Source organism: Phycobacter azelaicus, assembly GCF_014884385.1.
GTDB classification, from domain to species: domain Bacteria; phylum Pseudomonadota; class Alphaproteobacteria; order Rhodobacterales; family Rhodobacteraceae; genus Phycobacter; species Phycobacter azelaicus.
The window spans coordinates 2,681,055-2,911,740 of the sequence record NZ_WKFH01000003.1 but is presented as its reverse complement, the minus strand read 5'-3'; the positions used below and the strand labels follow the sequence as shown (position 1 = coordinate 2,911,740).

The window sequence follows — 230,686 nt, the reverse complement described above, 5'->3', positions numbered from 1 at the left end:
GATATGGTTTGGACTACGCACCGGAGGACAGCCGCAAAGGATAGGCTCCCCTTCGTCGTCGAAATACGCCCATTGCGCCGCCAAAAGCTGGTAGCTCTTGACGCCCCAGCCGCTCTCGTCCGGCGCAAAGCGCAAACGCCAGTTGCCCCGGATATTGACCTGAAACCGCGCACGCGGGCCCCGCGCCAATCCCAACTGCTTGACACGCTCATAGAGGTCCGCAGCATCCGTCAGACGCCGACCGGGAAAAACGACTTCCACCTCCTTGTCAGGGCGTGCAATTCCTTTGATCAGAAGATCCCCGCGACTGTTGTTTCCAAAGACCGGGTTCAGATCAACCGACACATCCTGAAGCTCATGTTTGAACAGCCCGCCATCCTCGATCTGCGGAGTGACTTCCGACCTCGGCCTGCGGCGATTTGCAACTTCCTGTTCCATGGATCAAATCCGTTGGGCGCGCTCCGCCCATCCTCCCCTGTTCGATATCCGATCATTCATAGATTGCAGCCGGTTAATGACGCGTTGATACACCAAACCTGCATGGGCGTCCGGCATTTAGCTAGGATGAGACGCTTGGGGGAGGAACCCGCAGGATCAGGAATTTCCAGATGTCCTGATCATGTGCCCAAGATCAAACCCGCTGCGCACAAATGGGCAGGCTGCACGCATCAACCCCAAAAGCCAGTTGGTTCATGACTTTTGCCCAGAAGCCCGACCGCTACCAATTATACAAATATTTACCCTTAAGGTTATCTTTACAGTCTTCGTGAAACCTCAATCAGGGCTTGCAGTCGGTCAGTTCGTACAAGCCAAACAGTTCACTGTGGAACATGTGGGGTACCAGTATGGGTCATGTAAGACTCGAAGAAAGGCCGCCAAAGTGTCTCATTGTTGAGGATGACAGTTTCGACAAGAAGATGATCTATCGCATCACGCGGCTTGCGGTGAGCGGCATCACGATCAAGGTTGTCAGCACCTTGCAGGAAGCGAGGTCAGCCGTCAGGGCGGAACCAATATCCCTCATCCTGCTCGACAATGCCTTGCCGGATGGAAAGGGAGCTGATTTCGCAATGGAATTGGCTCACTCCGCGAACTGGTCAGAAATCCCTATCATCATCGTATCCGATTGGCCCTCGCCTTTCATGTGGGACAAGGCAAGCGCCGCAGGTGTGAGACGCATCGTGACGAAATCAGATTTGAAGCCGCACCTCATAACCGAAATCCTCGCACCGCAAATGGGAAAAGACCCCCATCCCCATGTTTGATCCGAGACGGCCCTGCACAACTGCTGAATGCCCTTCCGGCCAACCGCAAAGCCCCCAATCGCGCGCCTCTTTGAACGTCAGCAAGCTGCACGCGGATCCTGTCAGCCAAGGCCACAACGCGCCTCACGACAAGGACAGTCGCGCCATGTTACGTGCCGCCATGACAAGAGCCGATGAATGCACAAGCTGCGCTCAGACCCGGGCGGACATGAACCTCATAGCGCACAAAATCGGACATGATCTGCGTGCGCCGCTGCGTGCCATGAAAACACTGCCCGAGTGGATCGTCGAGGAATTCGAAGAGCAAGGCAGCACCGTCCCTTCACGGGCGATCGAATATCTGGATCTTATCACGACCAAGACGATCCTGATGGAAAGCATGTTGGCTGGTCTGCTGGAATATGCCCTCGTCGCCGACCCGGCAGCCAGTCCCTCCATCATCGATGTGCCGACAAAGATCTCCGAAATTGCCGACATGCACGTGCCTGAGGGTCGGTTCGACATCTCCATCGCCCCGCCTCTTTCGCAGATCGAAGCTGTGGCAGAGGATTTTGAGATCTGCTTCACCCATCTCATATCCAACGCCGTCAAACACAGCGACAAGGCCACGCCGAAGGTGCATATCGAAGCTCATATGCAAGATCAGACCGCGGTCTTTTTGATCGCGGACAACGGGCCAGGCATAGATCCGCAGTTCCACCAGCGCATCTTCGAACCGTTTGCCCAACTGAAATCTCGAAAAAAGGGGGATGGAAGCGGTCTTGGGTTGGCAATCGCGAGGAAAGTCGCAGAAAGCTGGGGAGGTGCCCTGAACCTTCAATCGGACATGGGGCACGGAACGTGTTTCAAGTTCAGCTTTCCGGTCGCGGTTTCGGATTGAAACCATCAACGCGCAACCGCAATCTTAGCGTCTTTTCCCAAGAACGGTTTTCGCTGCCCGGAAGAGAAGACCTCCGTTTCCAGTGAAAGTGGTGCGGGTGAAGGGACTTGAACCCCCACGCCTTGCGGCGCCAGAACCTAAATCTGGTGCGTCTACCAATTCCGCCACACCCGCACGACACATTCCCATCAGGGCCTGTGTGGGCCGCTCAATAGCAAAGCCCGCAACCGGATGCGAGAGAAAATCGCACATCTGCCGAAACTATCCATTGCGGCAAGAATGACACATCGTTTTCAGACCTTTACCACACGCATGCAAAAACCCGCAGACCTGCGCGCCCTGTTGCGCCTAATATAGCGAAAAACAAAAAGCACACCGAGGCAGAGCGAGTAACTCACATGAAAACGCAAGCGAATCCGCCTGCGCAGCAAATCCTTGCGCGCATCATGCAAAGTCGCCGTGAACGGACCAACAGCGCCGAGGCACAGACCTCGGTCGCCTTGATCAAGGGCACCCTGGTCCAGACCCGCGAGGGTGAGAAAGCCGTTGAAACCCTGAAAACGGGCGATCACGTCATCACGCGCACGCAAGGGTTTTCGCCCCTCTCAGGGGTACGCCGCTCCCGCGCCATGATGCATGCGGTGCGCTTCACCGCCGGATCGCTCGGGCATACGCGCCCCGACAGCGACCTGCTCTTGCCGCTCAGCCAGAAAGTTCTGATCCGCGATTGGCGCGCCAAGGCGATGTATGGCCAGCCGCAGGCGGCCGTCCCCGCGTTCGAGTTGATCGACGGGGAGTTCATCTGCGACATGGGTCTGCAGATGCTGGATCTCTGCACCTTAAGCTTTGATCGCCCCCATGTGATCTATGCCGATGGCATGGAAATCGCGACCTCGCAGGCCGCAGGCAAGGATCTGCGCCCGGCAGCTTAAAGGCCACGCTTGCGGAAGACGGCGGGGATCTGTTCCGGCAGGTCCTCGGCGATCAGCCCGGGGCCGAACTCCAGAGCGCATTCCACATGTAGCCAGGCGGCGCTTTCCGCCGCCTGCATCGGGGCAAAACCCCGCGCCAGCAGACCGGTGATGAAACCCGCCAGCACATCGCCCGACCCGGCGGTCGCCAGCCAGGGCGCTGCGCGATCATAATGGGCGGAATTCACCGAGCAGCGCCCATTCGGCGCTGCAATCACCGTATCGGCGCCCTTGAACAGTACCACACAGCCCGCCCGCGCGGCAGCCTCGCGCGTGGCGTCCACCTTGGAATAGGCCGGGCCTTTGGTAGCGGGGGCGTTCAGTTTTTCGGCAATATCCGGGAAGAGCCGCGCAAATTCGCCGCCATGGGGCGTCAGCACGCAGTTTTGATGCAGCATGGAAAAGAGCTCGTCCGGTGCCTCCCCAAAGGCCGAGAGCGCATCGGCATCCAGCACGGTTGCCCGCTTGGCCGCCAAGGCTGCAGGCACAAGATCCCGCGCGCGATCAAGGCCCATTCCGGGGCCAAGGCAGAGGGCATTGAGGCGGCTATCTTCCAGAACCTCTGCCAAAGCCTCAGCATCTGCCACCCGTTGCAGCATCAGCGCGGTGATCTGGCAGGCGACCTCCTGCTGGGCGCCAGGTGGCACGCCGAGCGTCACCAGCCCCGCCCCGATCCGAAGCGCGCCGCGCGCCGACAGCCGCGCCGCGCCGGTCTTGCCCGCACCACCCGAAAGGATCAGGGCGTGACCGTGGGAGAATTTGTGGCCGCAAACCTTTCTTAGATCTGGCAGGTCATCGAGAGAGTATGGCTCGAGGGTGGAAGCTAGTGGCGCTTTCAAATTTTTGTTGTTCATAGCCCTATGCTCTTTACCACTAGCTTTCCGCAGGCCTTCACACCATCCCTCATCACCTGTCCGCGTTTTGGAAGATGGAATGTAACCGTGAGATTTGCCTCGATTGGAACAAACTCCACTGCTTCCCACATCTCGTCCAACTCGCAAGGCGCGAAGTCAACAAACACACCGGTGTCAGAATGTAACCCGCTCGGCACATCAATCGCCACGCGCTTTTCTGCGCCTGATAGCAATTCGATGTCCCTGATGACCTCTCTGAGGTCTTCTTCTAACGGACGACTAACTCCAGTCCCGAACAGGGCATCAATCAACACCACGTCATCCCATTGCGCCAATGGCTTTTCGGACCAAACCCGGGTCTTTTTATTGTGTCCACCGAGCAGCTTGACCTCTCTAACGCGAAGAATGTCACCTACCGGCCCCAGTTCCAGCCACCGCTCATAATTCACCTTCGCATCGGGCGGCAGCTTGGCCGGGTCTCCGTAGAGAAACACCTCCACCTCCCAGCCGCGCGCTTTCAACAGCCGCGCCACAACGAACCCGTCGCCGCCATTGTTGCCGGGACCGCAAAGCACCACAGCGCTTTTGCCGGGGGTGTCCAGCTCAGGCCATTCCTCGAAAATCGCCTCCACGACGCCCTGCCCTGCCCGCTCCATCAGCTCAAGGCCGGTCACCTCACCTGACTCGATGGCGGCCTGTTCGATGGCGCGCATCTGGGCGGCGGTCAGCAGTTCGGTCATCTTTCAGGCTCCTGCGATTCAAAACCGCTCAGTTTTTAGGCGCGTAGATTATTTTTTAATCACATCTGCCTGTTTTGCAGGCTGATTTTCCGGCAAGTTGAGCAGTATCCATTGTCCACGGCATTTAGAAATGATCTGACCACCTTCGACAAGGTTGTGAGGAGCCCCCGAGATGAAAAAGATCGAAGCCATCATCAAACCGTTCAAACTGGACGAGGTGAAAGAGGCATTGCAGGATGTTGGCGTACAGGGCCTTTCCGTGATCGAAGTCAAGGGCTTTGGCCGCCAGAAGGGTCACACCGAACTCTATCGCGGCGCAGAATATGTGGTGGACTTCCTGCCCAAGGTGAAGATCGAAGTGGTTCTGGACGATGACCAGGTAGATGGCGCCATCGAAGCCATCGTGAACGCGGCAAAAACCGACAAGATTGGCGACGGCAAGATCTTTGTCAGCCCCGTCGAGCAGGCGATCCGCATCCGGACCGGCGAAACCGGCCCAGACGCGCTTTAACAACCAAATATCCCCGCCTGCAACAAAGACTGCCTCAGGGCCGCGACGCAGGTGCGATACAGCAACACCGATTTTCTTACGGAGAGGAAACAAAATGAGCAAGGACGCAGTTCTTCAGCTGATCAAGGAAGAAGATGCCGAATACGTCGACATCCGCTTCACCGACCCGCGCGGCAAGCTGCAGCATGTCACCATCATGGCCGACCAGGTCGATGAAGACTTCCTGGAAGAAGGCTTCATGTTCGACGGCTCGTCGATCGCAGGCTGGAAGTCGATCGAGGCTTCCGACATGAAACTGATGCCCGACACCGACAGCGCCTATGTCGATCCCTTCTATGCGGAAAAGACGATCTGCATCCACTGCTCGGTTGTTGAACCCGACACCGGCGAAGCCTACGAGCGTGACCCGCGCGGCACCGCACAAAAGGCCGAAGCTTACCTTAAATCCTCGGGCATCGGCGATGTGGCCTACATGGGCCCCGAAGCGGAATTCTTCCTCTTTGACGATGTGCGCTTTTCCAACTCGATCAACAAGGTCTCCTACGAAGTTGATGCGACTGACGCGTCCTGGAACACCGATGCCGAGTATGAAACCGGCAACATGGGTCACCGTCCCGGCGTCAAGGGCGGCTACTTCCCGGTGAACCCGGTGGACGAATCCCAAGACCTGCGTTCGGAAATGCTCTCGACCATGAAACGTCTGGGCATGAAAGTGGACAAACACCACCACGAGGTTGCCTCCTGTCAGCACGAGCTGGGCCTGATCTTTGACAGTCTGACCAAACAGGCGGACGAGCTGCAGAAGTACAAATACGTGATCCACAACGTCGCGCACGCCTACGGCAAATCGGCAACCTTCATGCCGAAACCCATCGCAGGCGACAACGGCACCGGCATGCACGTCAACATGTCGATCTGGAAGGACGGCAAGCCGCTCTTTGCAGGCGACAAATACGCGGACCTGTCGCAGGAAGCCCTGTACTTCATCGGCGGCATCCTGAAGCACGCAAAAACGCTGAACGCCTTCACCAACCCGTCCACCAACTCCTACAAGCGTCTGATCCCGGGCTTCGAAGCCCCCGTTCTGCGCGCTTACTCCGCCCGTAACCGTTCCGGCTGCGTGCGTATTCCGTGGACCGAAAGCCCGAAAGCCAAGCGCGTCGAGGCCCGCTTCCCCGATCCGGCAGCAAACCCCTACCTGGCGTTTGCGGCCCTGCTGATGGCCGGCCTTGACGGCATCAAGAACAAGATTGATCCGGGCGAAGCCATGGACAAGAACCTCTATGATCTGCCCGCCGAAGAGCTGGCTGACATCCCGACCGTCTGCGGCTCCCTGCGTGAAGCGCTGGAGTCCCTGGCGGCTGATCACGACTTCCTGTTGCAGGGTGACGTCTTCACCAAAGACCAGATCGAGGGCTACATCGCGCTCAAGATGGAAGAGGTGGAAACCTACGAGCACACCCCGCACCCGGTCGAATACGGCATGTATTACAGCTGCTAACAGCAAGCTGAGTGATTTGGAAAGAGCGCCCAACGGGCGCTCTTTTCTTGTCCACACCCGCCAGTTTCACGACCTTCCGCGCTGGAACCGCGCATGACAGAGGACACTACAGGCGCCCCTTAACGGTATCTTTACGCAATGCGACTCTGCTGCATCAAACAAAGGTCCCTTGCAAAACATGCCTGATAGCCCCTTGCAGAAATTCAATCTCAGCGAACTCGAACTTGTTGACGGACACGATCAACCAGAATTCGACAATCTCACCCAATTGGCGAGGCGCATCACTGGCGCGGCGGTTTCATTGGTCTCAACGGTTGACCGCACCAACGACCGCCAGTTTTTCACCAGTCACCTTGGGCTATCGGAACCGTGGGCCAGTCGCCGGCAGACCCCGCTGTCACATTCCTTTTGCCAACATGTTGTAACGGCCAACGCGCCATTGGTTGTCGAAGACGCGCGTACCATGCCGCTTGTCTCCAGCAACCTTGCGATTCCCGATCTTGGGGTGATCGCCTATCTCGGCGTCCCAGTTCACATGCCCGATGGGCAGCCCATCGGCGCCCTCTGCGTGATCGAGACCGAGCCTCGCGCGTGGAGCGACGAGGAGCTTGCGCTGATGCAGCAGCTCGCGTCCTGCGTTTCTGATGCAATCAAGATGAAAGCAGCCTTGCTGCAGGCGGAACAGGTCAACCGCGAGCAACGAGAGTTTACATATGCAGTCGCCCATGATCTGAAATCCCCTGCCCGCACGCTGAACCTGCTGCTGCAGGAACTTGAAGCCGACGCCAGTGGCCTGGACGACGAAGGCTTGTTTCTGCTCCGACAAAGCCAAAAGACAGCCAACCGCATGTTGGATCAGATGACGGATATTCTGGAGTACTCAAGAGTATTGGGGGCGAGGGTCGGCAAAGAGCCCATTGACCTCAACCATCTGATGACAGAGTTGCTGGACGACCTGCAGGGAGAGATCAAGCACAATGGTGCGGATGTCTCCTTCGGCCCTCTGCCACAGGTCGTCGGCAATCGCATGCAACTGCGCTGCTTGTTCCAGAACCTGATTTCGAACGGCATTAAGTTTCAACCTTCAGGCAACACGCCGAAGGTGCGCATCCATGCAAAACCCAATACCTCCGCCGGTCTGGCGCAGATCGAGGTGTCTGACAACGGTATAGGCATAGAGCTGGAAAACCAGCCTCAGATCTTTGAGCTTTTTAGCCGTCTGCACCATGCGTCAGATTACGATGGGTCCGGTATCGGTCTTACCCTTTGTCGACGCATCTGCGCGAACCACAGTGGAATGATTGAGGTTGTCTCTGAAAAAGGACACGGCGCAACGTTTCGCGTAGGCCTGCCGTCTGCGAGTTTTCACTGAGGCGCCCTAGTGCTCCGCCTTCTGCGGGGAAATCGCCACAGGCAAACCTGCGGCTGTAGACCGACTTGAAACCCGTAGCCCCGAGGTCTAAAGCGTCTCCCCTTGGACAAAGGACACGCGCCATGACGGACCACGCTCCCTCCCGCCCCGCCGCCACGCTTGGCATCGACTTTGGAACGTCGAATTCGGCCGCCGGGCTCGCCGTTGCGGGGGAGCCGTTTCTGATCGAACTCGAACCGGGCGAATCCTCGCTGCCGACCGCGGTTTTCTTTGACGCTCGGGACGGGCGCATGAGGATCGGCAACAGCGCAATTCGCGGCCTCATTGCGGGCGACGAAGGTCGTTTCATGCGAGCGCTTAAAAGCCTTCTTGGCACGCCGCTGCTTCATGAGGAGCGACACTTTGGCGGGAAACGGATGACATTCGCCGATGTGATCGCCCGCTTTCTCGCCGAGCTGAAAAGCCGGGCCGAGGCGCAAACCCGCATGGAGTTCACCAATGCGCTGTCGGGGCGCCCGGTGCGCTTTCACAGCAAGGATGAGACGCGCAACGCTCGCGCCGAAGAGGATCTGCGCGCTTGCTACCGGGCAGCAGGCTTTGAAGACGTCCGCTTCATGTTCGAACCTGAAGCCGCGCTGCGGGCCACGACGCCACAACCGGGTGTTGGTCTCATCGTGGATATCGGCGGCGGGACCTCGGATTTCACGGCGTTTCGCCAAAGTGCCGACGGGACGACAGAGATCCTTGCCTCGCACGGTATCCGTTTGGGTGGAACCGATTTCGATCAGCGGATCAGTCTTGCCAAGGCGATGCCGCTCCTCGGACGTGGCAGCCAGATCCGGGACAGTTTCGGCCCCGGCACCCTGCCCGCCCCGAACCGTATCTTCAACGATCTTTCCAGCTGGCAGATGATCCCTTTTCTTTATACGCCAGATGAGCTGCGCACGGCCCGCGACCTGAGGCGCCACGCGGTTGAACAGGAAAAACTGTCCCGTTTGGTCGCAACGCTGGAGGATCATCTAGGCCATGACATCGCCTTTGCAGTGGAGCACGCCAAGATTGCGAGCAATCAGCCGGAGGTGCCCTCGGCACAGATTTATCTGGCAGTGCTGGAACGCGGGCTCAAGGCGTCTTTGACCCGCGCTGAACTGAGCGAATTGCTGAAAGCCCAGATGGCAGAGTTGACGAAGGCAGCTAAAGAAACCCTGCAGATGGCAGGGCTGTCACCACTGGATGTCGGACGGATCGTGCTTGTGGGCGGCTCTGCCCTGCTGTCCTGCCTGCACGGACACATGCAAGAACTTTGCAGGAATGCGGTTCTGGAGAGCGGGAAATCCCTGACCGCTGTCGCAAGCGGGCTGGCTTTGGCTGCACCGACCGCCTTTGACTGAGGCCACCAAGGGGGCGAAACCCGCTGGCTTTCCCATGCACTTTTTGTCGCCTCACGCTAGGATCAGGTCATCCTACCCATTTGAAAGCCAAATCCATGCGAATTCTGCCAGTTCTCTGCCTCTCCCTTTTGCCTCTGTTGCCCGTTACTGCGGCTGCGGCGACATGCGGCAACACCTCGGCGGGGTTTGAGGCCTGGAAAGCGGAGTTCGCCCGTGAGGCGACGCGCGCAGGCGTGAGGGCGAAAGGACTGAAGGCGCTGCAGAGCGCAAGCTACGCCAGCCGCACCATATCAGCGGACCGCAACCAGAAGAGCTTTCGCTATAGTCTTGACAAATTCATGCAGTTGCGCGGCTCGGCCACAATCGTGGCGCAGGGGCGAAAGCGCAAAGCCCGCAATTCCGCCTTTTATGCGGCACTAGAGAAGAAATACGGCGTACCTGCCGGAATTCTGATTGCCATCCATGGCATGGAAACCGCCTTTGGCAACTTTATGGGAGACAGCCAGGTGGTGTCCGCCATCGTGACCCTGACCTATGATTGTCGTCGCTCGGAGTTTTTCGAACCCCACGCCATCGGCGCCCTCAAACTAGTGGACCAGGGCGCGATTACATCGCAAACGCTGGGGGCCAAACATGGCGAGGTAGGCCATACCCAGTTCCTGCCCGGAAATGCACTGCGCTATGGTGTGGATTGGACCGGAGATGGCCGCGTTGATTTTTACGACATGCAGGATGCCCTCGCCTCCACCGCCCACTTCCTGCGCAAAAAGGGCTGGAAGCGCGGCAAGGGCTATCAGCCGGGGGAACCGAACCACAGGGTCCTGAAGGAATGGAACGCAGCAACCGTCTACCAGCAAGCACTGGCCATCATGGGGCGCCAGATTGACGAGTAATGCCCGGCGAAACAATCGACGCATGAGTTTGTCACCAGTTTGTCACTGTAATTCATATGGCATCAAGATGGCTGATCCCCGCCCCCTTTCGGCCCCATTCCTTCACAAACCCTCAACAGGGCTTGGGTTAGCATATTGATATCATTTAAATAAAATCCCCACAGACTTTCAGCTCTCAATTGGAGAAGAACACGAAACAATTCTCCTTCTCTGCCTCACTTTGCGCCATTTCGGTCAGTAATCTCGACACAAGGCACCCCCAATCAAGGAGGCTCGAGAATGCAAGAGGCAGAACAGTTCAAAGGTCGGCTTGGGTTTCAATCCCGCAGCGAAACGCTGCTTAATCAGGGGTTGGTGCAGGCAGTTGACATGCTGGACGACTACGGCCACGCGCCGTCGCAGATCAATACGCGCGCAGCCAGTCGCATCGAACTGGAGAGCGATCAGTACAGGGTTGTCCTGCGACTGCGACGCCTGCCCCTGCGGATGGGCATGCAGATCCCCGCAGATGTCTCGGCGCCCGCGATCTTCCTTGATGTCTCGATTGAGCGCCTTTACCCGGGTGCCAGCGACAGTGAGATCACCGAGCTTTTGCTAGCAGTGCTGCTGCGGCGGCTGACCGAGACGCTGTCACCTGTGGTGGTGTTCTGGCAAGACGCCCCGAAGGGCATGAGCAAGGCTGACTTTCTGAACGTCTTTCAGAGCGCCGCTCCCCGATCGTTGGCGCTACAGGAAGCCAATACCGCGGCCAAACACCAGACGCAGCCCAGAGCCGCAATTCCGCGCAAGGAACCCCATGCCTCAAAAGGACCGACCGTCCCCCAACAGGCTATCAGAAAACCACGTTTTCCCTCCCCGTTCAACGCGTCAAGGCAGGCGCATACATCGGCAAAACTCTTTGCCTCCACCGCAGAGAGCCACCACAAACGCCAGGCACGTACATCAGGGCGAGGGTGTTTTGCATCCGTGGACGCCGTGGCAGACGATCTGGAGCAGAAATGCTCTTATCATGCCCCAAGGGCAGAACAGATGCCTGACCAGGTGATCGACCTCAGCGACTTGCGCCTGTCACAACAGAGCGGAGACAGGCAGCATATCATGACCTGGGCCGCCACTGGTCTGGTCGCCATGCTGTCCGCGCCGGTTGCCGTTCTGCTATTGCTCGTAGAACTGATGCGCGCTAGCCGCCTGAAACCCCGTGTTCAGCTCATGACGGCAGCCGTTTTCGTAAGCCTTCTACAAGGCGCTGGAATGGTACAGGCCGCAGCGCGCGCGTTCTTGACGCCACCAAACTGATGCATCATCCCGCAGTGTGAAGCTGGGGATCCACCCCGGCCTGCACTGCCCATTGGCGCAGAACGTCAGCGCGCCGCAGGACAAAGGTGTGAATACCAAAGATCACCGCCCGCGTGCGCGGCAAACGCAGGATCGTCTGCTTTTCACTGCGTAAGAAACCCGCTTCTCCGGATTCGGGCTTGGGGCGCGGCGCGCTTGCACTGCGCGGCTGGTGCAAGGCGGCATCATGATACCAAAGCGCATTGAAACGCCACAGAGGTCTGCCAACCTGCACCCCGTCAAAAAGGCGCTGCACCCGCGCCGCGACATTGGCATCATAACTCTCAACCGGCACGTGGATGGCCGTCAACGGTCGCATGAACTTTTCCGCCAACATCCAACTGGCCGGGAAACACAGCACCGCACCGGTTAGAATGTGCTCCTGCGCGTGTTCAGGCTTCTCAAGGATGCAGAAATCCTGCTGTGTAATGCGACCAAGGGAGCCAAGTGGATCTGCCCAATCAACGGTAACCCCCACACCGTCGGGCCGCGTCACCGTCTTGCGCGCACCGCCACAAAGATGATCAAGCACGGCTTCCAACAACTCTTCTGCCGCAGCACGGCCGCTTTCATCCAGCATCAGCACCTGGTCTCGCGCTGTCGAAAGAAGCCGCTCGCGCTCCGTCATCTGGGCCGAAAAGGCATCGTCTGGCGTCAACCAAGCGGCCGCGGGCAGCGGTGCAATTCCGGGCAGGCGTTGCGGCTCCAGCGGATTGTGCGGGATCTTATTCTGGAGAATCTCTGTCATGCGCCTGTGCTATCATAATTTTGATCATAAAATGCACGCTTTCCCGCAATGTCCGAATCCGACAGCATGGTCCGTCGCATTTGGAGGCGAAATACCCTCAGATCGACCACATTCTGGACAGAAGTGTTCAGAATGTCAGGCAAACCATGAACCAGCCTTACCGCCAACAACGCAAAATCGATCCGTCCCGTGCCTCCACTCTCGGAGACGGCAGCCCCAACGACAACAATCGGGTCGAGATCGGTCCGACACAGCTTGCTTTTTCTGAATGGGAACAAGCAGGTCTAGAGCTACCGGATCTCACCGCAATGCGCTTGTACCGTTGGCAACGCCTCACCGAGGCGCTCAATGCCCGAGACTACGGCGGGCTTTTGATGTTCGACCCTCTCAACATCCGATATGCGACAGACTCGACCAACATGCAAATCTGGAACAGTCACAATCCCTTCCACGCGCTTCTGCTCTGCGCGGACGGCTACATGGTGATCTGGGACTACAAGCAGGCGCCGTTTCTGTCGAATTTCAACCCTTTAGTGCGCGAGCAGCGATCAGGCGCGGATCTTTTCTATTTTGATCGCGGCGACAAGATCGACAGAGCCGCCGACGTCCTGTCCAATGAAATACGACTGTTGATCAAGGAACATGGCGGCGGCAACATGCGACTGGCCGTGGACAAGATAATGCTGCACGGGCTGCGCGCCCTGGAAGCACAGGGTTTCTCGGTGATGGAAGGAGAAGAAGTCACTGAAAAAGCCCGCGCCGTAAAAGGACCTCACGAGATCCGCGCCATGCGCTGCGCAAATCACGCTTGTGAAACCTCTGTACGTGCAATGGAAGATTTCGCCCGTGCCAATGTGGGGCTGGCAAGACTTGCGAAGACGATATCTGGGCAATTCTGCACGCCGAAAATATCCGTCGGGGCGGAGAATGGATCGAAACGCGGCTTCTTGCCTCCGGCCCTCGCAGCAATCCGTGGTTTCAGGAATGCGGCCCGAGGATCACTCAAAAGAACGAGATCATCTCGTTTGATACAGACCTTGTCGGAGCTTACGGTATTTGCATCGACATTTCACGCAGCTGGTGGATCGGCGAGGAAAAACCCCGTCCCGACATGATCTATGCCATGCGCCATGCCCACGAACACATCATGACAAATATGGAAATGTTGAAACCGGGCGTAACCATTCCCGAACTCACCGCCAACGCACATGTTCTGGACCAGAAGTTTCAGGCACAGAAGTACGGCTGCCTGATGCACGGTGTGGGATTGTGCGATGAATGGCCCTTGGTCGCATACCCGGACGCTGCCGTTGAAGGTGCCTTCGACTATGCGCTGGAGCCGGGCATGGTGCTATGCGTCGAGGCCTGCGTCGGAGAGGTGGGCGGCGATTTCTCGATCAAGCTGGAGGATCAGGTGCTGATCACCGAGGACGGATTTGAAAACCTAACCACCTACCCGTTTGATCCGGCGCTGATGGGCGAACAGGGACATTAAGGCAGGCTGGCCAGAAACCCGGGCAGCTTCTCCCGCAGAACCAGAACGCCGGGCGCGTCGGTTCTTTCGTGCAGGCGCTCCAGCGGCACCCATTCCAGTGCGTTGGATTCATCGCTCAGCGCGATCTGGCCAGCGACGGCGCGCAAAAGGTAGCGCACGTCATAGTGCAGATGAGCCCCTTCCTTGGCATTGGCCGGGATTTCGTGAATGTCCACGTCAAACACCCGCTCCGACATCTGTTCGATCCGCGAAAGACCACTTTCCTCATAGGCTTCTTTAAGGGCAACAAAGGGAACATCGGCAATTCCATCGCAGTGCCCGCCCAACTGCAGCCAGCGATCAAGTTTGTGATGATGGGTCAGTAGAACTGAGCCAAGATCCGGTGACAGCACAAAGGCCGAGCCCGTCACATGGCTGGTCTCGGGATTGCGGCCAAAGGCCTGCGGCTCGCTGATGCAGAACCGGGACAGCCGCGCCCACATGTCATGGTCACGTGCGTCTTGCGGTACATAAGTGCCAATGCCATCGATATGATCCACGATCCCGCCCCTTCACCTTCGCGTGTTATTCCGGGACGAAACCTTGCCGACGCCCCCGCACTGGCGCACCTTAGGTGACAGCAACCCAAAGGCCAATTTCCAATGCCCTCAGAACGTATCAGTTTCCCCGGTCACGCCGGAACCACGCTTGCGGCGCGTCTTGATCAGCCCGATGGGCCGGTGCTGGCGACCGCCCTTTTTGCCCATTGTTTCACCTGTTCCAAGGATATCCCGGCAGCACGGCGCATTGCCGGGCGTCTTGCGTCCATGGGCATTGCGGTGCTGCGGTTTGATTTCACCGGCCTTGGCCATTCGGAGGGAGAGTTTGAGAACACCAGCTTTTCCTCCAATGTCGCTGACCTGATTGCCGCCGCGCAATATCTGGCAAGCCGCGACATGGCCCCCGCCCTGCTGATCGGGCATTCATTGGGCGGCGCGGCTGTTTTGCGTGCGCGAGCCGGGATACCGTCGGCGCGCGGGGTGGTCACGCTCGGCGCGCCCTTTGACCCAAAACATGTGGCCCATAACTTTGGCGGGCAGCTCTCCCGGATCGAAGCTGAGGGCGCAGCCGAGGTGTCATTGGGCGGTCGGCCCTTCACCATCAAGCGGCAGTTCCTCGAGGACATCCGCAAAAGCGCCCTTGGCCCGTCGATCACGGACCTGCATGCCGCGCTTCTTGTGATGCATGCCCCCCGCGATGAAACCGTCGGCATCGACAATGCCGCCGAGATTTTCGCCGCTGCCAAACACCCCAAAAGCTTTGTCACGCTCGACGATGCCGACCATCTGATCACGCGCGCGCGGGATGCCGAATACGCGGCCGAGGTGATCGCTGCCTGGGCCCGCCGCTACATAGAAATGACGCCACCAGCTCCGCCACCGGGCGCCCCTGAAGGCGTGGTGCGGGTCGCAGAGGCGGACCCCAACGGTTTCTTGCAGGACATCCAATCCGGGCCCCATCACCATGCCCTTGCCGATGAGCCGCTCGCCTATGGTGGCACCAATCGCGGTATGTCCCCTTATGGGTTCGTGGCGGCAGGACTGGGGGCCTGCACCTCGATGACGATGCGCATGTATGCCCGGCGCAAGGGCTGGCCGCTGGAGTCAGTGGCTGTGGATGTCTGCCATGACAAGGTCCATGCGCAGGATGCAACGCCATCGGGGCCCGCCAAGATCGACCAGTTCACCCGCAAGATCTGCCTCAGCGGACCGCTCAGCCCCGAGCAGAGGACGCGGCTACTGGAGATTGCCGACAAATGTCCGGTGCACCGAACCCTGGAAAGCGGCGCGCGGGTGATCACCATCGACAAGTCCCCGCTTTGACACGCAGCCGTCGCAAATCCGGCCCCGATTGATCGATATCAAGGCCGGGACCGGCGCCTTCGTCATGATCGGCTGCAATGCAATCGCACCCGAACAGGCACGATAGGAGACGCACGATGGGACTGGTGAAGAATCTGGAGCAAAGCACGGATCTGGTGAACGGCATGGCCGATCGCTTGGGCATCGACATGGGCGAAATCATCGCCCGCGATCCCGAGCACCAAGGCCCAAAACTGATGCGCGCCATCATGCGATGCAGCCATTGCGAAGATCAGGGCGGCTGCACCCGTCTTCAGGCTGAGCATGACCATCTGGATGCGGCTCCGGCCTATTGCCAGAACAAGGACGTCTTTGATCGCATCCGCAAGGGCTGAGGCCGGCCAGCTCAGGGGACGCCGACAGCGAACAAGGTGCGGACAATAGGTCTCGCCCCCGCTGTGGTCCCTTGTTCCTTTGGGCATAGGGGGCTATGACCCGGCGCAAGTGTTCCCGCAATTGCGAAAGGTCCTTCTGCCGATGATCCCCCGCTACGCCCGCCCCGACATGGTCGCCATCTGGTCGCCCGAGACCAAGTTCCGCATCTGGTACGAGATCGAGGCGCATGCCTGCGATGCCATGGCTGACTTGGGCGTGATCCCGCGCGAAAACGCCGAGGCCGTCTGGAAGGCCAAGGACGTGGAATTCGACGTCGCCCGCATCGACGAGATCGAAGCTGTCACCAAGCACGACGTCATCGCCTTCCTGACCCACCTGGCCGAACATGTGGGCAGCGAAGAAGCCCGTTTCGTGCACCAGGGCATGACCTCCTCGGACGTGCTGGACACCTGCCTTAACGTGCAACTGGTACGCGCGGCAGACATTCTGCTGGCCGACATGGACGCGCTGCTGGCCGCCCTGAAAAAGCGCGCCATGGAACATAAGAACACCGTACGCGTGGGCCGCAGCCACGGCATTCACGCCGAACCCACCACCATGGGCCTGACCTTTGCGCGCTTTTACGCGGAAATGGACCGTAACAAGAAACGCCTGGAGGCCGCCCGCGAAGAGATCGCAACTGGCGCCATTTCCGGCGCGGTGGGCACCTTCGCCAATATCGACCCGCGTGTCGAGGAACACGTCTGCGCACAGCTGGGCCTCTCCCCCGAGCCGATTTCGACCCAGGTGATCCCGCGCGATCGCCACGCGATGTTCTTTGCCGTGCTCGGTGTCATCGCCTCCTCCATCGAAAACGTCGCCATCGAGATCCGCCACATGCAGCGGACCGAGGTTCTGGAAGGCGCAGAATTCTTCTCGATGGGCCAAAAGGGATCGTCCGCGATGCCGCACAAGAAGAACCCGGTGCTGACCGAGAACCTCACCGGTCTTGCGCGCCTCGTGCGCATGACCGTGATCCCGGCGATGGAGAATGTGGCCCTGTGGCACGAGCGCGATATTTCGCACTCCTCGGTTGAGCGCGGCATCGGCCCCGACGCCACTGTAACGCTTGACTTTGCCCTGAACCGCCTGACCGGCGTCATCGACAAGATGCTGATCTTCCCCGAGAACATGTTGGAAAATATGAACAAGTTCCCCGGTCTCGTGATGTCTCAGCGGGTTCTGCTGGCACTGACTCAAGCCGGTGTGTCGCGTGAGGACGCTTATTCCATGGTGCAGCGCAACGCCCTGAAAGTGTGGGAAGAGCGCCTTGACTTCCAGGAACTGCTCCTCGCCGATGCGGAAGTCGTTGCAGCCCTTGGCGAAGATGGCATCAAGGAAAAATTCGACATGGGCTATCACACCAAACACGTCGATACGATCTTCAAGCGGGTCTTTGGCGAATAAGAACGCTCGAGTTTTCCCGGCAGAACGCCCCGCCAATTCGGCGGGGCGTTCCTTTTCAAGCGTCTGCGGCCTGATCCGGCGTCGGCGAAGGGACGCCTGTTCAAAAAAACGTGTCCCACGACCATCGAAATTGTGGGTAGGCTGACCGCAGTCTGTGTCTTTCCGAGGATCCCTTTATGCGCACAACGCTCTTTGCCGCCTTGCTCACGCTCCCTGTCGCATCCTTTGCAGCAGGCGGAGATGACTGGTCAGCCCCCAAACCCACGCAAACCACCAAGGAGTGTAAAGGCACCAAGGTCTGGGACCAGAAATCCGGCAAATGCGTGGACCCCAAAAGATCCTCGCTTGATGCCGATACTCTTTATGGGGCAGTGCGCGAACTGGCCTACGCAGGGCGCCTGCGCGAGGCCCAAGAGGTGCTGGCCGCCATGCCCGATCAGACAGCACCGCGCGTTCTGACCTATTGGGGCTTCACCCATCGCAAGCTGGGGCAGCTGGACCTTGCAAACCAGTATTATCAGCGTGCAATTGCCAAGGATCCCGACAATCATTTAGCCCGTTCCTACATGGGGCAAGGCTTTGTCGAGGAAGGGAAACTCGGCCTCGCCCTGGCGGAATGGAAGGAAATCCGCAAACGCGGCGGGACCGGGACATGGCCCGAAGAGGCCTTGCGCCAGGCGCTGCTGACCGGCCAGACATCAAGCTACTGAGCTTCAGCCTTTCTTTACCGCTGCCGATCTAGAGTGAAGCCCACAGAAAGAGAATCTTTTTGGCAAGGGTCCTATAGATGCAAGACGACCAGATGTTGGCGCTCCCCATGGCGACAGGTGGGGATGGCTTGGGCGATTTCTCCGCACCTGCTCCAATGGGCGGCATGGGAATGGACAGCCCAATGGGCGGCTCCATGGGCGGTGCTCCGGTCAAGCTCAGCGGCAAGGCAAAGGCCGCGATCGTAGTGCGACTGCTCCTCAATGAGGGGGCGGACATCCCGATCGAGGAACTTCCTGACGATTTGCAGATGGAACTGACCCAGCAGATGGGCAAGATGCGGATCGTCGACCGCGAAACCCTTTACGCGGTGGCCAGCGAATTTGCCGAAATGCTTGACAATGTGGGCCTGACCTTCCCCAACGGATTGGCTGGTGCTCTGACGGCTATGGACGGCAAGATCAGCCGCCTCACGGCCAGCCGCCTGCGCAAAGAGGCCGGCGTGCGCCAGTTCGGAAACCCCTGGGATCGGCTCAAACAGCTGCCGCCCGAAGATCTCGCCTCGCTGGCCGAAGCCGAAAGCACCGAGGTCGCCGCGGTACTATTGTCGAAACTGGATACAGCCAAAGCCGCACAGATGCTGGCTGCCCTGCCCGGCCCGGTGGCCCGGCGCATTGCATATGCCGTCAGTCAGACCGGCAATGTCACACCGGAAACTGTGGATCGCATTGGTCTTTCCTTGGCTGCTCAGGTCGAGGCACGCCCGGATCTGGCGTTCGATGTGTCACCCGGCAAGCGCGTTGGCGCGATTTTGACAGAAGCCGCTGCCGCGAAGCGCGACGAGGTCCTGAATGCCCTCGAAGAAGAAGACCAGGAGTTCGCAACCGATGTGCGCAAGGCCATCTACACCTACGGTCTGATTGCGCAGCGCATGCAGCCACTGGATGTACCAAAACTGATGCGGGTCTTGGCCCAGCCAGACCTTGTGACCGCCATTGCTTTTGCCACCGACGAAGAAGACGTGGCGACCAGCGAATTCCTGCTGGAGAACATGTCAAACCGCATGGCCAACAACATCCGCGAAGAAGTGGCCGAGCGTGGCAAGGTCAAACGCTCCGATGGAGAGGCGGCCTTTGGCCTGATCGTCAGCGCCATGCGTGATCTGGTGGATAACGGCGAGATCGAGCTGACGTCCGACGACGAAGAGGAGTCCTGAGGATCAAGGATCTTCTTTCCCTTGAACTGTCGACCTTTCAAACCGGTCACAATCGCAGCGGACAAGGGTAGCAAATCAGCTTGCTTGCACCTCTGGAAAAGCGTGATTATGTTGCGGTGCCCGACATTGATCACGACGCCACTCATCGCGTATTTCCAAGCCAAGCAGGCCGGTTCCACTCATGCCTATCGCAGCCTCAGAGCTCTCGCTCCCGGCGAAAGCAAAGTATTTTGCCAGCAATATCTTCCTGCGCGCTCTGATTGGCGCCATGCAGGCTCTGCCGTACCACTGGCGCGTCAGCGGTATGGGGCGGCTGGTGCGGTTGCTTTCGCCTGTTGTTGGTTTCGAACGCCGCATTCGCGACAACCTGGCCCTGACCTGCCCGGATCTGACAGAGGGAGCGGTCGATCAGATTTGCGGCGAGGTCGCTGACAATGCCGGTCGCACCCTGGCGGAGCTTTATTCCGGCACACCGTTCCTGCGCCGCGCAACTGCCGCTCCGATCGGAGGACCGGGTCTGGCCGCCCTGGAGCAAGCCCAGGCCGAAGGGCGTCCTGTCGTCCTCGTAACCGGCCATTTTGGCAACTACGATGCCGCGCGCGCCGGGTTGATCGCCAAGGGGTTTGCGATGGGCGCCCTGTACCGGCGCATGGCGAACCCCTACTTCAACACGCACTATGTCCGCGCCATCGAGGGCAACGGCAAGCCCATGTTCGAGCAGGGCAAACGCGGTATGGTCGAAATGGTCAGGCACCTCAAGAAAGGCGGCAACATCGCGATTGTGGCCGATCTTCATGCCCATGGCGGAAAAGAGATTGATTTTTTTGGCAAGCCTGCGGTCACATCAACGGTGCCGGCGGAACTGGCCTTGAAATATGGCGCTGCCCTCATCCCGGTTTATGGCATACGCAAGGAAAATGGGCTTGATTTCGAGATTCTGCTCAACCCAGAGATCCCCGCTTCGGACCCGATCACCATGACCCGCGCGATATGTGATGATCTCGAAAGCGTCATTCGCCAGCATATGGGACAATGGTTCTGGATCCACCGGCGCTGGAAACCCTATGTTACGTAATGACAGAAGGCTTCGGCGTGTGGCGTTTTCCGCGCACCGAAGGCCGTCTGCACTAGTCTAAGGATGCCGCAGTCAGGATTGGGCCGTTCCCGGTTTCCTGAACAAGAACCGCCAGCGACTGCTCTCCCGGCAAGGGCACTGAGAAGGAAACGGGTTCCGTGCCGTCCCATTCTGCCAGACGCACCCAGTCCTCAACGATATTGGCGTAATCCAGGGTTCGACCCGCAAGCTCTCCACGGCTGATCGCGACGCGCCTGAGCGGCGTAAAGCGAATGACGTCGATGACAGCCGCCGGGGACACGCGCCCGTCAACCGGATGGACGGAGATAGATACCGCCGTTGCGCTGACCTGCAGGGAAAGTGAAACTGGGCTTGCGACCGATCGGTGCCGCGCAATGGCATCCGCCAGCTTCAGCGGATCGGCGCCCTCAATATCCTCCTGCCCCATCACGATCATCTGAGGGGTATGCACCATCCTGCGGCCCATCGCACGAGCATAGGCTTTTTGACGTGCTGTGTAGGCGGGGTCTGCAAAACTGTCTTTCCAACCAATATAGTCCCAGTAATCAACATGGAACGCCAGGGCCAGAACATCGTCGCGCTCAGAGAGCTTATGCATAAGGGCATCCGCCGGTGGACAGGACGCACAGCCTTGCGAGGTGAAGAGCTCGACTACTACTGGAGCAGGCTCTGGATCGGCAACGGAAACCGCTGGAAAGGCAAGGCAAAGGAGGCTGGCCAGCGCCGCAATCGTCTTCATGGTTCGCATTGTCCCTTATGGGTCCTCGTCTCGGCAGGACAGGATCTGCCTTTATTCGCCCAGCATGTATCTCAGTCCTGTGACTAAGGCCAATCAATCATTCTTGAGAGCTGTTTCAAACCCGTTTCCCGTCCCCCAAGTAAGTTTTGTGTACTATTGCATACAAAAATTGCACCGTGCGGCGTTTCCCCTATTGAAACAACGGCCAACCTGTTGCAGATAGCCTGCAGCGAATTCCCCATTTTCACATCCAGAGGGAGGCCAACATGCCTATCACCGTCGGACAGGACAATGCCAAGACGCGCCGCACGCTCAGCGCCGGTGGCAAGTCGATTTCCTACTACTCGATCCCCGCAGCCACCGAAGCGGGTCTCGGCGATTTCTCGAAACTGCCGGCGGCTCTGAAGGTCGTGCTGGAAAACATGCTGCGGTTCGAGGACGGCGGCTTTTCTGTCTCTCTGGAAGACATCAAAGCCTTTGCCGAATGGGGCGCAAACGGTGGCAAGAACCCGCGCGAGATCGCCTATCGCCCGGCCCGCGTTCTGATGCAGGATTTCACCGGCGTTCCCGCCGTTGTGGACCTCGCTGCAATGCGCGACGGTATCAAGGCGCTTGGCGGTGATGCTCAGAAGATCAACCCGCTGAACCCGGTGGATCTGGTCATCGACCACTCGGTGATGATCGACGAATTCGGCAACCCGCGCGCCTTCCAGATGAACGTGGACCGCGAATATGAGCGCAACATGGAGCGCTACCAGTTCCTGAAATGGGGTCAGGGCGCCTTCAATAACTTCCGCGTTGTCCCCCCCGGAACCGGCATCTGCCACCAGGTGAACCTGGAATACCTGGCCCAGACCATCTGGACCGACACCGATCAGGACGGCAATGAAGTCGCCTACCCCGACACGCTGGTGGGCACCGACAGCCACACCACCATGGTCAACGGCGCTGCCGTTCTGGGCTGGGGTGTTGGCGGCATCGAAGCCGAGGCCGCGATGCTGGGTCAGCCGATCTCCATGCTGATCCCCGAAGTCATCGGTTTCGAGCTGACCGGCGATATGGTCGAAGGCACCACCGGCACAGACCTGGTCCTGAAGGTCGTTGAAATGCTGCGTCAGAAAGGCGTAGTGGGCAAATTCGTCGAATTCTACGGCGAAGGGTTGGACCGTCTGCCGCTCGCGGACCGCGCGACCATCGCCAACATGGCACCGGAATATGGCGCAACCTGCGGCTTCTTCCCGATCGATGCGGAAACCATCCGCTACCTGCGCAACACCGGCCGCGACGAAGACCGTATCGCGCTGGTCGAAGCCTATGCCAAGGAAAACGGCTTCTGGCGCGATGCGGACTACGCTCCGGTCTATACCGACACCCTGTCCCTCGACATGAGCAGCATCGTTCCGGCGATTTCGGGTCCCAAGCGCCCGCAGGACTATGTGCCGCTGACCAACGCGCAGGCCGCTTTCCGTCAGGAGATGGAAAATACCTTCAAGCGCCCCATGGGTAAAGAAGTCGCCGTCAAGGGCGAAGACTACACCATGGAATCCGGCAAGGTCGTGATCGCCTCGATCACGTCGTGCACCAACACCTCCAACCCCTACGTGATGATCGGCGCGGGTCTGGTTGCGAAGAAGGCGCACGAACTGGGCCTGAACCGCAAACCTTGGGTGAAAACCTCGCTGGCACCCGGCTCGCAGGTGGTGTCCGAATATCTTGAGGCCGCAGGCCTGCAGGAGCACCTGGATGCCGTCGGCTTCAACCTAGTCGGCTATGGCTGCACCACCTGTATCGGCAACTCCGGCCCGATCCAGCCCGAGCTGTCCGAAGCCATTGCCGAAGGCGACCTGGTGGCGACCTCGGTCCTTTCGGGCAACCGCAACTTCGAAGGCCGCATCAGCCCCGATGTGCGTGCCAACTACCTGGCCTCGCCGCCGCTGGTTGTCGCCTATGCGCTGGCAGGCACCATGGACATCGATCTGGCAAACGATCCGATCGCTCAGACCCCCGACGGCAAGGATGTCTACCTGAAGGACATCTGGCCCTCGACCCAGGAAGTTGCGGACCTCGTGCAGGAAACCGTGACCCGCGAGGCCTTCCTGTCGAAATACGCCGATGTCTTCAAAGGCGATGAAAAGTGGCAGGCGGTGGAAACCACCGATGCGGAAACCTACGACTGGCCCGCGACCTCGACCTACATCCAGAACCCGCCCTACTTCCAGGGCATGGGCACCGAGCCGGGCACCATCTCCAACATCGAGGGTGCAAAGCCGCTCTTGATCCTCGGCGACATGGTCACCACCGACCACATCTCCCCCGCGGGTTCCTTCGCGACCACCACCCCGGCCGGTCAGTACCTGATCGACCGTCAGGTGGCCCCGCGTGAATTCAACTCCTACGGCTCGCGCCGCGGCAACCACGAAATCATGATGCGCGGCACCTTTGCCAACATCCGCATCAAGAACGAGATGCTGGATGGCGTTGAAGGTGGCTACACCAAAGGCCCCAACGGCGAGCAGACCTCGGTCTACGAGGCCTCGATGGCCTACCAGGAAGCCGGCGTTCCGCTGGTGGTCTTTGGTGGTGAACAGTACGGCGCAGGCTCCTCGCGCGACTGGGCGGCCAAAGGCACTGCGCTTCTGGGCGTCAAGGCCGTGATCGCCGAAAGCTTCGAGCGAATCCACCGTTCGAACCTCGTTGGCATGGGGGTCATTCCGTTCGAGTTCACCGCTAGCGATACCCGTAAGTCGCTGAAACTGACCGGCGATGAGACCGTCTCGATCCGCGGCCTCGACACCATCGAGCCGCAGCAGGAGGTGCCTTGCGACATCACCTACGCGGATGGCACCACCAAGACCATCACGCTCAAGTGTCGCATCGATACAGCACCCGAGATCGAATACATCGAACACGGCGGCGTGCTGCACTACGTTCTGCGCAACCTGGCCAAGTCGTAAGGCTCTCGACACAGGTACATGCAAAAGGCGGCCCCAAAGGGTCGCCTTTTCTTTTGGGTATCAGAGGGATCAGTGAAGGAGGAAAACGGCATGAGTGATTTGCAAGCCCCTGAGTTCAAGGATGCAAACAGCATCACCGGCTATCACGCCCATGTCTATTTCAACGCGGACACGGTGGAGCAGGCCTTGGTCCTGTGCCAGCGCGCGGCAGAGGTGTTTGGCGTCAAAATGGGCCGCGTTCATGACAAGCTTGTGGGCCCGCACCCGATGTGGTCCTGCCAGCTGACCGCCAGCCCCGAACAGTTTGCCCAGCTCCTGCCCTGGCTGGCGCTGAGCCGGGACGGGCTGATCGTCTTTGCCCACCCCGAAACAGGCAACGAGCTGGCCGATCACCGCGACCATGGGATCTGGCTGGGCACCGGGCTAAAGCTGGATCTATCGCTTTTTGAGTGAGGTCGCAATTCACGCCCCCTCTGGGCCTTCTGCCGTGGGCTTTGACTTGGCATACTGCGGATAGGCCCTGCACAAATCGTAGACAAAGTTCTTCTCGATGTCCGCAATCAGTACAGCAAATTTCCTGCGTAGGTCTCGCCGCTCGTCGGCGTCTTTCACGCTGTCAATCGCCAGGATCAAGTCCGACGACGCGCGATACCCCCCCTCTACGCCTTTAAAAATACCGCGCACCTCGTTTTCGTCCATGCTGGCCCCTTGCTCACCGGTTTTCTCATTTCCACTGGCGACCGGAGCACTAGAGGCTGCAAAAGGCAAACGGAAAACACTCGAAAAGAGCGGGCGCTTTCAGGAAAATCATTGAAACGCGTCAGTTCCCAGCCGCTTTTTCCATTGCCGGGCGCAGGGTCTTTTCAACCACCGAACTTGTAATCGGCCCAGCAAAGCGCAGCACGATCTTGCCCTGACCGTCGATCACGTAGGTTTCCGGCACGCCGTATAGGCCCCAATCCAGTGCCATGCGGCCCTTCTCGTCCCGGCCGATGGCGGTGTAAGGATCGCCCAACTCATCAAGGAAAGCAGCCGCATTATCCTGCTGGTCCTTATAGTTAACGCCATAGATCGGCACGCCCTCGGCGGCGAGGCTCTCCAGCGTCGGATGCTCGGCTCGGCAAGGCGCGCACCAGCTGGCCCAGTAATTGACTAGTTTCACAGTGCCATCGCGCAGTGTGGCGTCGTCAAAGCTGTCTTTACCCGGAAAATCCTGCAGCACCACGGGCGGCGCGGGCTGGCCTTCGCGCGCGGAGGGTAGGCTTTCGGGATCCTCGCGGAACATACCCACCAGCGCGAGGCCAACAAAGCCCGCAAACACCACGACAGGCACCGCCATCAGGGGAGAGATCTTAGCCATTGCGCTTCATCCGCTCCTGTTCCAGCCGCTCCATTTCGGCGCGCACCCGGCGGCCGCGCCAGAGCGTCACCACCACCAGGAGCACAAGCAACAGTATCGAGGCGGCATAGGACGACAGCACCGCCTCTGCATATTTTCCAAGATCGGGCATCATGCCTCCATCCTTTCACGGGCCATCAGCGCCTTGATGCGGCGCGCGCGAATTTCGGTTCCGGTGCGATAGAACACCAAGGCGATGAAAAAGAGGCCAAAGCCCACCATGCAGACATAAAGCGGGTTGGAGAATACATCGGCGACATTCTCTTCCTTGTCGAGGCTGAGCGACGCCCCCTGGTGCAGCCCCTGATTCCAGAAGTTCACGGCATAGCGGCTAAGCACCGCAAAGACCGAGCCGACAAGACACAGGATCGAGGTGAGATCGGCAGCAGTGTCAGGGTCCTCGATCGCCTCCCAAAGGGCGATGTAGCCGAGATAGAAGAGGAACAGCACCAGGAAGGAGGTCAGGCGCGGATCCCAGGCCCACCAGGTGCCCCACATCGGCTGCCCCCAAAGCGCGCCCGTCACCAGCGCAATGAGCGTCATCACAACGCCCACCGGTGCTGCCGCCCGGGCCGCAAGTGCGCTGACGTGGTGACGCCGCACCAGCCAGATCAACGAAGCGACCAGCATCATGAACCAGGCGTTGATCGCCATCAGCGCCGAGGGCACATGCAGGAAGATGATCTTGACTGTCGACCCCTGCCTGAAATCATCAGGCGTAAAAAAGAAGCCCCAGATAAGCCCCACAACCATCAACAGGCCTGAGACGCCCCATAGGACGGGCATCACCCGTTCCGTGGTGGTGAGGAATTTTTTCGGATTTGCATATTGCCAGATGGACATGGTGGCTATCTTGTTCCCCGCTCCCGTGTTTTCAAGTCTCTCTTGCCCTGCTCTTTCGTCGCAGCCTGCCTAGCGCAGATTGATACGCAAGACCGCCGCGCTGGCAAAGGGCAATAGCGCGATCACCGCTGCCGAAATACCCGCCAGCATGAGCAGTGGCGTCTCGACCGCCATGCCCTCGGCGCCGCGCCGGGCCACCTCGGCGCCGAAGATCAGTGTCGGCACATACAGCGGCATCACCAGGAGCGACATCAAAAGCCCGCCCCGCTTCAGCCCCACAGTCAGTGCCGCCCCAAAGGTGCCGATCACCGACAGAGCGGGTGTGCCCAGGAACAGCGAGACGACAAGCCAAAGAAACCCCTGTTCCGGCAGGTTCAGCAGAACGCCCAGAACCGGCGCGGCAAGCACCAGCGGCAGGCCGGTGGTGATCCAGTGCGCGAGCGCCTTTACGCTCACCACCGCCTCCAGAGGCAAGGGAGCGGTCGCCAGAAGATCCAACGAGCCGTCCTCCCAATCGAGCGCAAGCAGGCGATCCAGCGACAACAGGCAGGACAGCAGCGCACCCAGCCACAAAACGCCGGGTGCGATGCGAGTCAACAGCTCTGAATTCGGCCCCACGGAAAAGGGTACCATGACCGTCACGATAAGGAAAAAGGCAAGCCCAAGCCCAAATCCCCCGCCTGCACGTACCGCAAGGCGCAGATCTCGGGTCAGCAGAGCGATCATAAGAAGCCCTCGTCGAAATCATCCAGCGCAGGCAGCGCAGCCTTGTAGGCACCTGCATCCAGCACCTGCGCCTCATCAAGACCAAGGTCGATATGCGTGGCAATCAGGGCCGATCCGCCCTGCCCGAGATGCGCACGCACCGCATCTGCGAACATCGCGACAGCTCGGGTATCAAGGCTCACCGTAGGCTCATCCATTACCCAGATAGGGCGTTCCGTCACAAGCATCCGGGAAAGGCCAAGGCGGCGTTTCTGCCCAGCCGAAAGCGCCCCCGCCGGTCGATCCTTGAGCCCCATCAGATCAAATGCCTTGAGCGCAGGCACTATCGAAGCGGTGCCAAACACCTTGGCCCAGAAGGTCAGGTTCTCGGTCACGCTCAGCGCCTGTTTCAGCCCATCAGAATGCGCTGCATAGGCAACCCTGTCCTCGGCGCCTTCGATGTGACCCGACAAAGGTGGCTGAAGCCCGGCAATGGTGCGCAGGAGCGTGGTTTTCCCGATCCCGTTGGGGCCACGCAGGATCAAGGCGCGGCCCGGCTCGAGCTGAAAACTCAGCCCCTCCAGCACCGGCAGACCGCCGCGCGCGATCGCAAGATCGGTTACATTCAATGTCATGAATGACTGACTATCCCATTGCCGCCCGGCGCAAAAGACGAATTCGCCAGCGCGGCAAGATGCATCATACGGGCAGAGCGGCCAATGCAATCCGCCGCCCCTCGGACAGGAGCACATTATAGGTGCGGCAGGCTGCGGGGGAGTTCATCGTTTCCACCCCAATGCCTGCTCCTTCAAGGCTGCGGCGCAGATCGGCCGGGATATGGGCCACCTCGGCCCCGGTCCCAATGAACAGCACGTCTACGTCTTCGGCCAAAGACAGAAGCGCCTCTGCGTCGCCGTATCCTCCCCAGGCCGAGGTGCCCTTGGCACAGGTCAGCACGGCGCCCTGGTGGACCTCGCCGCCGATGCGAAAAAAACCCTCCCCGTAGCCATCAACCGGCACGGCATCCGAATAGGTCACTTCATTGAGGCGCATGAGGCTTCTCCCGTCGAACTGATTTGCCTGTATCTACTGTGCCTGTGTCTACCACGCCGCAAGATGGGGCAAAAGCAAAAGGCCGCAAGTGAAACCTGCGGCCTTTCGTGTCTGTCCATGTCAATCGCGCTTAGGCGTCGATATTGGCAAATTGGTTGCCGGTGGGCGTCGTCGGCTTGGACCAGTCACGCTTCACTCCCAGCCACAACAGGATCGTTGAGGCCACGAAGACCGAGGAATAAGTCCCGACGATAACGCCCCAGATCATCGCAAAGACAAAACCGCGGATCACGTCCCCCCCCAGCACATAAAGCGAGATCAGCGCGATCAGCGTTGTGATCGAGGTCATCACGGTCCGGCTCAGAGTTTCGTTGATCGAAAGGTTCAACACCTCTGCAAGGGATTTTTTCTTATAGCGGCGCAGATTTTCGCGGACGCGGTCAAAGACAACCACGGTATCGTTCAGGGAATAGCCGACGATTGTCAGCAATGCCGCGATGATCGCCAGATCGAACTTGATCTGAAGCTCGGAGAAAATGCCAATCGTCAACACCACGTCATGCACCAAGGCGGCAACCGCGCCGAGCGCGAACTGCCACTCGAACCGCAGCCAGATGTAGACCAGCACCGCCCCAATCGCGAGAATCACGGCAATGATGGCCGTCTGTACCAGCTCGCCAGATACCTTGGGGCCGACAGATTCGACCGAAACGAACTTGATATCAGGTGCGACAGTGCGCAGCGCAGAGTTCAGTTCTTCGATCACCTCGCCGGAGATTGCCTCGCCGTCTTCCTGCGCCTGGATGCGGATCATCGCAACGTGCTGATCCTCCTCGAAGGTGGGATCAAACACCTCGGTGATGGAGATGTCGCCAAGGCCAAGCGGGCTCATCGCATCACGATAGGCACCGACATCGATTTCCTGGGTGCTTTCGGTCCGGATCGTGGTGCCGCCCCGGAAATCGATGCCGAAGTTCAACCCCTGGAACAGGAAGGAGGCAAATCCGACCACCATCATGAAAGCCGACAGGCCCAGCCAGCGTTTCCAGTGCTTGAAGAAGTCGAAAGAGGTACTTTCGGGAACAAGTCTGAGCCGCATTTTACACCTCAATCTTTTTCGGACGGCGCCGTTCGAACCACATGATGATCATCAAGCGCGTCACGAAGATCGCCGTGAAGACCGATGTCATGATGCCAAGTCCAAGGGTGATCGCAAAGCCACGCACCGGCCCAGACCCCATGGCAAACAGGATGACGGCAGTAATGAAGGTTGTGACGTTGGCATCCAGAATGGCGCTCAGCGCCTTGGAGTAGCCTTCGTCAATAGCGCGGGCGGGGCCGCGGCCATTCTTGAGTTCTTCGCGGATCCTCTCAAACACCAGCACATTGGCGTCGACCGCCATACCAACCGTAAGAACGATCCCGGCGATACCCGGCAAGGTCAAGGTGCCACCTATAAGACTGAGCGCGCCGAAGATCAGCGCCACGTTCAGCATCAGCGCAATATTGGCAAAGATGCCAAAGAGGCCATAGGACAGGGTCATGAAGACCAACACCGCCACAAAGGCGACGATGGTCGCGATCTTGCCCGCATCAATGCTGTCCTGCCCCAGCTCGGGGCCGATGGTACGCTCTTCGAGAAACTCCAGTCCCGCAGGCAAGGCACCTGCCCTAAGCAGCACGGCCAGATTGGTGCTTTCTTCAATGGTGAAATTGCCAGTGATAATACCGGAGCCACCAGAAATATGCGCCTGGATCACCGGCGCCGAGACCACCTCGTCATCGAGGACAATGGCAAAAGGAGAGCCGATGTTTTCGGCTGTATAGTCGCCAAAGCGCCGCGCACCGGAGGTGTTGAAACGGAAGGTCACGGCGGGGCGGCCGTTTTGGTCGTACGAGGGCTGCGCATCCACCAGATCTTCGCCCGTCACCACAGGAGCGGCTTCGACGGTGTAGTAGGTGCCCTCCTCGTCCAAGGACGGGAGCACCTTGTTGCCAACCCCGGCGCGAGCGTCAGGGTCGCTGCCCCGGCCCACAACAGGGTTGAAGGTCAGCTGCGCGGTGGTGCCGATGATCTCTTTCAGCTCAGAGGCCGAACCGATGCCGGGCACCTGAATGAGGATACGGTCGGCGCCCTGTCGCTGGATGGTCGGCTCACGCGTGCCGACTTCGTCGATCCGGCGGCGCACGATCTCAAGCGACTGGCGCACGGTACGGTCATCCGAGGCAAGCCGCTCGGCTTCAGTCAGCTGGACAATGAGGATGTCCCCTTCGGCAGAGACCTCGATATCCGTCGCGCCCGCGCCGGTCAGTGTGGTCACCGGATTGGCAAGGCCACGCACCACGTCCAGTGCCCGAGGCATCCCCTCTGGTTTCGAAATCTTGACGCGAATCTGGTCTGCCGGGCCTGGCTGCAGGCGGAAGCTGCCGACCGTGTCCCGCTCGGGACGCAGCGCGTTGCGAACCTCTGGCCAGAAGCCTTCCATACGTGCGGCATAGACATCCTCGACCTGGACCTCGGCCAAAAGATGGGCGCCACCACGCAGATCGAGGCCCAGATTGACCAGCCCGGAGGGCATCCATTCCGGCCACTGCGCCGCAGTCTCAAGGCGCTCAGGGGTCTCCCCCTTCATCTCGATGGCGACGACAGCATCATTGGCCTGCTCGACGCGGGTGTAGAACGCATTTGGCAGGGCCAGCAAAAGACCGGCCACACAGACCAGCCAGATCAGCACCCTCTTCCAGAGATCGATTTGCAGCATTGCCCTGCCTTTTCAGATATTTATGGTCGGGCGCCTTAGGCTGCCGGCTCGGTCTTGGACAGGACCTGTGCGATGGTGGAGCGCACAACACGCACCTTCACGCCTTCAGCCAGTTCCACCTCAAGCTCGTTGTCATCCTTCACCTTGGCGACCTTGCCGATCAGCCCACCCTGAGTCACAACCTGATCGCCACGGCGCAGGTCAGAGACCATTTTCTGGTGTTCTTTCATCTTCTTCTGCTGCGGGCGGATCAGCAGGAAGTACATGATCGCAAAGATCAGAATAAGCGGGAGAAACTGGCCAATCGCATTTGCGTCCAAGGGGATATTCCTTCTGTCTGGGAGGGCCCACAGCGGGCGCCCTGATTTTGCAGGCGAACCTATGCGCTGGCATGGGCAGTTGCAAGGCATAGGCGGTGCCTTGAGGCGGAGATTCCACCTTGCAACACTTGTGCAGGAACCCCGCTCTGCCCTCTTCCTCTTTGGGTGCGGGTCGGGCATAGGTTTGGCACTGATTCAAAATCGCCTCTCAGACAGGAGCCCCCCTCATGCATGACATCCGCGCGATCCGCGAAAATCCTGCCGCTTTTGACGCCGCTCTGGCGCGGCGTGGGGATGCGGCTGTGTCCTCTGAGGTGCTGGCCCTCGATGAAGCGCGCCGGGCCAAGATCCAGGCCGCCGAAGAGGCGCAGGCCGCCCAGAACAAGGCCGCCAAGGCCATTGGCGCGGCCAAGGCCAAGGGTGACAATGACGAATTCGAACGCCTGCGCAGTGAAGTGGCTGGCAAGAAGGCCGAAGTTGCCGCCCTTCAGGCCGAGGCCAAGGAGCTGGACGCGAAGCTCACAGACATGCTGGCCCGCCTGCCCAACAGCCCCGCCGAGGATGTGCCGGATGGCGCAGACGAGAATGACAATGTAGAAGTGAACCGCTGGGGCACGCCTGCAGAGTTTGATTTCACCGCCAAGGAGCATTTCGAGATCACCGGCGTCGCTGCCGCCATGGATTTTGAAACCGCCGCCAAGGTTTCCGGCTCGCGCTTTGTGTTTTTGAAAGGTGCCGTTGCCCGCATTCACCGGGCGCTGGCGCAGTTCATGATCGACACCCATGTGGATGAAAACGGCCTGACCGAAGTGAACTCTCCCGTTCTGGTACGGGACGAGGCCATGTACGGCACCGACAAGCTGCCCAAATTTGGTGAGGACAGCTATCAGACCACCAATGGCTGGTGGCTGGTCCCGACTTCCGAGGTGCCGCTGACCTATTCCGTCGCCGACGAGATCCTGGACGCCAGCGCCCTGCCCATTCGCATGACCTCGCACACCCTGTGTTTCCGCTCCGAGGCGGGCTCGGCGGGCCGCGATACATCCGGCATGCTGCGTCAGCACCAGTTCGAAAAGGTCGAGATGGTGTCGATCACCCACCCGGACGAATCGGACGCAGAGCAGAAACGCATGCTGGCTTGCGCGGAAGGCATCCTGGAAAAGCTGGATGTGCCCTACCGCACCGTGGTCCTGTGCACCGGAGACATGGGGTTCGGCGCGCGGCGCACCTATGATATCGAAGCCTGGCTGCCGGGGCAAAACGCCTACCGCGAGATTTCCTCGGTCTCGACCACGGGCGATTTTCAGGCCCGCCGCATGAACGCCCGTTTCCGCCCCGAGGGCGGCGGCAAGCCCGAGTTCGTACATACCCTGAACGGATCCGGCCTTGCCGTGGGTCGCTGCCTGATCGCGGTACTGGAAAACGGTCAGCAGGCGGACGGCTCCGTCAAACTGCCCGAAGCTTTGGCCCCTTATCTGGGAGGCAAGACGACTCTGACAACAGAGGGCGCACTCGTCTGATCCACTCCCTCGGACAAAAATGAAACACCGGCCCCACATGCGGGCCGGTGTTTTGGCTTGAGCCGCCATACAAGGATGAAAGCACCACTTCGGGCAGATCAGGGATCCGTCTCACGCTTTCTTGGCCTTTTTCTTGGAGGACTTGGATTTGGCTGATTTGCCCTTGCCCGATTTGGACTTGGCAGGTTTTTCGGCCGCCTCGCCGTGCTTCTCAGCCAGAATTGCGGCTGCCTTCGCCTTTTCCCGCTCAATCGCCTTTCGAGCCTTGGCCTTGACGCGCTTTGCCTTTTCCTTGGCCTTGATCCGCGCCTCTGCCATCTCCAGCGTCAGAGCCTCGGCCTTCTTTGCCGCCTTGCGGGCCTTGATCTTTGCCTTTGCTGCTTTTTCCTCAGCAGCGAGCCTTGCAGCCTCGGCGACCGCAAGCGCGGCATTCAGTTGGTCTTCACTCTCCCTGGAAGAAGGCTCCGCAGCCTCAGTTTTCGCCGCCTCAGGTTTCGCAGGGGCCTTTGCACGGGCCTTTGATTTTGGCGCGGGTTTCCGCTTTGGCACAGGAGCGGGGCCCAACAGGTCTTTGGCAGCTTGATGAAGCCGCGCAGCGCGTGCGTGGCCTATTCCCGAAACCCCGGCGAGATTCTCGACGCTTGTCGCCTCGACGTCCTCGACCGACATTACGCCTTGCGCTTTGAGCGACTTTTCCAAAACGGGGCCTACCCCGGGAAGCTCACGAATAGCCGTCATAACTGCCTTTCACTGTTCTATAGCACTGGCTGCCACGTCGTCGCGCAGCAGTTTCATGGTCTGTAAGGATGTCACAGCATACCTAGGCCGGGAAGGGTACAAGCCGTTTTTCGTCTTCGTCCCAGAGTTTCAAGGACAGCGCCCGCAGCGCCTCTCCAAACGAAATGCGGCGCGGCGCCACCTCGGGCGGCAGGTTGTAGTGGCACTGGCGCAACCGGTAGCTCGGAATGCGCGCATTGAAATGGTGGATGTCATGCAGCGTGATATTGGCCACGGCGAAATCGAAGAACCATCCGAAATCAAGGCAGGAGGAGCCCTGCAGCGCCGCCACCTGCGGGTTCAGATCCGGGCGGCGATCCCAGTAGGTATCCTCGAAGTTATGCTGCAGATACACCAGAAAGACACCGATCATGCCCCCGAGAAAGGAAAAGACAAACCACACCAGCACACCAGTAGCCCCGGCCAGGTAATAAAGCAGGGAGATCAATGCGATGATCACAACATTATGCAGCAGAACGCCGACAACCCCGAACCGGGTGGTATTCTTGGGCCAGCGATAGCGAATGAAATAGGTGAAGGCTGACCCGATGGGGACCAGAACCAGCGGATTACGATAGAGCCGATATGTAAGCCGCTCCCAAAACCCGGCCTCCTGCCATTCGCGCAGAGTCATAGTGTGAATCTCGCCCGTCTCGCGATGCTCAAGGTTGCCGATGTTGGCATGATGCAGATTGTGGTTCTGCTTCATCACCTCGAATGGCGCAAAGGTGAAAGGCGAGAGTACATGACCTGCGATTTCATTCTGTCGGCGGGTTTCGAAAAGGGAGTGATGCCCTGTGTCGTGTTGCAGGACGTAAAGCCGCACAGCAGCAAAAGCAAAGACGACGCCCGCAGGTAGCAGGACATACCAGTGATGGGCGTATGCAATCGCGAGATACAGCGACAGGAAATACACCGCGAAGGTGCCGAAATAGCTCAAGGACGCCAGTCTGTTGTCCTTTTTCGTATAATCACGCGTGTAAGCTCTCAGGTCCATGAGACCTCCCTTAATGACGCTATATGACGCCCCTGTGAAATCGGCGGGGCACGTGTTTTCAATAGATCCTGCACAGGCAAGCAGCGCCCCCAAAACGACGCTGAGCGAATCCGACTTTAACGGCTTGGTAACGAATTTCAATGGATCGCAACACGCGATACGTGCACTCTGCCGCAGGTCGCCCCTAAACCGGGAAACCTGCCAGCAACTTGACCACAGAACTGACGCGCCGGCTCAGTCCCGGCGTCCCTGAAGGTGCTTACGCAGCTTGGACGGCGCTGCCTTTTTCTTGCCCTTGTAAGGGTTCTGATCGCCCTGCCCCCGCATCGTAAGACGGATCGGCGTTCCCGGCATATCAAAGTCTTGCCTCAGACCGTTGACCAGATACCGGGTATAGCTGGCCGGGATCTTGTCCGGATGCGAGCACATGACGACAAATCCCGGCGGGCGTGTCTTTGCCTGTGTCATGTAACGCAGCTTGATCCGCTTGCCTTGCGGCGCAGGCGGCGGGTGCTGCTCAAGCATGCCCGTGAGCCAGCGATTGAGCGCCGCTGTGGGCACCCGGCGGTTCCAGATCTCATAGGCACGCAGGATGGCGTCATGCAGCCGGTCAAGCCCCTTGCCGGTCTTGGCCGAAACCGTCACCAGCGGAGCACCGCGCAGCTGCGGCAGCAGGCGGGCAAAGGCCTCTTTCAGGTTCTTCAGCTTTTCCTGCTTGTTGTCTTCGACGTCCCATTTGTTGACGGCGACGACCACAGCACGCCCTTCGCGCTCAGCCAGGTCCGCGATACGCAAATCCTGCTGCTCGAATGGAATCTCCGCGTCCAGCAGCACCACGACCACCTCGGCGAATTTCACCGCGCGCAGGCCATCCGAGACGGATAGCTTTTCCAGCTTTTCCTGTACCTTGGCCTTTTTGCGCATACCCGCTGTGTCAAAGACACGCATCGGGGTGCCAGCCCAATCGATCTGCAGGGAAATCGCATCGCGGGTGATCCCGGCCTCGGGGCCGGTCAGCAGGCGGTCCTCGCCAAGGATCTTGTTGATCAGTGTTGACTTGCCCGCATTCGGGCGTCCCACCACCGCCACCTGCAAGGGCTTGTCCACGGTCGGAACCGGTGCGGCCTGTTCGGCCTCTTCGTCGCTCAGATCCGCGTCTACGCTCACATCGATGCTCGGCGCATGATCCTCGGCGGTTTGCTCGAACTTCTCGGAGATGGGCAAAAGCTCAGAATAAAGCTCGTTCATGCCCTCACCATGCTCGCCCGACAGGCGGATCGGCTCACCAAGGCCCAGACCATAGGCTTCCAGCACGCCCGCATCGGCAGCCGCGCCCTCGGATTTGTTTGCAGCCAGAATGACATGTGCGGATTTCTTGCGCAGAATCTCGGCAAACATCTCGTCCACCGGGGTCACGCCGGTGCGCGCATCGATCATAAAGAGGCAAATATCGGCCATGTCCACTGCGCGTTCGGTCAGGCGGCGCATGCGCCCTTCAAGCGAATTGTCAGTAGCATCTTCCAGACCTGCGGTGTCGATCACCGTGAACCGCAGGTCCCCAAGGCGCGCCTCACCCTCGCGCAGGTCGCGCGTCACCCCCGGCTGGTCATCGACCAGAGCCAGTTTCTTGCCAACAAGGCGGTTGAAAAGGGTGGACTTGCCCACATTGGGGCGGCCCACGATAGCGAGGGTAAAGGACATCGGACCAACTTTTTGCGGTTCAGACGCGCCCCATAGCGCATCTGTTGCTATTGGGAAAGACCTGATTGCCTTTATCGGAAGGCAAGCAGATCCCCTTTGGAGGACACTACATAGAGTGTATTGCCCGCAACGACCGGGTCGGTTGTTGCCCCTCCCGGCACTTCGACCGTGCGCGCAAGGCTACCATCGCGCGGGTCGAACAGACGCATCTGACCATCATTGGAGACCACAACGACCTGCCCTCCGGCAACGATCGGGCCGTAATGTGCAACCACCTCGCCCCGTTTGCCGGGCTTGTCCTTGAGATAGCCGGGCAGATCCACAGCCCAGATCACCGCGCCGCTGGCCGCATCAAGGCGCAACAGTTGATTGCGGTCACTGATCTGGAAAAGACTCCCGCCTACGGGCCAGACGGGACCGATGGCCCCCTCGTTTGCCGTCCAGATCCGGTCGCCGTTATCCGTATCGATCGCCACCGTGCGTCCCGAGTGATTTCCCACAAACGCACGTTTGCCCACCACCACTGGTGCTCCGGTCACATCGCTGATCCGCGCAAGTGTCGTGCCAACCCGCTGCCCCGCAACCGACGCATTCCAGCGCCGTACGCCGCCCCGTTTGAAGCTGGCAACCAGATCACCCGAACCAAAGGCAAAGATCACGTAATCTCCTGCGATCACGGGTGCCGGAGCCCCCAGCACGTTCGACGGGCTTGGCGCACCTTCAACCTGCCAGGCAATCCGACCGTCCGACGTATGCACGGCCCAGCCGGTATCATCACCGGCCACCAGGTACACCAGACCATCGCGCACGATCGGATCCCCGGATCCGGTCGCCTCCAGCTCCTGACGCCAGATCTGCTTGCCGCTGGTCGCATCCAGGGCCGTCAGAACGCCATAGCCGGAAGAGATGTAGAGGACCCCCTTGTCAAAGGCCATACCACCGCCGGTTGCCTGGCCTGCGCCCTCACGCGAGGGGATCAGGTCAGACTGCCACAGAACCTGGCCCGATGGCGACACCGCAGAAACCTGCGCGGCGCTGTCGAGTGTAAAGATCTTGCCATCCGCAACGACGGGACGTGCGGTGATCCGCTGGCGGCGGGCGTCTCCTTCGCCGATCGACGTGACCCAGGCCAACTGAGGCGCCGCACTCAGCGCCGGATGCGTCGTGCGCTGCGCCTGCAGACCGTGGGTCTGCGCCCAGGTCGCGTTCACGGTCTGCCGCGGTAGTGAAATCGGCTTTGACTGGTTTGCGACTTCGGAATTAGCGTCGGTGCGGATGTCCTCACGCTGGCCCTGCAGAATTATCTCGGGCTCCGCGCATGCCGACAACAGCGCCCCCAGGGCCGCTGAGCAGACCAGCGCCCGCCAGCGCACCCCGCCACCATTGATACCACCAGCTGACGTCATAGTCCTGCCCCGCAAGTCCCTGTTGCAGCCCCGCAGCCTGTGCGCGGGCTCTTGTTTGTCTTTTCGCTCACCCCTCGGGTGTTGCGGTCCCATCCGGATTTCCGCCCAAAGCGACAATCACTTGAGTTGCCCGGTCTTTCAAGTCCCGGCTGACCGTGGCATCGGCAACAATCGACTGTAGGCGCGAAATCGCAGCCTCCGTTTTGCCCTCTTCGATCTCAAGCAAGGCAAGCTGCTCCGACGCAAGCAGTGCAAGTGGCGCACCTGGCTGGGCAAGAGCCTCGTACTGGATTCTGCGATCCGCAGCGGAAAGGCTACCCGCCTGCAGGGAAAGAGCCTTGAAGCTGGCGATATGACGATACACCAGCTCAAGCTCACCATCGGCGGCAATCTCGGACAGCAAGGCAGCCGCACGCTCAACATCGCCTGCTTCGGCAAATGCGCCAGCCTGCAGCATCTTGGCAATAGCTGCGCCGGTCGCCGTGCCCGCAGGAACTGCCGCCAACGCCTCTGCGCGCGCTGCCGGGTCATCCGCGGCCAGCGCTGCCGTCATCGCATCTCCAAGCTCCTGCGCCGCCGCCTGATCCTTGGCCTTGCCGTACTCACGCCAAGCTGCCCCACCGACGATCATCACAACCGCCAGCCCCCCAATCCAGCCGTACCGTTTGAGCATGAGGAACAGACGATCGCGACGAACCTCTTCTGTCACCTCGTCGATAAAGCTGTCGGTATCGCTCATAAAAATGTCCCTGGTCCGCCCGGCTTGAACCGGATTGTTGTGCTTTGGTCCTTCTCATATCGTGCCTTTAAAGCCAAGCCAAGAGCCGCAATCGTGCTCAAGCGCGCCTGAACAAGGCTCTGGAGCGAAAAATGTGAACTGAACCGCTCTGTTTAGTATGGACAATACTCACATGATACTTATGTCTTTCCTCGGGTGTCTGGCGGAACCCTCTTGAAAAGCCCGATTCATTTGTCGGAATGCGCTCATTTCCTTGAGAAAGGCCCGAAATGCGTTTGATACCCCTTTTGACCGCGATTGCGGTGGCTGCCGGATTATATTTCCTCGTGTTCGAACGGGATGACTTGCTTGCATTCGCAAGAGGTGAGACCGCTGAAGACACCGCAGCCGCAACCGCGTCAGATGCGCCCACAAACCCGGAATCCACGGCTCAGCTTGCATCGCAAAACCGCATCGGTGTGGTTGCCCTGCGCAGCGAGGCGCGCCCGCTGGACAGTGCAGTTATTCTGCGCGGGCAAACCCAGGCTGCACGCCAGGTAGAAGTACTCGCCGAAACCACCTCAACCGTGATTTCAGAGCCGCTGCGCAAAGGTGCTCAGGTCAAGGCCGGAGATCTTCTATGTGAGCTGGACCCCGGAACCCGCCAAGCGACCTATCATGAGGCAAAGGCACGCCTGATCGAAGCCCGCTCACGCGTCCCTGAGGCAGAGGCCCGCCTGGTAGAGGCGCAAGCGCGCCTGCGTGAGAGCCAGATAAACCTGGTTGCCGCTCAGAAACTCTCCGAAGGGGGCTACGCTTCGGAAACACGGCTGGCCGCAGCCGAAGCAACGGAACGCTCTGCCGTTGCCGGAGTTGAAACCGCCAAGGGAGGACTTGAAGCAGCCCGTGCGGGTATTGAGGCCGCGCAAGCTGCAGTAGCTGCCGCAGAGACTGAAATTGCGCGCCTGACAATCACAGCGCCTTTTGATGGGCTTCTGGAGAGCGACACCGCAGAGGTCGGCAGCCTGTTGCTGCCTGGCAGCCTCTGCGCGACGGTGATCCAGCTCGATACGATCAAGCTGGTTGGATATGTCCCGGAAACCGAAGTGAACCGTATTGACGTCGGCGCACGCGCCGGTGCGGAATTGGCCAACGGCTTGCGCGTTCAGGGCGAAGTCAGCTTTGTGAGCCGCTCGGCGGACCCCACAACGCGCACCTTCGAAGTGGAGATCCTTGTTGGAAACGCCGACCTCCGGATTCGGGACGGTCAGACGGCGGATATTGCAATCTCTGCCGAGGGGACCAAGGCTCACAAGCTGCCGCAATCGGCGCTCACACTCAACAATGATGGCCGCCTGGGCGTGCGCATCGTACGCGAAGACAAGACCGCCGGTTTTGAGCTGATTGACCTGTTGCGTGATACCGCAGACGGGGTCTGGGTGGCCGGTCTGCCGGATACCGCCGACGTCATCGTCGTCGGGCAGGACTTCGTCACCGAGGGTGTGGCGGTCGAACCGACCTATCGGGAGGCGGGTCAATGATCGGCATCGTCTCATGGGCCGCTGACCGGGCCCGCATGGTTCTGGCCTTTATCCTGATCTCGCTCCTTGTGGGCGGGTTTGCCTATATGAGCCTTCCCAAGGAGGGCGAGCCTGACATCGACATCCCGATGCTGCACGTCTCGGTGCAATTTCCCGGCATTTCTGCCGAAGACAGCGAAAGCCTGCTGATCAAGCCGATGGAATCCGAGCTGGTCGATCTGGACGGGCTCAAAGAGATGACCTCGACAGCGGCAGAGAACTATGCAGGGGTTCTGCTGGAGTTCGACTTTGGCTGGGACAAGAGCGCCACCATCGCGGATGTGCGTGACGCCATGAACTCAGCCCAGGCGGAATTCCCAAGCGGGGCCGAACAATATGTAATCACCGAGATCAATTTCTCAGAGTTTCCGATTGTGATCGTAAACCTGTCGGGAGACGTGCCCGAGCGTACCATGGCGCGCGTCGCGAAACAGCTGCAGGACGATATCGAAGCGCTGGATGCCGTGCTGGAGGCGCCGATTGCAGGCAACCGCGACGAAATGGTCGAGGTTGTGATCGATCCGCTACGGCTTGAATCCTATAACGTCACCGCGCTAGAGCTGATCAATGTGGTGCAGAACAACAATCAGCTGATTGCAGCCGGTGAAGTTGAAACGGCCCAGGGCACGTTTTCGATCAAAATCCCCTCGTCTTTCAACGATGTGCGCGACATCTACGCCCTGCCAATCAAGACCAATGGCGACCGCGTCGTGAAGCTGGGTGAGCTGGCGCAGATCAACTATACTTTCGAGGACCGCGAAGGCACCGCCCGTTTCGATGGCGAGGACACGGTCGCGTTGCAGGTGGTGAAACGCAAGGGCTACAACCTGATCGACACGGTGGATCTGGTAAAAGAGACCCTCGCCAAGGCGCAGGAGAAATGGCCACCAGAACTGCGCGCCGCGATTGCGGTTGGCACCTCCAACGATCAGAGCCGCGTTGTAGGGTCAATGGTCAGCCAGCTCGAAGGCTCCGTGCTGACAGCGATTGCGCTGGTGATGATCGTGGTGCTGTCCTCGCTCGGCAGCCGCGCCGCATTGCTGGTCGGCTTTGCCATCCCGACCTCCTTCCTTTTGTGCTTTGCCCTTCTGGCCTTGATGGGGATTTCCGTCTCCAACATCGTGATGTTCGGTCTCATCCTTGCCGTCGGGATGCTGGTGGATGGCGCCATCGTGGTGGTGGAATACGCCGACAAGCGCATCAAGGAGGGCACCGGCCCGATGCACGCCTATGTGGAGGCAGCGCAGCGGATGTTCTGGCCGGTGGTCTCTTCCACGGCGACGACGCTCTGTGCCTTTTTGCCCATGCTGTTCTGGCCCGGCGTTCCGGGTGAGTTCATGGGCATGCTGCCGGTGACGCTGATCTTCGTCTTGTCTGCCTCGCTGGTGGTTGCACTGGTCTACCTGCCGGTCATGGGCGGGGTTTCAGGCCGCATCAGCCGCGTCTTTGAGGGCACATCAAACGGCCTGCGCGCGGTGCTCCCGTGGCCCGTCCGCGCCCTTTTGGTGCCACCCGCCATATGGGGTATGTTTGCCGGTCTGATGCAGATTCTGAACCCGGCCTATCTGCTGCCTGAAGCGGCGGTGGCCTCCATGCCCGCCGCCGTACCCGCAATCCTCGGCGCGCTGGTCTTTGTCCTATCCGCCTTTGCGGCCTCGATCACACTGGGCGCAACACGGATCGAGCGTAAACCCAAATCCGTTTCCGCAGGCTATCGACACACCTCCTTTGGCTATTTCATCAAGTTCATCGCGGGAAATCCCATCGTGCCGCTGGTAACGGTGGCTGTGGTGGCCTTCAGCATCGCAACAGTCTTCAAGACTTTCGGCGAGAACAACTACGGCGTCGAATTCTTCGTGGACTCCGAACCGGAACAGGCCACCGCCTATGTGCGGGCGCGAGGCAATATATCGCTTGCGGAAAAAGACGAGATGGTCCGCCAGGCCGAAGAGGTCATCAAGGCGCACCCCGCTGTCATCAACGTCTTCTCCTTCGCAGGCGAAGGCGGGCTGGACACCGGCGGCCCCGGCGGCGGGCAAAAGCCGCAGGACACCGTCGGGCAAGTCCAGTTCGAGATCATTCCCTGGGAGGACCGTCCCAAAGAGACCGAAACCTGGTTCTTCGGCCTCTTGACCCGGGAAGTTACGGCAACAGCCTTTGACGGCAATACGGTACTAGAGGAACTCAACGCCGAACTGGTCAAGCTGCCGGGTTTCATAACCGAGCTGAAGGCGCTGGAACAGGGGCCGGGATCCGGCAAGCCGATCCACCTGCGCATCAAGGGCGACGGCTGGGAAGATCTGACAGCCGCCACCGAAACCGCGCGGGCGCATTTTGATGCCATGCCGGGCCTCACGCTGGTGGAAGACACCCTGCCCCTGCCCGGCATCGACTGGCAGATCGACGTGGATGTGGAAAAGGCCGGTCGCTATGGCGCCGATGTGGCCACCGTGGGCGCCATGGTGCAGCTGGTGACACGCGGCATTCTTCTGGACACCATGCGGGTCGATAGTTCCGACGAGGAGATCGAGATCCGCGTGCGCCTGCCCGACGAAGATCGGGTTCTCTCGACGCTGGACAACCTCAAGGTCCGCACCGCCGACGGCCTGGTGCCGCTCAGCAACTTCATCACCCGCAAGCCGGTGCCCAAGCTGGCCCAGATCACCCGCGTGCAGCAGCAGCGCTATTACGATGTGAAAGCGGATGTAGAGCCCGGCCTGAGCAAGGTCGTCGCAACAGATCTCGATAGCGGAGAAGAGCGGATCTTTGCGCTGGTCAAACCCGCGCCGGATGGAACACAGGGTGAATACACGGGTCCGAATGGTCAGCAGTTCATCCTGGTCGCTCTCGATCAGGCTGCAACGTCGAGCGCCCTGGAAGCCGCCCTGGAAGATGGCGCGCGGATTGCTCCGGTAAACGCCAACGAACGAATTGCCGAGATCACCAAGTGGCTGAACGAACGCGATCCCTTCCCCAGTTCCATCACCTGGGAATGGACAGGCGATCAGGAGGAACAGGAGGAAAGCGGCGCCTTCCTGTCCAAGGCCTTTGCCGGGGCGCTGGGACTGATGTTCGTGATTCTCTTGGCGCAGTTCAACTCTTTCTACAACTCGGCGCTGGTGCTGCTGGCTGTGGTTCTCTCCACCACGGGGGTGCTGATCGGGATGCTGGTGATGCAGCAGCCGTTCTCGATCATCATGACCGGCACTGGTATCGTCGCGCTGGCGGGGATCGTGGTGAACAACAACATTGTTCTGATCGATACCTATCAGGAATACAGCCAGCACATGCCCCGCATCGAGGCGATCATCCGCACCGCCGAGGCGCGCATTCGCCCGGTGCTGCTGACCACGGTGACCACAATGGCGGGCCTTGCCCCAATGATGTTCGGCATCAGCCTCGATTTCATCAACGGTGGCTATTCCATCGACAGCCCCACCGCGCTCTGGTGGAAACAGCTGGCAACCGCCGTGGTCTTTGGCCTTGGCATTGCAACCGTGCTGACGCTGGTGGTCACGCCGTCGCTATTGTCGATCCGGGTGTGGCTGTCGACCTACCTCTCCTGGATGGGCCGCCTGATGGCGCGCTTGACCGGCGGGCGTTCCAGCCGGATTGCACAGGACATGCGCCTTGCGAAGAAAGCCCGGAAGCTTCCCACGACCGAGCTTTTGTGGGATGACGTCCTTCCGGCGGCTCCAGAGAGCAAGGCCGAGTGGGATGACAAACCAGATGGAACCGCATCGCTGCGCGCGGCAGAATAGCCGTTTCTGTCTGAGACGTAAAAAGGCCCCGTCGCAGCGGGGCCTTTTCTGTTCAGCGGTTCAAGGCAAAGCGGTCTGATCCGCGTCCACTTGCGCGATCTTCTCCTCTGCGCGCTCCACGTCCCGCGGGCTGGCTTCAGGTTCTGGATGCAGGTTGCGGGCGCGCGGGGTGTGCTGCAGAATGGCCTCAATGGGGAAATGATCCGAGCCGATATGCCCCAGCCGCTGGATACTCACCAAGGTGAAATCTCCCGAGCAAAAGACATGGTCCAGCGGCCAGCGCAGCAGCCAGTAGCCCGCGTGAAAAGTGCTGAACAGTCCACGCCCAATGCGCGGATCCAGAAGACCGCTGATCTTTTGGAACAAACGGGTTGAGGCAGACCAGGCCACATCGTTCAGATCCCCCATGACCACCACCGGCCCGGCCTTTGCATCAAGCTCCCGGGCGACAAGGAGCAGCTCTCCATCGCGCTCGGCAGAGGTCGGGTTTTCCGTTGGGCTTGGCGGCGCCGGATGAAGGCAATGCAACCGCACCCGGGTGCCCGAGCGCAAGATCACATCGGCATGTATCGACGGAACCCCTTCCTCAACCAGATAAGCTATATGCACGTTTTCCAAGTCTAGCCGTGAATAGAGGTGCATACCATAAAGGTTGTCTAGCGGCTTTTTGACTGAGAAAGGATACTCCTGTTCGATCGCTGTAAGTTGCTCCTGCCACCAGGCATCGGATTCAAGCGTCAGCAAAAGGTCCGGCGCACGCCCTTGCACAAGGTCAATCAGTGCGCCCGCATTGCGGTTGGTCATCAACACATTGGCGACGAGAACTTTCAACTGGTCCTGGGGCCGCAGCTGCCTGGCCGTCTGAATCTGGTTTGGAAAGAGCACCGTGTACGGCAGAATTCGAGCCAGCTGCAGACCTGTACATCCAAGAAGGACAGCCGGGAGCCAAAGCCCCCAGCCCCAGGACCACTCAAAAGCCCAAAGTGCAAGGGCCAAGGCCACAGCCGTCAACACAGCGACCTGAACCGCGGGAAACTCGAAGGCGCGTATCCACCAGCCCTCGCGCTGCCAGAGTGGCAGCAGCGTCAGGAGCGGCACTGCGCAAAGGCCGAGGTAAAGGGCCCAGCTCAGATCCATGTGTTAGCTCTCTGTCTTGCGTAGGTTCAGCTCTGTGCACAGCGACGCGGACGAATGACCCCACCGGTCGCAGCGTCAGCATTTATGCGCACAGAAGCCAACGCGCTGCAACGCTTCAACAGGATTCGCTGCGCGCGTTGCCTGCGTTTGCCTCCGGAGGGGGCTAACGCAAACAGGCTGAACTGGGGTATATTGTCAGCTACCGTGGCCGCCAACGTGGCGAGCGCCCAGACCAGGCTTGGTACCCGAAGGCTGCCCCTGCAGGGCGCTTGTCCAGTCTCCCCCGTTTAGGGACGCCGACCAAGAACATGCCTGAGCCTGACTATGCGACGTCTTGGTCCGACTGCTGGCGATGCCACAGGTGTGCATAGCGTCCCTGCCGCTGGAGCAGCTCTTCGTGGGTGCCTGCCTCGGCGATCTCACCCTGTTCCAGCACAACGATCTGGTCGGCCTCGGCCACGGTTGAAAGGCGGTGCGCGATGGTGATCACCGTGCGCCCCTGCCCGGCACGCGCCAGGGCCTCCTTGATGTCGCGTTCCGTGTCGGTATCCAGCGCTGAGGTGGCCTCGTCCAGCAACAGGATCGGGGGATCTTTCAGAAGGGTGCGAGCAATACCAACTCGCTGTTTTTCACCGCCCGATAGCTTCAGCCCGCGCTCTCCCACCTGGGTGTCATAACCTTGGGGCAGGCTTTCGATGAAATCGTGGATTTGCGCAGCGCGTGCTGCCTCTTCGATTTCGGCTTCAGTAGCGCCATCGCGCCCGTAGGCGATGTTGTAGCGGATGGTGTCGTTGAACAGCACGGTATCCTGCGGCACCACCCCGATGGCCGCATGAAGGCTCTCCTGCGTCACCTCGCGCACGTCCTGACCATCGATGGTCAGCGCGCCCCCGGTGACGTCATAGAACCGGAACAACAGCCGCCCGATGGTGGATTTGCCAGATCCGGTGGAGCCGACGATGGCCACGGTCTGTCCCGGCCGGGCCTCCATGGTGATCCCTTTCAGGATCTCACGCTCGACCTCATAGCCAAACCGCAGCTCCGTCAGCCGGATATGTCCGGCGGTCACCTTCAGCTCCTTGGCGCCGGGACGGTCAGTCACATCGGGTGGCTGCTCCAACAGATCGAACATCTCTCCCATGTCCACTAGGCTTTGACGGATCTCGCGGTAGACAGACCCGAGAAAGTTCAACGGCACGGTGATCTGCACCATGTAGGCGTTGACCATGACGAAATCGCCGACAGTCAGGCTGCCTTGCTGCACGCCAATCGCCGCCATCACCATGACTGCGATCAATCCACCAGTGATGATCAGGCTTTGGCCAAAGTTTAGGAATGCCAGCGAATAGGCCGTTTTGAGCGCCGCATTCGCATAGGCGCGCATCGCACCATCATAGCGTGCCGCCTCACGTTCTTCCGCGCCGAAGTATTTCACCGTTTCAAAGTTCAGAAGGCTGTCGATCGCCTTTTGGTTGGCATCGGTGTCCTGGGTGTTCATTTCGCGCCGCAGTCTCACGCGCCATTCTGTCACAGCCAGCGTGAACCAGACATAAAGCGCAATGGTTACCCCCACCGCCAACAGGTATCGCGCATCGAACAAGACCGTCAGGACGATGGCGACCAGCGCCAACTCCAGCACCAATGGCCCGATGGAAAACAACAGGAAGCGCAAGAGGAACTCGACCCCCTTGACCCCACGCTCAATGATCCGCGACAGGCCGCCCGTCTTGCGGGTGATGTGATAGCGCATCGACAGACGATGGATATGGCGGAAGGTTTCAAGCGCCAGACGCCGCAGGGCCCGCTGCGTCACCGGCGCAAATACAGCATCGCGCAGCTGCTGGAACCCGTTGGTCAGAACCCGCGCCACACCATAGGCGACCGTCAGACCAACCGCGCCGAGCGCCAGAGGCGGCACTCCTTCGCCCGCCAGCGCATCGACCGCACCCTTGTAAAGGACGGGGGTATAGACCGCGATCACCTTGGCCAAAATCAGAACCGCCATGGCCATCACCACGCGGACCTTTACCGAGGTTTGCCCGTTTGGCCAGAGATACGGAAGCACCTTGCGCAACGTGCGCAGGCTTGAGCGGCGTTCCTCGGCTGAGATACTGCCGATGGTGGTTGGGTTTCGTCGCATGAGACTCCTGACCGAAATCCGTAAATGGCCTTGGAGGCCACAAATACCGCCGCAATCCCGCAAAGGCGAGGCGTGAAACGAAAAAACCGCGCCCCGGCAGCAGGGACGCGGCGCTTTCGCGGTGCAGAGGCGGTTACTCTGGCAGGTTGAACACCTGCCCTGGATAGATCAGGTCCGGATCGCGGATCGCGTCCTGGTTGGCCTCGAACACCCGTACATATAGGAACCCGCTGCCATAGCGCTGCTGGGAAATCGCCCAAAGCGTATCCCCCTTTTGCACGGTCACGGCTCGCACCAGCGGAACGGGCTGGCTGGGAGCAGCACCAGGCTCCTGAGCAGGAATCTGTAGCACTTCGGGCGCTTCCCGTTTGAAGGGAGTTTCCAGTCGGCTAAGGACCGCGCCATCCGCCGTATCCACCTCATCAAGGCGAAGCGTGTAGATACCGGGTTCCACTTCCCCAAGCGCCCCGCTCCAGCGGCCGTCTTCTGCGACCGGCAGCTCGGCCTTGAGGCGGTTGTTCACATAGGCACGCACAAGCCCATCCGGGCGCGCCCGCCCGGCAAGCTGCACCGCACCGTTGTCGGAGTAGCTGATCGTATCGAGCGCAACTTTGCCAGCAAGGATGGGTGCTGCAGGCTGAACCACCTCTATTCCATCGGCGCCTGCCCGCAAGACAGCAACGGCTGTTGCTTCAGGGACGGGGGCCGGAGCGGTTTCGGCACTGGCAGGTGCTTCCTGCGACGTGGCTGCGCTTTGCGACACTGAGGTATCCGCCGGGCCAATATCTGACGTATCCGCAGCAGCAGTCTGCACCGAAACCTCAGACCTTGCGATCTCATCCGGTTGATCCGGCGCTGCAGACTGAGCCGCCACGGGCGGCGCAGGTATCTGTGCTTCGGTGGTGTCCGCATCGGCTTCCGGTACATCGGCCGACGGCAGTGGCGGCTCGCTGGCGCTTTGCGCAACATCCGCCCGCGTCACATTTGTCTGCTCCACGTCCGGCTGAACATCTGGAGCATCCGTCGGCGCAGCGGGCTGCGTGACGCCAGCCTCTGCGACCTGCGGCGCTGGTACCGGGGCGGCCGGTGCTATGATGAACTGATCGAGCGAGGCCACCGCCTGATCGCCCGCACGGGCCACAAGCGATATCACGCGCGGGCGGTCGCTGGGCGTAATGCTGGAAAAGACCGCAAACTCACCTTCCCCCTGCACATCGGCTTCTTCCAGAATGACGCCGTCGACAAGCACCTGCACCTGCGATCCGGCCGGTGCGCGACCTGCGATGACCAAAGCGCCCTCGGGATCGACCCGCACCAGATCAAGTTGCGGCGCGGCCAGCACAGCATCTTCTTGTGCCGGAGGCGGGTTCTGCGTCGCAGCATCTGTAGCATTCGCCGAGTCTTCAGAACCGGTCGCGGCAGAGGCAACATCGGTTTCCAAAGGTGCGTCCGAAGGCTCCGGCGCCGCTCCAGTCTCGGGAACGGCGCTGTCCTCGCCGACCTCCGGCAGGCGATCGGCCTGTGCCTGTTCCGTGGGCTGCGCAAGCGTCGCAGACCCTTCGGACTGCCCTGCTTCGGCCTCGGCACCGACCTCGGCCAGATCCTCTGTGGATTGTTCTTCGACGCCCTCCGTGTCAGCTTGCTGAACCTGAGCGTCTTGCGCCGAAGCCTCGGCCGCCGGATCGGAGGGGTCGGCCTGCGACACTTCTGGGTCTGCTTGGGGCTGGCCAACGGCTGTAGTTGCGGCGACATCTTCGCCCACGTCCTCGCCGGAAGGTGCTGCTGCTCCCGCATCGCCAACCTGGGTGCCAGGCACAGCCTGTGTTCCACTCGACGGCGAGACAATCGCATCATTGCTGGTATCATCCCGCAAGGAACGATCCGCCGGTTGACCGTCCTGGTCGAACACCCCCAATTGCACCAGAACAACACCTCCGACGATCACAACCACAGCGGCAATGCTCCCCAACGCAAGAGAACCGATACCCCCACTTCCAGATGTCTGCGCCATTTGGTTCCTTCCCTAGTGCGAGATGCTTTTTCTCTCGCTTGGTTGAGCCAGCCTAGCGATCGGGGTATCTGGGGTCAAAAAGCGTTCCCCCACCGCATGAACCCCAGTCAAAAGGCCGTCCCATGAGTGTAAAATCCGTCTGTGTGTATTGCGGATCCCGTTTTGGAGCAATGCCCAGCTATGCCGCAGCCGCTGAGTCCTTGGGAAAGGGGCTGGCAGAACACAGTTTACGCCTCGTTTATGGCGCTGGGGATGTTGGTTTGATGGGAACGGTCGCACGCGCCGCGCAGGCGGCGGGCGGCGAAACATTCGGCGTTATCCCGGTTCACCTGGAACGGCGTGAGGTCGGGAAATCGGATCTGACCACCTATGTGGTGACCGAGACGATGCACGAGCGCAAGAAGGTCATGCTGTACAACGCCGACGCCGTCGTCGTGCTACCGGGCGGGCCCGGCTCACTAGACGAACTCTTCGAAGTGCTCACCTGGCGTCAGCTTGGCCTACATGGCAAGCCAATCATCATCGTCAATATCGACGGCTATTGGGACAAGCTGCGTGACCTCCTTGATCACGTGACTGATCAAGCGTTCGCAGATCCCGAAATACAGAGCTATCTGACCTGGGTCACCAGCAGCGAGGAAGCCCTAAGACACCTCACCGCCGACTGATACATGGGCGCCACCGCGGCGCCCAATCCCTTGAAAGCTGACTGGCTGTCAGGCACTTTCTAGAGCGGACTGCACGGCATCTGCAATCTGGGCAACCGTGTGGTTGGTCAGGTCCTTTGGTAGCTCCGCCATCACCAGCTTTGCTGCGGCGGGGCTCAGCTCTGAGCGCAGCGTGCCAAGGCTGCGAGGCGGCGCGATCAGAACAAGCGCAGGGCAGGCCCCGGCCTGAACCCACTTGTTGACAAGCGAAGCAACGCCCCCCGCAAATGTGTCTTCGTTCAACTGGTGCCAGTCTGCAGGCTCTACAGCCCCACGTGCCGCGCCAGAGGCACCGCTGAAGCGTCCCGGCGCACTGGTCCCCTGCTCACGGTTCGCAGGGTTCACCATCTGGTCGGCGCGGATCACGTTCAGCGCGGCATCCACCGTATCGCTCACGTTTTCCAGAAACAGCGCTTTGCGCCCATCGGCGACAATGATCCATAGTCCTTTTGGCAATCTGAGCATTGGCTCTCCTTTCCCTATCCCTCTTCATCAGAAAGAGGACCCGGCAACCATGCTTTGATGCGTGTCAAATCGAGACAAAAAAGACCCGCGCCGGGTGTGGCGCGGGTTCGAAATGTTTCATCCCTTCAGGAATGACAGGGCTTACATGCGCGAAGCGACGTTTTCCCAGTTGACCAGGTTGTCGAGGAAGTTGGTCAGGTAGGCCGGGCGCTTGTTGCGGAAGTCGATGTAGTAGGAGTGTTCCCACACATCGCAGCCCAGAAGCGCGGTCTGGCCAAAGCACAGCGGGTTCACGCCGTTTTCAGTCTTGGTGACCTTGAGGCCGCCATCGGTGTCTTTCACCAGCCAGGCCCAGCCGGAGCCGAACTGACCTGCACCCGCAGCCGAGAACTCTTCCTTGAACTTGTCGACCGAGCCAAAGCTTTCGACCAGTGCCTTTTCCAGCTCACCCGGCATTGCGCTGTCGCCCGGACCCATCATCTCCCAGAACTGGTTGTGGTTCCACAGCTGCGAGATGTTGTTGAAGATGCCGTTCTGGGCGACGGCGGATTTGTCATAGGTGCCGACGATGATCTCTTCGAGGGTCTTGCCCTCCCACTCAGTGCCCGCGATCAGCTTGTTGCCGTTGTCGACATAGGCTTTGTGGTGCAGGTCGTGGTGGTATTCCAGGGTTTCCGCGGACATGCCCTTGGAAGCCAGCGCGTCATGTGCATAAGGAAGATCGGGAAGTTCAAAAGCCATATCGGACCCCTGTCATTTTTTGTTGCGTTCCTGTGCAGATACATGCGGCGCAGCCCCCGGCAGGTCAAGGGCCAAGACAAGAAATCCGCGCCAAATGCCTGCAAGGTCTATGTGCGCAAATGGGAGAGACCGCGATGATCGCAGAGGCTTGGATACGTGCACGGAAAGCCTTTTACCGCATGCGCGGCCATTACGCGGGCGAATTGAACGGCGTACCCTTCCGCCTGGATCCCTATCACTCCAAGTTCTGGCGCAGGGCCTCCGAAGGTTGCTGGGAGCCGGAGACATTTGCGGTGCTCGACGCGCATCTGGACAAGGAGCACGACTACCTGGACATCGGCGCCTGGATCGGCCCCACGGTTCTATATGGGGCCCACAAGGCGCGGCGGGTGATGTGTTTCGAACCCGATCCGGTTGCCTTTCGCCATCTGGCCTGGAATCTTGAGCTGAACCGCATCGACAATGTCTCGGCCTTTTCGGTGGCGATCAGCGATGGCTTCGGCCTTGCCCGCATGGCCTCTTTCGGTGGAGAGGCCGGGGACAGCATGTCGAGCCTCCTCAATGACGGAGAGCATGGCTCGGACGTGATGACGATCGGCTGGCAGGATTTTGCAGCCCAGGCCGATCTGTCGCGCGTGTCGCTGGTCAAGCTGGATATCGAAGGCGCCGAATTCGACGTGCTGCCCCAGATGATCCCCTGGCTGAAACAGCAGCGCCCCGCGCTGTACCTCTCCACCCACGCGCCGTTTCTGCCCGAAGAGACCCGCAAGGCCAGAATGGCAGAGTTGGCGGAGCTGTTGTCCTTTTATGGCGAATGCCACCCAGACAATGGCGCTGCGCGGGGCTTTGAGGCCCTCACCAGCCCCCGCGCCCTGACCCAGTTCCCGACGTTTCTATTTACCGTTTGATTTGGCCTAGAAGTGACACGCGTGACCACCCGTTTACGCGGGGAAACTGCCTCACCTTGAAACATGTTGAAACGGCGAGGAGCACGCAGCATGATGCTTCCTCAGAAGCGTTTGTTGGGGTGGTCTTGGGTAAAGGGTGAAGATGCAGAAACTGGCCTTTATGAGAGAGCTTTTTGACGAAGTCTGGGAGAATGGCAACTTTGCTTTCGCTGAAAAACGCATCAACGAAGAATTCAAAATGGAGGCTATGGGAGAAGATGTTGTCTTTCCCAGAAAGGACTTCCGTGACCTCGTGGCCGCTTTCCGCAGCCTAACCGGTCCACCGCGCATCGGTTTCCTGCATCACATGGAGAGCGGCGATTGGATCACGCTCCGTTTCCGATTGACCTCTGGTGGACCAGACGGCGCCACGCCCATAAACGTTTTAGGCATGATGATGACCCGCATTGCGGGAAACCGCATTACGGAGAATTACACTCAGTTCGAGTATGTTCAGCTCTTTGAACAATTGGGACTTTTGCCGCGTGATGCTCTAGCAGCGCTAATGTCCAGGACTCGGCTGGTTTGGGAAGCCGATTAAACTTCCCCTCTTTAAATGGCCCTGCCCCCCGAAAGGCCACTAGGTAGAGGTGCAGAGGAGGATTGCTCTGCGCATTCGCCCGCGCAATGCAGCAGCCTCCGGGGATCATTTGCAGATCAGCGTCCCCGGTCCGTCACGGTTCCCGCCAGAGGGAACCGCGGCCCGAAAGACGCCGGTTTTCTCGTCAACGTCGAATGTGACAGAATATCCCACGTAGAGGAAATCCCAGTTCGAGGTACGCAATTTCACCCGCCATTTGAAGCGCAGCATACCATCCTTCTTGCGCTTCATCTTGACGTGAAACGGTCCGTCGCCTTGATGGTAAGAATAAGGATCACTCACAACGGCTGTCATGTCGCTCTCGTTCAACGAAAAGCGAACCTCTCTGGGCGTCCAGTTGCCAGTCCGACGCGCCTTGATCTCGCAGGTGTAGGCGTAGGTGATCTTCTCCTCCGCCTTCGCGGCGAAGGGCATCGAAGCGAGCGATGTTGCCAGAATAGCGGCCGACAGGCCGACAGAGGACAAGCACCGTTTTGTGAACGGCAAGACTGTAGTGATATGCATGGTATTTCTCTTGGTATTGAACTGTGCAGGAGACGGTTTTTGATCGCGTCGTTTATGCCTCTGTGTCGCGCCTCAGCGGGATCTCCCGGATGCGCTATCCCTTTATCGGCTTGCAAGTCCCTTTACCGCGACGGTCACCATCATCTCCAAGGAGCCAGGACTGCATGTTCAGCGTGCCTTTGGCCACATCAATCCGTGTGCTGAAGGAGAACACCGCGGTCCCGTTGTTCCTTAAAGGAACGCCTTCCACGGTCCATTTCAGAAGGTATTTATCAGCGCGCAACTCTTTGAACTCGACGGCAACTGGAACCTTGGATCTCGTGTATATGAAGGGATCAAACGCCATGGCAGTCTTTGCCTCGGCATCGATGACGAAATAGGCCTTGTCCGGAATACCCCCATATCGCGGCGAATAGCTCTCAATGTCGCATTCATAGCTGATGGGCGTACTTGAAGCGGCAAGTGGCAACACGCTGAGAAACAGAATTGCCGCAGTAATTCTTTTAACCATAAGTGGTCCTTATTCCAAAAGACGCCCCCACAAGACAACTGACCAATCAACTGATGTTGAAATGTAAAACGTGCCCCGGAGGTCCGAGGCACGTTATTGCACGACTATCACAAACACAACCCACAGGAGTATGAATCAGTACACACCAACCCTTGATTGCGGATGCGCCGAGGTCTTCAACAGGTTGAAAACATAGTCTGCGACCGAGCGGAAACAGACGATGTGGAAAGTCTCCGCCTCGTCCAGCCAGAAGGCCGCAGCGACCTGGGCCATGCGGGTGCGGCGGAAATCTCCAGCCTTGAAAGCCGAGGCGTCGAAATCCACCGGGCAGACCTTGCCCAGAACCTCACGCGCGCCTGCACCGGACAGGGTGAAAATCGCACGCGCATCAGAGACGTTCACCGCCAGCGCATGTTCGCCCGACAGGGCCTCGGCCATCGCGGCGGTTTTTTCCTCCACCTCATCATAAGGCACCAGCAACAGCAGCTCATCCGGCGACATCCAGGCCACAGCGCCGGAATCCGAGGTGCTGATCCGACGGGTCTGTGGCACCTCGGCGCCGGTCGCGGCCTTCACGGCCTTCTGCAGGGTCTTGGAGGACAGATCGCCGCGCAGGGTGATCATGCCCTGAAGCCCGGCCTCTTCTATGGTGGCAAGCCCCGCATAGCGGGCGCCTGCGAGGGCACTGACCAGATCAGACATTCTGCTTCTCCCCTTCCTTGTCGTAGAAGACCGGATCGACGATCTTGGCCTTGTAAATGGTGCCATCGGTGCCGGGGAATTCGATCACCTCTCCCATGCGTTTGGGGCCATGTTTCACGAGGCCCATTGCAATGCCTTTTCCAAGGGTCGGCGAATGATAGGTCGAGGTCACGCGGCCAATTGTGTTCTTTTGCCCGTTGGCATTGACGCCGCTGCCAACCGCATAGGCGCCATCGGGCAGGACCGAGCCATCGACCGTTTCCAGGCCCACCAGCTGCCAGCGATCAGGGTCGACCATATGGCTGCGCTCTTGCGCGCGTTTGCCGATGAAATCTTCCTTCTTCTTGGAGATGGCCCAATTGAGCCCAAGATCCTGCGGGATCACGGTACCATCGGTTTCGTCCCCGATCATGATGAAGCCCTTCTCGGCGCGCATCACGTGCAGGCATTCGGTACCGTAGGGCATCACGCCGAACTCTTCACCCGCCGCCATCAGCGCATCCCAGAAAGCCTGACCCTGCGACGCGGCCACAGCGATCTCGTAAGACAGCTCACCTGAGAAGGAGATCCGGTAGGCACGGCATTTGAAGCCGCCGATTTCGCCATCCTTCCATTCCATGAAGGGCAGCGCCTCCTTGGAGACATCCATACCGCCGCCCGCCTCAGCGTTCAGCTTTTCCAGCAGCATGCGGGCCTTGGGGCCGACCACGGCGATCTGCGCCAGTTGCTCGGTCACATTGGCGACATAGACCTTCCAGTCCCACCACTCGGTCTGCAGCCACTCCTCCATATGGGCGTGGATACGATCCGCGCCGCCGGTGGTGGTATGACACAGCCAGGTGTCCTCATCGATGCGCGCAACCACGCCGTCGTCGGACAAAAAGCCGTTCTCTGAACACATCAGACCGTAGCGGCATTTGCCCACTTTCAGGGTCGACATCATGTTGGTGTACATCATGTCGAGGAAGCGCCCGGCATCCGGCCCTTTGACGATTAGCTTGCCCAGAGTGGAGGCATCCAAGAGCCCCACATTCTGGCGGGTGTTCAGGATCTCGCGGTTCACCGCCTCTTTCACGCTTTCTCCGCTGCGGACAAAGGCATAGGGGCGACGCCAATGGCCCACCGGCTCCCAGTCGGCGCCGTTGGCATCATGCCAGTCGTGCATCGGGGTCTTGCGCAGCGGCTGGAAGATCTCGCCCCGCGCCTCACCGCCGATCGCACCCATGGAGATGGGGTGGTACGGCGGGCGGAAGGTAGTCGTGCCAACCTGGGGGATCTCAGAGCCAAGGCTGTCGGCCAGAATGGCGAGGCCATTGATATTGCTGAGCTTCCCCTGATCCGTTGCCATGCCCAGCGTGGTGTAGCGCTTGGTGTGCTCAACGCTTTCAAAGCCCTCGCGCGCGGCCAGCTGAACGTCAGAGACCTTCACGTCGTTCTGGAAATCCAGCCAAGCCTTCATGCGCAGGTCGATCTCGGCGCGTGCGGGCATCAGCCAGACCGGCTGCATGGGTGCCTCGTCCTGCGCCACGCCGGTCGCGGGCTTGGCCTCGGCCTTGAACCCTGCAGCGGCGGCGGCCTTGGCGCCTGCCTCGGCGGCGTCTGTTAGAACTGCGCCCAGATCAAGCGGACCATTGGCCGAGCCGGCTGCCACGACAAATCCTTCCCCATCTGCGCCCAGCGGAGGACGCGCGGGATCTGGCCGGAAATGAGCCTGGGCCTCATCCCAGATCAGCTTGCCGCCGCAATGGGACCACAGGTGCACCACCGGCGACCAGCCGCCGGACATGGCGACCGCATCGGCCTCCACCTCTTCCTGAGCACCGCCCTGACCGTTCTGGGCGCAGATCGCAACCTTGGTGACACATTTGCCATCCTTGACCTTGGCGATGCCGCGTCCGCATTCAACGCGGATACCCAGCGCGCGCACCTCTTCCATCAGGGCGCCGCCGCCAGTGTCGCGCGTGTCGAGCACCCGCACCACCTCAAGCCCGGCAGCATGCAGCACCAGCGCGGTGCGGTAAGCATCATCGTTGTTGGTGGCAACAACCACGCGTTTGCCCGGTGTGGCACCCCAGTTTACCACATAGTCACGCATGGCCGAGGCCAGCATGACGCCCGGCACATCGTTGCCCGCAAAGGACAGGGGCCGTTCGATCGCACCTGTGGCGGTGACGATCTGTTTCGCGCGGATCCGCCACAACCGGTGGCGTGGGCCACCCTGCCCCGGTGCATGATCCGTCAGCCGCTCATATCCCAGCGCATAGCCGTGATCGTAGACGCCAGCGCCCATGCAGCGATTGCGCAGGGTCACGTTCTCCATCGCCGCGAGTTCCGCCAAAGTCTGATCAACCCAGGCCTCCGGATCGTCACCATCAATGGTGCCACCATCGACCGGTGCGCGCCCGCCCCAATGGGCGTTCTGCTCCAGCACCAGAACCTTGGCACCCGATTTCGCCGCCACCAGCGCCGCCTGAAGGCCCGCAACGCCGCCGCCAATCACCAGCACATCGCAGAAGAAATAGAAATGCTCGTAGGTGTCAGCGTCCTTCAACTCGCGGTCCGGCGCCTGACCCAGACCGGCCGATTTGCGGATGATCGGCTCGTAGATGTGTTTCCAGAAGGGACGCGGATGGATGAACATCTTGTAGTAGAACCCGGCGGGCAAAAACCGCGCAAGTTTGTTGTTCACCACGCCCACGTCGAACTCAAGGCTTGGCCAGTGGTTCTGTGACTGGGCACTGAGGCCAGAGAACAGCTCGGTCGTGGTGGCGCGCTGGTTGGGTTCAAACCGGTCGCCGGTGCCAAGACCGACCAGGGCGTTCGGCTCTTCTGCGCCCGAGGCAACCAGCCCGCGCGGGCGGTGATACTTGAACGAGCGCCCCACCAAAAGCTGATCATTGGCCAAAAGGGCCGAAGCCAGCGTATCCCCGGCATAGCCCGTCATGCGCGTGCCGTTGAAGGTGAACTCGATGGGTTTGGAGCGGTCGATCAGGCGCCCCTGATTGGCAAGACGGGTGCTCATGCTGCGGACCTTTTGCAAAAGACTGCGACAGATGGGGTTGGGCGGATCATTCGAACTCTCTCCAGCTCCAGCCGGGGCGTTTGGCGGTGATCGCCTCAAAGATCTCCTGCGGCGGAGCAGAGGTCTGCGCGGTGTAGGTGCCAAAGACCTCAAGCGTGGTGGTGCAGCGGGCCGCGTGGAACCACTTGCCGCAGCCGTTCACGTGCCGCCAGCGTTCGAAATGCACCCCCTTGGGGTTTTCCCGCATGAAAAGGTAGTCGTGGAACTCATCATCCGATGAGCCGGGACCAAAGCGTTTCAGATGCGCCTCGCCACCGGCGTGGAGTTCAGTTTCCTCGGCGTTCACACCGCAATAGGGGCATTTAAGGATCAGCATGGGCAGAGCCTCCAGCTTGTACAATCAACGCGGGCACCCACATTAAATCCATGTTTCTCTGGATTATTCTGGCCATTGCCGCAGTATTTTTGTTCTTTGCCTTTCAGCATTGGCGCCGCGATGAGCGGGACAATCCCCGGCGCCGGTTCAAGGGCCCCGCCTTGGTCAGATACGCAAAGCATGTCGCCCATCTTGTGGCGGACGCGGTTCTGGGCGGACCTTAACGCCTCAGTGGACGTGCCGAGCCTCGCGAGCGTTGCCAACTCCATCAGTGCGCCACCCCTGCTGCAACGCTTTCGTCGATGAACTTGCCTTCCTTGAAGCGCATCATGGAGAACTCTTCGGCCAACGGCGAATGGCCGGTCGCCATCAGTTCAGCCATGGCCCAGCCGGATCCGGGAATGGCCTTGAAACCGCCGGTGCCCCAGCCTGCGTTGACGAAACAGTTCTGCACCGGCGTTTTCGAGATGATGGGAGAACGGTCGCCGGTCACATCGACGATCCCGCCCCACTGGCGCAGCATCTTGAGGCGTGACACCATCGGGAAGGTCTCGATCAGGGCGCGCACGGTTTCCTCGATATGGTGGAAGGATCCGCGCTGCGTGTAGTTGTTATAGCCATCGGTGCCGCCGCCGATCACCATCTCACCCTTGTCGGACTGGCTCATGTAGCCGTGCACCGTGTTGGCCATGACGACCACATCCATGCAGGGTTTGATCGGCTCGCTCACCAGCGCCTGTAGCGCGACGCTTTCGACCGGCAGGCGGAAGCCCGCCATTTGGGACAGGTGCGAACAGTTGCCCGCAACGACCATGCCCAGCTTATCGCAGTCAATCGCGCCCTTGGTGGTGTCGACGCCAATGACGCGGCCGCCTTCGGTGCGCACGCCGGTGACCTCGCATTGCTGGATGATATCCATCCCCATGGCCGAACAGGCCCGCGCATAGCCCCAGGCCACCGCATCGTGACGGGCGGTGCCGCCGCGCTCCTGCCAGAGACCGCCCAGGACGGGATAGCGCGGACCGGCCAGATTTATGATCGGCACCAGCTCCTTGACGCGGGCAGGTTCGATCCATTCGGTTGAGACCCCTTGCAGGGCATTGGCATGGGCGGTGCGCTTATAGCCGCGCACCTCGTGTTCGGTCTGGGCCAGCATGATGACCCCGCGCGGAGAGAACATCACGTTGTAGTTCAGATCCTGGCTCATATCCTCATAGAGGGAGCGTGCCTTTTCATAGATCGCCGCCGAGGGATCCTGCAGGTAGTTCGACCGGATGATGGTGGTGTTGCGCCCGGTGTTGCCGCCACCCAGCCAGCCCTTTTCCAGCACCGCCACATTGGTGATCCCGAAATTCTTGCCAAGGTAATAAGCCGTCGCAAGGCCGTGTCCGCCGGCACCGACGATGATCACGTCATACTGGCGTTTTGGCGCCGGGTTGCGCCAGGCGCGTTCCCATCCGGTGTGATAGCGCAGGGCCTCCCGCGCGACAGCAAAGGCTGAATAGCGTTTCATGAGCGAATCCACTGGTTCGTGTCTAATCTCGGGTATGCCCGAGAGGCGCCGCCAACCCGTGCCGTTTATCGTCGCATTTGTGTATAGATGCGACATCGTCGGATTTGGGCAATCCCCCGCTTTGTCGCAGAGAACATCCACCCCTAGACAGGGTGACGCAGCAGATAGGTCTTTTTTCCAAGCCTGCGGAGATATAGATGGAGATCAAACATCGGAGTGAGCATGATTTTCTGGATCCTGACCGCCTTTATGGCCCTGGCCGTTGCCGGATTGATGGCATTGGTGCTGCTGCGCAGCCGCGACATGGGGGAGCCTCCGGCCGCCTATGACTTGCGTGTCTATCGCCAACAATTGCGCGACGTGGACAAGGATCTGGCGCGCGGCGTGATCAACGAAGCGGACGCAGGGCGTATTCGCACAGAAGTCTCGCGCCGCATTCTGGCCGCCGATACCCAATTGCAAAAGGATGGCAGCGGCGCAAGCCAGCCGAGCGGTTTGTCCAAGGGCGCGGCAATGGCGCTTGTCCTTGCGGTCGTCGGCGGCACCCTTGGTCTCTACTCCACATTGGGGGCTCCCGGCTATGGCGATCTGGCGCTCAAGACACGGATCGCAATCGCCGAAGAGCGGGCAGAAAGCCGCCCCACTCAGGCAGAAGCAGAAACGCAGATGCCAGCCTTCCCCGCCCCTGACGCAGAGGATAGCTATCGCCAGCTGGTCGAGCAACTGCGCCAGACCGCAGCCCAACGTCCAGATGATGCACAAGGTCAGGCCCTGCTGGCACAGCACGAGGCGAACCTCGGCAACTTCACCGCCGCCTATCAGGCAAAGCAGCGCTATATCGACATCATGTCGGGCGACCTCGAGGCCAGTGACTATGGGGAGCTGGCGGAATTGATGATCATGGCCACCGGTGGCTACGTCTCTCCCGAGGCAGAGGCGGCTTTGGTCCAGACTCTGAAGCTTGATCCGCAGAACGGAGCCGCGCGTTACTATTACGGCTTGATGCTTGGCCAAGTCGGGCGTCCGGACCTGTCCTATCAGATCTGGGCAGAAACCCTGCGCAACAGCGCACCAAGCGATCCCTGGGTTGACGGGATCCAGCGCCAAATCGAGGATATGGCGTTTCGCGCCGGCGTCGAATACCAGCCAATTACACCGCGTGGCGCACCTCCCTTTGCGGGCGCCCTGCCGGGGCCTGATGCTGCGGACGTGGAAAACGCCGCCGAGCTGAGCCAGGAAGAGCGTGCTGAAATGATACGCGGCATGGTTGCGCGCCTTTCTGACCGGCTCGCCACGGAAGGCGGCACGGTGCAGGAATGGGCACGTCTGATTGGAGCCCTTGGCGTTCTGGGAGACAAGGATCAGGCCCAAGCGATCTACAGCGAAGCCCTGCAGACCTTTGCCGGGGATGAGGCCGCGCTCGCACAAATCACCGCGGCTGCCACCCAGGCAGGAGTTGCGGAATGATTTGCGAAACCTTGGAAGACTTCGCCGCCGCCCTGCCCGGCTACACGGCTTTGATCGGGCTGGATCTTGGGGACAAGACCATCGGCGTTGCAGTCTCGGACCGGATCGGCGCAGTAGCCACGCCGCTTGAGACCGTGCGGCGCAAGAAATTCACCCTCGACAGCGCGCGGCTACTGGAGATCATGAGGGAGCGCGACGTGGGCGGCATCCTTCTGGGCCTGCCCCGCAACATGGACGGCACCGAAGGTCCGCGCTGTCAATCCACCCGCGCCTTCGCCCGCAACCTCGCGCGGCTCACAGATTTGCCAATCGGGTTCTGGGATGAACGACTCAGCACCGTTGCCGCTGAAAAAGCACTCCTCGAGGCGGATACGTCTCGCAAACGCCGCTCGGAGGTTATCGATCACGTTGCGGCGTCCTATATTCTCCAGGGTGCACTGGACCGCATGAGGCATCTGCAAAATGGCTGAGCAATCAAGCGACAAAATCTGGAAACGGGACGAAATCCAATCCCCGTGCATCAAGATCTGCGTAGTCCACCCAGAGGCGCGGATCTGCACTGGTTGTTATCGGTCCATCGATGAGATCACTCGCTGGTCAAAGATGTCCAATGAGGAGCGTGCCAGCGTCATGGAAGAGCTGGCGGGCCGCGAAGCCTCTCTAAAGAAGCGCCGTGGCGGGCGCGCGGCGCGACTGCAGCAGCGCAGCTAACGGGCCCCTTCGGTTCACAGTGGAATGTCTCAGGCCGCAGAGCTCCCAGCAACCGGCTCCAATGCTTGAAGCAGCAAATCGGTGCTCGCGCCAGTGCGGTTTGCACCTTCGGACAGGATCCGCCGCCAGGCCCGTGCGCCAGGACGCCCGGCAAACAGACCCAGCATATGGCGGGTGATCTGATGCAGGCGAGCACCACCTGAGAGTTGACGCTCGATGTAGGGCAGCATCTCATGCACGATCGTCACCGGATCCCGGGGCTCTCCAGAGCCAAAGATCACCGGATCGGCAGCCGAAAGGATATCCGCAGGCTGATGATAGGCCGCGCGCCCAATCATCACGCCATCAAGGCCGCCCTCCAGATGCTCCTTTGCGGCTTCAAGCGAGGCAATGCCTCCATTGATCGAGATATGAAGATCTGGAAACTCCGCCTTCATCCGGTGCACAAGGTCATAGTCCAGCGGTGGAATATCGCGGTTCTCCTTGGGCGACAGCCCCTGGAGCCAGGCCTTTCGGGCATGGATCGTCACCCTCTGGCAACCCGCCGCGCGGATCTTTTCCAAAAACACCGGCAGCACCTCTTGGGGCTCCTGATCGTCAACACCGATCCGGCATTTGACCGTGACTTCGACCTCCACGGCCTCCCGCATGGCGTTCACGCAATCGGCGACTAGATCCGGCGTTTTCATCAACACCGCTCCAAAGGCCCCCGATTGCACCCGATCACTGGGACAACCGCAGTTGAGGTTGATCTCATCATAGCCGACCTCCGCCCCGAGCCGGGCCGCCTCTGCCAGCTCGCCCGGCTCAGATCCCCCAAGCTGCAAGACCACAGGATGTTCCTCGGGGCTGTAGTCCAGCAAATGCAACGCCCCCCCGCGCACCAAGGCAGGTGCGGTCACCATTTCCGTGAAAAGAAGCGTCTCCTTGCTCAGCAGACGGTGAAAGTAACGACAATGGCGATCGGTCCAGTCCATCATGGGGGCAACGGAAAGGCGCGATGATCTCCAAAGATCTGATTTTTCAAAAGACTTACCCAAGACAGCCCCTGCTTCAGCTTTCCAATTTCCGTCAGTTACCCACTGCTCGGACATGACCCAGCTACTAGAACGCATACGTAAAGACAGCTCTGATCCCTATGTTGCACAGTTCTACAACAGGCGAAACGGTCAATGGGCACATCCTCCCGCAACTGGTCAGCACTCAAACCCCAACACGCAATGGACGAAGACGAGGACAAAGAAGGCGATAGCGGGAGATTTTCTACCTCGTCTTCACTACGCTCTCTGCCGCCCAGCCTCAAGTCCGCAGGGGTCGCTGACCGGTTTGCTTTTAGTGATTTTGTGTCCAACGGGCGGCAGGCACCCCCGGTCTGCGCAAGCCATTGCAAATGGTGGCGGCAACCCGACGGTTCTACAGCACCTGCCATTGACACGCCTTGGGCACAGAACACCTTACGGTGATGAAACAGAACGATACAGATTTCGGCCCTGCAACGCGTGCCGCAGGTTTGCTTCGCTTGCAGGCGTTTCAGCCGCGCATGGGCACCGACTACAGCGCAGGGCGCAACCATGATCGCGGGCCGGGGCGGCACAATGCCGTTTCCCGTCTGTCGCCCTATCTACGTCGCCGCCTCTTGACCGAGCGCGAGGTGATCTCGGCGGCGCTGGCCGCCCATGGGCCCGAGGCTGGTGACAAATTCATCCAAGAGGTCCTTTGGCGCGGGTACTTCAAGGGATGGCTGGAGCGGCGCCCGCAGACCTGGACCGCCTACAGCACAGGGCTGAACGCCGATCTTGCGAGCCTGCAGCAGGATCCCGCCCTGAACTCGCGCGTGATGGCCGCCGAGACCGGTAAAACCGGTATTGCCTGTTTCGACGCTTGGGTGCATGAGCTTACGCAGACGGGATACCTGCACAATCACGCGCGGATGTGGTTTGCTTCAATCTGGGTTTTCACCCTCAAACTACCGTGGCGGCTGGGCGCGGATTTCTTCTTTAGGCATCTTCTGGACGGCGATCCTGCGTCCAATACCTGTTCATGGCGCTGGGTTGCCGGGCTGCACACGCGTGGCAAACCCTACCAGGCGCGAGCCTCGAACATCGCCCAGTTCAGTGGCGGGCGGTTTGCACCGCGTGCGGACGAATTGGCGGACGACGTGGTCGGGTTGATGGAGGAGGAGCCGGACGGGTTGCCCGAGGTTCAGCCGCTGCGCTCTGTCGTCACCCCGCAGGAGGGCGTGCCGACCGCGCTGCTACTGACCGAGGAGGACTGCTCCATTGGTCCGGAGGATATTGCACCGCTCGATATCCGGGTGGCGGCACGGTGTCCGGCAAGCGGTTTACGGTCACAGCGCCCCGTGTCTGCCCGGATCTCGGCCTTCGAGGAAAAGGCGCTGGCGGATACCGCCGCAAGGGCCGGAGTTGCCGCTGAGGTGCTCCAGTTTCAAGAGCCAGAAAAACTCGCGGATTGGGCGCAATCGTCCGGCGTGCATCAGATCGTCATGCCCTATGTGCCAGTCGGACCGTTGGGTGACTGGATGGAGCGCGCCCGGCCTATCTTGCAGGCACGGGGTATTGCGGTTGCAGAAATCCTGCGCGAGTGGGATGCGCTTGTCTGGCCGCATGCAACGGCAGGTTTCTTCAAGGTCAAAAAGCGCCTGCCCGAGATCCTGCATGAAGCGGGTCTTGCATGAGCGACAGAACAGGCCCGGATGGACTTCCTATCAAGCGAGCTTCGATGACGAAGGACGATTTAACAATTTCACAGCCGATTGAGGTACCCGCCGGACGGGTCAACCGCCTTGCGCGCCTCGGCAGTATGACGGCCGGGATTGTTGGAGGTGCAGCCCTTCAGGCCATCGGCGGCATGGCGCGCGGCAGTCGGCCTGATATGCGCAGCCTGCTGATCACACCAGGCAACGTTCGGCGCGTGGCTGACGAGCTGGCCCGGATGCGTGGCGCGGCGATGAAAATCGGTCAGCTATTGTCCATGGATGCCGGAGAATTCCTTCCCCCCGAGCTGGCACAGATCCTCGCCCGATTGCGGGATCAGGCCAACATCATGCCACCCTCGCAGCTCGGCCAAGTGCTGGAACAAGGCTGGGGGCCCGGCTGGCGGCGGAACTTCAAGCGGTTCGACGTGCGCCCCATCGCGGCCGCGAGCATCGGCCAAGTGCATCGGGCCTGGACCAAGGATGGCCGGGATCTGGCGATCAAGGTGCAATATCCCGGTGTCGCCAAGAGTATCGACAGCGACGTGACAAATGTCGGCGCCTTGCTGCGCCTTTCTGGCCTGCTGCCAAAGGGGTTCGACATTGCACCTTACCTCACTGAGGCCCGCCGCCAGTTGCACGAGGAAACGGATTACGGCCGAGAGGGCGCGCAACTGCAACGCTTCTCTCAGTGGTTGGAAGGGGCGCACAGCTTTATTATTCCGCGCTTCCATTCGGATCTCAGCACGCCACAGATTCTGGCCATGTCCTTTGTCGATGGGAAACCCATCGAAACCCTGGCTGAGGCCGACGCCGCCATCCGCAATCGTGTCATGACGGACCTGATCGATCTGACACTGCGCGAGGTCTTTTCCTTTGGCGCGATGCAGAGCGACCCCAACTTTGCCAACTACCTTTACGATGCGGAAACACAGCGGATCGTTCTGCTCGACTTTGGTGCCGCGCGTGATCTTGATCCAGGGGTGACGCAGGCTTACGGCGGCCTTTTGCGAGCAGGGTTCTCTGGAGATGCGGGCGGGCTTCTGGATGCTTCCGTGGCCCTGGGCATAGTCCACCCGAGGGGTGAGGAGCGCGGGGGCGATACCCGTTTGCTTGCGCTGATGCAGAGCATTTTCGACGCTCTCAGAGCCGATCACTTTGACTTCACCGACCAGACCCTGCTCAGGACCCTGAACTCCGAAGGCTTGGCCTTGGCCCAAGGCGGGTATCACCCGCCATCCGTGCCGATGGATGCCCTCTATCTTCAACGCAAATTCGGCGGCCTCTTCCTCCTCGGCAACCGGCTGGGTGCAAATCTTCCCCTGCGCCAGATCGTGACCTCCCATCTATGAGGATGCCAAACCGGTCAAGGCTGGTGAATGGCCCAACAGGCGCGGCTGTTCCCAATCAATTTCCCTGATCATCGGCCGCAGACAGCGATACATGAGCAACGCATAGAATCGGCGGCCACAGAGGGGTAGAAGCCCCCTCTCAGGACAGCGCTATTCCAGGGTTCGTCGTGCCGTAAGCGAGACCTTCTTAGAGAAGCTCAAAGGCTGGAGACACATCGCGACACAGGACGACGACTGGCCTAAGGTGTTCGTTTCTCCAACTGGCCTTTCGGCTGTGGCCATCTGCTGGATGGGCGTCTCAACGCGCCCAAAGCCAAGCCTTTATCCAGAGTATTTGCCGGTCGGTCACAAATCTGAGACAGGGTTGAGCAACCTTGTAAACGGTGTCTCAGACAGCACCTGCCAAGACCAAAAATCATTTGATTTTTTTGCCATATAGGCTCTTGCAATTTGCCCTGCAATCCGTCACATATCCGCCCCACGGAGAGGTGGCCGAGTGGTCGAAGGCGCACGCCTGGAAAGTGTGTAGGCGGGAAACCGTCTCCAGGGTTCGAATCCCTGTCTCTCCGCCATCACCCCCATCCAAGCACATGTATTTATGCGAAAACCTTTGAGCGAGGGTTTCACGTTCCCCCTATTGTTCTCCCGCAGGAAAATCCGGTGGAGCATGGTTGCCAAGGCCGTCGGCGATCTTTGACCGACCCTCAAAGACAAAACCGACAATACTGACAAACCCAGAGCACGCGCCAGGCAATGCCAGTTTTTTTCGGTTCTGTCGCAGCGGGGTGCGAGACCGTGCAGGCTAGGCGCTTTATGAGCACAGCTGGGTTCAACTGTTCGAGGTCGAATGGCTTTCAAAACCCCATGTGCAGACCGTTCCACCTTCGTTGCGGGTGCATCCGTATATACACAGCGCGCCTTCGAAGGCGCATGGGCTGCCATCATGTGCGCCGCGCGGTCAAATTCCTGACGGGATGTATCCGATGGCTCCCAGCCATTTTCCGCAGCCCCATCCAGGTGGCTTGAAACCAGAGAGAGGCGTACGGCCACCTAGGACAGTTTCCCACTAAGGATGTCGGCTACCCCTCCGCCCCAGCTCTTGTTGGGTGCGGGAGGCGTCAAGCGCCGAACTGGCACCACCGCAGAACGCAACCAACCAAGGGCGCGGCGGCTTGCCCTCTTCCTAAAGCATCTTCAACTGATGCACTTTCCCGAAGGCACGTATTTGCTGCATGAACAGGAGTTTGTGCAGCAAAGACGGTGAGACTGCGGGTCACACGCGACAGTCCCTATCACGCCGAGTTCGCACTCTGCAGACGATTGACAAGATTTCCCGACCACAGCCAAGCCTCGTGCGGGGTCTTGACCCGGTTGCGGAGCCGGTTGTTCACTTAGACACCCGCCTAGATGCAACAGAATGCCGCGTTTTCAACGTCTAGCATAAAGCAACGTTCCGGCGCAGCCACCAGCCTGTCAACATCGCCAGAACACATCATAGACGATTGTCAAATCCCATTGTCATCAGAAGCCGACAGCGTCTTTCACCGGCTGAACAGAGGATCCTTGCGAATTCTCCAACTTTGGCAAGCGCTGGACGTTACCCGCACCAGCGGTCTTGAAGGTTCCCACCAGCTCCGAGAGCACTTGCGTATCTGTCTGCAACGACATGATTGCAGCAGCTGTCTCTTCAACCATGGCAGCGTTTTGCTGTGTCACCTGATCCAGCTGTGAAACGCCAGTGGCTATTTCCGACAGGCCGGTCGACTGCTCGCGCGCGGAGTTGACGATGTCGGCGGTCAGAGTCGAAACTTTCTCGATGTCCTTAACGATATCGGTCAGCGCAGTGCCTGCTTGATCGACCATCTCAACACCATTGTCCACATGTTGAGTGCTGGTTGACACCAGTGCCTTGATCTCCTTGGCCGAGTCTGCTGCGCGCTGCGCGAGGCCCCGCACTTCGGAGGCCACAACCGCAAAGCCGCGCCCTGCCTCGCCCGCACGGGCTGCTTCAACGCCTGCATTCAGGGCCAGGAGGTTTGTCTGGAAGGCAATATCATCGATCACACCAATGATCTGGGAAATCTGGGCCGAAGATTCAGAAATCTCACGCATCTTTGTCACTGCCTGCTCCGCGACATCATTGCCTCTGGCGGCGTTTTGACGGGTCTGCAGGACCACTTTCTCGGTTGATGACGTCGACTCGGTCGAAGACTGCACACTGTGGTTGATCTCTTCCACGGCCGCTGCAGTCTGTTCGAGGGTAGCAGCCTGCGTTTCCGTGCGACGAGACAGATCCTCGGCCGATTGGTTTACCTCGCTTGCGATCCGGTTGAGATTACCAGTCGCATCCTGAATGGTCATGATGACCTCCCCCATGGAGGACATTAGGCCGTTGAAGGATTGGCGCACCTCATCGTAGCGGGCCGGAAAGTCGCTTGCTTCTGGTCCGGGAATGGGACTGGACAGATCCCGCGCGGACATTCGGCTAATGCCGTCAGACAAATACCTGAAAGCTGTGTCCTGCTCGGCTTTCTGAGCCGCAAAATAAGCGGCGATGACCTGGTATGTATCAAAAGCAAAAGCTCGGGTCAGCACACCGAGGATCTCGCCCTGTCTGCGCTTGGCATATTTTCCAACAAGCGGGCCCGCGCGCTCCAACAGCCTTTGTTGGATGTAGGCGCTGGCGCGTGAATACCCCGACAGATACATGGCAAAGGGCAGCTGGATTTTGAAGTGCACGCTCCCGACCCGTTCAGCAGATGCCAGATAGTCATCATCGAAACTGCCCGACAACAGGCGCTGCCAGTGTTTCTTCTGCGCGCCGCGGGCATGCTCCATCACACCCTCGTCGGGGAAGAACTGTGCAATTTCCGGATCGGTCACCGCAAAGGAATAAAAATGCGCGAGGGCATCATCCAGAATTGGCATCACAAGCTCGGCGGCTCGTTTCAGCTTCTTCAAGTCATCTCCGGTCAAAGCAAACTTTGAAAGAGTCTCCTGTGTGTCACGCGCCATCGATTGTCCTCATCATGTCGAAAAACCCAAAACATCTCATCGTGATACTTTTTTACGATGAATTTGCGGTATTAGCCTCAAGATTCATTAACAATTAGACAATTGCGTTTCTCCGACCTTCATCTCAGAAGAAGGCCGTAACATTCAAACGCTCCAAGGCTTCGTTGAAACGGAATGGAATTGGCAAGTTTACTTACTTTTCCTTCGGTTGCGCCACGAAGGACTGGACCTTACTGTCCAGTACACACACATGCGAAATTTTTCATATGTCAATATTCTGAAATCAGAATGCGTGTACCAAGTGGCGAATCACGTTGCCATTTGGATGCCAAACCGTGCAGCCTATCCGGCTCCGCACAAAAAAGAGCCGCCCCACCTTTCCGGAGGGACGGCCCATTTGTCAGTCTGGTCTGCGCGCTACCCGGCAAGGGACGGCAGGAACAGCACAATCCCCGGGAACGCGACGAGCAGTGCAATCGTCACGGCATCCGCGATAAAGAAAGGCGTTACGCCTTTGAACACGTCTTGCACGGTCAGATCCTCCCGCACACCGGCCACGACAAAACAGTTGAGCCCGATCGGGGGGGTAATCAGACAGAACTCTGCCATCTTCACCACCAGGATCCCGAACCAGATCGCGCACATGGTGCCATTCATCCCAAAAGCACTGTCTGCGGCCGAAACTGTCTCTCCACCATTGAGCGCCATCACCGCAGGGTAAACCACCGGCAGCGTCAAGAGCAGCATCCCGATTGCATCCATGAACATGCCCAGCACTGCATAGGCCAGAAGGATGCAGATCAGGATCACCATCGGCGACATTTCAAGCGAGGTGATCCAGTCGGAGAAGGCGCCCGGCAGATCCGCAAAACCAAGGAAGCGCACGTAGATCAGCACGCCCCAGATGATCGAGAAAATCATCACCGACAGTTTGGCCGTCTCCAGCAGCGCCGATTTCAGCTCAGTCCATTTCATCCCCCCCTTGAGGGCGTAAAGGAAGACGATGAACGCACCGATTGCGCCGCCTTCGGTCGGGGTGCCCCAGGCTTGTTCACCAAAGGGGTTGTAGACAAAGCAGATAATGATCAGCACCACCAGAATGATCGGCAGCGCACCGGGCAGCGAGGCAAAGCGCTGCCCCCAGGTGAACCCCTTGACCGGGGGCCCTACCGTTTTGAAGACAACGGCGATCCCCACGATTAATCCACCATAGATCAGCGCAGAAAAAGCACCGGGGATAAAGCCGGCCAACAGCAGCTTACCCACGTCCTGTTCCACGATGATTGCATAGATCACCAGGATGGCCGAAGGCGGGATGAGCGAGGCCAGCGTGCCACCCGCGGCAACGACGCCCGCCGCGAATTGCTTGTTATAGCCGATGGACAGCATCTCGGGGATGGCGATGCGCGCAAAGACGGCCGAAGTTGCCACGGACGCTCCGGACACGGCCGCAAAGCCTGCGGTGGCAAAGACGGTCGAGACCGCAAGGCCGCCGGGAAGCCAGGCGATCCAGCGTTTGGCTGCCTCGAACAGCGCCTTGGTCAACCCAGCATAATAGGCAAGATAGCCGATCAGGATGAAAGTCGGAATCAACGACAGCGCCTGACTCGACACCTTGGAATGAGGTACCTGCCCTGCCGTTTTCACCGCGATAGTCAGCGCCTTGGTAAAACGGGCTGGATCATAGCCGAATTTGGCCCAGAAGATCCACACGAGCCCCACCAGCCCTGCCAGCGCCGCCGCAAATGCAACCCGCATGCCGGTGACCACAAGAACAAGAAGAAAGCCCGTAACCCACAGGCCGATTTCAATCGGTTCCATTGTTTTGCGTCCTATTCTTGTGCGTTGCGCCCCGAGGCGCCGCTGGCAGTGTCATCATCATGGCCGCTCAGAACTTCCGCCTCATGGGCGGCCTGGGCCGCGGCATCCTGGATCAGCGGTACGGCGGCCGGGTTTTCGAGGCCAAGCACAAAGGCCCGACCATAGGCCCAAACCTGTAGCACAAGGCGCAGACACAAGACGGAAAAGGCGATTGGCGCCAGCAATTTGGCCGGCCAAAGCGGGATGCCGATGTCGATTGAGCTATCCCGGCTCCACAGCGGGGCTGCGAAATCGAAAGACCGCGAGAAATGCGACCAGCTGCCCCAAACCAGAAGCAGCATCAGAGCGAGGATCAGCACAACGGAGAAAAGCTCGAACAGCCAGAGCGCCCTCCCCCGCAACGAGCCGATCAGGATATCCATGCGGATATGCCCGCCATCGCGCTGCACATAGGCAATGCCCATGAAGGCAATCAGCGGCATAGCCTGTTCGATCCAGTCCACGTAGCCCGGCAGAGGCGCATTGAAGGCAGAGCGCCCCCCAACAGACACCACCGCCATCACCATCAGGGAAAAAACTGCAAGGCCGCTGACCAGAGCCAGGACCTGTTCCAAACGCAACAGCTTCTGGTCAAGACGACTGACCAGGCTGTCATCTACGATTACCGCGGCGCTTCCCGCCATGGCCCCACCTTTCTGTTGATACTAAAGATGCAAAAACAGGCCGGGAGAGCGATCCCGGCCTGCTGATGCGGACGCGCGCTTAGTTGCCCGCGCGGGTGTTTTCCAGAGTGGTCATCACCAGGTCATAGAGTTCCTGACCGGGAATGCCCTGAGCTTCCATATCCTTGATCCACTGCTCACGGATCGGATCGGCAGCTTTCGCGCGGAATGCGGCCAGTTCTTCTTCCGAGATCATCACCTTTTCAACGCCTTTTTCGGCCAGAACGCTGTCCCATTTGGTCAGCAGCTTGCCATAGTTTTCCAGGTAATGCGCGATGGCCTCATCGACTGAGCTGTCAAGCGCTTCACGCTCAGAGTCGCTCAGCGCCTCATAGGCGTCGGTGTTGACCACGACCGGGCAGTTCACGGTGCCGGGGTTAAGGTTCGCGGTCCACCAGTCAGCCTTGTTGATGGTGCCAAAGCTGAGATGTGCGTGCTGAGCAAAGGCCACGGTGTCAACAACGCCGGACTCCATCGCGTTGTAGGCTTCGGTTGCGGGCACCGAGGTCGGCACCCCACCGACAGCCTCAAAGGCCTTGCCCAGACCGCCGGTTGCGCGAACGCGCATGCCGTCGAACTCTGCCAACTGATCACGCGGATCGCCGGTGCCGACCAGGTTATACTGCGGCATGGGCGAGGTCATCAGCAGCTTGGCGTTCCAGCGCGCCAGGTCCTTGGCCGCGGAAGGGTGCGCATAGACAGCATGGCTGACAGCGACTTCCTCTTCCAGATTCTGAACGCCAAGGAACGGCAGCTCCAGAACAGTGATGGAGGGGTTCTTGTCGCGGTGGTAGCCCGCGCAGAACTGCGCCATCTCAAATGCGCCGATGGAGATACCATCCAGGTTCTCGCGCGGCTTGGACAGCCCACCGTAGCTGACGTTCATGGTGAAGGCGCCACCGGTCTTTTCGCTGACCAGCTCGGCCAGCTTTTCAACATGCTCGGTAAAGGCGCGACGTTTGCCCCAGACCGACACGTTCCATTCGGTGGCTGCAGCCTCTCCGACGATTGCAAATCCAGCGGCAGCCGCCACAGCGGCAGTCAGAAGTTTGTTCATGATGTATCTCTCCCATTCTGCGCCCATTGATAACCTTCGAGCCTCAGCCCGAGGGGCGCTTGGCAGCCAAGCTAACCTCAAGGCGGCGCACTGCCAAGCCCTGCCCCGCTCAAATTACAGCCAGCACCTGCCGAGTCTGATTTGCATCACCTTCATATGGACATCCTGGCCTCTTGTGCACATTTTGCCGCAGGCACGCGCACCCGTTGAGGCGGAGGTACCACAGAAATCGCCGAAGATAGCCCTTGGGTTGAACGGCAGCACGACGCCTGACATTGACTCGCAAACCATTAACTCAAAATGGTTTTTCTAGATTGGCCCTGGCCATATTGACAAACCAGTCGAGCGCAGGAAATTCATTTACAAACAAATCGTTGTTTTTCTGACGCTTATTCACTTCTTTTCAACATTCCCTATTATGGCCGGTGAGGAAGGAAACGGTTTGACACCTGCGCCCTGGGGATGTCCGGTGACAAACTGAAGAATAGTCAGGGAGGACACCAGATGACCACACAGCCTGAAGGAAAAGTGTATCCGCCGTCTGAGGACGTCATAGCTCGCGCCCATGTGGACGCGACTAAGTACGAAGAGATGTACGCGGCATCAATTGCCGATCCCGAAGCCTTCTGGGGAGAACAGGGCAAGCGGATCGACTGGATCAAACCCTTCACGACGGTGAAGGACGTAAATTACAACTTTGGCGAGGTTTCGATCAACTGGTATGCGGACGGCACACTGAACGTCTCGGCCAATTGCATCGACCGTCATCTTGAGACGCGCGGCGATCAGACCGCAATCATCTGGGAACCAGATGATCCGAACGAAGCCGCCCAGCACATCACCTATAAGGATCTGCACCGCAACACCTGCCGGATGGCCAACATCCTGGAATCACTGGGTGTGCGCAAGGGCGACCGGGTTGTCATCTACCTGCCGATGATCCCAGAGGCCGCCTATGCCATGCTGGCCTGCGCCCGCATCGGCGCCATCCACTCCATCGTGTTTGCCGGCTTCAGCCCCGATGCTCTTGCGGCACGGATCAACGGCTGCGACGCAAAAGTCATCATCACAGCGGATGAAGCCCCCCGCGGCGGTCGCAAGACGCCGTTGAAATCGAATGCGGATGCAGCCCTGCTGCACTGCAAGGACACCGTGAAGTGCCTCGTCGTTAAACGCACCGGCGGTCAGACCACATGGGTCGACGGGCGCGATTACGACTATAATGAGATGGCGCTTGAGGCGGATGACTACTCCAAACCCGCCGAGATGAACGCCGAGGACCCGCTGTTCATCCTCTATACCTCCGGTTCCACCGGTCAGCCCAAGGGGGTTGTACACACCACCGGTGGCTACCTCACCTATGCGGCGATGACCCATGAGATCACCTTTGACTACCACGATGGTGATATCTACTGGTGCACCGCCGACGTGGGCTGGGTCACCGGCCACAGCTATATCGTCTACGGCCCGCTCGCCAATGGCGCCACCACGCTGATGTTCGAAGGCGTGCCCACCTACCCGGATGCCTCGCGGTTCTGGCAGGTCTGCGAAAAGCATAAAGTAAACCAGTTCTATACCGCCCCCACCGCCCTGCGCGCACTGATGGGTCAGGGTAATGAGTGGGTCGAGAAATGCGATCTGTCGAGCTTGCGCCTTCTGGGTACCGTGGGTGAGCCGATCAACCCCGAGGCCTGGAACTGGTACAACGATGTTGTCGGCAAGGGCAAATGCCCCATCGTCGACACCTGGTGGCAGACCGAAACCGGCGGCCACCTCATGACCCCCCTGCCCGGCGCTCATGCGCTAAAACCGGGCGCTGCGATGAAGCCCTTCTTTGGTGTGCAGCCCGTCGTTCTCGATCCGCAGTCCGGTGAAGAGATCGAAGGCAACGGTGTCGAGGGCGTTCTTTGCATCAAGGACAGCTGGCCCGGCCAGATGCGCACCGTCTGGGGCGATCACGAGCGGTTCGAGAAGACCTATTTCTCGGACTACAAAGGCTACTACTTCACCGGCGACGGCTGCCGCCGCGATGCAGACGGCGACTACTGGATCACCGGCCGCGTCGATGATGTGATCAACGTCTCCGGTCACCGCATGGGTACCGCCGAGGTGGAAAGCGCGCTGGTCGCCCATGCCGCCGTTGCCGAGGCCGCCGTGGTGGGCTACCCGCACGAGATCAAGGGCCAGGGCATCTACTGCTATGTCACCCTGATGAATGATCGCGAACCGTCGGACGAGCTGCTGAAGGAGCTGCGCACCTGGGTACGGACCGAAATCGGCCCGATCGCCAGCCCGGATGTGATCCAATGGGCCCCCGGCCTGCCCAAGACCCGTTCGGGCAAGATCATGCGCCGCATCCTGCGCAAGATCGCCGAGAACGACTTTGGCGCGCTTGGCGACACTTCCACCCTAGCTGATCCTTCGGTGGTGGATGATCTGATCGCAAACCGCGCGAACAAGGGGTGAGGCCATGACCACGGATGTGATGACCCGCCCCGCCGTTCTGATCCTTCTCGGCCCTCCGGGCGCCGGGAAGGGCACCCAGGCCCGCATGCTGGAAAACAGCTTTGGCCTTGTGCAGCTTTCGACCGGCGACCTTCTGCGCGCCGCCGTGGCTGCAGGGACCGAGGCTGGCAAGGCCGCAAAATCGGTGATGGAATCCGGCGGCCTCGTGTCGGACGAGATCGTGATTGCCATCCTGCGCGACCGCTTGGCTGAACCCGACTGCGCCAAGGGCGTGATCCTTGACGGCTTCCCCCGTACCGCGGTTCAGGCCGAGGCGCTGGATGCGCTGCTGTCCGAAACCGGCCAGAAGATCAACGCCGCCATCAGCCTTGAAGTGGACGACGACGCCATGGTGACGCGCGTGGCCGGGCGTTTCACCTGCGCGGGCTGCGGCGAGGGCTATCACGACAGTTTCAAGCAACCGCAAAAGGCCGGTGTCTGCGACAAATGCGGCGGCACCGAGATGAAGCGCCGCGCCGATGACACTGCCGAAACCGTGGCCAGCCGTCTGGCCGCCTACCACGAACAGACCGCGCCTCTGATTGCCTACTACGGCGACAAGGGGGTGCTGCAAAAGATAGATGCCATGGGCCAGATCGATGAGGTCGCCAAAAGCCTGGCAGAAATAGTGAAAACCGCCGCGGCCTAGTCCCGGCAAAGATCCGGACGCCCGGCATATGCTGCCGCCGGGCGTCCACCCCACAACCCGAAATACCCGTTTGGAACGTCAAAGCCTGCTTTGGCGACCAAAGGAGTAGTGCCTGATGTCTGCCCGCTTCAAAGAGGGCAGCGCGGGCAAACAGAGAAGGCTTGCCCAGCGCCCGAGCGAAGCAGGCCCAACCCGTAGCAAGGAGGAGCCGCCATGGCGGACCAAACAACAAATGCCGCAAAGGCTGCCGAGTCCGACAAGGGCTATTGGCAGGCCAATGTGCGCATCATTCTCATCAGCCTGGTGATCTGGGCTGTCGTTTCATTCGGATTTGGCATTCTGTTGCGCCCGATGCTCTCTGGCATCTCGGTGGGCGGCAGTGATCTGGGCTTTTGGTTTGCCCAGCAGGGATCGATCCTCGTCTTCCTGGGCCTGATCTTTTTCTACGCCTGGCGGATGAACCGCCTCGACCGTGAATTCGGCGTCGAGGAGGAATAGGCCATGGATCAGTTTACCATAAACCTTCTCTTCGTGGGCGCCTCCTTTGCGCTCTATATCGGCATCGCCATCTGGGCGCGCGCCGGCTCCACTTCGGAATTCTACGCCGCGGGCCGGGGTGTTCACCCCGTCACCAACGGCATGGCAACGGCGGCGGACTGGATGTCTGCAGCCTCCTTCATCTCGATGGCGGGTCTCATCGCCTTTACCGGCTATGACAACTCGTCCTTCCTGATGGGCTGGACCGGCGGCTACGTGCTGCTGGCGCTGCTGCTGGCGCCCTACCTGCGCAAGTTCGGCAAGTTCACCGTATCGGAATTCATCGGTGATCGCTTCTATAGCCCCACTGCGCGTATCGTTGCGGTGATCTGCCTGATCGTGGCCTCCACCACTTACGTGATCGGCCAGATGACCGGTGTGGGCGTGGCCTTTGGCCGTTTCCTTGAGGTCTCCAACACCGCAGGCCTCTTGATCGGTGCCTGTGTGGTCTTTGCCTACGCCGTGTTCGGCGGCATGAAGGGCGTGACCTATACTCAGGTTGCGCAATACGTCGTGCTGATCATGGCCTATACCATTCCGGCCATCTTCATCTCGCTGCAGCTGACCGGAAACCCGATCCCGGCATTGGGTCTGTTTGGCGATCACGTTGCCTCGGGTGAGCCGCTCTTGGCAAAGCTTGACGCCATCGTGGCTGAACTCGGCTTCAACGAGTATACCACCCATCACGCCGACACGCTGAACATGGTTCTGTTCACCCTGTCGCTGATGATCGGTACCGCTGGCCTGCCCCATGTGATCATGCGTTTCTTCACCGTTCCCAAGGTGTCGGACGCACGCTGGTCCGCTGGCTGGGCGCTGGTCTTCATCGCGCTGCTGTACCTGACTGCCCCGGCAGTTGGCGCCATGGCCCGCCTCAACATCACCGACATGATGTGGCCCAATGGGACCAATGGCGAAGCGGTCTCGGTCGAGCAGATCGAAAACGACGCCCGCTATGACTGGATGGCCACCTGGCAGAAAACCGGTCTGCTGGCTTGGGAAGACAAGAACGGCGACGGCAAGATCCAGTACTACAACGACAAGAACGCGGAGATGCAGGCCAAGGCAGCTGAAAACGGCTGGCAGGGTAACGAGCTGACCAAGTTCAACCGCGACATTCTGGTTCTGGCCAACCCCGAAATCGCCAACCTGCCCGGCTGGGTGATCGGTCTGGTGGCTGCGGGCGGTCTGGCGGCGGCGCTGTCCACTGCGGCGGGTCTGTTGCTGGCGATCTCCTCGGCGGTGTCGCACGACCTGATCAAAGGCTCCATCAATCCGAAGATCTCGGAAAAAGGAGAGCTGCTGTCGGCCCGTGTTGCCATGGCGGTTGCCATCGCGGTTGCCACCTACCTGGGTCTCAATCCTCCGGGCTTTGCGGCGCAGACAGTGGCACTGGCCTTTGGCCTGGCGGCGGCCTCGATCTTCCCGGCGCTGATGATGGGCATCTTCACCAAGGTGAACAACAAGGGCGCGGTTGCAGGCATGATCGCAGGTCTGGTGGTGACGCTGATCTACATCTTCCTGCACAAGGGCTGGTTCTTCATCCCCGGTACCAACAGCTTCACGGATGCGGATCCGCTGCTGGGCACCATCAAGTCCACCTCCTTTGGTGCGATCGGCGCGATGGTGAACTTCGCGGTGGCCTATGTGGTCTCCAAATCCAGCGAGCCGATCCCGACTGAGATCGAAGAGCTGGTGGAAAGCGTCCGCATCCCGCGCGGTGCAGGGGCTGCACAGGATCACTGATCTCCCCCCGGGGCGGGCCGCCTCCCTCGATTTCCTGGCCCGCCCTCTTTTCCTCACCATCCTGTCCGGGCACACTCGGGCAGGATGACTTTTATCCCGGCGTTGCAGACAGGCTTTTGACATGCCCCTTTCCCCCGATGGTCTGATCCAGTTCCTGAAGACGGTGCACCCCTATGATAGCCTAAATGCGGCGCGCCTGACTGCGCTGGCGCCGAAGTTTGAGGTCATCCACGCCGCCGCTGGAGACAAGATCTACGCCTTGGGCGCCCAGATGGAGGGGCTTTACCTTGTGCATCACGGCGAGGTCGAAGTCTTTGACGAGAACGGAATGGCCGTTTCCATTCTGGGACCACGCAATTCCTTTGGCGAACGAGGTCTCACCCGTGATGGCATAGCTGTCACCACGGCGCGAGCCAGTGCAAAGAGCGCGCTTCTGCTGCTGCCGCGCGCCGATTTCGATGCCCTGATGCAAGCCGAACCCAAGGTGGCGCGCTTCTTTGACCGCCGCCGCTCGGACGGACCTGCGCAGAACAGCCTCGCCACCCGCCGCGTTGCGGATTTCATGGCTTCGCCCCCGGTCACCTGCTCCAGTGGCCTGACCTGCCAGGGCGCCGCGCAATTGATGCGAGATCATCACATTTCCTCGGTCTGCATCACCTCTGGCGATGCCCTCGAAGGCATCCTCACCAACCGCGATCTGACGGAGAAGGTGCTGGCCAAGGGGCTGCCGATTTCCACCCCCGTTTCGCAGATCATGACCCGCGATCCATTGACACTGCCCTCCTCCGCCATCGCATCGGATGTGCTCCATGCGATGATGGAGCACCGCATCGGCCATGTGCCGGTGGTGGATGCCGGACGTCTGGCGGGGATCGTGACCCAAACCGACCTCACGCGCCTTCAGGCCATGAGCTCGGCCGAGATGATCGCCGAAATCGCCCGCGCTCCCGATGCCAGTGCCATGGCCCGCGTCACCGCGCGCATTCCGGCCCTCCTGTTGCAGCTGGTGGCCGCTGGCAACCGGCATGAAGTAGTTACCCGCCTGATTACCGACATCGCCGATGCCGCCACCCGGCGTCTGCTGGCGCTGGCCGAGGAGCGACTTGGCCCGCCGCCCGTGCCTTATTTGTGGTTGGCCTGCGGATCACAGGGGCGGCAGGAACAGACAGGTGTGTCCGATCAGGACAACTGCCTGATGATCGCCGACGAGATGCAGGAGCGTGACGCCGCCTATTTCGAAGCCCTCTCCCGATTTGTTTGCGATGGGCTCAACACCTGCGGCTATGTCTATTGCCCCGGTGACATGATGGCGAGCAATCCGCGCTGGCGTCAGCCCGTGGGCATCTGGCGGCAGTATTTCGAGGGCTGGATCAAGACCCCCGATCCCATGGCGCAGATGCTGGCCTCGGTGATGTTCGATCTGCGCCCCATTGGCGGCACCGCGTCCCTGTTCACTGGCCTGCAGGACGAGGTGCTCAAGGCGGCAAGCGCCAATTCCATCTTTGTCGCGCATATGATTTCGAATTCGCTGAAACACACGCCACCGCTGGGGCTCTTGCGCGGGATCGCTACCATCCGTTCGGGGGAACATCGCAACACGCTGGATCTGAAACACAACGGCGTGGTGCCGGTGGTGGATCTGGGGCGGATCTATGCCCTGCAAGCGCAGCTTACTCCGGTCAACACGCGCGCGCGACTGGAGGCGGCGGCCGAGACATCCGCCCTCAGCCCCTCGGGTGCGCGGGATCTCATGGATGCCTATGACCTGATTGCCGAAACCCGGCTCAAGCATCAGGCTGGCCAGATCCGCAAGGGCGAGGCGCCCGACAACTTTCTGGCCCCATCGGATCTGTCGGACTTTGAGCGAAGTCATCTGCGCGACGCGTTTGTCGTGGTAAAGACAATGCAATCGGCGCTTGGCCATGGCAAAGGGATGATGGGCTGACCCTGGCAGCACAAGAGGACCTCAAGATGTTTCTGGAACTGATCGCAACAATATTTGCAGGCTTTGCCGTGGCAGGCGTCGTGATGCTGATCGGACGGGCCAGCGGCGGGCGGCTGCCGAAATGGCTGGCCCCTGTGGCCGCGGGCCTTGCAATGATCGCGGTCACAATCTCTTCGGAGTACGGCTGGTATGAGCGCACCCGCGCCGCGCTGCCCGAGGGCGTTCTCGTGGCCGAAACCGGCCAGAACAGAAGCCTCTACCGGCCTTGGACCTATGCTGTGCCGTTTGTCGAACGCTTTGCAGCCATTGATACAGCAACCGCAAAGAGCCACCCTGACCTGCCCGGCCACTTCATCACAGAGGTCTATTTCTTTGGCCGCTGGGCACCGGTAAGCGGCATTACTGTGCGGCTCGACTGCACAGGCTGGCGGCGCGCCGTTGTCGCAACCGACGCAGACATTGGAACTGGTGATGACATCGCGCTTGATTGGGTCGCAGCCCCGGAAGATGACGGCCTGCTTGGCACCTTCTGCGGAGCTGTCTGATGTTGTCGCGGCTGAGCCTTCGCATCCGGATTTTCCTGTTCTTCTGCCTGATCGCAGCCGCCTGCATCGGCGGCGTCTGGGCAGCGCTGTGGATCGGCTACGGACGTGCGGGCAATCCTGCGCTGCTTGATGCCTTCGTCTTTGTCGGCGCGCTCAGCCTCTTCGCCATCCTCGGCGTTTGCGCCGGGATTTGGCTGTTGTTCGATGAGAACGTCGCCAAGCCGATCGAAAGGCTGGCTGCGGGTCTGCGCGCCCGTGCCCATGGCGGTGTGACATCCGACCTTGACCAGCAGGCCGCGCGCTATCTTGGCGATCTGGCTCCCGCCGCGTCGAGCCTTGTGGGCAAACTCGGGCAGGCAAATCTGAACTCCGCCGAGGCCATCGCCCGCGAAACGGCCCGGCTGGAGGCCGAGAAGGCGCGCCTGACGACCCTTTTGTCAGAGGTGCCCGTGGCCACGGTCATGGTCGGCCACGATCACCGGATTGTCCTTTACGACGCCCAGGCCGCAGCAGTCCTGTCGCAAATCGCGCCCGCGCGCCTTGGCGCCGTTCTTGGCGACTATCTCGAGGCCGGCGCGCTGGAGGCGGCCCATAAGAAAATGATCCGCACGGGCAAGGAAGTCAGCGCCCGCATCACCGGCAACGACGGGCGGCAAACATACGGGCTGCGGCTCAAACCGCTGGGCGATGCGCCCGGCTACGTGGTGATCTTTGACAGCGCCGAGGCAGACATCCCGCCCGAGGCGGCCCGCCCTTTGGTCTATGACTTTGGCCTGCTCAATCCCGTCTCCCAACGGATCGAGAACCGGCCCCTTTCCGATCTGACCTTTTCCGTCTTTGACACCGAAACCACCGGGCTTTTGCCGCACAAGGATCACGTGGTGCAACTGGGCGCACTGCGCGTTCTGCGCGGCCGGATCGTCGATGGAGAAGCCCTTGATCTTCTGGTCGACCCGGGCGCACCGATCCCGGCCGCCTCGACCAGGGTGCATGGGATCACCGACGCAATGGTCAAGGGCGCGCCAGACATTGCAGAGGTTTCCCGCACCTTCCACCACTTTTGCAGCGATGCCGTTATCGTCGCACATAACGCACCTTTCGACATGGCCTTCCTGCGCCGGGAGGCAAAGCGGCTGAATCTTGCCTGGGATCATCCGGTACTCGACACGGTCCTCTTGAGCGCGGTTCTGTTCGGCGCCTCGGTGCCGCACACGCTGGACGCGCTCTGTGATCGGCTCGACATCACCATCCCCACCGCCCTGCGCCACACCGCTCTTGGCGATGCCCGCGCCACGGCGGAGGTTTTGTGCCGGATGCTGCCCATGCTGGAGGCTCGCGGCTTTTCCACGCTGGGCGAAGTCATCGCGCAGACCCGCGCCCACGGTCGTCTTCTGGAAGATCTGAACCCAGTGGACAAATAAACTGGCCCGTGGCAGGTCGGGGCCTAGATCTGACGAACCATTCAGATGAAGGGCGCGCACCATGCCAGACACCACCTTGACTCCGGGCTCTGATACACAACGGGCCTATCGCGACGCATTGGGCTGTTTTGCGACCGGAGTCACCGTGATCACCACTTTGACAGACAAAGGGCCGCTGGCCTTTACCGCCAACAGCTTTTCGTCGGTCTCGATGGAGCCGCCCCTGTTGATGTGGTGCCCTGCCCGCGCCTCCCTTCGCCATGACGCCTTTGCTTTCGCACAACAGTACGCAATCCATGTTCTGGCCGAAGATCAACTGGATCTTGCCATTCATTTTGCCCGCAGCGGTGATGATTTCAGCGCGGCCCCTTGGACGGCCGACTCCCATGGCACGCCGCTCCTCGACGGGGTTCTGGCCCGCTTCGACTGCAAGGCCCACGCAACCCACCCGGCCGGAGATCATACTATCATCCTGGGCGAAGTGCAGCGTTTTGCCACCCGCCCCGGCAAAGGTCTTATCTTCAAACAGGGGCTTTACGGCGGGTTCCTGGAACAAAGCTGATGCTGCCGCTGTACAGACATGAAAAAGCCCGCCCCTGAAACATCAGGGACGGGCCGGAAATCTGATAAGCGATCCGCTTACTTCAGCGCCGCATCCGTGATGGCATGGGTCCAGGCGCCTTCCGGAGCCTTGGTGATCACCGGCGAGGACCCGCCCGCCAGCAGGGTCGCAACCGTGCGCTCATAGTCAGCAACATCCAATGCGCCATTGCTGCCTGCGGTCAGCTTGGCGATCTCGCTCATCATGCGCTTCTGGTGCTCTTCTGTCTGGGCGCCCGAAGCGTCATTGTCCAGAACGATCTCGGCGGCTTCATCCGGGTTGGCTTCGGCATATTTCCAGCCCTTCATCGAGGCGCGCACGAAACGCTCCATCTTGTCGGCAAAGGCCGGATCGCTCAGCTTGTCTTCCAGCACGTAAAGACCATCTTCCAACGTCGCAACGCCCTGGTCTTCGTACTTGAAGGTCACCAGTTCATCCGCCGACACGCCGGCGTCCAGAACCTGCCAGTATTCGTTGTAGGTCATGGTGGAAATGCAGTCCGCCTGACGCTGCAGCAGCGGGTCCACGTTGAAGCCCTGCTTCAGAACCTCAACGCCCATCTCACCCTTGCCTTCGGTGGAGATGCCCAGCTTGCTCATCCAGCTCATGAAGGGGAATTCATTGCCGAAGAACCACACCCCAAGGGTGCGGTCGGCCAGATCCTTGGGCTCGGAGATGCCGGTGTCTTTCCAGCAGGTCAGCATCATGCCCGAGGATTTGAAAGGCTGAGCGATATTGACCAGCGGCAAGCCCTTTTCGCGGGCCGCCAGGGCAGCGGGCATCCATTCGACGGTCACATCGGCGCCGCCCCCTGCAATCACCTGGGTCGGGGCAATATCGGGGCCACCGGGCAGGATGGTGACGTTCAGATCTTCTTCTTCGTAAAAGCCCTTGTCGAGCGCCACGTAATAGCCAGCGAACTGTGCCTGTGTCACCCATTTGAGCTGCAGCTTGACGTCGTCTGCTGCCTGAGCGGCTCCGGCGGCACCTAGGGCCAGCGCGGCGGCTGTCAGAATGTGTTTCATTGGTAGGTTCTCCCTGTTGGTTATGGTTGCAGCTTGCGCGAATTTGACCATTTGTTCAAAGATTTTTATTGCGCCATTGCCTGGCTTTTTGTCGGTCTGCGCAAGCTTTGGGCGCTGGTCCGGCGCTCCCTCTATCGCCATTGGGGCCGTGGGATTACCGGGCCGATGCCCTTTGGTCTCATCGCCCCGAGGGCTGCGTCCGGGGCGATGAAATTTCAGTTTCACCCCCGCTGCGAGGGGTGCCAGAAGGTCAGCGATTTCTCGATCAGGGCAATCACGCCGTAGAAGGCCGAACCGGCAAGCGCCGCGACCAGAATCTCGGCCCAGACCATGTCCAGTGCCAGCTGGCCGACACTGGTCGAGATCCGAAAGCCCATGCCCACGGTGGGCGAGCCAAAGAATTCCGCCACGATTGCGCCAACCAGCGCAAGGGTGGTCGAGATCTTCAAACCGTTGAAGATAAACGGCAAGGCGGCGGGCAGACGCAACTTGAAAAAGCTCTGCCAATAGCTGGCCGCATAGGTGCGCATCAGGTCGCGCTGCATGGCCGAGGTCTCGCTGAGGCCTGCAACCGTGTTCACAAGCATCGGGAAGAACACCATGACCACGACAACGGCCGCCTTGGACTGCCAGTCAAACCCGAACCACATCACAAGAATGGGCGCGGTGCCGACAATGGGAAGGGCTGCCACGAAATTGCCCACCGGAAAAAGGCCCCGACGCAGAAAGTCGCTGCGGTCCACGGCCACGGCCACAGCCAGAGCGGCGACACATCCCATGATATAGCCCGACAGCGCCCCCTTGATGAAAGTCTGCGCAAAGTCCTGCCACAGGATCGGCAGCGAGGTGGCGAAACGTTCGGCAATCATCGAGGGCGCCGGCAGGATCACCATGGAGACCTCAAGCCCGCGCACCAGCAGTTCCCAGACAATCAGGATGGTCACGCCAAAAATCAGCGGAACCAGCAGTTTCACGGCCCGGGTCTTGGCAGCAGGACTGTTGGCCAGGCGGCTGTTGATCCACCAGCCGCCAATCCAGACCAGAGCGGCAATAGCAACTTCAATCATGCGCTCATCCCCATGCGTTTGAGAACCAGACGTTCAATCAGCCCCAGAAGCGCCACCAAAAGCGCCGCCAGAATGGCCGCTGCGAACAGCGCCGACCAGATCTGCACAGTCTGCCCGTAGTAGCTGCCTGCCAGAAGTCGCGCACCAAGGCCCGCAACCGCGCCGGTCGGCAGCTCCCCCACGATGGCGCCGACGAGCGAGGCCGCGATACCGATCTTGAGCGAGGCAAATAGATAGGGCAGCGAGGACGGCAGCCGTAGTTTCCAGAACCCCTGCGAAGTGGAGGCGTTATAGGTCTTCAAGAGATCTAGTTGCATGTGGTCCGGGCTGCGCAGCCCTTTCACCATGCCCACAACAACCGGGAAAAAGCTGAGATAGGCCGAGATGATCGCCTTGGGAATGATCCCCTGCACCCCGATGGAATAGAGCACCACGATGATCATCGGCGCCAGCGCGATGATCGGGATGGTCTGGCTGACGATGGCCCAGGGCATCACCGACATATCCATCACCTTGGAATGTACGATCCCAACGGCCAGCAGGATACCGAGGCCGGTACCGATGGCAAAACCAAGAAGCGTAGCGGAAAGCGTCACCTGCCCGTGATAGATCAGGCTGCGTTTGGAGGTGATCTTTTTCTCCACCGTGGTTTCCCACAGCTCGATTGCAACCTGATGCGGCGCGGGCAGACGTGGGCGATCCTGCCCCCAGGTATCCGCAATGGCAAAGGAGTTCGTTGCCACAAGCCCAAAGGTGCCCATATCGCGGCGTTCCTTGGCGGTGGCGGGGGTGACGGCTGTCCCTGCCCGCTCGGCCTGATCCAGAACGCCCTTGATGTTCATCGGAACGCAAGCGGCATACCAGAAGGCGATGATGGCGGCGACAACGGTGAGAACGGCGAGGATATTCTTCATTGCAACACCTCCCCGGTCTGGCAGCGTGGCGGTGTACGGGGGGTGCACAGAGGGTGCACGGATGTCACCCCCTGCCTGTGAGTGGTTTTGCGGGACGGATCAGTCATCGCTATGCCCCGCGCGCAGACCCTCGCGCACCCGGTGCGCGATGTCGATGAACTCCTGACTGTCGCGGATATCCAGCGGGCGTTCCTTTGGCAGGGTGCTTTCGATCACGTCCGTAATCCGGCCCGGGCGCGGCGACATCACTACGATCTTGGTCGACAGATACACCGCCTCGGGGATCGAGTGGGTGACGAAACCGATGGTCTTATCCGTACGCGCCCAGAGTTTGAGCAGCTGCTCATTGAGGTGATCGCGCACGATCTCGTCCAAGGCCCCAAAGGGTTCGTCCATCAACAGAATATCGGCATCAAAGGCCAGCGCTCGGGCGATGCTGGCCCGCTGCTGCATGCCGCCCGACAGCTGCCAGGGGTATTTGCCGCCAAAGCCCGAAAGCTCCACCAGATCAAGCACTTCTGCGACGCGCTTGTCCTGCTCTTCCTTGGAGTAGCCCATGATCTCAAGCGGCAGCTTGATGTTCTTGGCAATGGTACGCCATGGGTACAGCCCAGCAGCCTGAAACACATAGCCATAGGCCCGCTTCTGACGCGCCTCATCCGGCGTCATGCCGTTCACGGTGATCGAGCCGCTGGTCGGGTGCTCCAGCGCCGCCATCACCCGCAGAAAGGTCGTCTTGCCACAGCCCGAGGGGCCGATGAAGCTGACGAAATCGCCCTTGTTGATGGTGAGGTTCACATCCTTCAGCGCCTGCACCGGACCATCGTTGGTCTCGAACACCAGGTTCAGATCGCGCGCTTCTACGACGGCCTGAGGGGAACTGGCCTGGGAAGTCGTTTCATTAGTCATGTCATTGCCTTAGTCGGACGAAGGACGGCCCACCGCGCCGGGCGGCCCGCCTTCGGATGATCGCCAGATTACACGCCGGTTGCCGGAATGCCGGTCCGCTCCACCGGGCGGGGGGCGGTCAGTTCCTTCCAGGTCGAAAGCGCCTTGTTCACGGTGGTATTTGCCTCACGTTCGACAAATTTACCATGGCCTTCCTGGGTGCGGATTTCACCGTCATGCACCGCCACATGGCCTCGGGTCAGTGTGAAGCGCGGCAGGCCTTTGACATCATGCCCTTCAAAAACGTTGTAATCGATCGAGGACTGCTGCGAGGAAGCCGAAATGGTCTTGCTCTTCTCCGGATCCCAGACCACGAGATCAGCATCGGCGCCCACCAGGACTGCACCTTTTTTCGGATAGCAATTCAAGATCTTGGCAATGTTTGTTGAAGTGACTGCAACGAACTCGTTTGGTGTCAGTCGGCCGGTGTTCACACCATGCGTCCAGAGCATCGGCATGCGGTCCTCAAGGCCACCTGTCCCGTTGGGGATCTTGGTGAAGTCGCCCACGCCATAGCGTTTCTGATCGGTGGTAAAGGCGCAGTGATCCGTCGCCACAACCGACAGGGAGCCAGACTGAAGGCCATTCCACAGACTGTTCTGGTGCTGCTTGTTCCGGAAGGGAGGCGACATCACGCGGCGCGCGGCATGGTCCCAATCCTGGTTGAAGTATTCGCTTTCATCCAGGGTCAGGTGCTGGATCAGCGGTTCGCCCCAGACACGCTTGCCCTGCATGCGGGCCCGGCGGATCGCCTCGTGGCTTTCCTCGCAGGAGGTATGCACCACGTAAAGCGGCACGCCCGCCATATCGGCAATCATGATGGCGCGGTTGGTGGCCTCGCCTTCCACCTGCGGCGGGCGGGAATAGGCATGCGCCTCGGGGCCATTGTTGCCCTCGGCCAGGAGTTTGGCGCTGAGTTCCGCGACCACATCACCGTTTTCTGCGTGCACCATGGCAATACCGCCAAGTTCCGACAGGCGCTGGAAGCTGGCGTAGAGCTCATCGTCATTGACCATAAGCGCGCCTTTATACGCCATGAAGTGCTTGAACGTGTTGATACCGCGGGTTTCGATCACGGTCTTCATGTCGTCAAAGACCTGCTCCCCCCACCAGGTTACGGCCATGTGGAAGGAGTAGTCGCAGTTGGCGCGGGTGGATTTGTTGTCCCAACGTTTTAGCGCATCCAGCAGGCTTTCGCCCGGATTGGGCAGGGCAAAGTCGACGACCATGGTGGTGCCGCCCGCAAGGCCCGCGCGGGTGCCGCTTTCGAAATCATCCGAGGAATAGGTGCCCATGAAGGGCATCTCGAGGTGGGTATGCGGGTCGATCCCACCCGGCATCACATAGCAGCCGGTGGCATCAAGTTCCTCATCCCCTTTGAGGTTTGCACCGATCTCTGTGATAACGCCGCCTTCGATCAGAACATCCGCTTTGTAGGTGAGATCAGCCGTGACGATCGTGCCGTTCTTGATGACTTTACTCATATCTATTAACTCCCTGTTTTTTCTTTATTTCAGCTTGGATCAGACGGAGCTGAAACAGCCGATTGCATGTCCATGTACGCCGATATCCAACGGCCCGAAAACGGATTCGACGCAAAGAGAGAAGTACCCTGCCAGAGGCAAATATATGACCCTGTAGTCGCCATTGGCCCGCGTGACGGCCCAGCACTCTTGTGTCAGCCCGCCCGAGAAATTCACGGTGACTTCCTCGGGTTCACAAAGGGCTGCGCGAAAGGCCTGAAGGATCGCAAGCGAAACCTCGCTGGTTACGTTGAATTCTGCCATCTCCGTCTCAATCAGATGTGTGATCCGATCGGGGATGGAGAGGCCGGATCCAATCACCGGATCACTAGCTCCTGAAGGGCAGAGACTTCCATCGGCTTATTCAACGATTTCAGCTGTTTCGACGACGGCATGGAACAGGACATTTGCCCCGGATTCGGCCCATTCCTTGCTAATCTCTTCGGCTTCATTGTGGCTTAGCCCGTCGACACAGGGGCACATAACCATGGCGGTCGGTGCCACTCGGTTGATCCAGCACGCATCATGGCCGGCACCGGAAATGATGTCGAGATGCGAATAACCCAGCCGCTCGGCCGCGCTGCGCACCGCTGTAACGCAAGCATCATCGAATTTCACCGGGTCAAAGCCACCGACCTTTTCGAATTCAATCTCCATGCCCATGGCATCGGCGATCTCCTGCCCCTTTTCACGCAGGCGGTTCTCCATGTCCTCGATCACGTCGAGCTCGGGGCTGCGGAAATCGACGGTGAAGACCACCTTACCGGGGATCACGTTGCGCGAATTTGGATAGACATCGATATGTCCCGCCGCCCCGACCGCATGCGGCGCATGGGACCAGGCGATTTCATCCACAGCATCCAGAATGCGCGCCATTGCGAGCCCCGCATTGCGGCGCATCGGCATCGGGGTCGATCCAGTATGGGCATCCTTGCCGGTGATGGTAACTTGCGTCCAGCTGAGGCCCTGACCGTGCGTGACAACCCCGATATCCTTGCCCTCGGCCTCAAGGATCGGACCCTGCTCAATGTGAAGCTCAAAGAAGGCATGCATCTTGCGGGCCCCGACCTCCTCGTCACCGCGCCAGCCGATCCGCTTCAGCTCATCGCCGAATTTCTTGCCTTCGGCGTCCACCCGATCGTAAGCCCACTCTTGCGTGTGTATGCCTGCAAACACCCCCGATGACAGCATGGCGGGCGCATAGCGCGTGCCTTCCTCATTGGTGAAGTTGGTCACAACGATGGGGTGTTTTGTCTTGATATTCATGTCGTTGAGCGAGCGAATTAACTCCAGACCGCCCAGTACCCCGAGGACCCCGTCGTATTTGCCCCCGGTGGGCTGTGTATCAAGGTGCGAGCCCACGTAGACTGGCAAAGCATCGGGGTCGGTGCCTTCGCGACGGGCAAACATATTGCCCATCTGATCCAGGCCCATGGTGCAGCCTGCATCCTCGCACCATTTCTGGAACAGGGCGCGCCCCTCAGCATCCTCATCCGTCAGCGTCTGGCGATTGTTCCCGCCCGCAACGCCCGGGCCGATCTTGGCCATGTCCATGAGACTGTCCCACAGCCGATCGCCGTTGATCTTTAAATTCTGTCCAAGCGACGTCATCGCAGCTTCCTTCCTGTTCATCCCGCACATGTTGCAGGTTATTTTTTGGGCTTTGCGCCCTATTGGTGGCTTTGAAGCGTTGACCCAAACCCGTACCTCCGTCCACGCTTTTCGATGCAGGACCGGATTTGACCAACTGGTCAAAGTCAAGCTACCATGCGAGTACAGTCAGTCAAGAAATTGCGACATGTAGGCAGCGAAAACGCTTGGTTTACAGGTGAAATGTGTGAAATACAGGCGTTCTGCAAACGCCGCGACAGTCAAGGACATAAAACGACCTCATGCCCAAGGACAGATCCCCGACTCGCATTCAAAAAAAGAATCGCGCCGCCATTCTGGAGGCTGCTCTGGAAGTGTTTTCCGCGCACGGGTTTCGCGGGGCAACGGTCGATCAAATCGCCAGTGAAGCGGGGCTCTCAAAGCCAAATCTGCTCTATTACTTTCCCTCGAAAGAAGCCATTTTCACAGCGCTATTGTCAGAACTCCTGGATACCTGGCTAGATCCCCTGCGCGCGCTCGACCCTGAGGGAGAGCCTCTCGAGGAAATGCTCGCCTACGTGCAGCGCAAACTTCAGATGAGCCAAGATTTCCCCCGCGAAAGTCGCCTGTTTGCCAATGAAATCGTGCAAGGCGCGCCCCGGATGCTGGAGGCGCTTTCGACAGATCTGAAAGACCTCGTCGGCGAAAAAGCCGCTGTGATTGAGGGCTGGATGAACGCGGGAAAACTCAAGCCAAGTCACCCCAAACACCTGATTTTCTCAATCTGGTCTCTGACCCAGCACTATGCGGATTTTGATGTGCAGGTGCGCACGCTGATGGGGGACGAAGACCCTTTCGACGCAGCGCCTGAGTTTCTTGAAACCTTCTATCGACGGATGCTGACCCCCACCTGAGTTTCATTCCATCTACACAGAAAAGGCACCCCAATCCGGAGCGCCTTTTTTTACCTTTTATTAATACCTTGCGCTGCGAAGCTTACTCAGCTGCCGTCGCAGATGGATTGTTCGGATGGGTGGTCCAGTTGGCATATTCGCCGGAAACCACCTTGCCGGTACGCAGATCCACTTGGCCTGCGGGTACCTCTTCCATGGTGATGCAGCCTTCGACCGGACAGACGTTGACGCACAGGTTGCAGGCCACGCATTCTTCGTCTTTCACCGTAAAGGTGCGATCCTCGCTCATGGCGATGGCCTGATGAGAGGTGTCTTCGCAGGCGGCATAGCAACGACCACACTTGATGCAGTCATCCTGGTTGATCTTTGCCTTGGCGACATAATTTAGATCCAGATACTGCCAGTCGGTGACATTCGGAACCGCCATGCCGATGAAGTCCTGGGTCGATGTGTAGCCTTTTTCGTCCATCCAGTTGGACAGGCCCGAGATCATCTCTTTCACGACATTGAAACCATAGGTCATCGCCGCGGTGCAGACCTGCACATTGCCCGCGCCAAGCGCCATGAATTCCGCCGCATCCTTCCAAGTGGTCACGCCGCCGATCGCAGAGATCGGCAGGCCATGGGTCTGCGGGTCGCGGGCAATTTCGGCCACCATGTTCATGGCAATCGGCTTCACCGCCGGGCCGCAATAGCCACCGTGGGTGCCCTTGCCACCGATGGTCGGCTCGGGTGCCATGTTGTCGAGATCGACCGATACGATGGAGTTGATGGTGTTGATCAGGCTGACCGCATCGCCGCCGCCCGCCTTGGCCGCACGGGCCGGGAAGCGCACATCGGTGATGTTCGGGGTCAGCTTCACGATCACGGGCTTGGAATAGTATTTCTTGCACCATTCCGTGACCATCTGGATGTACTCTGGCACCTGCCCTACGGCAGAGCCCATGCCACGCTCCGCCATGCCGTGCGGGCAGCCAAAGTTCAGCTCGATCCCGTCGGCGCCGGTGGCCTCCACCTTGGGCAGGATCGCCTTCCAGGCCTCTTCTTCGCAAGGCACCATGATCGAGACGATCACCGCGCGATCCGGGTAGTCCTTCTTGACGCGGGTGATTTCCTCAAGATTGGTCTCGAGGCTGCGGTCGGTGATCAGCTCGATGTTGTTGAGGCCCAACAGGCGACGGTCCGCGCCCCAGATCGCGCCGTAACGCGGCCCGTTGACGTTGACCACGGGCGGGCCTTCCGAGCCGAGCGTCTTCCAGACGACACCGCCCCATCCGGCCTCGAAGGCGCGGCGCACGTTGTATTCCTTGTCCGTGGGCGGGGCCGAGGCCAGCCAGAACGGGTTCGGAGATTTGATCCCCAGAAATTCAGTTGTCAGATCAGCCATTTATCTGTTCCTTTTCATGCTCGCCTGACCTCCCTTGGGCGGGAGGCCGGGCTGGCTTAGCCCATCAGGCTGGAATGAATGTCCATTGCGGCATCGCGGCCCTCGGCCACGGCGGTCACGGTCAGGTCCTCGCCGCCCGAGGCACAGTCGCCCCCGGCCCAGACCCCGGCGACCGAGGTGCGCCCGGTTTCTGAGACCTTGATCTTGCCGCCCTCGATCTCAAGCCCCCCGGGCTGGCCTTCGAGGGTCTGACCGATGGCCTTGAAGACCTGATCCGCCACAAGGCGAACCGTCTCACCGGTGCCACTGACACGACCATCCTTGACCTCGGTGTACTCCAGCTCAATTTCGGCTGCTGCGCCATTGCCGTGGATGGCCTTGGGCATGACGTTGAACATCAGCTTGACGCCTTTGGAGGCCGCCAGATCCTGCTCGAACCGGCTGGCGCCCATGGCCTCGCGGCCACGGCGATAGGCGATGGTCACATTCTCGGCGCCCAGAAGCTTGGACTGTACAGCCGCATCCACAGCGGTCATGCCGCCACCGATCACGACGACGTTGCGCCCGACAGGCAGCTTTGTCAGATCCTCGGCCTGGCGCAGGTCAGCGATGAAATCAACCGCATCGCGCACGCCATCCTTGTCTTCACCTTCGCAACGCAGCGCGTTGACTCCGCCAAGACCAATCGACAGGAAGACGGCGTCAAAGTCCCCCTTCAGCGCATCAAGCGAAAGCTCAGCCCCGAGCTTCTTGCCGTACTCCATTGAAATGCCCCCGATTTGCAGCAGCCACTCTACTTCTCGCGCGGCAAAATCATTGGTGGACTTGTAAGCGGCAATACCAAACTCGTTGAGACCGCCAGCCTTGTCCTTGCTATCGTAGACGGTGACATCATGGCCCAGCATCGCCAAGCGGTGCGCCGCCGCCAGACCCGCAGGCCCTGCGCCAACAACCGCCACGCGCTTGCCCGTCGCTTCGGCGCGGGTAAAGGGATGCACTCCTCGGGCCATCAGCGTGTCGGTGGCATAGCGCTGCAGGCGGCCAATCTCGACCGGCTTGCCCTCTGCGGTCTCCCGCACGCAGACCTCTTCGCACAGGGTCTCAGTCGGGCAGACACGGGCGCACATACCACCCAGGATGTTCTGATCGAGGATCGTTTTGGCTGCCGAAATCGGATGCCCGGCCTGAATCTCGCGGATGAATTGCGGGATGTCGATCGACGTGGGACAGGCCGTCATGCACGGCGCATCATAGCAGAAATAGCAACGATCTGCGGCCACGGCGGCCTCGTGCTGATCGTAAGGGGCATGCAGATCCCCGAAATTCTCGGCGATCTCGGGGGCGGACAAACGTCCCGCCTGGATGCCGGATGCCTGATGGCTACTCGCCATTGGGTGTCTCCCTGACTGTTCTTTTTTCTGCGAGTCAGACTGCCACAGATTGTTTTTTTATCAACTGGTAAAATTTTTGATGCGCCAAAAAAAATCAGTCGCCCCGCAAGAGCGACCGACAAATCACTGATTTTAAACATAAAAAATGGCTGCCTAGAAATTCAGCATTTGCGCGAGGTGTCCGGTCTTCATCCAAACACGCGCGCCATCCGGGCCTGCTTTTGCCTCAAAATGCGCCCCCGGCGGCAGACGCAACCAATCCCAGCGAGAAAAAACCTCACCATTTTCCGTGTAGCTGCCTTCAAGTACGAACACCTCAGCGCCACCTTGCGCCACGAATGAAACCGCCTCATCCGGACGCCAAGTCGCCAGCTGCACATCCTCGTGCTGGTCCCGGAACAAAGGCAGCCCGTCATGCCCGTTCGTGTCGATCTGTACGGTCTTGCGATCGTCCGGGTCGAACTGGTGCAGTTTGACCAGGATCGTCGCGCCATTCAGCGCGGCCGGGGTATGGCGCGAAGTCGGCGGGTTGCGCACATAGGAACCGACCGGAAAATCGCCTTCCTCGTCCTGGAACACACCATCAAGGACGATGTATTCCTCTCCGCCATCATGGGTATGGGCCTTGAAAGCAGAGCCGGGTGCAAAACGAACGATTGAGGTTGCACGGGCAACCTCCTCCCCGATCCGATCCAGCATCTTGCGCTCCACCCCAGCGGCGGGGCTGGGCACCCAAGGGGTGTCCTCATAGTGCACGGCGACACGTTTCGTGAAATCTGCATTGATCCGCATTGAGAGCCCTCCATCTGATAGGTTCAGACATGGGGCGCCCAGCTTGGATGTCCAATCGCTTTCACCGGGCCCTCTACCGCGGACAGCTATCGCATGGGATTATGTCGGAAGGACCGCTGTCGCTTCGATCTCGACCTTGGCCTCATCCTCGACCAGAGCGGAAACCACCACCATCGTCATGGCCGGGAAATGGTATCCCATGACATCACGGTAGGCTTTGCCCACCTCCCCCTGATGCGCCAGATACTCTGCCTTGTCGGTCACATACCAGGTGAGACGCGTGATGTCGCTCGCCTGCCCGCCTGCCGTTGTCACGACATCCAGAATGTTTCGCAGGGCCTGGCTCATCTGGCCGATGAAGTCATGAGCTTCGAAGACCTGATCCGCTGTCCAGCCGATCTGCCCCCCGACAAAGAGAATCTTGCCCTCGGCGACCATGCCATTGGCATAGCCCTTGGCCGGCTTCCAGCCTTCGGGATGCACGTTGATTGCGGGCATGATCTGCCTCCTTGGACGGTTGTATTGCGCTACTGACGTCAATATCGGACAGAACGCCAATTACTTCAAGCTTAAAATTTCATACCTAAAGAGATGAGTCTCTGGCGCATTTGCTCCGACAACTGGCGCGTAACGTAAAAAGGCCGCGCCCCCCAAATCGGAAGACGCGGCGCAAGAAGTCAAAAGCAGGCTGCCAGCAGCGGCTTACATGCCAAGCGCCTCTTTATACATGTCCAGGACCGCCTCTTCCTCGGCGATGTCGTCCTTGTCGCGCTTGCGCAGGGCAATCACTTTGCGCATGACCTTGGTGTCATAGCCGCGCGCCTTGGCTTCGGCCATTACCTCTTTCTGCTGGTCGGCAATATCTTTCTTTTCGGCGTCCAGACGCTCGAAACGCTCGATAAACTGGCGCAGCTCTCCGGCGGTCACACGGTAGTTTTCGCTTTTTTCGTCTTCGGTCAGATCCATTTCCGGCTCCGTCAGCAAGGCATATCAAAACAGTCGATAAAAGGGATTAGCTGCCCCGCCAGATCACTGCAAGCGGGGAAAGGCTGCAACGCCCCAAAAGGCTGCGATTTACGCACAGCTGATCTGAGCCAGCCCTCTTGCATACCCAGGACCGATCCTTTACCCGCAGCTTCAGTCAACAGCGGGAGACAGGCATGTTCGAAATCCTCGTCTGGGTCGGTGCGACCCTTTCCGTTGCCGGTCTCTTCGGACTGGTCTGGTGTATCCTGCGCGTCGCCAAGGCGCGACGTCAGAAACTGGATGACGACGCCTTGCGGGCCGTGGTGCAGTCGGTCCTGCCATACAACCTGGGCGCTTTGTTTCTTTCAGTGATTGGACTGATGCTGGTAATGGTCGGGATCTTCCTGTCCTGAATCCATACTGAACACAGGCTCAGTTGACGTGGCGTGGCCACGCATCATGGCCACGCGCTCAAGTGCCTTTGCTTAAACCGGCATATTATCGAAGCGATCCTCGGTCGCTTCTTCGGCCATAGCGTATTCCACTCTACGGAGCTTTGCAGAGATCTCCTCGCCGCTGCGGCGCAGGCGCGACATCACCGAGAGGAATTCGTCGATGCGTTTCGCGCGCGCTGATCCAGAAGCGTCGCGAATTTCCTTTTCAAGCCGCAACGCCGTCTCCGTTAGGTTGGTTCTCGTCATTCTCACTCCTCCCTTGAGTGCCCCCAGTCTGCCAAGGAAATGAAACAGAAATAAAGCTTCAGACGCTGCCAAGCCGCCGGATGCGCGTGTGGAAGACGTTTTTTCCGAAGTTTTTGCTCACCAAGCAGGCACAAGCCTTTGCATTTGCGCAGATTCCGGCAGAACATCTGCCTCTTGGCCTGCTACACTGGGTCAACCATTCCACCAGCGCCACATGGAAATTTTCAGGAATGTCTCGAGAAGGGTTGAAACACATTCCGATTTCTATATATGTATGCTGAAACGCAAGGGAGTGTCCCAATATGAATCCAATCGTCAAAGCCTTCTTCGACGAAGCCACAAACACCGTTTCCTACGTTGTCCGCGATCTCAATGGCAGTGCCTGCGCCATTATCGATTCGGTTCTGGATTTTGATCATGCCTCAGGCCGGACTGACACCAGCTCTGCCGATGAAATCATAGCCTGGGTTGAAGCTGAAGAACTCAAGACCGAGTGGATCCTGGAAAGCCACGTCCATGCGGACCACCTGTCAGCAGCCCCCTACCTCCAAGAGCGTCTGGGCGGCAAGATTGGTATCGGAGAGAATATCACCATCGTCCAGGACACCTTTGGCAAGGTCTTCAACGAAGGCACCGAGTTCCAGCGTGACGGCAGCCAGTTCGACCAGCTGTTCAAGGAAGGTGATACCTTCATGATCGGACAGCTGCGCGGAGAGGTGCTGCATACCCCTGGCCACACGCCTGCCTGCCTGACCTATGTCATCGGCGACGCGGCCTTCGTGGGCGATACGCTGTTTATGCCCGATTTCGGCACCGCACGCTGCGATTTCCCGGGGGGCTCTTCCGAAACGCTGTTCCAGTCGATCCAAAAGATTCTCGCTCTGCCAGAAGAAACGCGGATCTTTGTCGGTCACGACTACAAGGCACCCGGTCGTGACGAGTATGCCTGGGAAACCACGGTCGGAGAGCAGAAAGCGCTCAACATCCACATCGGCCAAGGCAAAAGCATCGAAGACTTCGTCTCCATGCGCGATGCCCGCGATGCAACGCTCGGCATGCCGCGCCTGATCCTGCCATCGCTGCAGGTCAACATGCGTGCCGGCCAGATGCCGGAACCGGACGAGCAAGGGGATGTCTTCCTCAAGCTTCCCGTGAACAAGATCTAACTCCCAAAGCAGGGCGCCCATTGGGGTGGGTGCCCTGCCTTGGACACTGACCGGGTGCTGCAAGCACGTTGAAGACGCAGCGCCCCTCATCAAGGAAACGCGAAACATGGAAACAGACTGGATCTGGGGCCTCGTTGGGGGCGCAACAATCGGCCTTGGCGGTGCCGTCTATCTTTTGGGAAATGGCCGCGTCATGGGCGCGAGCGGCATTTTCGGAGGCCTGATCGATGGCAGCGGCTGGAACAGCCTTTGGGAACGGGTTGCCTTTCTGGTTGGCGTCATCGTAACGCCACTGATCCTCTGGCCGATTTATAATGTCGAGATCGACACCCACATGACCTCTAACATCTGGGTGATCATTGCTGCAGGCCTGCTGGTCGGCGTTGGCACCCGCATCGCCAATGGCTGCACCTCAGGCCACGGCGTTTGCGGCATCTCCCGCTTTTCGCTGCGCGGCATCGTTGCGACCGTCTTTTACATCCTGGCGGGTGGCCTGACACTTGCCATCTTCCGTCATGTACTGGGGCTGATCTGATGCGTCTTTTCCTTTCTCTTGTCGCGGGCAGCCTCTTTGGCGGCGGATTGTTCATCTCGGGCATGACTGACACCACCAAGGTGCAGGGCTGGCTTGATGTCTTTGGCGACTGGGATCCCACGCTGGCCTTCGTGATGGGCGGTGCGGTCATCCCGATGTTCTTTGCTTGGCGTTTGACCCATGGTCGCAAACCGCTGGTCGGCGGCGATTTCCCTACAGCGCGTCCGGAACTGGACCACCGGCTTGTCACCGGCTCCGTGCTGTTCGGTATGGGCTGGGGCCTAGCTGGATTGTGTCCTGGACCGGCTCTCGCATCTCTGACCTATAACGGCTGGGAAGGCGTTCTGTTCCTGGCGGCCATGTCCGCAGGCATGCTGATTTCCGCTCCGGTCGGCACACAACTGGACCGCCTCGCAGCAAAGGCGTAAAGGACTGCCATGCAAGCTCGTGACATCACCCCCCGCTACGCCGTCTCGCCGCAGATTTCGGTCGAAGACATTCCCGCAATCGCAGAAGCCGGTTTCAAGCTGGTGATCTGCAACCGCCCCGACGAAGAAGTACCACCAAGCCACCAGGCCGAAACGATCCGGGCTGCCGCCGAAGCCGCAGGACTGCAATTTGAGCAGCTGCCGCTGACGCATCAGACCATGACGCCTGAAAACGTTGCACGCCAACGCGCGCTTTACGAGGGAGCAGATGGTCAGGTTCTGGCCTACTGCGCCTCTGGCACCCGTTCTTCCGTCGTCTGGGCCCTGGGCCAAGCCAAGGACCTCGGCGCTGACGAAGTGCTGGCCAAGACCGCTGCAGCCGGTTACGCGCTCGACGGATTGCGCCCGGCTCTTGAAGCGGCCTCTGGCTGACACCAACTATCGTTCAGACCTAATTTAGAACACCCACCACCACTCACAAAGACAAAGACCCCGGCACATTTTGGCCGGGGTCTTATCTTTTTGTATTCTTTGAGACATCTTAATCGCCCGGGCTGCGCCGCAGTCGGCCAAGACATCCAAGAAGGCATTCTTAGCGACCTAGCCTGAACCAAGACCCGCAAGCTTGGATATTTCAGCCGCGGCATCGTCAGGATCAAACCCGTCGAGATTGGCTTCGGGAAGCGCCGGCAAGTCGCCCAAGCCTTCTGACAGGTCACCGCCAAGATCGCCTCCAAGATCACCACCCAGACCGGCACCAAGGTCACCGCCCAGATCGCCACCAAGGTCACCGCCAAGATCACCACCAAGGCCACCGCCCATTTCGCCCAGACCGCCCGTGTCAAAATCGCCGTCCAGTCCGCCGCCAAAACTATTGTCCAGCGGATCCTGCAGATCCTCGGCTGCAATGCCAAGGTCGATGGTCGGCATGTCATCAGGGGTCGGCAATGCATCTGCACCCACACCATCAGAGAAGGCCATGTCGCCCGCGTCCATGTCTCCGACCAATTTGGTGCGCGGCTGATTGAGGCGCACAGCGCGCGATCCATTCAACTGTCCCAGCCGACCCTGAGCGATGGATTGTCCACCGACGGCCAAAAGATCCGTCTCATACAAAAACGCCTGATCCAGAGGCAGAACATCGCCCACCTTGAGACCCGTGAATTCGTTCGCGGGCACACGCATCTTGCACAAAACCGCAGAAAGTTCAGCGCGCATCGCGCCCATGTTGCGCCCAAGCGACGGCCCTGATGCACCGCCATGGCCCAGCTCTTCGGGCGTTGGCTCAGGCAGGATCAGGTTCAGCTCCCCCTGCATCGCACCGATGGCCAGGTCAACCGTCATAGACAGCACGCGGTAGTCTTCGGCTTCAAGACCCAGAGCAAGGCTGCGCACGTCTTCGACCTGGGCACCGAAGCGATAACCGGAGAAAATCGCTTGATCGGACTGCCCTTCGAGCATCGCCACGACCTTTTTTAGGGCAGTTTCCAGGAATTCCGCAGTCATCGCAGCGTCAGTTGGCGTATAGTGCCGTTCGGACGGCGCCTTACCCATGACCTGCCCGATGGTCTGTTTTTGGATCAGCGCGGTGACCAGCGCAGCATCCAGCGTTGCCGCCCCAATCCGGCCGTTGGGCCCATCAAGAACCACCAGCAAATGCGTGTCAGAAAGGTGCTCGGGTAGCTCCTCAGGAGTGCGGTTGGCCTGACGCGCAGCCAATACAGCCAAGGGAAGGTCACACAGGTCAGCCGCCGAACGTGCCAAAGATCTGCGCAGCGCCTTGAGTGTCAAAGAACTCTTCAGAGTTCCTGACCCTTCCTTGGTCGCCGCCAGCTTGCGCGCAAGAACCCCCGCCTTGCTGCCTGCCGAATCCTGAGTTGTCGTATCGGACATACGTACTGAACCTGAAACCTTGCCGCCTCTTGTCTCTGTTTTAGACCGCATAGGGTTACCAATACCTTTATTTCGAAGCGGGTTATCAGCCTAAAGCGGCATTTTCGCTCACCAAAGGCAGCGTCACGCGGAAGGCACCGCCAAGACGCCCAGACAGATAGGAAATATCCCCGTCCAGTCGCTGAATAATCTCGCGGCAAATCGCCAGCCCAAGCCCCGCTCCTCCTGCACGCTCTGGGCTAACCCTCGAGAATTTCTCGAAAATCATCTGCTGGAACTCAGGCGAGATGCCACTGCCGTTGTCGACGAAATCGATGATCAGCACTTCATCCTGACGAGAGACACTGATCGATAGCTCCGGGTTTTCCGCATCGCAGTATTTCTGTGCATTCGCGATCAAGTTGATAAAGACCTGCGCCAATCGGTCCAGATCCGAACGGATCTCAACGGCCTCATCCGCAGTATCGCGAAAGACCCGGATTGGCCTGTCAAATCCAGCAACGGCCGTGGACACCGCATGATCCAGCACTTCCTGCAAAGTGCCCTCGGTCATGTTGAGGCTCACCTGACCGCTTTCCAAAACACTCAGATCGAGAAGATCGTTGAGTAGACGTGTCAGGCGCAAAGCCTCGTCGTGGATAATACTTGCGTAGCGCGACTTGCCCTCCTGATCGAGGGTATCATCGTCCCTGAGAATTTCGGAAAACGCTCGGATCGAGGTCATCGGCGTGCGCAATTCATGGCTGACCTGGCTTAGAAAAGCGTCTTTCTGCTCGGAGATCTGCGTGAGCTTTTCGTTTGTTTCCTGCAACTTGCGGGCAGTACGCGAAAGTTCGGCCGATTGCATCTCAAGACGGCTGGAATACTCCAGCATCTGCGCGGTCTCATCGGCAACAGCCAGGAGATCTTCAACAGAAACAGAGGATCCCCCAACGATCTGCCCGATCATCGCATGGGCCGCAGCCGCCCCGATCGAAGCGCTGAGCTCTCGCTCGAGCCGCTCGAGAAACTCCGGAGTGGGCTCTGGCAGGCTGCCGCGCCCACCTTGCCTAGCCAGTTCGCGCTGGAAAAATGCCTGCGCCTCGGTCGCGCCCAGGATCCTCTGGGACATGACCATAAGATCCTCGCTTTGCGCAAAGGAGCCTGTCCAGCCACGCGGACCGGACGAATGATCGAATACATTGACAAACTGAGCCCCCTGCAAGCGCTCTATCGGGCTGGGAAAGCTGGCAAGAGACACTGCGCAGAAGACAACGGCATTCAGGCTCATGGACCAGATGACCGCATGCACAGTGGGATCCAGCGCCTCAATCCCAAAAAGCGCATGCGGGCGGAGCCATGAAAGGCCGAACAGACCATTGGCCAAGACACTATCAGGAAGAACCCCTCCGCCCAAAGTGGGCAGCAACATCGTATAAAGCCAGATGGCAAAGCCCGTGCTGATTCCCGCAAGAGCGCCGATCCGGGTTGCGCCGCGCCAGAACAGGCCCCCAACCAGGGCTGGCAAAATCTGCGCCACCCCGGCGAATGAAATCAGACCGATGGCTGCAAGCGCAGCGCCCCCGCCCGACAGCTTGTAGTAGAAATAGCCAAGGAGCATGATGACCGCGATCGTGATCCGCCGCGTGAACAGCACAACGTTGCGCACATCTCCCGACACCGAGGCGCCCGGCCCTTGCGTGCGCAGCCAGATCGGCGTCACGATATGGTTCGACACCATGGTCGACAGCGCCATGGCCGCGACGATCGCCATTGAGGTCGCCGAAGAAAACCCACCCAGGAACGACAGCATCGCCAACCCCTGCTGGCCTTGCGCCAGCGGCAAGGTCAGGACGAAGAGATCCGGGTTAGACCCCTCCGGCAGCAGCTCAAGGCCGATGGCCGCAATCGGCACCACAAATAGCGACATCAGCATAAGATACAGCGGAAAGGCCCAGGCCGCGACGCGCAGGTGACGCTCGTCCTCGTTCTCCACCACCATCACTTGAAACATCCGTGGAAGACAGACAAAGGCCGCCGCCGACAGGAAAGTGATCGTTGCCCAGCGACCTCCGTCGACCTGCCACTGACCGATGCGCGACGCATCGATACGCGCAAAGGTCTCAGACACTCCGCCAGCAATACCCCAGACCACGAAGATCCCGACTGCCAAAAGAGCAACCAGTTTCACTACCGCCTCAAGCGCGATGGCCGTCACCACTCCGTGATGGCGCTCGTTTGCATTTAGATTTCGGGTCCCGAAGAGGATCGCAAAGACCGCAAGGCCAACCGCGACCCAAAGAACCGTTGTCGTCTCGTTGAGGCTGCGCAGGGGATCTGCTTCGGCAAAGATCGAAAATGAAAGGGTAATCGACTGCAACTGCAAGGAAATATAAGGCGTGACCCCGATCACTGCGAGCACGGTAACGCCGATCGCCAGTGTATTGGACTTTCCGTATCGGGCTGACAAAAGGTCGGCGATGGAGGTCACCCGCTGGCTGCGCCCCACCCTGACCAGCTTGCGCAAGCCCCACCACCAGCCCACCATGACCAACGTTGGCCCCAGATAGATGGTGACGAACTCAAGCCCCGACCTCGCCGCATAGCCGACTGCGCCGTAGAACGTCCATGCCGTGCAGTAGATCGACAGTGACAGCGTATAGGTCAGTGGCGATCGCATCCAGGCGGCGCTCACGCCGCGGCTGGCCATCCTGTCGGCCAGGAATGCGATAAAAAACAGGAACGCAACGTAGCCCAGGCAGACCAGTGCAAGTACGTTGAGCGAGGCCATCAGTCGTCCTTTGCATCCACCAAAGGACGACCGGGGTCTTGCTCGCCAGCCAGCGCGCGCTCCCGCTCAAGGTCCGCTTCGGAGTGGCCGCCAGCCGTCCAATGCGCCGCCCAATGCCGCACCGCTTCACCAAATCCAAGGCTGATAGCAATCAACCCGGCCCAGACCAGAAAGACGTATGTGATGGCCGAGGACATGCGCATGCCACCGTGACTGCCGGGCGCAGGATAGGGATCAGGGTCAGGCCACATCAACGGGATGGCAAAGAGCACCGCACCGAGAATTGGCAACAGGCGGGCGATATCCATGAGACGACGACGGCGATATGTGCGTCGTTCCACAAAGGGCGCGGTTATTTCGTCCTGCCGCCCGGCCCCGTCCCCGCGGATCATGGCCATATCCGTGCTCGCTCATGCCGATAGACGTGACGAACTGCTTTGAAACGGCTGAAGCTCATTGGCGGCTGGCTTGGGCATGTAGATCGCGCACGGCGGTCAGCACCTCCGCATTGGAAAAGGGCTTGGTCATGAAACGGGTCACCCCTGCCCGCTCGGCCATTTCACGATCCTTCATCTGCCCCCGCGCGGTCAGCATCAGCACTGGCAGCGCCTTCAGACTTTCGACTTCGCGCAGCTCGCGGATGATTTCAAGACCGCTCTTGCCCGGCAGCATCAGGTCCAGGATCACGAGATCCGGCTGTGCGGCCTCGATCACCTCGACCGCGTCCGAACCGTCGGCATGGGCATCTACGCTCCAGCCGTCGCGGGTGAGAAGGAACCGGATCGCCTCGGTTATATTCGGTTCATCCTCGATTAGAATCACATGTCTGCTCATTGGCAGATTTTCCTCCCAGCGCCGCTCCCTGGACCTGTTTGGCCCCAGCGCATTTTTTGATGTCGCGCCAGACTAGCCCCCGAGGCTGGCGGCTGTCAAAACTCTTCCTTAAGAATAGATGGCTCGCGTCGAGCGGGGCAGCCACGGCGCGGACAGATCCGGCAGCTTGCCCCCACCGGCTGTGCCCTTTCCGGCACGTCGCTTTGCGGGAGGATCAGCATCACCGCATGGTAAAGGGGATCACTGTCGAAATCCGGTGTGATCCGCTCCCAGGCGACGGCCAGACACTCAAAGGCCAGCGCCGAACGCCCCTGCTGAACCACATTGCGGCGCACCGGAACATGCGGACGTGACAGCGCCGTGTAGATGGGCCAAAGAGGGCAGGAAGCGCCAAACCTCGGCAAAGCAAAACCCGTAACAGGCTTACGGACCAGGATCGAACCTGACGCATCACAGATGACCAAGCCGGCCTCTTGCCCGAGGATCTCGAACGGCAAAAGGCCAAGACGCCGAAGAACCGTCGGCAGATCGCACCCGAACCGACGTGCCAAGACTGCAGGATCTATTCCCTCTTCTCCTATGGCAACCTTCAAAGGCTCAAGCGGCAAGGAGCGAGCATCACGCTGGTACTGCTCCAAAGCCCCCCGCGCAATCAGACGAGCGGAGTCGCTAACCAGATCCGCCGCATCCGCGATCAGTTCCTCCGGTGTGGCCGTACCTTCCTCGAGAGCCGGGAAGTGATACCCCTGCGCCAGGAAATAGGCTTCGGCCTCTTCATGCGGCACGCCCCGCCGGTCCGCACCCGCATTGCTTTCATCGAGAAAGCTGACCAGGGCGCGGCTGCTTTCTGCCAGGCGGCGCGAATCCTCATTCAGATTCTTATGGAACCGGTCACGCCATTCGGCCTCAAGTTCACCGGTTTCCGCAAGGATCGACGCGGTCGAACGGATCGCCGCTGCCGTGGACAGAACCTCGTGCAGCGAGGCAGCCAGATGCGGATCATGCGTGAGCCGGTCGGACAGAGTCTGAACGGTCCGCTCAAGCGTGGCAATGCGGCGGTGACTGCTAGCCAGAACTTCGGACCACCCAGGAAAACGACCGGCGAATTCATCGGCCCGGTCGAGCTCCACCACGGGCACGCCACTGTCCACAGCCGCTTCGCGCAAGTTTGCAATCAGGGCGGCTTCTGCCCCCTCGCTCAACATCGAAGGCTCAACTCCAAGCACCTGCGCGATGTCCACCAGGAGTTTACCGCCGATTCTGCGGCGGTTATGCTCGATCAAATTGAGATAGGAAGCGGAAATGCCCGCCGCCCGCGCCAGTTCCGCCTGACGCATCCCGAGGATGAGGCGGCGCTCACGAATTCTGCTGCCGGTGAGGGTATCACGTGTCATTGCAGGCCTCTGCCCCAAAAGGGCGCTATTTCAACCACTTTCCGCAGTGCGGCATAAAAAAATTTACAGAACACCACGGAATACTGTTCATTTATTTACACAATAAGCCTGAATTACAAAGGATTTATTGCGCGTTTTTACAAGCAGCCCTCATACTGATTTTGCACGAGAACCGTGCCAACGCCGAGCGGAAGTGAGGAGCTGCCTGGCGTTAAAATCTTAAGGGAGGATTACATGTCCAAATCTGATGTCTCGCGTCGCGGGGTACTGAAATCTGGTGCGCTGATGGGTGCCGGCGTGGCATTGCCCACGATCTTCACCGCGCAGAGCGCACATGCATATACAAACGAGCCGACCGGCAGCACCGTGACCCTCGGCTTCAACGTACCGCAGACCGGCCCCTATGCCGACGAAGGTGCCGACGAGCTGCGCGCCTATCAGCTGGCAGTTGAGCACCTCAACGGCGGCGGCGACGGCGGCATGATGAACACCTTCAGCTCCAAGGCGCTGAAAGGCAACGGCATCCTGGGCAAGGAAGTCAAATACGTCACCGGCGACACGCAGACCAAATCTGACGCCGCCCGCGCATCGGCCAAGTCGATGATCGAAAAAGATGGCGCCATCATGATCACCGGCGGTTCATCCTCCGGCGTGGCCGTGGCAGTGCAGGCGCTCTGCCAAGAAGCAGGCGTGATCTTCATGGCGGGTCTGACCCACTCCAACGACACCACCGGCAAGGACAAGCGCGCCAACGGGTTCCGTCATTTCTTCAACTCCTACATGTCCGGCGCTGCGCTGGCACCGGTGCTGAAAAATGCCTATGGCGCAGACCGCAAGGCCTATCACCTGACTGCGGACTACAACTGGGGTTACACCACCGAGGAAGCGGTGAAATCCTCGACCGAAGCCATGGGCTGGGAGACCGTCGCAGCAGTGAAAACCCCGCTGACGCAGACCGATTTCTCGTCCTATATCGCTCCGGTGCTGCAGTCCGGCGCCGACACGCTGGTTCTGAACCACTACGGCGGCAACATGGTGAACTCGCTGACCAACGCGGTTCAGTTCGGCCTGCGCGACAAGCAGGTCAACGGCAAGGACTTCCAGATCATCGTTCCGCTCTATTCCCGCCTGATGGCAAAGGGTGCGGGCGCCAACGTGAAGGGCATCTTCGGCTCCACCAACTGGCACTGGTCGCTGCAGGATGAAGGCTCCAAGGCCTTCGTGCGTTCCTTTGGCACCAAATACGGCTTCCCGCCGAGCCAGGCCGCGCACACCTGCTATGTGCAGACCATGCTCTATGCGGACGCCGTCGAGCGTGCCGGCTCCTTCGCGCCCTGCGCGGTTGCCGAAGCGCTGGAAGACTTCGAGTTCGACGGTCTGGGCAACGGCAAGACGCTCTATCGTGGCGCCGACCACCAGTGCTTCAAGGACGTGCTTGTTGTGAAGGGTAAGGAAAACCCAACCTCCGAATTCGACCTTCTGGAGATCGTGGAAGTCACCCCGGCGGCCCAGGTCACCTATGATCCGAACCACCCGCAGTTCCAGGGCGGTGCGCTCGGCACCTGCAACAACGGCGCCTAAGATCCGCGCCTTGATCTGAACGTGAACAAACGGGCGGCGGGCTCTCATTTATGACGGCCCCCGCCCTCTTTGACCACTTCCCCCAAAGACGCCCTTTTCACGGGCTTTTCGCTTTATGCACTCACACTTTCCAAGGGTGGGACAATGGACGCCATAATCCTTCAAATCCTGAACGGGCTCGACAAGGGCTCGGCCTATGCGCTGATTGCGCTGGGGCTTACACTTATCTTCGGCACATTGGGCGTTGTGAACTTCGCCCATGGCGCCCTGTTCATGATCGGTGCCTTCTGTGCAGTGACGCTGAGCCGTATCCTGACACTGAGCCACACGATCATCGACGAAACCCAGAAAGACTTTCTCGGCAACCCGCTGAAGGTAGAGGTGCCTTATGTGCACGACATCTTCGGAGTGTCTGCGGGCGATGCCATCATGGACTGGGCCGTGCCGCTGTCGGTGCTGTTTGCGATCCCGATCATGATCCTGGTCGGGGTCATCATGGAACGCGGGCTGATCAAGCACTTCTACAAGCGCCCGCATGCGGACCAGATCCTGGTGACCTTTGGCCTCGCGATCGTCCTGCAGGAAGTGATCAAATACTTCTACGGTGCAAACCCGATCCCGACCCCGGCACCCGAGGCCTTTAAGGGCTCGCTCGATTTCGGTGCGATGATCGGCTTTGATCCCAATGTCATCATCTACCCCTACTGGCGGATCATCTACTTCGCCTTTGCAGCCGTGATCATCGGTGGCGTCTTTGCCTTCCTGCAGTTCACCACCTTCGGGATGGTTGTGCGGGCCGGTATGGCAGACCGCGAGACCGTGGGCCTTCTGGGCATCAACATCGACCGCCGTTTCACCATCATGTTCGGCATCGCCGCCGCCGTGGCGGGTCTTGCGGGCGTCATGTACACGCCGATCAACTCTCCCAACTACCATATGGGCATGGACTTCCTCGTGCTGTCCTTCGTCGTCGTGGTTGTCGGCGGCATGGGCTCTTTGCCCGGAGCGGTCCTCGCCGGTTTCCTGCTGGGCGTATTGGAAAGCTTTGCCTCCATGCGGGAAGTCATCGACATCATCCCCGGCATCAACCAGGTCATCATCTATCTGGTCGCCATCATCATTCTGCTGACCCGTCCGCGTGGCCTGATGGGCCGTAAAGGCGTGATGGAGGACTAAGACCATGCGTAAACTGGAAAAATCCGACCTTACCCTGCTGATCACGGTGGCGGTGCTGACCCTGTTCGCACCCTTCATCCTGAACCCGTTCCCGGCCGATAGCGCCATGGCACAGTTCAACGCGGGCTACCCCGACCTGATGCAGCGCTTCGTGATCTTCGGAATCTTCGCCATCGGCTTCAACATTCTCTTCGGCCTCACCGGCTACCTGTCCTTCGGCCATGCGGCCTTTCTGGGGGTCGGCTCCTATGCAGCGGTCTGGATGTTCAAACTACTGAGCATGAACGTCATCCCCGCCATCATCCTGTCGGTGATCGTGGCTGGCCTGTTCTCGCTGCTGATCGGTTTCATCAGCCTGCGTCGCTCGGGCATCTACTTCTCGATCCTGACGCTGGCCTTTGCGCAGATGATGTTCGCCCTAGCCTATTCGGTTCTGACGCCCATCACCGGCGGGGAAACCGGCCTGCAACTGGCGCTGGACGATCCGCGGATCCTTGGTCAAAGCCAGACGCCGGAAGGCAACATCCCGGTGCCAGGCCTCTTTGGCCTTGAGATGCGCGACAGCTTTGACATGGCCATCGGCAGCTGGACCTTTACTTTCAACGTCGGCTACTACTTCAGTGCGCTGGTCCTGATCGCCTCTTTCTACCTGGCCATCCGCATTTTCCGCTCGCCCTTTGGCATGATGCTGCGGGCTGTGAAGTCGAACCAGCAGCGGATGAACTACACCGGTTTGAACACCCGCCCCTATACACTTGCGGCTTTTGTGATCTCGGGCATGTATGCCGGCCTCGCCGGTGGACTGATGGCCTCGATGGACCCGCTGGCAGGCGCCGAGCGTATGCAGTGGACCGCATCCGGTGAAGTCGTCCTGATGACCATCCTCGGCGGTGCCGGCACCCTGATCGGACCCGTCTTGGGCGCAGGCTTCATCAAGTATTTCGAGAACATCTTCTCGAAGATCAATGCCACCATTCTGCACGAATGGTTCGCCTTCCTGCCCGACGGGCTTGAGGACTTCATCGTGGCGATCCTTTACCCGTTCATCGGCAAAGGCTGGCATCTGACGCTTGGCATTCTGTTCATGATGGTTGTGATCTTCCTGCCCGGTGGCCTGGTCGAAGGTGGTCAACGCATCGCGGCCTGGATCAAGGGTCGCAAGTCCGGCAAGACCTCTGCCGACGGCAAAACCGAACCTGCGGAATAAGGAGACTGACCAATGGGTATCCTCGAAGTCAAAAACGTAGGTAAGCGGTTCGGCGGCCTTCAGGCCCTGTCGGAAGTGAACCTCAGCGTCAAGGAAAACTCCGTTCACGCCATTATCGGGCCGAACGGGGCGGGCAAATCCACCCTCTTGAACTGCCTCGTCGGCAAGCTGATCCCGGACACCGGGTCAGTGATGTTCGACGGTCAGTCCGTGCTGGGGCGTGCGCCTTATGAAATCAACCAGATGGGCATCTCCCGCGTGTTCCAAACACCAGAGATCTTTGGCGATCTGACGGTGATGGAAAACATGCTGATCCCCTGCTTTGCGAAACGGGACGGCGCGTTTGAGCTGAACGCCATTCGCTCAATCTCGGAGCAGAAGGATGTGCTGGAAAAGGCCGAACAGATGCTGGTTGAGATGAACATGGCGGACAAGCGGCACATGCATGCCGCCGCCATGTCGCGCGGTGACAAGCGGCGCCTTGAGATCGGCATGTGCCTGTCCCAGGAGCCGCGCCTGTTGCTGTTGGACGAACCCACCGCCGGCATGGCGCGGGCCGATACCAACAATACCATCGATCTGCTGAAACAGATCTCGGACGAGCGCGATATCACCATCGCCATCATCGAACACGACATGCACGTGGTGTTCAGCCTTGCCAACCGGATCACCGTTCTGGCCCAGGGTACCCCTCTGGTCGAGGACGATCCGGAAAACATCCGCGGCAATCCCAAGGTGCGCGAAGCGTATCTGGGCGAAAGCGCATAAGGAGAGAGACAGATGAACGTCAAACCGGATTTCTCCAAGAACGCCAACCAGGCTACCACGGCTCCGGCCTTCCTGTCGGTCTGGGACATGCATGCCTACTATGGCGAGAGTTACATCGTGCAGGGCATCAACTTCAACGTCCACGAAGGCGAGATCCTCGCCCTGCTGGGCCGCAATGGTGCGGGCAAAACCTCGACCCTGCGCTCGATCGCGCGTATCGGGGATCCGCAGGTCACCCAGGGCGAGATCTGGCTCGATCACCAGCCCCTGCACCTGATGTCCAGCCACGAAGCTGCAACCGCCGGTCTGGGCTTGGTTCCAGAGGATCGCCGCATCATACCCGGCCTCACGGTTGAGGAGAACCTGCAGCTGGCCCAGATCGCCCCGCCCATCGGCTGGTCGATCGAGCGCCTGTATGACCTATTCCCCCGCCTTGGCGAACGGCGCAAGCAAGAGGGCGTAACCCTTTCGGGCGGTGAGCAGCAAATGCTTGCCATTGCCCGCGCGCTGGCCCGTGACATCAAGGTGCTTTTGCTGGACGAACCCTACGAAGGTCTAGCACCGGTGATCGTGGATGAGATTGAAAAGACCCTCATCCACATCAAGGAACAGGGTATGACCACGATCCTGGTGGAACAGAATGCCGTGCGCGCGCTGGAACTCGCCGATCGGGCGGTGATCCTGGATACCGGCGGAATCGTATTTGATGGCACCGCATCGGAGGTTCTGGAAAACGCCGATCTTCGCGCCGAATACCTGGCTATCTGACACCTTTATATCCCCGTCGCCCTGGCCTTCTGGCTGGTGCGGACCCCTCGAGGGCCGTCTTTGAATGAGGCGGCCCTTTTTTTCATGCGCGTTAAAGCCCGGCCACCCATAAACCGGAGTTATAAACGGCTTGCAGCCGAGTGCCGTCCACCTTCGCGCCTATTCGCACCCGCTGCTTTCTCTCCGATGTTGACGACACGGGATCCGCCTCCTTCGCGGTCCCCCTTCCCTAAAGGAGACCGCATATGTTCGCACGTACCGCTAAAGCCCTCGTCCTGGCCCTCATGATTCCCACCGTCGCCTTTGCCTCCGACGGCAAGCCCAGCGCCGAGGTCAAAGCCGAGATCCGCTCCACCCTCACCGAACAGGGCTACGAGGTGCGCAAGATCGAGAAGGAAGACGGCCTTTACGAGGCCTACGCCATCAAGGACGGCAAGAAACTGGAAATCTACATGAACGACAAAATGGAGATCATCCGCATCAAGGAAGACTGATCCCATCGACGCGCGATCAGGCAGGCGCAGCACGGGCCGCCCTGCCCCATTTTCTCAACTGGAGGAGCCTGCCATGCAACAATACTATGTCTGGGATCCGCTAGTGCGGCTGTTTCATTGGTCGCTTGTCATCCTCTTCTTCCTCAACGCGCTAGTCATCGATCCCGATGCGTCACTCCACGAGACCTTGGGTTATGTGGCTCTGGGACTTGTCGTCCTCCGGCTGGTCTGGGGGTTGCTCGGCACCCGATATGCGCGGTTTGCCAGCTTTCCTCCAAGCCCATCGGGCGCGGTAGAGCAGCTGACCGAAATCGCCACCGGACGGACCAATGCCCAGAAGGGCCATTCCCCCCTCGGGGCGCTAATGATTTACAACCTGCTGCTTAGCCTCATCGGCATCGGATTGAGCGGCTATCTGATGACCACCGACATGTTCTGGAGTACCGAATGGCCGGAAGAGCTGCACGAGGCACTGGTCATCTGGGCCGAAATCTCTGTGGTGCTGCACGTGGGCGCGGTCATTTTCGAAAGCCGCCGTACGCGGATCAATCTGGCCCGTGCGATGATCACGGGATACAAGGAGATGCCGACACCCGATACGGAGCCCCGGTCTTGAGCAGTACCCGAACCGATCCGGCCAAACCCACTGTGCTGATCGCACTGATCGTCGTGCAGTCCATCTGTGCGGCGATCTTCCTAGGCGATATCGTGGCGGACATTCTGATGCCCGACGCCATGGAAACCGAGGGCCGCCACGCCTTTCTCGAAGCCATCGCCACCTTCGGCCTGATCGCCGCCATCGTTGTTGAGGGACGCATCCTGATGTGGCTGTTGCGGCGCAAGGCCCACCTGGAACACAGCCTGCGCAGCGCCCAGGGCGCTATCCAGGAGGTGATCGATGCAGAATTCACCGCATGGAACCTGACACCCGCCGAACGTGATGTGGCGACTTTCCTCATCAAGGGGCTTACCACGGGAGAGATCGCCCAGATGCGCGGCAGTGCCGAGGGCACGGTGAAGGCGCAGCTCAATGCGATCTACCGCAAATCGGGCAGCGCCAACCGGGCCGAATTGATGAGTCTGTTGATCGACACCATGATGGGGCAACGCCCGCAGGAACCCGGACAGGGTTAAACCACTTACTGCGCGGTCCAGCCTCCATCCACGGGAATTGCGGTTCCGGTGACGTTATGGGCCACCGGCGCGCATAGCCACAGCGCCAATGCGCCAATTTCCGAAGGATCCGACAGACGCTGGCTGGGCTGTTTCTCGCTGAGCAGATCAGCAATACCCGCCGCCCGGTCCCCGCCCATCTGCGCCGCCCGCGCCGCCACCTGCGGTTCGATGATTGCGGTTTCGGTCCAACCCGGGCAGATGCAGTTCACGGTAATGCCGCCCGTGCTGCGGTCCCCCTGACTGGCATATTCCAGCGCCGCAACACGGCTGAGCCCAACAAGGCCGAATTTCGCCGCCACATAGGGTGCCTTGTCCTTGCTTGCCACCAGCCCGTGGACCGAGGCGATATTGATCACCCGGCCATAGCCGCGTGATGCCATCCCCGGCAGGGCCGCCTGCATGATGTGAAAGGCTGCTGAGAGGTTCACCGCCAAGATCGCATCCCAGGTCTCCCCCGGCATCTCCGCCAAAGGCGCGGTCTTCTGAATGCCTGCATTATTCACTACGATATCGGCCTCGCCCCAGGCGCCCACGGCCTCCATCAGCCCGTCGATCTCTGCCGGGTTGCTCAGATCTCCGGCAAAGAACCGCGCCTCGGGCGAACCAGCCTGCTGCAATGTCCGAACTGCCGCCTCTGCCGTTTCAGCATCCGCGATGCCATGCACGGCGATACGCGCACCTGCCGCAGCCAGTTCCCTTGCGATGGCAAGGCCAATGCCCTGCACCGATCCTGTCACCAGCGCCGTCTTTCCATTCAGATCCGTCATCGTTTTTCCTCCAGCCTCTTGCGCAGCTCGGTCTTCAGGACCTTGCCGTAGTTGTTCTTGGGCAGATCGGGCACTGAGATATAGGCCTTCGGCCGTTTGAACCGCGCGATCTGATCGTTGCAGAGCGTGTCCAGCTCGGCGCTTGATGCATCTCCGACAATGAAGGCCACCACCTCTTCGCCCCAGTCGGCATGCTTGCGCCCCACGACGGAAACCTCCTGCACACCCGGATGCATCAAAAGCACCTCCTCCACCTCGCGGGGGTAGACGTTGGAGCCGCCGGTGATGATCATATCCTTGGAGCGATCCTGAAGCGTCAGATAGCCCGCTGCGTCCATCACCCCCATGTCGCCGGTCATCAGCCAGCCGTCCTTCAGCGTCTCGGCGCTGGCCTTGGGGTTGTTCCAATAGCCCGGCATCACCGCATCGCCGCGCACCATGATCTCTCCGATGCTGCCCGGCGGCAGGAACTCGCCCTCCGGCGTGCCGATCTGCACCTCCACCGGGCTTTGGGCGCGGCCCACGCCGGCAAGGCGCGCCCGCCAGTCAGGATGCGTGCGGTCGATCACATCGTGACGCGGCAGGGCGGTGATCCCCATCGGGCATTCCCCCTGCCCGTAGATCTGCACGAAGATGGGGCCGAAGTGATCCACCGCGTCGATGATGTCCGCCAGATACATCGGCCCACCGGCATAGACCACGGTGCGCAGGCCCCGGCCCGTGCGCCCGGTCTGTTTCGCAACGGAGGTCATCCGCGTCACCATGGTGGGAGCGGCAAACATCTGCACTCGGCCAAAATGCTCCGCCAGATCGAAAATCTCTGCCTCGTCAAAGCCGCCAGAGGCAGGGCAGACATGCGCCGCCCCCACCAACACATGCAGCATGTTGTAAAGGCCCGCGCCATGGCTCATCGGCGCGGCATAGAGGATCTGGTCTTCACCGGTGGCCTGGTCCACATCCGTGAAATAGGCAAGCGACACCGCAACCAGCATCCGGTGTGTGATCATCACGCCCTTGGGCCTGCCGGTGGTGCCAGAGGTGTAGAACAGCCAGGCCAGATCCTCTGGCGCTCGGCGCAGCGGCTCGGTGATCGGAGCCGTTGCCATAGCCGCCGCATAGGTATCGCTTGAGAGATCGACACCCTCAACCGCCACCTCTGCCTCGGCCAAGGCCGCATCCAGCCCCGGTGATGTAAAGACCAGCCGCGCTCCGGAATCGGTCAGGATATAGGCCGCCTCGCGCCCATGGAGCTTGGCATTGATCGGCACCGCGGCGGCTCCGGCATACCAGATGCCATAAAGCGTGATCAGGTAATCCGGGCAATTCTTCATGAAGATCGCAACCCGGTCTCCCGGCTGGATGCCCTTGTCAATCAGCCAGCTTGCCACTCGCGCGGCGCGCTCGTGAAAATCCTGGTAATTCGCCACCAGATCCTGCCCCAGAAACAGCGCGGGGCGCGCGCCGTCCGCTGCCGCCCGGCGGGCCAGCCAAAGACCGATATTCATTGTCATCCTCCCATGTCGCGCGTCTGTCTGGCGACAAATTTACCCTCTCATGCCCCCCTCGGCCCTTCAATTCCGCAAAAATACCCGGTTAATAGGGGCCATGACAGACATCGCCTTTGACCATGCCCCTGTTGGACTTGCCGTTCTGGAAAGCCGCGTCATCAAACGCTGTAACCTGCAGTTCGCTGCCACCTTTGGCGGACAGCCGCAGGACTATGAAAACCTGTTGATTGCCGACCTCTACCCGACACAGGAAGAGTTTCATCGCATTGGCGCCCTACTTCAGGAAGAAGAGCATCGCACTGGCAGTTATAGCGACGAGCGCATCATGCGCCGCCGTTCCGGCGAATTGTTCTGGTGCCGGGTGCGTGGTCGCTCTGTGAGCCCGGAGGCCCCTTTCCAAACCGGGGTCTGGTCCTTTGCGGATATCTCGGAAGATCGTCCGGTCGTCAGTCTCACCCCGCGTGAAAGGGAAGTGGCAATCCTCACGTGCAAGGGCCTGTCGGCAAAGGAGATCGGCGCTAAGCTGGATCTGTCTTATCGCACGATCGAAACCCATCGCGCGCATCTGCTGGAGAAATTCGGCGCCCGCAAGCTGCCCGAACTGGTCGCCAAACTGACCGGCATGCCGCTTTGAGCGGTTCCCCGATTGCGAATCCCTGCCGCCGCCCCCATGTTGTGCGCAGTACAACACCGCATGAACGGTGGCGCTTTCCTTGTGGTAAAGCTTGGCCTATAAGCGCATCTGATTTGCCGCCTGCGACATGATGGCAGGCTTGGCGGAACCGGCTGAGGACAAAATGACAGAAAAAACGCACGAAGCTGACGTGGCATTCATCAAGGCGCTGGCCGAGCTGCTGCGCGACAACGACCTGACTGAACTGCAGGTCAAAAGGGATTACGGCGAAGACGACAGCCTGAACGTGCGTGTCTCGCGCCAGAGCGTTGTTGCAGCCGCCCCGGCTGCGGTTCAGGCCGCACCTGCCCCTGCCGCCGCACCTGTTGCAGCTCCGGCCGCACCGGCAGCTGCCGCCGAGGCTCCGGAAGATCCCGCCAGCCACCCCGGCGCGGTAACCTCGCCGATGGTCGGCACAGTTTATCTCCAGCCCGAACCGGGCGCGCCCTCCTTCATAAAAGTGGGCGACAGCGTCAGCGAAGGCGATACACTTTTGATCGTCGAAGCCATGAAGACCATGAACCACATTCCTGCGCCGAAATCCGGCACTGTGAAGCGCATTCTGGTCGAAGACGGCGCCGCCGTGGAGTTCGGATCCCCCCTGGTCATCGTCGAGTAAGGATCCCCCATGTTTGACAAGATCCTGATTGCCAATCGCGGTGAGATCGCCCTGCGCGTGATCCGTGCCTGCCGCGAGATGGGCATCCAGTCGGTCGCCGTGCATTCAACCGCCGATGCGGATGCGATGCACGTGCGCATGGCCGACGAATCGGTCTGTATTGGCCCGCCCTCTGGGGCACAAAGCTACCTTTCCATCCCAGCGATCATCTCGGCCTGCGAGATCACCGGCGCCCAGGCGATCCATCCCGGTTATGGCTTCCTGTCAGAAAACGCCAATTTCGTGCAGATCGTCGAGGATCACGGCCTGACCTTCATCGGCCCCTCGGCTGCTCATATCCGCATCATGGGTGACAAGATCACCGCCAAGGAGACCGCCAAAGAGCTTGGCATTCCAGTGGTTCCGGGCTCGGACGGCGGGGTCGCGGATCTGGCCACGGCCAAGGCTGCTGCCGCCGACATGGGTTACCCCGTAATCATCAAGGCCACCGCCGGCGGCGGCGGGCGCGGCATGAAAGTCGCCCGCGACGAAGCCGAACTGGAACAGGCGTTCTCCACTGCTCGTTCTGAGGCCAAAGCCGCCTTTGGCAATGACGAAGTCTACATGGAGAAGTATCTCCAGAAGCCGCGTCACATCGAGGTACAGGTCTTTGGCGATGGCAAGGAAACCGGCCTGCATCTGGCCGAGCGGGACTGCTCGCTGCAGCGCCGCCACCAGAAGGTCTTTGAAGAGGCACCAGGACCTTCGATCAGTGCCGAAGAACGTGCTCGGATCGGTAAGATCTGCGCAGATGCCATCGGCAAAATGGGCTACTCCGGCGCGGGCACCGTCGAGTTTCTCTATGAGGATGGTGAGTTCTATTTCATCGAGATGAACACGCGCCTTCAGGTGGAGCATCCGGTAACCGAAGGTATCTTTGGCGTCGATCTGGTCCGCGAACAGATCCGCGTGGCTGCCGGCCTGCCGCTATCGTTCACCCAGGAAGATCTGGTGATCAATGGCCATGCCATCGAGGTGCGCATCAACGCGGAAAAGCTACCGAACTTTTCCCCCTGCCCCGGCAAGATCACGGCGTTTCATGCACCAGGTGGTCTCGGCGTTCGGATGGATTCGGCACTTTATGACGGCTATTCCATCCCACCCTACTACGATAGTCTGATCGGCAAGCTGATCGTCCATGGACGTGACCGCCCCGAAGCGCTGGCCCGACTGAGCCGCGCCCTCGGAGAGCTGATCGTTGATGGCGTGGATACCACTGTGCCGCTGTTCCATGCGTTGCTGCAGGAACGCGACGTGCTGACCGGTGACTATGACATCCACTGGCTGGAACGCTGGCTGGAACAGAACATGGCCGCATAAGGCCGAAAACAACGGCGGGGCGTGCATTCGTACGCCCCGCAACTACTTTGTCTACCTGTTCTCCCTCGAAAAGAGCGCTCCGACCCAAACGATAACGAGGCGGCGCCATACCTTCAGGCAATCGGGGCCGACCATATCATGCTGACCCCTCAACTCTTGCTGCAGGCCTATTCCGTGGGAATCTTTCCCATGTCAGAGCACCGCGATGATCCCGAGATCTTCTGGGTCGACCCCAAGCGGCGCGGCATCCTGCCTCTTGATGGGTTTCGCATCTCCCGCTCACTGGCAAAACGGATCCGCAATGGTGGGTTCACGATAACGGTGAACCGGGACTTCAGCCGTGTCGTGGAAGGCTGCGCTGACCGCCCTGACACCTGGATCAATTCCGAGATCTTTGCACGCTATCTGGACCTACACCACATGGGCCACGCACACTCCCTTGAGGTCTGGCACCAAGGACAGCTTGCAGGTGGCGTCTACGGGGTTTCGCTTGGCGGAGCCTTTTTCGGGGAAAGCATGTTCTCGCGCCAGCGGGATGCTTCAAAGGTCGCGCTAGCCTATCTGATAGACCGGCTGCGTCAGGCTGGTTTTGTTCTGTGCGACACCCAGTTCATCACAGATCACCTTGCTTCACTTGGGGCGATTGAAATCAGCCGCAGCGCCTACCAGCGCCGTCTGCAGCAAGCCAAAGAACTCAAAGCAGACTTCACCGTGCCTGAAATCCCGCAGCCTCACTTGCTTTTGCAGCGAATGACCCAGACATCGTAGCGGTTGTGATCAAGCGCATTGAGCGCAGGGCTCGAGGCGATCATCCATCCCTCAAAGAAGATCTGTCCATCCCTGGGGCTGCGCACGGCAAGATAGGCATAGGCATCGCCAGTGGGATTCTCGGCCGGATAACGGCAGTCTGCAACCGTCACCAGAAGACCCAGTACCTCTGCAGTGCCGCCAATTGGCACCTCCACATCAATGGTGCGGCCGTTGACCTTGTCGAGCCCGCGCAACAATGCAGCCAAACCTGACACCGCTCCCTGAGGCTCCTGCGCATGTGCGGGTGCCGATGTGAAGGCAAAAAGACCCGCAGCGAAAACTTGAATGATCCGGCGCCGGATCACTTCGCGTCCTCGCCGTCATCTCCTCCAGCTACGAACTTGACCAAAAGGGAAATCAGGCTGACGGCACCTTGGGTGTCGAGAATCTCTTCACCAGGCTCCAGGTTGAGGGGAGATCCCCCTGGCATGATCTCAACGAAGTTGCCGCCGAGCAAACCCTCAGAGGAAATTACGACCGAGCTGTCATCGGGGATGACGATACCATCACGCACGGTAAAGCGCGTATCGGCGCGGAACGTTTCAGGGTTCAGTTCAACCCCGGTCACGGTGCCGATCTTGACACCTGCGAGGCGAACATCAGTGCCGACCGTAACCCCCTCCAAAGAGCGGAAGGAGGCCGTCAGAGGATAGCCCGCGCCACCGCTCGAAAGGCCAGCTGCCTGACCGGCATAGATCGCAAACGCCAGCGCTGCCGCGACAACTACGCCGCCCGCAAGGACCTCTGTGGTGTTATGGGACATATCGTCTGCCTGTCTCGATCAGTTTTTTGGACACTGTGCAGCGCCTGTGCCAGCTGGGCTTATTCCGGCACCCATGCCTCGTAGTCGCTACGTTCCTGAGGCTCACCGCCGCGACGGATCGAGCCCGTCGGCGCATAGGCCATGGCCGTGCCGGTCAGATTCTCTTGATGTGGCTTTTCCCACGATTTGTGCGCCAGCGGCTTATCGCTTGGCACCTCATCAAAGGTGCGGTGCAACCAGCCGTGCCAATCGGGGCTCACGCGCGAGGCTTCGGCTTCACCGTTAAAAATGACCCAGCGACGGCTGTCATCGGCATTGCGATAAAACACATTGCCCTGATCATCTTCGCCGACCTTGGTGCCCTTGCGGCGAGTGTAGATGGCGGTGTTTAGCGTGGAGCCGTTCCACCAGGTCACAGCGCGCAAAAGAGTATTCAGGATTCCCATGGGTGCCTCCGAAAGTGTTGACACCGATATGGCGCAATTTGGCAGCAAGGTCCAGTGTCAACGCGGCCGTTGGTTGACCATCGGTGTCTGCCCGCCAACAATGTACGCGATGTCAGTCCTCACCGCGTTTCACACAAACTGCTGGATGCAGTACAAAGGGCTAGTGAGGTTTTCAACAAGGACCCCAAGGTGGCGAATTCTGGCTATCCGGCTGCAGGATCCAGGGCCGTGACTTCGATTTCAATGCGGTACTTGGGATCAATCAGCCCACATTCGATCATGGTGGCGGCGGGAGGGTTGTCGCCAAAGGTTTCGGCCAACATGGGCCAGCAGGGCTCAAACTCGGCAGCATCCGGCAAATAGTAGTTCACTCGCACGACATCGGCAAAAGAAGCCCCAGCCTCGGACAACGCCTTTTCGATGATCTCCAACGCCGCCCGGCATTGAGACACAACATCATCCCCCTGTCCCACGGTCCCGGCCACGTGAACAAACCCGCCCGCGACGACAGCCCGGCAATAGCCGACCGTTTTTTCGAATTCTCCACCCGACGAAATGCGTCTGATCATAACTTTCTCCCTAATCCGGAAATGTCATGCCTCATGATCACATCCAGGGCATTTTGCCAAGTCCGTCCAAAAATCACACAAACAGCATTCACATTTGGGCATATGAGCAACAATGCGTTTCAATCTGCGACTTCATCAGCAAAACCTGTTGCGAGTGATCCGCTGCAGATTGATTTTGTGTCGCAACAGGGCAAACACGGACCACAGGAATCATGGCACAAAAATCCCTCTTTCTGGCCGCAGTAACCAGCGTTTCAATGTCGGTCACAGCAGCATCTGCAGATACACCGTCACTGTTCTTTGGCGCTTCACCCTACATCAAGGGCGAACTCGGATGGATGATGCCGGATGGGGACGGCGGGTTCTGGACCGGGGCAGACGCGACCGCCCAACCGTGTCCTTCAATGTCGATGGCTCCGACGAGGCTTTTGGTTCGCTCTCTTTCGGACTTGACTGGGGTAATGGCCTTCGCGGCGAGTTGGGCCTCTTTTCCACCGGCACATCCAACGTGACCGGCGCGTGCTCCGGCGCCTCGGATGGATCGGCCTGTAGCACCCATGCCAATATCACCCAAGCATCGGTCTCGACCCGTGGTGCCATGGCCTCTCTCTATTACTCACCGCTAGAAGCCCAGGGCAACTCGGGCGCCTTTCAGCCGTTCATTGTGGTTGGCCTTGGCGCCGCAGAAAACGACATGGGCAGCTGGACCCGCGTGAACCCGGCTGCCACGCGCCCGACGCGGACCTTCAGCGGCGACAAGAACGTGGATTTCGCCTGGTCCATCGGGGCGGGTTTCTCCTACGAGGTCAACAATCCGGGCCAGTTCCCAATCATACTCGAAACCTCCTTGCGGTATTTCGACTATGGTCAGGCAGAGGGCGGCTCGACTGTGCTTTCCGACAATGGGAACGGCCCACGCACACCATTTACGTTCGACAACAAGGCGACCGTCCTGAGTTTCGGTCTGCGGATCCCGCTGCGCCGGAACTGATCCCCCCCCCTGCAAAAAGAAAACAGCCCGCAGCGCCCCGTCAGGCCTGCGGGTTTTCATTACGGGACGTGCCAATCGTCACTCCTGATCAATCCCCAAACCGGATGAGCGCGGCAAGCCGTTTCTCATTGCTATAGAGGTACAGGTTACTGAATACTGTCCGTGCACGAACCAGGCGCCAGGACTGTAAAGAGTGTCCTTCAATTCAGTGGACAGCTCAATTGGCCAATACTCGGCGCAAGCGTCGATATGGTCAGAGTGATTTACAGGTAGCTCCGCCCTTGGGCTTTCGACCCACTCCCCGTCGAACCGGAATTTCCAACCCATCTCACGGTCCTGCCATGTAGGAGGCTGTACTGGTGCATCAGGGCCCAATCGCACGATGGCATATGTACAGTCCCAGGTCTCGGCATCTTTTGCGTGAAACCGGCGTGTTGCCAGAGCCTCTGCCACCGGAAGGCGCGCGGCGAGAATATCGCGGGCATAGATCGGATCAAAGGTCTGGCGGTCATTTTCGGGCATCCAGGTGAACAGATACCACCATACCCCATAGAAAAAGGCGAACGTCAAACAGACGTTCGCCACTCCGCGCAACAGCGCAAATAAGACCCACATAGGCTATCAACCAGCCGAAGCGGATTCCTTTTCGTCGGCGTAGATCATCAGGGGCTGTGCATCAGCGCCGACGGCCTCTTCGTTGACGACCACCTTGGTGACATTGCCCATGCCCGGCAGTTCGAACATGGTGTCGAGCAGGATGTCCTCAAGGATCGAGCGCAGACCACGGGCACCGGTCTTGCGTTCGATTGCTTTCTTGGCAATCGCCAAGAGCGCCTCCTCGGTGAAGTCCAGCTCAGTGTCTTCCAGTTCGAACAGGCGCTGGTACTGTTTGATCAGCGCGTTCTTGGGCTTGGTCAGGATAGTAACAAGCGCGTCCTCAGCCAGGTCTTCAAGCGTTGCAAGAACCGGCAGACGCCCTACAAATTCCGGGATCAGACCGAACTTCAGCAGATCCTCAGGCTCAAGGTCCTGGAAGATCTCGCCCACACCGCGATCATCGTTGTCACGCACATCGGCGCCAAAGCCCATGGCAGATCCCTTGCCGCGCTGTGCGATGATGCGATCCAGACCTGCAAAGGCGCCGCCGCATATGAACAGGATGTTGGTCGTGTCGACCTGCAGAAACTCCTGCTGCGGATGCTTGCGCCCGCCCTGCGGCGGAACAGAGGCGACCGTGCCTTCCATCAGTTTCAGAAGCGCCTGCTGCACCCCCTCGCCGGACACATCGCGCGTGATCGAAGGGTTTTCCGACTTGCGGGTGATCTTGTCCACCTCGTCGATATAGACGATGCCGCGCTGCGCGCGCTCAACGTTGTATTCCGACGCCTGCAGCAGTTTGAGAATGATGTTCTCAACGTCTTCACCCACGTAACCGGCTTCGGTCAGCGTGGTGGCGTCCGCCATTGTAAAGGGGACATCCAGAATGCGCGCCAATGTCTGCGCCAAAAGCGTCTTGCCGCAGCCGGTGGGGCCAATCAGAAGGATGTTGGACTTCGCCAATTCGATGTCGCTGGCCGATTTCTGAGCGTGATTGAGACGCTTGTAGTGGTTGTGCACAGCAACCGACAGAACACGTTTCGCCGTGGCCTGCCCGATCACATAATCGTCCAATACCTCGCAAATATCCTTGGGCGTGGGCACACCGTCGGTGGCCTTGAGGCCCGAGGCTTTGGTCTCTTCGCGGATGATATCCATGCACAGCTCGACGCATTCGTCGCAGATGAACACGGTCGGTCCTGCAATCAGCTTGCGCACCTCATGCTGGCTCTTGCCGCAGAAGCTGCAGTAAAGCGTGTTCTTGCTGTCGCCGCTTGAGTTCGTTGCCATGTTCTACCTTTCAGTCCGCTTCGGCGGAAACGAGACAGTCCGCTCCGCGCCTTTTTGACAGCTTAAGACACCACTCAGGCCGTCACAATGTCAAAGTGTGCCCCAAAGGGATAGGGCACACGCGCCCGATCATTTACCGGGCTTAGCTGATATCCTCATCACCCTTGGCGCGATTTTCAACGATTTCGTCGATCAGACCAAAGGCTTTTGCCTCTTCCGGCGACATGAAGTTGTCACGCTCAAGCGCGTTTTCGATCTTCTCGTATTCCTGGCCGGTGTGCTTCACGTAGATTTCATTGAGGCGGCGCTTCAGCTTCAGCGTTTCCTCGGCGTGAATCATGATGTCGGTCGCCTGCCCCTGATAGCCACCAGAGGGCTGGTGCACCATCACACGGCTGTTGGGCAGCGAGAAGCGCATGCCCGGCTCACCGGCCGTCAGCAGCAGCGAGCCCATGGAGGCCGCCTGACCGATCACCAGGGTCGAAACCTTCGGCTTGATGTACTGCATGGTGTCATAGATCGACAGACCGGATGTCACCACGCCGCCGGGCGAGTTGATGTACATCGAGATTTCCTTGGACGGGTTTTCCGCTTCAAGGTGCAAAAGCTGCGCGACGATCAGCGAGCTCATCCCGTCATGAACCGGGCCATTGAGAAAGATGATACGCTCTTTCAGCAGGCGCGAGAAAATATCGTAAGCGCGCTCTCCCCGGCTGGTCTGTTCGACCACCATGGGCACCAGAGTGTTCATGTATGTTTCTGTGGGATCAATCATTAGAACCTGCCTGCGTTGGTTTATGTCCGGCATCATACCCGACGATGTATTACCTGAGTCTTAGTGCCGGCCCCAAAGAGCTGCAAGGGGCGCACATAGAATTTACGGTTGCGGCCGCGCAGATGCGGCGCCCGGAACACGTCGTAAATCACGGCTGGCCTGTCGTAATTTCCGGGCCTGCCAGCCGCGCTCTGGACTACCAAAGACATGATCGCTCGCGCCCGGATCCGTGCCATGACAGATGACAACTTCGTTCAGAAAGGCGCAGCCGCCAAATTGGACCTGCCCTTTGATGGAGCGCCACAGGATTTCTATTTCCTGCTCTTGAACAAGGCCACCATGCTGCCGGTTGCCGCTGCCATCGAGCCGCTTCGCATTGCCAATCAGGTGACCAACAGACGGCTCTATCGCTGGTTCGTGATGACCGAGGATGGTGCTCCGATCCGGTGCTCGAACGGGATGACCATCACCCCGGACATGCCGCTTCGCCCGCTGCCTGCAGACAGTCTTGGTTTTGTCTGTGCGGGCGTTGAGCCACAAAGCAGCGCGGGCGAGGTCACGCTCAACTGGCTGCGCCGGGAAAGCCGGTTCGGTCGGGCTATCGGTGGGATCTGCACGGGAGCCTTCGCCCTTGCCCAGGCAGGGTTGCTCAAGGATCAGGCCTTTACCCTGCACTGGGAGAACCAACCGGGGTTCGTAGAGCGCTTCCCCCGCCTGATCCCCACGGGCAATACATTCGAAATCTCCGGCTCCTTGATGACCTGCGGCGGCGGCAATGCGGCAACCGATCTAATGCTGAACCTGATTGAGGCCCGTCATGGCAAACAGCTTGCCATCATTGTCGCTGACATGTGCCTTCACGTCCGTTCGGGCGGGCAAGCGGCGCCGCAGAAATCGAACTTTGCGGTCGCTATCGGCAGCCGTAATCAACGTCTTTTGAATGCCTTGCAACTGATGCAGGAAGCCATCGAGGAACCGCTTCAGATCAGTGATCTTTGTACGCGACTCGACATATCCCGCCGCCAGTTGGAGCGGCTGTTTTCTCGCTATCTCAACCAAAGCCCGATGCAGGTCTATTGCGACATGCGCCTGAGCCATGCCTTTGCGCTGATGAATGAAACATCAATGTCAGTGACCGAGATCGCACTCGCATCAGGATTTAACAGCACTACTCACTTCTCGCGCCAGTTCAAACGCAAATTCGGCGCCAGCCCGCATTTTTTTCGCAAGGGCTGGTCCTGAGCCTCATTTCCGGTCCCAGAATGCAAAACGCCCCGGCCTGAAGACCGGGGCGTTCGCGCGTTTCATGAAATGGTTCACTTCAGATCGAAGCGATCCGCGTTCATCACCTTCGTCCAGGCGGCGACAAAGTCGTTCACGAACTTGTCGCCATTGTCGGACTGTGCATAGACCTCAGCCAGGGCCCGCAGCTGCGAGTTGGAGCCAAATACGAGATCACAGCGCGTTGCGGTCCATTTGACCTCACCGCTTTCGCGATCACGGCCTTCGAACTCCTGCGCGTCCTCCGAAGTGGGCTTCCATTCGGTCGCCATGTCCAGAACGTTGACGAAGAAGTCGTTGGTCAGAGTTTCGGGCTTGTCGGTGAACACACCATGGGCCGTTTGACCCACATTGGTGTTCAGAACCCGCAGGCCACCGACCAGAGCGGTCATTTCCGGTGCCGTCAGCGTCAGAAGCTGAGCCTTGTCGAGCATCATCTCTTCGGGCGCCACGGTAAAGCGAGCCTTCTGGTAGTTGCGGAAGCCATCGGACACCGGCTCCAGCACGTCGAAAGCCTCCGCATCGGTCTGCTCTGCGCTTGCGTCCATGCGACCCGGCGTAAAGGGCACTTCGATGTCCTGACCGGCCGCCTTGGCTGCCTGTTCGATCCCGACAGAGCCGCCAAGAACGATCAGATCCGCCAGCGACACTTTCTTACCATCAGTGCGTTCGGCGTTGAAGTAACCCTGGATGCCTTCCAGAACACCCAGCACGCGGGCCAGTTGCTCGGGCTGGTTGGCTTCCCAGTCCTTCTGCGGTGCAAGACGAATGCGTGCGCCATTGGCACCACCACGCATGTCAGACCCACGGAAAGTGGAGGCAGAGGCCCAAGCGGTCGATACAAGCTCAGGAATAGTCAGATCGGTTTCTGCAATCTTCGCTTTCAGCTCAGCGATATCTGCTGCATCGATCAGATCGTGATCGACGGCCGGAATTGGATCCTGCCAGATCAGGTCTTCGGCCGGAACCTCGTCGCCGAGGTATCGCGATTTCGGCCCCATGTCGCGGTGGGTCAGCTTGAACCAGGCGCGGGCAAAGGCATCTGCGAACTCATCCGGGTTCTCATGGAAGCGGCGCGAAATCTTCTCGTAGGCCGGATCCATGCGCATTGCCATATCGGCAGTGGACATGAAGATCGGGACCTTCTTCGAAGGATCTTCCGGATCGGGCGCCATGTCCTCTTCCTGAATATCCTTCGGCGTCCAGACCCATGCACCTGCAGGGCTTTTGACCTTTTCCCACTCGTACTTGAAGAGCACGTCGAAATACCCATTGTCCCACTGGATCGGGTTGGGCGTCCAGGCCCCTTCCAAACCAGAGGTGATGGTGTCGCGGCCCTTGCCGGACTTGTAGCTGCTCATCCAGCCAAAGCCCATGGCCTCCATCGGGGCGCCTTCCGGCTCGGGGCCGACGTGGGCAGCATCGCCTGCACCGTGCATCTTGCCGAAGGTGTGACCGCCTGCGGTCAGGGCGACGGTTTCCTCGTCGTTCATCGCCATCCGGGCGAAGGTCTCACGGATATCACGCGCCGAAAGCAGCGGGTCAGGATTGCCATCCGGGCCTTCGGGATTCACGTAGATCAGACCCATTTGTACAGCCGCCAGCGGGTTTTCCAGGTCGCGATCGCCCGAGTACCGGCTGTTTTCTTTATCGGAGGTGGCGAGCCACTCCTCCTCGGCGCCCCAGTAGATGTCTTCCTCGGGCTCCCAGACGTCTGCGCGGCCGCCAGCGAAACCAAAGGTCTTGAACCCCATGGATTCCAGCGCGCAGTTACCCGCCAGGATCATCAGGTCCGCCCAGGAGATCTTGTTGCCGTACTTCTGTTTGATCGGCCACAGAAGACGACGCGCCTTGTCCAGGTTTCCGTTGTCGGGCCAGCTGTTCAGCGGTGCAAACCGCTGCTGACCGGTGCCGCCGCCACCGCGACCATCGCCAGTCCGGTAGGTGCCTGCGCTGTGCCAGGTCATCCGAATGAAAAGACCGCCATAGTGACCATAGTCAGCCGGCCACCAGTCCTGGCTGTCGGTCATAAGAGCATAGAGATCTTCTTTCAGCGCCTTGAGGTCGAGCTTTTTGAATTCTTCCGCGTAGTCAAATGCCTGCCCCATCGGGTCGGACTTGGCCGAGTTCTGATGCAGGATCCGCAGGTTCAGCTGGTTCGGCCACCAGTCGCTGTTGACGCGCGCGCCAAAAGTGGTGGTCCCGCCATGCATCACCGGGCATTTGCCGCCGCTGGGGATATCGTTTCCGTCCATTTCTCTCTCCGATCAAAGCTACGTTTCGTATCTGTCGTGGCGTGAAGACTATGCTGGACGACGCCCAGCATAGGCCTCCCCTCAGGAAAGAGTGCTATATCGGCGATAATTACGCTGCATCCTGCTGGGACGCGTCCCACGCAAGATACAGCGCTGATCGCAATCGGCCTGTCTGCTGAGCGGCATAGAGTATCGCGGATCATGCCAACACAGAAAGAATCGAGCCGAAAAACACTCCCTCCCTTAACCTAGAAACATTCTAACCAAGCCGTATAATAAAAATAAGTTATTTTTACTGATGGCAATCATAGCCAAACTCTATCAATTTACGATCTCCCCCTCTGGCGGATGCACAACGAACCGGGGCGCCCGATTGGACGCCCCTGAAACATGCCATCCGCAATGAAAAGTCGGCTTAGCCAAACATGTCCTTTGTGATACCGGCATACCAGCCGATGCTCTCCTCATAAGTCGCCTGGCGCAACTCTGCGTTCTCACCTGTCTGCGAAATAAAGCCGTCTACCTTGGCAATCTTTTCCTCAGTGGCCTCATACGTTGCACCGACCTTGACCCCGTCATTGGTGTCGATCAGCGACCAGCAGGTGTTGGAGAACTTGGCCGGGAACATCTTGGATCCGGTCAGCGCCGCGCGCACAGCCATTGCTGCCACCTTGGCCTGGCTATTGGCGGAAAAGCCTGATTTCGGCATGTCCCCTTGCGCGCAGGCATCGCCCAGAACGTGGATGTTTTCGTCAACACGGCTTTGCATGGTGCGGCCATCTACCGGCGCCCAGTTGCCTTCGGTGATGCCAGCCATGTCGCAGATGCGGCCCGCCTTCATTGCGGGGATGACGTTGCACGCGTCCGCCTTGACCTCTTCGCCGTCGATGCTGACAGTCATTGCCTCCGGGTTGACCGATACATTGCCACCGCCGAACTCCGCTCCGATCCAGTCAATCATGCCGTCATAATGATTGGCCCAGCCTTCCTGAAAGAGAGCCATCTTCGAAAACTTTGGCTTTGGATCGGCGACGATGATCTTGGCCGTTGGGTTCTTTGCCTTCAGGACATGCGCCACCATGGATACGCGCTCATAAGGTCCAGGCGGGCAGCGATAGGGGTTCGGCGGCGCCACCATTACAAAGGTGCCGCCTTCGGGCATCGACTCGATCTGTGCTTTCAGGAGCTCCGACTGAGACCCCGCCTTATAGGCATGGGGCATCTTGTTCTGAGCGCTCAAATCCCAGCCTTCTACAGCGCCTTCTACAAAATCAATGCCCGGTGACAGGATCAACCGGTCATAGGGCAGCGAGGCCCCTCCAGCGAGGCTCACGGTCCGCGCATCACGGTCGATGCCCGTGGCCCAATCATGCACCACGTTGATGCCGTAATCGCTGGCAAGGGTTCCATAACTATGCGCGATGCTGGACAGCTCGCGAAATCCCCCGATGTAAAGGTTCGAGAAGAAACAGGTGTAGTAGCTGCGGCTTGGCTCAACCAAGGTGACGTCGATCGCCCCTTTCGCACCCTTGGCAATATATCGGGCCGCAGTCGCGCCGCCTGCGCCGCCGCCGATCACCACCACGCGCGGGCGCGCTTGCCCCAAGACTGCGGGCGCCTGCAAGGCCGCCGCAGCAGCAACACTGGCGCCCATAAAACTGCGTCTGTCAATTGTCATTTGTTCTTCTCCTCCCTTTGAAAAACAAACCGCTGGAGCATCACTCCAGCGCGCTAAAATAGGCGGCCAATGCGGCAATTTCTTCATCCGCAAGCCGTCCGGCCATCATCTGCATCACCGGATGCGGCCTTATCTTTTCCTTATAGGCATGCATGGCCGTCACGAAGTCCTCCTCCGGCCAGCCAGTGATCACCGGAATACCGTCATAATCGCCGCCAATCTGATGACAGGTCGTGCATTCGGTCGAAAGGTACTCACCGTACTCCGGATCCCCCTCGATCGCCAGAATGGCCGCATCCAGCTCGATCTCGCGCTTCAAAGCCGTAGGTGCCGCTTCGGGTATGTCCTGCGGGCTGGCCGAGAACTGGCGCAGGTAAGCCAGCACATCGTGGCGGTCCTGTGCGTCCTTTATGCCGCGAAAGTTCATCCGTGTGCCGCTGACCAGCGCCTTTGGGTTCTCGATATAGGCATCTAGCCGCGCCAGATCCCAGACAAGGCCATCGCGCCGCGCGCGGATGATACCCTTGGAATACTTGAAGTCCTCAAACCCCGCTGCGGGGCGATCAAATATGCCGTTCAGATGCGGCCCAACGCGGTGCTTCGCTCCCTGCCCGACATCATGACAAATAGAACAGGCGCGGAATATATCCGCGCCTCTCTCTGCATCACCAATCTGAACAGCCGTCTCATCAGCCACCGCCGCGCTTGAGAGCGCGGCAATGACCGCCAAGGTTTTTATCCAGATCCTCATATAATCATCCGTCGAAGGATTTGAGATAGGCAATGACCGCTTCGATGTCTGCGTCTTTTTTCAAGCCCGCGAAAGACATCTTTGTCTTCTTCATATACTTTTTGGGCTTCTCAAGGAAGGCCGCAAGTTCTGCTTCGGTCCAGACGAGGCCATCTTCGCCCGCGCCCTTCATCGCCTTGGAGTAGCGGAAACCTTCAACCGCACCTGCGGTCGCCCCAACGATGCCATTCAGGATGGGACCGGTCTTGTTCTTGGCCTTGTCGCCCACCTGGTGGCAGGATTTGCACTTCTTGAAGACCTTTTCGCCAGCGGCGACCAGTTCGGGATCCAGGGCGGCAACCTCTTCCACCGGCTCGGCGGCAGGAGCGGCTTCGGCGGCGGCTTCTTCAACCACGGCATCCTCGGTTTCCGCGCGAGGAACCAGACCGGTTTCATCCGGGGTCACGTCAAGAACCGCAGCCCGCATGGTGATCTCGACCGTGTCCTTGCAGTTTTCCATGCACGGCGTGTCGGTCCAGAAATGCGCTTCGCTAGTCAGGCGATCATCGATGATGAAGCCCTCGGCGTTGGGCAGCTCAACTTCCAGGAAGTTTTCGTTCGACAAAACGAACTCATCATCCACAAGGTCATTGGAATAAAGGATATAGGCTACGATGCCATAGACCTCATCCGGCGTCAGTGTCTGCGCAGCGCCAAAGGGCATTGAGCGATTCACATAGTCCCATGCAGTCGACAGATGCGGCCAATAGGAGCCAACAGTCTTCAGAGGGTCCTCATGGTCCAGAGTATCCGCTCCACCGGCCAGTTTCGGCCAATTGTCGACGCCTTCGGCAAAATCACCGTGGCAGGCTGCGCACTTGTCGGCGAAGACCTCTTCGCCAGTGAACACGTCGCCCGACCCTTCGGGCAGACCGGTGCCATCGGGGCTGACATCCAGATCCCAGGCGGCGATTTCTTCGGGAAGCGCCGGGCGGCCCAACCCATATTTTTCAGCATAGGCAGGTGCCGCCAACGCGGCCGCCATTGCAGTTGCTGCGATCAGATTAGGAAACTTCGACATTTTCCGCCTCTCCGTTTGCCTTCACCCACCAGGTTTGGATGGCATTGTTGTGATAGATCGAGTTCAGGCCGCGCACCTCGCGCAGCTGCGCCTTGGTCGGCTGCACGTAACCCGAACTGTCGCGGGCGCGGCTTTGCAGGAACATCTCCTGACCGTCCCAGTTGATATCGAGGTAGAAACGCGTCAGCGCCTTGTCGGTACCGGGTGCCGCCAGGCGTGCCTCACTCCAGGTCTTGCCGCCGTCAATGGAGACATCGACACCGGTGATGGTCCCGCGACCGGACCAAGCCAGGCCTGTTATGACCAACGGGCCCTTGCCATGGGTGATCGGCGACTGCGGGCTGGGGCTGGTGACAACGGATTTGGCATCCATTTCCCAGGTCCACTTGCGGCTGGTGCCGTCTTCCAGCGTGTCGGTGTATTTCGAGGTCTCCTCGCGGGATTCGACCGGGCCGTCCATCACTTCGATGCGGCGCAGCCATTTCACCCACATGTTGCCTTCCCAGCCGGGAACGACCAGACGGACCGGATAGCCGTGCTCTTTGCGCAGGGCTTCGCCGTTGGCCTTGAAGGCGACCAGAACGTCATCCAGCGCCTTGTCCATCGGGATCGAGCGGCCGTTCGACGACGCATCGGCGCCTTCCACATAGACCCATTTGTCCTTGAGATCGCCCGCGGCGCCCAGACCGGCCTCTTCCAGCAGGGTACGCAGGGAAACGCCCGAGTATTCCATGTTGTGGATCATGCCGTGGGTGAACTGCGCACCGTTCAGCTGGGCCCCCGCCCATTCCATCCCTGAGTTCGCCGCGCATTCGCAGAAGTAGACACGGTTCTCACGCGGGAAACGCTCCAGATCGGCGTAGGTAAAGACCAGCGGCGTGTCGACCAGACCGTTGATCATCAGGCGGTAGTCTTCCTTCTTCAGATCAATCGCGCCCGAGTGGTGACGCTCAAAGGCGCAGCCCTGCGGCGTGATGGTCCCGTCCAGCGCGTGGATCGGGGTGAAGTTGATCGAAGAAATCGTATCTGCGGTCAGCCATTCCACGTTGCGGCGGATCACATCCGATTCATAGCTGATCGGCAAACCGTAAGGGGTTGCATCGACGCCGTCCCCCAGTCCGCTGGCCCATTCCTGGACCTCGGTGATCAGCGGGTCGGGACCCGCTGCCTGGGCCGCGCCCGCTACCGCGCTGCCGGCCCCGGCCGCTGCCGCACCTGCCAGAAACTGACGGCGCGAAGGGGTAAAGCCCTTTGCATTATCGCTCATCTTGTTCATGCCTCCGTATAGTGACGAGGTCCATCCAAGGACCGCGTCGGCGCAAAATTCGCTCGGGACGTGGTGGGGCTTACGCGCCCACCACCTTGACCGAGTTGTTCGGGGACACCGTGACGGTGCCCATTTTCTTGATGTGGTTTTCGACGACATCCCAGATCTGCGGACCTTCGGTGCCTTCGTTGACGCTGGCCCAGCCGGCAACCATGTAGGTTTTGCTGGGATCAATCGCTTCGCCGGTTTTCAGCAGCGTCATTTCGCTGATGCGCTCGCCCTGCGGCTTGGTGATGTCGATGCGGTAGCCCATGCCGCCGATCCGCACCATGTCTCCGCCCTGCTGGTAATAGGGGTCGGGATTGAAGATGTTGTCCGCCACATCTTCAAGGATCACTTTGATGAATTCTCCGGTCATCTCGGTCCGGTAGGCCGCGCCGTAGCTCATAGAGGTGACGTTCCAGATATCCTCGCGGGTGATGTCATCACCCGGGATCAGCGACGGTCCCCAACGCACACCGGGCGACATGGCGATATCCGCTTCACGCTCACTCAAGAGCGCATCGCAGATCAGATCGTCCCAAGTGCCGTTGAAGTTGCCGCGCCGATAGAGAAGCGAGTCGGTCTGGCCGATCACCTCTTCCAGTTCTGCTTTGTAAGGCGCGCGCTGTTCGTCGATCAGCTTGGAAACCACCGGATCGGGCGCGATCACATCCGAGAAGACCGGGATCAGTTTGTGCTTGAGGCCCATCATCTGGCCGTCCCGCACATCAAGATCCACGCGGGAAACGAACTTGCCGTTGGAACCGGAGGCGATGATGTGGGTCTTACCCACCAGAACCGGCTCAGGCAGCGCATCGTGGGTATGCCCAGACAGGATCACGTCGATCCCGGAGACAACGCTGGCCATCTTCTTGTCCACGTCAAAACCGTTGTGCGACAGGACGACGACTACGTCGGCGCCCTCTGCCCGGACTTCGTCCACCATGGCCTGCATGTTTTCGTCCCGAATCCCGAAGGAGTACTCCGGGAACATCCAGCCGGGGTTCGCGATCGGCATGTAGGGGAAGGCCTGCCCGATCACCGCAACCTTTGCGCCACCACGTTCGAAGAACTTGTAGGGCTTGAAGAGTTCCGCAGGCTCGTCCCACTCGGCATCAAAGATGTTCTGACCAAGGGCGGCAAAGGGCAGCCCTTCGACGATTTCCTGAACACGTTCGGACCCCAGGGTGAATTCCCAATGGAAGGTCATCGCGTCGGGTTTCAGAGCGTTCATGACATTGACCATGTCCTGACCTTCGGTCTTGTAGCAGGTCATGGAGCCGTGCCAGGTGTCGCCACCGTCCAGCAGCAATGCATCGGGCCGATCCGCGCGGATGGAGTTGATCACTGTCGACATGCGGTCCAGACCGCCAACACGCCCGTACCCTTTGGCGAGGGAGGAAAAATCGTCATAGGTGAGCGCGTAAGCGGATGGGCTGCCATCGGCAATGCCATAGGCCTTTCGGAAGTCGGCACCGGTTATATGCGGAACCTGACCCTTGTTCGCGCCAACCCCGAGGTTGATCGAGGGCTCGCGGAAATAGATCGGTTTCAGCTGCGCATGGATGTCAGTGACATGGATGATGCTGATGTTACCGAAGGTATCGAACTCCAACAGCTGGTCCTGTGTCAGGCTCTGCTGCGCCGCAAGACGCCCCCAGTTGCCAAAGCCAGAAGCCCCGACCAGGGCAGAAGCAGCCATCGAAACCTGCAGAAAATCACGGCGCGAGATCATGTTACTCTGATATCCTGTTTAAACATGCAACATATTCGCATGTATGAATGTTAATGGAGCGAAACACCCCGTGCCATCACATGACACGGGGCATTCCTCGGGTTTAGTTACGAACCGACGGTCCTTCGACCGACAGACCGTTGCCGCGCGAGGCGACATAGAGTTCCAGCGCAATGAAATCGTCCGAGCCGGGCTTGTAGGTCTCGGCGCGGGTATCCCGGACGCAGCCCTTGAAACGCGCGTGAACCGTGTTCAGCTTGGCGTTCTTCAGACGGTAAGTCGGAAACCCGTTGATCTGACCCTGGCTCAGATGATCGGCGCGGATCATCATGCCATAGCTGTCTTCGTGGCAGTTGGCACAGGACAGTTCCAGCTGGCCGGTGCGGGTGTAGTACATTTCCTTACCTTTTTCCCACATCGCCTGAACCGGTCCGTCAATGGCCACGTTCACCGGCATGCCGCGCGACTGAACAGAGATCAGAGCCTCCATCGACGCCATGTCACCGCCAGTGTATTTCCACTTTTTGGCTCCCATCTGGTTCTCGCGGCAGTCGTTGATCTGCATTGCCAGAGTACGCACTTCCCCGGCGTCTTCATTCCACTTGGGATAGACCGCGCGCACGCCCTTCATGCTGGTTTCGACATCCTCGTGGCAAGACGCACAGGACTTGCCCTCGGAACCATCAGCAGTGTCCCAGGCTTCCATCGCCTGATCCACAAAAACCATCGCCGGGTTCTCGAAGTCGTCCATCTGCAGCGCCTGGGTTTCGTCCGAGCGGAAGTGCCAGCCCGACATCACCTCATCCATCACATCCGACACATGCGCCGGAGCAGCGGTCTTGGTGACCATCTGGATCTCGTCGTTGACCACCAGCGTGTCATCGTCCGGCTCCGCAAAGGCGGCCATCGGCAGGGTCAGCGCAGCGGCGATGGCAGTCAATGCCTTATAGTTCATTCCATATCCTCCCTTGGGTATCCACCTCGCCCACCGGAGTGGCGGACGAGGCGCTTGCCTTTGAGATCCGGACGGGATCAGGCCATCTTGATCGATTTGGACGTGTCGTAGACCGAACCGTCATCATCGTACCAGGTGAACTTGAAGTCACCGGCTTCGGGGACGGTTGCCTCGAACTCCATGTAAGGGTTGGTGGAAATCGCCGGTTCCATTGTCACGTCGATCACCATGGTCCCGTTGAACTCGCAGGTGAAACGGTTGATGATCGAACGCGGAATGACGTTGCCTTCCTTGTCCTTACGCTGACCGCTTTCCATCTTGTGGCTGATCAGTGTCTTGATGGTGACCGCTTCGCCAGCGGCGGCTTTTTTCGGGACCTTGACGCGGGGTTTTACACCGGATGCCATGTCTTATCTCCTTGATTTCGGAAGGTGTCGCGGGGGCCGATCAGCCGCCGCAGCCCCCGATGGTCACTTTCACGGCGGCGCTTGCCTTGGCAAAGCTGCCATCTGCCATTTTTGCAACGGCCACAACATCCTGCGTACCGGCCAGACGGATCCGGGTGGACGCAGACTGGCTCGCGGCGCCGGGGCCGAAGTTGAATGTTGCAACGCCCGGGGTCGGGTTGCCGGTTGCCAGAACCATGATCGCGGTTGCACCGGGGGCGCTGACCGAAATTGGCACCGTGTTGCCGTTTTCCGCAATTTCAGGTGCGGTCAGTTCGACACCGCTGTCAGCCAGATCAGCACCGCCGGTAAACTCGGCGATCATATCGTCTGCCGCCGCATTGACGCGGAATGGCAGGGCCGTCAGCACGGCGGCGCCCAGGCCCATGGCCAGGGTCTCGCGACGTGAGAACTCCATCATTTGTCTCCTTTGACTTCGCTCGGACAGGCAGCTTTAGGCCGCTGTCTCACTCTTCTTTCAGCGTCGCGAGGAATGCGACGACATCTTCAATCTCCTGGGCCGTCAGGATCGGCGGCAGCGGCTCCGCGCCTGCCTTGCCGGTGTAGGCATCGCCGGGACGGATGAACCCATCAACCTTGTAGAACGCAGGCATCATGGTGCCTTCGAAGGTCATTTTTGCGTTTGCAACCAGGCCACGCAGCTCGGCTTCGCTCCAGCGATCCCCAGCGCCATCCAGCATCGGGCCGATCTCACCGTGGAACGGAACATCCGAAAGCGCGGTTACCGCGTGACACGCAACGCAGTTACCCTTTTTCTTGCTGCCGACGATAAGAGCGCCGTTGGCCGCATCTCCGGCAACCCCGGTCAACGATTCGGCAATTCCGCCGTATTCGTCATACTGCACGTCCTTAGGCGCGACCTCGCCCGCCTGTGACATGGTCCCGGCCAGACACATGGCCAGTGTCAGAGATAGTCTCTTCATGGTTCCTCCCGTTGGCTGCCACACCGAAGTGGCCTGCTTAGCTATTGCATACCGTAGGCCACCGAAGCCCCCGGACGCAACAACAAATTCATTAATGTGAATTTTTCTCTTGTTGCGCATTTTATCAGTCTGTCGATCCATTATTGCGCTCCTGGATGCGGCGCGCATGGTATCTTTGAAAATCTTCCCCATTATCAAGCTCGTACCGCTTTTCGTTGACCCAGGTAAACATGTCCAGAGTGGTTCCGGCCCCAAAGGCGCCCGGCATGACCGAAACAGCAGCCTGCACGGCCGTCTGATCCTCATTCACCGTCTCGGGGAGGAACAGAATCGTGGGGGTAAACAGGATCCCCCACTTTCTAGCCATGTCCCGTTCGGGCAGGGTTTCGCCATCAAAATCGGTTACCTCGGTCGAGCCATGCAGGTTCAGTTGCACGACAAAATAACTCTCTTCGATATAGTTGCTGATTTCGGGCCGCGGAAAGATCTCCTCATGCATCTTGGTGCAATAGATGCAGCCACGCTGCTCAAAGAAGAGCACAAGCCGCTTGCCTTCAGCGTTCGCTTCCTCAAGATCCTCTTGTAGGTCCTTGAAGGTATCACGCATCCAAGACGTCTTGTGCAGTCCGTCATCTCCCACTTCGACGGCCCCTGCTGGCATGGCCAGCACAAGGGCGAAGGCGCAGGCCGCCAAAGGCGCCGCGACCAGATCCAACAGTCGTTTCATTGCAATCTCTCCCTAGTATTGTTCAGCGTGCCAGCCCCCAAGTGCGGGACAATCCGGCATTGATCGACCGGTCATCGTCAGCCAATGGTGGTCAGGCTCGGCATCCATCGGATCATCAGATCGGCGATGTAGGTTACGCCGCCAGTCACAATCAGCACGGCGAACAGGATCAGCATAGCACCCATAGCCTTTTCCACCCAAGCAAAAGCAGCCCGGTGTCGCGCAACCCAGGCCAGGAATGGCTTGGCAAAGAAGGCCGCCACGATGAAAGGCGCTGTCATACCGATTCCATAGACCAGCAAGAGCGCCCCTCCCCGCCAGACCTCTCCCATGCCCGAGGCGATCATCAGGATCGACGCCAGGGCCGGCCCCACGCAAGGCGTCCAGCCAAAGCCGAAGGCAAGGCCCATGAGATAGGCGCCGATGACGGTCGAGGGTTCGGCAGTGCTCTCGAGGCGCGCCTCGCGATAGAGCAGCGGAATGCGCAGGACGCCAAGGAAATGCAGACCAAATAAAACCAGCAAGGCGGCCGCGCCATAGGCCAGAATATCCATATACTGGCCGAAAAGCTGCCCAAGCGCCGTCGCTCCCATGCCCATCAGCATAAACACCGTCGTCACCCCGGCTGCGAAACAAAAGGCCGAAAGGATCAGGCGACGCTGCGCTCCCGGCGCAATCGCCCCGTCATTGCGCAGCTCCGCCATGGATAAACCACCCATGTACGATAGGTAAAACGGCACCATTGGCAGGATGCAGGGCGTAAAAAAGCTCAAAAGCCCGGCAAACAGAGCACCAAAGTAGGATATTTCAAGCATTTTCGCCTCATTATTGGTCAATTCGGCGCCTGAAAAGCAGCGCCGCGCCTTGTCTCATTCACATATTCAAATTATGTTGTGCTTCACAAACAATCAGTTTGCTCTTATCTCGTCAACGGACTCAGACGGCTCTGACATGACGCGCACAGTATTTTTCAACAGGGCTTTCCGGCGCCCATTCGTTTTACGCCTTTGGGCGGTAATTTGCCTTGCCGTTGTCCTACTCGCACCGCCCGCGCGGGCTGTTGAGTTGGTGATGGTAGAACAACACGGCTGCGAATGGTGCGCGCGTTGGAATGAAGAGATCGGCCCGATCTATCCCAAGACGGCAGAGGGAGCTTTCGCGCCGCTGCGCCGGGTGGACCTGCGTAACATGCCAAAGGGTTTGGAGACCACACGTCGCGTCAATTTTACTCCCACATTCTTGATCGTGAAAGAAGGTCGTGAGATTGCTCGCCTCGAAGGATATCCGGGTGAAGATTTTTTCTGGCCTCTGCTTGAGTCGATGTTGCGCGACCATGCCGGGTTTGCGCCGGACACAGGAGACAGCTGAGCCCGTCATGGGACCGCAGCCACACTGGGCTAAGTGAACTGGACACGCAGCGCCACAGAGGCTGCGCCAAAGGAGAACGAACATGGGATTGCCGAAATTTTCGGTCGATATGGCGGAAGACGAACTGGAGAAAATGGTGGACAGCGCCACCACAGCCTCCAACTTCCTCAAGGCAATCAGCCACGAAGGACGGCTGATGATCCTGTGTCATCTGGTCACCGGAGAAAAATCCGTGACCGAACTGGAAGAACTCCTGTCCGCACGTCAGGCCGCAGTGTCGCAGCAGCTGTCGCGGCTGCGCCTTGAGGGACTGGTCGTCCCCCGGCGGGAGGGCAAGACGATCTACTATCGGCTCGCGGACGAACGCCCTCGCCGGATACTGGAAGTCGTTTATGACCTCTTCTGCAACTCGGCAGATGCCTGACAACTGAACGTTTTCATCTCAGTTTCATTCGGATGAGAGAGCAACAGGTTGTGCACGCACCGGCACAACCAACGGATGCTGCGTCACGCGATGAATGCGCCCTACTGGTCGCATGTCCGTGCGGTAGGCCCTTTTCTGGCGTCCTGCGGCCCTTGCATCAAAAGAGGGCTTTCTGCATGACTGGTGTATCCAACGCAGACGGAGGGAGGGCCGGATGTTCGACTTTCTGACAGAGCACCATCTTGCGGCCATCGCAGGTCTTGGTGGCGGCGTCCTACTCGGGCTTGCAGCGCGGCTTGGTCGGTTCTGCACCCTTGGGGCTATCGAAGACATCCTTTATGGCGGCTCCACACTGCGTATGCGCATGTGGATCTTCGCTATCGGAGTGGCCGTACTAGGAAGTTTTTCCCTTGTTGGGCTGGGACTTCTGGACGCGAGCGAAAGCTACTACCTTAGCATCAGATGGATGCCCGTTGCTTCGATCCTGGGTGGGTTGATGTTCGGCTATGGCATGGCTCTGAGCGGCAACTGTGGATATGGCGCCATCGCGCGGCTCGGCGGCGGAGACCTGCGCAGCTTCGTGATCGTGCTCGTTATGGGCGTTTCGACCTATGTGGTCCTAAGCGGCCCGCTCGCCCCTGTGCGCAATTACTTCTTTGAACAACAGCTAATCACCACCGACGTCCCACCCGGTCTCGCTCATCACGGTGCTGCGCTGACCGGTCTGCCTGTTCATAGCATTGGCATGGCAGTCGGCCTCGTCATAATGGTTGGAGCCCTCGCCGGACGCGAACTGCGGGATGACAAGAAAGCGATCTTCTGGTCCCTCGTGGTCGGATTGGCTATCATATCGGGGTGGGGTTTCACGACACAGGTCAACACCGTGGGCTTTGAGGCGCTTCCAGTTGTTTCGCACTCCTTCTCCGCCCCCCTCGGCGAAACAATCCTATGGACCATGACTGGCAGTCTGCGCCCGCTCTCCTTTGCCGTCGGCTCCATTGCCGGTGTCTGGACAGGCGCCTTCATCGGTTCACTGATCAAGGGGCATTTCCGCTGGGAGGCCTGCGAGGATCCGCGCGAGTTGCGCCGACAGATCCTTGGCGCTGGCATAATGGGTGCTGGCGCGGTCATTGCCCTTGGTTGCACGGTTGGTCAGGGCCTCAGCGCCTTTTCGCTGCTTGCCGTTTCGGCGCCTGTCACCTTTCTCTCCATATTTGCCGGTGCGGCTTTTGGTCTGCGACAGTTGATCGAAGGCTTTCGTCCGGCTGAATAGCGGGTGATTTAACACCGCTGAAAATCAGCGCAGCGCGGAAAGCCTCCGCAACCAAAAGTTGATACGAATGACATTTCGGTTAAACTTCGAGGCCCGTCACGCGGCTGTTACAGACTCGCGCGAAAGAGCGACGGGCCGACATTGCGTCGGCGCTCGGACACTCAGGAGCAAGCCATGGATCGCAAGCAAATCATCAATGACCCCGAAATCGGCAACAAGGCGGAAGCCTATGAAGCCTTTGACGACATTCCAACCAATCCACGGCTGGAGCGGACCATCGGTGACGTGATCAACGCCCGCTATGGCCGCCGTGATCTGCTGAAGGGCATGCTGGGTGTGTCGGCCACCTCCGCACTTTTCGGAACCTCCGCCCTGATCGCTCCGAATGAAGCGGCAGCAGGCAGCAACAGCAAGGACCGCTACAACTTTGAAGAGCTGACCTGGGGCAACGACGAAACCCACCACATCGCCGAAGGGTATGACGCGGACATACTGCTGCGCTGGGGGGATCCGATCACCGCTGACGCGCCCGAGTTCGACGTGATGAACCAGAGTGCCGAAGCCCAGCTCAAGCAATTCGGTTACAACAACGACTACGTCGGCTTCACCCCGCTCAACGCCGAAGGTACCCGTGGCCTGTTGTGCGTCAACCACGAATACACCAACGAAGAAGTCATGTTCCCCGGCCTTGGCCGCCAGGACAAGGCCGGCTTTGAAGGCATGACCAAAGAGTTGGTCGATATCGAGATGGCGGCCCATGGTGGCACCGTGGTGGAAATCGCCAAGGGCGCTGACGGCAAATGGGCCGTGGTGCGCGACGGCAAAATGAACCGCCGTATCACGCCTCTCAACACCGAGATGACCATCGACGGCCCCGCCGCCGGTCACGACCGCATGAAGACCAACGCCGACCCCTCCGGCCTGTCGGTCATCGGTACGCTCAACAACTGCGCCGGCGGCATGACCCCCTGGGGCACCTACCTGATGGCCGAAGAAAACTTCCACGGCTATTTCTGGACCGATGTTGTGAACGGCGAAGGCAAGCCCGACATATCGGCGCAGCCCGAAGCCAAGACCATGAAGCGCTACGGCGTGCCCGGCCGCTGGTATGCCTGGGGCAAGTTCTACGACCGGTTCAACATCGACAAGGAACCCAATGAGTCGAACCGCTTTGGCTGGGTAGTCGAAGTCGATCCGCGCAACCCCGATGCCAAGCCCGTGAAACATACCGCTCTGGGTCGCTTCCGCCACGAAGGAGCCGAGACCACGGTTTCGTCCTCTGGCAAGCTGGTCGTCTACATGGGCGACGACAACCGGTTCGATTATCAGTACAAATACGTGTCGAGCGGCGTGGTTTCCGACGATGCCGCAGCGAACAGCACGCTGCTGAGCGACGGCACTCTCTATGTGGCCCGCTTTGACGAAGACGGTAGCATTGAATGGATGCCGCTGGTCCACGGCACCGGCCCGCTCACGGCTGAAAACGGCTTTGCCAGCCAGGCAGACGTTCTGATCGACACACGTCTGGCTGCCGACGCCCTTGGCGCCACTCCTATGGACCGCCCCGAAGACGCGCAGCCACGCGGCGACGGCACCGCCTACATCATGCTGACCAACAACTCCAAGCGCACCGAGGAACAGGTCAACGCGGCCAACCCCCGTGCCAAGTCCAACTTCGGCCACATCATCGAGATCAAGGAGGAAGGCGGCGATCACGCGGCTACGCGCGGCACCTGGTCTATCCTTGTACAATGCGGCGACCCGAAACTGGCCGAGGTTGGTGCCCAATGGAACCCCGAGACCAGCGAAAACGGCTGGTTCAGTTCCCCTGATAACTGCGCCTTTGACACTGACGGACGGCTGTGGATTTCCACCGATCAGGGTTCTGGTTGGGGGCGCACCGGCAAGTCCGATGGTCTTTATGCGCTAGAGACCGAAGGCGATCTGCGCGGCACCTCGAAGCTCTTCTTCCGCTGCCCCGTCGGCGGTGAGCTATGCGGGCCCTACTTTACCAATGACAACGAAACACTGTTCCTCGCAGTTCAGCATCCCGGCACCGATGGCACCAAGGCTCTGAAAGGCTTCGAGCGCGCCTCGACCTTTGAAGATCCAGCCACCCGCTGGCCTGATTTCGACCCCAAGATGCCCCCGCGCCCTTCGGTCGTGGTGGTCACCAAGAAGGGCGGCGGCAAGATCGCCGTCTGACCCCGTCCTTTTGACGTAATCCAAAGGTGCGCGCCCCATTCGGGGCGCGCTCTGGTTTCAGCCCCTCACGGGGCAATTGGCGCAGGACGGCACAGCCTTCTCCTGTTAAGGCTATGCCGCGCTCGCACGAGAGCAGGTTTCATTCCGCATCACACATTCGCTTCACCAGACCATCACACCCGCGTGAAAGCGGTTGCGCTGCGCTGACATCCGCGCATTCTGTGCGGCACAACTCTCTTTCTGATGGATAGGCCCCATGACAAAAGACCTGCGCGCCGCCGACATCCTTGCCCGGCGGCTTTATGAGGCGGGCTGCCGTCACGCCTTTGGCATGCCCGGCGGCGAGGTGCTGACGCTGGTGGACGCGCTTGAGACTGCGGGGATCGCCTTTCACCTCGCGAAACACGAAAACGCCGCCGGGTTTATGGGTGAAGGCGTGCATCACGCAGATGGCGCGCCGGTGATCCTGGTGGCAACCCTCGGACCGGGCGCGCTCAATGGCGTCAACGTCGTTGCCAATGCACATCAGGACCGGGTTCCGATGCTGGTACTCACAGGCTGCGTCGATGCGGCCGAAGAACACACCTACACGCATCAGGTTCTGGACCACCGTGCGGTCTTCGCCCCCATCACCAAAGCCACCTTTCGCCTCAACGCCGAGGCCGCAGAGGTCATCGCGGACAAGGCCCTATCCATCGCAACCGAGCCGCGCAATGGCCCGGTGCATATCGACGTGCCGATCTCGGTTGCGGATAGCCCCGCCAGAGAGCGCAACATCCGCCGTGCGCCTGCTGCGGCCACTTTGCCAGACAAAGAGACACGGGCGCAGGCGCAAGACTGGCTGAGCCAGGCGAAACGTCCCATCGCGATCATTGGCCTTGATGCCGTTGCAGAAGGCGCCGGTCCTGCCCTCAGCGCCTTTCTTGAAGCGCATCAGATCCCCTTCGTCACCACCTACAAGGCCAAGGGCATCCTGCCCGAGGATCATCCCCGGTGCCTTGGCGGTGCAGGGCTGTCTCCCCTTGCGGACAAGCATCTCCTGCCCTTGCTCAAGGAAGCCGACCTGATCCTGTCCCTCGGCTACGATCCGATAGAGATGCGCCCCGGATGGCGCGACGCCTGGGAGGTCAGGACCCAGCGCGTGATCGAGATCGCCCCGGAACCCAATACGCATTACATGCATCAATCTGGCCTCAACATCGTGGCGTCGCTGCCCCTTACTCTCAAGGCCCTCACTCCCGAGACTGCGCGCGCCTCTCAGACCTGGCCACTCGGTGAGGTCGGCAGAACGCGCGCGGCTCTGGCAGCGGCCTTCCCCATGGAGGACACCTGGGGGCCTGCGGGCATCATCGCAGAATGTCGCGCCAGCCTGCCGCCTGAAACGCTGGCCACCGCCGACAGTGGCGCACATCGGATTCTCTTCAGCCAGATGTGGACCTGCCACGAGCCGCGCGGCCTGATCCAGTCTTCGGGACTGTGCACAATGGGCTGCGCGTTGCCGATGGCGATCGGGCGCAAACTGGCGCAGCCGGACAGGCCCGTCGTCAGCTTTTCTGGAGACGCAGGCTTTCTGATGGTGGCAGGCGATCTGGCCACTGCAGCCGAATTGAACGTCGCTCCTATCTTTGTGGTCTTTGCCGATGCCAGCCTGGCCCTGATCGAACTCAAGCAGCGCCAGCGCCAGATGACCAACCGCGGCGTCGACTTTGCGCGGCACGATTTCGCCGCCATGGGCCGCGCCTTTGGCGGCAATGGCGTGACGGTTCGTGACCGAACGGAACTGCGCGCAGCCCTTCGCCAAGCCTTGGCATCGGATCGCTTCACTGTCATCTCTGCGGAAATCGAACCGGGAGGATATGATGGACGCATCTAGCATGTTGCCGCACGGCGCCCTCAAAGGGATCAAGGTCCTGGACCTGTCGCGCATTCTGGCAGGCCCAACCTGCACGCAGCTATTGGGTGATCTGGGCGCAACCGTGATCAAGGTGGAAAACCCAAAGTCGGGCGGCGATGATACCCGCCAGTGGGGGCCGCCCTATGCCATGGACAAAGACGGCAATCCGACGGATCTGTCGGCTTATTACATAGCTGCCAACCGCAACAAGCTTTCGGTCGCCATCGATATCGCCACCCCCGAAGGCCAGGCTGAAATCCGCAGACTGGCGGCGGAGGCCGATATTCTGATCGAGAACTTCAAGCCCGGCGGACTCGCAAAATACGGGCTGGATTATGCCAGCCTCAAGGACGATCTGCCGCGGCTGATCTATTGTTCGATCTCGGGCTACGGGCAGACCGGCCCCAACAGCCACCGCCCCGGATACGACCTGGTGGCGCAAGGTTTTGGAGGGATCATGTCGCTGACCGGTGACCCCGGCGGCCAGCCCGTCAAGGTCGGCACCGGTATCGCGGATGTGATGTGCGGTATGTACGCCTGCATTGGAATTCTGGCCGCCCTGCACCACCAAGAGAAAACCGGCGAGGGTCAGCAAATCGACCTCGCTCTGGTGGACAGCACGATTGCCTGGCTCATCAACGAGGGCGTCGCCTATCTCAACACCGGCACCCTGCCCACGCGTCGCGGCAATGAGCACCCCTCGATCATGCCCTATGGCGTTTACGAGACCTCAGACTCCCATGTGATCCTTGCGATTGGCAATGACGCTCAGTTCCGCCGGGTCATGGAGTTTCTTGGCCTCGAAGGTCTGGCCGAGGATCCCCGTTTTGCAACCAACCCCTCCCGGCTCAAGCATCGCGATGCGCTGAACGATATCATGATCCCCGCACTCAAACGCTTCACAATGGATGAAGTGATCGCGGCAATGGAGGCACGCAAGGTCACGGCAGGTCCCGTGCAGACGCTGGACCGTGTCTTTGCCTCGGATCAGGTGGCCGCGCGCGGCATGGCGATCGAGATGGAAGCGCATGGTCTCCCAGTCAAACTGCTCGGGAACCCGTTAAATTTCTCTCGCACACCGGTGACCTATCGTCGTCCTCCGCCCTCATGCGGGGCGGACAGCGCCGAGATTCTGGGAGCCAAAGCACCATTTGAGACCGACTAAGCGGCCTATCGCCCAGCGGGATCCTTCCTAATGTTACAAAAACCGGCAAAGCCCCGCCATTCAGGCGGGCTTTTTCGTTTGGTTTGGGCACGAACGCGAGAATTTGCCAGTGTTTCCTGCCCCTTTCAGCGGTTTCGTCCCCACGCCGAACACGCGCCTTCACCAACGCGCGAGCGCCCGTCGCGCGAGAATTCTGCCTCCTTTACGCTGATGACAACAGCAAGCAACAAGCACACCAGCGGCGAGGAATACTCAAATGGCAGACGATATCTTTGGACAGGAAACGAGCCTGAAGGCCCAATCATCCGCCGATCTCTGGAACAAGGTTCAACTGGGAGTCCTGTCGCACAGCGCGCAAGCACCGGTCCATCTTGGGACACTGCTTGAGGCCGAACCGCACTTCGCTCTCGGTCAGGCTGCGAAAGGTTTGTTTCTGATGTTGCTTGGGCGCCGCGAAATGCAAGCCCCCGCACGCGATGCACTGGCAACGGCACAGACCGCATATGACACCGCCCTCCCCCGTGAGCGGCTCTATGTCGATGCATTGCGGCTTTGGCTGGAAGGACGCCCAAGCCGCGCCGTACAGAAATTGGAAGCTGTCTTGCGCGATGACCCCGCCGACAGTCTAGCCATGAAGATGAGCCAGGCGATCCGGTTTGTGCTGGGTGACAGCGCGGGCATGCGCCGTTCGATTGAGCGGGTGATGCCCGCATATGAGCCGAACCATGCCGGGCGGGGCTACCTGCTCGGATGTCATGCCTTTGCGCTGGAAGAAACCGGCGATTTTGCCAAGGCGGAAACCACGGGTCGGCAAGCGCTGTGGATGGCGCCGGATGATGCCTGGGGGCTACACGCCGTGGCCCATGTGCACGACATGACCGGTAATGCAAAGGCGGGTCTTGAGTGGCTCGAAGGCCGAGAAGAAGCCTGGAGTCATTGCAACAACTTTCGCTATCACGTCTGGTGGCACAAGGCCCTGATGCATCTGGATCTTGGGCAGAGCGACGAGGTGCTGGATCTCTACGACCATGAAATCCGCAAGGACAAGACCGACGATTACAGGGACATCAGTAACGCGACCTCGCTTTTGATGCGCCTGGAGCTGGAGGGCGTTCCGGTGGGCCATCGCTGGGAAGAGCTGTCAGATCTTTGCGCAAACCGCACCGAAGATGGCAGCCTCATATTTGCCGATCTGCATTACCTCCTCGCCTTGGCGGGACGCGGTCGCAAAGACGAGACCCTGCACATGGTCCGTCGTATCCATGATGACTCAAGCCGCGCAGGTCAGAACGAGGCACGCCAGCGTATGGCCGATCCGGGGCGGGCTGCAGCAAGCGGGCTTGAGGCCTTTGGCGAGAGAGACTACGCGCGCGCCTTTGATCACCTGTCGCAGGCCCGGGCCTCGATGCAACGGGCTGGAGGCAGCCATGCCCAGCGCGATGTCTTTGAACGCATGACCATCGATGCGGGCCTGAGGGCCGGACGCCTGTGCGACGTCACCGCCATTCTGGACGCACGCCGCGCCCAGCGAGGCGGCGCCGAGGACAATTACGCTCTCGCCCGCCGCGCCATGATCCACGCCGCGCAGACGCTCTCTGCCTCGCAGTCTCTTCCGGCCGAATAGCCGGAAGCCCGACCTTTCTACACTCTGACAAGAACAAGTGATTTCTAGATGGCAAACATCTCCAATTTCCCTGCCCCCCATGCGCGGGACGCTGCGCCGCCTGGTGGGGCGGCCGCCAACACCCGCAGACCGCCCAGCGTTTCGCCATCGCCAACCAGCGGGGCACGACGCCAGCGGGATCCACGGCTCGATTTCTACCGCGGTATTGCGATGTTCATCATCCTGGTGGCCCATATTCCCGGCAATCGCTGGACCGGCTGGATCCCGGCGCGCTTTGGCTTTTCGGACGCAACCGAAATCTTTGTTTTCTGCTCGGGCATGGCCTCGGCCATCGCCTTTGGAGGCTCTTTTGCGCGGGGCGGCTGGCTCTTGGGCACGGCCCGCGTCCTGTTCCGCTGCTGGCAGGTTTTCTGGGCCCATATCGGATTGTTTGTCTTTGTGGCCATGTCCATGGCGGCCCTGGACCTGACCGGCGCCTTTGACAAAAGCTATGTCGCCTCGCTGAACCTTTCGCCCTTTTTCAACGCACCCATGGAGCAGTTGGTGGGCCTGTTCACGCTGACCTATGTCCCGAACTACTTTGACATCCTGCCCATGTATCTGGTGGTGCTGGCGCTGATGCCCCTGATGATGGGGCTTGAGCGGATTGGCCTATGGGCCGTTGCGGCGGCCTGCGGATTTATCTGGCTCGCCGCCAACCCCTATTTGATCGGCCTCGGCCCAGACGGCCTCTCGCTACCGGCAGAGCCATGGTCGGAGCGGGAATGGTTCTTCAACCCCTTTGGCTGGCAGCTTCTGTTCTTTACCGGCTTTGCCTTCATGAAAGGCTGGATCCCCGCGCCACCTATCTCGGGTGTCCTCGCGACTGTCTGCGCTGGTTTTCTGATCCTGTCGGCTCCATTCGGATCATGGAAGGTCTTCTTGTGGATTGAAGCCTGGAACAGCGATCTTGCCGAAGTCATTCGCCCGGCATGGCGCCTCACTGGGGAGTGGCGGGAAAAGACCGATTTCGGCCTGTTGCGCTATGCCCATTTCCTGGCGCTGGCCTATCTTGCCTGGGTTCTTGCAGGTGCGGGTGGCACAGGCCTCATCGCCTCGGGGCAGTCCTTTGCCGCGCGGGTTTGGTCCCACCTGCTGGGCATCATCACCAAGGTTGGCCAGCAGTCGCTTGCGGTCTTTGTCTTCTCGATGGCGCTGGCGCGGCTGATCGGTTTTGCGCTGGACCAGACCGACCGGGGAATCCTGATCACCGCAACCGCAAATCTTGCAGGTTTTGCCCTGATCATCGCCTGCGCCTATGGCGCGGCCTGGTTCAAATCCCAACCCTGGAGGGGCAAGCGATGACCTCAAGACGAAGCTTTCTTGGCGGTGTCTCCTCGCTGGCGCTGGTCAGCCTTGCCTGCCCGCTGCGTGCCACAGACAGATCGCATTCGTTCAACCCGCAGGACGTGATCGCAACGGCGCGCAGGCTGTCTGAGGCGCCGTTTGAACCCCGCGCAAAGGTGCCGAAAGACTGGTTGAGCCTCACCTATGAGGAGTATCAGACCCGCTGGTTTCGCAGCCGTGATGCGCTCTGGAGCAAGACGAACCGCAGCTACAACGTAGATTTCTTCCTGCCCGGACTCTACTTCCCGCGCGCGGTGCAGATACATCAGGTCGCAGATGGTAAAGCCCATCCGATCCCCTTTGATTTGTCGCTCTTTGACAAGACAGACAAGGCGCCGGATCTCGGCACGGATGGCGCGCTGGGATATTCGGGGTTTCGCCTGCGCACCGAGCTTAGCGAACCCGGAAAAAGAACCGAATTCTGCGTCTTTCAGGGCGCGAGTTACTTCCGCGCCATTGGCATGGGGCAGACATATGGGCTGTCGGCCCGTGGCCTGGCCCTAAAAACCGCAGATGCGGATGGTGAAGAGTTTCCCGAGTTTACAGAATTCTGGCTTGAGGCCCCGGCACCGGATCAGCGCGAGATGGTGGTGCACGCACTGATGGACTCGCCTTCCGTCACCGGCGCCTACCGGTTCACAATCAGGCCCGGCCGAGCATGTGTCATGGATGTGGAGGCAACGCTGTTCCCGCGCGTGGATCTGCCGCATGCCGGGCTTGCCCCGCTCACCTCGATGTTCCTGTTTGATCGCACCAACCGCAACCGGTTCGACGATTTCCGTCCCTCCGTGCACGACAGCGACGGGCTGCTGATTGCCAACGGCAACGGCGAAACCCTGTGGCGCCCGCTTGCCAACCCAACCCGACTGCAGGTGTCGTCCTTTGTAGATGAAAACCCGCGCGGCTTTGGCCTGATGCAACGCAGTCGCAGCCTGTCCGACTTTGCCGATCTTGAAGCCCGCTATGAAAACCGCCCCAGCCTTTGGATTGAGCCTAAGGGCGATTGGGGCCCAGGGGCGGTAACTCTGGTTGAAATCCCCGCCGACAAGGAGATCTACGACAATATCGTGGCCTATTGGCGCCCGAGGGTGCCTTTCGCTGCCGGATCAGAGGTGCGGCTTGAATATCGAATGAACTGGGGCGACGGCCCGAACCTTCCTCTGGCGCAGGTGATCGACACAGCGGCGGGCGCGCGTGTCTTTGGACCACCGGGCCGGATCATGGTCGTGGATTTTGCGTCTCACCCGCTGTTGGAGGGAGAACCAGAGGATCTCGATGTCGTTCTGGCCTCACCGCATGTGATGCTGAGCCAGGGGGTGCTGCAGCGCAATCCCGCAACGGGCGGCCTACGCCTCGCCTTCAGCTTTGATCCTGGCACCCGCGATCACGTGGAACTGCGGGCCGAGCTGCGACGCGGCGGCCAGGCCGTCTCTGAAGTCTGGCTCTACAGGTGGACCGCATGAACGATGGGAGCGAATTGCCGAGCCCTGACCTTGGCTCGACCAGTCCAAGCCCTGTTGGGTATGGACACGGCCTGATGCCTGCAGAATGCCCCCTCGACATGCCTATCCAGTGCTTCGGGCGCGACTTCAACGACCATCGCGCCCCTGGCCCCACCCAGGAGGACAAAGTTTCACTTTGGCGGCTTGCGGCATTTTCGCCCGCCTGTGGCGCAACATCTGCGCTTGCTTATGTGATGACAGAATGGTTCGCGCAGGATGGCTTCATGGGACTTGAAATCCTACTGCTGGTTCTCATTGCGTTCAATTTCTTCTGGATCACCTTTTCCGTCTCCACTGTACTGTTGGGCCTATGGTGTTTGTGGCGCCGCCAGCGAAACAGCACCGTAGCCTCGCAACCAACCGCTCCTCCCCTGACAGTGGCACTTCTGGTTCCGGTCCATAATGAGGATCCCGCAGCCGTCTGCGCCAATGCGCGCACGATGCTGGAGGAACTCTACGCGCGGGGCGGTCAGCACGCCTATGCCATGTTCATCCTTTCCGACACCGCCGATGATAAGATTGCCCGGCATGAACGCATGTGCGTTGAGGCTCTGCGCAGCTCTTTCCCCCCGGATATTGCATTGCACTACAGGTGCCGCCTCAAGAACACAGGTCGCAAGGCTGGCAATGTGGCCGAATGGGTGCGTCGCTGGGGCGACGGCTATGAGGCGATGCTGGTTCTGGACGCGGACAGCCTGATGACCGGGCAGGCCATCGCCGAAATGGCGGATGCGCTTGCAAAAGATCCCGGTGCCGGGCTGATCCAGAGCTTCCCGAAACTGATCGGGGCAGGATCAGTCTTTGGTCGCATGCAGCAGTTTGCCAACGGCGTCTATGGCCTTGCGATGGCAGAGGGGCTGGCGGCCTGGGTCGGCACCGAGGGAAATTACTGGGGCCATAACGCGATCATTCGCACGCAGGCCTTCGCCGCAAGCGCGGGCCTTCCGCCCCTTCGGAGTCGGTTTGGTTCAGAGACGCTGATCATGAGTCACGATTTCGTCGAAGCTGGTTTGCTGCGCCGCGCCGGGTGGGGGGTGCGCTTTCTGCCCCGGATCGAAGGCTCCTATGAAGAAACCCCGCCGACGCTGATCGATCATATCCTGAGGGACAGACGCTGGTGCCAGGGGAACCTGCAGCATTTGAGGCTGCTTGGCGCACGCGGCTTCTCTCATCTTTCACGTTTTCACCTTTTGCATGGTGCCGTCGGGTATCTGATGGCCCCGATCTGGTTTGCGCTGCTGGTGATCTGGGCATTGATTGGAAAAGGAAACGAAACCTCAGCCCTTGCCTACTTCAATCCGACCAATCCGCTCTACCCGTCCTGGCCCGATATGACCGAGCCAAGTCACGTTGCCGTCATTGTCGTCATCTACGGGATGCTGTTGGCGCCGAAACTGCTTGCGCTTTTAGCCTTGCCACTCAGCAGCAGACGACTTGCCGAATATGGAGGTCCAGTACAGTTTTTCCTGTCCCTGCTGTCGGAAATTCTCCTCGCCATACTCTATGCGCCGATCTTGATGGTTCAGCAGGTCATAGCGGTCTTGCGCTGCCTCATCGGCCTGCAAAAGGGCTGGGCACCGCAGGTGCGCAGCGCAGGACGCTACCGGTTCCGTCAGATTGCGCGATGCCATGCCCTGGAGAGTGTTTGTGGTCTGATGCTAGGCGCTGGAATGCTTGCAGGTATCGTCTCGCTCTGGCTCCTACCGATCGCGCTATCACTGTGCCTTGCCATTCCTCTGTCAGCACTGTCGGGAATGCCTCTGCCTGGCTTGATCCGCGATTGGATGGGCTCGAAAGAGACTTTCGCCCAGCCGCGTGTCTTGCTAGCTGCGCTCTCTTATCGACAGGATCTGGTCAAGATTTGGTCCGGACATGGCGCGGATCGCTCTGCCGCCGAGTGACTGGTGGTCCGCGTCGCATTCCTGACAGCGGGGCACAGAATGGTGCCTCGCCACGCCCGAGGCGCAGCGAAGTCGACTACCCCTGCCACCGGGCAACCGGCAGATTGCCTGCGATCCAACCCGGCCCTGCACGCGAACCCATCATGCCCTCTGGCACATCCGAAACACCCGAAAAACCGGCCTCGGAGAGCGCCCGCACCATGCGCGCCGACCGCACGCCACGCGCACAGATAAGGGCCACAGGAGCCGAGCGATCTCCGTTGAGTGCCTCGGCAAGCGCGTCACCAAAATCTTCGCGGCGCATGTCAATCTGTACGCTTCCAACCGGCACCCCCGTACTGCGCCACTCTCGAGGGGTGCGAATATCAACGAGGGTTATCTCCCCCGCAGCAGCCCTTGAGAACGCTTCAAATGCGGTCAGGCGCGGTTGATCATGGTCCGTTGCAGGTCGCAGCAACCAGGCGGTCGCTCCAATGGCGACACCAGCGCCTCCTATAGCTGCAAACAGTAGAAGCCTGCGGCGCAACGGCTGATCAGCCTCCTGCCGGGAAGTTTGCGCCTTTGGGTCTTGCTCTCCCTGCATTTCTTTTTCCGCCCTCTGTTTTGGCCTTTTTAGCATACGGCAGCGCTGCTCCCGCCTTGGCTATAGCGCGCCCCGTACCAGCGAGTGCGTGACAGTTCTGCACAGGACAAAAATTTTGACCATTCAAAATCTTGTCAACGCCGCACCGCAGCCCCACTTAGAGCCGCGATATCCAAAAATTCCAGTTTCAATGGCCCAAACACCTCCAGAATGGGCCTGCGGGGCTGGCACAGAAGCGAAAAATTGCTTAGGCAACATCAAAATTCGCCTAGCCCAACCCGGGAGAACGACACGTGTCCCTGTTTTTGATTGCGGCCCTTCCCTTCCTCGGCGCCGTTTTTCCAGCTCTATTGATCCGCGCCGGGCGCAATGCCTCGGCATCGGCCGCAGGGCTTACCACCTTTCTTGCGTTCGTTGGCCTGCTGCTGCACGCACCAGCTGTCTTTTCCGGAGAGGTCATCACGGCGCGCTTCGACTGGCTGCCGGGACTGGGGCTCAATGCCAACTTCTTCCTTGACGGTCTGGGTTTTCTTTTTGGGACACTGATCCTGGGCATTGGTCTGTTGATCATTCTTTATGCCCGGTTCTACCTCTCGCGCGAGGATCCGATGGGGCAGTTCTACACCTATTTGCTGCTCTTTCAGGGCGCGATGGTGGGTATCGTTCTTTCGGACAACATTCTACTGCTGCTGATTTTCTGGGAGTTGACCTCCCTTTCGTCCTTCCTGCTCATCGGCTATTGGAAGCATCTGCCCGAAGGACGTCAGGGCGCGCGCATGGCACTGACCGTCACCGGATCGGGCGGGCTTGCGATGATCGGGGGCATGCTGATCCTCGGCAACATCGCCGGGTCCTACGATCTGAGCGTGATCTTGCAGAACAAGGAGTTGATCCAGGCCTCGCCGCTTTACCTGCCCGCACTGATCCTGATCCTTCTGGGCTGTTTCACCAAATCGGCGCAGTTCCCCTTCCACTTCTGGCTGCCCCATGCCATGGCTGCGCCGACGCCCGTGTCGGCCTATCTGCACTCGGCCACGATGGTAAAGGCGGGCCTGTTCCTGATGGCGCGCATGTGGCCGGTTCTGGCAGGCACGCCCGAGTGGTTCTATATCGTTGCCACCACCGGTCTTGTGACAATGGTCATCGGCGCGGTGATTGCCCTGTTCAAGGACGATCTAAAGGGGCTGCTGGCGTTTTCCACCGTCAGCCACCTGGGCCTGATCACCATGCTTTTGGGCTTTGGCACCAAGCTCGCGGCGGTGATCGCAGTCTTCCACATTATCAATCATGCGACGTTCAAAGCCGCGCTGTTCATGTCGGCCGGTATCGTCGATCACGAAGCGCACACGCGCGACATCAAGCGCCTGGGCGGGCTGCGCCACCTGATGCCTGTGACCTTTACCATCGCACTGGTTGCGGCCCTGTCGATGGCCGGCATTCCGCCCTTCAACGGCTTCCTATCCAAAGAAATGATGCTAGACGCAACAGCGGTAACGGTTTGGGCTGGCTCGCCCTACCTTGTCCCCGGTCTGGCTCTGGTCGCAGCGCTGTTTTCTGCCGCCTATTCCTTCCGCTTCATCGTCCATGTCTTCTTTGGCCCCAAGCGCGATGACTATCCCTCCCAACCACATGATCCGGGTGCGGGCATGTGGTTGGCGCCTGCGTTCCTGATCACACTGGTGATCCTGATCGGCCTGTTCTCGGCCAAGATGGTGGGACCGCTGGTTGCCGTGGCGGCGAGTGCAGTGATCGGCGGCGGCGAGCTTCCGTACTATTCCCTGAAACTCTGGCATGGCTTTACCCCTGCGCTCTACATGTCGATCGCAGCGGTTGTCGGCGGCGCGCTTTTGCTGGCCGCCCATGGCCCGGTGATGCGTGCCTGGAATGCCGCGCCACGCCCCGAGGCCAAGGAGATCTTCGATGCCCTGATGGAGGCCCTGGCGCGTCTTGCCAAGGGGATCACCGACGGGCTGCACAATGGTGCCATCACCCGTTATGGCGCAATCATGGTCGCCTTCACCGTGGCTCTGGGATGGTATGCTTACAGCAGCGGCGACATCGGCCCGGCAACCCGGTCCGTGCAAGCCATCCAACCCATCCCGGCCCTTGGCTGGCTGAGCCTGGTGCTGGCAACCGTGCTGATCGTGCTGCGCCATCACAATCGCCTTTTGTCATTGATCCTGATCGGTGTTGTGGGTCTCGTGGTGTCCATGTCGTTCAACTATCTTTCGGCGCCGGACCTTGCCCTGACGCAGTTGTCGGTTGAGGTTGTCACCATCATCCTGATGCTGCTGGCGCTTAACTTCATGCCCAAGGAGACTCCGGTCGAGACCCCGGCCCTGACCCGCCTGCGCGATGGCGCGATTGCGGTGGTTGCGGGGCTCGGCTCCGGTGGACTTATCTATGCGCTGATGACCCGCGATTTCGCAGCCCCAACGATTTCCGAGTTCCACCTCGCCAACTCCTACAAGGGCGGGGGCGGCACCAATGTGGTGAACGTTATCCTTGTGGATTTCCGCGGCTTTGACACCTTTGCCGAGATCATCGTACTGGGGATTGCTGCCTTGGTCATCTACGCGCTGACCGAAGCCGTCCTGGGAACGCGCGTGCGCGCCTACTTGCTGAACCGAAAGCCGGATCTGCCGCAGGCCGGCGACTCACACCCGATGATGATGGTGGTCGCCACCCGCGTGATGATGCCGCTGGCGCTGATGGTGGCTGCCTATATCTTCTTCCGCGGTCACAACCTGCCAGGCGGCGGTTTCATCGCCGGCCTCGTGGCGGCAATTGCGGTGATTATGCAGTACATGGCGTCGGGCTTTTCCTGGACGTCCGAGCGGCAGCGCTTCTACTACCATGGCATCATTGGCTCTGGCGTATTGATCGCCGCAGCCACCGGGATCGGCGCCTGGTTCAATGACATGCCGTTCCTGACCTCCGCCTTTGGCTACATCCACTGGCCTCCGTTGAACGAGTTCGAATGGGCCACCGCAGCGCTCTTCGATCTGGGCGTCTTCCTCGCCGTGGTCGGCGCGGTGCTGCTGGCACTGGAAAGCCTGTCGCGCTTTGCCTGGCAGCCCGGGATTTCTTCGGAATACGCCATGGACATCAACCCGGCCCGTGATGACGAGCCCAAAAAAGAGAACGAGGTCTGAGCATGGAAATTCTGGTTGCTTCGGCTGTTGGCCTGATGACGGCTGCCGGGGTCTATCTGATCCTGCGCAAGCGCACCTTCCCGGTGATCCTGGGCCTGTCGCTGGTCACTTACGCGGTGAACGTCTTTCTGTTCGCAAGCGGCCGTTTGATGGTCAACGCGCCGCCCATCCTCAACAAATACGAGGAGATCGCTTACACGGACCCGCTGCCCCAGGCGCTGGTTCTGACTGCGATCGTGATTTCTTTCGGCATGACGGCCGTGGTTGTGATGATCGCCCTAGGCGCATTTCTGTCGGCACGAGATGACCGCATCGACATGCTGGAAGACGGCAATGCCGCCAAAACCGGAGAAGACGCATGAACCACCTTCTGATTGCGCCGATCCTGCTGCCGGCGCTCGTTGCCCCCTTCATCATCATGGTGGTGCGCTATCATCTGGACCTGCAGCGCATCTTTTCCATCGCAAGCACGGTGGCCATTGCCGTGATCACGCTGGTCCTGGCGTCGCAGGCCGCTGACGGCACGGTTCAGGTCTACGAGCTGGGCGACTGGCCCGCGCCCTTTGGTATTGTTCTGGTCCTGGACCGTCTGTCAGCAATGATGATCGTGCTGACGGCGGCATTGGCTCTTGCCGTGCTGCTCTATGCCATCGGCACCGGCTGGGATGCGCGCGGCGCGAACTTCCATGCGCTGTTCCAGTTCCAGTTGATGGGCATTATCGGCGCCTTCATGACCGGAGATGCCTTCAACCTCTTCGTCTTCTTCGAAGTACTGCTGATCGCCTCTTACGGGTTGATGATCCACGCAGGCGGCGCAACCCGGTTCCGGGCGGGCGTGCAATATGTGGTCTATAACCTCTTGGGCTCGACCCTGTTCCTGTTTGCACTGGGTACGCTTTATGCAGTGACCGGTACGCTCAACATGGCCGATCTTGCCGTGCGCGTCGCCGAGCTTCCAGCCGAAGAGACGGCCCTGATCCGCGTTGGCGCTGTTCTGCTGCTGTTGGTCTTTGCGATCAAGGCCGCTGTGCTGCCGCTGCATTTCTGGCTTCCGGCCTCTTATGCCAATGCGCCGCTGCCGGTCGCCGCCCTCTTCGCCATCATGACCAAAGTGGGGGCCTACGCGATCCTGCGCATGTACACTCTGGTCTTTGGCCCTGATGTCGAGATCACCGCAGGCCTAGCCGGAGAGTGGCTCTTGCCCGCAGCCTTGATCACACTCGCCGTGGGGGCCATCGGGGTCTTGGGCGCGCGTGAGATCGGTCGACTGATCGCATTCGGTGCAATCACCTCCATGGGCACACTCCTGACCGCCGTCGCACTCTTCACACCCGAGGCCGTTGCAACAGCGCTTTACTACACCGTGCACTCCACGCTGGCCGCTGCATTGCTGTTCCTGATCGCCGATATGGTGATGGAGCGCCAGGGAGGCGACATTACCCCCAAACCCGTCATGGCGCAAAGCGGGCTGATTGCTGCACTGTTCTTTGCAGGCGCCATCGCCCTTGCCGGGATGCCTCCGCTGTCTGGGTTCCTGGGCAAGCTGTTGGTCATGGATGCGGCGCGCGGTCATGAGCTTGTATGGTGGATCTGGGGCGTTATTCTGGTTTCCTCGCTGATCACGATCATCGGTCTTGCGCGGGCCGGCAGCCTGATCTTCTGGAAGAGCCATGGGCTGGAAACAGCCACCGAGACCGAAGAGTCTGGAACCGACGTCTCTCCTGAGCATGACCAAGCAGGCAGAAGCTCTGCACTCCCCTTTGTAGCCTGTTTCGGTCTTCTCGGCGGGCTGGTCGTTATGACCGTCTTTGCCGGGCCAATGATGGGCTACGCCGAAGCCACGGCCGCGCAACTCTTTGCGCCACAGGATTATATCGAAACCGTGTTGGAAAGGGCGGATAAATGAAACTGATGCGCCGACTTCTTCCTCATCCCGTTCTGACCCTTTTGCTGACGCTTACCTGGGTTCTGACCGTCAACAGCTTCACGCTGAACTCGCTGGTCTTTGGTTTCCTGTTGGGCCTGCTGATCCCCTTCGTCACACAGCCCTTCTGGCCGCAGCAACTGCGCATGAAGCACCCAGTCAAGATCGTTGCCTACATTCTGCTGGTTATCTGGGACATCGTCGTGGCAAACATTACGGTTGCGCGTATCGTTCTTTTCAAACCGAACGCCAAACGCCAGCCCGCCTGGGTGACAATCCCGCTCGATCTGCGCACACCCGAGGCCATCACCGTGCTGGCAGGAACAATCACCATGACCCCAGGCACAGTTTCGGCTGACCTGTCGGCTGAGGGGCACGCTTTGTTGGTGCATTGCCTCGACTGTGAGGACACTGATGCGGTGCGTGACGAGATCAAACAGCGCTACGAGCGCCGCCTGATGGAGATTTTCGAATGATTGAGACTGCGGCTCTTTTTGCCTTCGTCTGCTTTGGTCTGGCGCTCTTGATGAACCTCTGGAAGGTGATGTTCGGTACCACCATGGCTGACCGTATCCTGGCGCTTGATACCATGTTCATCAACGCGATCGCCCTGATGGTGCTTTATGGTATGGCGCTCGGGACCGAGATTTTCTTTGAGGCAGCCATGCTGATTGCAATGCTCGGGTTCATTTCCACTGTGGCCTATGCGCGCTTCATCCTGCGCGGCAACATCATCGAGTGAGGAACCCATGGAACTTTTTATCGACCTCCTGATAACAGTCTTTCTGGTAATGGCCGGCATCTTTGGCATTGTCGGATCCTTCGGCCTGTTGAAGCTGAACGACCCCATGTCGCGTCTTCATGCTCCGACCAAGGCGACAACCCTTGGTGTTGGCGGGGTACTCCTGGCGTCGATGGCGCATGCCATCGCGGTTGAGGGGCACCTGTCCCTTCATGAGCTGATGATTACGCTGTTCCTGTTCCTTACCGCTCCGGTGACAGCCCACTTCATCGCCAAGGTCCACATTCACCGTCGCGAGGAAACAGGTACGTTGCCAGAAGCCGGAAAGGATGGGATCTGGGCAACGCACAACACCCCTGCAAGCGACGAACAGGCCTAGACGCCGAACTGAAAATCATTATTCGCGCCGACTGCCTAACATAGAAAGAGCAAACCCATGGACACGCCCCGCCTGCCTCAGACCAAGGATGTGGTTCTGATCGGGGGCGGACACGCCCATGCATTGGTGCTCCTAAAATGGGCGATGCGCCCCCTATCCGGCGCGCGCCTGACCCTCATAAACCCGGGCCCTACCGCTCCCTATTCCGGGATGCTGCCCGGGTTTGTCGCAGGCCACTACAGCCGCCAAGACCTTGATATTGATCTGGTGCGGCTCGCGCGGCACGCAGGGGCGCGGCTGATCCTGGGTGCCGCTGAGGGGCTGGATCCCGATGCGCGAACGGTTCAGGTGGCGGGGCGGCCGGATGTGGCATTTGATGTGGCCTCTGTAGATGTGGGCATCACCTCCGACATGCCAGATCTGTCCGGCTTCTCAGAACACGGCGTACCTGCCAAACCGCTTGGGACCTTCGCGCAGAAATGGGATGCCTTCCGCGAAGGCGACGGCCCGGCGCGTATCTCGGTGATCGGCGGCGGTGTTGCGGGTGCCGAGTTGGTCTTGGCCATGGCTCACGCCTTGCGCACGCGGGGGCGTCTGCAACAGGCAACCCTGATCGACAGCGGCTCGGTGCTTGGAACGGCCAGCGCCGGTGTGAGAGACCGCATGCGACGTGCCTTTGCCGAGCATGGCGTCACGCTGATCGAAAATGCATCGGTTGACAGCCTTCACGCGGATCACGTGAAACTGAAAAATGGGCGCGAGGTACTCTCAGATTTCACCACCGGAGCTGCGGGCGCGCGTCCGCATGACTGGCTGGCATGCAGCGGTCTGGACCTGCACGAGGGGTTTCTGACCGTCTCCGATACGCTGCAAACCTCGGATCCCGCAGTCTTTGCAACAGGAGACTGTGCGCACCTCGGCTATGAGCCGCGCCCCAAGGCCGGTGTCTACGCGGTCCGTCAGGCGCCGATCCTGCTGCACAACCTGCGCGCGGCCATAACTGGCGATCCCATGCGTCGCTACAAGCCGCAGAAAGACTACCTGAAACTCATCTCAATGGGCGACAAAGAAGCGCTTGGCGAACGGTTCGGAATGCTCTTTACCGGGAAAATGGTCTGGCGCTGGAAGGACCGGATTGACCAGAGTTTCATGGAGCAGTTTCGGGCCCTGCCCGAGATGGACGCCCCAGACCTGCCTGCAGAACATACCAAGGATCTGCCCGAGATCCTCGGTGACAAACCCATGTGTGGCGGTTGCGGTGCCAAGGCCGGACGCAGCGCGCTGCGTGCCGCTTTGGGGCATGCCGCCGCCAGCACACGGGATGATGTCACTCCACTGCCAGGCGATGATGCGGCGCTGTTGACCATGGGATCAACGCGGCAGGTGATCACTACAGATCACCTGCGTGCCTTTACGCTCGATCCATATGTGATGGCACGTATTGCCGCGGTCCATGCACTGGGAGATGTCTGGGCCATGGGCGCCGCCCCGCAGGCCGCCACTGCGAACCTGATCCTGCCGCGCCTGGCGCCTGCCCTGCAACAGCGCACTCTGGTAGAAATCATGAGCGCCGCGCGCAGCATAATGTCGGAGGCTGGCGCCGATATCGTCGGCGGGCATACCTCGCTTGGGGATGAATTGACCATAGGCTTTACTGTTACGGGCCTCTGCGCACGCGATCCGATCACACTGGCGGGAGCGCGTCCAGGCGATGCGCTGGTGCTGACAAAACCCATTGGATCTGGCGTGATCATGGCCGCCGAGATGGCCGCAAAGGCCGAGGGCACCTGGGTCGCTGCCGCCCTGGAGCAGATGCAGCGCTCTCAGGCGCTTCCATCAGAAGTGCTGGCTCCCGATGCGCATGCGATGACCGATGTCACGGGCTTTGGTCTGGCCGGACACCTGTTGGGCATCTGCGAGGCCTCACGTGTCAGTGCCGAGCTGGATTTCGCAGCCGTTCCCCTCATGGAGGGCGCGGCAGTACTGGCCGAAAGCGGCGTGCGCTCGTCGCTATTCCCGGAAAACGCGGCTCTCTTGCCCGAGTGGAGAACGGCGGGCGCGCAGGATCTTCTATTTGATCCGCAAACCGCTGGCGGCCTGCTGGCCGCCCTGCCCTGCACGAAGGCGGACACGGCAGTAAGAACCCTGCAGGACGCAGGCCATAGGGCTGCAGTGATCGGTCAAATCACCCACGGCGCAGGACAGATCGTGCTACGTTAACGGGTGGCCCCACCTTGAGCGATCTGTTCAAGCCGATCGCATATCTGGGATGCGGCTGCCCGCAACGCATGAGGCTCCAGCCGATCGAGCGTGAAGGACGCCATCACCTGAGCCCCAATGTGGCGCCGGGAAGTTTGATAAGCTGGATCATAGTGTTCAACCATGAGAGCCTCGGCCAACCCCGCCATGTCGCCCGCCTTGATCATTCCGAGCCAACCATCCACCACAGCGTTCGAGCGGTGGACACGCAGGCGGTCCAAGGTCTCGGCCAGGGCATCGGGCGGTGGCAGGTTGTCTCCATAGCTGTCGAGCAGATAGGTGCAGCGGGCATTGAGCGGGGCGCTGACCTCAATCCGCTGCGCCTCTTTCATCAGGCTCCACAGGCTGGGTGGGATGATACGCGCGCCGATCTTGCTCGATTCTGCCTCGACCAGAACCGGGCGCGACGGGTCCAATCGCACCAAGGCACCAGCCAAGGCCGATTCAAACCCCTTCTGACTGGGCTGATCCCCGGGCAAATCCCCCAACAGAGATCCGCGATGGTTGGCTAGTCCTTCAAGATCAAGCACTTGACCACCCGCATCTTCTACATACTGCAACAAATCGGTCTTTGCCGTGCCAGTGTAGCCATCCAGAAGGACCAACCGATAAGGCAGCTCGGTCTCATACAGCATCGCATGCACAAGACGACGGTAGGACTGATAGCCGCCCTTTATGACTTCGGCCCGCCAGCCAATTTGCTGCAGCAGGTAGGTAAAACTGCCGGATCTCTGTCCCCCCCGCCAGCAATAGACCAAAGGACGCCAGCCTCCCTCATACTGTCTGAGAGAATTCTCGATATGTTCAGCGGCATTTCGAAAAACCATGGAAGCGCCAATCTTGCGCGCCAGAAACGGGCTTTGCTGCACATAGATGGTGCCCACCCTGGCGCGCTCTTCGTTGCTGAGAACCGGCAGGTTGATGGCACCGGGCACGTGATCTTCGGCAAATTCGGCAGGGCTGCGCACATCGATCACCGTATCGTGACCATGATCGTACATGTCCTGAAGGGAGGAGAACGTAAGTGACATGGTATTGATCTAGCTTGGGACCGAAGACAGGAAAAGCCGGAAATGCGCGGATCTCTGCACGAACTCACACCAGGGCGATATGGTCATTTGCCCAGTATTCTGATTAAGATGAGCCCAAGATCAAACAAGATACCTCGATCCTGGACACAACAAAATGACAGCCCGGAACGCCGATAGTTACGATCTGGATCTCCACAGGTTTCCTGGTCATCTGATCCGGCGCCTGCACCAGATCTCTGTGGCACAATTTGCCGAAATGCTTTCATCCCATGATATCGACCTGACGCCGGTTCAATATGCTGCGCTCAAGGCGATCAAGGCCAATCCGGGTGTCGATCAGGCCTCCGTGGCGGGGCTGATTGCCTATGACAAGGCGACACTTGGCAAGGTCATCGACCGGCTCGAGGCAAAAGCGCTGATCGACCGCAGCGTCAGCCCAAAAGACCGCCGCGCGAAGCAACTAGACCTCACTGCGGCCGGTCAGCAGATCCTCGACAGGGTCCAACCGTTGGTGGATGCGGTCCAAGGCGAGATTCTCACAGGTCTCACAAAGGAAGAGCAGCACCAGTTCCTGGTGCTGCTACAAAAGGCTACCTCGGCCGGAAATGAGCGCAGCCGCGCGCCGATGCGCCGCCCGTCCCGCAAAAGCTGAACGCGCAGCGCCCGGTTAGAAACTGACCGCTCACGCAGCCATGCGGGTCTCGGCCTCTGAACTGCAGAAGAACTCTTCGTGCAACAAGGCAATCGCCTTGTCCTTGTCCTCGCGCTGCAGGATGAACTGAGTGTCAACGTTGCGCGGACCCTGCGTTGCACCGCGTGGCAGGATATCGTCCTTGGCAAAAGCATTCATACCTCGAGCCAGGACGTGCAGGCCACTAAGGTCACGCCCCACGACCGATATGAGCGACAGTTTCTCGCTGTTGATTTCTGCCTGCGGGTAGCGCTTGGACAGATCCGCCTCGACCCGGCGCATCGATTTGAGCGAGGCGTCCAGATAGTGCGTCACCGTATTGGCGTTGGTCACTTTCGAGACAATCCGCACATCGTGACGGGTCAGGATTTCCAAAACCGCAGCATCATAGCCTTTGACGCCGACCATGTCCTGCTCGAACAGCTCCAGCGCTATGATATCGAGGCCGGTGACGATCTCTGCCGCCGGTTTCGGTGCGGGCTGGTCGTCGATTATGGTGCCAGGATCCTCGGGCTCAAAGCAATTGGTAACGCGCAGAGGTACACCCGACTGGCGCAGTGTCTTTGCCGCCGAGGGGTGGATCGCCTCCATGCCGAGGTTGGCCATCTGGTCTGCAACGTCATAGTTGGTGTGACCCAGTTTGCGGGCATTGCCTTCGCCCACAAGTTTGGGATCGGCGGAAGACAGGTGGAATTCCTTGTGAATGATCGCCTCCCGCGCGCCGGTCTGGGCCGCCAGTTGCGAAAAGGTCACCTCCGAATAGCCACGGTCGAATTCGCGCATCAACCCTTCGGCGCATTGCGCATAACCGGTAACGATCGGCATTTCAGTGGCGGGATCAATACCGTCCATCCCGGAAGAAATCCGTGCCTCAAGCGACAAGTCCGCGTCACCGCGCCAGCCGGAAAGGTCCACCAGCCGCGCGTTCACGCCTGCACGCTGAAGCATCAGCACCGCAACCAGTGCCGAGTGCGCCTCGCCGAGGCCCGACAGCAACTCGCGGATCTGCAAGAGATGCGTGTTGAGCCGGAAATGTCCGTAAGAGCATAGGCGCTGCAGGTCGATGAGACAGTTGCGAGCGCCCTCGATGCGTTCCTGCACGAATGCAGTGGCCTGATCTATGTCACCCTGGTGCTCCAACACGACCTCATGGGCCGCTATCATCGCCGAAGAAACCTCGTTGAGCGCATCGAGCCAGCCATGGTCATCCTCGGCATTGGCAAAGCGAGCATAAACACCCGGCGTGCCGGTTTTCTTATGCTCCAAGAGCAGGTTGGTGATCCCCCCAAAGGCAGAGACGACAAAAATCCGGCCATATTCGGCCTTCCCGTTTTGGATGAACAGCGTATCGCGCAATTCATTCAGGCGGGACATTGACGTCCCGCCGATCTTTTCCACTGTATGTGCCATGGCTTATGCCTCGACAGTCTCAGGCGCCGCATAAGAGCCATCTTCACGGTGCACCTCGGTGCCGGTCACCGGCGGATTAAAGCAACAGGCCATGACCAGTTCTTCCTCGGCGCGCAGGACGTGACGGTCGTGCTTGTCCAGCGCGTACATCACACCCGGGCGGATCAGGTGCGTCTCACCCGTGGCCAGATCGGTGATCGAGCCGGTGCCTTGCATGCAGTAGACGCTTTCGAAATGGTTCTTGTACTCGAAAGTGTGCTCCGAGCCCGCTTCCAGGAAGGTAATGTGGAAGGAGAAGCCCATCTTGTCGTCGGCCAACAGCATCCGCACGCTGGTCCACTTGGCATCGCTGACCACGCGGTCGCGCTGGTTTTTCAAAATATCGTTGAAATCACGGACAATCATGGTCTTACTCCGCTGCCACTTTGGTTGTTTCGAAAACGCCGCGTGCCGCATCCGTCAGGATCTTGAGGCCAGCCGCCAGTTCTTCATCCGGTGTGGTAAGCGGAGCCAAGATCTTGACCACCTCGTCTTCGGGGCCGGAGGTTTCGACTATGAGGCCGTTCTGAAAGGCCCGCGCGCAGATGTCTCCAGCCAGATCGCCGGACCCCACATCAACGCCGCGCATCATGCCGCGCCCCTTGAGGCGGGCGCCCGGCACCATATCGGCAATTTCGTTTAAGGCCTCTTCCACCATCAGCGCCCGACGCGCGATGTCCTGTTCAAAGGACTTGTCAGACCAGAATTTTTCCAGCGCCACACGTGCCGTCACAAAGGCATGTGTGTTGCCGCGGAAGGTGCCGTTATGCTCGGCCGGGCCCATCACGTCATATTCCGGCTTCACCAGAACCAGCGCCATCGGCAGCCCAAAGCCGGACACCGATTTCGCAAGCGTGACGATGTCAGGGGTCACGCCCATGTCCTCGAACGAAAAGAATGTGCCCGTCCGGCCGCAGCCGGCCTGAATGTCATCGATGATCAGCAGCGCTCCGGCTTCTTTTGCAAGCTTGGCAACGCGGCGCACCCATGCAGCGCTGGCCGCATTGAGACCGCCCTCGCCCTGAACGATTTCCAGAAGGATCGCAGCAGGCGCGTCGACTCCCGACGAGGGGTCGTTCAGCATCGCCTCGAGATAATCAGCCGTATCGTTGTCACCGCCCATGTAGCCATCAAACGGAACGCGGGTGACGTTGTTCAGGCTCACGCCTGCGCCGCCGCGATGGTAGCCATTGCCGGTCGCAGCCAGAGCGCCCTGGGTCACGCCATGAAAACCATTGGTGAACGCGATCACGTTGGTGCGACCCGTCGCCTTTCGGGCGATCTTCATCGCCGCTTCAACAGCGTTGGCGCCGGTGGGGCCGGTGAACATCAGCTTGTGGTCCATGCCACGAGGCTTGAGGATTACGTTCTCAAAGGTCTCAAGGAAGGCCGCCTTGGTGTCCGTGTGCATATCCAGGCCATGCGCAACGCCATCAGATTGGATGTGCTCGACCAGCGCCGCTTTCATGTCCGGGTCATTGTGCCCGTAGTTGAGCGATGAGCAGCCGGCCAGAAAGTCAATATAGCGCTGGCCGTCTTCGCTCACCATTTCAGAACCCGACGCGGAGGTGAAGACCGTGTTGAAGCCCCGGCAATAGCTGCGCGCCTCGGACTCACGGCGTTTGAAAATAGGTGTGATGGAGGTGTTCGTAGACATACGACCTCTTTTCCGTGTTGTTTGATTTTGGGAGGAATGAACGGGTGAAAACCGTGGGCGACCGCGATCAGGCGGCCAAACGTGCGCGCGCTCGCAGAGCGATGGTCACGAGGTTTTCGGTCTTGTGCCGATCCTGGAAGTGCAGCGCCTGCGTGTAGTAGGGCTGAATATCCATCTGGCTGTCTTGAAGCTTGGCGAACTTGCCGAAAAGCGCCCAGGAGGCGTCGTTGTCAGCCGTGATCGTCGTCTGGATCCGTTTGACACCCCGACACGCCGAACGGCGCAGGATCGACTGCAACATCAGCGCACCCAGGCCGCGCCCGCGCGCTTTTTCAGACACGGCCACCTGCCAGACGAACAGCGTTTCCGGATCATTCGGCATCACGTAGGCAGAGATCCACCCGACAGCTTCGCCAGACAGCTCGGCAATGACGCAGGTATCCGCGAAGTGATCGCATTGCAGCAGATTGCAGTACATGGAGTTTTCATCCAACGGTCTGCAGCTGCGTACCAGCTCCCAGATACGCGCACCGTCTTCGGATGAAGGCGTGCGCAGGGCCGGAAGGGCAATCTGCCTCGGGTCAGCGGGGTTCTGCATCGTGTTGATCTCCTTTCGCTTCGATGGGTGAAGTATCATGGCGCACCATACATTTCAATAGTCAAAGCAAGTTTTATGCATTTTGCCGGATTCGGCGTCGCATTTCGCCATTATGAGCAAAAAACGACGCCTTATTGCTTTAATATACGAAGTGTGTTTTGTTTTGATAGATGCGACAAACTGCCATATACTTCCTAAGTCAAAGTAATGGAGACCTCATGGACCGCATCGACAGTAGCCTGATCGCGCTCCGCCGTATTGTGCGGGCAACCGAATTGTTTGGACGCGAGATTCGCCAGACCACCGGCGTAACGCCAGCTCAGTTTCGGGTACTGCAGATCATCAGCGAACAGGGCTATGCGACGGCCAAGGCGATCTCTCTGCGCATGCGTGTTTCACAGGGGACGATCACGTCACTGGTCGATAAACTGGTGCGCGACGGCCTGGTGACCCGTGAAAAGTCCAGCCAGGATCGCCGTCAGATCAATATCACCCTGACCGACAAGGGCGGACAGATCCTTGAGGAAGCTCCAGACCCGCTACAGCAGCGCTTCGTGCGCAAGTTCAACGCGATGGAGGACTGGGAACAGGCCATGCTGGTCGCCAGCCTCGAACGTGTGGCAGCGATGCTCGATGCGGACGAGATCGATGCCTCCCCTGTGCTGGCAACCGGCGACATTAAACACGCCTCCGGATTCTAGCGGGAAATATTTCTCACTAAATCAATCACATAAGATAAAAATGTAAAAAACATTCACATGACCTCTTGCGAGGCGGGGTCTCACTCTCGATATTGAGGATGTAAAAGAGATTTACATCAACCCGCAACCGGAGGTCCCGATGACGAGTTATACCCAAACCGCAACTGCACCCCATGCCCCGGGCCATCCGCAGGGGTGGTTCTCACGCAGCGAAGCCTGGCTCGACAGCAAAGGCAAAGGCGCCTGGATCGCTGCCATGGTGCTTGGCTTTGTTTTCTTCTGGCCGATTGGCCTCGCCCTTCTGTTCTACATGATCTGGAGCAAACGCATGTTCAACAAATCCTGCCGCAGTCATAAACCCTGGGCCCATCACGCCATGTCCGCCATGCGGTCCAGCGGAAACAGCGCTTTTGACGCCTACAAGGCTGACACCCTGCGCCGCCTCGAACAGGAGCAGCATGACTTCAACGCCTTCCTGCAACGCCTGCGCGAAGCCAAGGACAAGGCCGAATTCGATGAATTCATGGAGCAGCGCGCCGCCGCGGCCGCCGAAGAGGCAGACGAATCGGAAGAGGAGCCCAAGCGGGCCTGATCCTTCCACCACCTCCCTCGCCCCCAATGGGGCGGGGGCATTCCATTTTCGCGTTACATCCCCTATTCAATTGACATCACAGGATGCACAGATGACCGCCCTGCCCGACCCCGACTATCAATCAGAGTTCTATGCTTCTGTAGCGCCCAAGCGCCTGATCGCCTGGATCGTAGACAGCGCGATCATCATAGCTCTTTGTGTGGCGATCGGGATCCTAACGGCCTTTATCGGCTTCTTTTTCTGGCCACTGCTGTACCTGATGATCGGCTTTGCCTATCGCACCATCACCATTGCGAACGGGTCTGCCACCTGGGGCATGCGGTTTGCCGGAATCGAATTGCGCGATCTCTCGGGTCGGCGCCTCGACACACAGATGGCAGCGCTGCACACCGGCGCCTATACGATGGCTCTGGCTCTGCCGCCTTTGCAGATCGTGTCGATCATCATGATGATGACTTCTGCCAGAGGACAGGGTTTGGGCGATGCCCTGTTGGGCACGGTCATGCTCAATCGGCGGAGCACGGTGCGCTGAACGCCTTTGACCCGCCTCGGGAAACCACTGTGAAACCATTTTGACCGAGCACCCTTGGCGCGAAGGGTGCTCGTTGCTATCCTTAAGGATAAGACTTTCTCTTGAGACATCCGTTCTGGACCTTAGCCCACCCCTATGCGCCACACTCTTCCCATCGCTCCTCAGTTTTATGTGACGGCTCCCCAGCCCTGTCCCTATCTGGAGGACCGGATGGAGCGCAAACTGTTCACCGCCCTGCAAGGGGACGGCGTGGAACAGTTAAACAACAGCCTGTCGCAGCAAGGGTTCCGGCGTTCGCAAAACGTGCTCTACCGTCCATCGTGCTCAGACTGCTCAGCCTGCCTGTCGGCGCGTATCGATGTTGCGCGTTTCGCCCCCAGTCGCAGCCAGAAACGCACCCTCAAACGCAACAGCCATCTGATCCGGCGCGCAACATCGCCCTGGGCGACCGAAGATCAGTACCAGCTGTTCCGACACTATCTGGACAGTCGCCATTCTGATGGCGGCATGGCGGATATGGATGTGTTCGAATACGCTGCTATGATTGAAGAAACGCCGATCCGCAGCCGGGTGGTGGAATACAGCAGCCGCGAAGAAAACACGCTGTCAGCCGTTTCGCTGACAGATGTGCTGGAGGACGGGCTGAGCATGGTTTACTCCTTCTACCAGCCCGATCAGCCTCAGAACTCCCTCGGCACCTACATGATCCTCGATCATATCGAGATCGCCCGTGACGCAGGACTGCCCTATGTCTACTTGGGCTATTGGGTCAAAGGCAGCCCCAAAATGGGCTACAAGACCCGATTTTCAGGGCTGGAGCTTTACCATGGGGGCAAATGGAAACGCTTTGAAGAGCTGCAGGCCACCACCGGCAGCCCGTCCGAGACGGCCAGCACCACAATCTCCGAGCAGGTTGCGAATATCCAGCTTCCCCAGCAGCCGATTCACAAATCTCGCTGAGCCGCGCCCGGAATGTCGACTTATCTCGCTTGATGAGACCTGACGCAACGTCCCGGACTGATAGTGCGACTTTGTTTGCCGCCGTGGCCCGACTACGCTTTTCCCAAAGGGAGAGCATCATTCATGACATCAGAGCACACGGCGCAGACCTTTGAGGTCTGCAAAACGGATTTGGCCAGATATCGTCTGACATCTGAGGAACAGCGCCCGCCTGCCCCCGGTGAGATAAGGGTCAGGGTCGAGCGTTTTGGCCTGACGGCCAACAACATCACCTACGGCGTGGTGGGCGAGCGGATCGGATACTGGAAGTTCTTCCCTCCCAACGACCAAGACTGGGGCGTGCTCCCGGTCTGGGGGATTGGCATTGTCGAAGAGAGCGCCGCAGAGGGCGTCTTTGCAGGAGAACGACTTTTTGGATATTGGCCCATGGCCTCCCACGTCACGCTTGAACCGCAGCAAGTTAAGGAGAAACGCTTCTTGGACGGTGCCGCATACCGGCAAGATTTGCCTGCGGTCTATAACCGCTATGTGCGCCTGTCCAAGGACCCGGATTATGATGCCGCCATGGATGATCTGCGCATGGTGCTCTGGCCGCTATATGCGACCTCTTACTGCCTTTATGACTTTTCCAAGGACAACGACTGGTTCGGAGCCGAGCAGGTGTTGATCGTCTCGGCATCCTCCAAGACCGGGATCGGCACCGCCTACGCGATAAAGGAAGACCGGGGCGCCCCGCCCGTTCTGGCGCTGACCTCCCGCGGGAATGCACATAAGGTTCGAGCGCTCGCCCTCTATGATCAAGTTTTGACCTATGACGATATCGAAACTGCGCTCAAAGCGCACTGCCCTACCCTGATCATCGACATGTCTGGCTCAGGTCCTGTCATCAGCCACCTGCATCGGAACCTTGGATCGGCGATGCGCTATACCAGCCACGTTGGACTCACCCACTACGACGAGGCTGGCATGGGCGAAGATTATATCCGGGAGCGCAGTGCCATGTTCTTTGCCCCCGGCCATATCGCAAAGCGTGGCAAGGATTGGGGGCCGGGCGAATTCGACCGCCGGTCCGCCGCCTTCTGGGAGCGCGCAGCCAAGACAAGCTCAAAATGGCTGTCGCTATCTCACGGCGTCGGCGCTGAGAGCGTGGCCGCTGCCTACCGAGAGGTACTGGAAGGCCGAATACCCGCCGACAAGGCTTGGACCCTGTCCATGGGCTAACCTGGTTTTAAGTCGCTGATCACAAAAAAGGGCCCCGCAAAGGGCCCTTTTTCAATTGCTTTAGAGATCCGATCAGTTCGGCATCAGGGACGGAACGATGGTCACGATAGACGGGAACAGCCAGAGGATCGCCAGACCCGCAACCTGGATCAGCACGAAGGGCAGAACCCCGCGATAGATGTGACCCGTTGTCACCTCTTTCGGCGCCACACCGCGCAGGTAGAACAGCGCAAAGCCGAAGGGCGGTGTCAGGAACGACGTCTGTAGGTTCACCGCAACCATGATGGTCACCCACTTGGGATCGAATGAGCCACCATAGATAACCGGCCCGACAATCGGGATCACGATGTAGATGATCTCGAGGAAGTCCAGAACGAATCCCAGGAAGAACAGAACCAGCATCACGATCAGGAAGACCGTCATCTCGTTGTCAAAGCTCTTCAGGAACTGCTGAATATAGTGCTCGCCACCAAAGGAAATCACCACCAGGTTCAAGAGCTGCGAGCCGATCAGGATGGTGAAGACCATTGAGGTCACCTTGGCGGTTTCCCGTACGATCGGTGTCAGCACCCCGCCCTTGAACAGCACAAAGCAGCCAAACAGCAGACCGAACAGCGCGTAAAGATAAGCGCCATAGGCAAAGAAGAAGGCCACCCAGCTTTCAAAGGAAACGTTGTCCTGATTGATCCGCAGATCGAAGTTGATTCCGATCAGGATGCAGATGATCACCGCGAAGGTCGACCCGATGATGATCTTGCCCGAACGTCCTTCGTCCTGCAGGCGACGATAAGCCGCCAACATGATGGCACCACCCGCCCCAAGCGCCGCAGCAGGCGTCGGGTTGGTGATCCCGCCAAGGATCGAGCCCAGCACAGCAACAATCAGAACCAGCGGTGGGAAGACCACGCGGATCAGATCGTTGCGCGCACAGCGGATCGCCGCTTCTTTGCAGCCATAAAGAGCGATGGCCACAGGAATCAGGATCAACAGAACCGTCGTCCCGGACGAAGTTGTCGGCGCAATCATCAGGATATCGACCAGCGCCAAGAGCAGCAGGCCTATGGCGCCCACGATCAGCGGTTTGCCATCCCGCGACGGGGCAACACCGCGCCCAACTGCAAGAACCAGACCGAGCAGAACAATGATCACTGTGATCCCGGTGCCCAGCGGTGCCGCGTTGGCGATCTTTGCAGCACGGGCTTCGGCGATCTGATCTTCGTTCAGACGCTCTGCAGATGCGACACCGCCAGCGGCATCAATGGCTTTTTGCTCCTCAACGGCTGCATCCCAGGCCTCTTGGCCGTGCAGCTCGATCATTGAAGCCTTACACTCAGGCCCAACCGAGGTACGCAAGGAAGCGGTTTGACCCGCGTCCGAGAAGCTGGAGACATTGATATTCTGCGAACCGATAACGTTTACCGAGCCAAGCAGCATGGCACCGCCGATGATCGCAGCAGGCACACCCAGGAACCAGGTCAGTGCTTCATTGCGAGTAATCGGCTCATCGCCTGTAGTGCCCAGTTCAACCGCCGGTGCTTTCTCCGGGTTCAACAGCGCGAAGCCAAAAGCATAAAGTGCATAAAGCAGGGCCAGCATGATGCCAGGCAGAAGCGCCGCCTGGAACAGTGTACCGACCGAGACGACCGCAGGTTCTCCGAGGAAGGTCAGCGCGTCTGTGCAGCCTGCCTCCTGCGCACGGGTTTCCTGAGCAGTGGAGTAGAGATCCCCGGCCAGCGTGCCCAGAAGAACGATCACGATCGAGGGCGGAATGATCTGCCCCAATGTGCCAGAGGCCGCGATCACGCCTGTGGCGAGTTCGGGACTGTAGTTGTTGCGCAACATGGTTGGCAGGGCCAGAAGGCCCATGGTCACCACGGTCGCGCCCACGATCCCGGTGGAGGCCGCCAGGAAAGCGCCCACAACCACGATGGAAACCGCCAGACCGCCGGGCAGCGGGCCAAAGACGCGCGCCATGGTGGTTAGAAGATCGTTGGCGATCTTAGAGCGCTCCAGCGTGATGCCCATCAGAACGAACATCAGCACCGCGAGCAACGTCTCGATGGACGCCCCCGCCAGAACCCGCTCGTTCATGCGGTTCACGATGAATGACACGTTCCGATCCAGTGCGGTTTCCCACCCTTGCGGGAAGACCGGTTCACCAATGCGGGGCAACTCCGGGTATCGGAAGATTGAGATTGTATCGGGTTTAACCCCCGAGTTCACCAGATCGCGGTAGACCTGCGAAGAGGTGTCGATCGCCTGGTGGATCAACAGGCCCGCACTATCCAGTGCGGCAATGATCCCGAAGGAGATCACACCGGCGCCGCCGATGGCAAAAGCCACCGGGAAGCCGGACAGAATGCCTCCGAAAAGGCAGAAGAATACGATGATCAGGCCGATTTCGACGCCATCAAGACCGAATAGCATGTCAGCTGTCCCTTAGGTTAATGCGCGCCTTCATAGGCTTCTTCGCCCTCTCCAAGGCTATCCTTGTCGAGGTATTTGTTTTCACTTCCCTGGCCTTCGATGAACTCCAGCAAAGAGCGGTAGAAGAAGGCGATGGCGTGGAGGAAGACGATGCCGGCAAAGGCCACAAGCAAGATCTTGAACAGGAAATACCCGTTGAACCCGTTCGGGCTGAAGCCGATGGTTTCGACGTTCCAGCGCAGGGCGCGCGCCTTCATCACCAGACGATCCAGCGTATCCGAAGCCGAGGGTTTGGGCACGATCAGGTGGCGCCACAGGAAAAACCAGCCATACATCCAGGTCAGAACCGCAGCAGGCATCATGAAGATAAGCGAGCCAACCATGTCCACAACCTTCTTGGCGCGGAAGCTGATGCCCGAATAGATCAGGTCCACCCGCACATGTCCGCCCTGCACAAATGTGTAGGACACGCACATGCAGACCACGAGCGCGTTATAAAGCTTCAGCTCTTCAGCAAACCAGGAAATGTCCATCTGCAGGTCGATGCCCAGACCAAAGCTCATGTCAGGCCGGGCAAAGACGCGCTGCATGAACACGATGATGATCTGCTGAATCACCATGATCAGGCCCGCCCAGGCGAACAAACGCCCGGTTCCGTTCGCAAAACCTTCGAGCCCGCGCACGACGCCCCACATGACCTGGCGCCGGTAAAGGCCAACCCCGGTCAGGACCAGGAACGCGGTGAACACAACAAAGAAGAACTCGACCGAACCACCATAGTAGACAAAGCGCATGAGCGACTGTTTGTCCTCCAGGGTTTCCAGCCCTCCCGTCCAGGCCAGCCACTGGCTGGTGTTGGAAAGTGCATAGCCGAGATTATAGAAGGCGCCGGCGATGTTCTGAGCGAGCCAGAGCAGACCACCCCCAAGGGCGCCGAAAAAGGAAATGCCAGTGTCGTCCTGCATTGTTCCCCCGGGATCATGGATTGTGCCTAATCAACAGAACCAGAAATGTCGCAGGCGACAGTGTAGTTCTTGACCGGCCACAATGGAAAAGGGACCCCCCGCACGGGTGGCGGAGGATCCGATGAATGCAAGTGAAGCGAGTTAGCCCAGAACGCGGCCGCGCTGTGCGGTGTAAACGCCCGAGGACAGCTCCAGCCAGTTGGCCGAGGACTTCATCGATGCCATGGCGCTGTCGTGGATCTTCTTGAAGAGATCGTCGCCCATGTTCTCGGCCATGACTTCCTGCGAAGCCTTGCCGAATGCGTCCCAAACGCTGTCCGGGAATTCCATGACCTTCACGCCACCGGCCTGCAGACGCTGCAGGGCTGCACCGTTGTTCGCGAGGAACTGGCTCAGGTTCCACTGGTGGGTTTCTGCAGCGGCCACTTCGATGATCTTCTGATGCGCAGGGCTCAGGCTTTCAAATACGTCACGGTTGGTTGCCAGCGACAGACCCGCGCCCGGCTCGTGGAAGCCAGCGGTGTAATAGGTCTTGGTGATTTCCTGGAAACCGGCTTTCTCGTCTGCCCAGGGACCAATCCACTCGGTGCCGTCGATCGCGCCGGAGGACAGAGCCTGATACACTTCGGAACCGGGGATGTTCTGGACCGATGCGCCCAGTTTGCCCAGTGCCTTGCCGCCCAGACCCGGCATACGGAACTTCAGACCGTTGAAGTCTTCGGGGCTGTTGATCTCTTTGGAGTACCAGCCGCCTGCCTGGGCGCCAGTGTTACCTGCGATGAAGGACTTCAGGCCAAAGATCTGGCCCAGTTCGTCGTGCAGCTCCATGCCGCCATCGTGGTAATACCAGTTCACCAGTTCCTGAGCGGTCATGCCGAAGGGAACAGCGGTGAAGAATGCGTAGCCCGGGTGCTGACCCACGAAGTAGTAGTCAGCCGCGTGGTACATGTCGGCCTGCCCCGAGGACACAGCGTCAAACACTTCGAAGGCGCCAACCAGTTCACCGGCCGCCTTGATATCAACGGTCAGGTTACCGTCGGACATGGCGTTTATCAGGTTCGCAGAGCGCTCGGCCGCGTCAAACACGCCTGCCAGGCCACGGCCCCACGAGGTCACCATGGTCAGCGTACGCTTGCCCTGTGCATAAGCCGGTGCAGCAAGAGTGGATGCTGCCGCGGCGGTACCGCCCAGAGCAGAAGTTTTCAAAAAGGAACGACGATCCATGTGTTTTTCCTCCCAAAGTATATGGATTGCCCACGGACATGCCGCAGGCGGATCGGTTCGAGTGGCGTTACCCTAGCCACGCCTCCGAAGTTGTGAATACCTACTACTGCGTAGATCACAGGTTTTTTGACCAAATTCAGTCAGAAAGCTGCATTGATTTTGGGCTGAGGCTTCTTTTGTTGCCCATTCTCTTTGTAAAACGCCCTCTCGCGGCTCTTGCTTTCGATTTATGTTTGCGTGACGATTCGCCCCTGCCCTTTTCCAAACCGCGGAGCGCCTCATGCGCCTGTTCAACAGCCTGTTTCAAAGCCTCTTTCGCCCGAACTACGCGCAGAAACTATCGCTGCTGGCTGCGTTTCCACTTTTGATTGCAGTGACAGCCATCGCGGTTCTGGTCGCTTATCAATCGCGTGCTCTGGCCGACCGGGAGATCCGCGCTCTGGAACAACAGCTGATCGAGGCCAAAAAGGCCGAGTTGCGTAACTATGTGACGCAAGCCCGCAACGGGTTTTCGCATATCTACGGTCTTGCCGCCCCCGATGACGCAGAAGCCAAGGAACAGGTGAGCCAGATCCTGAGCGCGATGATCTACGGACAGGACGGGTTCTTCTTTGTCTACGACTACGACGGCAACAACCTCGTCAGCCCACGCCAGACCGAGTTCATAAACCAGAACTGGCGCGGGCTCACCGACAGCCAGGGCACGCCTGTGGTTGACACATTCATCGATCAGGCCCGGCAAGGGGCCGGCTGGCACAGCTTCATATGGGAAAAACCCTCCACCGGCGAAGAGGCACAGATGATCACCTATGTGGTCGGCCTTCAGGATTGGCAATGGGCCGTCGGGACCGGCGTTTTCATCGATGACATTCTCGCCTCCGTCGCGACTGCGCGAGCCGAGGTTGAAGACCGTGTGCAGCGCACCTTTTTCTACATCGGCGGGATCACGCTGGTGGCGATCCTGCTGGTGTTTGGCTCCGGCATGGGGCTGAACATTCGCGAGCGGCGCCTGGCGGATGCCAAGCTCAAGGAACTTACGCAGCGCGTCTTTGACGCTCAGGAAGAAGAGCGCGGGAGGGTGGCCCGGGAACTTCATGACGGGATCAGCCAGATTCTAGTGGGGGTGCGCTATGCTCTGGACAACGCTCGCCGCCGCCTGATGCGCGGAGATCATGATGGCGCCTCGGCGCCTTTGGACAAGGGGATCGAACACCTTGGAACGGCTATCGCCGAAGTGCGCCGCATCAGCCGGGATCTGCGCCCGGGCGTTCTTGATGATCTTGGCCTTGGCCCGGCGCTGAAAGCACTGACCGACGATTTTGCCGCTCGCACCGGCATCGAGACTGAATTTTCCACCGTGGTCTTCCGCAACCGGCTCGACCAAGATGCCAAAATCGCTCTCTATCGCATCGCGCAGGAGGCGCTCACCAATATCGAACGCCATGCCGAGGCCACCCGCGTCAGCATCGATTTGCGTGGACATGCACGCGGGGCCACCATGCGCATCAGCGACAACGGGCGCGGCCTTGCGCCGAGAACCACCGCGAAAGCATCCGGAATCGGCCTGCGAAATATGCAGGAACGGATCGATCAGCTTGACGGCACCTTGCGGATTCTGTCATCAGGGGGCACCCAAAGCGGCACGGTGATCGAGGCAACACTCCCCTTGAGCCACCTCCTGCCGCCGGGCAATGAGGCGACACCGCAACGGGTGTCGTGAGGAGGCAGTCAAGCGGGGCTGCGTTTGGTGACAAACAGACTGTTGGGGATGGCGTTCTGTTGCAAGACACTCAAAACTCACCCGTGAAGGTCCTGATCGTTGACGATCACCCGATGGTGGCCGAAGGCATCCAGTCGATCCTGGAAAGCTATGACGACATCGAGGTGGTCGGGTCTTTGACAGACGGGGAGGAAGCTGTCGCACTGGCGGGCGAACTGACGCCCGATGTCATTCTGATGGACCTCAACATGCCGCGTCTTGGGGGGCTCAGTGCCACAGAGATCATCCTGGAACGTTGCCCCAAGACCCGCATTCTCATCCTGTCAATGCATGACAGCCCAGAATACATCTCTACTGCGCTCAGCCATGGCGCGATGGGTTATGTTCTGAAGGACGTCCCGACCCAGGCCATCAAGGACGCCATAGATGCCGTCATGCGCGGCGAGCAATACCTCTGCACTGGCGCCGAAGGCTCGCTCAAACCAAAGGACAGCGCTGCCCGCGAAGCCCTGACGGGCCGGGAACAGACCATCCTGCTGGAACTTGCGCAGGGTAAGTCCAACAAGGAAGTGGCTCTGACGCTCGACATCTCGGTGCGCACGGTGGAGACCCACCGCAAGAACATCAAGCGCAAGCTTGGCATCTCCAGCACGGCCGGTCTGACGCGCTATGCGTTGGAGCACGGGGTGCTGCAGGGCACAGGTGTCGGCCTTTAGGCCCAAGACACTGCCCCGCTCAGCCCCAAAGTTGTCATGTCGCGGTGCAGCGGACCGCGCAGGCCTCACGGCAGGGGCTACATGGTAGGCGCGCATTTGTTTTGCGGAAATGTCGCAACCAACCCCGGCCAGCGCAAGAAAATGTCTCCAGAAGGGCATTTTCCACAGGTTTGCCGGTTGACGCCCCTGTCCGCCAGTCCTAGTCTGCGCTGCAACGCAAAAGAGGAGCCTCACGGCAAATGACTTCCCTAGTCGTCATTGTAGGAACCAAGCGCATGGGCCGGTAACGGTAGACCATAATCTGACCCATGCGCCTCCGACCAGAAAATCGGGGGCTTTTTTTATGCGGAATGGACGTTGCCGCCAACTGGAGCAAAAGCAGATGAAACGTGAAATGACCGGCGCAAAAATGGTTGTCCAGGCCCTGAAGGATCAGGGTGTGGACACGGTATTCGGATATCCCGGTGGCGCCGTGCTTCCGATCTATGACGAAATCTTCCTGCAGAACGATATCCGGCACATTCTGGTCCGCCACGAGCAAGGCGCGGTTCACGCTGCCGAAGGCTATGCGCGATCGACTGGGAAGCCGGGCGTCGTGCTGGTCACCTCGGGCCCCGGCGCCACCAATGCTGTGACCGGCCTGACGGATGCATTGCTTGATTCCATTCCGCTCGTCGTCCTGACCGGCCAGGTGCCCACTTTCATGATCGGCTCGGACGCCTTCCAAGAAGCCGATACTGTCGGCATCACCCGCCCCTGCACCAAACATAACTGGCTGGTAAAGGACACCGACAAGCTGTCGGGCACCCTGCACGAAGCTTTTCACGTCGCTACCTCCGGCCGCCCCGGGCCGGTTCTGATCGACATTCCGAAGGACGTGCAGTTCGCAACCGGCACCTATACCGGACCGAAACCGGCCGCTTCGCACTATCAGCCGCCTGTGAAGGGCGACATGGAAGAGATCACCGAGCTGGTCGCGGCGATGGAAACTGCCAAACGCCCGGTGTTCTATACCGGTGGCGGCGTGATCAACTCCGGCCCCGGCGCGAGCCAACTGCTGCGGGAACTGGTCGACGCAACCGGCATCCCGGTGACCTCCACCCTGATGGGGCTTGGCGCCTATCCGGCATCTGGCGAAAACTGGCTGGGTATGCTCGGCATGCACGGTCTTTACGAGGCCAACATGGCGATGCACGACTGCGATCTTCTGATCAACATCGGCGCGCGCTTTGACGACCGCATCACCGGCCGGATCGATGCCTTCAGCCCCAAATCCCTGAAAGCACACATCGATATCGACCCGTCATCCATCAACAAGGTGATCCGTGTCGATATACCGATCGTGGGCGATGTGGGCCATGTGCTGGAGGACCTCCTGAAGGTCTGGAAGGCGCGTGGGCGCAAGACCAATAAGGAGGCGTTGGCGAAATGGCAGGCCAAGATCGCCGATTGGCGCGCGGTCAACTGCCTTGCCTACAAACCTTCCGAAGGCACCATCAAGCCGCAGTACGCGTTGCAGCGCCTGGAAGAGCTGACCAAGGGTCATGACCGTTATGTCTGCACCGAGGTCGGCCAGCACCAGATGTGGGCCGCGCAGTTCCTCGGCTTTGAAGATCCCAACCGCTGGATGACCTCGGGCGGGCTGGGCACCATGGGCTATGGCTTCCCGGCCTCCATCGGCGTGCAGATGGCACACCCTGATGCGCTGGTGATCAACGTCGCAGGCGAAGCCTCCTGGCTGATGAACATGCAGGAGCTGGGCACCGCCGCGCAGTATCGCCTGCCGGTGAAACAATTCATCCTCAACAACGAACGGCTTGGCATGGTACGCCAGTGGCAAGAGCTGCTGCACGGCGAACGCTACAGTCATTCGTGGTCCGAGGCGCTGCCCGATTTCGTGAAACTGGCCGAAGCCTTTGGCGCCAAGGGGATCCTCTGTACCGATCCCAAGGATCTCGACGATGCGATCATGGAGATGATCAACCACGACGGCCCGGTGGTCTTCGACTGCCTGGTGGAGAAGCATGAAAACTGCTTCCCGATGATCCCCTCGGGCAAGCCGCATAACGAGATGCTGCTGGGCGAAGCGGAAACCAAAGACGCGATTCAGGCTGGTGGCGCGGTACTGGTCTGATCCGGTTCGCTCCTCTTCACGAAATTGACTGGTCCGACCAAACGACTGAGGACCAATAGGAAAAAGGACAACACCATGTCTGCCCTACACATCAAAAAAGGCGCCACCAAACATTCGGCCTATAACCTACGTCCCACGTTCTCCGACGTTCAGGAAAGGCACACGCTCGCCCTTCTGGTCGAAAACGAACCGGGCGTTCTGGCCCGTGTCATCGGCCTGTTCTCGGGCCGCGGCTATAACATCGAAAGCTTGACCGTGGCCGAGGTGGATCACACCGGCCACCTTAGCCGCATCACCGTTGTCACCACCGGCACACCGCAGGTGATCGAGCAGATCAAGGCGCAGCTTGGCCGTATCGTGCCCGTTCATGAAGTGCATGACCTGACCGTCGAAGGAGCCTCGGTCGAGCGGGAACTGGCAATCCTCAAGGTGGTCAGTGACGGCGACAAGCGTGTCGAAGCCCTGCGCCTTGCCGATATCTTTCGCGCCAACGTGGTGGACAGCACGCTCGAGAGCTTCATCTTCGAAATCACTGGCGCGCCAGACAAGATCGACGCTTTTGCCGACCTTATGCGCCCGCTTGGCCTGATCGAAATCGCACGGACCGGGGTTGCCGCCCTGCTGCGCGGCACCTGATACGCCGAGGCTCCACCGCGCGATCCCGCGGAATCGCCTTCGCCCAAAACACCGAAAGGCCGAGACCAGGTGTCGGCCTTTGTGCGTTATTGCGTATGGGCTACTGCAGTTCTCGTCACGAATATGCGTAGAGACGCTGTCCCAGGCGGCGGGGGCGAAGAGCCCACCGTTTCATGTTGAACGCTCGCTCAGCCGTAGCGAGCGGGCTTTCCGCGGCTTGAGCGGTCTGGGAATGGAATCACATTGCTGTCGTTGGCCGGGCGACGCACCTCTGTCATGCTTGAGCCAGCGGCTTGCGCAGTCAACCCACTGTCTTTTGAGGAAACACGAGCCTCTGTGGGCTGCGCAGAGCCGCAATCCAACAGCATCTCAGACAATGCCGGGTATGTCTGACCTTCAAGGATGCGTGTATTTGCAGCCAACCTCAGGTTGCCGTCCTCCTCGAGATCGAACTGCACCCAGTCGCCCTTGCAAACGGAAGTACGCGAGCTGTCATGCGCCTTGCAGTAGTAGGCAAGGTCACCTTGATCTTCACACCAGATGATCGCCTTGCCTGCGTTACTGTCGCTCCAAAGTACGTATCCAATCATCGTGCTAGCCTCGTTCGTTTATCGCTCAATTTTGGGACAATTGTGGGGGCACCAACATGGCTAATACTGCGTCGGGCTATTGCATTTTGTGTCAAATACAACGATCATGTGACGCCATATGGAACCATACTTGACGCGATTAAGCGACAAACAGATGAAATCACTTCGAATGACAGGAAAAATTTGTCTGCGAACACTCGGATAATGGCGGAATCAGGAACGCGATATCCCTCAAACGGCGCGCGTCAATCACGCTCTCCTGCGGAATTGCGGGACATGTTTGGTGCGAATTTGCGTCATCTTGCCCAGCAATACCCCTCTGTATCTGAGCTGTCGCGGCGCCTTGGCATCAACCGCACGCAGTTCAACCGATACATGTCCGGCGAGAGTTTTCCGCGTCCGGACGTGCTGGACCGGATCTGTTGCTTCTTTGACGTGGATGCGCGCATCCTCCTTGAGCCGGTCGACACACTTGGACAGCACGGAAAGATCATAACGGGGCCATTCCTGTCGGATTTTCTGGGTCACGGATTTCAACACCTGAGTGAGCAGATTTTCGCATCCGGCTTCTACCGATTCACCCGCCGGAGTTTCATCAATGAGGACCGCTTTGTTGTCGGTCTTGTGCAGGTATTCCGGGGTGAAGCGGGTGCAACGTTCATCAAAGGTTTCGAAGCCAAGGAGGCCATGAGAAATCAAGGCTTGCCTGAAACGCCTGCCTCGCGAGAATTTCGCGGAGTTGTAAGCTGTCACGAGGATGGTGTCGCATTCCTGATTTCAAAGCGCCGCTCCATGACCTATTCCTTCAATTACCTGGCGCGGGTTGCATCTTTGGAGAACAATTACTGGGTCGGCTATGTGGCCCGAACGGTACGCGAAGGAGGCGGCGAACGCGTGACCCGTATGGTCTACGAATACCTCGGACAAAACATCGCTCCGGCCATAGCGGCTGCGCGCGGCACAGGTTTCGTTACCGAAGAGAGCCTGCTTCCCTATCACCGCAGATTGTTGCGCACTGGAGAGCCATTCTCGTAACTGCTCCTTCTCGTTGCTAATTATGTGCGATGATGCGGTATATATGCCAGGTCGCATGCCCCAACAGGGGCAGAACGATAAATAGACCGACAAAGCCCGGCACCATGGCTGCAAATGTCAGGACTGCAATCAGCATCCCCCAAAGGATCATCGGAATGAAGTTCTGCTGGACGTAAGAAAAGCTGGTGATCATCGCCGTCACAAAGTCCACTTCGCGGTCCAGCAAGAGCGGCAGGGATATCACCGTGATCATGTAAAGCAGCAGCGCAAAGAGCGCCCCGACCACGGAGCCCACCGCCAGCATGCTGAGGCCTTCCACCGTCAGAAACACATCCAGCGAGGTCGAGATATTGGTCATAGTGGATAGCCCCAGAAACAGGGCAAAGATCATGTGTCCCAAGAAGAACCAGAACAGAAATACGACGATGATGATTGCGCAGATCGATGGCAGCTGGCGGCGGCTTTGCTGCAGGACCACGCCAAGGATGGCACGCGCATCCATCTCTTCGCCCTGCTCCAGCCGGTGCGACACCTCGTAAAGCCCCACGGCCGCGAAGGGACCGATCAGCGGAAAGCCGATGGCCGCTAGGACCAGCCAAAAGGTGGTGCCGGTCTGGACCGTGAGCCAAGTCATTGCCCAGCCTGCCAGCACGTAGAAACCGGCAAAGAATAGCCCGTAGCCGGGCCGCGCCAGGAAGTCTTTCCAACCGCATTTCAACGCATCGCGCAGGATCTCTCCCCGCATGGGCTGCAGTTCTGGTACGCCAAAGGCCTTGTCTGTCATGGATCCGTTTCCTCCCCGAAACGTCTCTCCTCCTCCCGAGGCGCTCCTCACCCCGCTGGAGGCGCTTTCTGAGACCACTGCGTGACCCCGTGATACTGTTGGCCAAGGCCCAGCAAATTCTGATCCTGCCCCTGGGCGCCAAATATCTGAATGCCCATGGGCAGGCCGTTGTCCCCAAACCCTGCCGGTGCGGCTAGGCAGGGCAGTCCCAACAGGCTGACCGGCAGCACTACCTGCATCCAGCGATGGTAGGTATCCATCTGTACGCCTGCAATTTCGCGCGGGTAGTCGATTTCAACCAGGAAGGGCCAGCATTGGGCCGTGGGCAGGACCAGCGCGTCATAGTCCGAAAACAGCCGCGCCGCCGCACGTTGCCAGTCTGATCGCAGGTCCGATGCCTCCTGCACCTGCTGGGCGGTCATGGCAAGGCCGCGCTCCAGCTCCCAGATGGCAGTTTCCTTCAGATGCTCGCGGCGCCCTTCAAAGACGCGCAGGCCCGCAGCCACCGCAAAGGAGCGCAGGGTGATCCAGGACTCCCAGATCTTTTCCGCCGGGAATGGCGGCGCCACGGCTTCCACGCTGTGGCCCAGATCCGCGAAGGTCTTCAGAGCATCTTCGCAAGTGTCCAGAATGCCTGCCTCCATGGGGAAGGCTCCGCCCCAATCGCCCAGCCAGCCGATCCGCATCCGGTCCGGTTCCGGCAGCGGCATCACAGGCATTCCGCCGGAAGCCATGGGTTGGCGCGCATCGGGCCCCGCCATCACGTCCAGAAGCAGCCCGATATCCTCGGGGCTGCGCGCCATGGGGCCAAGCGTCGACAGAGTATGCAGGAAAAGATCGCCCTTGGGCTCCGACGGGACCCAGCCCCAGGTGGGGCGAAAGCCATAGACATTGTTCCAGCCCGCCGGGTTGCGCAGGGATCCCATCATGTCGGAGCCATCCGCCAGCGCCACCATATCCGCCGCCAGCGCCACAGCCGCCCCACCCGAAGAGCCACCACAGGTGCGCCCGTGATCGAAAGGGTTTCGCGTCGCGCCATAGACCGGGTTGAAGGTATGCGACCCCAGCCCGAATTCCGGCGTATTGGTCTTGCCGATCAGGATCGCCCCCGCCGCCCGCAGGCGCGCGACGAACAACTCGTCCTCGGTGGGCACGAAATCCTTCAGGAGCGGCGAGCCCTGGCTGGACACGATGCCCCTGACATTGGCGAGATCCTTGACCGCCATCGGCAGGCCATGCAGCGGCCCCAGCGGCACATGGGCCGCGCGCATGGCGTCGGCCTTGCGGGCCTCCTCCATTAGCTCATCCGCGCGTCTGAGCGCCACGATGGCATTCAGATCCGGATTCACCGCCGCAATCCTCGCCAGCGTCCGCTCCATCAGCGCCGTGGCCGTCAGGCTGCCATCGTGCAATTGCGCCAGAAGATCGCTTGCTGAATGATAGTCGCTCATGGTCGGCCAGGCTCCGTTCTCGGTATGAGACAAAGCCTAGCGACAGATTTTTGCAAAAGAAAGCGGTGACTTGTCTCAGGTCACCCCCGGAAGTGCCGGATTACTCCGCCTGGGCGTCCGCGCGGCTTTTGCCGGAGACGTTCAGCGCCAGGGTCGCAGCCATGAAGCCATCGAGATCGCCGTCCAGCACGCCCTTGGTATCCGAGGTTTCATGGCCGGTACGCAGGTCCTTCACCATCTGGTAGGGCTGCAACACGTAGGAGCGGATCTGGTTGCCCCAGCCCGCATCGCCCTTGTTCTCGTGGGCTTCGTTGATGGCCGCGTTGCGACGGTCCAGCTCCAGCTGGTAGAGGCGCGATTTCAGGGCCTTCATGGCGATGTCGCGGTTCTGGTGCTGGGATTTCTCGGAACTCGTCACAACGATGCCGGTGGGATGGTGGGTGATCCGCACGGCCGAGTCGGTGGTGTTCACGTGCTGACCGCCCGCACCCGAGGAACGATAGGTATCGATGCGGATATCCGCCGGGTTCACCTCGATATCGATATTGTCGTCCACCACCGGGTAGACCCAGACCGAGCTGAAGGACGTGTGCCGCTTGGCCGCCGAGTCATAGGGCGAGATCCGCACCAGCCGGTGCACGCCGCTTTCGGATTTCAGCCAGCCATAGGCGTTGGGGCCGGAGATCTTGTAGGAGGCGGATTTGATCCCCGCCTCTTCGCCCGCGCTTTCGGATTGCAGCTCGACTTTGTAGCCCTTCTTTTCCGCCCAGCGCACATACATGCGCGCCAGCATCGACGCCCAGTCGCAGCTTTCGGTGCCGCCAGCGCCTGCGTTGATTTCAAGGAAGGTGTCGTTGCCATCGGCCTCTCCATCCAGAAGCGCTTCCAGCTCCTTTTCGGCGGCCTTGTCCTTCAGCGCTTTCAGCGCCTCTTCCGCATCCGCGACGACCTCCTCATCCTCTTCCATCTCGCCAAGTTCGATCAGCTCAATGTTATCGGCGAGATCCTGCTTGATACCCTTGTAGGTGTTGATCGCATCAACCAGCATCTGCCGCTCGCGCATGAGTTTCTGCGCGGCGTCGGGATCGTCCCAGAGGGTCGGATCCTCGACGCGGGCGTTGAATTCTTCAAGGCGGAATTCAGCGGTTTCCCAGTTCAAACGCTGCGCCAGAAGCTCAAGCGACTTCTCGATCTCGGTCACGATATTCTGGGTCTCAGCGCGCATCTTTGGTTTTTCCTGTCATCACGGTCAGGGCTGCGTGATAGCCCACTGTCAAAGGCAGAACAAGTGGGTCTGCTCGGGTGTCAAACACCGCTTTCACCCCCGAGGTATTGCCCGCTGCGGCGGCGTCGACACCAGCGGCACATGTGCAGCACAGGCTGTTTTGTGATAATTTTACCTTTCCAAGTCCGCCCTCACTTTTTGGCAACTCTCGCCCCTTATACGCGAGTGAGCCCCCAAATCTTGCCCATACAGCAACCCAAGGACTTGCGCCCCATGCCTATCGGATACCTCGTTCAACTCGGCGATGCATCGCTGAACACCTCCGATGCCATCACCGGCTCGGCCGTATCCTTTTCCACACTGGATGTGATCGGTTCTGGAAGCTGGACCTGGAGTGGGACTTTGGGCGGCACCAGCATTGTGGGTCAGGTGGATCCGGGCATGTACTACGTGGCGACGGACGGAAACGTATACTTCGTGCCGGATTCGGGCACGGTTGACAGTCTAACGACCGCCTCAGCAACCAATCCACCAACCTACTCTGCCGAGTTTGGCGCCGTAGATGGCACCGCGGCAGCTGACCGGATCGACAGTAGCTATACGGATCCGGATGGAGACAGGGTCGAAGATGGGGGCTCTACCCCCGATACGGTTCTGGCGGGAGCTGGAGATGATTTTGTGTCGACTGGCGGCGGCGCGGACTCGCTGCGTGGTGGCACAGGCAATGATACCCTGCAAGGCGGCAGCGGCTCCGACACCCTGGAGGGCGGCGTCGGAGCGGATCGCCTCGAAGGGGGAAGCGGCATGGATTACGCCGACTACCGCAACTCCGGAGAAGCGGTGAACATCAACCTGTCCACTGGCGCCGCCTCTGGCGGGGAAGCGACAGGAGACAGTTTCAGCGGGATCGATGGGGTCTACGGATCGGACCATGACGACACGATCATTGGCTTTGATCATTCCTCCAGCGATCCTGCGGACACTTACACGAACGTCTTTCATGGCGGTGCAGGCAATGATTACATGGACGGCGCCGGGGGCAACGACAGCCTATATGGTGATGAAGGAACCGACACCCTGCTGGGGGGCGCGGGTGAGGACACGCTTTTCGGCGGCGCTGATGGCGATAGCCTGATCGGCGGAACGGGCGCCGACTTGGTCAAAGGGGAAGCTGGCGACGACACCTTATTGGCAGGTCAGGGCGACACGCTATGGGGCGGCGATGACCGGGATACCTTCCGTGTCGCGAATGACGGCACCACATCGACCGACACGATCTATATTCGGGGCGGTGAAGGCGGCGATGACTGGGATACCCTGGACTTCAACGGTCGCCTTGACCCGAGCACCCTCTCCATCACCAACACCAGTGCCGATGGCACAAAAAGCGGGAACGCTTACCTGCAGGACGGTACCTACGTCGAGTTTGTGGATATCGAAGGCATCATCTGTTTCGCCGAGGGCACGTTGATCGAAACAGTGTCTGGCCCGGTTCCGGTCGAGGCCCTCTGTCCCGGCGATCTGATAGCCACACAGGACAACGGCTATCAGCCACTTCGCTGGATCGGACGGTCAACCGTGCCCGCAGGTGGAGATCTGGCACCTGTCCTGATCAAGGCCGGTACCTTTGGCACCAAGCGTGACCTGCGCGTCTCGCCCCAGCATCGCATGCTGCTGTCCGGTGCCGAAGCGCAATACCTGTTCGGAGGCAACGAAGTCATGGCCGCCGCCAGCCATCTGATCAACGATCACAGCGTTCGGCGCCAACCCACCGAGCTGGTCACCTACCTCCACCTGCTTTTGGATCGGCATGAGGTGATCTTTGCGGAAGGCGCAGCGACCGAGAGCTTCTTTCCAGGCCCACAGGCCTTTGACGCGATGAGCGCAGCCACGCTGGACAGCCTGTTCCGCGCCATGCCCGCCTTGCGCAGCAATCCAAAGGGCTTCGGCCCCACGGCGCGTCAGTGCCTGACCGGCCGCGAGACCAAAGCCGCGTTTGGTTCCGGCACAGCGAGATGAAACCTCAAATGGCCCGAAGCTGCCGCGTCAATACAGCCCGCCAGAGCTGATGGTGCCAAAGCTAGCCTTAGGACCCAGAACAGCCGTACCGCCAGTTGAAGTGGTGACCTGACGACCGGACTGCTGCACCTCTTCCAGCAAGGGAAGGTTCGAGCCCATGGCGAAGCCACCATCAAAGGTCATACCAAAGATCGGCTCGGCGCCATCGCGGAAGTATTCGGCCACGACATAGTCTCCCGAGGCATCCAGTGGCAGCGGTGCGCCGGTATAGCGGTCGATCTTGATGAATCGCCCACCTTCGGGCACCGTGAATGGCCCGCCGCCGAATTTGGCAACAGCTTTCTGCATGAATTGCTGGAACACAGGCCCGCACATGGTGCCACCATAGGCGCCACGTCCCATGGGGCGCGGCTGGTCAAAGCCCATGTAGCAGCCCGCCACGATGTTGGAGGTAAAACCTACAAACCAGACATCGCGCGCCTCATTGGTGGTCCCGGTCTTGCCTGCCGCAGGTACAGGCAGGTTGATAACGCTCGAAGCCGTGCCACGATCGACTACGCCTTTCAGCATCGAGGTGAGCTGATAGGCTGTGATCGGGTCCATCACCTGATCCCGATCCGCCACGATGCGCGGGCTGCGTCCTTCGGGGAGCGATGCCACGGAACAATCCACGCAATCGCGGTCATCATGACGATAGATGGTGCGACCGAAACGGTCCTGAATCCGGTCCACGAGGGTCGGCTGTACCCGCTGTCCACCATTGGCGAACATCGCATAAGCTGCGACCATCTTGTAGAGCGTGGTTTCCTCGGCCCCGAGAGAGTTGGCAAGGAAGGTGCCCATATTGTCGTAGACGCCGAACCGCTCGGCATATCCCGCAACCACGGGCATCCCGACTTCCTGCGCCAGACGGATGGTCATCAGGTTCCGGCTCATCTCGATACCCGTGCGCAGCGGTGTGGGGCCGTAGAATTTGTTGGTAGAGTTCTTTGGCCGCCACAGTCCCTGAGGTGTGTCGATCTCGATCGGGGCGTCGACCACGATCGTCGCAGGGCTATAGCCACTGTCCAACGCAGCCGCATAGACAAAGGGCTTGAAGCTTGATCCCGGCTGTCGCTGCGCCTGAGTGGCGCGGTTGAACACCGAATGCTGGTAAGAAAAGCCCCCCTGCATGGCAAGAACACGGCCCGTATTCACGTCCATGGCGACAAAGCCGCCCTGCACCTCGGGCACCTGCCGCAGCGACCAGTGGCTGAAGGTATCATCCTTCATCTCGGCGCGCACCAGCACCACGTCACCGCGAGTGAAGTTCTCCTGGAAGTTTCCCTTCATCCACTTGATGTCAGCTCGCGGCACGCGGCCGATCTCCGCAACGTCCTCGACGCCAACGGTCAGGGATTGGTCCGCGACCTCCAGCACAACAGCCGGACGCCATTTGCCGCCAAGGGTGATATCCCGCGGCACTTCCGCACTCGACAAGGCGGCGCGCCAAGCCTCTTCGCTCGCCAGATCCTCCTCTGTCAAGGTGACGCCTGTACCCTTCCAGATCCCGCGCGAGCGGTCGTATTTCTCAAGCCCCTGCCGCATCGCAAGGGCGGCTTCCGTCTGCATTTCCTCGTCGATGGTGGCCCGCACGGTAAAGCCGCCGGTAAAGAACTCACCCTCGCCAAAATCCTGGCTCAGCTGACGACGGATCTCATCCGTGAAATAGTCGCGCGGCGGAAGCGCTGTGCGGAAGCTTTCAAAATCGCCGTTCTGGACCGAGCGCAAGGGCTGCTCAACCTCGACCTTGTAGACATCTTCGGAGATGTAGCCATTCTCAAACATCTCCCGCAGCACATAATTGCGCCGATCTGTCAGGCGCTGCTTGCGCCGGACCGGGTGATAGTCCGAGGGTGCCTTGGGCATCGAAGCCAGCGTTGCCGCCTCATGCGGGGCAAGTTCACCCAGCGTCTTGTTGAAGTAGGTCTGCGCCGCAGCCGCCACACCATAGGAGTTTTGGCCAAGGAAAATCTCGTTGAGATAAAGCTCCAGGATCTTGTCCTTGGAGAGCGTCTCCTCCAGACGGGTGGCGAGGATGATTTCCTTGATCTTGCGCGCGGCCTTCCGGTCTCCGGACAAAAGGAAGTTCTTCATCACCTGCTGGGTGATCGTCGAGGCCCCGCGCACATTGGAGCCACGTGAGCGCACGGCTTCGATGGCCGCCGCCGCAATACCGCGTGCGTCATACCCCTTGTGCGTGTAAAAGTTCTTGTCCTCCGCCGAGATGAACGCCTGTTTCACCAGAACCGGGATTTCATCGGAAGGCGTGAACAGGCGCCGTTCCTCTGCGAATTCATCAATCAGCTGCCCCTCGCCCGAGTAGATTCGGCTGATGGTCGGCGGCTGATACTGCGCAAGAGATTCGTGGCTGGGCAGGTCGCGCCCGTAAATCCAGAAAACCGCACCAATGGTGAGCGCAATCACAGCGATCCCAAGGGTGATCGTACTGAAGATCGAGCCAAAAAAGGATAGAATGAACCTGAGCACGGATAGAGCCTCATTTGCGCGGTTCCGCCTATATAGGGGGCCACGTCGCCGGGGTCAAAACGGGGAGCGGCGGTTATATGCCACCGGCCCTCAGTAATCATAAAGGATTCCCCAACCAAGCAACAGGCCCGACGCTGAAGGTTGCCGTAATCGGCAGGTCATGGCTGAACCGGATTGGCAATAACCGCTTATTGCCTGACCAGAGGCTTTTGCGCCTCGTCCCGGATCCGCCATTCGATCAACCCAGATAGAATGCCTCGGGCCGCTTTGGTGCGCCACTCAGGGTTCATCAGGTTTTCAAGATCGCGCGCACTGGACAGAAACCCGATTTCCACAAGCACCGACGGGATGTCCGCCGATTTCAGTACTGAGAAACCCGCAGCACGTAGTGGGCGACGGTTTAGCGGGCCGCCCTGTTCTGCCAGCCCCTCCACGATGGCCTGCGCCAAGGCCTCGCTGCGGGGCTGGGTTTCCTGGCGGGCCAGATCCAGCAACACATCCGTTACCAGATCGTCCGTGGCGGTCAGATCCGTCCCCGACAACAGGTCAGCGCGGTCGTGGCGTTCGGCCAGTTTGGCAGAGGCCGCATCCGATGCTTCCTTGGACAAGGTGTAGACCGTGGAGCCATGAGCACCGCCTTCGGACAGGGAATCCGCATGCAGCGAAATGAACAGATCGGCCCCGGCCTGATGCGCCAAGGCGATGCGCCGCTCCAAAGAGACGAAATAGTCACCGTCGCGCGTCAACTGTACCGAAAACTGCCCGGATCGAACCAGCATTTCACCAAGTTCAAAGGCAAAATCCAGCATCAGCGTTTTCTCATCCACGCCGCCCTCGACCTGAGCTCCGGGATCTATACCGCCGTGACCCGGATCCAGCACCACCAAGAGCGGCGCATTTTCATCCTTCGGAACCGGCGGCTGAAGCGGCTCGGGCGTGGGCAAGTCCCACCGACTGTCCTGTGGAGCGCCGGTCGCGGCCGCGAAACCCTCTGCATCGGTTTTTTCCAACCCAACGTTCAGGACCGCGCCGGAGGTGACAGGATCGACTTCCATCGCAGCAGCGCTGACCTGCATCGGCGCCCCCAGGTCAACCACCATCCGAGACCAGCCGGGCACATAGGTGCCGAACTGAACATCACGCAAGTTGTCACCGCGCAACAGGGTCTCAGGCCGCAGCCCGGTCCAATCCACCTCCTGAAAATCCAGAACGAGGCGCGGCGGCCCGTCCAGTGTGAAGATACGATAGGGCACGCCCTGACTCAGATGCAGCTCGATCTCGGCCCCCTGCCCCGCATCGCGGATCTGGCTGTTTGCCGCATCAATACGCGCCAGTGCAGAAAACCCCTGCGCCACCACCGCACCAGCGAACCAGCTACTAAATAGGAGTGTCGCGCAGAACGCCAGAAACCTGCCAAACATCCGAACCTCGTCCCATTTCACCGCCATATTAGCGGTTTTCCATGAAACGGCGCAGACGCAAAAGCCCTTCTTCGATATCGGCAGTGGACCGTGCATACGAAAACCGCAGGGTGGTCGCGCCGCGCACCGGGTCGAAATCAAGCCCGGGCGTCACCGCAACCCCGGCTTTTTCAAGGATCTCTGCGGCGAAGGCACGGCTGTCCTGCGTCAGATCCGACACATCCGCATAAACATAAAAGGCGCCATCGGGGGGCGCGATCTTGCTGAACCCGGCCTTGGGCAAACCATCGAGCATCAACTGGCGATTTTGCGCATAAACAGCAAGATTGGCCTGCAATTCCTCTTCGCAATCCATCGCAGCCAGCGCCGCGACTTGGCTTGCGTGGGGTGCGCAGATGAACATGTTCTGCGCCAGACGTTCCACCACGCGCACGTGGTCCTCGGGCACGACCATCCAGCCGACACGCCATCCTGTCATCGAGAAATACTTGGAAAAGGAATTGATTACATAAGCCTGATCCGTCAGCTCAAGCGCCGTGACGGCCTTGGCCTCATATTCGATGCCGTGATAGATCTCGTCCGAGATAAACGCGGCACCGATGTCATTGGTTGCCTCGATCAATGCGCCCATGGCACCACGATCCAGCATGGTGCCTGTGGGGTTTGCCGGTGAGGCGACCATGAGCCCTGCAAGGTCAAGACCCGCCAGATCAGTCGGCACCGGCTGCAAGCGATGCTCTGACGCGGTTTCGATATCCACGGGCGTCAGGCCCAGTGCGTGCAGGATCTGCCGATAGGAGGGATAGCCCGGCGCGCCAATCCCCACACGGTCCCCGCTGTCAAACAGCGCGGTAAAGGCGAGCAAGAACGCTCCCGAGGACCCGGAGGTTACCACCACACGGCTTGGGTCCAGATCCACATCGTACCACTCACGATACATACGCGCGATGCGCGCGCGCAGGGCCGGAATACCGAGGGCCACCGTATAGCCAAGCGCATCCTTTTCGAGCGCCTGCACCAGTGCAGCCTGCGCCGCCTTGGGTGCCCCTGTGGACGGCTGGCCAACTTCCATATGGATGATATGACGTCCGGCCTCTTCGGCCCTTCGGGCCGCCTCCATCACATCCATCACAATGAAGGGATCCACCGCAGACCGGCTTGAGTTTCGCATGATGTTCTCCCATGGTGCGCGCATGACTTTTGACCGTTTCTCTCGTCTGGCGTCAATCCCGGCTCTGGCTTTTTGCCTGCTGACCTATGCCGCGACCACATTGCAGGCCGCCTCCATCGGCCTGCTGCGTGATGCCGACGTGGAGTACGCCCTGAACCGTTTGGCGGCGCCTATTCTTCAGGCAGCGGGTCTCAATGCAAAACGGATGAAAACCCTTGTGGTCAATGAGTCTAGCTACAATGCGTTCGTTCTGGATAGTCGAACGATATTCATACATTACGGTTTGATCCTGAAATCACACAATCCCGAAATGCTGCAGGCGGTCATCGCCCATGAAGCGGCCCATATTGCCAACGGCCATATCGCGCGGCGCATGCAGAACATGCGCTCGGCGGGCAGCGCTGCGGGCCTTGGCCTCGCTCTGGCTGCCTTGGCAGCCGCCGCTGGTGCAGGCGGTGAGGCAGCATCCGGCATCGCGATAGGCACCCAAAGTTCTGCCTTGCGCGGCTTTCTGTCCCACACACGCGCAGAGGAATCCTCTGCCGACAGATCAGCGGCCGGATATCTCAGCCGCGCCGGGATTTCACCCAAAGGGCTGGTCGATCTGCACCAGACCTTTGCCGGTCAGGAAGTCTTGAGCGCGCGCCATCAGGACCCTTACATGCGATCTCATCCACTGAGCCGCGACCGCATCCGCGCGGCACAGGCCTATGTTGCAAGCCATGGCGACAATTCGTCTCCGAACCCTGAGGCTGACTATTGGTTTGCCCGCCTGCGTGGCAAGCTGTCGGGCTTCATCCGCGCACCGAAATGGACCCTGCGGCGCGCAGGCGAGGAAGTGCATAAGGACATCCGTCTGATGCGCGAGGCCATCGCCTATCACCGCCTGAAGAACCGCCAAAAGGCCCTTGCGGCCATCGACGGCGCTATTTCCCTGCGCCCTGGTGACGCTTACTACATGGAACTGAAAGGACAGTTCCTGATGGAGAACCGCGAATGGACCGCAGCCCTAGGCGCCTACAAGAAAGCCGTAACTCTGGCCCCCCGCGATCCGCTGATCCTGGCCAGCTATGGCCGGGCCCAATTGGCAGCGGGTCAACCTAAAGCCGCGATAAAGACGCTTGAGACATCCCGCGGGATCGACTTTCGCAATTCATTCCTTCTGCGAGACATGGCCCAGGCCTATGCGCAGACGAAACAGACCGGCCTCGCTGCCCTGGTGACAGCCGAGCGTTATGCCCTTCAGGGGCGTCTCGACGATGCCGGTCTTCACGCAAAACGCGCCACCGCGCTCTTGCCCACTGGATCGCCCGGATGGCGGCGGGCGCAGGATGTGCTGGTGGCTTACGAAAGATCACAGAAAAGGAAACGAAGATGATCCGTCTTTCACAAGCGGCAGCCTCTGCTGCCCTGGCTTTTGGACTGTTGAGCAGCGCGGCGCAGGCGCTGGATCTCAAGGAAATGACACCGGCCGAGCGTGCAGCCTTTGGCGAAGAGGTGCGCGCCTACCTCCTGGAAAATCCCGAAGTTATCCTTGAGGCGGTCAACCTGCTTGAGCAACGGCAGGCAGCCGATGAGGCGGCGCGGGACGAGGCCTTGGTGGCGGCGAACATCGCCGAGATAGAAAACGATGGCTATTCCTGGGTCGGCGGCAACCCGGAAGGCGACATCACTTTGGTCGAATTCATGGACTACCGCTGCGGTTACTGCCGCAAGGCCGCCCCAGAGGTGGCCGAGCTATTGGCCGAAGATGGTAATATCCGCTGGGTGGTCAAGGAATTCCCGATCCTGGGCGAAGCCTCTGTGCTGTCGTCGCGCTTCGCGGTAGCAACCAAGCAGATCGCGGGTGACGATGCCTATAAATCCGTCCATGAAGCCCTGATGACAATGACCGGAGAGCCCGGCGAAGTGGCGCTGCGCCGACTGGCCGATGGTCTTGGGCTGGACGCCGATGCCATCCTGGCCCGCATGGACAGCGAAGAGGTCACGCAAGAGCTGCGCCAAACTCGCGCTCTGGCCCAGCAGCTTTCGATTTCGGGCACCCCGACATTCGTTCTGGGCGGCGAACTGCTGCGCGGCTACCTGCCCAAGGACCAGATGGAGATCGTCGTAAAAGAGGTCCGAAAGAACCGCAGCTGATCGCTCAAAGACTGATGATGCCTAAAATGGAAAAGGGGTGCCTGTGGCGCCCCTTTTGTGTTCTCATCTTTTGTTCTCGGTGGTGTTCTCGCCAGCTTGAAGCCCATAGCGAGGCAGAGGTATCTACTTACTCGGCCGCTGCCGCAGCTTCGATCTCCGCAGCCTTTTTCTCGACCTCTTCGACGATGTGATCGACCATCTGCTCGTTGTTCATCTTGTGGCTGGCCTTCCCCGCGAGATAGACCATGCCAGAGCCAGCCCCGCCGCCGGTAAAGCCGACATCGGTCATCAACGCCTCTCCCGGCCCGTTTACGACACAGCCGATGATCGACAGGCTCATGGGCGTATGGATATGGGCCAACCGCTCTTCGAGTGTTTCAACCGTCTTGATCACGTCAAACCCCTGACGGGCGCAGGACGGACAAGAGATGATATTGACGCCGCGGTGGCGCAGCCCCAGCGATTTCAGGATTTCAAAGCCGACTTTTACCTCTTCGACCGGATCCGCAGACAGGCTGACACGCAGCGTGTCGCCGATTCCCATCCACAAAAGTTGGCCCAAGCCAATAGCTGATTTGATGGTCCCGGAGGTCAACCCACCTGCCTCGGTAATGCCAAGGTGGATCGGGGCATCGGTGGCATCGGCCAGCTGCTGATAGGCCGCCGCCGACATGAAGACATCAGAAGCCTTCACCGAAATCTTGAACTCATGAAAATCGTGGTCCTGCAGGATGCGGATGTGATCCAGACCGCTTTCGACCATCGCCTCGGGGCACGGCTCGCCATATTTTTCAAGCAGGTGTTTTTCCAGCGACCCCGCGTTGACCCCGATACGGATCGAGCAGTCGTGATCGCGTGCGGCGGCGATCACTTCGGCCACGCGCTTTTCGTCGCCGATATTGCCTGGATTGATCCGCAGGCAAGCCGCGCCCGCTTCGGCGGCTTCGATCCCGCGTTTGTAGTGGAAATGAATATCCGCCACGATCGGTACAGGGCTTTCGCGGACGATCTCTTTCAGAGCCTTTGCGGACGCCTCATCCGGGACCGAGACGCGCACGATGTCCGCCCCGGCTTCTGCAGCAGCCTGCACCTGAGCGACAGTCGCTGCAATATCCGTCGTGGGCGTATTTGTCATGGTCTGCACAGCAATCGGAGCATCGCCACCGACAGGGACATTGCCCACGTGGATCTGGCGGCTTTTGCGGCGCTCAATGTGGCGCCAGGGTCTGATGTGATTTAGCGACATAGGCTCCGTCCCGTGTGGTCTTGCTCGCCCGTTAGATACGGTCTGAAACTACGAGCTTCAATGCTCGCCGCGAGATAGATAGCCTAAAAATACCAGCGATCCATGGCAGTTTCCCCTAGGAACCGAAAACGCCTGGGAAGCGCCCGCCTACTCCTGATCTGCTTGAAGGCGAAGCTGCGCAACGACTGAGGCCAACGCCTGGTTGTTCTCGTCTTGCAGATCCGCCACCGCAAAGCGCTCGGAAATGGCATCAGGACCAAGATCTATATTCCGTGTAACGCTACCGCGTTGCCCTACCGGGCCAAAATGCTGACCGTTAACAGCAAAGTAGATGCCGCTGCTCTCGCCAGTCTTCAGGCGCGGTGGAACCTCGGTTAGCGGGATATCGAAACGATCACCCGGCTCCATGATCCCCTCGAAGATCACGCTCCCGTCAGCTGCAGTCACCTCCACCCAAGCGGGGCGCACCGCAAGGATGGCCGCGCGTGGGGTGGCCTCTTCCACCACCTGCGGCACCGTCAGTTGCTGGCCTGCACTGTCTGCGGGCAAACTCGCTTCTGCGAATTGCACAGAGGGCAGCTCTGGTTCGACAAAATTTCCGTAGGTGCGCGGATCAAGCGTTGCGATCGGTGCATCGCGCGCGGCCAGGATCGGCACATCAAGCGCCTGAGGTCGATAGAGACGGTCCAGGGCTGCAATCGCGGGGTCGCTTTCCGACTCTGCTGCGTTCAAGCGCGCGCCCTCAAGCGAGTCAACATCCGCGAGCACCAATGGCGTCTGATCGACGGGGGCAAATTGAACCTGCTGCACCTCTTTCAGGATGCTCCATCCGCCATATCCGATGCCGGAAATCAACGCGACAAGCACCATCAACGACCCGATCGCGCGAGGCTCCACATGGCTCAGGACGCTTGCCGAGGTCGGCGCAAAGGGCGTGTTCGGCGACGAAAACGGATCGTTCCCAAACCCACCAGCCGCTTTTTGAGGTTTCTGACTTGGCGCCGTCTTTCGCCCCGAAGCTTCGGCCGACATCCCGTGGGCTACGGAAAACCCGCTTTCCTCGCAGAAAGTGTCAAAGGCTTCTTCCGGGTCCATGCCTAAGTAGCGCGCATAAGAGCGCACATAGCCGGCGATGAAACCGGGCGTATCAAAAACGGTCGGATCAGAGTTTTCGATGGCAGCGATATAGGAGGCCTTGATGCGCAACTCGCGCTGGACGTCCAAGAGCGACTTGCCCATCGTCGCCCTCTCTCCCCGCATCATGTCGCCGAGCCGAAGCTCGAAATCGTCAAATCCCTTTGGAGTGGAGGGCTGAGCCTGCTCCTTCGATTTGCGCTGAGTGAGGCGCCCGATCATTACTGCTGTCCCATCTGTACCTGCCGTGGCCGAATTTTACGCCTGCAGAATCACCCGAACGACTCACACAGACGAATTCGTTGATGAAACGATAACACAATCAACAGTTTTGAACACAGATCTGTGCGCTAACCTGCCAATTCGGCACGATTTAGCGCACAATGGGACCAAAGATTGTCCATTGCCTGCACCAAACCGTCGATTTCCTTGGGGCCATGCACCGGTGACGGGGTGAAACGCAAGCGTTCGGTCCCACGCGGAACCGTGGGGAAGTTGATCGGCTGGACGTAGATTCCGAACTCGGACAAAAGCATGTCGCTCAACTTCTTGGTGTGAACCGGATCGCCGACAATCACGGGCACAATGTGGCTGCCGTGGTCGATGATCGGCAGGCCGAGCCCCTTGAGACGCAGTTTCAGGATTTTGGCCTGTTCCTGATGTTTCTCACGCAGTTCCGGCGCCGTTTTCAGATAGGCAACCGAAGCAGCCGCGCCTGCTGCGACAGCAGGTGCCAGCGAGGTGGTAAATATGAAACCCGGCGCGTAGGAGCGGATCGCATCGCACATCTTTTCGGACGCTGCAATATAGCCGCCCATCACACCATAGGCCTTCGCCAGGGTTCCGTTGATGATGTCGATCCTATGGGCAAGGTTGTCGCGCTCGGTCACACCGCCGCCGCGTGGGCCGTACATGCCGACGGCGTGTACTTCGTCGATATAGGTCAGCGCGCCAAATTCATCGGCCAGATCGCAGATTTCCTCGATCGGACCAAAATCGCCATCCATCGAGTAAACCGATTCAAACGCGATCAGCTTGGGCGCGTCGGGATCGTCTGCTTCAAGCAGTTCGCGCAGGTGGGAGACATCGTTATGGCGGAACACGCGCTTGGCACCGCCATTGCGGCGCACGCCCTCGATCATGGAAGCGTGGTTCAAGGCGTCGGAATAGATGATGAGTCCTGGGAACAGTTTGGGCAGCGTCGAAAGTGTCGCATCATTTGCGATATAGGCCGATGTGAACAGCAGGGCCGCTTCCTTGCCATGCAGATCCGCCAGCTCCGCCTCCAGGCGCTTGTGATAGACAGTGGTGCCAGAGATATTGCGGGTGCCGCCAGAGCCTGCGCCGGTGGCTTCAATCGCTTCATGCATGGCACTCAGAACAACCGGATGCTGCCCCATCCCCAGGTAGTCGTTGCCGCACCACACAGTGATGTCCTGCTGCTCCCCATCGGGACGAGTCCAAACCGCATGGGGAAACTGACCATTTTTACGCTCAATATCAATGAAGGTGCGGTAGCGGCCCTCTTCATGAAGGCGTTCGATCGCTGCGTCGAGTTTCGCGGTATAGTCCACCGGCATCTCCATAGCTCAGGTCTGGCGCAAAGGCGCTGGCGCGGGAGGCTCCCACATTCACATTTGTGAATAACTACCCCACACGCCGGTTTCAATCAACTGCTTACGCAACAGGCAGGCCGCGCAACATTGATGCAGGTCAAATAAACCTATGGGGCGGTGCGGACAAGCAGACTAAACCGCCTTTTTCCGTGCAATTCCCCGGATCGCGGTCACAAAGGCGCAAGCGGCGCATGATCGGAAACATCAAGTGGTGCAGACCGACCAGCGCAGGCGGACCGCAAGCTCTGCTTTTCATGCCCACTGGCATCCTTACGACGCCGCTGTTACGGTCTCCGCAAAAACCCAAAATCAAAAAACTCCGGAGTGAAAAAATGTCTTTGAACGAAGTACTTGACCGTATCGACGCGGATGTTTCGGTGGCCACTGATCGCCTATTGGAGCTGCTCCGCCTTCAGTCCGTGTCAACCGACCCCGCCTATAAAGCGGAATGCGAAAAGGCGGCCGACTGGCTGGTGACCGACCTCAAATCCATCGGCATTGCGGCAGAAAAGCGCACGACTCCCGGTCACCCCATGGTAGTGGGCCATGTGGGCCAAGAGAACCAGGACGCACCCCACGTTCTGTTCTACGGTCACTATGACGTTCAGCCCGTCGATCCCCTGAACCTGTGGAAGACCCCCCCGTTTGAGCCGCAGCTCGAAGAGACCGAGAACGGCACGGTGATCCGGGGCCGCGGTGCTTCGGACGACAAGGGGCAACTGATGACCTTTGTCGAGGCGTGCCGGGCCTGGAAGGCCATCCACGGCTCCCTGCCCTGCCGCATCACCTTTTTCTTTGAGGGCGAAGAAGAATCAGGCTCGCCCTCACTGGTGCCCTTCATGAAGGAACACGCCGAAGAGCTGAAAGCGGATATCGCGCTGATCTGTGACACCTCCATGGTATCGCGCGGGGTACCTTCGATTGCATCGCAGCTGCGCGGCATGCTGAAGGATGAATTCACCCTGGTGGGGCCCCGCATCGATCTGCATTCGGGCCACTATGGCGGTCCAGGCCTCAACCCCCTACGTGAAATCAGCCGTATCGTGGCTTCTTTCTATGACGAAGAAACCGGCAAGATCGCTGTCGAGGGCTTCTACGAGGGCGTCAATGAGGTGCCCGAGGACCAGCTGCGCCAGTGGGAAGGCTGCGGCTTTGACGCCGATGACTACCTTGGAAATGCAGGCTACACCCAGGCCCACGGCGAAAAGGACCGCAGCATTCTGGAACAGCAATGGGCGCGCCCGACGCTGGAGGTAAACGGCCTTTGGGGCGGCTATAACGGCGCCGGCTCAAAAACCGTGATCCCGTCCGAAGCGCATTGCAAGATCACCTGCCGTCTGGTGGGCGACATGGACCCTGACGCGCTGCGCCTGAAGATCCGCAAGCACGTGGAAGAGCGACTGAAGCCCGATTGCAAGGTGATCTGGGACAACGACCTTGAGGGCTCACGCGCCTCGGTGATGGATATCTCCCGCCCTGAGTTCACGGCTGCCCGCGCGGCGCTGAGTGATGAATGGGAGCGCGAAGCGGTGTTCTGCGGCATGGGCGGGTCGATCCCGATTGCCGGGTTCTTCAAGTCGATTCTGGGCATGGAATCCATGTTGATCGGCTTTGCAAACGAGGATGATGCGATTCATTCTCCGAATGAAAAGTATGACCTAAAGAGTTTTCACAAGGGCATCCGGTCCTGGGCGCGGGTGCTGGACGCACTGACCAAAGCCTAACAGGAAAACGCTCCCGCCCCGCCTTGGGCCTTTGGCCCGGGCGCGTTGAGCCGGGCAGCGCGCCTGCGGCGCGCTGCCCGGCATCAGGACCGGCGCGACCCGCCGGGAGATACAAACGCACGAGACAGGGAGGAAAGATCATGACACCCCAGATCGAAACAGGCACCGCAGAGGTCAACGGACAGAGTATAGCCTATACCCGTCAAGGCTCTGGTCCTGCCGTGCTTCTTCTTCATGGCTTCCCGCAAACCAAGGCTATGTGGCGGGAGGTCGCCTTAGCGCTCTCGCAGGCGTTCACCATTGTGACCGCAGACCTGCGCGGATACGGGGACAGCAGCAAGCCTGAGTGCGTTGAGGCCATGAGCTTTCGCAATATGGGCGCCGATCAGGTAGCGCTGATGCGCTGGCTGGGCCATAGCAGATTTCACCTTGTGGGCCATGACCGGGGCGCGCGCACCGCACATCGAATTGCCCTCGACAGTCCCGAGGCGGTGGCCAGCCTCACCCTGATGGACATCATTCCCACCCATTTGCTCCTGAGCGAATTGCGCCAGGAGGTGGCACGCGCCTATTATCACTGGTTTTTCCTGGCGCAGCCCGCGCCCTTTCCCGAAGGGATGATAGCCGCAAACCCCGACGGCTATTTCGAAAGCTGTCTCTTGGGCTGGGGCGGCGCAACGCTGGAAGATTTCCCGCCCGAGGCCTTGAGCGCATATCGAAAAAGCTGGCGCAACCCGGCCTGCATCCACACCATGTGCAATGACTATCGCGCGGCCATCGACGTGGACTTTGCCCTTGATGCTGCCGATCTAAACCGGCAGGTGACCTGCCCTGCGCTGGTCCTCTATGGCGCGACCGGGGCCATGGCCAAACACTATGACGTGGAGGCCACCTGGGCACCACGTCTGGCCGATATGCGCGCCGCAACCATTCCTGGGGGGCATTTTTTCGTGGACGAGCACCCGGACAAGACGGCCGAGGCCCTTTTGGCCTTCCTGAAGGAACTGCCTGCCCTTTGAGAGCGGGCCCGCTCAGAGGCCGCTGAGAGGCGCCCGCGGATTGCATGATGCTAAACAACCGTGTGGCACAAGCTTGTGGCACAAGGCCCGCCGCCCTCTAGCGGCGGTGCTGACGCAGGTGTCGCACGCCCTTGAGCGCCAAGAGCACAAGCGGAGTGCCATGCATCACCAGATCGAACCAATCCAGCGCACGGAACAATTCGCCTGCGAACAGCATCCTGAGCTTTTCCCACAAATGCGGTTCCGGGAAGAAAGGTGCAAACCCGAGAAGCAGCGCCACCACGATCGCGGTCGTCCAGTCGATAGAGTCCAAAAGATTCATGTTTGTGGCGTCCGGTCCTGACGGATTGGAGAGGAAAGAGTGGCGCGGTTGACGGGGCTCGAACCCGCGACCCCCGGCGTGACAGGCCGGTACTCTAACCAGCTGAGCTACAACCGCGCATGGGCCTACCTGAGGCTGTCCGATCGAACTCTTATTCAGAGCCACCCGCCTCGGCGGGATCAGACAAATGAGTGGCGCGGTTGACGGGGCTCGAACCCGCGACCCCCGGCGTGACAGGCCGGTACTCTAACCAACTGAGCTACAACCGCGCATGGGTCTCATTGTCTGCCGTTCGGCAATTCCCCTCCGGGGCGGACCTTGGTTTTGCCCAAGGCAGGCAGGCAGCAGTGGCGCGGTTGACGGGGCTCGAACCCGCGACCCCCGGCGTGACAGGCCGGTACTCTAACCAACTGAGCTACAACCGCTCGCTGCCCGTCCAGCATCTCTGCGGGACGTTGGGGTGTAATATTCCCAGGCCTCGGGTAAGGTCAAGCGGTGTTTTGGCTTTTTGCCCGCTTTCCGACAAAAAAATGCAGGCTGGCGAATAAGCTACTGATTTCAATACCTAACCGACTTTGGTCAGGCCGTAGGGCTGCTGCAATGGGCGGAAAGGAGGCACGCAATCGCAGCGCTTGGTGCCTCCTGCCGCGGATAGGGTCAGCCCTGGGCATAGCCAATGCCTTGAAGCGCCTCCTTGATTTCATCAAGGATTGCCGGATCGTCGATGGTAGCCGGCATCTTGAAGGGCGTGCCATCAGCGATATTGACCATGGTGCCGCGCAGGATCTTGCCCGAGCGCGTCTTGGGCAGGCGGTCTACAACCACGGCCAGCTTGAAGGCAGCCACCGGCCCGATTTTTTCGCGCACCAGTTTGACCACCTCCGAAACGATTTCCTCAGACGAGCGGTTGGTGCCAGCATTGAGGCAGAGGAAGCCCACGGGGAGCTGCCCCTTGAGCTGATCGCTCACCCCGATCACGGCACATTCCGCCACATCGGGGTGGGAGGCAAGAACCTCCTCCATACCGCCCGTGGACAGCCGGTGCCCCGCCACGTTGATCACATCATCGGTCCGCGCCATGATGTAGAGGTAGCCGTCCTCATCCTTCATGCCCGCATCACCGGTCTCATAATACCCCGGGAAGGTAGTCAGATAGCTTTTCTTGAAGCGTTCTTCGGCGTTCCACAGGTTCGGCAGCGTACCGGGCGGCAGGGGAAGTTTCACTGCGATGGCGCCCAGCTCACCGGCGGGCATCGGATTGCCGCCCTCGTCAAGAATGTCGACCTCGTAGCCGGGCATCGGTACGGCGGGCGAACCGAGCTTGGTCGGCAATTCCTCGATCCCAAGCGGGTTGGCCGCAATGGACCAGCCGGTTTCAGTCTGCCACCAGTGGTCGACCACTGGCACTTTCAGCTGATCCTGCGCCCAGGTGATGGTGTCGGGATCGGCGCGCTCACCGGCCAGGTAGACCTGATTGAGGCATGAGAGATCGTACTTACCGACGAACTCCCCCTTTGGATCTTCGCGTTTCACAGCCCGGAAGGCGGTTGGGGCCGTAAAGAAGCTTTTGACATTATGTTCGGAGATCACCCGCCAGAAGGTGCCCGCATCGGGGGTGCCGACCGGTTTGCCCTCAAACACGATGGTGGTGTTGCCGTGGATCAGCGGACCGTAGCAGATGTAGCTGTGCCCCACGACCCAGCCCACATCGGAGGCCGCCCAGAAGACATCGCCCGGATCAACGTTGTAGATATTCTTCATCGACCAATTGAGCGCCACCAGCTGCCCTGCGGTGTGGCGTATGACGCCCTTGGGCTGCCCCGTGGTACCCGAGGTATAAAGGACGTAGGCCGGGTGATTGCCTTCGACCGGCACGCATTCCGCAGGCTCCACCCCATACTGGAAACCGTGCCAGTTGACATCTCGCCCTTCGATAAGCTCTGCGACTTCCTGTTCGCGCTGGAAGATTACGCAGAAGTCAGGCTTGTGATCCGCAAGATCGATAGCCCCATCCAAGAGCGGCTTGTAGTGGACCACCCTGCCCGGCTCCAGCCCGCAGGAGGCTGCGATGATCGCCTTGGGCTTTGCATCGTCAATGCGCACGGCCAGCTCATTTGCCGCAAATCCGCCAAATACAACCGAATGCACCGCGCCAAGGCGCGCGCAGGCCAGCATCGCCTCCAGTGCCTCGGGGATCATCGGCATGTAGATGATAACCCGGTCGCCCTTCTCGATGCCCTTGGCGCGCAGGGCGCCCGCCAGAGTGGCAACCCGGTTACGCAGCTCGACATAGGAAATCTCGCGCTTCGTATGGGTGATGGGGCTGTCGTAGATGATCGCGGTCTGCTCGCCTCGGCCGTTTTCCACATGGCGATCAACCGCGTTGTAGCAGGTGTTGACCATGCCATCAGAGAACCACTCGTAAAGCCCATCGCCCAGATCGCTCAGCGCGCGCGTCGGGGCCTTGTCCCAGTCAATCGCCTTGGCGGCCTCCATCCAGAACCCCTCTGGGTCCGACTTCCAGCTGGCATATACGTCCTGATACGACATGGCGTCCTCCTCACTCCTTGCTGAGCAAGAGTTACGCCCAAGCTGTGCGCCCCGGCAAGCTGCGATAGGAACGCAGCGTCACGCAGTGGCAAAAATTTGCAATACCGACCACCATCAGACTGCAAATATATGCAAATCCCCCGAATTCATTCGAAAAACCGCAATTTTTACTGAGGCCTGCAAAATTGCAAACCCAAAGCAGCTAAAAGATCGGGCCGTCTTTCCGAATCATAGCCGTCACCAGACACGAACCAAAGCGCTGCGCGCCGTTCGGCCAGCCAAACAAGTAGCCCCCATGAAGTCTCAGCCCGAAACGTGCGCATGGCGCGCGATAAGCATTGTTGCCGGCCTTGCCCATGCCACTTCTCGCAGCAAATCCCCAGATCTGCAGTGGTTTCCCCACTGCCCCTATTGCAACCCTACCTGCGGCCTCTAACCTGCGCGCAGGAGATTTGCACATGACTAAAACAGATATCTGGCGCCTCAGCGCTACGGAATTGACCGCCCTTACCAAAACCGGCGAGATTTCAGCCGAAGCTGCAGTCCAGAGTTCCATCGACCGCATGAACGCGGTCAACCCGGCCCTCAATGCCGTGGTCGAGGATCTGAGCGCTGCAGCGCTCGAACGTGCACGGGAGCTGGACAAGGCCCGCGCCGCTGGCGCCGCCCCAGGCCCGCTGCACGGCGTGCCCGTGACCATAAAGATCAATGTGGATCAGTTGGGCCATGCCACCTCAAACGGGGTTACGGCGCTGAAAGATCTGATTGCCCCGGCCGACGCGCCTGTGGTGGAAAACCTGCAAAAGGCCGGCGCCGTGGTCATCGGGCGCACAAATACGCCCGAGTTTTCCTTTCGCGCCGACACCGACAATCCCCTGCATGGGCGTACACACAATCCGTGGGGGGCGCATATCTCACCGGGTGGCTCTTCTGGCGGCGCCGGCGCTTCCGTGATGGCCGGGATCGGCGCCCTGGGCCACGGCAATGATATCGGCGGCTCCCTCCGCTTTCCGGCCGCGGCCAATGGCGCGGTGACCGTAAAACCGGGCCTTGGCCGGGTGCCTGCCTGGAACCCCAGCCAAAAAGCAGAGCGCGGCATGCTGGCGCAATCCATGTCGGTGCAGGGTCTGATCACCCGCTCGGCTGCGGATCTGCACCTGTCGATGCCCTCGATGATTGCCCCCGATCCGCGCGATCCCTTCCATGTCCCCCTGCCCTGGCGCGGTGAAGACCTCCAAGGGCCGATCAAGGTCGCCTTCACCCGCAACACCCATGGCTATGATCTGCACCCCGAGGTGGAGGCCGCCCTGCTCACCGCGCGCGATGCGCTGAGCGATGCAGGTTATATCGTCGAAGAGGTCGAGCCGCCCAATGTCTTTGAAGCCGGGCGCAACGGCTATCGCGCCCTGATGGGTGAAGTCTATGCGATGATGAAACAGGATGTGGATGCTGCAGGCTCGCAAACCGTGCGCGATATCTTCGAAGTCTATTTCCAGGAGTTTCCTCCCTTCACGGGCACTGAGCTACTCCAGATGATGGCCAAGCGCAGCCACTACGCGCGGGAATGGTCGCTGTTCATGGAAGACTACCCGCTGGTGCTGACCCCCTTCCTGCCGCAACCCTTCTTCAAACCCGACCGTGACACCGAAGGCGCAGAGGGCGTGCACGAGGTTCTGGGCTGCGCGGTCTATTCCTATGCGATGAACTTCATGGGGCTGCCCGCGGCCTGTGTGCCGTCGCGGCTTGCCCAGCTCGACAAAGGACCGCAACCGATCAACGTGCAGATCGTCTCCCGCCGCTGGCGCGAGGATCTGGCCGTGGATGCCGCCGCCGCCATCGAAGCCCGCGTGGGTCCGATGCACAAGACGCTTTGGGAGTTGATGGAGGTGCGGGGCTAAGCCTTCCAGAACAGCAAAGCAAAGGGGGCAGCCCTGCCCCCCTTGCCGGTCAGGTGAACTGCTCCGAGATCAGACGCTCTTCAAGTCCGTGACCCGGGTCGAACAGGATCTTGTGGCGAATACTGGCCTCAGTCTGGATTTCTACCCAGTCGATATCCTGAAAGGACACGGAATCGGCCTCGGCCATAACCGGGCGCTTGTCCGCTTCCAGTACGTCGAACCGCACCTTTGCATTGCTGGGCAGCAAGGCCCCACGCCAGCGCCGGGGCCTGAAAGCGGCAACAGCCGTCAACGCCAACACATCCGATCCGATGGGAAGAATCGGACCATGGGCTGAATAGTTGTAGGCGGTTGAACCGGCTGGGGTCGATACCAGCGCGCCATCGCAGACCAACTCCGCCATCCGCTGTCGCCCATCCACAGAGATTTTCAGCCGCGCGGCCTGCGGCCCTGCCCGCAGCAATGAGACCTCATTGATGGCCAACGCTCGGTGCATTCTTCCGCTGCGGTCCATCGCGGTCATCGACAGAGGATTGATGATCTCCTGCTCCGCCGCCTCAAGCCGCGCGATCAATCCATCTTCCTGATATTCATTCATCAAGAAGCCGACGGTGCCCCGGTTCATACCATAGACAGGTGCGCTCAGATCGATGGTGTCATGAAGGGTATGAAGCATGAAGCCATCCCCGCCAAGGGCAACGATCACCTCTGCCTCCTCGGGCGCGCAATTATCATACCGCGCAGTCAGGACCGTCAAAGCGCGCTGCGCAACTTCTGCCGTGCTGGCTAGAAAGGCGATTCTCATGACCCTGCTCTCATTTCGCTCTCTTTTGCGCTTTGGTCTCATTCTGCACCGAAACGGAAGTTTCCGGTCCTGCGCATTCGGTTCCGAAACAAGCACAGCTTTCCCACAAAGGCCATAGTGGCCGTTCTGCCGCAGGTATTCGTCGTTTTCCGGGCTTTTAGATTGGCGAGGTTTCCTATAGGAAATCTCGCAATCCAACCTCCAACCCAACGGAGCCAGCATGACCGAGACCACCCGTGACCCCGGTTTCTTCACCCAGTCCCTTTCCGAACGCGACCCCGAGCTGTTCGCCTCAATCACCGATGAGCTGGGCCGCCAGCGCGATGAGATCGAGTTGATCGCATCTGAGAACATTGTTTCCGCCGCCGTGATGGAAGCGCAGGGCTCCGTGCTGACCAACAAGTACGCAGAAGGCTACCCCGGTCGCCGCTACTATGGCGGTTGCCAGTACGTTGACGTTGCCGAAAACCTGGCGATCGAGCGCGCCAAGGAGCTGTTTGGCTGCGGCTTTGCCAACGTGCAGCCGAACTCCGGCAGCCAGGCGAACCAGGGCGTGTTCACCGCGCTGATCAAGCCCGGCGACACCATCCTGGGCATGGATCTGGCCTCGGGCGGTCACTTGACCCACGGCGCTGCGCCCAACCAGTCGGGCAAATGGTTCAACGCCGTGCACTACGGTGTGCGCCGCGATGACAACCTCATCGACTACGATCAGGTCGAAGCGCTGGCGGTCGAACATCAGCCCAAGCTGATCATCGCTGGCGGCTCTGCCATTCCTCGCGTCATCGACTTTGCCCGCTTCCGTGAGATTGCCGACAAGGTTGGCGCCTATCTGCATGTAGACATGGCGCATTTCGCGGGCCTCGTGGCGGCGGGTGAGCACCCCTCGCCCTTCCCGCACGCGCATGTGGTAACCACCACCACTCATAAGACCCTGCGCGGGCCTCGTGGCGGCCTGATCCTGACCAATGACGAGACGATCGCCAAGAAGGTGAACTCTGCCATCTTCCCAGGCATTCAGGGCGGCCCGCTGATGCATGTGATCGCGGCCAAGGCCGTGGCCTTTGGCGAGGCTCTGCGCCCCGAGTTCAAGACCTACCAGAAGCAGGTGCGCGCCAATGCCGTGGCGCTGGCCGACCAGCTGATCAAGGGCGGGCTCGATATCGTCACCGGCGGCACCGACACCCACGTGATGCTGGTAGACCTGCGCCCCAAGGGCGTGACAGGCAATATCGTGGACAAGGCGCTCGGCCGTGCCCATATCACCACCAACAAGAACGGCATCCCGTTTGACCCGGAAAAGCCGATGGTGACCTCTGGCATCCGCCTTGGCACCCCGGCGGGCACCACCCGCGGCTTTGGTGAGGAAGAGTTCCGCCATATTGCCGACCTGATCGTCGAGGTCGTCGACGGGCTGGCGGCAAACGGTGAGGATGGCAACGGCGCCGTCGAGGAAGCCGTGCGCGGCAAGGTCGCGGCCCTCTGCGCCCGCTTCCCGCTCTATCCGAACCTCTGAGCAAATTCCGCTCTCATGCAAAACAGGCAGCCACGGTCCGCACCGTGGCTGCCTTTTCATTTCGGTGGACCTCCCGCGCACTGACGCCGCATCAAAGATACCCCGCCACAGGCCTTACGCCTGGCAGCCCGGACAGGTCCGTGCTGCTGCGCCGCTTGCGGCGCCCGGCCCAACGGGACCAGATCATCTGCGATGATCGCAGGACGGGCGGGAGAGCAACCTTGCCGCCGCTATACGAATCCGCGCCACCGCAGGACAATGATCACGAGAGTCGCCACGCTCAATAGCGAAAAAGCCATGCTTCCCAGCAGCCCAAGCAGGCGATCCTTGCGCCGCTCTGCCATATCGATCGAGCGCAGGTGGCCAAGAACCTCGCGCGCAGCACGATGGAGCCCCTTGTCGTCCACTGTCACAGACAGTTTAGGATGATTCAGAAGCGGAAGAGCATCGGCCAGAACCACCCCCTGCCGATAGATGCGACGCGGCAGACGCCGCCGCGCCTTGGTCAAGGCGTTCGAAAGATCTCCTGAAGCATGCTCTTTTTCACTCAGCAGGCCCCGGATTTGCTCGATCTCTGCGACCAGAGTATGTGACACCGCCGCGACCTCCTTCAACCATCATGATTTAAGTTCAAGGATTCTTAGCGCGATCGCCGAAACAGCTCAATAAGGCTGGCGCAAGCCCTGCAGGGCAGGTATCACACTGCACCATGTTGAACACGATCCTGCACGGCGCCCAGACGGACCAGACCCCTCTTCTTATTGCCCATGGGCTTTATGGCTCTGCGCGCAACTGGGGTGTAATTGCCAAACGCCTGTCCGACGAACGCCTGGTTGTGGCCGTTGACATGCGCAATCACGGGAACAGCCCCTTCTATGGCAGCCACAGCTATCCTGAGATGGCCGACGATCTGGCTGAGGTAATAGCGGCCCACGGGGGCCGGATGGACGTGATCGGGCACTCCATGGGGGGCAAAGCCGCCATGATGCTGGCCTTAAGACATCCTGACGCCGTGCGGCGCCTCTTGGTGGCCGACATCGCTCCGGTCAGCTATGGGCACAGCCAAATCCAGTACATTGAAGCAATGCGCGCTGTGGATCTCGACAAGGTCAACCGCAGGTCGGATGCCCATGCGCAATTGTCAGACCTCGGGGTGGACCCTGCCCTGCAAAGCTTTTTCACTCAATCTCTGGACATCCGGGGCAAGCGCTGGTGCCTCAATCTCGACACCCTTGCAAAAGAGATGCCGACCATTCTGTCTTTTCCCAAGACCGACGCCCACTGGGATGGGCTTGCCTTGTTCCTGTCTGGCGCAGAATCGGACTACGTGCGCCCGGAGCACCGCCCCGAAATCCTGGCCCGTTTTCCAGCAGCCCGCTTTGCAAAGATCCCGAAGGCCGGGCATTGGCTGCACGCCGATGCTCCACGCGCCTTTGAAGCAACCGCGCGCGCCTTCCTCAACGCCTGACGGATTAAGGCATAGCGTCTTGGGACCCGCTGCGCAGTCATGTTCAAACGCTACATCCCAGGATCAACCGGTTCTTCGATCATGGCACCAGCAGTGGCCCAGTCGGAAAGCCCACCAGTGTTATAAACAGAGGCATATCCCATGTCTTTCAGAAGCTTCCCCGCAAGAGCGGCCCGGCCACCACTGGCGCAATGCAACAGGATGGTGCGATCCTTGCTGAACGTGCTGTCGTGAAACGGGCTGGCTGGGTCAGCGCGAAACTCAAGCATTCCCCGCGAAACATGGTGCGAGCCTGCAACGCGGCCTGACGCCGATAACTCCGTTGCATCGCGGATATCAAGCAGCAGGGCACCCTCCTCCAACTTCTTCTGAGCCTCTTCCACTGAGATACGCTCCACGGCGGCATTCGCCTCAGCCATCATCTGTTGCAGGGTCACGGGCATTGCTTGCTCCTCTCTCTTCATCATGTTGGCGTGCAGCCAGCACGCTTGGGCCGCACATAGATGTCACCTAAGCGCCCCGCAGCCACGACGGCAAGCGTGAAAGCGGCGCCCTCAAGCCACCGTGAAGCAGCCACTGCGTCGCGCCAAAAGCCAACCCCAGGAAAACTGCACCCGGATTAACTCTATTGTCACCAGTTTTAGGAAAATTAAGCGTCAACCCGTGACGCATCTCAAAGACCAACAGGGCAAGCAATGAACGATTGGACCTCAGGCTATGTGGCCGAACTTGATTACACCCACGATTTCTTTGGCGAGCTTGCGCCGTCGCATCTTGCGTTCTGTGCAACTCTCAAAGGTCAGAAGCACGGCCTTCACGGCGAAGACTTGACCTATTGCGAACTAGGCTGCGGTCAGGGCTTTTCAGCCAATCTTCTGGCAGCAGCCAATCCCCACATCCAGTTTCATGCGATGGACTTCAACCCATCCCACATTACCGGTGCCCGTGAGCTTGCGACCGAGGCCGGGCTGAAGAACATGCATTTCCACGAGCGGTCCTTCGAGGATTTCCAATCCGAGCCGTCTCTGCCCGACGCTTTCGATGTCATCGCCCTGCATGGCGTTTACAGCTGGGTGTCTCGAGAGAACCAAAAATACATTCTTGAGTTTCTGTCCAAGCGCCTAAAACCCGGCGGTCTGGTCTATATCAGCTACAACACCCAGCCCGGCTGGGCCGCCGCCCTGCCCCTGCGCCGGATCATGACCGACCGCGCGGCCCAAGGCAGTGGTCCCCTCCACCAGCGCATCAGCGAAGCCATCGCCTGGGCGCAGGAACTCAATTTGACCGGTGCAGAGTACTTTGCCGCCAACCCGGTCGTTGCCAAACGGCTGGGCAAGATGGATGGCATGTCGCAAAACTATCTTGCTCATGAGTTTTTCAACAAGGATTGGACACCGTTCCACTTTGCCGACATTGCTGAGGATCTGTCTCAGGCCAAGCTGTCTTTCTTGGCCTCATCAGACCCGATGGCCCACGTGGATGACGTCTGCCTGTCTCAGAGCCAGCACGAGATGCTGGAACGGGAAAGCGACCCTGTACGCCGCCAGAGCCTACGAGACATCCTTCTGAACGCACAGTTCCGCACGGATATCTTTGTGAGAGGAAAACTCCGCCACACTGAAAGGGGGGCCATCGGAGCCTGGTTCAACGTTCCGCTGGCCTTGGCGCGCCGATACAACGGCGGCTCCATTATCCTTGCATCGCGCAGCGGCGAAGAGCCATTACGCCGCGACCAGTATGAACCGCTTTTGGCGGCGCTCAAGGATGGCCCGCAAACCGTGCGCCAACTCCTGGATTCCGGCGCGTTTGGCAACAACACCTGGGCGGAGATTACCCGCATGCTGACACTTTTGATCGGCGCCCACCATGTGATTCCCTGCCTGCAGGTCGAGGGGTTTGTCGAACGGGCAGAACAGTGTCGCCGCTTCAACATGGCCGTATGCAAACGCGCCGAGGACAGCGAAACCCTGCGTTTTCTTGCCTCACCGGTCACGGGCAGCGGCATCGCGTTCGACAGGTTCGAACAGCTTTTCCTACTCGCACGCAGCGAAGGTCTTTCAACGCCGACAGAATGGGCAGAGTTGGCCTGGCAGATCCTTGCCCCGCAGGGACAACGCCTGCATGTGGATGGCCGAATCCTGGAAACCCCCGAAGAAAACCTGGCCGTGCTGCGCGTCCGCGCCAATGCCTTTGCGGCGCAGCGCCTGCCCCTGTGCGAAAGCCTCGGAATCACACTTGAACCGCCCAGTCCAGAGCCTCACGCCCAGTCGCAAAGACAATCGCAGTCGGCCGCATAGCGCCGAAGAATGATTGCCCGAAACAAGACCGCTCAAGACCTCCGGTAGGCGCCGGGGGTCGTGCCCGTCCACCGCTTGAACGCGCGGTGGAAGTTAGCCGATGTTGCAAAACCGACATCCTGCGAAATCGCCTCGATGCTTTTGCTGCCATCAGACAGGTCTCTGATTGCGATGTCCCGCCGCAGGCCATCCTTTATCTCCTGAAATGAAGTGCCTTCTGTATCCAGCCGCCGGATCAGCGTCCGCGGTGTGAGGTTCAGGGCCTGCGCAGCCTCTTCAAGGTTGCAGGTCATGCGGTGTGATCTCAAAAGCAGTTCCCGCACGCGCAGCATGAAGGTGTGTTCCCTAGACCCCGTGAAAATCCAGTCCCGCGGAGCGCGCAGCAGAAATTCCTGCATCTCGACTTCGCTGCGCGGCACAGGCGCTCCATCCAGCAGATCCGCAAAACTCACCGAGGAGCGCCCCTGCCCAAATCGCACCGGAGCGGGAAACAGGATCGGATAGTCCTCTGCAAACTCTGGCCGTTCAAAAACAAAACTGACCTCGCGCAGAGGCAATTCCCGCCCGGCAAGCCACGATCCGATCCCGTGAGCCAGCTTCAAGAGCAGCATATGCCCGAACCGGTGCTGCCCACCAGCACCTTGCGGCTCAAGCACAATGCGGAGGTGATCACGCCGTGTCTCAAGATGCATCTGGCAGTCATCGAGAACGATGTTCCAGAAGGAGGTGAACCGAAAAAGGGCCGCAGAAAGCGACGAAGCCCCGCGCAGAGAAGCGCAAAGCACTTTCAGCGCACCGGAGCGCACCGGCCTGCTCCAGAGGCCCATCATCTCGTCACCGGTTTCATTTGCCACCAGTTGATAGAGCCGGACGATCTGATCATGTGTCACACGGCCACGCGGCTGCGCTGCGCCAGAAAGGCCCGTTTGCGCCATGAAGCCCGCCAACTGCTGGGCCGGGCAGTGAACCCGCAGGGCCTCCAGCCAGTCCTCCAGGAATGCACGCGATACAGTGGGCAGGATCGGCGCAGTCACCTCTGGTTCAAGCGAGATTTCAGCCATCCAACCTGTCACTTTTTGCAAGTTTTGCGTCCATTGAGGATATAGACGGCCGTCAATCAAAAGTCTATCTGGCAGCAAAGGAAACACAGCGAAAGGGCACTCCATGACATTCGATGCTCCCGTGAAGGACATGATTTTCAACATCGCCCACTTGGCCGGGTGGACTGAAGTCAGCGCGCTACCCGTCTACGACGCTGTCGCGATTGAAGATGTGGACGCTGCGCTGACAGAATTTGCGCGCTTCGTTTCCGAGGAAATCGCCCCGCTCAATACGGTCGGCGATCAGGTCGGATCAACGTATGAGGACGGTCGCGTGACGCTCCCCGTCGGCTTTACCGAGGCTTACGCGAAATTTGTCGAAATGGGCTGGCAGAGCCTGCCGCACCCGGAAGAGTTCGGCGGACAGGGTTTGCCACGCTCCGTCGGTGCCGCTGCAACCGAGATGCTGAATGCCGCCAACATGAGCTTTGCGCTGTGCCCTCTTTTGACCGAAGGCGCCATCGAAGCCCTGCTGACCGCCGCATCGGATGAGCAGAAGGCAACCTACCTGGAGAACCTGGTGTCCGGCAAATGGACCGGCACAATGAACCTGACCGAGCCGCAGGCGGGCAGCGACCTGGCATTGCTACGTAGCAAGGCAGAACCGCGCGCCGATGGCACCTATGCGATCAGCGGCACCAAGATCTACATCACCTATGGTGAGCACGACATGTCCGGGAACACCGTGCATCTGGTGCTGGCCCGCACGCCCGATGCGCCCGCGGGGGTAAAGGGGATCAGCCTGTTCCTGGTGCCAAAATACATGGTGAACAGCGACGGCTCTGTGGGCGAACGCAATGCCGTGCGTTGCGTCAGCATTGAACACAAGCTGGGCATCAAGGCCAGCCCCACGGCGGTGCTCAGCTTCGAAGAGGCAACCGGGTATCTGATCGGCGAGGAAAACGCCGGCCTGCGCTACATGTTCGAGATGATGAACTCCGCCCGCTATGCGGTTGGTTTGCAAGGGGTTGCCGTCTCGGAACGCGCCTACCAGCAGGCTCTATCCTATGCCCGGGACCGCGTTCAAAGCGCGCCAGTGGATGGCTCAACGTGCGAGGCGGTTACCATCGTGAACCACCCGGATGTGCGCCGGATGCTGATGCGCATGCGGTCCATCACCGAAGGTGGGCGTGCCATGGCGGCCTTTGCCGCCGGCTGGCAGGATCTGGCCAAACACGCGGCCACGCCAGAAGAGCGCGCAAACGCGGCCGCGATTTCGGAGTTCCTGACCCCGCTCGTCAAAGGCTATTGCACCGAGATGAGCGTCGATGTCACTTCGCTGGGCGTTCAGGTACATGGCGGTATGGGGTTCATCGAGGAAACAGGCGCCGCGCAGCACTACCGTGATGCCCGCATCCTCCCGATCTATGAAGGCACCACCGCCATCCAGGCCAACGACCTGGTGGGCCGCAAGACCCTGCGCGATGGCGGAGAGACCGCCCTTCGGCTCGCCGAGATGATCACGCAGACCGAAGCGGAATTGGCCAGTGGTTCGAGTGCGGCGCAAACCGTTGGCGCCCGCCTCGCTCGCGCGCGGGAGGCCTTTGCCGCCGTCGTGCAACACCTCGTGTCCTCCGGCAAGGATGATCCGAATGCGGCTTTTGGCGCAGGCGTCCCCTATCTGATGCTCGCTGGAAATCTCGTAGCAGGTTGGCAACTGGCGCGTGCCCTTCTTGTTGCAGAAGCAGCGCTCGAAAAGGGCGAAGACCCCGATTTCATGACAGCCAAGATCTCTACCGCGCGGTTCTATGCGGATCACGTCCTGAACGATACCAGCGCGCAGCGCGATCGCATTCTGGAGGGCGCCGACAGCCTGCTTTCCGCCGTTCTCTGACAGCTCCTAAATGGGGCGCTGCCTGCCTTCTCTCTTATTCTTCCGAAAGGACCCCGCCATGAGCGTTGAAATCAATATATCCCGCTTCAGGAACCTCGCCATAGACGCGCAGGAGGACGGCGTTTGGGTCGTGACCCTGAATCGCCCGGCCAAGCGCAATGCGCTTGATATCGACACCATCGAGGAACTGGTGGAGTTCTTCTCGCTGGCGCCACGCGCCGGGGTCAAGGCCGTGGTTCTAGCTGGATCAGGCGACCACTTCTGCGCGGGCCTGGACCTGATCGAACACCACGACGAAGACCGCAGCCCCGCCGATTTCATGCACGTCTGCCTGCGCTGGCACGAAGCCTTCAACAAGATGGAATACGGCGGTGTTCCGGTCATAGCTGCCCTACAGGGCGCTGTCGTGGGTGGCGGCTTGGAACTGGCCAGTTCAGCTCACATTCGGGTTATGGACAAAACCACCTATTTCGCCCTGCCCGAAGGCCAGCGGGGTCTATTCACCGGCGGTGGCGCCACCATTCGCGTAAGCGACCTGATCGGCAAATCCCGCATGATCGACATGATGCTCACGGGCCGTGTGTATCAGGGGCAGGAAGCCAGCGATCTGGGTCTGGCACAGTATTTCGTCGAAGATTCCAGCTTTGACAAGGCGATGGAACTGGCCCGCCGCGCAGCCGAAAACCTGCCGCTTTCGAACTTTGCCATCTGCTCGGCTGTAAGCCACATGCAGAACATGTCGGCGCTGGATGCAGCCTATGCAGAGTCCGTGGTGGCCGGTGTCGTGAACACCCAGCCCGCCGCCCGCGCCCGCCTGGCGGCTTTTGCCGACAAAAGCGCCGCCCGCGTGCGCCCCAACGAGTGATAGAACCTGAGGGACAGAGCCCTAACCCTTGGTCATGGCTCTGCTCCGAACGACGTGTTCCTTCCTCGCACTTTGCGAGGTCGCCTTGGTCTGAAAAGATCCTCCCTCCAGACGCGCGGACCGGCAAGCTTCGGAGAGCCGCGCGTCAGCCCTCAGTCATGGCGTGAAAACCGATATACGAATAGTGTGTCCCCCCTTTTTCAAGCAATTGGAGTGCACCGTGATCGATTGCGAAAGGATCGCAGCTCAAAAGCTGGCATCTCAAGGCCCAAAACCGTCCACGAAACCGGGGAACTCAAACGCCACTTCAGGGGCCGACTGGAAGCAGGCGCAACATGGTATGTGCCGCGCCGGGATATCAAAATCGCTGTCGAAGGCTTTTATGAAGATATCGGAACTGTGGGCCTTGAATCCTTCGGCGCCTCAGTGAACGCTCGCTTTCCGTTCTGATCACGCATGTCATTCTGCGGGCAGCGTGGCACATAGTGCCGTTCTTCTATCTCCCCCGATCCCATACTCCACTTGCCAACTGGTGATCAAAAAACGGTGCCCGGGGCAACCAATGTGAATGGCAACCCGAACCACATTGATTGCAAACTGTCTCCCATCGCAACTCTGCACCGAACGCTGGTGCACTCAAACGCTGGGATGCTTTTCCGATGGCAGGAGTGGTGGGTGATGAGAGACTCGAACTCCCGACATCTTCGGTGTAAACGAAGCGCTCTACCAACTGAGCTAATCACCCGCTGCGCCGGGATTTAGAGAAATCCCCGAGGCTGCGCAAGAGGGTGATCGCGATTTTTTGAGGCCTGAACGAAATTATCGCAGAACCGTTTCCATGCCGTTCTCAAGGACATAAACGCAACCCTGTCCGTTCTCCAGTTGCGCCAGCTCACCACGCTCCAAACCACAGACTATCCCGCGCATCACCTGCCCCAAGAGACCATGTGCAACAACAACCGAAGGGCCGGCCAAAGCGTCGAGGAAGGCCAAAGTGCGGGCATAGAATGGTCCATACCCCTCGCCGCCAGGGGCTTCGCAAAACATGTCGAGCGGGGTTACGTTGCGCTTGAAATATTCGGGATCTGCCGCTTGCAGGTCGGCAAGCCTATGACCTTGAAACTCTCCTGCGTGTACCTCGGCAAGACGCGGGTCGGTCATAAATCGGCGGCCAGAAAGCGCGATCTCTGCCGTTTGCTGCGCTCGCCCCAGCGGCGATGCGTAACAGGGCGGGTTTTCTGCCTTCAGAATCGGAGCCATCAGTTCGGCCTGCCGACGGGCGTGACCAAGACCACGCTCACTGAGCCGGGACTCGAGCTGCCCCTGAACGCGGCGCTCTGCGTTCCACTCCGTCTCTCCATGACGCAACAGCCATATCTTCGGGTAATCTCTCATCAAAAATTCCTTTGCGCGGTAGAACCTGTCATCGCCCTTTTACAGCTGCGCAAATGCGCCGTCTTCCTTTACCGCCTGCATCGCCACATAGGTCGAAGTCGACGCCACATGCGGCAAGGAGGAAATCCGCTCGCCCAGAACTTCGCGGTAGGTCGTCATGGAGCGCGTGCGCACTTTAAGAAGATAATCAAAATGGGAGGCCATCATGTGAACCTGCTCGATCTCGGGCACCTTAACGACGGCCGCGTTAAACCGGGACAGAGCCGCCTCGCGGGTATCGTCCAGTTTCACCTCGACAAAAGCCACGTGGTCAAGCCCCAGGCGGATCGGATCCACCAAGGCGCGATAGCCGGTGATGATTTCCTCAGCCTCCAGCCGCTTTAACCGCGTCTGGGTGGGGGATTTGGACAGGCCGATACGCCGCGCCAGATCCGCGACAGAAATCCGACCATCCTCTGCGAGGACGTTCAGAATCGCCCGGTCATAGCGGTCAAGGTCCAAAAAGTTCATTCGCCCTCCATATTACAGAAAATTCCACCATTCGTCCCGCGAATACCATACCTTCAGGCGAATGTCCCGCTCATTAACGTCTACTCTGGACAGTAGACCCGCTGCGGACTTTCTTTCGGAGTATTCTGCATGACCCAAGCCCCCCTGATCCAATCCGGCAAGCTGCGCGATCTGATCGACGCCGGAACCTATGTGGACCAAACCGCCATGCGGGACCAATTGGTAGCAACTGCCGCACTGACCGCAGCCCAGCGGCAGACGATCTGCGCAGATGCCGCAGCGCTCGTGAAAGACATCCGCGGCCACTCTTCCCCCGGGTTGATGGAGGTGTTTCTTGCCGAGTATGGGCTCTCAACGGATGAAGGCATCGCGCTGATGTGCCTGGCGGAGGCGCTTTTGAGGGTACCCGATGCGGACACCATCGATGCACTGATCGAAGACAAGATCGCACCCTCCGACTGGGGCAAACACCTTGGACATTCTTCGTCTTCCCTGGTCAATGCCTCGACCTGGGCCTTGATGCTGACCGGCAAGGTTCTGGATGAAGACAAGCCCAGCCCGGTGCGGGCCCTGCGCGGCGCAATCAAGCGCTTGGGAGAGCCGGTGATCCGCACCGCTGTGGGCCGTGCGATGAAGGAAATGGGGCGGCAGTTCGTCCTGGGTGCAAGCATCGAAAGCGCCATGAAGCGCGCCGCCGGTATGGAGGCAAAGGGCTATACCTATTCTTACGACATGCTGGGCGAAGCGGCGCGGACCGAGGCGGATGCTTCGCGCTATCACCTGTCCTACTCCAAGGCGATCTCGGCCATTGCGGCGGCCTGCAAGAGCGATGACATTCGTAAGAACCCCGGCATTTCAGTAAAGCTCTCCGCCCTGCATCCCCGCTATGAGCTGGCGCAGGAGGCCCGCGTTATGGAGCAGCTTGTGCCGCGCCTGAAAGCTCTGGCGCTATTGGCCAAGGCAGCGGGCATGGGGCTCAATGTCGATGCCGAAGAAGCTGACCGGCTGTCGTTGTCGCTGGAAGTCATCGAAGCGGTGGTCTCTGATCCGGCGCTGGCGGGCTGGGCGGGCTTTGGCGTCGTGGTGCAGGCCTATGGGCCCCGCACCGGCCTTGCGATTGATGCCCTCTACCGCATGGCCGAGCAATACGATCGCCGTTTCATGGTGCGCCTTGTCAAAGGCGCCTATTGGGATACCGAGATAAAGCGCGCACAGGTCGAAGGCGTCGATGGCTTTCCGGTCTACACCAGCAAGGCGCTTACCGATGTCTCCTACATCGCCAATGCCCGCAAACTGCTTGGGATGACTGACCGGATTTATCCGCAGTTTGCAACCCACAATGCCCATACCGTCAGCGCCATCCTGCATATGGCCGAAGACAAGAGCCTGTTCGAATTCCAACGCCTGCATGGCATGGGCGAAACCCTCCACCAGATGGTAAAAGAGCAGAATGGCACCAATTGCCGGATCTACGCCCCCGTAGGCGCCCATCGCGATCTGCTGGCCTATCTGGTGCGACGTCTGTTGGAGAACGGCGCAAATTCGTCCTTCGTGAACCAGATAGTGGATGACAACGTGCCCCCGGAAGTGGTCGCTGCCGATCCCTTTGACGCGGTTTCGGACGTGAGCTGCAGCATCCCCACCGGACCAGAACTCTTCGCACCGGAACGGCAGAATTCGAAGGGCTTTGACCTTGGCCATGCACCGACGCTTGCCGCCATTGAGCAGGCCCGTGCCCCGTGGCGGGATCATCGCTGGAGTGCCGGTCCACTGCTGGCGGGTGATGCCGCCCCCGAGCTGGCCGAGGATGTCACCAACCCCTCCGACCTGACCGTTGTAGGACAGCTGACCCCGGCCAGCGCCGCAGATGTGGAAACCGCACTCTCCACTGCCAAGCCCTGGGACGCGCCCGCTGCAGACCGAGCTGCGGTCCTGAACAAAGCCGCCGTTCTTTACGAAGAGCACTATGGCGAGCTGTTCGCTCTTTTGGCACGGGAAGCCGGCAAGTCCATTCCGGATGCTGTGGCCGAACTGCGCGAGGCGGTAGATTTCCTGCGCTACTACGCGGCCAACATCCCCGATGCAGAACCCGCCGGCCTGTTCACCTGCATTTCGCCCTGGAACTTCCCGCTGGCAATCTTTTCCGGGCAGATCTCGGCGGCGCTGGCCACTGGAAATGCGGTATTGGCCAAACCTGCCGAGCAAACCCCGCTGATCGCCTACCGCGCGGTTCAGCTGCTGCATGAGGCCGGCGTGCCCCGCACCGCCCTGCAACTGTTGCCAGGACCGGGCAGCCGGGTGGGTGCAGCACTCACCTCGGATCCGCGCATCTCCGGCGTCGCCTTTACCGGCTCGACGGCAACCGCCATGCGCATTCGCAGCGCCATGGCCGAAAATCTGCGCCCCGGAGCGCCTCTGATCGCGGAAACCGGCGGTCTCAATGCCATGATCGTCGACTCCACCGCCCTGCCAGAACAGGCCGTGCAATCGATCATCGAAAGCGCCTTTCAGTCTGCCGGTCAGCGCTGCAGCGCCCTGCGATGCCTCTACGTGCAGGAGGACATTGCCGACGATCTTTTGAAGATGCTCAAGGGCGCCATGGATGTGCTGAATCTTGGCGATCCGTGGTATCTGGATGTGGACAGCGGTCCGGTGATTGATGCGGGCGCGCGCGCAGGCATTCTGGCCCATATCGATCAGGCCCGCGCCGAGGGCCGTGTGCTGAAAGAAATGCAAACGCCCCAGGGCGGAACCTTCGTGGCGCCCACTCTGATCAGCGTGCCGGGCATTGGCGCGCTCGAAAAGGAGATCTTTGGCCCCGTCCTGCATGTGGCGCGGTTCAAGGCGCCGGATCTGGACCGCGTGATCGATGACATCAACGCCACCGGCTATGGGCTAACTTTTGGCCTGCATACGCGGATTGATGACCGGGTTCAGCACGTCTGCGACCGGGTGCACGCGGGCAACATTTACGTCAACCGCAACCAAATCGGCGCCATCGTCGGCAGCCAGCCCTTTGGCGGCGAAGGCCTTTCGGGCACCGGTCCCAAGGCAGGCGGTCCGAACTACATGGCGCGGTTCTGCGCACCTGATCGTCAGAACAGTGACGCTGCGTGGGAAGGCTCAATGACCGATTTGCCCGCTCCGTCCGGCACAGTAGCCCCGCCCAAGACCACCTCCCTGCCCGGCCCGACTGGCGAATCCAACCGTCTCACAACATCGGCCCGCCCGCCGCTGATTTGCATGGGACCAGGTGCCGAGGCAGCGGCCGCCCAGAAAGAAGCTGTTCTTGCGCTTGGTGGTACGGCCATCGAAGCAAACGGCCTTCTTGATCTGCACCGGCTTGAGTTGCTCGAAGGTTTCTCAGGTGTACTGTGGTGGGGAGATGAAGATACAGCGCGCCGGATCGAGAAAACGCTTGCGAAACGGAACGGGCCGATCATTCCGCTGATACCCGGCAAGCCCGATCCGGCACGGGTTCTGGCAGAGCGTCATGTCTGCGTGGACACCACTGCAGCTGGCGGCAATGCCGCCCTTCTGGGTGGCAGCGCCTGAACGTACAGCTTTTCCCGATAACCCCTTGACGCTGGGCCGTAACCGGCCCAGCGTTCGCCCCATGTTTCCGCTGCGCGATCACAATCCATCGGGGCGCACGCCCTATGTTGTCTACCTCCTGATGGCGGCGAATATCGCAGTGTTTCTCTACGCGATTTCGACCTACACCAGCGACCGGTCAATGGCTGGTTTTTACTACACCTATGGTATCATCCCGCGCGAGATCACCTACGGCGGCAGCTTTGGCAGCCTTTTCACGTCGATGTTTCTGCACGCCGGTTTCATGCATCTTGCGGGCAACATGCTGTTCCTCTGGATCTTTGGTGACAACCTGGAGGACGAGATGGGCCACCTGCCGTTCCTGGGCTTCTATCTAATCGCAGGGATTGGCGCCGGCCTTTTGCATGTGATGGCCGCCCCCATGTCTGTGGTGCCCACGGTCGGCGCCTCCGGAGCCATCGCCGGGGTGATGGGCGGATATCTCTTGATGTTCCCGAAGGCCCGCATCGATATCCTTTTGATCCTGATCATCTATTTCAGGGTCTTCTCGATCCCGGCCTTCATCATGCTTGGACTCTGGTTCGTGATCCAGTTCGTCGGCGGGCTCGGTTCGGACCCAGACACTGGCGGCGTCGCCTATTGGGCGCACGCCGGCGGGTTTGTTGTTGGTATGGGGCTTTGCATTCCCTTGTGGATCAAACGCGGTGGCCCGGACTTCTGGAGCCGCACGCGAGGGCTGCCCCCCCATCCGGAAAACCAGTACGAGCACAGCCCCACTCGCGTGCCCCGCATCCCCCGCCGTGTGAATGCAGGCAGGAAAAACCCGGGCCCATGGGGCAAGTAGCCTCATCCACAGCCCCCCTGAACGGCACCTGTGGAATAAACGAAAAAACGCGCCCAGCCGGACAGACTAAACGCGTTCCTTCATGTGGGGAACTTGGCTAGGCGTCAGCCCCGGATCACCTTGGCAAAATTCTCGTAGATTGCCTCGTTGGCGCAGACCACCTCTCCAGATTCGAGGATTTCTTGCTCAGGGTCGATTGCTTCGATCAGGCCACCGGCCTCTTTCACGATGATGATACCTGCCGCCAGATCCCAGGCGTTGAGGCGGCGCTCCCAGAAACCGTCGTAGCGGCCTGCGGCCACATAGGCGAGATCAAGTGCCGCCGAACCCCAGCGGCGTACACCCGCACAGGCGGGCATCAGGCGGGCCAGATCTTGCAGGGTCGCAGGCAGATCAGACCGCCCGCCAAAGGGCAAGCCGGTCGCAAAGATCGACTCGATCATCCGGTGGCGACCCGATACCCGAATGCGGGTATCGTTCATCCAGGCTCCGGTGCCTTTTTCGGCAAAGAACATCTCGTCCTTGGCTGCGTCGTAGATCACGCCCGCAACCACCTTGCCCTTATGTTCAAGCGCGATGGAAATCGCCCAATGAGGCAGACCATGCAGAAAGTTGGTGGTGCCATCCAGCGGGTCGACGATCCAGCGACGCGTGGGGTCCTCGCCGGGGGTCTCACCGCCCTCTTCGGCAAGCCAGCCATAGGTGGGGCGCGCGCCCATCAGTTCTTCTTTCAGGATCTTTTCAGCAGCAATATCGGCCTTGGAAACGAAATCTCCTGCACCCTTCATCGATACCTGCAGGTTCTCGACCTCGCGAAAGTCTTTCACAAGGGAGCGGCCTGCCTTGCGGGCGGCCTTGATCATCACGTTGAGGTTCGCGCTGCCAATCATATCTGCAGACTCCTGTATCGGTCGGGGGGAGATGCCGGTCAAGCCGTGCCTATACGCGCCCTGCACCCTGTTGCCAAGAGTGAATGCCCAAGGTCTCATGGGGTCAGTGACATCTCATGGCCAGCATGTGCCGTTGGGTTATTCCTGCTATGGGTTGCAATGCGCGAAACTGAACCACACAGTTCAGATTGACGGACACCTTGGAGAAAAAAGGGAGGGGAGACCCAAATGAGCGAACAGATGCAGCGCATCGTGCTGGCCAGCCGCCCCGTCGGTGAGCCAACGGACGAGAACTTCCGCATGGAGACGGTGGATTTGCCTGTCCCTGGTGAGGGCGAAGTCCTTGTGAAGTCTCACTATATGTCGCTGGACCCCTACATGCGGGGCCGGATGGACGATGCCAAATCCTATGCCGCCCCGGTGCCGATCGGCGGCACCATGGAGGCCGGCGCGGTCGGTGAGGTCATCGCCTCCAACAGCCCGCACTTCAAACCCGGCGATTATGCATTCGGGATGCTGGGTTGGGCAAGCCACGGCTGCCTTCCTGCCAAAGAGTTGCGCAAGCTGGATCCTGCGCAAGGTCCGATCACCGCAGCGCTTGGCGTTCTGGGCATGCCAGGGTTTACCGGATGGCATGGCTTGACCGCCTATGGCCGACCGCAGGCCGGGGAAACCCTTGTTGTGGCAGCCGCGACCGGCCCCGTGGGATCGATGGTGGGTCAGCTCGCCAAACTTGCAGGACTGCGCGTCGTTGGCATCGCGGGCGGCGCGGACAAGTGCAAACTGGCGATCGAAACCTTCGGCTTTGACGAATGCCTCGATCACCGCGCCTATGAGGATGCAAAATCGCTGCGCAAGGATCTGGCAGCCGCCTGCCCCAAGGGCATCGACATTTATTTCGAGAACGTCGGTGGCAAGGTACTTGAGGCAGTACTGCCCCTTATGAACCCCCATGGGCGCATTCCCATCTGCGGCATGATCGCCTGGTACAACGCAGGCGGCCTTGGCGCCGGGGCTTCTGACGCGGCGCTGACAGGTCCGAACATCTGGCGGAACATCCTGGTCAAGTTCCTGTCGGTGAATGGCTTCATCATCTCGAACCACTTTGACCGCTATCCGGAGTTCCTGAAGGAAGTCGGCCCCAAGGTTGCCTCGGGGGAGGTCCGCTTCCTTGAAGACATCGCGACTGGCCTTGAGAACGCCCCCGATGCCTTCCGCTCTCTGCTCAAGGGCGGCAACACAGGCAAGCAAATCGTCAAGCTGATCTGACGCCCGCAGCTGCAAAAGGAAACGCCCGCCATTCTGCAATGGCGGGCGTTTTGCCTGTCGGGGGCAGACTACTGCTGCTGAAGCTTTCGCGCTTCGACCTTTGCGAGACGGATAAGTTCCTGCATGTAGGGCTTTTCGCGATCCTCGCTGCGCACCGCTGCATAAAGCCTGCGGGTGATACCGTCTTTGGTCAGCGGCCGAGTGACGTAGTCGGACGAATACTTGACCTCGCGCACCACCCAATCGGGCAGCACCGAAACACCCCGGTTGGAGGCCACAAGCAGGAGAATCACCGCAGTCAACTCCACCTGCCGGATCGATGCGGGCTCTACCCCTGCCGGGATCAGAAGCTGGCTGAACACGTCCAGACGCGATTTTTCCACCGGATAGGTGATCAGGGTCTGATCGCGAAAATCTTTAGCCTCCACAAAAGGTTTGTCGGCCAGAGGGTTGTGGGACGACGCCACAAACACAGGGTTGTAGTCAAAAAGCTCGATGAACTCGACACCCGCAATTGTGTCTGGATCGGAGGAGACCACGAGATCCACCTCTTCCTTTTGCAAGGCAGGCAGCGCGTCAAAGGCAAGACCCGGGCGAATGTCAACGTCCACATCTGACCAGCTTTTGCGAAAGGCTTCGAGCACCGGAAAGAGCCATTCGAAACAGGCGTGGCATTCAATGGCGATATGCATGCGCCCTGCGTGCCCGTCGCGAAGGTTGGAGAATTCGGCCTGCGCCGCCTCGACCTGGGGGAGCACCTGCTCAGCCAACCGGAGCAGACGCAAGCCCGCCGCCGAGAGCTTCATCGGCTTGGAGCGCCGCAGGAACAGCTCCACCCCCGCCTGATCCTCCAGCCCCTTGATCTGATGGCTAAGGGCACTTTGCGTGATGTTCAGCTGCTCGGCCGCACGGGCAAGCCCGCCCGCCTCGTGAATGGCCTTGATCGTTCGAAGGTGACGAAATTCGAGAAGCATCCTATCGCGCCGTTCATGTTGTTCTTGAGAATTATGAGTTTGTTTCACAATGCAGGCTATGCGACAAGGGGTCAAATCAGTCGGAGATCCCGTAAATGAAGACCCCTGACATCTCTTTTGAATTCTTCCCCCCGCAGTCGCTGGAAGCTTCCTTCCGCCTGTGGGACACCGTACAGACCCTCGCGCCGCTCGATCCGCGCTTTGTCTCCGTGACCTATGGGGCTGGCGGCACGACCCGTGATCTGACACGCGACGCGGTTGCTACCTTGCACAAATCATCAGGCCTCAACGTTGCCGCGCACCTGACCTGCGTGCAGGCGACCAAAGCGGAAACCCTTGAAATCGCGGATCGCTTCGCCGAGGCAGGCGTCTCCGAGATCGTTGCCCTGCGCGGTGACCCGCCAAAAGGCGAAGGCAAGTTCACGCCCCACCCCGACGGTTTTGCCAATTCGGTCGAACTGATCGAAGCCCTGGCAGAGACCGGCAAATTCACCATCCGTGTCGGCGCCTATCCCGACCAGCACCCAGAGGCCGCCACCGCCCAGGCCGATGTGGACTGGCTGAAGCGCAAGCTCGACGCAGGCGCGGACGAGGCACTGACCCAGTTCTTCTTTGAAGCGGAAACCTTCTTCCGCTTCCGCGATGCCTGCGAGAAGGCTGGCATTGATGGCTCGAAACTGACTCCCGGCATTCTGCCGATCGAGAACTGGAAAGGCGCGCGAAACTTTGCCCGCCGTTGTGGCACAAAGATACCTACCTGGGTCGAAGAGGCCTTTGACAAGGCCTTGCGAGATGACCGGGCCGATCTGCTGGCGACCGCGATGTGCAGCGAGCTGTGCACCGAACTTTTGGAAGGCGGCGTCGAGAAACTGCATTTCTACACGCTGAACCGCCCCGAACTGACCCGCGATGTCTGCTTTGCCCTTGGCGTCACTCCCAAGGTCTCGCTCGAGAACGTCGCGTAAGACTTGCTGGCGCTGTGATGCGCGCCTAGCCTCATTCCAAAATGGAACTGTGTTTGCCCGGCCCCGTCGCCGGGCAATTCACATGAAGGAGGCGTTTCATGGTCACCGCAAAATCCCCGACTGATCTTCTGCCGATGGAAGAGATCACGCAGCTTTCCGGCCTGGAGTTCATGCAAGGCATCCTGCACGGCAAGCTGCCCGGCCCGCCGATCGGCGCGCAGCTCGGCTATCGCCTGCATGAGGTTTCGGACGGGCGCGTGGTGTTTCGCGGCACACCGGAATTTGCCTACACCAACCCCATGGGCACGGTTCATGGTGGCTGGTATGGCACACTCCTTGATAGCGCCATGGCCTGCGCAGTGATGACCCGCGTGCCCAAGGGCTCGGCCTACACAACCTTGGAATACAAGATCAACATCCTCCGCTCGATCCCGCTTGGCATGACGGTAGACTGTCTTGGCGTCACAGATCACGTGGGCCGCTCGACCGGCGTTGCCCATGGAGAAATCCGCGGCGTCGAGGATGGCAAGCTGTACGCCACGGGATCAACCACCTGTATCGTGATGAAGCTGCCGCCTCCAAACCGCTGAAAACCCGATCATTTTTGCAGCGCACGGCTGCTAGCGCGTCGCGCGTAAGGGCCAGAAGATCCGCCAAGAAGAACGGGGTTCCTTGATCACATATCCCTTGGCACTGCTGTGCAGCCGTTCGCTGGGATCCGCACCAACGCGGCGCCTGCTGCGCAGAACAAAGATCTTGCCCCAACCCCGCCAGGTCCCGACCGAAGGCGCGCACGGATCGACAGGGTAACGCATCCGCCAGTCCTGCGGCAAAGCCAGACCGCAGTCCTCGGCCTTTTCAAGCATCCAGACCAGCGAGATGTTCGCAAGCGGCCTTGCCGCGTCGTTGCCGCCCAACTGCCCGCCTACATCGCCATGGGCGCCGCGGAACCACATTTGCTCAACTCGTCCATTGAAATCATCCTGACACGACCACAGGACCGGCGCAAAGACATCGCGTGTCTCATCCAGCGCGAGAGCGTGGTAGCCATTCTTTACATGGGGGCCAAGTTTGTCATTGTGGAAGCCGTGCGGATCCTTGGCCCAGCGCCAGAGGATCGGAAGCCGAAAGCCCAGCGCCTTGACCGTGTCCCAAACGCCGATCATCTCGATCCGCGTCTCGCTGTGGCAATAGGCCTGGTGAAACGCACGGGCCACCTCGGGATCCTGGCCTTCCTGATAGTGACGATAGGCGGTTCGGATATTGCGTTCGGTCGCATGTTCGGTGCGTAAGAGCCCTACCTCTCCGATCACCCCGGCAAGTGAGCGTACCGCATATGCGCCCCGACTATAGCCGATCAGGTAGATGCTGTCTCCGGGCCGATACCGGGAGGCAAGATAGCCATAGGCACGGCGGATCTGCCGGTTGATCCCCTTTCCAACGATTACATCACGCGCACTGGACCAGCCATTCCACTGCACTCCACATTCGTAGAAAACCGATACCTCGGGGCCCATCTCGCGGCAGAGCTGATAGGTCTGCCCGGCATGGGATTCATGGCCGGGCCGAAGGGATGTCATTGTGCCATCCAGAATGATCACATGGGCCTGCGGCCCGCGCATCGCGGTCTCGCCAGAGTGCTCGGACCGCAAAGGCCGCCCGAGCCATCCAAGCAGACGTTTACTCAGCCGCGATAGTGTCATCCCTTAGTACTTCCCATAGTTTCATCGGCGTGAACGGCATGTCCATCTGGCGCACACCCCGCGCCCAGACCGCATCCTGCACCGCGTTGGCGACCGCCGCCATGGCGCCCACCGTTCCGGCCTCTCCACAGCCTTTCATCCCCATCGGATTCTGGGTAGAGGGCACGGCCTCCGTCGAGAATCCCATCATGGGGACATCAGAGGCCCTTGGCATGGCATAGTCCATGAACGATGCCGTGAGCAGCTGCCCCTCACTGTCGTAGACCACGTGTTCCAGCATGGCCTGACCCAGCCCCTGGGCAACTCCACCATGCACCTGCCCCTCTGCAAGTGCCGGGTTTATGAGGTTACCGAAATCGTCAACCACGGTGTAGCGATCCACCTCCGCCGCGCCGGTTTCAGGGTCGATCACCACCTCGCAGATATGAGCCCCATTTGGGAACGAACGCCCCGGCAGCGTGGCCCGCGCAGAATGACGCATAAGGTCGGTGCGACCCTGGGCGCGGGCCATCTCGGCGGCCTCTACAAAGGTCGGCGTCAGGTTTGACCCTGGCGCGCGGAAGGTTTCGCCGTCAAATTCGACGGCGTCTTCCTCGACGCCCATCTCCTCGGCCAGGAAGGGTGTGAAGGCCTCGACCATCTTGTCCACGGTGGCCAGCGTCGCGTTGGCCTGGGTCGTGACAGAGCGCGACCCGCCGGTACCACCACCACGGGCGATCAGGTCGCTGTCGCCCTGGACCACGGTGATCTGCTCTGTTGGAATGCCGGTCTGGTCAGCAAGGAACTGAGCATAAACGGTTTCATGCCCCTGTCCGTTGCTTTGCGTGCCGACATAGATGTTCACCCGGCCATCCTCCAGAAACTCCACTTCCGCGCCTTCCGAAGGATCGCCCAAAATGCTTTCGATATAGTAACAGAGGCCGACGCCGCGCAGCAGGCCCTTGGCTGCATCCGCAGCTTTGCGGTCCGCAAAGCCCCCAAGGTCTGCTTCCTCTGCCGCGCGATCCAGCACCCGGCCAAAGTCTCCCACGTCATAGGTTTCACCGACGATCGTCGGATACGGGAAGGACGCGGGCGCTATGAAGTTACGGCGGCGCAGCTCCAGCGGCTCCACGCCCAGCTCGCGTGCGGCGCGGTCCATCACGCGCTCCAGCACATAGATCGCCTCGGGACGGCCAGCACCGCGGTAAGCATCGACCTGCGTGGTGTTGGTGTAGATCCCCTCGGAACGCAGCCAGGCGGTCTGGATATCATAGACCCCGGTCAGAACCTTGCTGAACAGCGTGGTCTGAATGATCTGCCCAAACGGCGCGTTATAGGCGCCAAGATTGCAGAGCGTATGAACGCGATAGCCCGTAATTTTGAGATCTTCATCAAAGGCCAGCTCTGCGAGCGACGTCAGATCACGACCGCCATTGTCCGAGAGCATGGATTCCGAGCGGTCGCCGATCCACAGCACCGGACGCCCCAGAACGCGGGCCGCATGGGCTACCGCGTAATATTCGGGATAGGGCTGGGACTTCATGCCAAAGCCGCCGCCGACGTCCGGCGTCACAACATGCACCTGCTCCTCCGCGAGGCGGAGTTTCTTTGCAAGGTTTCCTTTGACGCCCCAGACCCCCTGCCCGCCAAAGGTGAAATGCAGACGGTCCTCGCGCCATTCGGCGAAACAGCCGCGCGGCTCCATCGAGTTGACGATGATGCGATTGTCTTCGACTTGCAGCGACACGGTATGCGCCGCCTTGGCAAAGGCCTCCTCGGTGGCGGCCTCGTCGCCGATCCCCCAATCAAAGGCCCGATTGTCCGGCACATCCGGGTGAAGCGGCTCCCCACCCGGCGCAATGTCGAGTTTCACCGGCAGATCGTCGACCTCCAGTTCGATCATCTCGCCCGCATCACGCGCCTGATCGAGCGTGTCGGCCACTACGACGGCAATCGGCTCCCCGACGTGACGCACACGCTCATGGGCCAGCATCGGGCGATGAGGTGCCGCGGCGCTCGAGCCATCCCGGTTCTTGATCAGGATGCCATCGATGCCGGTATCATAGCCCGCATCCACATAGTCCTGATAAGTCACAACCATATGCACGCCATCTGCCGCGCGGGCGTCCTCGACATCAAGCGCGGTGATCACCCCATGGGCCACCGGGCTGCGCAGCACCCAGGTCTTCAGCGCATCCTTCGGCGCGGCGTCTTCGATATATTGCCCATGCCCGGTCAGAAACCGGACATCCTCGGTACGTTTGACTGGCTGGCTTTTTCCGAATTTCTGCATGCTCATCCCCTCCGCGCGCGTGGTGCTTGCTTTGGGGCCGACATTAGCCTTCAGCGTCAGCTTGTCCAGAGAGGGCGATCACGGTCGCCACGTCAGAGAGCCCGTAGCCGTTGAACTGGGTGCTCATGGCCGAAGAATAGGCACCAAGGCCGGGAAAGAGCACATAGTCGCCGATCACGCTATCCTTGGGTAGCGGCAGACCGTCCGGCAAGCGATCCAGGCTGTCGCAGGTGGGGCCAAATACGATGCGGGGTTTGCGCTCGCCTGCCCTGTGGCGCCCTTGCGCGCTGACCACGGTAACACGCCCCGGCAAGCCCATGTCGCGGATATCCACGAGGCCTCCGTAGATCCCGTCGTTGAGATAGACCACTTCGCCGCCTTTGCGCAGCCCCTTGATACGCGCGGCAAGGGTAAAGGCTTCGGACACCATCGCCCGGCCCGGCTCACAGATCAGCTGAGGCGCCTCGTCGCCAAAGGCCTCTGTCACCGCTGACCCGATAGCGGCAAAAACACTCTCCAGATCCGGCGCCTCACCATCGCGGTTGGCGGCAAAGCCGCCGCCTACGTTCAGCCGCGCCACCTTGACGCCCGCCGCAGCGACAATCCTGCGTGCCGCGTGGATGTATTCGACCCAGGCTGCCGCATCCTCGCATTGCGTTCCGGGATGGAAACACAAGGCAGGAGTCCAGCCCATCGCTGCCACCTCTTTCAAAAGCCCAGCAGCCTCTTCCGGGGCGGCGCCGAACTTGCTGCCAAAATCATAGGCCGCGCCGACAACTGGCAATGCAAAACGCACGGCAATCTCGCAGGTCCGCGGAACCTCGCGCAGTTTTTCCAGCTCGCTCGCGTCATCCACCGACCAGCTGGCCACGCCGTGGGCAATCCCGGCAGCGACCTCCGCCTCCGAGCGTACCGGATTGTTGTAATGCATCACCGCATCCGTACTGGCCGTGCGCACGGCCTCCATTTCCGCGGGCGAGGCCACATCAAAAGCCGACACACCCGCCGCCACCAGGTTGGACAGCACCGCCGGATGCGGGTTCGCCTTCACCGCATAGGTCACGAGTCCCGGAAAGCCCCTCAGGAACCGATCCGCCACCTGGTGCAACACCTGCGGCGCGAAATAGAGGATTGGATGGTCTGGAGTGCGGCGCGCTAGGTGGGTTTCAGGATCAAGCCAAAGCGGGGGAATATGCTGCATCGGATCACGGCCTCGTTGGACGGTCTGCAAGTGTTTTGAGTGTTATTACCAGTTTCGCCCTTTTGTACGTCGATTCCCCCCGTCACTTTTGCTAAAGTGACGGAAATTTCCGTCATAACTTCGGCTGAATGATGCAGATCGACGATACCGACCGACACCTGCTGACACTATTGCGAGACAATGCGAGGCGCTCTGTCGCCGAGCTTGCCCGACATCTTGGGCTGGCCCGCACCACCGTTCAGACGCGCATCGAGAGACTTGAGACCCTTGGCGTGATCTCTGGCTACACGCTGAAACTCTCCCCCGCAGTACGCCCGCCCCTCCAGGCCACCGTTCTCATCTCTATCGAACCGCGCAGCGGCCCCGAGGTTCTGGCCCGCCTGCGCAGCCTACCGGGCGTCGAGGTTGTTCACACCACATCGGGGCGGTTTGACCTTTTGGCGCAGGTGGTGGCCCAGACCACGGATGAGCTGGATGAAACCATCGACCGCATCGGCGAGGCGCGCGGTGTACGA

The 230,686-nt window shown here is 59.9% G+C and carries 208 protein-coding genes, 6 tRNA genes and 2 pseudogenes (2 of these 216 only partly in view); 104 read left to right on the top strand and 112 right to left on the bottom strand.

What is annotated here, in order from left to right:
- Positions 1-438 carry the 5' portion of a hypothetical protein gene (locus INS80_RS15085; RefSeq protein ID WP_192966417.1) on the bottom strand. 84 nt of this gene lie to the left of the window's left edge, so 438 of the gene's 522 nt are visible here — the first part of the coding sequence; it begins with the start codon at positions 436-438; its stop codon lies beyond the left edge, outside the window.
- Positions 439-830: 392 nt separating this feature from the next.
- On the opposite strand from INS80_RS15085, the gene INS80_RS15080 reads away from it, so the two are divergent.
- Together INS80_RS15080 and INS80_RS15075 are read left to right on the top strand one after the other, a co-directional pair.
- On the top strand, positions 831-1,265 hold the full coding sequence (locus INS80_RS15080) for a response regulator (protein WP_369411442.1): 435 nt from the start codon (positions 831-833) through the stop codon (positions 1,263-1,265).
- A gap of 208 nt (positions 1,266-1,473) precedes the next feature.
- Complete coding sequence (locus tag INS80_RS15075) at positions 1,474-2,145, top strand: sensor histidine kinase (protein ID WP_192966416.1); 672 nt, start codon at positions 1,474-1,476, stop codon at positions 2,143-2,145.
- Positions 2,146-2,234: 89 nt separating this feature from the next.
- Here INS80_RS15075 and INS80_RS15070 read toward each other — a convergent pair.
- Positions 2,235-2,319: transfer RNA gene (locus INS80_RS15070), tRNA-Leu, on the bottom strand.
- 224 nt (positions 2,320-2,543) lie between these two features.
- Between INS80_RS15070 and INS80_RS15065 the strand changes: the two genes are divergently transcribed.
- The gene (locus INS80_RS15065; RefSeq protein ID WP_226892636.1) at positions 2,544-3,077 is read left to right on the top strand and encodes a Hint domain-containing protein; all 534 of its coding nucleotides are present in this window, start codon (positions 2,544-2,546) and stop codon (positions 3,075-3,077) included.
- Here INS80_RS15065 and INS80_RS15060 read toward each other — a convergent pair.
- Positions 3,074-4,710: pseudogene (locus INS80_RS15060) on the bottom strand (NAD(P)H-hydrate dehydratase). The gene INS80_RS15065 and the pseudogene INS80_RS15060 overlap by 4 nt on opposite strands.
- 172 nt (positions 4,711-4,882) lie before the next feature.
- On the opposite strand from INS80_RS15060, the gene INS80_RS15055 reads away from it, so the two are divergent.
- The 6 genes from INS80_RS15055 (at position 4,883) to INS80_RS15030 (ending at position 11,674) form a co-directional block, all read left to right on the top strand.
- Complete coding sequence (locus tag INS80_RS15055) at positions 4,883-5,221, top strand: P-II family nitrogen regulator (RefSeq protein WP_192966415.1); 339 nt, start codon at positions 4,883-4,885, stop codon at positions 5,219-5,221.
- 94 nt (positions 5,222-5,315) lie between these two features.
- Positions 5,316-6,722, top strand: a complete 1,407-nt coding sequence (gene glnA, locus INS80_RS15050) for a type I glutamate--ammonia ligase (RefSeq protein WP_192966414.1) — start codon at positions 5,316-5,318, stop codon at positions 6,720-6,722.
- Between the two features lie 178 nt (positions 6,723-6,900).
- Positions 6,901-8,094 carry a sensor histidine kinase gene (locus INS80_RS15045; protein WP_192966413.1) on the top strand — a complete coding sequence of 398 codons (1,194 nt, stop codon included), beginning with the start codon at positions 6,901-6,903 and terminating at the stop codon, positions 8,092-8,094.
- 122 nt (positions 8,095-8,216) lie between these two features.
- Positions 8,217-9,485 carry an Hsp70 family protein gene (locus INS80_RS15040; RefSeq protein WP_192966412.1) on the top strand — a complete coding sequence of 423 codons (1,269 nt, stop codon included), beginning with the start codon at positions 8,217-8,219 and terminating at the stop codon, positions 9,483-9,485.
- 95 nt (positions 9,486-9,580) lie between these two features.
- Positions 9,581-10,378 carry a lytic murein transglycosylase gene (locus INS80_RS15035; protein ID WP_192966411.1) on the top strand — a complete coding sequence of 266 codons (798 nt, stop codon included), beginning with the start codon at positions 9,581-9,583 and terminating at the stop codon, positions 10,376-10,378.
- A gap of 279 nt (positions 10,379-10,657) precedes the next feature.
- Entirely contained in the window at positions 10,658-11,674 is a 1,017-nt protein-coding gene (locus INS80_RS15030) for a hypothetical protein (protein WP_192966410.1), read from the top strand.
- 4 nt (positions 11,675-11,678) lie between these two features.
- Here the strand turns inward: INS80_RS15030 and INS80_RS15025 are convergent, their stop codons facing one another.
- Positions 11,679-12,461 carry a heme-dependent oxidative N-demethylase family protein gene (locus INS80_RS15025; protein ID WP_192966409.1) on the bottom strand — a complete coding sequence of 261 codons (783 nt, stop codon included), beginning with the start codon at positions 12,459-12,461 and terminating at the stop codon, positions 11,679-11,681.
- Positions 12,462-12,607: 146 nt separating this feature from the next.
- Here INS80_RS15025 and dddP point away from each other — a divergent pair.
- Positions 12,608-13,956: pseudogene (gene dddP, locus INS80_RS15020) on the top strand (dimethylsulfonioproprionate lyase DddP).
- Here the strand turns inward: dddP and INS80_RS15015 are convergent.
- The gene (locus INS80_RS15015; RefSeq protein ID WP_369411415.1) at positions 13,953-14,495 is read right to left on the bottom strand and encodes an NUDIX hydrolase; all 543 of its coding nucleotides are present in this window, start codon (positions 14,493-14,495) and stop codon (positions 13,953-13,955) included. The pseudogene dddP and the gene INS80_RS15015 overlap by 4 nt on opposite strands.
- A 102-nt stretch (positions 14,496-14,597) precedes the next feature.
- Between INS80_RS15015 and INS80_RS15010 the strand changes: the two genes are divergently transcribed.
- The 6 genes from INS80_RS15010 (at position 14,598) to INS80_RS14985 (ending at position 20,638) form a co-directional block, all read left to right on the top strand.
- Positions 14,598-15,818: a bifunctional alpha/beta hydrolase/OsmC family protein gene (locus tag INS80_RS15010; RefSeq protein WP_192966408.1), complete on the top strand. Its 1,221-nt coding sequence runs from the start codon at positions 14,598-14,600 to the stop codon at positions 15,816-15,818.
- Between the two features lie 116 nt (positions 15,819-15,934).
- Complete coding sequence (locus INS80_RS15005) at positions 15,935-16,192, top strand: DUF6455 family protein (protein ID WP_192966407.1); 258 nt, start codon at positions 15,935-15,937, stop codon at positions 16,190-16,192.
- Positions 16,193-16,334: 142 nt separating this feature from the next.
- On the top strand, positions 16,335-17,639 hold the full coding sequence (gene purB, locus INS80_RS15000; protein WP_192966406.1) for an adenylosuccinate lyase: 1,305 nt from the start codon (positions 16,335-16,337) through the stop codon (positions 17,637-17,639).
- 176 nt (positions 17,640-17,815) lie between these two features.
- Positions 17,816-18,349 (top strand): tetratricopeptide repeat protein, encoded by a 534-nt coding sequence (locus tag INS80_RS14995; protein WP_192966405.1) that lies wholly within the window; start codon positions 17,816-17,818, stop codon positions 18,347-18,349.
- 77 nt (positions 18,350-18,426) lie between these two features.
- Complete coding sequence (locus tag INS80_RS14990) at positions 18,427-19,563, top strand: flagellar motor switch protein FliG (RefSeq protein ID WP_192966404.1); 1,137 nt, start codon at positions 18,427-18,429, stop codon at positions 19,561-19,563.
- Between the two features lie 181 nt (positions 19,564-19,744).
- Positions 19,745-20,638, top strand: coding sequence for a lysophospholipid acyltransferase family protein (locus INS80_RS14985; RefSeq protein WP_192966403.1), 894 nt, complete (start codon positions 19,745-19,747; stop codon positions 20,636-20,638).
- A gap of 52 nt (positions 20,639-20,690) precedes the next feature.
- Here INS80_RS14985 and INS80_RS14980 read toward each other — a convergent pair whose 3' ends face one another.
- A complete protein-coding gene (locus INS80_RS14980; protein ID WP_192966402.1) occupies positions 20,691-21,398 on the bottom strand; it encodes a DUF1223 domain-containing protein in 708 nt (235 codons plus the stop codon).
- 266 nt (positions 21,399-21,664) lie between these two features.
- Here INS80_RS14980 and acnA point away from each other — a divergent pair, with 266 nt between their 5' ends.
- Together acnA and INS80_RS14970 are read left to right on the top strand one after the other, a co-directional pair.
- Complete coding sequence (gene acnA / locus INS80_RS14975; RefSeq protein WP_192966401.1) at positions 21,665-24,352, top strand: aconitate hydratase AcnA; 2,688 nt, start codon at positions 21,665-21,667, stop codon at positions 24,350-24,352.
- A 90-nt stretch (positions 24,353-24,442) separates the two neighbouring features.
- The gene (locus INS80_RS14970) at positions 24,443-24,805 is read left to right on the top strand and encodes a DOPA 4,5-dioxygenase family protein (RefSeq protein ID WP_192966400.1); all 363 of its coding nucleotides are present in this window, start codon (positions 24,443-24,445) and stop codon (positions 24,803-24,805) included.
- A gap of 9 nt (positions 24,806-24,814) precedes the next feature.
- Here INS80_RS14970 and INS80_RS14965 read toward each other — a convergent pair whose 3' ends face one another.
- The 10 genes from INS80_RS14965 to yajC all read right to left on the bottom strand — a co-directional run bounded on the left by INS80_RS14965 (position 24,815) and on the right by yajC (position 31,434).
- Positions 24,815-25,051, bottom strand: coding sequence for a hypothetical protein (locus INS80_RS14965; RefSeq protein ID WP_192966399.1), 237 nt, complete (start codon positions 25,049-25,051; stop codon positions 24,815-24,817).
- Positions 25,052-25,172: 121 nt separating this feature from the next.
- The gene (locus INS80_RS14960) at positions 25,173-25,712 is read right to left on the bottom strand and encodes a DsbE family thiol:disulfide interchange protein (protein ID WP_192966398.1); all 540 of its coding nucleotides are present in this window, start codon (positions 25,710-25,712) and stop codon (positions 25,173-25,175) included.
- Entirely contained in the window at positions 25,705-25,866 is a 162-nt protein-coding gene (ccmD, locus tag INS80_RS14955) for a heme exporter protein CcmD (protein WP_192966397.1), read from the bottom strand. Before ccmD ends, INS80_RS14960 begins: the two co-directional genes overlap by 8 nt.
- Positions 25,863-26,594, bottom strand: coding sequence for a heme ABC transporter permease (locus INS80_RS14950; protein ID WP_192966396.1), 732 nt, complete (start codon positions 26,592-26,594; stop codon positions 25,863-25,865). The genes ccmD and INS80_RS14950 overlap by 4 nt, the downstream gene beginning before the upstream one ends.
- A 69-nt stretch (positions 26,595-26,663) precedes the next feature.
- Positions 26,664-27,320 (bottom strand): heme exporter protein CcmB, encoded by a 657-nt coding sequence (gene ccmB / locus INS80_RS14945; protein WP_192966395.1) that lies wholly within the window; start codon positions 27,318-27,320, stop codon positions 26,664-26,666.
- Entirely contained in the window at positions 27,317-27,934 is a 618-nt protein-coding gene (ccmA, locus tag INS80_RS14940; protein ID WP_192966394.1) for a heme ABC exporter ATP-binding protein CcmA, read from the bottom strand. Before ccmA ends, ccmB begins: the two co-directional genes overlap by 4 nt.
- A gap of 64 nt (positions 27,935-27,998) precedes the next feature.
- On the bottom strand, positions 27,999-28,352 hold the full coding sequence (locus tag INS80_RS14935; RefSeq protein WP_192966393.1) for an Mth938-like domain-containing protein: 354 nt from the start codon (positions 28,350-28,352) through the stop codon (positions 27,999-28,001).
- A gap of 130 nt (positions 28,353-28,482) precedes the next feature.
- Entirely contained in the window at positions 28,483-29,451 is a 969-nt protein-coding gene (gene secF, locus INS80_RS14930; RefSeq protein ID WP_192966392.1) for a protein translocase subunit SecF, read from the bottom strand.
- Between the two features lies 1 nt (position 29,452).
- The gene (gene secD, locus INS80_RS14925) at positions 29,453-31,114 is read right to left on the bottom strand and encodes a protein translocase subunit SecD (RefSeq protein WP_192966391.1); all 1,662 of its coding nucleotides are present in this window, start codon (positions 31,112-31,114) and stop codon (positions 29,453-29,455) included.
- 35 nt (positions 31,115-31,149) lie between these two features.
- On the bottom strand, positions 31,150-31,434 hold the full coding sequence (gene yajC / locus INS80_RS14920) for a preprotein translocase subunit YajC (protein ID WP_192966390.1): 285 nt from the start codon (positions 31,432-31,434) through the stop codon (positions 31,150-31,152).
- Positions 31,435-31,661: 227 nt separating this feature from the next.
- Between yajC and serS the strand changes: the two genes are divergently transcribed.
- Positions 31,662-32,954, top strand: a complete 1,293-nt coding sequence (gene serS / locus INS80_RS14915) for a serine--tRNA ligase (RefSeq protein ID WP_192966389.1) — start codon at positions 31,662-31,664, stop codon at positions 32,952-32,954.
- Between the two features lie 111 nt (positions 32,955-33,065).
- Here serS and INS80_RS14910 read toward each other — a convergent pair whose 3' ends face one another.
- From INS80_RS14910 to INS80_RS14890, 5 genes are all read right to left on the bottom strand, one after another.
- Complete coding sequence (locus INS80_RS14910; RefSeq protein WP_192966388.1) at positions 33,066-33,692, bottom strand: helix-hairpin-helix domain-containing protein; 627 nt, start codon at positions 33,690-33,692, stop codon at positions 33,066-33,068.
- An 82-nt stretch (positions 33,693-33,774) separates the two neighbouring features.
- On the bottom strand, positions 33,775-34,728 hold the full coding sequence (locus INS80_RS14905; RefSeq protein WP_192966387.1) for a fatty acid desaturase: 954 nt from the start codon (positions 34,726-34,728) through the stop codon (positions 33,775-33,777).
- 234 nt (positions 34,729-34,962) lie between these two features.
- Positions 34,963-36,429 (bottom strand): ribosome biogenesis GTPase Der, encoded by a 1,467-nt coding sequence (gene der / locus INS80_RS14900; protein WP_192966386.1) that lies wholly within the window; start codon positions 36,427-36,429, stop codon positions 34,963-34,965.
- Positions 36,430-36,500: 71 nt separating this feature from the next.
- Positions 36,501-37,835, bottom strand: coding sequence for a PQQ-like beta-propeller repeat protein (locus tag INS80_RS14895; RefSeq protein ID WP_192966385.1), 1,335 nt, complete (start codon positions 37,833-37,835; stop codon positions 36,501-36,503).
- A 67-nt stretch (positions 37,836-37,902) separates the two neighbouring features.
- Positions 37,903-38,574, bottom strand: a complete 672-nt coding sequence (locus tag INS80_RS14890; RefSeq protein ID WP_192966384.1) for a hypothetical protein — start codon at positions 38,572-38,574, stop codon at positions 37,903-37,905.
- Between the two features lie 269 nt (positions 38,575-38,843).
- On the opposite strand from INS80_RS14890, the gene INS80_RS14885 reads away from it, so the two are divergent.
- Together INS80_RS14885 and INS80_RS14880 are read left to right on the top strand one after the other, a co-directional pair.
- Positions 38,844-40,094 carry an efflux RND transporter periplasmic adaptor subunit gene (locus tag INS80_RS14885; protein WP_192966383.1) on the top strand — a complete coding sequence of 417 codons (1,251 nt, stop codon included), beginning with the start codon at positions 38,844-38,846 and terminating at the stop codon, positions 40,092-40,094.
- Positions 40,091-43,894, top strand: a complete 3,804-nt coding sequence (locus INS80_RS14880) for an efflux RND transporter permease subunit (RefSeq protein WP_192966382.1) — start codon at positions 40,091-40,093, stop codon at positions 43,892-43,894. The genes INS80_RS14885 and INS80_RS14880 overlap by 4 nt, the downstream gene beginning before the upstream one ends.
- Positions 43,895-43,954: 60 nt before the next feature.
- Here INS80_RS14880 and INS80_RS14875 read toward each other — a convergent pair whose 3' ends face one another.
- From INS80_RS14875 to INS80_RS14865, 3 genes are all read right to left on the bottom strand, one after another.
- The gene (locus tag INS80_RS14875; RefSeq protein WP_192966381.1) at positions 43,955-45,031 is read right to left on the bottom strand and encodes an endonuclease/exonuclease/phosphatase family protein; all 1,077 of its coding nucleotides are present in this window, start codon (positions 45,029-45,031) and stop codon (positions 43,955-43,957) included.
- Between the two features lie 322 nt (positions 45,032-45,353).
- Positions 45,354-47,171, bottom strand: a complete 1,818-nt coding sequence (locus INS80_RS14870; RefSeq protein WP_192966380.1) for an ABCB family ABC transporter ATP-binding protein/permease — start codon at positions 47,169-47,171, stop codon at positions 45,354-45,356.
- A gap of 133 nt (positions 47,172-47,304) precedes the next feature.
- Entirely contained in the window at positions 47,305-49,182 is a 1,878-nt protein-coding gene (locus tag INS80_RS14865) for a LysM peptidoglycan-binding domain-containing protein (RefSeq protein ID WP_192966379.1), read from the bottom strand.
- Between the two features lie 122 nt (positions 49,183-49,304).
- Here INS80_RS14865 and INS80_RS14860 point away from each other — a divergent pair, with 122 nt between their 5' ends.
- A complete protein-coding gene (locus INS80_RS14860) occupies positions 49,305-49,850 on the top strand; it encodes an LOG family protein (RefSeq protein WP_192966378.1) in 546 nt (181 codons plus the stop codon).
- A gap of 48 nt (positions 49,851-49,898) precedes the next feature.
- Here INS80_RS14860 and INS80_RS14855 read toward each other — a convergent pair whose 3' ends face one another.
- Together INS80_RS14855 and INS80_RS14850 are read right to left on the bottom strand one after the other, a co-directional pair.
- Positions 49,899-50,354, bottom strand: coding sequence for a host attachment family protein (locus INS80_RS14855; RefSeq protein ID WP_192966377.1), 456 nt, complete (start codon positions 50,352-50,354; stop codon positions 49,899-49,901).
- A 141-nt stretch (positions 50,355-50,495) separates the two neighbouring features.
- Positions 50,496-51,095: a superoxide dismutase gene (locus INS80_RS14850; protein ID WP_192966376.1), complete on the bottom strand. Its 600-nt coding sequence runs from the start codon at positions 51,093-51,095 to the stop codon at positions 50,496-50,498.
- 134 nt (positions 51,096-51,229) lie between these two features.
- Between INS80_RS14850 and INS80_RS14845 the strand changes: the two genes are divergently transcribed.
- Together INS80_RS14845 and INS80_RS14840 are read left to right on the top strand one after the other, a co-directional pair.
- Positions 51,230-52,003: an FkbM family methyltransferase gene (locus INS80_RS14845; protein ID WP_192967297.1), complete on the top strand. Its 774-nt coding sequence runs from the start codon at positions 51,230-51,232 to the stop codon at positions 52,001-52,003.
- A 142-nt stretch (positions 52,004-52,145) separates the two neighbouring features.
- A complete protein-coding gene (locus INS80_RS14840; protein ID WP_192966375.1) occupies positions 52,146-52,583 on the top strand; it encodes an ester cyclase in 438 nt (145 codons plus the stop codon).
- Positions 52,584-52,688: 105 nt separating this feature from the next.
- On the opposite strand, the gene INS80_RS14835 is transcribed toward INS80_RS14840, so the two are convergent.
- The 6 genes from INS80_RS14835 to INS80_RS14810 form a co-directional block, all read right to left on the bottom strand.
- Positions 52,689-53,147, bottom strand: a complete 459-nt coding sequence (locus tag INS80_RS14835) for a hypothetical protein (RefSeq protein WP_192966374.1) — start codon at positions 53,145-53,147, stop codon at positions 52,689-52,691.
- 94 nt (positions 53,148-53,241) lie between these two features.
- Positions 53,242-53,658 carry a hypothetical protein gene (locus INS80_RS14830; RefSeq protein WP_192966373.1) on the bottom strand — a complete coding sequence of 139 codons (417 nt, stop codon included), beginning with the start codon at positions 53,656-53,658 and terminating at the stop codon, positions 53,242-53,244.
- A gap of 135 nt (positions 53,659-53,793) precedes the next feature.
- Positions 53,794-54,360, bottom strand: a complete 567-nt coding sequence (locus INS80_RS14825) for a sarcosine oxidase subunit gamma (protein WP_192966372.1) — start codon at positions 54,358-54,360, stop codon at positions 53,794-53,796.
- Positions 54,353-57,382 (bottom strand): sarcosine oxidase subunit alpha family protein, encoded by a 3,030-nt coding sequence (locus tag INS80_RS14820; protein WP_192966371.1) that lies wholly within the window; start codon positions 57,380-57,382, stop codon positions 54,353-54,355. The genes INS80_RS14825 and INS80_RS14820 overlap by 8 nt, the downstream gene beginning before the upstream one ends.
- Positions 57,383-57,428: 46 nt before the next feature.
- Positions 57,429-57,758 (bottom strand): sarcosine oxidase subunit delta, encoded by a 330-nt coding sequence (locus INS80_RS14815; protein WP_192966370.1) that lies wholly within the window; start codon positions 57,756-57,758, stop codon positions 57,429-57,431.
- Between the two features lie 268 nt (positions 57,759-58,026).
- Positions 58,027-59,271: a sarcosine oxidase subunit beta family protein gene (locus INS80_RS14810; RefSeq protein ID WP_192966369.1), complete on the bottom strand. Its 1,245-nt coding sequence runs from the start codon at positions 59,269-59,271 to the stop codon at positions 58,027-58,029.
- A 222-nt stretch (positions 59,272-59,493) separates the two neighbouring features.
- Between INS80_RS14810 and ccmI the strand changes: the two genes are divergently transcribed.
- Genes ccmI through INS80_RS14795 form a run of 3 tightly spaced genes read left to right on the top strand, consistent with a single transcriptional unit; the run spans position 59,494 to position 61,449 of the window.
- Complete coding sequence (gene ccmI / locus INS80_RS14805) at positions 59,494-60,738, top strand: c-type cytochrome biogenesis protein CcmI (protein WP_192966368.1); 1,245 nt, start codon at positions 59,494-59,496, stop codon at positions 60,736-60,738.
- Complete coding sequence (gene ruvX / locus INS80_RS14800; RefSeq protein ID WP_192966367.1) at positions 60,735-61,208, top strand: Holliday junction resolvase RuvX; 474 nt, start codon at positions 60,735-60,737, stop codon at positions 61,206-61,208. Before ccmI ends, ruvX begins: the two co-directional genes overlap by 4 nt.
- Positions 61,201-61,449, top strand: a complete 249-nt coding sequence (locus INS80_RS14795) for a DUF1289 domain-containing protein (RefSeq protein WP_192966366.1) — start codon at positions 61,201-61,203, stop codon at positions 61,447-61,449. The genes ruvX and INS80_RS14795 overlap by 8 nt, the downstream gene beginning before the upstream one ends.
- 29 nt (positions 61,450-61,478) lie before the next feature.
- On the opposite strand, the gene dusA is transcribed toward INS80_RS14795, so the two are convergent.
- The gene (gene dusA, locus INS80_RS14790) at positions 61,479-62,489 is read right to left on the bottom strand and encodes a tRNA dihydrouridine(20/20a) synthase DusA (RefSeq protein WP_226892635.1); all 1,011 of its coding nucleotides are present in this window, start codon (positions 62,487-62,489) and stop codon (positions 61,479-61,481) included.
- Between the two features lie 422 nt (positions 62,490-62,911).
- Between dusA and INS80_RS14785 the strand changes: the two genes are divergently transcribed.
- The 3 genes from INS80_RS14785 to INS80_RS14775 all read left to right on the top strand — a co-directional run bounded on the left by INS80_RS14785 (position 62,912) and on the right by INS80_RS14775 (position 66,086).
- On the top strand, positions 62,912-64,144 hold the full coding sequence (locus tag INS80_RS14785) for an FAD-binding domain-containing protein (RefSeq protein WP_226892634.1): 1,233 nt from the start codon (positions 62,912-62,914) through the stop codon (positions 64,142-64,144).
- A gap of 44 nt (positions 64,145-64,188) precedes the next feature.
- A complete protein-coding gene (locus INS80_RS14780; RefSeq protein WP_192966364.1) occupies positions 64,189-65,514 on the top strand; it encodes an ABC1 kinase family protein in 1,326 nt (441 codons plus the stop codon).
- Positions 65,515-65,996: 482 nt separating this feature from the next.
- Positions 65,997-66,086, top strand: a tRNA-Ser gene (locus INS80_RS14775).
- A gap of 949 nt (positions 66,087-67,035) precedes the next feature.
- Here the strand turns inward: INS80_RS14775 and INS80_RS14770 are convergent.
- From INS80_RS14770 to INS80_RS14755, 4 genes are all read right to left on the bottom strand, one after another.
- Positions 67,036-68,529 (bottom strand): methyl-accepting chemotaxis protein, encoded by a 1,494-nt coding sequence (locus tag INS80_RS14770; RefSeq protein ID WP_192966363.1) that lies wholly within the window; start codon positions 68,527-68,529, stop codon positions 67,036-67,038.
- A gap of 417 nt (positions 68,530-68,946) precedes the next feature.
- Positions 68,947-70,350 carry a TRAP transporter large permease gene (locus tag INS80_RS14765; protein ID WP_192966362.1) on the bottom strand — a complete coding sequence of 468 codons (1,404 nt, stop codon included), beginning with the start codon at positions 70,348-70,350 and terminating at the stop codon, positions 68,947-68,949.
- A gap of 11 nt (positions 70,351-70,361) precedes the next feature.
- On the bottom strand, positions 70,362-71,033 hold the full coding sequence (locus tag INS80_RS14760; protein ID WP_192966361.1) for a TRAP transporter small permease subunit: 672 nt from the start codon (positions 71,031-71,033) through the stop codon (positions 70,362-70,364).
- Between the two features lie 79 nt (positions 71,034-71,112).
- On the bottom strand, positions 71,113-72,129 hold the full coding sequence (locus tag INS80_RS14755) for a C4-dicarboxylate TRAP transporter substrate-binding protein (RefSeq protein ID WP_192966360.1): 1,017 nt from the start codon (positions 72,127-72,129) through the stop codon (positions 71,113-71,115).
- 504 nt (positions 72,130-72,633) lie between these two features.
- Here INS80_RS14755 and acs point away from each other — a divergent pair.
- The 8 genes from acs (at position 72,634) to INS80_RS14715 (ending at position 82,039) form a co-directional block, all read left to right on the top strand.
- A complete protein-coding gene (gene acs / locus INS80_RS14750) occupies positions 72,634-74,595 on the top strand; it encodes an acetate--CoA ligase (RefSeq protein WP_192966359.1) in 1,962 nt (653 codons plus the stop codon).
- Between the two features lie 4 nt (positions 74,596-74,599).
- Positions 74,600-75,283, top strand: coding sequence for an adenylate kinase (locus INS80_RS14745; protein WP_192966358.1), 684 nt, complete (start codon positions 74,600-74,602; stop codon positions 75,281-75,283).
- A gap of 213 nt (positions 75,284-75,496) precedes the next feature.
- Entirely contained in the window at positions 75,497-75,781 is a 285-nt protein-coding gene (locus INS80_RS14740; protein WP_192966357.1) for a DUF4212 domain-containing protein, read from the top strand.
- A gap of 3 nt (positions 75,782-75,784) precedes the next feature.
- On the top strand, positions 75,785-77,566 hold the full coding sequence (locus INS80_RS14735; RefSeq protein WP_192966356.1) for a sodium:solute symporter family protein: 1,782 nt from the start codon (positions 75,785-75,787) through the stop codon (positions 77,564-77,566).
- Positions 77,567-77,687: 121 nt separating this feature from the next.
- Complete coding sequence (locus INS80_RS14730; protein ID WP_192966355.1) at positions 77,688-79,511, top strand: DUF294 nucleotidyltransferase-like domain-containing protein; 1,824 nt, start codon at positions 77,688-77,690, stop codon at positions 79,509-79,511.
- A gap of 26 nt (positions 79,512-79,537) precedes the next feature.
- Complete coding sequence (locus INS80_RS14725; RefSeq protein ID WP_192966354.1) at positions 79,538-80,056, top strand: hypothetical protein; 519 nt, start codon at positions 79,538-79,540, stop codon at positions 80,054-80,056.
- Entirely contained in the window at positions 80,056-81,477 is a 1,422-nt protein-coding gene (locus INS80_RS14720; RefSeq protein WP_192966353.1) for a 3'-5' exonuclease, read from the top strand. The genes INS80_RS14725 and INS80_RS14720 overlap by 1 nt, the downstream gene beginning before the upstream one ends.
- Before the next feature lie 61 nt (positions 81,478-81,538).
- Complete coding sequence (locus tag INS80_RS14715; protein ID WP_192966352.1) at positions 81,539-82,039, top strand: flavin reductase family protein; 501 nt, start codon at positions 81,539-81,541, stop codon at positions 82,037-82,039.
- 77 nt (positions 82,040-82,116) lie between these two features.
- Here the strand turns inward: INS80_RS14715 and INS80_RS14710 are convergent, their stop codons facing one another.
- The 7 genes from INS80_RS14710 to INS80_RS14680 all read right to left on the bottom strand — a co-directional run bounded on the left by INS80_RS14710 (position 82,117) and on the right by INS80_RS14680 (position 89,166).
- A complete protein-coding gene (locus INS80_RS14710) occupies positions 82,117-83,103 on the bottom strand; it encodes an ABC transporter substrate-binding protein (RefSeq protein ID WP_192966351.1) in 987 nt (328 codons plus the stop codon).
- A gap of 221 nt (positions 83,104-83,324) precedes the next feature.
- Entirely contained in the window at positions 83,325-84,170 is an 846-nt protein-coding gene (locus tag INS80_RS14705) for an ABC transporter permease (RefSeq protein WP_192966350.1), read from the bottom strand.
- Entirely contained in the window at positions 84,167-85,084 is a 918-nt protein-coding gene (locus INS80_RS14700) for an ABC transporter permease (RefSeq protein ID WP_192966349.1), read from the bottom strand. Before INS80_RS14700 ends, INS80_RS14705 begins: the two co-directional genes overlap by 4 nt.
- Positions 85,085-85,183: 99 nt before the next feature.
- On the bottom strand, positions 85,184-85,993 hold the full coding sequence (locus tag INS80_RS14695) for an ABC transporter ATP-binding protein (RefSeq protein ID WP_192966348.1): 810 nt from the start codon (positions 85,991-85,993) through the stop codon (positions 85,184-85,186).
- Between the two features lie 68 nt (positions 85,994-86,061).
- Positions 86,062-87,516, bottom strand: coding sequence for a dihydropyrimidinase (gene hydA, locus INS80_RS14690; protein ID WP_192966347.1), 1,455 nt, complete (start codon positions 87,514-87,516; stop codon positions 86,062-86,064).
- 39 nt (positions 87,517-87,555) lie between these two features.
- Positions 87,556-87,819 (bottom strand): hypothetical protein, encoded by a 264-nt coding sequence (locus tag INS80_RS14685; protein ID WP_192966346.1) that lies wholly within the window; start codon positions 87,817-87,819, stop codon positions 87,556-87,558.
- A gap of 96 nt (positions 87,820-87,915) precedes the next feature.
- Positions 87,916-89,166, bottom strand: a complete 1,251-nt coding sequence (locus INS80_RS14680) for a Zn-dependent hydrolase (protein ID WP_192966345.1) — start codon at positions 89,164-89,166, stop codon at positions 87,916-87,918.
- 281 nt (positions 89,167-89,447) lie between these two features.
- On the opposite strand from INS80_RS14680, the gene INS80_RS14675 reads away from it, so the two are divergent.
- A complete protein-coding gene (locus tag INS80_RS14675; RefSeq protein ID WP_192966344.1) occupies positions 89,448-90,059 on the top strand; it encodes a TetR family transcriptional regulator C-terminal domain-containing protein in 612 nt (203 codons plus the stop codon).
- Between the two features lie 82 nt (positions 90,060-90,141).
- On the opposite strand, the gene preA is transcribed toward INS80_RS14675, so the two are convergent.
- From preA to INS80_RS14650, 5 genes are all read right to left on the bottom strand, one after another.
- Positions 90,142-91,446 (bottom strand): NAD-dependent dihydropyrimidine dehydrogenase subunit PreA, encoded by a 1,305-nt coding sequence (preA, locus tag INS80_RS14670; RefSeq protein ID WP_192966343.1) that lies wholly within the window; start codon positions 91,444-91,446, stop codon positions 90,142-90,144.
- A 56-nt stretch (positions 91,447-91,502) separates the two neighbouring features.
- On the bottom strand, positions 91,503-92,837 hold the full coding sequence (locus INS80_RS14665; RefSeq protein ID WP_192966342.1) for an NAD(P)-dependent oxidoreductase: 1,335 nt from the start codon (positions 92,835-92,837) through the stop codon (positions 91,503-91,505).
- 153 nt (positions 92,838-92,990) lie between these two features.
- Positions 92,991-93,629, bottom strand: a complete 639-nt coding sequence (locus INS80_RS14660) for a cupin domain-containing protein (protein ID WP_192966341.1) — start codon at positions 93,627-93,629, stop codon at positions 92,991-92,993.
- A 99-nt stretch (positions 93,630-93,728) separates the two neighbouring features.
- On the bottom strand, positions 93,729-94,127 hold the full coding sequence (locus tag INS80_RS14655; RefSeq protein WP_192966340.1) for a RidA family protein: 399 nt from the start codon (positions 94,125-94,127) through the stop codon (positions 93,729-93,731).
- Between the two features lie 204 nt (positions 94,128-94,331).
- Complete coding sequence (locus tag INS80_RS14650; RefSeq protein ID WP_192966339.1) at positions 94,332-94,595, bottom strand: DUF2312 domain-containing protein; 264 nt, start codon at positions 94,593-94,595, stop codon at positions 94,332-94,334.
- Positions 94,596-94,789: 194 nt separating this feature from the next.
- Here INS80_RS14650 and INS80_RS14645 point away from each other — a divergent pair, with 194 nt between their 5' ends.
- A complete protein-coding gene (locus INS80_RS14645) occupies positions 94,790-95,008 on the top strand; it encodes a hypothetical protein (RefSeq protein ID WP_192966338.1) in 219 nt (72 codons plus the stop codon).
- Between the two features lie 72 nt (positions 95,009-95,080).
- Here INS80_RS14645 and INS80_RS14640 read toward each other — a convergent pair whose 3' ends face one another.
- Positions 95,081-95,296 carry a hypothetical protein gene (locus INS80_RS14640; protein WP_192966337.1) on the bottom strand — a complete coding sequence of 72 codons (216 nt, stop codon included), beginning with the start codon at positions 95,294-95,296 and terminating at the stop codon, positions 95,081-95,083.
- Between the two features lie 302 nt (positions 95,297-95,598).
- Here INS80_RS14640 and INS80_RS14635 point away from each other — a divergent pair, with 302 nt between their 5' ends.
- The 4 genes from INS80_RS14635 to INS80_RS14620 all read left to right on the top strand — a co-directional run bounded on the left by INS80_RS14635 (position 95,599) and on the right by INS80_RS14620 (position 97,857).
- A complete protein-coding gene (locus tag INS80_RS14635) occupies positions 95,599-96,462 on the top strand; it encodes an MBL fold metallo-hydrolase (RefSeq protein ID WP_192966336.1) in 864 nt (287 codons plus the stop codon).
- A gap of 106 nt (positions 96,463-96,568) precedes the next feature.
- A complete protein-coding gene (locus INS80_RS14630; RefSeq protein WP_192966335.1) occupies positions 96,569-96,997 on the top strand; it encodes a YeeE/YedE family protein in 429 nt (142 codons plus the stop codon).
- Positions 96,997-97,425, top strand: coding sequence for a DUF6691 family protein (locus INS80_RS14625; protein ID WP_192966334.1), 429 nt, complete (start codon positions 96,997-96,999; stop codon positions 97,423-97,425). Before INS80_RS14630 ends, INS80_RS14625 begins: the two co-directional genes overlap by 1 nt.
- Positions 97,426-97,434: 9 nt before the next feature.
- Complete coding sequence (locus INS80_RS14620) at positions 97,435-97,857, top strand: protein tyrosine phosphatase family protein (RefSeq protein WP_192966333.1); 423 nt, start codon at positions 97,435-97,437, stop codon at positions 97,855-97,857.
- A gap of 168 nt (positions 97,858-98,025) precedes the next feature.
- Here the strand turns inward: INS80_RS14620 and INS80_RS14615 are convergent, their stop codons facing one another.
- From INS80_RS14615 to INS80_RS14595, 5 genes are all read right to left on the bottom strand, one after another.
- Positions 98,026-99,318, bottom strand: coding sequence for a FliM/FliN family flagellar motor switch protein (locus tag INS80_RS14615; protein ID WP_192966332.1), 1,293 nt, complete (start codon positions 99,316-99,318; stop codon positions 98,026-98,028).
- A gap of 85 nt (positions 99,319-99,403) precedes the next feature.
- Positions 99,404-102,088 (bottom strand): sensor histidine kinase, encoded by a 2,685-nt coding sequence (locus INS80_RS14610; RefSeq protein ID WP_192966331.1) that lies wholly within the window; start codon positions 102,086-102,088, stop codon positions 99,404-99,406.
- The gene (locus tag INS80_RS14605; RefSeq protein ID WP_226892633.1) at positions 102,088-102,486 is read right to left on the bottom strand and encodes a hypothetical protein; all 399 of its coding nucleotides are present in this window, start codon (positions 102,484-102,486) and stop codon (positions 102,088-102,090) included. The genes INS80_RS14610 and INS80_RS14605 overlap by 1 nt, the downstream gene beginning before the upstream one ends.
- 55 nt (positions 102,487-102,541) lie before the next feature.
- Entirely contained in the window at positions 102,542-102,922 is a 381-nt protein-coding gene (locus INS80_RS14600) for a response regulator transcription factor (protein WP_192966330.1), read from the bottom strand.
- 95 nt (positions 102,923-103,017) lie between these two features.
- Positions 103,018-104,316 (bottom strand): helix-turn-helix transcriptional regulator, encoded by a 1,299-nt coding sequence (locus INS80_RS14595; RefSeq protein WP_192966329.1) that lies wholly within the window; start codon positions 104,314-104,316, stop codon positions 103,018-103,020.
- Positions 104,317-104,550: 234 nt separating this feature from the next.
- On the opposite strand from INS80_RS14595, the gene INS80_RS14590 reads away from it, so the two are divergent.
- From INS80_RS14590 to INS80_RS14555, 8 genes are all read left to right on the top strand, one after another.
- Complete coding sequence (locus INS80_RS14590; RefSeq protein ID WP_192966328.1) at positions 104,551-105,897, top strand: substrate-binding protein; 1,347 nt, start codon at positions 104,551-104,553, stop codon at positions 105,895-105,897.
- A gap of 144 nt (positions 105,898-106,041) precedes the next feature.
- The gene (locus INS80_RS14585; protein WP_192966327.1) at positions 106,042-107,073 is read left to right on the top strand and encodes a branched-chain amino acid ABC transporter permease; all 1,032 of its coding nucleotides are present in this window, start codon (positions 106,042-106,044) and stop codon (positions 107,071-107,073) included.
- A gap of 4 nt (positions 107,074-107,077) precedes the next feature.
- Entirely contained in the window at positions 107,078-108,280 is a 1,203-nt protein-coding gene (locus INS80_RS14580; RefSeq protein WP_192966326.1) for a branched-chain amino acid ABC transporter permease, read from the top strand.
- Between the two features lie 12 nt (positions 108,281-108,292).
- Positions 108,293-109,048, top strand: a complete 756-nt coding sequence (locus INS80_RS14575; RefSeq protein ID WP_192966325.1) for an ABC transporter ATP-binding protein — start codon at positions 108,293-108,295, stop codon at positions 109,046-109,048.
- 12 nt (positions 109,049-109,060) lie between these two features.
- Complete coding sequence (locus INS80_RS14570) at positions 109,061-109,816, top strand: ABC transporter ATP-binding protein (protein WP_192966324.1); 756 nt, start codon at positions 109,061-109,063, stop codon at positions 109,814-109,816.
- A 245-nt stretch (positions 109,817-110,061) separates the two neighbouring features.
- Positions 110,062-110,310, top strand: a complete 249-nt coding sequence (locus INS80_RS14565) for a PepSY domain-containing protein (protein ID WP_192966323.1) — start codon at positions 110,062-110,064, stop codon at positions 110,308-110,310.
- Between the two features lie 73 nt (positions 110,311-110,383).
- Positions 110,384-110,926, top strand: a complete 543-nt coding sequence (locus INS80_RS14560; protein ID WP_192966322.1) for a cytochrome b/b6 domain-containing protein — start codon at positions 110,384-110,386, stop codon at positions 110,924-110,926.
- Positions 110,923-111,444 (top strand): helix-turn-helix transcriptional regulator, encoded by a 522-nt coding sequence (locus INS80_RS14555; protein WP_192966321.1) that lies wholly within the window; start codon positions 110,923-110,925, stop codon positions 111,442-111,444. Before INS80_RS14560 ends, INS80_RS14555 begins: the two co-directional genes overlap by 4 nt.
- Before the next feature lie 5 nt (positions 111,445-111,449).
- Here INS80_RS14555 and INS80_RS14550 read toward each other — a convergent pair whose 3' ends face one another.
- A complete protein-coding gene (locus tag INS80_RS14550) occupies positions 111,450-112,253 on the bottom strand; it encodes a 3-hydroxybutyrate dehydrogenase (protein ID WP_192966320.1) in 804 nt (267 codons plus the stop codon).
- Positions 112,250-113,758 (bottom strand): class I adenylate-forming enzyme family protein, encoded by a 1,509-nt coding sequence (locus INS80_RS14545; protein ID WP_192966319.1) that lies wholly within the window; start codon positions 113,756-113,758, stop codon positions 112,250-112,252. Before INS80_RS14545 ends, INS80_RS14550 begins: the two co-directional genes overlap by 4 nt.
- A 100-nt stretch (positions 113,759-113,858) precedes the next feature.
- Here INS80_RS14545 and INS80_RS14540 point away from each other — a divergent pair, with 100 nt between their 5' ends.
- The 4 genes from INS80_RS14540 to aat all read left to right on the top strand — a co-directional run bounded on the left by INS80_RS14540 (position 113,859) and on the right by aat (position 117,180).
- Positions 113,859-114,395, top strand: coding sequence for a LuxR C-terminal-related transcriptional regulator (locus INS80_RS14540; protein ID WP_192966318.1), 537 nt, complete (start codon positions 113,859-113,861; stop codon positions 114,393-114,395).
- A 163-nt stretch (positions 114,396-114,558) separates the two neighbouring features.
- Positions 114,559-115,053, top strand: coding sequence for an acetyl-CoA carboxylase biotin carboxyl carrier protein (accB, locus tag INS80_RS14535; protein ID WP_192966317.1), 495 nt, complete (start codon positions 114,559-114,561; stop codon positions 115,051-115,053).
- Between the two features lie 9 nt (positions 115,054-115,062).
- On the top strand, positions 115,063-116,412 hold the full coding sequence (accC, locus tag INS80_RS14530) for an acetyl-CoA carboxylase biotin carboxylase subunit (RefSeq protein WP_192966316.1): 1,350 nt from the start codon (positions 115,063-115,065) through the stop codon (positions 116,410-116,412).
- 135 nt (positions 116,413-116,547) lie between these two features.
- Positions 116,548-117,180, top strand: coding sequence for a leucyl/phenylalanyl-tRNA--protein transferase (aat, locus tag INS80_RS14525; RefSeq protein WP_192967294.1), 633 nt, complete (start codon positions 116,548-116,550; stop codon positions 117,178-117,180).
- Here the strand turns inward: aat and INS80_RS14520 are convergent.
- The 4 genes from INS80_RS14520 to INS80_RS14505 form a co-directional block, all read right to left on the bottom strand.
- Positions 117,144-117,509, bottom strand: coding sequence for a DUF2155 domain-containing protein (locus INS80_RS14520; protein WP_439650958.1), 366 nt, complete (start codon positions 117,507-117,509; stop codon positions 117,144-117,146). The two genes, aat and INS80_RS14520, sit on opposite strands and share 37 nt — an antisense overlap.
- 14 nt (positions 117,510-117,523) lie before the next feature.
- The gene (mlaD, locus tag INS80_RS14515; protein ID WP_192966315.1) at positions 117,524-117,985 is read right to left on the bottom strand and encodes an outer membrane lipid asymmetry maintenance protein MlaD; all 462 of its coding nucleotides are present in this window, start codon (positions 117,983-117,985) and stop codon (positions 117,524-117,526) included.
- Positions 117,986-118,044: 59 nt separating this feature from the next.
- A complete protein-coding gene (locus INS80_RS14510) occupies positions 118,045-118,431 on the bottom strand; it encodes an NADH:ubiquinone oxidoreductase subunit NDUFA12 (RefSeq protein WP_192966314.1) in 387 nt (128 codons plus the stop codon).
- 203 nt (positions 118,432-118,634) lie between these two features.
- Positions 118,635-119,000 (bottom strand): RidA family protein, encoded by a 366-nt coding sequence (locus INS80_RS14505; protein ID WP_192966313.1) that lies wholly within the window; start codon positions 118,998-119,000, stop codon positions 118,635-118,637.
- A gap of 102 nt (positions 119,001-119,102) precedes the next feature.
- Between INS80_RS14505 and INS80_RS19350 the strand changes: the two genes are divergently transcribed.
- Both INS80_RS19350 and INS80_RS14500 read left to right on the top strand, forming a co-directional pair.
- Positions 119,103-119,246, top strand: coding sequence for a hypothetical protein (locus INS80_RS19350; protein ID WP_226892631.1), 144 nt, complete (start codon positions 119,103-119,105; stop codon positions 119,244-119,246).
- 88 nt (positions 119,247-119,334) lie between these two features.
- Entirely contained in the window at positions 119,335-119,991 is a 657-nt protein-coding gene (locus INS80_RS14500) for a hypothetical protein (RefSeq protein WP_192966312.1), read from the top strand.
- Positions 119,992-120,069: 78 nt separating this feature from the next.
- On the opposite strand, the gene INS80_RS14495 is transcribed toward INS80_RS14500, so the two are convergent.
- The 3 genes from INS80_RS14495 to INS80_RS14485 form a co-directional block, all read right to left on the bottom strand.
- On the bottom strand, positions 120,070-120,513 hold the full coding sequence (locus tag INS80_RS14495) for a hypothetical protein (RefSeq protein WP_192966311.1): 444 nt from the start codon (positions 120,511-120,513) through the stop codon (positions 120,070-120,072).
- Between the two features lie 99 nt (positions 120,514-120,612).
- Positions 120,613-121,878 carry an ATP-dependent Clp protease ATP-binding subunit ClpX gene (gene clpX / locus INS80_RS14490; RefSeq protein WP_192966310.1) on the bottom strand — a complete coding sequence of 422 codons (1,266 nt, stop codon included), beginning with the start codon at positions 121,876-121,878 and terminating at the stop codon, positions 120,613-120,615.
- 142 nt (positions 121,879-122,020) lie between these two features.
- Entirely contained in the window at positions 122,021-122,653 is a 633-nt protein-coding gene (locus INS80_RS14485) for an ATP-dependent Clp protease proteolytic subunit (RefSeq protein WP_192966309.1), read from the bottom strand.
- A 234-nt stretch (positions 122,654-122,887) separates the two neighbouring features.
- On the opposite strand from INS80_RS14485, the gene INS80_RS14480 reads away from it, so the two are divergent.
- Entirely contained in the window at positions 122,888-123,895 is a 1,008-nt protein-coding gene (locus INS80_RS14480) for a GlxA family transcriptional regulator (protein WP_192966308.1), read from the top strand.
- Between the two features lie 74 nt (positions 123,896-123,969).
- Here the strand turns inward: INS80_RS14480 and katG are convergent, their stop codons facing one another.
- From katG to INS80_RS14420, 12 genes are all read right to left on the bottom strand, one after another.
- Positions 123,970-126,189: a catalase/peroxidase HPI gene (gene katG / locus INS80_RS14475; RefSeq protein ID WP_192966307.1), complete on the bottom strand. Its 2,220-nt coding sequence runs from the start codon at positions 126,187-126,189 to the stop codon at positions 123,970-123,972.
- 415 nt (positions 126,190-126,604) lie between these two features.
- On the bottom strand, positions 126,605-127,867 hold the full coding sequence (locus INS80_RS14470; protein WP_192966306.1) for an NAD(P)/FAD-dependent oxidoreductase: 1,263 nt from the start codon (positions 127,865-127,867) through the stop codon (positions 126,605-126,607).
- 40 nt (positions 127,868-127,907) lie between these two features.
- Positions 127,908-128,618 carry a c-type cytochrome gene (locus INS80_RS14465; RefSeq protein WP_192966305.1) on the bottom strand — a complete coding sequence of 237 codons (711 nt, stop codon included), beginning with the start codon at positions 128,616-128,618 and terminating at the stop codon, positions 127,908-127,910.
- Positions 128,619-128,622: 4 nt separating this feature from the next.
- Positions 128,623-129,678, bottom strand: a complete 1,056-nt coding sequence (locus tag INS80_RS14460) for a c-type cytochrome (RefSeq protein WP_192966304.1) — start codon at positions 129,676-129,678, stop codon at positions 128,623-128,625.
- Complete coding sequence (gene soxC / locus INS80_RS14455) at positions 129,662-130,945, bottom strand: sulfite dehydrogenase (protein WP_192966303.1); 1,284 nt, start codon at positions 130,943-130,945, stop codon at positions 129,662-129,664. The genes INS80_RS14460 and soxC overlap by 17 nt, the downstream gene beginning before the upstream one ends.
- A gap of 79 nt (positions 130,946-131,024) precedes the next feature.
- Positions 131,025-132,722, bottom strand: coding sequence for a thiosulfohydrolase SoxB (gene soxB, locus INS80_RS14450; protein ID WP_192966302.1), 1,698 nt, complete (start codon positions 132,720-132,722; stop codon positions 131,025-131,027).
- Between the two features lie 103 nt (positions 132,723-132,825).
- The gene (gene soxA, locus INS80_RS14445; RefSeq protein ID WP_192966301.1) at positions 132,826-133,677 is read right to left on the bottom strand and encodes a sulfur oxidation c-type cytochrome SoxA; all 852 of its coding nucleotides are present in this window, start codon (positions 133,675-133,677) and stop codon (positions 132,826-132,828) included.
- Between the two features lie 77 nt (positions 133,678-133,754).
- The gene (soxZ, locus tag INS80_RS14440; protein ID WP_192966300.1) at positions 133,755-134,084 is read right to left on the bottom strand and encodes a thiosulfate oxidation carrier complex protein SoxZ; all 330 of its coding nucleotides are present in this window, start codon (positions 134,082-134,084) and stop codon (positions 133,755-133,757) included.
- Between the two features lie 40 nt (positions 134,085-134,124).
- Complete coding sequence (gene soxY, locus INS80_RS14435) at positions 134,125-134,541, bottom strand: thiosulfate oxidation carrier protein SoxY (RefSeq protein ID WP_192966299.1); 417 nt, start codon at positions 134,539-134,541, stop codon at positions 134,125-134,127.
- Between the two features lie 49 nt (positions 134,542-134,590).
- Positions 134,591-135,067, bottom strand: coding sequence for a sulfur oxidation c-type cytochrome SoxX (gene soxX / locus INS80_RS14430; protein WP_192966298.1), 477 nt, complete (start codon positions 135,065-135,067; stop codon positions 134,591-134,593).
- A 124-nt stretch (positions 135,068-135,191) separates the two neighbouring features.
- On the bottom strand, positions 135,192-135,794 hold the full coding sequence (locus INS80_RS14425; RefSeq protein ID WP_192966297.1) for a thioredoxin family protein: 603 nt from the start codon (positions 135,792-135,794) through the stop codon (positions 135,192-135,194).
- 77 nt (positions 135,795-135,871) lie between these two features.
- A complete protein-coding gene (locus INS80_RS14420) occupies positions 135,872-136,609 on the bottom strand; it encodes a cytochrome c biogenesis CcdA family protein (RefSeq protein ID WP_192966296.1) in 738 nt (245 codons plus the stop codon).
- Between the two features lie 136 nt (positions 136,610-136,745).
- Between INS80_RS14420 and INS80_RS14415 the strand changes: the two genes are divergently transcribed.
- From INS80_RS14415 to mdoH, 10 genes are all read left to right on the top strand, one after another.
- Complete coding sequence (locus INS80_RS14415; RefSeq protein ID WP_226892795.1) at positions 136,746-137,162, top strand: thioredoxin fold domain-containing protein; 417 nt, start codon at positions 136,746-136,748, stop codon at positions 137,160-137,162.
- Between the two features lie 82 nt (positions 137,163-137,244).
- Positions 137,245-137,586 carry an ArsR/SmtB family transcription factor gene (locus INS80_RS14410; RefSeq protein ID WP_192966295.1) on the top strand — a complete coding sequence of 114 codons (342 nt, stop codon included), beginning with the start codon at positions 137,245-137,247 and terminating at the stop codon, positions 137,584-137,586.
- Between the two features lie 214 nt (positions 137,587-137,800).
- Positions 137,801-138,859, top strand: a complete 1,059-nt coding sequence (locus INS80_RS14405; protein WP_192966294.1) for a YeeE/YedE family protein — start codon at positions 137,801-137,803, stop codon at positions 138,857-138,859.
- Between the two features lie 174 nt (positions 138,860-139,033).
- The gene (locus tag INS80_RS14400; protein ID WP_192966293.1) at positions 139,034-141,064 is read left to right on the top strand and encodes a PhoX family protein; all 2,031 of its coding nucleotides are present in this window, start codon (positions 139,034-139,036) and stop codon (positions 141,062-141,064) included.
- A gap of 256 nt (positions 141,065-141,320) precedes the next feature.
- On the top strand, positions 141,321-142,937 hold the full coding sequence (locus INS80_RS14395; RefSeq protein ID WP_192966292.1) for a thiamine pyrophosphate-binding protein: 1,617 nt from the start codon (positions 141,321-141,323) through the stop codon (positions 142,935-142,937).
- The gene (locus tag INS80_RS14390) at positions 142,924-144,123 is read left to right on the top strand and encodes a CaiB/BaiF CoA transferase family protein (RefSeq protein WP_439650945.1); all 1,200 of its coding nucleotides are present in this window, start codon (positions 142,924-142,926) and stop codon (positions 144,121-144,123) included. The genes INS80_RS14395 and INS80_RS14390 overlap by 14 nt, the downstream gene beginning before the upstream one ends.
- Positions 144,124-144,379: 256 nt before the next feature.
- Positions 144,380-145,747 (top strand): tetratricopeptide repeat protein, encoded by a 1,368-nt coding sequence (locus INS80_RS14385; RefSeq protein ID WP_192966290.1) that lies wholly within the window; start codon positions 144,380-144,382, stop codon positions 145,745-145,747.
- A gap of 48 nt (positions 145,748-145,795) precedes the next feature.
- Positions 145,796-147,091: an OpgC family protein gene (locus tag INS80_RS14380; protein WP_192966289.1), complete on the top strand. Its 1,296-nt coding sequence runs from the start codon at positions 145,796-145,798 to the stop codon at positions 147,089-147,091.
- Entirely contained in the window at positions 147,088-148,596 is a 1,509-nt protein-coding gene (locus INS80_RS14375) for an OpgD/OpgG family glucan biosynthesis protein (RefSeq protein ID WP_192966288.1), read from the top strand. Before INS80_RS14380 ends, INS80_RS14375 begins: the two co-directional genes overlap by 4 nt.
- A 74-nt stretch (positions 148,597-148,670) precedes the next feature.
- Complete coding sequence (mdoH, locus tag INS80_RS14370; protein WP_192967292.1) at positions 148,671-150,536, top strand: glucans biosynthesis glucosyltransferase MdoH; 1,866 nt, start codon at positions 148,671-148,673, stop codon at positions 150,534-150,536.
- A 76-nt stretch (positions 150,537-150,612) separates the two neighbouring features.
- Here mdoH and INS80_RS14365 read toward each other — a convergent pair whose 3' ends face one another.
- Positions 150,613-151,119, bottom strand: coding sequence for a rhodanese-like domain-containing protein (locus INS80_RS14365; RefSeq protein WP_192966287.1), 507 nt, complete (start codon positions 151,117-151,119; stop codon positions 150,613-150,615).
- A 293-nt stretch (positions 151,120-151,412) separates the two neighbouring features.
- Here INS80_RS14365 and INS80_RS14360 point away from each other — a divergent pair, with 293 nt between their 5' ends.
- From INS80_RS14360 to selD, 7 genes are read left to right on the top strand one after another with little or no spacing between them, the layout of a single operon-like run.
- The gene (locus tag INS80_RS14360; protein ID WP_192966286.1) at positions 151,413-154,274 is read left to right on the top strand and encodes a monovalent cation/H+ antiporter subunit A; all 2,862 of its coding nucleotides are present in this window, start codon (positions 151,413-151,415) and stop codon (positions 154,272-154,274) included.
- A gap of 2 nt (positions 154,275-154,276) precedes the next feature.
- Positions 154,277-154,636, top strand: a complete 360-nt coding sequence (locus tag INS80_RS14355) for a Na+/H+ antiporter subunit C (protein WP_192966285.1) — start codon at positions 154,277-154,279, stop codon at positions 154,634-154,636.
- Positions 154,633-156,180 carry a monovalent cation/H+ antiporter subunit D gene (locus tag INS80_RS14350; protein ID WP_192966284.1) on the top strand — a complete coding sequence of 516 codons (1,548 nt, stop codon included), beginning with the start codon at positions 154,633-154,635 and terminating at the stop codon, positions 156,178-156,180. The genes INS80_RS14355 and INS80_RS14350 overlap by 4 nt, the downstream gene beginning before the upstream one ends.
- Positions 156,177-156,674, top strand: a complete 498-nt coding sequence (locus tag INS80_RS14345; RefSeq protein WP_192966283.1) for a Na+/H+ antiporter subunit E — start codon at positions 156,177-156,179, stop codon at positions 156,672-156,674. Before INS80_RS14350 ends, INS80_RS14345 begins: the two co-directional genes overlap by 4 nt.
- Complete coding sequence (locus tag INS80_RS14340) at positions 156,671-156,940, top strand: K+/H+ antiporter subunit F (RefSeq protein ID WP_192966282.1); 270 nt, start codon at positions 156,671-156,673, stop codon at positions 156,938-156,940. Before INS80_RS14345 ends, INS80_RS14340 begins: the two co-directional genes overlap by 4 nt.
- A 7-nt stretch (positions 156,941-156,947) precedes the next feature.
- Positions 156,948-157,319, top strand: a complete 372-nt coding sequence (locus INS80_RS14335) for a Na+/H+ antiporter subunit G (RefSeq protein ID WP_192966281.1) — start codon at positions 156,948-156,950, stop codon at positions 157,317-157,319.
- 57 nt (positions 157,320-157,376) lie between these two features.
- A complete protein-coding gene (gene selD, locus INS80_RS14330; RefSeq protein WP_192966280.1) occupies positions 157,377-159,539 on the top strand; it encodes a selenide, water dikinase SelD in 2,163 nt (720 codons plus the stop codon).
- Here the strand turns inward: selD and mnmH are convergent.
- Positions 159,536-160,609: a tRNA 2-selenouridine(34) synthase MnmH gene (mnmH, locus tag INS80_RS14325; RefSeq protein ID WP_192966279.1), complete on the bottom strand. Its 1,074-nt coding sequence runs from the start codon at positions 160,607-160,609 to the stop codon at positions 159,536-159,538. The two genes, selD and mnmH, sit on opposite strands and share 4 nt — an antisense overlap.
- Positions 160,610-160,763: 154 nt before the next feature.
- Between mnmH and INS80_RS14320 the strand changes: the two genes are divergently transcribed.
- Positions 160,764-161,261, top strand: a complete 498-nt coding sequence (locus INS80_RS14320) for a MarR family winged helix-turn-helix transcriptional regulator (RefSeq protein WP_192966278.1) — start codon at positions 160,764-160,766, stop codon at positions 161,259-161,261.
- A gap of 30 nt (positions 161,262-161,291) precedes the next feature.
- Here INS80_RS14320 and INS80_RS14315 read toward each other — a convergent pair whose 3' ends face one another.
- The 4 genes from INS80_RS14315 to ectA all read right to left on the bottom strand — a co-directional run bounded on the left by INS80_RS14315 (position 161,292) and on the right by ectA (position 165,004).
- Entirely contained in the window at positions 161,292-162,710 is a 1,419-nt protein-coding gene (locus INS80_RS14315; RefSeq protein WP_192966277.1) for an aspartate kinase, read from the bottom strand.
- Between the two features lie 3 nt (positions 162,711-162,713).
- On the bottom strand, positions 162,714-163,115 hold the full coding sequence (locus INS80_RS14310) for an ectoine synthase (protein ID WP_192966276.1): 402 nt from the start codon (positions 163,113-163,115) through the stop codon (positions 162,714-162,716).
- Positions 163,116-163,119: 4 nt separating this feature from the next.
- The gene (ectB, locus tag INS80_RS14305) at positions 163,120-164,406 is read right to left on the bottom strand and encodes a diaminobutyrate--2-oxoglutarate transaminase (protein ID WP_192966275.1); all 1,287 of its coding nucleotides are present in this window, start codon (positions 164,404-164,406) and stop codon (positions 163,120-163,122) included.
- Positions 164,407-164,473: 67 nt separating this feature from the next.
- A complete protein-coding gene (gene ectA / locus INS80_RS14300) occupies positions 164,474-165,004 on the bottom strand; it encodes a diaminobutyrate acetyltransferase (RefSeq protein WP_192966274.1) in 531 nt (176 codons plus the stop codon).
- Between the two features lie 218 nt (positions 165,005-165,222).
- Between ectA and INS80_RS14295 the strand changes: the two genes are divergently transcribed.
- The 5 genes from INS80_RS14295 (at position 165,223) to INS80_RS14275 (ending at position 169,010) form a co-directional block, all read left to right on the top strand.
- Positions 165,223-165,705 (top strand): MarR family winged helix-turn-helix transcriptional regulator, encoded by a 483-nt coding sequence (locus tag INS80_RS14295; protein WP_192966273.1) that lies wholly within the window; start codon positions 165,223-165,225, stop codon positions 165,703-165,705.
- Between the two features lie 139 nt (positions 165,706-165,844).
- On the top strand, positions 165,845-166,297 hold the full coding sequence (locus INS80_RS14290; protein WP_192966272.1) for a DUF2852 domain-containing protein: 453 nt from the start codon (positions 165,845-165,847) through the stop codon (positions 166,295-166,297).
- A 91-nt stretch (positions 166,298-166,388) separates the two neighbouring features.
- Positions 166,389-166,829, top strand: coding sequence for an RDD family protein (locus tag INS80_RS14285; RefSeq protein ID WP_192966271.1), 441 nt, complete (start codon positions 166,389-166,391; stop codon positions 166,827-166,829).
- Positions 166,830-166,964: 135 nt separating this feature from the next.
- Positions 166,965-167,789 carry an arginyltransferase gene (locus INS80_RS14280; RefSeq protein ID WP_192966270.1) on the top strand — a complete coding sequence of 275 codons (825 nt, stop codon included), beginning with the start codon at positions 166,965-166,967 and terminating at the stop codon, positions 167,787-167,789.
- Positions 167,790-167,912: 123 nt separating this feature from the next.
- A complete protein-coding gene (locus INS80_RS14275) occupies positions 167,913-169,010 on the top strand; it encodes a DUF2855 family protein (RefSeq protein ID WP_192966269.1) in 1,098 nt (365 codons plus the stop codon).
- Between the two features lie 72 nt (positions 169,011-169,082).
- Here the strand turns inward: INS80_RS14275 and INS80_RS14270 are convergent, their stop codons facing one another.
- The 3 genes from INS80_RS14270 to INS80_RS14260 all read right to left on the bottom strand — a co-directional run bounded on the left by INS80_RS14270 (position 169,083) and on the right by INS80_RS14260 (position 173,626).
- On the bottom strand, positions 169,083-171,437 hold the full coding sequence (locus tag INS80_RS14270) for a TRAP transporter large permease (protein WP_192966268.1): 2,355 nt from the start codon (positions 171,435-171,437) through the stop codon (positions 169,083-169,085).
- Between the two features lie 17 nt (positions 171,438-171,454).
- A complete protein-coding gene (locus INS80_RS14265; protein WP_192966267.1) occupies positions 171,455-172,402 on the bottom strand; it encodes a TRAP transporter small permease subunit in 948 nt (315 codons plus the stop codon).
- A gap of 141 nt (positions 172,403-172,543) precedes the next feature.
- Positions 172,544-173,626, bottom strand: coding sequence for a TRAP transporter substrate-binding protein (locus INS80_RS14260; protein ID WP_192966266.1), 1,083 nt, complete (start codon positions 173,624-173,626; stop codon positions 172,544-172,546).
- 280 nt (positions 173,627-173,906) lie between these two features.
- Here INS80_RS14260 and INS80_RS14255 point away from each other — a divergent pair, with 280 nt between their 5' ends.
- The 4 genes from INS80_RS14255 to ilvN all read left to right on the top strand — a co-directional run bounded on the left by INS80_RS14255 (position 173,907) and on the right by ilvN (position 178,832).
- Positions 173,907-175,346, top strand: a complete 1,440-nt coding sequence (locus INS80_RS14255; protein ID WP_192966265.1) for a cache domain-containing protein — start codon at positions 173,907-173,909, stop codon at positions 175,344-175,346.
- 59 nt (positions 175,347-175,405) lie between these two features.
- The gene (locus INS80_RS14250) at positions 175,406-176,062 is read left to right on the top strand and encodes a response regulator transcription factor (protein WP_226892630.1); all 657 of its coding nucleotides are present in this window, start codon (positions 175,406-175,408) and stop codon (positions 176,060-176,062) included.
- 382 nt (positions 176,063-176,444) lie between these two features.
- Positions 176,445-178,196 carry an acetolactate synthase 3 large subunit gene (locus INS80_RS14245; protein ID WP_192966264.1) on the top strand — a complete coding sequence of 584 codons (1,752 nt, stop codon included), beginning with the start codon at positions 176,445-176,447 and terminating at the stop codon, positions 178,194-178,196.
- Between the two features lie 75 nt (positions 178,197-178,271).
- Entirely contained in the window at positions 178,272-178,832 is a 561-nt protein-coding gene (ilvN, locus tag INS80_RS14240; protein ID WP_192966263.1) for an acetolactate synthase small subunit, read from the top strand.
- A gap of 188 nt (positions 178,833-179,020) precedes the next feature.
- On the opposite strand, the gene INS80_RS14235 is transcribed toward ilvN, so the two are convergent.
- Positions 179,021-179,422, bottom strand: a complete 402-nt coding sequence (locus INS80_RS14235; protein ID WP_192967359.1) for a hypothetical protein — start codon at positions 179,420-179,422, stop codon at positions 179,021-179,023.
- Positions 179,423-179,698: 276 nt separating this feature from the next.
- Between INS80_RS14235 and INS80_RS14230 the strand changes: the two genes are divergently transcribed.
- Positions 179,699-180,457 carry a helix-turn-helix domain-containing protein gene (locus INS80_RS14230; protein WP_192967290.1) on the top strand — a complete coding sequence of 253 codons (759 nt, stop codon included), beginning with the start codon at positions 179,699-179,701 and terminating at the stop codon, positions 180,455-180,457.
- Positions 180,458-180,473: 16 nt separating this feature from the next.
- Here INS80_RS14230 and INS80_RS14225 read toward each other — a convergent pair whose 3' ends face one another.
- The 3 genes from INS80_RS14225 to prfB all read right to left on the bottom strand — a co-directional run bounded on the left by INS80_RS14225 (position 180,474) and on the right by prfB (position 183,917).
- Positions 180,474-181,241 (bottom strand): DUF2189 domain-containing protein, encoded by a 768-nt coding sequence (locus INS80_RS14225; protein WP_192966262.1) that lies wholly within the window; start codon positions 181,239-181,241, stop codon positions 180,474-180,476.
- A gap of 47 nt (positions 181,242-181,288) precedes the next feature.
- Entirely contained in the window at positions 181,289-182,692 is a 1,404-nt protein-coding gene (locus tag INS80_RS14220; RefSeq protein WP_192966261.1) for an amidase, read from the bottom strand.
- A 100-nt stretch (positions 182,693-182,792) separates the two neighbouring features.
- Positions 182,793-183,917: a peptide chain release factor 2 gene (prfB, locus tag INS80_RS14215; protein ID WP_192966260.1), complete on the bottom strand. Its 1,125-nt coding sequence runs from the start codon at positions 183,915-183,917 to the stop codon at positions 182,793-182,795.
- 273 nt (positions 183,918-184,190) lie between these two features.
- Here prfB and INS80_RS14210 point away from each other — a divergent pair, with 273 nt between their 5' ends.
- Complete coding sequence (locus tag INS80_RS14210; protein WP_192966259.1) at positions 184,191-185,936, top strand: Hint domain-containing protein; 1,746 nt, start codon at positions 184,191-184,193, stop codon at positions 185,934-185,936.
- Between the two features lie 27 nt (positions 185,937-185,963).
- On the opposite strand, the gene INS80_RS14205 is transcribed toward INS80_RS14210, so the two are convergent.
- From INS80_RS14205 to INS80_RS14195, 3 genes are all read right to left on the bottom strand, one after another.
- Positions 185,964-188,465: a penicillin-binding protein 1A gene (locus tag INS80_RS14205; protein WP_192966258.1), complete on the bottom strand. Its 2,502-nt coding sequence runs from the start codon at positions 188,463-188,465 to the stop codon at positions 185,964-185,966.
- Between the two features lie 188 nt (positions 188,466-188,653).
- A complete protein-coding gene (locus INS80_RS14200) occupies positions 188,654-189,913 on the bottom strand; it encodes an N-acetylmuramoyl-L-alanine amidase (RefSeq protein ID WP_226892629.1) in 1,260 nt (419 codons plus the stop codon).
- A gap of 1 nt (position 189,914) precedes the next feature.
- Entirely contained in the window at positions 189,915-191,057 is a 1,143-nt protein-coding gene (locus tag INS80_RS14195; RefSeq protein WP_192966257.1) for a pyridoxal phosphate-dependent aminotransferase, read from the bottom strand.
- On the opposite strand from INS80_RS14195, the gene INS80_RS14190 reads away from it, so the two are divergent.
- A complete protein-coding gene (locus INS80_RS14190; protein ID WP_192967288.1) occupies positions 191,056-192,435 on the top strand; it encodes a M48 family metalloprotease in 1,380 nt (459 codons plus the stop codon). The two genes, INS80_RS14195 and INS80_RS14190, sit on opposite strands and share 2 nt — an antisense overlap.
- Positions 192,432-193,196 (top strand): DsbA family protein, encoded by a 765-nt coding sequence (locus tag INS80_RS14185; RefSeq protein WP_192966256.1) that lies wholly within the window; start codon positions 192,432-192,434, stop codon positions 193,194-193,196. The genes INS80_RS14190 and INS80_RS14185 overlap by 4 nt, the downstream gene beginning before the upstream one ends.
- A 127-nt stretch (positions 193,197-193,323) precedes the next feature.
- On the opposite strand, the gene ispG is transcribed toward INS80_RS14185, so the two are convergent.
- The 3 genes from ispG to hemA all read right to left on the bottom strand — a co-directional run bounded on the left by ispG (position 193,324) and on the right by hemA (position 197,150).
- Complete coding sequence (gene ispG / locus INS80_RS14180) at positions 193,324-194,442, bottom strand: flavodoxin-dependent (E)-4-hydroxy-3-methylbut-2-enyl-diphosphate synthase (protein ID WP_192966255.1); 1,119 nt, start codon at positions 194,440-194,442, stop codon at positions 193,324-193,326.
- Between the two features lie 147 nt (positions 194,443-194,589).
- Complete coding sequence (locus INS80_RS14175; protein ID WP_192966254.1) at positions 194,590-195,798, bottom strand: helix-turn-helix domain-containing protein; 1,209 nt, start codon at positions 195,796-195,798, stop codon at positions 194,590-194,592.
- Positions 195,799-195,926: 128 nt separating this feature from the next.
- A complete protein-coding gene (gene hemA, locus INS80_RS14170; protein WP_369411412.1) occupies positions 195,927-197,150 on the bottom strand; it encodes a 5-aminolevulinate synthase in 1,224 nt (407 codons plus the stop codon).
- Positions 197,151-197,524: 374 nt separating this feature from the next.
- Here hemA and INS80_RS14165 point away from each other — a divergent pair, with 374 nt between their 5' ends.
- The gene (locus INS80_RS14165; protein WP_192966252.1) at positions 197,525-198,916 is read left to right on the top strand and encodes a M20/M25/M40 family metallo-hydrolase; all 1,392 of its coding nucleotides are present in this window, start codon (positions 197,525-197,527) and stop codon (positions 198,914-198,916) included.
- A gap of 140 nt (positions 198,917-199,056) precedes the next feature.
- Positions 199,057-199,935: an alpha/beta fold hydrolase gene (locus INS80_RS14160; protein ID WP_192966251.1), complete on the top strand. Its 879-nt coding sequence runs from the start codon at positions 199,057-199,059 to the stop codon at positions 199,933-199,935.
- 97 nt (positions 199,936-200,032) lie between these two features.
- Here INS80_RS14160 and INS80_RS14155 read toward each other — a convergent pair whose 3' ends face one another.
- The 5 genes from INS80_RS14155 to prpE all read right to left on the bottom strand — a co-directional run bounded on the left by INS80_RS14155 (position 200,033) and on the right by prpE (position 202,807).
- Entirely contained in the window at positions 200,033-200,257 is a 225-nt protein-coding gene (locus INS80_RS14155) for an RND transporter (RefSeq protein ID WP_192966250.1), read from the bottom strand.
- 40 nt (positions 200,258-200,297) lie between these two features.
- A tRNA-Asp gene (locus INS80_RS14150) sits at positions 200,298-200,374 on the bottom strand.
- Between the two features lie 75 nt (positions 200,375-200,449).
- Positions 200,450-200,526: transfer RNA gene (locus tag INS80_RS14145), tRNA-Asp, on the bottom strand.
- A 79-nt stretch (positions 200,527-200,605) separates the two neighbouring features.
- Positions 200,606-200,682: transfer RNA gene (locus INS80_RS14140), tRNA-Asp, on the bottom strand.
- 232 nt (positions 200,683-200,914) lie between these two features.
- Entirely contained in the window at positions 200,915-202,807 is a 1,893-nt protein-coding gene (gene prpE, locus INS80_RS14135; protein ID WP_192966249.1) for a propionate-CoA ligase PrpE, read from the bottom strand.
- Positions 202,808-203,265: 458 nt separating this feature from the next.
- Between prpE and INS80_RS14130 the strand changes: the two genes are divergently transcribed.
- Entirely contained in the window at positions 203,266-204,705 is a 1,440-nt protein-coding gene (locus INS80_RS14130; protein ID WP_192966248.1) for an amidase family protein, read from the top strand.
- A 49-nt stretch (positions 204,706-204,754) separates the two neighbouring features.
- Here INS80_RS14130 and INS80_RS14125 read toward each other — a convergent pair whose 3' ends face one another.
- The gene (locus tag INS80_RS14125; RefSeq protein ID WP_226892628.1) at positions 204,755-205,732 is read right to left on the bottom strand and encodes an NAD kinase; all 978 of its coding nucleotides are present in this window, start codon (positions 205,730-205,732) and stop codon (positions 204,755-204,757) included.
- On the opposite strand from INS80_RS14125, the gene glyA reads away from it, so the two are divergent.
- Complete coding sequence (gene glyA, locus INS80_RS14120; protein ID WP_192966246.1) at positions 205,731-207,026, top strand: serine hydroxymethyltransferase; 1,296 nt, start codon at positions 205,731-205,733, stop codon at positions 207,024-207,026. The genes INS80_RS14125 and glyA overlap by 2 nt on opposite strands.
- Before the next feature lie 230 nt (positions 207,027-207,256).
- Here the strand turns inward: glyA and INS80_RS14115 are convergent, their stop codons facing one another.
- Positions 207,257-207,622 carry a hypothetical protein gene (locus tag INS80_RS14115; RefSeq protein ID WP_192966245.1) on the bottom strand — a complete coding sequence of 122 codons (366 nt, stop codon included), beginning with the start codon at positions 207,620-207,622 and terminating at the stop codon, positions 207,257-207,259.
- 113 nt (positions 207,623-207,735) lie between these two features.
- Here INS80_RS14115 and INS80_RS14110 point away from each other — a divergent pair, with 113 nt between their 5' ends.
- Positions 207,736-208,494, top strand: a complete 759-nt coding sequence (locus tag INS80_RS14110; protein ID WP_192966244.1) for an alpha/beta fold hydrolase — start codon at positions 207,736-207,738, stop codon at positions 208,492-208,494.
- 50 nt (positions 208,495-208,544) lie between these two features.
- Here the strand turns inward: INS80_RS14110 and INS80_RS14105 are convergent, their stop codons facing one another.
- Positions 208,545-208,937, bottom strand: coding sequence for a rhodanese-like domain-containing protein (locus tag INS80_RS14105; RefSeq protein WP_192966243.1), 393 nt, complete (start codon positions 208,935-208,937; stop codon positions 208,545-208,547).
- 252 nt (positions 208,938-209,189) lie between these two features.
- Here INS80_RS14105 and INS80_RS14100 point away from each other — a divergent pair, with 252 nt between their 5' ends.
- Positions 209,190-210,791, top strand: coding sequence for a methyltransferase regulatory domain-containing protein (locus INS80_RS14100; RefSeq protein ID WP_192966242.1), 1,602 nt, complete (start codon positions 209,190-209,192; stop codon positions 210,789-210,791).
- Between the two features lie 32 nt (positions 210,792-210,823).
- On the opposite strand, the gene INS80_RS14095 is transcribed toward INS80_RS14100, so the two are convergent.
- Positions 210,824-211,852 carry an AraC family transcriptional regulator gene (locus tag INS80_RS14095; protein ID WP_192966241.1) on the bottom strand — a complete coding sequence of 343 codons (1,029 nt, stop codon included), beginning with the start codon at positions 211,850-211,852 and terminating at the stop codon, positions 210,824-210,826.
- 103 nt (positions 211,853-211,955) lie between these two features.
- On the opposite strand from INS80_RS14095, the gene INS80_RS14090 reads away from it, so the two are divergent.
- Both INS80_RS14090 and INS80_RS14085 read left to right on the top strand, forming a co-directional pair.
- The gene (locus INS80_RS14090) at positions 211,956-213,725 is read left to right on the top strand and encodes an acyl-CoA dehydrogenase family protein (RefSeq protein WP_192966240.1); all 1,770 of its coding nucleotides are present in this window, start codon (positions 211,956-211,958) and stop codon (positions 213,723-213,725) included.
- Positions 213,726-213,783: 58 nt separating this feature from the next.
- The gene (locus tag INS80_RS14085; RefSeq protein WP_192966239.1) at positions 213,784-214,590 is read left to right on the top strand and encodes a crotonase/enoyl-CoA hydratase family protein; all 807 of its coding nucleotides are present in this window, start codon (positions 213,784-213,786) and stop codon (positions 214,588-214,590) included.
- 669 nt (positions 214,591-215,259) lie between these two features.
- On the opposite strand, the gene INS80_RS14080 is transcribed toward INS80_RS14085, so the two are convergent.
- From INS80_RS14080 to INS80_RS14070, 3 genes are all read right to left on the bottom strand, one after another.
- Positions 215,260-215,335, bottom strand: a tRNA-Val gene (locus tag INS80_RS14080).
- A gap of 74 nt (positions 215,336-215,409) precedes the next feature.
- Positions 215,410-215,985 (bottom strand): histidine phosphatase family protein, encoded by a 576-nt coding sequence (locus INS80_RS14075; RefSeq protein ID WP_192966238.1) that lies wholly within the window; start codon positions 215,983-215,985, stop codon positions 215,410-215,412.
- 39 nt (positions 215,986-216,024) lie between these two features.
- Complete coding sequence (locus INS80_RS14070; protein WP_192966237.1) at positions 216,025-216,495, bottom strand: Lrp/AsnC family transcriptional regulator; 471 nt, start codon at positions 216,493-216,495, stop codon at positions 216,025-216,027.
- A 129-nt stretch (positions 216,496-216,624) separates the two neighbouring features.
- Between INS80_RS14070 and putA the strand changes: the two genes are divergently transcribed.
- Positions 216,625-220,050 (top strand): bifunctional proline dehydrogenase/L-glutamate gamma-semialdehyde dehydrogenase PutA, encoded by a 3,426-nt coding sequence (gene putA / locus INS80_RS14065; protein ID WP_192966236.1) that lies wholly within the window; start codon positions 216,625-216,627, stop codon positions 220,048-220,050.
- Between the two features lie 61 nt (positions 220,051-220,111).
- On the top strand, positions 220,112-220,894 hold the full coding sequence (locus INS80_RS14060) for a rhomboid family intramembrane serine protease (protein ID WP_192967287.1): 783 nt from the start codon (positions 220,112-220,114) through the stop codon (positions 220,892-220,894).
- A 104-nt stretch (positions 220,895-220,998) separates the two neighbouring features.
- On the opposite strand, the gene INS80_RS14055 is transcribed toward INS80_RS14060, so the two are convergent.
- A complete protein-coding gene (locus tag INS80_RS14055) occupies positions 220,999-221,784 on the bottom strand; it encodes an inositol monophosphatase family protein (protein WP_192966235.1) in 786 nt (261 codons plus the stop codon).
- A 228-nt stretch (positions 221,785-222,012) separates the two neighbouring features.
- Between INS80_RS14055 and curA the strand changes: the two genes are divergently transcribed.
- Positions 222,013-223,053 (top strand): NADPH-dependent curcumin/dihydrocurcumin reductase, encoded by a 1,041-nt coding sequence (curA, locus tag INS80_RS14050; RefSeq protein ID WP_192966234.1) that lies wholly within the window; start codon positions 222,013-222,015, stop codon positions 223,051-223,053.
- Positions 223,054-223,121: 68 nt separating this feature from the next.
- Here the strand turns inward: curA and INS80_RS14045 are convergent, their stop codons facing one another.
- Positions 223,122-224,027 (bottom strand): LysR family transcriptional regulator, encoded by a 906-nt coding sequence (locus INS80_RS14045; protein WP_192966233.1) that lies wholly within the window; start codon positions 224,025-224,027, stop codon positions 223,122-223,124.
- Between the two features lie 95 nt (positions 224,028-224,122).
- On the opposite strand from INS80_RS14045, the gene metF reads away from it, so the two are divergent.
- Together metF and INS80_RS14035 are read left to right on the top strand one after the other, a co-directional pair.
- Positions 224,123-224,992, top strand: coding sequence for a methylenetetrahydrofolate reductase [NAD(P)H] (metF, locus tag INS80_RS14040; protein ID WP_192966232.1), 870 nt, complete (start codon positions 224,123-224,125; stop codon positions 224,990-224,992).
- 98 nt (positions 224,993-225,090) lie between these two features.
- Positions 225,091-225,582, top strand: a complete 492-nt coding sequence (locus tag INS80_RS14035) for a PaaI family thioesterase (protein WP_192966231.1) — start codon at positions 225,091-225,093, stop codon at positions 225,580-225,582.
- 30 nt (positions 225,583-225,612) lie between these two features.
- Here the strand turns inward: INS80_RS14035 and INS80_RS14030 are convergent, their stop codons facing one another.
- From INS80_RS14030 to INS80_RS14020, 3 genes are read right to left on the bottom strand one after another with little or no spacing between them, the layout of a single operon-like run.
- A complete protein-coding gene (locus INS80_RS14030; RefSeq protein WP_192966230.1) occupies positions 225,613-226,695 on the bottom strand; it encodes a T6SS phospholipase effector Tle1-like catalytic domain-containing protein in 1,083 nt (360 codons plus the stop codon).
- Positions 226,673-228,970: a xanthine dehydrogenase family protein molybdopterin-binding subunit gene (locus INS80_RS14025; RefSeq protein ID WP_192966229.1), complete on the bottom strand. Its 2,298-nt coding sequence runs from the start codon at positions 228,968-228,970 to the stop codon at positions 226,673-226,675. Before INS80_RS14025 ends, INS80_RS14030 begins: the two co-directional genes overlap by 23 nt.
- 43 nt (positions 228,971-229,013) lie before the next feature.
- A complete protein-coding gene (locus INS80_RS14020; protein WP_192966228.1) occupies positions 229,014-230,171 on the bottom strand; it encodes a type III PLP-dependent enzyme in 1,158 nt (385 codons plus the stop codon).
- A gap of 131 nt (positions 230,172-230,302) precedes the next feature.
- Here INS80_RS14020 and INS80_RS14015 point away from each other — a divergent pair, with 131 nt between their 5' ends.
- Positions 230,303-230,686, top strand: the 5' portion of a protein-coding gene (locus INS80_RS14015; RefSeq protein WP_192966227.1) for an Lrp/AsnC family transcriptional regulator. 60 nt of this gene lie beyond the right edge of the window; the window shows 384 of its 444 coding nt (coding positions 1-384); the start codon lies at positions 230,303-230,305; its stop codon lies beyond the right edge, outside the window.

Bases quoted from the DNA above. Each gene is read 5' to 3' on its own strand.
- INS80_RS15080 (WP_369411442.1), top strand. From the start codon at position 831: ATGTGGGGTACCAGTATGGGTCATGTAAGACTCGAAGAAAGGCCGCCA.
- INS80_RS15075 (WP_192966416.1), top strand. From the start codon at position 1,474: ATGAACCTCATAGCGCACAAAATCGGACATGATCTGCGTGCGCCGCTG.
- INS80_RS15065 (WP_226892636.1), top strand. From the start codon at position 2,544: ATGAAAACGCAAGCGAATCCGCCTGCGCAGCAAATCCTTGCGCGCATC.
- INS80_RS15055 (WP_192966415.1), top strand. From the start codon at position 4,883: ATGAAAAAGATCGAAGCCATCATCAAACCGTTCAAACTGGACGAGGTG.
- glnA (WP_192966414.1), top strand. From the start codon at position 5,316: ATGAGCAAGGACGCAGTTCTTCAGCTGATCAAGGAAGAAGATGCCGAA.
- INS80_RS15045 (WP_192966413.1), top strand. From the start codon at position 6,901: ATGCCTGATAGCCCCTTGCAGAAATTCAATCTCAGCGAACTCGAACTT.
- INS80_RS15040 (WP_192966412.1), top strand. From the start codon at position 8,217: ATGACGGACCACGCTCCCTCCCGCCCCGCCGCCACGCTTGGCATCGAC.
- INS80_RS15035 (WP_192966411.1), top strand. From the start codon at position 9,581: ATGCGAATTCTGCCAGTTCTCTGCCTCTCCCTTTTGCCTCTGTTGCCC.
- INS80_RS15030 (WP_192966410.1), top strand. From the start codon at position 10,658: ATGCAAGAGGCAGAACAGTTCAAAGGTCGGCTTGGGTTTCAATCCCGC.
- INS80_RS15025 (WP_192966409.1), bottom strand. From the start codon at position 12,461: ATGACAGAGATTCTCCAGAATAAGATCCCGCACAATCCGCTGGAGCCG.
- INS80_RS15010 (WP_192966408.1), top strand. From the start codon at position 14,598: ATGCCCTCAGAACGTATCAGTTTCCCCGGTCACGCCGGAACCACGCTT.
- INS80_RS15005 (WP_192966407.1), top strand. From the start codon at position 15,935: ATGGGACTGGTGAAGAATCTGGAGCAAAGCACGGATCTGGTGAACGGC.
- purB (WP_192966406.1), top strand. From the start codon at position 16,335: ATGATCCCCCGCTACGCCCGCCCCGACATGGTCGCCATCTGGTCGCCC.
- INS80_RS14995 (WP_192966405.1), top strand. From the start codon at position 17,816: ATGCGCACAACGCTCTTTGCCGCCTTGCTCACGCTCCCTGTCGCATCC.
- INS80_RS14990 (WP_192966404.1), top strand. From the start codon at position 18,427: ATGCAAGACGACCAGATGTTGGCGCTCCCCATGGCGACAGGTGGGGAT.
- INS80_RS14985 (WP_192966403.1), top strand. From the start codon at position 19,745: ATGCCTATCGCAGCCTCAGAGCTCTCGCTCCCGGCGAAAGCAAAGTAT.
- INS80_RS14980 (WP_192966402.1), bottom strand. From the start codon at position 21,398: ATGAAGACGATTGCGGCGCTGGCCAGCCTCCTTTGCCTTGCCTTTCCA.
- acnA (WP_192966401.1), top strand. From the start codon at position 21,665: ATGCCTATCACCGTCGGACAGGACAATGCCAAGACGCGCCGCACGCTC.
- INS80_RS14970 (WP_192966400.1), top strand. From the start codon at position 24,443: ATGAGTGATTTGCAAGCCCCTGAGTTCAAGGATGCAAACAGCATCACC.
- INS80_RS14965 (WP_192966399.1), bottom strand. From the start codon at position 25,051: ATGGACGAAAACGAGGTGCGCGGTATTTTTAAAGGCGTAGAGGGGGGG.
- INS80_RS14960 (WP_192966398.1), bottom strand. From the start codon at position 25,712: ATGGCTAAGATCTCTCCCCTGATGGCGGTGCCTGTCGTGGTGTTTGCG.
- ccmD (WP_192966397.1), bottom strand. From the start codon at position 25,866: ATGATGCCCGATCTTGGAAAATATGCAGAGGCGGTGCTGTCGTCCTAT.
- INS80_RS14950 (WP_192966396.1), bottom strand. From the start codon at position 26,594: ATGTCCATCTGGCAATATGCAAATCCGAAAAAATTCCTCACCACCACG.
- ccmB (WP_192966395.1), bottom strand. From the start codon at position 27,320: ATGATCGCTCTGCTGACCCGAGATCTGCGCCTTGCGGTACGTGCAGGC.
- ccmA (WP_192966394.1), bottom strand. From the start codon at position 27,934: ATGACATTGAATGTAACCGATCTTGCGATCGCGCGCGGCGGTCTGCCG.
- INS80_RS14935 (WP_192966393.1), bottom strand. From the start codon at position 28,352: ATGCGCCTCAATGAAGTGACCTATTCGGATGCCGTGCCGGTTGATGGC.
- secF (WP_192966392.1), bottom strand. From the start codon at position 29,451: ATGCGGCTCAGACTTGTTCCCGAAAGTACCTCTTTCGACTTCTTCAAG.
- secD (WP_192966391.1), bottom strand. From the start codon at position 31,114: ATGCTGCAAATCGATCTCTGGAAGAGGGTGCTGATCTGGCTGGTCTGT.
- serS (WP_192966389.1), top strand. From the start codon at position 31,662: ATGCATGACATCCGCGCGATCCGCGAAAATCCTGCCGCTTTTGACGCC.
- INS80_RS14910 (WP_192966388.1), bottom strand. From the start codon at position 33,692: ATGACGGCTATTCGTGAGCTTCCCGGGGTAGGCCCCGTTTTGGAAAAG.
- INS80_RS14905 (WP_192966387.1), bottom strand. From the start codon at position 34,728: ATGGACCTGAGAGCTTACACGCGTGATTATACGAAAAAGGACAACAGA.
- der (WP_192966386.1), bottom strand. From the start codon at position 36,429: ATGTCCTTTACCCTCGCTATCGTGGGCCGCCCCAATGTGGGCAAGTCC.
- INS80_RS14895 (WP_192966385.1), bottom strand. From the start codon at position 37,835: ATGACGTCAGCTGGTGGTATCAATGGTGGCGGGGTGCGCTGGCGGGCG.
- INS80_RS14890 (WP_192966384.1), bottom strand. From the start codon at position 38,574: ATGAGCGATACCGACAGCTTTATCGACGAGGTGACAGAAGAGGTTCGT.
- INS80_RS14885 (WP_192966383.1), top strand. From the start codon at position 38,844: ATGCGTTTGATACCCCTTTTGACCGCGATTGCGGTGGCTGCCGGATTA.
- INS80_RS14880 (WP_192966382.1), top strand. From the start codon at position 40,091: ATGATCGGCATCGTCTCATGGGCCGCTGACCGGGCCCGCATGGTTCTG.
- INS80_RS14875 (WP_192966381.1), bottom strand. From the start codon at position 45,031: ATGGATCTGAGCTGGGCCCTTTACCTCGGCCTTTGCGCAGTGCCGCTC.
- INS80_RS14870 (WP_192966380.1), bottom strand. From the start codon at position 47,171: ATGCGACGAAACCCAACCACCATCGGCAGTATCTCAGCCGAGGAACGC.
- INS80_RS14865 (WP_192966379.1), bottom strand. From the start codon at position 49,182: ATGGCGCAGACATCTGGAAGTGGGGGTATCGGTTCTCTTGCGTTGGGG.
- INS80_RS14860 (WP_192966378.1), top strand. From the start codon at position 49,305: ATGAGTGTAAAATCCGTCTGTGTGTATTGCGGATCCCGTTTTGGAGCA.
- INS80_RS14855 (WP_192966377.1), bottom strand. From the start codon at position 50,354: ATGCTCAGATTGCCAAAAGGACTATGGATCATTGTCGCCGATGGGCGC.
- INS80_RS14850 (WP_192966376.1), bottom strand. From the start codon at position 51,095: ATGGCTTTTGAACTTCCCGATCTTCCTTATGCACATGACGCGCTGGCT.
- INS80_RS14845 (WP_192967297.1), top strand. From the start codon at position 51,230: ATGATCGCAGAGGCTTGGATACGTGCACGGAAAGCCTTTTACCGCATG.
- INS80_RS14840 (WP_192966375.1), top strand. From the start codon at position 52,146: ATGCAGAAACTGGCCTTTATGAGAGAGCTTTTTGACGAAGTCTGGGAG.
- INS80_RS14835 (WP_192966374.1), bottom strand. From the start codon at position 53,147: ATGCATATCACTACAGTCTTGCCGTTCACAAAACGGTGCTTGTCCTCT.
- INS80_RS14830 (WP_192966373.1), bottom strand. From the start codon at position 53,658: ATGGTTAAAAGAATTACTGCGGCAATTCTGTTTCTCAGCGTGTTGCCA.
- INS80_RS14825 (WP_192966372.1), bottom strand. From the start codon at position 54,360: ATGTCTGATCTGGTCAGTGCCCTCGCAGGCGCCCGCTATGCGGGGCTT.
- INS80_RS14820 (WP_192966371.1), bottom strand. From the start codon at position 57,382: ATGAGCACCCGTCTTGCCAATCAGGGGCGCCTGATCGACCGCTCCAAA.
- INS80_RS14815 (WP_192966370.1), bottom strand. From the start codon at position 57,758: ATGCTGATCCTTAAATGCCCCTATTGCGGTGTGAACGCCGAGGAAACT.
- INS80_RS14810 (WP_192966369.1), bottom strand. From the start codon at position 59,271: ATGAAACGCTATTCAGCCTTTGCTGTCGCGCGGGAGGCCCTGCGCTAT.
- ccmI (WP_192966368.1), top strand. From the start codon at position 59,494: ATGATTTTCTGGATCCTGACCGCCTTTATGGCCCTGGCCGTTGCCGGA.
- ruvX (WP_192966367.1), top strand. From the start codon at position 60,735: ATGATTTGCGAAACCTTGGAAGACTTCGCCGCCGCCCTGCCCGGCTAC.
- INS80_RS14795 (WP_192966366.1), top strand. From the start codon at position 61,201: ATGGCTGAGCAATCAAGCGACAAAATCTGGAAACGGGACGAAATCCAA.
- INS80_RS14785 (WP_226892634.1), top strand. From the start codon at position 62,912: ATGAAACAGAACGATACAGATTTCGGCCCTGCAACGCGTGCCGCAGGT.
- INS80_RS14780 (WP_192966364.1), top strand. From the start codon at position 64,189: ATGACGAAGGACGATTTAACAATTTCACAGCCGATTGAGGTACCCGCC.
- INS80_RS14770 (WP_192966363.1), bottom strand. From the start codon at position 68,529: ATGGCGCGTGACACACAGGAGACTCTTTCAAAGTTTGCTTTGACCGGA.
- INS80_RS14765 (WP_192966362.1), bottom strand. From the start codon at position 70,350: ATGGAACCGATTGAAATCGGCCTGTGGGTTACGGGCTTTCTTCTTGTT.
- INS80_RS14760 (WP_192966361.1), bottom strand. From the start codon at position 71,033: ATGGCGGGAAGCGCCGCGGTAATCGTAGATGACAGCCTGGTCAGTCGT.
- INS80_RS14755 (WP_192966360.1), bottom strand. From the start codon at position 72,129: ATGAACAAACTTCTGACTGCCGCTGTGGCGGCTGCCGCTGGATTTGCA.
- acs (WP_192966359.1), top strand. From the start codon at position 72,634: ATGACCACACAGCCTGAAGGAAAAGTGTATCCGCCGTCTGAGGACGTC.
- INS80_RS14745 (WP_192966358.1), top strand. From the start codon at position 74,600: ATGACCACGGATGTGATGACCCGCCCCGCCGTTCTGATCCTTCTCGGC.
- INS80_RS14740 (WP_192966357.1), top strand. From the start codon at position 75,497: ATGGCGGACCAAACAACAAATGCCGCAAAGGCTGCCGAGTCCGACAAG.
- INS80_RS14735 (WP_192966356.1), top strand. From the start codon at position 75,785: ATGGATCAGTTTACCATAAACCTTCTCTTCGTGGGCGCCTCCTTTGCG.
- INS80_RS14730 (WP_192966355.1), top strand. From the start codon at position 77,688: ATGCCCCTTTCCCCCGATGGTCTGATCCAGTTCCTGAAGACGGTGCAC.
- INS80_RS14725 (WP_192966354.1), top strand. From the start codon at position 79,538: ATGTTTCTGGAACTGATCGCAACAATATTTGCAGGCTTTGCCGTGGCA.
- INS80_RS14720 (WP_192966353.1), top strand. From the start codon at position 80,056: ATGTTGTCGCGGCTGAGCCTTCGCATCCGGATTTTCCTGTTCTTCTGC.
- INS80_RS14715 (WP_192966352.1), top strand. From the start codon at position 81,539: ATGCCAGACACCACCTTGACTCCGGGCTCTGATACACAACGGGCCTAT.
- INS80_RS14710 (WP_192966351.1), bottom strand. From the start codon at position 83,103: ATGAAACACATTCTGACAGCCGCCGCGCTGGCCCTAGGTGCCGCCGGA.
- INS80_RS14705 (WP_192966350.1), bottom strand. From the start codon at position 84,170: ATGATTGAAGTTGCTATTGCCGCTCTGGTCTGGATTGGCGGCTGGTGG.
- INS80_RS14700 (WP_192966349.1), bottom strand. From the start codon at position 85,084: ATGAAGAATATCCTCGCCGTTCTCACCGTTGTCGCCGCCATCATCGCC.
- INS80_RS14695 (WP_192966348.1), bottom strand. From the start codon at position 85,993: ATGACTAATGAAACGACTTCCCAGGCCAGTTCCCCTCAGGCCGTCGTA.
- hydA (WP_192966347.1), bottom strand. From the start codon at position 87,516: ATGAGTAAAGTCATCAAGAACGGCACGATCGTCACGGCTGATCTCACC.
- INS80_RS14685 (WP_192966346.1), bottom strand. From the start codon at position 87,819: ATGGCAGAATTCAACGTAACCAGCGAGGTTTCGCTTGCGATCCTTCAG.
- INS80_RS14680 (WP_192966345.1), bottom strand. From the start codon at position 89,166: ATGACGTCGCTTGGACAGAATTTAAAGATCAACGGCGATCGGCTGTGG.
- INS80_RS14675 (WP_192966344.1), top strand. From the start codon at position 89,448: ATGCCCAAGGACAGATCCCCGACTCGCATTCAAAAAAAGAATCGCGCC.
- preA (WP_192966343.1), bottom strand. From the start codon at position 91,446: ATGGCTGATCTGACAACTGAATTTCTGGGGATCAAATCTCCGAACCCG.
- INS80_RS14665 (WP_192966342.1), bottom strand. From the start codon at position 92,837: ATGGCGAGTAGCCATCAGGCATCCGGCATCCAGGCGGGACGTTTGTCC.
- INS80_RS14660 (WP_192966341.1), bottom strand. From the start codon at position 93,629: ATGCGGATCAATGCAGATTTCACGAAACGTGTCGCCGTGCACTATGAG.
- INS80_RS14655 (WP_192966340.1), bottom strand. From the start codon at position 94,127: ATGCCCGCAATCAACGTGCATCCCGAAGGCTGGAAGCCGGCCAAGGGC.
- INS80_RS14650 (WP_192966339.1), bottom strand. From the start codon at position 94,595: ATGGATCTGACCGAAGACGAAAAAAGCGAAAACTACCGTGTGACCGCC.
- INS80_RS14645 (WP_192966338.1), top strand. From the start codon at position 94,790: ATGTTCGAAATCCTCGTCTGGGTCGGTGCGACCCTTTCCGTTGCCGGT.
- INS80_RS14640 (WP_192966337.1), bottom strand. From the start codon at position 95,296: ATGACGAGAACCAACCTAACGGAGACGGCGTTGCGGCTTGAAAAGGAA.
- INS80_RS14635 (WP_192966336.1), top strand. From the start codon at position 95,599: ATGAATCCAATCGTCAAAGCCTTCTTCGACGAAGCCACAAACACCGTT.
- INS80_RS14630 (WP_192966335.1), top strand. From the start codon at position 96,569: ATGGAAACAGACTGGATCTGGGGCCTCGTTGGGGGCGCAACAATCGGC.
- INS80_RS14625 (WP_192966334.1), top strand. From the start codon at position 96,997: ATGCGTCTTTTCCTTTCTCTTGTCGCGGGCAGCCTCTTTGGCGGCGGA.
- INS80_RS14620 (WP_192966333.1), top strand. From the start codon at position 97,435: ATGCAAGCTCGTGACATCACCCCCCGCTACGCCGTCTCGCCGCAGATT.
- INS80_RS14615 (WP_192966332.1), bottom strand. From the start codon at position 99,318: ATGTCCGATACGACAACTCAGGATTCGGCAGGCAGCAAGGCGGGGGTT.
- INS80_RS14610 (WP_192966331.1), bottom strand. From the start codon at position 102,088: ATGGCCTCGCTCAACGTACTTGCACTGGTCTGCCTGGGCTACGTTGCG.
- INS80_RS14605 (WP_226892633.1), bottom strand. From the start codon at position 102,486: ATGGCCATGATCCGCGGGGACGGGGCCGGGCGGCAGGACGAAATAACC.
- INS80_RS14600 (WP_192966330.1), bottom strand. From the start codon at position 102,922: ATGAGCAGACATGTGATTCTAATCGAGGATGAACCGAATATAACCGAG.
- INS80_RS14595 (WP_192966329.1), bottom strand. From the start codon at position 104,316: ATGACACGTGATACCCTCACCGGCAGCAGAATTCGTGAGCGCCGCCTC.
- INS80_RS14590 (WP_192966328.1), top strand. From the start codon at position 104,551: ATGTCCAAATCTGATGTCTCGCGTCGCGGGGTACTGAAATCTGGTGCG.
- INS80_RS14585 (WP_192966327.1), top strand. From the start codon at position 106,042: ATGGACGCCATAATCCTTCAAATCCTGAACGGGCTCGACAAGGGCTCG.
- INS80_RS14580 (WP_192966326.1), top strand. From the start codon at position 107,078: ATGCGTAAACTGGAAAAATCCGACCTTACCCTGCTGATCACGGTGGCG.
- INS80_RS14575 (WP_192966325.1), top strand. From the start codon at position 108,293: ATGGGTATCCTCGAAGTCAAAAACGTAGGTAAGCGGTTCGGCGGCCTT.
- INS80_RS14570 (WP_192966324.1), top strand. From the start codon at position 109,061: ATGAACGTCAAACCGGATTTCTCCAAGAACGCCAACCAGGCTACCACG.
- INS80_RS14565 (WP_192966323.1), top strand. From the start codon at position 110,062: ATGTTCGCACGTACCGCTAAAGCCCTCGTCCTGGCCCTCATGATTCCC.
- INS80_RS14560 (WP_192966322.1), top strand. From the start codon at position 110,384: ATGCAACAATACTATGTCTGGGATCCGCTAGTGCGGCTGTTTCATTGG.
- INS80_RS14550 (WP_192966320.1), bottom strand. From the start codon at position 112,253: ATGACGGATCTGAATGGAAAGACGGCGCTGGTGACAGGATCGGTGCAG.
- INS80_RS14545 (WP_192966319.1), bottom strand. From the start codon at position 113,758: ATGAATATCGGTCTTTGGCTGGCCCGCCGGGCGGCAGCGGACGGCGCG.
- INS80_RS14540 (WP_192966318.1), top strand. From the start codon at position 113,859: ATGACAGACATCGCCTTTGACCATGCCCCTGTTGGACTTGCCGTTCTG.
- accB (WP_192966317.1), top strand. From the start codon at position 114,559: ATGACAGAAAAAACGCACGAAGCTGACGTGGCATTCATCAAGGCGCTG.
- accC (WP_192966316.1), top strand. From the start codon at position 115,063: ATGTTTGACAAGATCCTGATTGCCAATCGCGGTGAGATCGCCCTGCGC.
- mlaD (WP_192966315.1), bottom strand. From the start codon at position 117,985: ATGTCCCATAACACCACAGAGGTCCTTGCGGGCGGCGTAGTTGTCGCG.
- INS80_RS14510 (WP_192966314.1), bottom strand. From the start codon at position 118,431: ATGGGAATCCTGAATACTCTTTTGCGCGCTGTGACCTGGTGGAACGGC.
- INS80_RS14505 (WP_192966313.1), bottom strand. From the start codon at position 119,000: ATGATCAGACGCATTTCGTCGGGTGGAGAATTCGAAAAAACGGTCGGC.
- INS80_RS19350 (WP_226892631.1), top strand. From the start codon at position 119,103: ATGAGCAACAATGCGTTTCAATCTGCGACTTCATCAGCAAAACCTGTT.
- INS80_RS14500 (WP_192966312.1), top strand. From the start codon at position 119,335: ATGGATGATGCCGGATGGGGACGGCGGGTTCTGGACCGGGGCAGACGC.
- INS80_RS14495 (WP_192966311.1), bottom strand. From the start codon at position 120,513: ATGCCCGAAAATGACCGCCAGACCTTTGATCCGATCTATGCCCGCGAT.
- clpX (WP_192966310.1), bottom strand. From the start codon at position 121,878: ATGGCAACGAACTCAAGCGGCGACAGCAAGAACACGCTTTACTGCAGC.
- INS80_RS14485 (WP_192966309.1), bottom strand. From the start codon at position 122,653: ATGATTGATCCCACAGAAACATACATGAACACTCTGGTGCCCATGGTG.
- INS80_RS14480 (WP_192966308.1), top strand. From the start codon at position 122,888: ATGACAGATGACAACTTCGTTCAGAAAGGCGCAGCCGCCAAATTGGAC.
- katG (WP_192966307.1), bottom strand. From the start codon at position 126,189: ATGGACGGAAACGATATCCCCAGCGGCGGCAAATGCCCGGTGATGCAT.
- INS80_RS14470 (WP_192966306.1), bottom strand. From the start codon at position 127,867: ATGACAATTGACAGACGCAGTTTTATGGGCGCCAGTGTTGCTGCTGCG.
- INS80_RS14465 (WP_192966305.1), bottom strand. From the start codon at position 128,618: ATGAGGATCTGGATAAAAACCTTGGCGGTCATTGCCGCGCTCTCAAGC.
- INS80_RS14460 (WP_192966304.1), bottom strand. From the start codon at position 129,678: ATGTCGAAGTTTCCTAATCTGATCGCAGCAACTGCAATGGCGGCCGCG.
- soxC (WP_192966303.1), bottom strand. From the start codon at position 130,945: ATGAGCGATAATGCAAAGGGCTTTACCCCTTCGCGCCGTCAGTTTCTG.
- soxB (WP_192966302.1), bottom strand. From the start codon at position 132,722: ATGATCTCGCGCCGTGATTTTCTGCAGGTTTCGATGGCTGCTTCTGCC.
- soxA (WP_192966301.1), bottom strand. From the start codon at position 133,677: ATGAACTATAAGGCATTGACTGCCATCGCCGCTGCGCTGACCCTGCCG.
- soxZ (WP_192966300.1), bottom strand. From the start codon at position 134,084: ATGGCATCCGGTGTAAAACCCCGCGTCAAGGTCCCGAAAAAAGCCGCC.
- soxY (WP_192966299.1), bottom strand. From the start codon at position 134,541: ATGGAGTTCTCACGTCGCGAGACCCTGGCCATGGGCCTGGGCGCCGCC.
- soxX (WP_192966298.1), bottom strand. From the start codon at position 135,067: ATGAAGAGACTATCTCTGACACTGGCCATGTGTCTGGCCGGGACCATG.
- INS80_RS14425 (WP_192966297.1), bottom strand. From the start codon at position 135,794: ATGAAACGACTGTTGGATCTGGTCGCGGCGCCTTTGGCGGCCTGCGCC.
- INS80_RS14420 (WP_192966296.1), bottom strand. From the start codon at position 136,609: ATGCTTGAAATATCCTACTTTGGTGCTCTGTTTGCCGGGCTTTTGAGC.
- INS80_RS14415 (WP_226892795.1), top strand. From the start codon at position 136,746: ATGACGCGCACAGTATTTTTCAACAGGGCTTTCCGGCGCCCATTCGTT.
- INS80_RS14410 (WP_192966295.1), top strand. From the start codon at position 137,245: ATGGGATTGCCGAAATTTTCGGTCGATATGGCGGAAGACGAACTGGAG.
- INS80_RS14405 (WP_192966294.1), top strand. From the start codon at position 137,801: ATGTTCGACTTTCTGACAGAGCACCATCTTGCGGCCATCGCAGGTCTT.
- INS80_RS14400 (WP_192966293.1), top strand. From the start codon at position 139,034: ATGGATCGCAAGCAAATCATCAATGACCCCGAAATCGGCAACAAGGCG.
- INS80_RS14395 (WP_192966292.1), top strand. From the start codon at position 141,321: ATGACAAAAGACCTGCGCGCCGCCGACATCCTTGCCCGGCGGCTTTAT.
- INS80_RS14390 (WP_439650945.1), top strand. From the start codon at position 142,924: ATGGACGCATCTAGCATGTTGCCGCACGGCGCCCTCAAAGGGATCAAG.
- INS80_RS14385 (WP_192966290.1), top strand. From the start codon at position 144,380: ATGGCAGACGATATCTTTGGACAGGAAACGAGCCTGAAGGCCCAATCA.
- INS80_RS14380 (WP_192966289.1), top strand. From the start codon at position 145,796: ATGGCAAACATCTCCAATTTCCCTGCCCCCCATGCGCGGGACGCTGCG.
- INS80_RS14375 (WP_192966288.1), top strand. From the start codon at position 147,088: ATGACCTCAAGACGAAGCTTTCTTGGCGGTGTCTCCTCGCTGGCGCTG.
- mdoH (WP_192967292.1), top strand. From the start codon at position 148,671: ATGCCTGCAGAATGCCCCCTCGACATGCCTATCCAGTGCTTCGGGCGC.
- INS80_RS14365 (WP_192966287.1), bottom strand. From the start codon at position 151,119: ATGCAGGGAGAGCAAGACCCAAAGGCGCAAACTTCCCGGCAGGAGGCT.
- INS80_RS14355 (WP_192966285.1), top strand. From the start codon at position 154,277: ATGGAAATTCTGGTTGCTTCGGCTGTTGGCCTGATGACGGCTGCCGGG.
- INS80_RS14350 (WP_192966284.1), top strand. From the start codon at position 154,633: ATGAACCACCTTCTGATTGCGCCGATCCTGCTGCCGGCGCTCGTTGCC.
- INS80_RS14345 (WP_192966283.1), top strand. From the start codon at position 156,177: ATGAAACTGATGCGCCGACTTCTTCCTCATCCCGTTCTGACCCTTTTG.
- INS80_RS14340 (WP_192966282.1), top strand. From the start codon at position 156,671: ATGATTGAGACTGCGGCTCTTTTTGCCTTCGTCTGCTTTGGTCTGGCG.
- INS80_RS14335 (WP_192966281.1), top strand. From the start codon at position 156,948: ATGGAACTTTTTATCGACCTCCTGATAACAGTCTTTCTGGTAATGGCC.
- selD (WP_192966280.1), top strand. From the start codon at position 157,377: ATGGACACGCCCCGCCTGCCTCAGACCAAGGATGTGGTTCTGATCGGG.
- mnmH (WP_192966279.1), bottom strand. From the start codon at position 160,609: ATGTCACTTACGTTCTCCTCCCTTCAGGACATGTACGATCATGGTCAC.
- INS80_RS14320 (WP_192966278.1), top strand. From the start codon at position 160,764: ATGACAGCCCGGAACGCCGATAGTTACGATCTGGATCTCCACAGGTTT.
- INS80_RS14315 (WP_192966277.1), bottom strand. From the start codon at position 162,710: ATGGCACATACAGTGGAAAAGATCGGCGGGACGTCAATGTCCCGCCTG.
- INS80_RS14310 (WP_192966276.1), bottom strand. From the start codon at position 163,115: ATGATTGTCCGTGATTTCAACGATATTTTGAAAAACCAGCGCGACCGC.
- ectB (WP_192966275.1), bottom strand. From the start codon at position 164,406: ATGTCTACGAACACCTCCATCACACCTATTTTCAAACGCCGTGAGTCC.
- ectA (WP_192966274.1), bottom strand. From the start codon at position 165,004: ATGCAGAACCCCGCTGACCCGAGGCAGATTGCCCTTCCGGCCCTGCGC.
- INS80_RS14295 (WP_192966273.1), top strand. From the start codon at position 165,223: ATGGACCGCATCGACAGTAGCCTGATCGCGCTCCGCCGTATTGTGCGG.
- INS80_RS14290 (WP_192966272.1), top strand. From the start codon at position 165,845: ATGACGAGTTATACCCAAACCGCAACTGCACCCCATGCCCCGGGCCAT.
- INS80_RS14285 (WP_192966271.1), top strand. From the start codon at position 166,389: ATGACCGCCCTGCCCGACCCCGACTATCAATCAGAGTTCTATGCTTCT.
- INS80_RS14280 (WP_192966270.1), top strand. From the start codon at position 166,965: ATGCGCCACACTCTTCCCATCGCTCCTCAGTTTTATGTGACGGCTCCC.
- INS80_RS14275 (WP_192966269.1), top strand. From the start codon at position 167,913: ATGACATCAGAGCACACGGCGCAGACCTTTGAGGTCTGCAAAACGGAT.
- INS80_RS14270 (WP_192966268.1), bottom strand. From the start codon at position 171,437: ATGCTATTCGGTCTTGATGGCGTCGAAATCGGCCTGATCATCGTATTC.
- INS80_RS14265 (WP_192966267.1), bottom strand. From the start codon at position 172,402: ATGCAGGACGACACTGGCATTTCCTTTTTCGGCGCCCTTGGGGGTGGT.
- INS80_RS14260 (WP_192966266.1), bottom strand. From the start codon at position 173,626: ATGGATCGTCGTTCCTTTTTGAAAACTTCTGCTCTGGGCGGTACCGCC.
- INS80_RS14255 (WP_192966265.1), top strand. From the start codon at position 173,907: ATGCGCCTGTTCAACAGCCTGTTTCAAAGCCTCTTTCGCCCGAACTAC.
- INS80_RS14245 (WP_192966264.1), top strand. From the start codon at position 176,445: ATGAAACGTGAAATGACCGGCGCAAAAATGGTTGTCCAGGCCCTGAAG.
- ilvN (WP_192966263.1), top strand. From the start codon at position 178,272: ATGTCTGCCCTACACATCAAAAAAGGCGCCACCAAACATTCGGCCTAT.
- INS80_RS14235 (WP_192967359.1), bottom strand. From the start codon at position 179,422: ATGATTGGATACGTACTTTGGAGCGACAGTAACGCAGGCAAGGCGATC.
- INS80_RS14230 (WP_192967290.1), top strand. From the start codon at position 179,699: ATGTTTGGTGCGAATTTGCGTCATCTTGCCCAGCAATACCCCTCTGTA.
- INS80_RS14225 (WP_192966262.1), bottom strand. From the start codon at position 181,241: ATGACAGACAAGGCCTTTGGCGTACCAGAACTGCAGCCCATGCGGGGA.
- INS80_RS14220 (WP_192966261.1), bottom strand. From the start codon at position 182,692: ATGAGCGACTATCATTCAGCAAGCGATCTTCTGGCGCAATTGCACGAT.
- prfB (WP_192966260.1), bottom strand. From the start codon at position 183,917: ATGCGCGCTGAGACCCAGAATATCGTGACCGAGATCGAGAAGTCGCTT.
- INS80_RS14210 (WP_192966259.1), top strand. From the start codon at position 184,191: ATGCCTATCGGATACCTCGTTCAACTCGGCGATGCATCGCTGAACACC.
- INS80_RS14200 (WP_226892629.1), bottom strand. From the start codon at position 189,913: ATGGCGGTGAAATGGGACGAGGTTCGGATGTTTGGCAGGTTTCTGGCG.
- INS80_RS14190 (WP_192967288.1), top strand. From the start codon at position 191,056: ATGATGTTCTCCCATGGTGCGCGCATGACTTTTGACCGTTTCTCTCGT.
- INS80_RS14195 (WP_192966257.1), bottom strand. From the start codon at position 191,057: ATGCGAAACTCAAGCCGGTCTGCGGTGGATCCCTTCATTGTGATGGAT.
- INS80_RS14185 (WP_192966256.1), top strand. From the start codon at position 192,432: ATGATCCGTCTTTCACAAGCGGCAGCCTCTGCTGCCCTGGCTTTTGGA.
- ispG (WP_192966255.1), bottom strand. From the start codon at position 194,442: ATGTCGCTAAATCACATCAGACCCTGGCGCCACATTGAGCGCCGCAAA.
- INS80_RS14175 (WP_192966254.1), bottom strand. From the start codon at position 195,798: ATGATCGGGCGCCTCACTCAGCGCAAATCGAAGGAGCAGGCTCAGCCC.
- INS80_RS14165 (WP_192966252.1), top strand. From the start codon at position 197,525: ATGTCTTTGAACGAAGTACTTGACCGTATCGACGCGGATGTTTCGGTG.
- INS80_RS14160 (WP_192966251.1), top strand. From the start codon at position 199,057: ATGACACCCCAGATCGAAACAGGCACCGCAGAGGTCAACGGACAGAGT.
- INS80_RS14155 (WP_192966250.1), bottom strand. From the start codon at position 200,257: ATGAATCTTTTGGACTCTATCGACTGGACGACCGCGATCGTGGTGGCG.
- prpE (WP_192966249.1), bottom strand. From the start codon at position 202,807: ATGTCGTATCAGGACGTATATGCCAGCTGGAAGTCGGACCCAGAGGGG.
- INS80_RS14130 (WP_192966248.1), top strand. From the start codon at position 203,266: ATGACTAAAACAGATATCTGGCGCCTCAGCGCTACGGAATTGACCGCC.
- glyA (WP_192966246.1), top strand. From the start codon at position 205,731: ATGACCGAGACCACCCGTGACCCCGGTTTCTTCACCCAGTCCCTTTCC.
- INS80_RS14125 (WP_226892628.1), bottom strand. From the start codon at position 205,732: ATGCTGGCTCCGTTGGGTTGGAGGTTGGATTGCGAGATTTCCTATAGG.
- INS80_RS14110 (WP_192966244.1), top strand. From the start codon at position 207,736: ATGTTGAACACGATCCTGCACGGCGCCCAGACGGACCAGACCCCTCTT.
- INS80_RS14105 (WP_192966243.1), bottom strand. From the start codon at position 208,937: ATGCCCGTGACCCTGCAACAGATGATGGCTGAGGCGAATGCCGCCGTG.
- INS80_RS14100 (WP_192966242.1), top strand. From the start codon at position 209,190: ATGAACGATTGGACCTCAGGCTATGTGGCCGAACTTGATTACACCCAC.
- INS80_RS14095 (WP_192966241.1), bottom strand. From the start codon at position 211,852: ATGGCTGAAATCTCGCTTGAACCAGAGGTGACTGCGCCGATCCTGCCC.
- INS80_RS14090 (WP_192966240.1), top strand. From the start codon at position 211,956: ATGACATTCGATGCTCCCGTGAAGGACATGATTTTCAACATCGCCCAC.
- INS80_RS14085 (WP_192966239.1), top strand. From the start codon at position 213,784: ATGAGCGTTGAAATCAATATATCCCGCTTCAGGAACCTCGCCATAGAC.
- INS80_RS14075 (WP_192966238.1), bottom strand. From the start codon at position 215,985: ATGAGAGATTACCCGAAGATATGGCTGTTGCGTCATGGAGAGACGGAG.
- INS80_RS14070 (WP_192966237.1), bottom strand. From the start codon at position 216,495: ATGAACTTTTTGGACCTTGACCGCTATGACCGGGCGATTCTGAACGTC.
- putA (WP_192966236.1), top strand. From the start codon at position 216,625: ATGACCCAAGCCCCCCTGATCCAATCCGGCAAGCTGCGCGATCTGATC.
- INS80_RS14060 (WP_192967287.1), top strand. From the start codon at position 220,112: ATGTTTCCGCTGCGCGATCACAATCCATCGGGGCGCACGCCCTATGTT.
- INS80_RS14055 (WP_192966235.1), bottom strand. From the start codon at position 221,784: ATGATTGGCAGCGCGAACCTCAACGTGATGATCAAGGCCGCCCGCAAG.
- curA (WP_192966234.1), top strand. From the start codon at position 222,013: ATGAGCGAACAGATGCAGCGCATCGTGCTGGCCAGCCGCCCCGTCGGT.
- INS80_RS14045 (WP_192966233.1), bottom strand. From the start codon at position 224,027: ATGCTTCTCGAATTTCGTCACCTTCGAACGATCAAGGCCATTCACGAG.
- metF (WP_192966232.1), top strand. From the start codon at position 224,123: ATGAAGACCCCTGACATCTCTTTTGAATTCTTCCCCCCGCAGTCGCTG.
- INS80_RS14035 (WP_192966231.1), top strand. From the start codon at position 225,091: ATGGTCACCGCAAAATCCCCGACTGATCTTCTGCCGATGGAAGAGATC.
- INS80_RS14030 (WP_192966230.1), bottom strand. From the start codon at position 226,695: ATGACACTATCGCGGCTGAGTAAACGTCTGCTTGGATGGCTCGGGCGG.
- INS80_RS14025 (WP_192966229.1), bottom strand. From the start codon at position 228,970: ATGCAGAAATTCGGAAAAAGCCAGCCAGTCAAACGTACCGAGGATGTC.
- INS80_RS14020 (WP_192966228.1), bottom strand. From the start codon at position 230,171: ATGCAGCATATTCCCCCGCTTTGGCTTGATCCTGAAACCCACCTAGCG.